At 48.8% G+C, this 230,686-nt stretch carries 211 protein-coding genes, 1 tRNA gene, 1 pseudogene, 1 riboswitch and 1 other annotated feature (2 of these 215 only partly in view); of the genes and pseudogenes, 157 read left to right on the plus strand and 56 right to left on the minus strand.

Annotation, left to right across the window (positions count from 1 at the left end; all coding sequences use genetic code 11):
* Positions 1–83, minus strand: the beginning of a protein-coding gene (locus tag PH235_RS03995) for a transporter substrate-binding domain-containing protein (protein ID WP_272161127.1). The gene continues 763 nt to the left of window position 1, outside the view; 83 of the gene's 846 nt are visible here — the first part of the coding sequence; it begins with the start codon at positions 81–83; its stop codon lies beyond the left edge, outside the window.
* A 341-nt stretch (positions 84–424) separates the two neighbouring features.
* Here PH235_RS03995 and PH235_RS04000 point away from each other — a divergent pair, with 341 nt between their 5' ends.
* Positions 425–1,066, plus strand: coding sequence for an ArsR/SmtB family transcription factor (locus PH235_RS04000; protein ID WP_272161540.1), 642 nt, complete (start codon positions 425–427; stop codon positions 1,064–1,066).
* Positions 1,067–1,143: 77 nt separating this feature from the next.
* Here the strand turns inward: PH235_RS04000 and tsoY are convergent, their stop codons facing one another.
* On the minus strand, positions 1,144–2,298 hold the full coding sequence (tsoY, locus tag PH235_RS04005) for a selenoprotein TsoY (RefSeq protein ID WP_272161128.1): 1,155 nt from the start codon (positions 2,296–2,298) through the stop codon (positions 1,144–1,146).
* 15 nt (positions 2,299–2,313) lie between these two features.
* Positions 2,314–2,634 (minus strand): DsrE/DsrF/TusD sulfur relay family protein, encoded by a 321-nt coding sequence (locus tag PH235_RS04010; RefSeq protein WP_272161129.1) that lies wholly within the window; start codon positions 2,632–2,634, stop codon positions 2,314–2,316.
* A 232-nt stretch (positions 2,635–2,866) separates the two neighbouring features.
* On the opposite strand from PH235_RS04010, the gene ade reads away from it, so the two are divergent.
* Genes ade through PH235_RS04025 form a run of 3 tightly spaced genes read left to right on the plus strand, consistent with a single transcriptional unit; the run spans position 2,867 to position 6,328 of the window.
* A complete protein-coding gene (gene ade, locus PH235_RS04015; protein WP_272161130.1) occupies positions 2,867–4,591 on the plus strand; it encodes an adenine deaminase in 1,725 nt (574 codons plus the stop codon).
* Between the two features lie 42 nt (positions 4,592–4,633).
* Positions 4,634–5,683, plus strand: a complete 1,050-nt coding sequence (locus tag PH235_RS04020) for an inorganic phosphate transporter (RefSeq protein WP_272161131.1) — start codon at positions 4,634–4,636, stop codon at positions 5,681–5,683.
* A gap of 12 nt (positions 5,684–5,695) precedes the next feature.
* Complete coding sequence (locus tag PH235_RS04025; RefSeq protein ID WP_272161132.1) at positions 5,696–6,328, plus strand: DUF47 domain-containing protein; 633 nt, start codon at positions 5,696–5,698, stop codon at positions 6,326–6,328.
* A gap of 148 nt (positions 6,329–6,476) precedes the next feature.
* Here PH235_RS04025 and PH235_RS04030 read toward each other — a convergent pair whose 3' ends face one another.
* A complete protein-coding gene (locus PH235_RS04030) occupies positions 6,477–6,713 on the minus strand; it encodes a hypothetical protein (protein ID WP_272161133.1) in 237 nt (78 codons plus the stop codon).
* 233 nt (positions 6,714–6,946) lie between these two features.
* A riboswitch (SAM riboswitch) is annotated at positions 6,947–7,057 on the plus strand.
* A gap of 79 nt (positions 7,058–7,136) precedes the next feature.
* Here PH235_RS04030 and PH235_RS04035 point away from each other — a divergent pair.
* Entirely contained in the window at positions 7,137–7,427 is a 291-nt protein-coding gene (locus tag PH235_RS04035; RefSeq protein WP_272161134.1) for a hypothetical protein, read from the plus strand.
* A 110-nt stretch (positions 7,428–7,537) separates the two neighbouring features.
* Here the strand turns inward: PH235_RS04035 and PH235_RS04040 are convergent, their stop codons facing one another.
* Positions 7,538–7,891 (minus strand): DUF4230 domain-containing protein, encoded by a 354-nt coding sequence (locus PH235_RS04040; RefSeq protein ID WP_334223632.1) that lies wholly within the window; start codon positions 7,889–7,891, stop codon positions 7,538–7,540.
* Positions 7,892–8,239: 348 nt separating this feature from the next.
* Here PH235_RS04040 and PH235_RS04045 point away from each other — a divergent pair, with 348 nt between their 5' ends.
* Positions 8,240–8,602: a DUF488 domain-containing protein gene (locus tag PH235_RS04045; protein WP_272161135.1), complete on the plus strand. Its 363-nt coding sequence runs from the start codon at positions 8,240–8,242 to the stop codon at positions 8,600–8,602.
* 109 nt (positions 8,603–8,711) lie between these two features.
* On the opposite strand, the gene PH235_RS04050 is transcribed toward PH235_RS04045, so the two are convergent.
* The gene (locus PH235_RS04050) at positions 8,712–9,329 is read right to left on the minus strand and encodes a YesL family protein (protein ID WP_272161136.1); all 618 of its coding nucleotides are present in this window, start codon (positions 9,327–9,329) and stop codon (positions 8,712–8,714) included.
* A 189-nt stretch (positions 9,330–9,518) separates the two neighbouring features.
* Here PH235_RS04050 and PH235_RS04055 point away from each other — a divergent pair, with 189 nt between their 5' ends.
* From PH235_RS04055 to galE, 14 genes are all read left to right on the plus strand, one after another.
* The gene (locus tag PH235_RS04055) at positions 9,519–10,532 is read left to right on the plus strand and encodes a LacI family DNA-binding transcriptional regulator (protein ID WP_272161137.1); all 1,014 of its coding nucleotides are present in this window, start codon (positions 9,519–9,521) and stop codon (positions 10,530–10,532) included.
* 97 nt (positions 10,533–10,629) lie between these two features.
* Entirely contained in the window at positions 10,630–11,955 is a 1,326-nt protein-coding gene (locus PH235_RS04060) for an ABC transporter substrate-binding protein (RefSeq protein ID WP_272161138.1), read from the plus strand.
* 66 nt (positions 11,956–12,021) lie between these two features.
* Entirely contained in the window at positions 12,022–12,924 is a 903-nt protein-coding gene (locus PH235_RS04065) for a carbohydrate ABC transporter permease (RefSeq protein ID WP_272161139.1), read from the plus strand.
* A 2-nt stretch (positions 12,925–12,926) separates the two neighbouring features.
* Positions 12,927–13,811 carry a carbohydrate ABC transporter permease gene (locus PH235_RS04070; RefSeq protein ID WP_272161140.1) on the plus strand — a complete coding sequence of 295 codons (885 nt, stop codon included), beginning with the start codon at positions 12,927–12,929 and terminating at the stop codon, positions 13,809–13,811.
* Between the two features lie 19 nt (positions 13,812–13,830).
* Positions 13,831–16,935, plus strand: a complete 3,105-nt coding sequence (locus PH235_RS04075; protein ID WP_272161141.1) for a hypothetical protein — start codon at positions 13,831–13,833, stop codon at positions 16,933–16,935.
* Between the two features lie 44 nt (positions 16,936–16,979).
* Positions 16,980–17,927, plus strand: a complete 948-nt coding sequence (locus PH235_RS04080; RefSeq protein ID WP_272161142.1) for an ROK family protein — start codon at positions 16,980–16,982, stop codon at positions 17,925–17,927.
* A complete protein-coding gene (locus tag PH235_RS04085) occupies positions 17,924–19,360 on the plus strand; it encodes a 6-phospho-beta-glucosidase (protein ID WP_272161143.1) in 1,437 nt (478 codons plus the stop codon). The genes PH235_RS04080 and PH235_RS04085 overlap by 4 nt, the downstream gene beginning before the upstream one ends.
* Positions 19,361–19,530: 170 nt before the next feature.
* Entirely contained in the window at positions 19,531–21,882 is a 2,352-nt protein-coding gene (locus PH235_RS04090; protein ID WP_272161144.1) for an AraC family transcriptional regulator, read from the plus strand.
* A 532-nt stretch (positions 21,883–22,414) separates the two neighbouring features.
* Positions 22,415–23,617, plus strand: coding sequence for an amidohydrolase (locus PH235_RS04095; RefSeq protein ID WP_272161145.1), 1,203 nt, complete (start codon positions 22,415–22,417; stop codon positions 23,615–23,617).
* 44 nt (positions 23,618–23,661) lie between these two features.
* The gene (locus tag PH235_RS04100; RefSeq protein WP_443080844.1) at positions 23,662–25,008 is read left to right on the plus strand and encodes an MFS transporter; all 1,347 of its coding nucleotides are present in this window, start codon (positions 23,662–23,664) and stop codon (positions 25,006–25,008) included.
* 133 nt (positions 25,009–25,141) lie between these two features.
* The gene (locus PH235_RS04105; RefSeq protein ID WP_272161146.1) at positions 25,142–25,759 is read left to right on the plus strand and encodes a trimeric intracellular cation channel family protein; all 618 of its coding nucleotides are present in this window, start codon (positions 25,142–25,144) and stop codon (positions 25,757–25,759) included.
* A gap of 277 nt (positions 25,760–26,036) precedes the next feature.
* Entirely contained in the window at positions 26,037–27,200 is a 1,164-nt protein-coding gene (locus PH235_RS04110) for a galactokinase (RefSeq protein WP_272161147.1), read from the plus strand.
* Between the two features lie 12 nt (positions 27,201–27,212).
* Complete coding sequence (gene galT / locus PH235_RS04115) at positions 27,213–28,718, plus strand: UDP-glucose--hexose-1-phosphate uridylyltransferase (protein WP_272161148.1); 1,506 nt, start codon at positions 27,213–27,215, stop codon at positions 28,716–28,718.
* A 27-nt stretch (positions 28,719–28,745) separates the two neighbouring features.
* Positions 28,746–29,756, plus strand: coding sequence for a UDP-glucose 4-epimerase GalE (gene galE, locus PH235_RS04120; RefSeq protein ID WP_272161149.1), 1,011 nt, complete (start codon positions 28,746–28,748; stop codon positions 29,754–29,756).
* A gap of 440 nt (positions 29,757–30,196) precedes the next feature.
* Here galE and PH235_RS04125 read toward each other — a convergent pair whose 3' ends face one another.
* Positions 30,197–31,153 (minus strand): helix-turn-helix domain-containing protein, encoded by a 957-nt coding sequence (locus PH235_RS04125; protein WP_272161150.1) that lies wholly within the window; start codon positions 31,151–31,153, stop codon positions 30,197–30,199.
* A 117-nt stretch (positions 31,154–31,270) separates the two neighbouring features.
* Between PH235_RS04125 and rhaB the strand changes: the two genes are divergently transcribed.
* The 6 genes from rhaB (at position 31,271) to metF (PH235_RS04155) (ending at position 39,734) form a co-directional block, all read left to right on the plus strand.
* Positions 31,271–32,719, plus strand: a complete 1,449-nt coding sequence (rhaB, locus tag PH235_RS04130) for a rhamnulokinase (protein WP_272161151.1) — start codon at positions 31,271–31,273, stop codon at positions 32,717–32,719.
* Positions 32,720–32,723: 4 nt separating this feature from the next.
* A complete protein-coding gene (locus tag PH235_RS04135) occupies positions 32,724–33,980 on the plus strand; it encodes an L-rhamnose isomerase (protein WP_272161152.1) in 1,257 nt (418 codons plus the stop codon).
* 10 nt (positions 33,981–33,990) lie between these two features.
* Entirely contained in the window at positions 33,991–34,815 is an 825-nt protein-coding gene (rhaD, locus tag PH235_RS04140) for a rhamnulose-1-phosphate aldolase (RefSeq protein WP_218151031.1), read from the plus strand.
* A gap of 35 nt (positions 34,816–34,850) precedes the next feature.
* A complete protein-coding gene (locus tag PH235_RS04145; RefSeq protein ID WP_272161153.1) occupies positions 34,851–36,008 on the plus strand; it encodes an iron-containing alcohol dehydrogenase in 1,158 nt (385 codons plus the stop codon).
* A 565-nt stretch (positions 36,009–36,573) separates the two neighbouring features.
* Complete coding sequence (gene metE / locus PH235_RS04150; RefSeq protein ID WP_272161154.1) at positions 36,574–38,856, plus strand: 5-methyltetrahydropteroyltriglutamate--homocysteine S-methyltransferase; 2,283 nt, start codon at positions 36,574–36,576, stop codon at positions 38,854–38,856.
* Between the two features lie 17 nt (positions 38,857–38,873).
* Positions 38,874–39,734, plus strand: coding sequence for a methylenetetrahydrofolate reductase [NAD(P)H] (gene metF, locus PH235_RS04155; RefSeq protein WP_272161155.1), 861 nt, complete (start codon positions 38,874–38,876; stop codon positions 39,732–39,734).
* A gap of 305 nt (positions 39,735–40,039) precedes the next feature.
* On the opposite strand, the gene PH235_RS04160 is transcribed toward metF (PH235_RS04155), so the two are convergent.
* Both PH235_RS04160 and PH235_RS04165 read right to left on the minus strand, forming a co-directional pair.
* Positions 40,040–41,323: a DEAD/DEAH box helicase gene (locus PH235_RS04160; RefSeq protein ID WP_272161156.1), complete on the minus strand. Its 1,284-nt coding sequence runs from the start codon at positions 41,321–41,323 to the stop codon at positions 40,040–40,042.
* Between the two features lie 406 nt (positions 41,324–41,729).
* Positions 41,730–42,587, minus strand: coding sequence for a MurR/RpiR family transcriptional regulator (locus tag PH235_RS04165; protein ID WP_272161157.1), 858 nt, complete (start codon positions 42,585–42,587; stop codon positions 41,730–41,732).
* Positions 42,588–42,859: 272 nt separating this feature from the next.
* On the opposite strand from PH235_RS04165, the gene PH235_RS04170 reads away from it, so the two are divergent.
* From PH235_RS04170 to PH235_RS04185, 4 genes are all read left to right on the plus strand, one after another.
* On the plus strand, positions 42,860–43,876 hold the full coding sequence (locus PH235_RS04170; RefSeq protein WP_272161158.1) for a Gfo/Idh/MocA family oxidoreductase: 1,017 nt from the start codon (positions 42,860–42,862) through the stop codon (positions 43,874–43,876).
* 19 nt (positions 43,877–43,895) lie between these two features.
* Positions 43,896–45,218: a PTS sugar transporter subunit IIC gene (locus PH235_RS04175; protein WP_272161159.1), complete on the plus strand. Its 1,323-nt coding sequence runs from the start codon at positions 43,896–43,898 to the stop codon at positions 45,216–45,218.
* A 66-nt stretch (positions 45,219–45,284) separates the two neighbouring features.
* The gene (locus PH235_RS04180) at positions 45,285–46,262 is read left to right on the plus strand and encodes a Gfo/Idh/MocA family protein (protein ID WP_272161160.1); all 978 of its coding nucleotides are present in this window, start codon (positions 45,285–45,287) and stop codon (positions 46,260–46,262) included.
* Between the two features lie 68 nt (positions 46,263–46,330).
* The gene (locus tag PH235_RS04185; RefSeq protein ID WP_272161161.1) at positions 46,331–46,777 is read left to right on the plus strand and encodes a heme-binding protein; all 447 of its coding nucleotides are present in this window, start codon (positions 46,331–46,333) and stop codon (positions 46,775–46,777) included.
* Positions 46,778–46,905: 128 nt separating this feature from the next.
* Here PH235_RS04185 and PH235_RS04190 read toward each other — a convergent pair whose 3' ends face one another.
* Positions 46,906–47,382, minus strand: coding sequence for an RpiB/LacA/LacB family sugar-phosphate isomerase (locus PH235_RS04190; RefSeq protein ID WP_272161162.1), 477 nt, complete (start codon positions 47,380–47,382; stop codon positions 46,906–46,908).
* A gap of 194 nt (positions 47,383–47,576) precedes the next feature.
* Between PH235_RS04190 and pgmB the strand changes: the two genes are divergently transcribed.
* The 5 genes from pgmB to PH235_RS04215 all read left to right on the plus strand — a co-directional run bounded on the left by pgmB (position 47,577) and on the right by PH235_RS04215 (position 55,573).
* Positions 47,577–48,260 carry a beta-phosphoglucomutase gene (gene pgmB, locus PH235_RS04195; RefSeq protein WP_272161163.1) on the plus strand — a complete coding sequence of 228 codons (684 nt, stop codon included), beginning with the start codon at positions 47,577–47,579 and terminating at the stop codon, positions 48,258–48,260.
* Entirely contained in the window at positions 48,257–49,936 is a 1,680-nt protein-coding gene (locus PH235_RS04200) for a glycoside hydrolase family 3 protein (protein WP_272161164.1), read from the plus strand. Before pgmB ends, PH235_RS04200 begins: the two co-directional genes overlap by 4 nt.
* An 84-nt stretch (positions 49,937–50,020) precedes the next feature.
* Positions 50,021–51,025: an AraC family transcriptional regulator gene (locus tag PH235_RS04205; RefSeq protein ID WP_272161165.1), complete on the plus strand. Its 1,005-nt coding sequence runs from the start codon at positions 50,021–50,023 to the stop codon at positions 51,023–51,025.
* A gap of 96 nt (positions 51,026–51,121) precedes the next feature.
* Positions 51,122–52,498: an MFS transporter gene (locus PH235_RS04210; protein WP_119092222.1), complete on the plus strand. Its 1,377-nt coding sequence runs from the start codon at positions 51,122–51,124 to the stop codon at positions 52,496–52,498.
* Positions 52,499–52,699: 201 nt separating this feature from the next.
* The gene (locus PH235_RS04215) at positions 52,700–55,573 is read left to right on the plus strand and encodes an alpha-L-rhamnosidase (RefSeq protein ID WP_272161166.1); all 2,874 of its coding nucleotides are present in this window, start codon (positions 52,700–52,702) and stop codon (positions 55,571–55,573) included.
* Between the two features lie 507 nt (positions 55,574–56,080).
* Here PH235_RS04215 and PH235_RS04220 read toward each other — a convergent pair.
* Positions 56,081–56,494 carry a cupin domain-containing protein gene (locus PH235_RS04220; RefSeq protein WP_272161167.1) on the minus strand — a complete coding sequence of 138 codons (414 nt, stop codon included), beginning with the start codon at positions 56,492–56,494 and terminating at the stop codon, positions 56,081–56,083.
* 19 nt (positions 56,495–56,513) lie between these two features.
* A complete protein-coding gene (locus PH235_RS04225) occupies positions 56,514–56,831 on the minus strand; it encodes a carboxymuconolactone decarboxylase family protein (RefSeq protein WP_272161168.1) in 318 nt (105 codons plus the stop codon).
* Positions 56,832–57,153: 322 nt separating this feature from the next.
* On the opposite strand from PH235_RS04225, the gene PH235_RS04230 reads away from it, so the two are divergent.
* The 14 genes from PH235_RS04230 (at position 57,154) to PH235_RS04295 (ending at position 69,216) form a co-directional block, all read left to right on the plus strand.
* Positions 57,154–58,029 (plus strand): DUF1295 domain-containing protein, encoded by an 876-nt coding sequence (locus PH235_RS04230; RefSeq protein WP_086990238.1) that lies wholly within the window; start codon positions 57,154–57,156, stop codon positions 58,027–58,029.
* 36 nt (positions 58,030–58,065) lie between these two features.
* Positions 58,066–58,167, plus strand: a complete 102-nt coding sequence (locus PH235_RS04235; RefSeq protein WP_272161169.1) for a MerR family transcriptional regulator — start codon at positions 58,066–58,068, stop codon at positions 58,165–58,167.
* A 72-nt stretch (positions 58,168–58,239) separates the two neighbouring features.
* Entirely contained in the window at positions 58,240–58,479 is a 240-nt protein-coding gene (locus PH235_RS04240) for a hypothetical protein (protein WP_272161170.1), read from the plus strand.
* Between the two features lie 91 nt (positions 58,480–58,570).
* Positions 58,571–59,434: a DUF3737 family protein gene (locus PH235_RS04245; RefSeq protein ID WP_272161171.1), complete on the plus strand. Its 864-nt coding sequence runs from the start codon at positions 58,571–58,573 to the stop codon at positions 59,432–59,434.
* Entirely contained in the window at positions 59,418–60,593 is a 1,176-nt protein-coding gene (locus PH235_RS04250) for a MalY/PatB family protein (RefSeq protein ID WP_272161172.1), read from the plus strand. The genes PH235_RS04245 and PH235_RS04250 overlap by 17 nt, the downstream gene beginning before the upstream one ends.
* Positions 60,594–60,961: 368 nt before the next feature.
* The gene (locus tag PH235_RS04255) at positions 60,962–61,846 is read left to right on the plus strand and encodes a LysR family transcriptional regulator (RefSeq protein WP_272161173.1); all 885 of its coding nucleotides are present in this window, start codon (positions 60,962–60,964) and stop codon (positions 61,844–61,846) included.
* Positions 61,847–61,965: 119 nt separating this feature from the next.
* Positions 61,966–63,390, plus strand: a complete 1,425-nt coding sequence (locus tag PH235_RS04260) for an IS5 family transposase (RefSeq protein ID WP_272161174.1) — start codon at positions 61,966–61,968, stop codon at positions 63,388–63,390.
* A 164-nt stretch (positions 63,391–63,554) separates the two neighbouring features.
* Positions 63,555–64,751, plus strand: coding sequence for an MFS transporter (locus PH235_RS04265; RefSeq protein ID WP_272161175.1), 1,197 nt, complete (start codon positions 63,555–63,557; stop codon positions 64,749–64,751).
* A gap of 171 nt (positions 64,752–64,922) precedes the next feature.
* Entirely contained in the window at positions 64,923–65,726 is an 804-nt protein-coding gene (locus tag PH235_RS04270; RefSeq protein ID WP_272161176.1) for an MBL fold metallo-hydrolase, read from the plus strand.
* Between the two features lie 18 nt (positions 65,727–65,744).
* Positions 65,745–66,314, plus strand: a complete 570-nt coding sequence (locus PH235_RS04275; RefSeq protein WP_272161177.1) for a histidine phosphatase family protein — start codon at positions 65,745–65,747, stop codon at positions 66,312–66,314.
* Positions 66,315–66,355: 41 nt separating this feature from the next.
* On the plus strand, positions 66,356–67,336 hold the full coding sequence (locus tag PH235_RS04280) for an aldo/keto reductase (protein ID WP_272161178.1): 981 nt from the start codon (positions 66,356–66,358) through the stop codon (positions 67,334–67,336).
* 151 nt (positions 67,337–67,487) lie between these two features.
* Entirely contained in the window at positions 67,488–67,769 is a 282-nt protein-coding gene (locus tag PH235_RS04285) for a DUF1232 domain-containing protein (protein WP_272161179.1), read from the plus strand.
* A gap of 160 nt (positions 67,770–67,929) precedes the next feature.
* Positions 67,930–68,679 (plus strand): oxygen-insensitive NADPH nitroreductase, encoded by a 750-nt coding sequence (gene nfsA / locus PH235_RS04290; RefSeq protein ID WP_272161180.1) that lies wholly within the window; start codon positions 67,930–67,932, stop codon positions 68,677–68,679.
* A 405-nt stretch (positions 68,680–69,084) separates the two neighbouring features.
* A complete protein-coding gene (locus PH235_RS04295) occupies positions 69,085–69,216 on the plus strand; it encodes a hypothetical protein (protein ID WP_255356057.1) in 132 nt (43 codons plus the stop codon).
* Positions 69,217–69,665: 449 nt separating this feature from the next.
* Here PH235_RS04295 and PH235_RS04300 read toward each other — a convergent pair whose 3' ends face one another.
* Together PH235_RS04300 and PH235_RS04305 are read right to left on the minus strand one after the other, a co-directional pair.
* Entirely contained in the window at positions 69,666–70,202 is a 537-nt protein-coding gene (locus tag PH235_RS04300; RefSeq protein ID WP_272161182.1) for an ECF transporter S component, read from the minus strand.
* Positions 70,203–70,213: 11 nt separating this feature from the next.
* Positions 70,214–71,365: a pyridoxal-phosphate-dependent aminotransferase family protein gene (locus PH235_RS04305; RefSeq protein ID WP_272161183.1), complete on the minus strand. Its 1,152-nt coding sequence runs from the start codon at positions 71,363–71,365 to the stop codon at positions 70,214–70,216.
* A 304-nt stretch (positions 71,366–71,669) separates the two neighbouring features.
* Between PH235_RS04305 and PH235_RS04310 the strand changes: the two genes are divergently transcribed.
* Positions 71,670–72,383: a TraX family protein gene (locus tag PH235_RS04310; RefSeq protein WP_272161184.1), complete on the plus strand. Its 714-nt coding sequence runs from the start codon at positions 71,670–71,672 to the stop codon at positions 72,381–72,383.
* Positions 72,384–72,402: 19 nt separating this feature from the next.
* Positions 72,403–73,581: an SH3 domain-containing protein gene (locus PH235_RS04315; RefSeq protein WP_272161185.1), complete on the plus strand. Its 1,179-nt coding sequence runs from the start codon at positions 72,403–72,405 to the stop codon at positions 73,579–73,581.
* 88 nt (positions 73,582–73,669) lie between these two features.
* On the opposite strand, the gene PH235_RS04320 is transcribed toward PH235_RS04315, so the two are convergent.
* Positions 73,670–73,741, minus strand: a tRNA-Val gene (locus PH235_RS04320).
* Positions 73,742–73,905: 164 nt separating this feature from the next.
* On the opposite strand from PH235_RS04320, the gene PH235_RS04325 reads away from it, so the two are divergent.
* Positions 73,906–74,430, plus strand: a complete 525-nt coding sequence (locus PH235_RS04325) for a DUF1456 family protein (RefSeq protein WP_272161186.1) — start codon at positions 73,906–73,908, stop codon at positions 74,428–74,430.
* A gap of 255 nt (positions 74,431–74,685) precedes the next feature.
* Here the strand turns inward: PH235_RS04325 and PH235_RS04330 are convergent, their stop codons facing one another.
* A complete protein-coding gene (locus tag PH235_RS04330) occupies positions 74,686–75,645 on the minus strand; it encodes an RluA family pseudouridine synthase (RefSeq protein WP_272161187.1) in 960 nt (319 codons plus the stop codon).
* Between the two features lie 158 nt (positions 75,646–75,803).
* Between PH235_RS04330 and PH235_RS04335 the strand changes: the two genes are divergently transcribed.
* Positions 75,804–78,257, plus strand: coding sequence for an excinuclease ABC subunit UvrA (locus tag PH235_RS04335; RefSeq protein WP_272161188.1), 2,454 nt, complete (start codon positions 75,804–75,806; stop codon positions 78,255–78,257).
* A gap of 339 nt (positions 78,258–78,596) precedes the next feature.
* Positions 78,597–79,529 (plus strand): LysR family transcriptional regulator, encoded by a 933-nt coding sequence (locus tag PH235_RS04340; RefSeq protein WP_272161189.1) that lies wholly within the window; start codon positions 78,597–78,599, stop codon positions 79,527–79,529.
* Between the two features lie 101 nt (positions 79,530–79,630).
* Here PH235_RS04340 and PH235_RS04345 read toward each other — a convergent pair whose 3' ends face one another.
* The 3 genes from PH235_RS04345 to PH235_RS04355 all read right to left on the minus strand — a co-directional run bounded on the left by PH235_RS04345 (position 79,631) and on the right by PH235_RS04355 (position 83,898).
* Positions 79,631–80,737 carry a YncE family protein gene (locus tag PH235_RS04345; RefSeq protein ID WP_272161190.1) on the minus strand — a complete coding sequence of 369 codons (1,107 nt, stop codon included), beginning with the start codon at positions 80,735–80,737 and terminating at the stop codon, positions 79,631–79,633.
* Between the two features lie 98 nt (positions 80,738–80,835).
* Positions 80,836–83,184, minus strand: coding sequence for an ABC transporter permease (locus PH235_RS04350; RefSeq protein WP_272161191.1), 2,349 nt, complete (start codon positions 83,182–83,184; stop codon positions 80,836–80,838).
* A 15-nt stretch (positions 83,185–83,199) separates the two neighbouring features.
* On the minus strand, positions 83,200–83,898 hold the full coding sequence (locus PH235_RS04355) for an ABC transporter ATP-binding protein (RefSeq protein ID WP_272161192.1): 699 nt from the start codon (positions 83,896–83,898) through the stop codon (positions 83,200–83,202).
* A 251-nt stretch (positions 83,899–84,149) separates the two neighbouring features.
* Here PH235_RS04355 and PH235_RS04360 point away from each other — a divergent pair, with 251 nt between their 5' ends.
* The 8 genes from PH235_RS04360 to PH235_RS04395 all read left to right on the plus strand — a co-directional run bounded on the left by PH235_RS04360 (position 84,150) and on the right by PH235_RS04395 (position 93,264).
* Entirely contained in the window at positions 84,150–86,231 is a 2,082-nt protein-coding gene (locus PH235_RS04360) for an HlyD family efflux transporter periplasmic adaptor subunit (RefSeq protein ID WP_272161193.1), read from the plus strand.
* 42 nt (positions 86,232–86,273) lie between these two features.
* Positions 86,274–87,767 carry an SH3-like domain-containing protein gene (locus tag PH235_RS04365; RefSeq protein ID WP_272161194.1) on the plus strand — a complete coding sequence of 498 codons (1,494 nt, stop codon included), beginning with the start codon at positions 86,274–86,276 and terminating at the stop codon, positions 87,765–87,767.
* Positions 87,768–87,799: 32 nt separating this feature from the next.
* Positions 87,800–88,384, plus strand: a complete 585-nt coding sequence (locus PH235_RS04370; protein WP_272161195.1) for a hypothetical protein — start codon at positions 87,800–87,802, stop codon at positions 88,382–88,384.
* 101 nt (positions 88,385–88,485) lie between these two features.
* On the plus strand, positions 88,486–88,986 hold the full coding sequence (locus PH235_RS04375; protein WP_272161196.1) for a GNAT family N-acetyltransferase: 501 nt from the start codon (positions 88,486–88,488) through the stop codon (positions 88,984–88,986).
* A 106-nt stretch (positions 88,987–89,092) separates the two neighbouring features.
* The gene (locus PH235_RS04380; protein ID WP_272161197.1) at positions 89,093–89,626 is read left to right on the plus strand and encodes a GNAT family N-acetyltransferase; all 534 of its coding nucleotides are present in this window, start codon (positions 89,093–89,095) and stop codon (positions 89,624–89,626) included.
* A 40-nt stretch (positions 89,627–89,666) separates the two neighbouring features.
* Positions 89,667–90,788, plus strand: coding sequence for a YibE/F family protein (locus PH235_RS04385; protein WP_272161198.1), 1,122 nt, complete (start codon positions 89,667–89,669; stop codon positions 90,786–90,788).
* Positions 90,785–91,549 (plus strand): YibE/F family protein, encoded by a 765-nt coding sequence (locus PH235_RS04390; RefSeq protein WP_272161199.1) that lies wholly within the window; start codon positions 90,785–90,787, stop codon positions 91,547–91,549. Before PH235_RS04385 ends, PH235_RS04390 begins: the two co-directional genes overlap by 4 nt.
* 206 nt (positions 91,550–91,755) lie before the next feature.
* Positions 91,756–93,264: a DUF1846 domain-containing protein gene (locus PH235_RS04395; protein ID WP_272161200.1), complete on the plus strand. Its 1,509-nt coding sequence runs from the start codon at positions 91,756–91,758 to the stop codon at positions 93,262–93,264.
* Between the two features lie 64 nt (positions 93,265–93,328).
* Here the strand turns inward: PH235_RS04395 and PH235_RS04400 are convergent, their stop codons facing one another.
* Positions 93,329–93,769 (minus strand): Lrp/AsnC family transcriptional regulator, encoded by a 441-nt coding sequence (locus PH235_RS04400; RefSeq protein WP_272161201.1) that lies wholly within the window; start codon positions 93,767–93,769, stop codon positions 93,329–93,331.
* A gap of 252 nt (positions 93,770–94,021) precedes the next feature.
* Here PH235_RS04400 and PH235_RS04405 point away from each other — a divergent pair, with 252 nt between their 5' ends.
* From PH235_RS04405 to PH235_RS04485, 17 genes are all read left to right on the plus strand, one after another.
* Positions 94,022–95,437 carry an aspartate ammonia-lyase gene (locus PH235_RS04405; RefSeq protein WP_272161202.1) on the plus strand — a complete coding sequence of 472 codons (1,416 nt, stop codon included), beginning with the start codon at positions 94,022–94,024 and terminating at the stop codon, positions 95,435–95,437.
* A 187-nt stretch (positions 95,438–95,624) separates the two neighbouring features.
* A complete protein-coding gene (locus PH235_RS04410) occupies positions 95,625–95,987 on the plus strand; it encodes a hypothetical protein (protein ID WP_272161203.1) in 363 nt (120 codons plus the stop codon).
* Between the two features lie 4 nt (positions 95,988–95,991).
* Entirely contained in the window at positions 95,992–96,663 is a 672-nt protein-coding gene (locus PH235_RS04415) for a DUF3159 domain-containing protein (RefSeq protein ID WP_272161204.1), read from the plus strand.
* 30 nt (positions 96,664–96,693) lie between these two features.
* Entirely contained in the window at positions 96,694–97,395 is a 702-nt protein-coding gene (locus PH235_RS04420; protein ID WP_272161205.1) for a molybdopterin-dependent oxidoreductase, read from the plus strand.
* 242 nt (positions 97,396–97,637) lie between these two features.
* Positions 97,638–98,249, plus strand: a complete 612-nt coding sequence (locus PH235_RS04425) for an anthranilate synthase component II (RefSeq protein WP_272161206.1) — start codon at positions 97,638–97,640, stop codon at positions 98,247–98,249.
* On the plus strand, positions 98,230–99,603 hold the full coding sequence (gene pabB, locus PH235_RS04430; protein ID WP_272161207.1) for an aminodeoxychorismate synthase component I: 1,374 nt from the start codon (positions 98,230–98,232) through the stop codon (positions 99,601–99,603). Before PH235_RS04425 ends, pabB begins: the two co-directional genes overlap by 20 nt.
* A gap of 2 nt (positions 99,604–99,605) precedes the next feature.
* Positions 99,606–100,418, plus strand: coding sequence for an aminotransferase class IV (locus PH235_RS04435; protein WP_272161208.1), 813 nt, complete (start codon positions 99,606–99,608; stop codon positions 100,416–100,418).
* 172 nt (positions 100,419–100,590) lie between these two features.
* Entirely contained in the window at positions 100,591–101,454 is an 864-nt protein-coding gene (locus PH235_RS04440) for a tRNA 2-thiocytidine biosynthesis TtcA family protein (RefSeq protein WP_272161209.1), read from the plus strand.
* 49 nt (positions 101,455–101,503) lie between these two features.
* Entirely contained in the window at positions 101,504–101,968 is a 465-nt protein-coding gene (locus tag PH235_RS04445) for a hypothetical protein (RefSeq protein WP_272161210.1), read from the plus strand.
* 30 nt (positions 101,969–101,998) lie between these two features.
* Entirely contained in the window at positions 101,999–102,559 is a 561-nt protein-coding gene (locus PH235_RS04450; RefSeq protein ID WP_272161211.1) for an NUDIX hydrolase, read from the plus strand.
* Between the two features lie 171 nt (positions 102,560–102,730).
* The gene (locus PH235_RS04455) at positions 102,731–103,615 is read left to right on the plus strand and encodes a VOC family protein (protein WP_272161212.1); all 885 of its coding nucleotides are present in this window, start codon (positions 102,731–102,733) and stop codon (positions 103,613–103,615) included.
* Positions 103,616–103,649: 34 nt separating this feature from the next.
* Complete coding sequence (locus tag PH235_RS04460; RefSeq protein ID WP_272161213.1) at positions 103,650–104,858, plus strand: hypothetical protein; 1,209 nt, start codon at positions 103,650–103,652, stop codon at positions 104,856–104,858.
* A gap of 99 nt (positions 104,859–104,957) precedes the next feature.
* Positions 104,958–105,212 (plus strand): DUF6718 family protein, encoded by a 255-nt coding sequence (locus PH235_RS04465; protein ID WP_272161214.1) that lies wholly within the window; start codon positions 104,958–104,960, stop codon positions 105,210–105,212.
* Positions 105,213–105,420: 208 nt separating this feature from the next.
* Positions 105,421–106,332 (plus strand): LysR family transcriptional regulator, encoded by a 912-nt coding sequence (locus tag PH235_RS04470; RefSeq protein ID WP_272161215.1) that lies wholly within the window; start codon positions 105,421–105,423, stop codon positions 106,330–106,332.
* Positions 106,333–106,533: 201 nt separating this feature from the next.
* A complete protein-coding gene (gene metF, locus PH235_RS04475) occupies positions 106,534–107,433 on the plus strand; it encodes a methylenetetrahydrofolate reductase [NAD(P)H] (protein WP_272161216.1) in 900 nt (299 codons plus the stop codon).
* A complete protein-coding gene (locus tag PH235_RS04480) occupies positions 107,430–108,095 on the plus strand; it encodes a vitamin B12 dependent-methionine synthase activation domain-containing protein (protein WP_272161217.1) in 666 nt (221 codons plus the stop codon). Before metF (PH235_RS04475) ends, PH235_RS04480 begins: the two co-directional genes overlap by 4 nt.
* A gap of 19 nt (positions 108,096–108,114) precedes the next feature.
* On the plus strand, positions 108,115–110,490 hold the full coding sequence (locus PH235_RS04485) for a homocysteine S-methyltransferase family protein (protein WP_272161218.1): 2,376 nt from the start codon (positions 108,115–108,117) through the stop codon (positions 110,488–110,490).
* A gap of 268 nt (positions 110,491–110,758) precedes the next feature.
* Here PH235_RS04485 and PH235_RS04490 read toward each other — a convergent pair whose 3' ends face one another.
* Entirely contained in the window at positions 110,759–112,006 is a 1,248-nt protein-coding gene (locus PH235_RS04490; RefSeq protein WP_272161543.1) for an OFA family MFS transporter, read from the minus strand.
* A 244-nt stretch (positions 112,007–112,250) separates the two neighbouring features.
* On the opposite strand from PH235_RS04490, the gene PH235_RS04495 reads away from it, so the two are divergent.
* The gene (locus PH235_RS04495; protein WP_272161219.1) at positions 112,251–113,384 is read left to right on the plus strand and encodes a Maf family nucleotide pyrophosphatase; all 1,134 of its coding nucleotides are present in this window, start codon (positions 112,251–112,253) and stop codon (positions 113,382–113,384) included.
* A gap of 252 nt (positions 113,385–113,636) precedes the next feature.
* Here PH235_RS04495 and PH235_RS04500 read toward each other — a convergent pair.
* Positions 113,637–114,185: pseudogene (locus PH235_RS04500) on the minus strand (sugar O-acetyltransferase); the annotation flags it as partial.
* Positions 114,186–114,439: 254 nt separating this feature from the next.
* On the opposite strand from PH235_RS04500, the gene amrS reads away from it, so the two are divergent.
* The 5 genes from amrS (at position 114,440) to PH235_RS04525 (ending at position 117,952) form a co-directional block, all read left to right on the plus strand.
* Entirely contained in the window at positions 114,440–115,312 is an 873-nt protein-coding gene (gene amrS / locus PH235_RS04505; RefSeq protein ID WP_272161220.1) for an AmmeMemoRadiSam system radical SAM enzyme, read from the plus strand.
* A gap of 16 nt (positions 115,313–115,328) precedes the next feature.
* Complete coding sequence (amrB, locus tag PH235_RS04510) at positions 115,329–115,952, plus strand: AmmeMemoRadiSam system protein B (RefSeq protein ID WP_272161221.1); 624 nt, start codon at positions 115,329–115,331, stop codon at positions 115,950–115,952.
* Between the two features lie 82 nt (positions 115,953–116,034).
* Positions 116,035–117,264 (plus strand): methionine adenosyltransferase, encoded by a 1,230-nt coding sequence (gene metK / locus PH235_RS04515; RefSeq protein ID WP_272161222.1) that lies wholly within the window; start codon positions 116,035–116,037, stop codon positions 117,262–117,264.
* Positions 117,257–117,700 (plus strand): hypothetical protein, encoded by a 444-nt coding sequence (locus tag PH235_RS04520; protein WP_272161223.1) that lies wholly within the window; start codon positions 117,257–117,259, stop codon positions 117,698–117,700. Before metK ends, PH235_RS04520 begins: the two co-directional genes overlap by 8 nt.
* 12 nt (positions 117,701–117,712) lie before the next feature.
* Complete coding sequence (locus tag PH235_RS04525) at positions 117,713–117,952, plus strand: methyltransferase family protein (RefSeq protein WP_272161224.1); 240 nt, start codon at positions 117,713–117,715, stop codon at positions 117,950–117,952.
* Between the two features lie 87 nt (positions 117,953–118,039).
* Here the strand turns inward: PH235_RS04525 and queC are convergent, their stop codons facing one another.
* The 4 genes from queC to PH235_RS04545 form a co-directional block, all read right to left on the minus strand.
* Positions 118,040–118,708: a 7-cyano-7-deazaguanine synthase QueC gene (queC, locus tag PH235_RS04530; protein WP_272161225.1), complete on the minus strand. Its 669-nt coding sequence runs from the start codon at positions 118,706–118,708 to the stop codon at positions 118,040–118,042.
* On the minus strand, positions 118,709–119,209 hold the full coding sequence (gene queF, locus PH235_RS04535; RefSeq protein WP_272161226.1) for a preQ(1) synthase: 501 nt from the start codon (positions 119,207–119,209) through the stop codon (positions 118,709–118,711).
* A 19-nt stretch (positions 119,210–119,228) separates the two neighbouring features.
* Positions 119,229–119,726: a QueT transporter family protein gene (locus PH235_RS04540; protein WP_272161227.1), complete on the minus strand. Its 498-nt coding sequence runs from the start codon at positions 119,724–119,726 to the stop codon at positions 119,229–119,231.
* Between the two features lie 154 nt (positions 119,727–119,880).
* Positions 119,881–120,978, minus strand: a complete 1,098-nt coding sequence (locus PH235_RS04545; RefSeq protein ID WP_272161228.1) for an RNA-guided endonuclease InsQ/TnpB family protein — start codon at positions 120,976–120,978, stop codon at positions 119,881–119,883.
* 438 nt (positions 120,979–121,416) lie between these two features.
* On the opposite strand from PH235_RS04545, the gene PH235_RS04550 reads away from it, so the two are divergent.
* The 3 genes from PH235_RS04550 to mnmH all read left to right on the plus strand — a co-directional run bounded on the left by PH235_RS04550 (position 121,417) and on the right by mnmH (position 124,704).
* Complete coding sequence (locus PH235_RS04550) at positions 121,417–121,893, plus strand: hypothetical protein (RefSeq protein WP_272161229.1); 477 nt, start codon at positions 121,417–121,419, stop codon at positions 121,891–121,893.
* Between the two features lie 166 nt (positions 121,894–122,059).
* A complete protein-coding gene (locus tag PH235_RS04555) occupies positions 122,060–123,508 on the plus strand; it encodes a DEAD/DEAH box helicase (protein ID WP_272161230.1) in 1,449 nt (482 codons plus the stop codon).
* Between the two features lie 155 nt (positions 123,509–123,663).
* Positions 123,664–124,704 (plus strand): tRNA 2-selenouridine(34) synthase MnmH, encoded by a 1,041-nt coding sequence (gene mnmH / locus PH235_RS04560; protein ID WP_272161231.1) that lies wholly within the window; start codon positions 123,664–123,666, stop codon positions 124,702–124,704.
* A 58-nt stretch (positions 124,705–124,762) separates the two neighbouring features.
* Here mnmH and PH235_RS04565 read toward each other — a convergent pair whose 3' ends face one another.
* The 4 genes from PH235_RS04565 to selD are packed head-to-tail and all read right to left on the minus strand — an operon-like array spanning position 124,763 to position 127,882.
* A complete protein-coding gene (locus PH235_RS04565; protein WP_272161232.1) occupies positions 124,763–125,923 on the minus strand; it encodes an aminotransferase class V-fold PLP-dependent enzyme in 1,161 nt (386 codons plus the stop codon).
* The gene (locus tag PH235_RS04570; RefSeq protein ID WP_272161233.1) at positions 125,916–126,188 is read right to left on the minus strand and encodes a DUF3343 domain-containing protein; all 273 of its coding nucleotides are present in this window, start codon (positions 126,186–126,188) and stop codon (positions 125,916–125,918) included. Before PH235_RS04570 ends, PH235_RS04565 begins: the two co-directional genes overlap by 8 nt.
* A complete protein-coding gene (yedF, locus tag PH235_RS04575; RefSeq protein ID WP_272161234.1) occupies positions 126,185–126,808 on the minus strand; it encodes a sulfurtransferase-like selenium metabolism protein YedF in 624 nt (207 codons plus the stop codon). Before yedF ends, PH235_RS04570 begins: the two co-directional genes overlap by 4 nt.
* Before the next feature lie 42 nt (positions 126,809–126,850).
* Positions 126,851–127,882: a selenide, water dikinase SelD gene (gene selD, locus PH235_RS04580; RefSeq protein ID WP_272161235.1), complete on the minus strand. Its 1,032-nt coding sequence runs from the start codon at positions 127,880–127,882 to the stop codon at positions 126,851–126,853.
* A 270-nt stretch (positions 127,883–128,152) separates the two neighbouring features.
* Between selD and recQ the strand changes: the two genes are divergently transcribed.
* From recQ to PH235_RS04640, 12 genes are all read left to right on the plus strand, one after another.
* On the plus strand, positions 128,153–130,339 hold the full coding sequence (gene recQ / locus PH235_RS04585; RefSeq protein WP_272161236.1) for a DNA helicase RecQ: 2,187 nt from the start codon (positions 128,153–128,155) through the stop codon (positions 130,337–130,339).
* Positions 130,340–130,526: 187 nt separating this feature from the next.
* Positions 130,527–132,194 carry a L,D-transpeptidase family protein gene (locus PH235_RS04590; RefSeq protein WP_272161237.1) on the plus strand — a complete coding sequence of 556 codons (1,668 nt, stop codon included), beginning with the start codon at positions 130,527–130,529 and terminating at the stop codon, positions 132,192–132,194.
* A 283-nt stretch (positions 132,195–132,477) separates the two neighbouring features.
* Positions 132,478–133,863 carry a F0F1 ATP synthase subunit beta gene (gene atpD, locus PH235_RS04595; protein ID WP_443080845.1) on the plus strand — a complete coding sequence of 462 codons (1,386 nt, stop codon included), beginning with the start codon at positions 132,478–132,480 and terminating at the stop codon, positions 133,861–133,863.
* The gene (locus PH235_RS04600) at positions 133,860–134,237 is read left to right on the plus strand and encodes a F0F1 ATP synthase subunit epsilon (RefSeq protein WP_140185444.1); all 378 of its coding nucleotides are present in this window, start codon (positions 133,860–133,862) and stop codon (positions 134,235–134,237) included. Before atpD ends, PH235_RS04600 begins: the two co-directional genes overlap by 4 nt.
* 14 nt (positions 134,238–134,251) lie before the next feature.
* Entirely contained in the window at positions 134,252–134,548 is a 297-nt protein-coding gene (locus PH235_RS04605) for an AtpZ/AtpI family protein (protein WP_272161239.1), read from the plus strand.
* 11 nt (positions 134,549–134,559) lie between these two features.
* Positions 134,560–134,844, plus strand: a complete 285-nt coding sequence (locus PH235_RS04610; RefSeq protein ID WP_272161240.1) for an N-ATPase subunit AtpR — start codon at positions 134,560–134,562, stop codon at positions 134,842–134,844.
* Between the two features lie 4 nt (positions 134,845–134,848).
* Complete coding sequence (locus PH235_RS04615; protein WP_272161241.1) at positions 134,849–135,514, plus strand: F0F1 ATP synthase subunit A; 666 nt, start codon at positions 134,849–134,851, stop codon at positions 135,512–135,514.
* A gap of 36 nt (positions 135,515–135,550) precedes the next feature.
* A complete protein-coding gene (locus PH235_RS04620; RefSeq protein WP_108031813.1) occupies positions 135,551–135,817 on the plus strand; it encodes a F0F1 ATP synthase subunit C in 267 nt (88 codons plus the stop codon).
* Positions 135,818–135,821: 4 nt separating this feature from the next.
* On the plus strand, positions 135,822–136,577 hold the full coding sequence (locus tag PH235_RS04625) for a F0F1 ATP synthase subunit B family protein (RefSeq protein WP_272161242.1): 756 nt from the start codon (positions 135,822–135,824) through the stop codon (positions 136,575–136,577).
* 18 nt (positions 136,578–136,595) lie between these two features.
* Entirely contained in the window at positions 136,596–138,113 is a 1,518-nt protein-coding gene (locus PH235_RS04630) for a F0F1 ATP synthase subunit alpha (protein ID WP_272161243.1), read from the plus strand.
* Positions 138,110–138,991 carry a F0F1 ATP synthase subunit gamma gene (locus tag PH235_RS04635; protein WP_272161244.1) on the plus strand — a complete coding sequence of 294 codons (882 nt, stop codon included), beginning with the start codon at positions 138,110–138,112 and terminating at the stop codon, positions 138,989–138,991. The genes PH235_RS04630 and PH235_RS04635 overlap by 4 nt, the downstream gene beginning before the upstream one ends.
* Before the next feature lie 124 nt (positions 138,992–139,115).
* Positions 139,116–140,114, plus strand: coding sequence for an asparaginase (locus tag PH235_RS04640; protein ID WP_272161245.1), 999 nt, complete (start codon positions 139,116–139,118; stop codon positions 140,112–140,114).
* A gap of 284 nt (positions 140,115–140,398) precedes the next feature.
* On the opposite strand, the gene PH235_RS04645 is transcribed toward PH235_RS04640, so the two are convergent.
* From PH235_RS04645 to PH235_RS04655, 3 genes are read right to left on the minus strand one after another with little or no spacing between them, the layout of a single operon-like run.
* Positions 140,399–142,285 (minus strand): ABC transporter ATP-binding protein, encoded by a 1,887-nt coding sequence (locus PH235_RS04645; RefSeq protein ID WP_272161246.1) that lies wholly within the window; start codon positions 142,283–142,285, stop codon positions 140,399–140,401.
* On the minus strand, positions 142,275–144,014 hold the full coding sequence (locus tag PH235_RS04650; protein ID WP_272161247.1) for an ABC transporter ATP-binding protein: 1,740 nt from the start codon (positions 144,012–144,014) through the stop codon (positions 142,275–142,277). Before PH235_RS04650 ends, PH235_RS04645 begins: the two co-directional genes overlap by 11 nt.
* A 56-nt stretch (positions 144,015–144,070) precedes the next feature.
* Positions 144,071–144,511: a MarR family winged helix-turn-helix transcriptional regulator gene (locus tag PH235_RS04655; protein ID WP_272161248.1), complete on the minus strand. Its 441-nt coding sequence runs from the start codon at positions 144,509–144,511 to the stop codon at positions 144,071–144,073.
* A gap of 183 nt (positions 144,512–144,694) precedes the next feature.
* Between PH235_RS04655 and trxA the strand changes: the two genes are divergently transcribed.
* Positions 144,695–145,009: a thioredoxin gene (gene trxA / locus PH235_RS04660; RefSeq protein WP_272161249.1), complete on the plus strand. Its 315-nt coding sequence runs from the start codon at positions 144,695–144,697 to the stop codon at positions 145,007–145,009.
* 194 nt (positions 145,010–145,203) lie between these two features.
* Positions 145,204–145,917, plus strand: coding sequence for an acetolactate decarboxylase (gene budA / locus PH235_RS04665; RefSeq protein WP_272161250.1), 714 nt, complete (start codon positions 145,204–145,206; stop codon positions 145,915–145,917).
* A 77-nt stretch (positions 145,918–145,994) separates the two neighbouring features.
* Here budA and pfkB read toward each other — a convergent pair whose 3' ends face one another.
* Positions 145,995–146,909 (minus strand): 1-phosphofructokinase, encoded by a 915-nt coding sequence (pfkB, locus tag PH235_RS04670; RefSeq protein WP_272161251.1) that lies wholly within the window; start codon positions 146,907–146,909, stop codon positions 145,995–145,997.
* Between the two features lie 112 nt (positions 146,910–147,021).
* Positions 147,022–148,767, minus strand: a complete 1,746-nt coding sequence (locus tag PH235_RS04675) for a Na/Pi cotransporter family protein (RefSeq protein WP_272161252.1) — start codon at positions 148,765–148,767, stop codon at positions 147,022–147,024.
* A 287-nt stretch (positions 148,768–149,054) separates the two neighbouring features.
* On the opposite strand from PH235_RS04675, the gene PH235_RS04680 reads away from it, so the two are divergent.
* Entirely contained in the window at positions 149,055–151,442 is a 2,388-nt protein-coding gene (locus PH235_RS04680) for an AAA family ATPase (RefSeq protein WP_272161254.1), read from the plus strand.
* A gap of 59 nt (positions 151,443–151,501) precedes the next feature.
* On the opposite strand, the gene PH235_RS04685 is transcribed toward PH235_RS04680, so the two are convergent.
* Positions 151,502–152,368 carry a DegV family protein gene (locus tag PH235_RS04685; RefSeq protein ID WP_272161255.1) on the minus strand — a complete coding sequence of 289 codons (867 nt, stop codon included), beginning with the start codon at positions 152,366–152,368 and terminating at the stop codon, positions 151,502–151,504.
* Positions 152,369–152,503: 135 nt separating this feature from the next.
* On the opposite strand from PH235_RS04685, the gene PH235_RS04690 reads away from it, so the two are divergent.
* Positions 152,504–152,839, plus strand: coding sequence for a hypothetical protein (locus tag PH235_RS04690; protein WP_272161256.1), 336 nt, complete (start codon positions 152,504–152,506; stop codon positions 152,837–152,839).
* A 236-nt stretch (positions 152,840–153,075) separates the two neighbouring features.
* On the opposite strand, the gene rlmN is transcribed toward PH235_RS04690, so the two are convergent.
* Entirely contained in the window at positions 153,076–154,140 is a 1,065-nt protein-coding gene (gene rlmN / locus PH235_RS04695; protein WP_068559217.1) for a 23S rRNA (adenine(2503)-C(2))-methyltransferase RlmN, read from the minus strand.
* Between the two features lie 120 nt (positions 154,141–154,260).
* Positions 154,261–155,538 (minus strand): NRAMP family divalent metal transporter, encoded by a 1,278-nt coding sequence (locus tag PH235_RS04700; RefSeq protein WP_272161257.1) that lies wholly within the window; start codon positions 155,536–155,538, stop codon positions 154,261–154,263.
* Between the two features lie 142 nt (positions 155,539–155,680).
* Between PH235_RS04700 and PH235_RS04705 the strand changes: the two genes are divergently transcribed.
* The 4 genes from PH235_RS04705 to PH235_RS04720 all read left to right on the plus strand — a co-directional run bounded on the left by PH235_RS04705 (position 155,681) and on the right by PH235_RS04720 (position 158,106).
* Positions 155,681–156,061 carry an iron chaperone gene (locus PH235_RS04705; RefSeq protein WP_272161258.1) on the plus strand — a complete coding sequence of 127 codons (381 nt, stop codon included), beginning with the start codon at positions 155,681–155,683 and terminating at the stop codon, positions 156,059–156,061.
* Positions 156,062–156,104: 43 nt separating this feature from the next.
* Complete coding sequence (locus PH235_RS04710) at positions 156,105–156,440, plus strand: DUF1622 domain-containing protein (protein ID WP_272161259.1); 336 nt, start codon at positions 156,105–156,107, stop codon at positions 156,438–156,440.
* A gap of 139 nt (positions 156,441–156,579) precedes the next feature.
* Positions 156,580–157,122, plus strand: a complete 543-nt coding sequence (locus tag PH235_RS04715) for a ferritin-like domain-containing protein (RefSeq protein ID WP_272161260.1) — start codon at positions 156,580–156,582, stop codon at positions 157,120–157,122.
* A gap of 264 nt (positions 157,123–157,386) precedes the next feature.
* Positions 157,387–158,106 carry a 16S rRNA pseudouridine(516) synthase gene (locus PH235_RS04720; protein WP_272161261.1) on the plus strand — a complete coding sequence of 240 codons (720 nt, stop codon included), beginning with the start codon at positions 157,387–157,389 and terminating at the stop codon, positions 158,104–158,106.
* A 36-nt stretch (positions 158,107–158,142) separates the two neighbouring features.
* Here the strand turns inward: PH235_RS04720 and PH235_RS04725 are convergent, their stop codons facing one another.
* Positions 158,143–158,529 carry an MmcQ/YjbR family DNA-binding protein gene (locus PH235_RS04725; protein ID WP_272161262.1) on the minus strand — a complete coding sequence of 129 codons (387 nt, stop codon included), beginning with the start codon at positions 158,527–158,529 and terminating at the stop codon, positions 158,143–158,145.
* Between the two features lie 154 nt (positions 158,530–158,683).
* Between PH235_RS04725 and PH235_RS04730 the strand changes: the two genes are divergently transcribed.
* The 6 genes from PH235_RS04730 to PH235_RS04755 all read left to right on the plus strand — a co-directional run bounded on the left by PH235_RS04730 (position 158,684) and on the right by PH235_RS04755 (position 168,017).
* A complete protein-coding gene (locus PH235_RS04730; protein WP_272161263.1) occupies positions 158,684–159,157 on the plus strand; it encodes a MarR family winged helix-turn-helix transcriptional regulator in 474 nt (157 codons plus the stop codon).
* Between the two features lie 24 nt (positions 159,158–159,181).
* Positions 159,182–161,410, plus strand: coding sequence for an ABC transporter ATP-binding protein (locus PH235_RS04735; RefSeq protein WP_272161264.1), 2,229 nt, complete (start codon positions 159,182–159,184; stop codon positions 161,408–161,410).
* Complete coding sequence (locus PH235_RS04740) at positions 161,407–163,272, plus strand: ABC transporter ATP-binding protein (protein WP_272161265.1); 1,866 nt, start codon at positions 161,407–161,409, stop codon at positions 163,270–163,272. Before PH235_RS04735 ends, PH235_RS04740 begins: the two co-directional genes overlap by 4 nt.
* A gap of 632 nt (positions 163,273–163,904) precedes the next feature.
* Entirely contained in the window at positions 163,905–165,422 is a 1,518-nt protein-coding gene (locus tag PH235_RS04745) for an MFS transporter (protein ID WP_272161266.1), read from the plus strand.
* Positions 165,423–165,674: 252 nt separating this feature from the next.
* A complete protein-coding gene (locus PH235_RS04750; protein WP_272161267.1) occupies positions 165,675–167,147 on the plus strand; it encodes an MFS transporter in 1,473 nt (490 codons plus the stop codon).
* Between the two features lie 15 nt (positions 167,148–167,162).
* The gene (locus PH235_RS04755) at positions 167,163–168,017 is read left to right on the plus strand and encodes a creatininase family protein (RefSeq protein ID WP_272161268.1); all 855 of its coding nucleotides are present in this window, start codon (positions 167,163–167,165) and stop codon (positions 168,015–168,017) included.
* Positions 168,018–168,154: 137 nt separating this feature from the next.
* Here the strand turns inward: PH235_RS04755 and PH235_RS04760 are convergent, their stop codons facing one another.
* Positions 168,155–168,487 (minus strand): iron-sulfur cluster biosynthesis family protein, encoded by a 333-nt coding sequence (locus PH235_RS04760; RefSeq protein ID WP_272161269.1) that lies wholly within the window; start codon positions 168,485–168,487, stop codon positions 168,155–168,157.
* A gap of 513 nt (positions 168,488–169,000) precedes the next feature.
* Between PH235_RS04760 and PH235_RS04765 the strand changes: the two genes are divergently transcribed.
* Positions 169,001–170,281 carry an O-acetylhomoserine aminocarboxypropyltransferase/cysteine synthase family protein gene (locus PH235_RS04765; protein WP_272161270.1) on the plus strand — a complete coding sequence of 427 codons (1,281 nt, stop codon included), beginning with the start codon at positions 169,001–169,003 and terminating at the stop codon, positions 170,279–170,281.
* A gap of 147 nt (positions 170,282–170,428) precedes the next feature.
* On the opposite strand, the gene PH235_RS04770 is transcribed toward PH235_RS04765, so the two are convergent.
* Positions 170,429–170,911, minus strand: coding sequence for a DNA-deoxyinosine glycosylase (locus PH235_RS04770; protein ID WP_272161271.1), 483 nt, complete (start codon positions 170,909–170,911; stop codon positions 170,429–170,431).
* A gap of 197 nt (positions 170,912–171,108) precedes the next feature.
* Positions 171,109–171,351 (plus strand) — a binding site (T-box leader).
* Positions 171,352–171,402: 51 nt separating this feature from the next.
* Here PH235_RS04770 and trpD point away from each other — a divergent pair.
* The 6 genes from trpD (at position 171,403) to gpmA (ending at position 176,568) form a co-directional block, all read left to right on the plus strand.
* Positions 171,403–172,470 carry an anthranilate phosphoribosyltransferase gene (trpD, locus tag PH235_RS04775; RefSeq protein ID WP_272161272.1) on the plus strand — a complete coding sequence of 356 codons (1,068 nt, stop codon included), beginning with the start codon at positions 171,403–171,405 and terminating at the stop codon, positions 172,468–172,470.
* The gene (gene trpC, locus PH235_RS04780) at positions 172,467–173,249 is read left to right on the plus strand and encodes an indole-3-glycerol phosphate synthase TrpC (protein ID WP_272161273.1); all 783 of its coding nucleotides are present in this window, start codon (positions 172,467–172,469) and stop codon (positions 173,247–173,249) included. Before trpD ends, trpC begins: the two co-directional genes overlap by 4 nt.
* Entirely contained in the window at positions 173,249–173,860 is a 612-nt protein-coding gene (locus tag PH235_RS04785; RefSeq protein WP_272161274.1) for a phosphoribosylanthranilate isomerase, read from the plus strand. The genes trpC and PH235_RS04785 overlap by 1 nt, the downstream gene beginning before the upstream one ends.
* Positions 173,857–175,038, plus strand: coding sequence for a tryptophan synthase subunit beta (gene trpB / locus PH235_RS04790; RefSeq protein ID WP_272161275.1), 1,182 nt, complete (start codon positions 173,857–173,859; stop codon positions 175,036–175,038). The genes PH235_RS04785 and trpB overlap by 4 nt, the downstream gene beginning before the upstream one ends.
* On the plus strand, positions 175,031–175,807 hold the full coding sequence (gene trpA / locus PH235_RS04795) for a tryptophan synthase subunit alpha (RefSeq protein ID WP_272161276.1): 777 nt from the start codon (positions 175,031–175,033) through the stop codon (positions 175,805–175,807). The genes trpB and trpA overlap by 8 nt, the downstream gene beginning before the upstream one ends.
* A gap of 74 nt (positions 175,808–175,881) precedes the next feature.
* Positions 175,882–176,568, plus strand: a complete 687-nt coding sequence (gene gpmA, locus PH235_RS04800) for a 2,3-diphosphoglycerate-dependent phosphoglycerate mutase (protein WP_272161277.1) — start codon at positions 175,882–175,884, stop codon at positions 176,566–176,568.
* Positions 176,569–176,619: 51 nt separating this feature from the next.
* Here the strand turns inward: gpmA and PH235_RS04805 are convergent, their stop codons facing one another.
* A complete protein-coding gene (locus PH235_RS04805) occupies positions 176,620–177,441 on the minus strand; it encodes an NRDE family protein (protein ID WP_272161278.1) in 822 nt (273 codons plus the stop codon).
* A gap of 183 nt (positions 177,442–177,624) precedes the next feature.
* Here PH235_RS04805 and PH235_RS04810 point away from each other — a divergent pair, with 183 nt between their 5' ends.
* On the plus strand, positions 177,625–178,347 hold the full coding sequence (locus PH235_RS04810) for a hypothetical protein (RefSeq protein WP_272161279.1): 723 nt from the start codon (positions 177,625–177,627) through the stop codon (positions 178,345–178,347).
* A 37-nt stretch (positions 178,348–178,384) separates the two neighbouring features.
* On the plus strand, positions 178,385–179,380 hold the full coding sequence (locus PH235_RS04815; RefSeq protein WP_272161280.1) for a sodium:calcium antiporter: 996 nt from the start codon (positions 178,385–178,387) through the stop codon (positions 179,378–179,380).
* 43 nt (positions 179,381–179,423) lie between these two features.
* On the opposite strand, the gene PH235_RS04820 is transcribed toward PH235_RS04815, so the two are convergent.
* Complete coding sequence (locus tag PH235_RS04820) at positions 179,424–180,704, minus strand: AI-2E family transporter (protein ID WP_272161281.1); 1,281 nt, start codon at positions 180,702–180,704, stop codon at positions 179,424–179,426.
* Between the two features lie 207 nt (positions 180,705–180,911).
* Here PH235_RS04820 and PH235_RS04825 point away from each other — a divergent pair, with 207 nt between their 5' ends.
* The gene (locus PH235_RS04825; RefSeq protein ID WP_272161282.1) at positions 180,912–181,517 is read left to right on the plus strand and encodes a cob(I)yrinic acid a,c-diamide adenosyltransferase; all 606 of its coding nucleotides are present in this window, start codon (positions 180,912–180,914) and stop codon (positions 181,515–181,517) included.
* A gap of 141 nt (positions 181,518–181,658) precedes the next feature.
* On the opposite strand, the gene PH235_RS04830 is transcribed toward PH235_RS04825, so the two are convergent.
* On the minus strand, positions 181,659–183,206 hold the full coding sequence (locus PH235_RS04830) for an NAD(P)H-hydrate dehydratase (protein WP_272161283.1): 1,548 nt from the start codon (positions 183,204–183,206) through the stop codon (positions 181,659–181,661).
* 249 nt (positions 183,207–183,455) lie between these two features.
* Between PH235_RS04830 and PH235_RS04835 the strand changes: the two genes are divergently transcribed.
* Both PH235_RS04835 and PH235_RS04840 read left to right on the plus strand, forming a co-directional pair.
* Positions 183,456–184,376, plus strand: a complete 921-nt coding sequence (locus PH235_RS04835) for a peptidase U32 family protein (protein WP_272161284.1) — start codon at positions 183,456–183,458, stop codon at positions 184,374–184,376.
* Positions 184,377–184,412: 36 nt separating this feature from the next.
* Positions 184,413–185,651 (plus strand): peptidase U32 family protein, encoded by a 1,239-nt coding sequence (locus tag PH235_RS04840; RefSeq protein WP_272161285.1) that lies wholly within the window; start codon positions 184,413–184,415, stop codon positions 185,649–185,651.
* Between the two features lie 94 nt (positions 185,652–185,745).
* On the opposite strand, the gene PH235_RS04845 is transcribed toward PH235_RS04840, so the two are convergent.
* A complete protein-coding gene (locus PH235_RS04845; protein ID WP_272161286.1) occupies positions 185,746–186,936 on the minus strand; it encodes an MFS transporter in 1,191 nt (396 codons plus the stop codon).
* Positions 186,937–187,150: 214 nt separating this feature from the next.
* On the opposite strand from PH235_RS04845, the gene PH235_RS04850 reads away from it, so the two are divergent.
* Together PH235_RS04850 and PH235_RS04855 are read left to right on the plus strand one after the other, a co-directional pair.
* Positions 187,151–188,173 carry a serine hydrolase domain-containing protein gene (locus PH235_RS04850; protein WP_272161287.1) on the plus strand — a complete coding sequence of 341 codons (1,023 nt, stop codon included), beginning with the start codon at positions 187,151–187,153 and terminating at the stop codon, positions 188,171–188,173.
* Positions 188,174–188,569: 396 nt separating this feature from the next.
* Positions 188,570–189,898, plus strand: coding sequence for a uracil-xanthine permease family protein (locus PH235_RS04855; protein ID WP_272161288.1), 1,329 nt, complete (start codon positions 188,570–188,572; stop codon positions 189,896–189,898).
* A 60-nt stretch (positions 189,899–189,958) separates the two neighbouring features.
* Here the strand turns inward: PH235_RS04855 and PH235_RS04860 are convergent, their stop codons facing one another.
* On the minus strand, positions 189,959–191,077 hold the full coding sequence (locus tag PH235_RS04860; protein ID WP_272161289.1) for a 5-methyltetrahydropteroyltriglutamate--homocysteine S-methyltransferase: 1,119 nt from the start codon (positions 191,075–191,077) through the stop codon (positions 189,959–189,961).
* A gap of 129 nt (positions 191,078–191,206) precedes the next feature.
* Positions 191,207–191,338 (minus strand): hypothetical protein, encoded by a 132-nt coding sequence (locus PH235_RS04865; protein ID WP_272161290.1) that lies wholly within the window; start codon positions 191,336–191,338, stop codon positions 191,207–191,209.
* A gap of 304 nt (positions 191,339–191,642) precedes the next feature.
* On the opposite strand from PH235_RS04865, the gene PH235_RS04870 reads away from it, so the two are divergent.
* From PH235_RS04870 to PH235_RS04925, 12 genes are all read left to right on the plus strand, one after another.
* Positions 191,643–191,933 carry an ArsR/SmtB family transcription factor gene (locus PH235_RS04870; RefSeq protein WP_106449034.1) on the plus strand — a complete coding sequence of 97 codons (291 nt, stop codon included), beginning with the start codon at positions 191,643–191,645 and terminating at the stop codon, positions 191,931–191,933.
* Between the two features lie 23 nt (positions 191,934–191,956).
* The gene (locus PH235_RS04875) at positions 191,957–192,190 is read left to right on the plus strand and encodes a thioredoxin family protein (protein ID WP_272161291.1); all 234 of its coding nucleotides are present in this window, start codon (positions 191,957–191,959) and stop codon (positions 192,188–192,190) included.
* Positions 192,191–192,389: 199 nt separating this feature from the next.
* The gene (locus PH235_RS04880) at positions 192,390–193,394 is read left to right on the plus strand and encodes a permease (protein ID WP_272161292.1); all 1,005 of its coding nucleotides are present in this window, start codon (positions 192,390–192,392) and stop codon (positions 193,392–193,394) included.
* 35 nt (positions 193,395–193,429) lie between these two features.
* Positions 193,430–193,663 carry a thioredoxin family protein gene (locus PH235_RS04885; protein ID WP_068559151.1) on the plus strand — a complete coding sequence of 78 codons (234 nt, stop codon included), beginning with the start codon at positions 193,430–193,432 and terminating at the stop codon, positions 193,661–193,663.
* Between the two features lie 174 nt (positions 193,664–193,837).
* A complete protein-coding gene (locus PH235_RS04890; RefSeq protein ID WP_272161293.1) occupies positions 193,838–194,386 on the plus strand; it encodes an arsenic metallochaperone ArsD family protein in 549 nt (182 codons plus the stop codon).
* A gap of 98 nt (positions 194,387–194,484) precedes the next feature.
* On the plus strand, positions 194,485–194,841 hold the full coding sequence (locus PH235_RS04895) for an ArsR/SmtB family transcription factor (protein ID WP_272161294.1): 357 nt from the start codon (positions 194,485–194,487) through the stop codon (positions 194,839–194,841).
* A 42-nt stretch (positions 194,842–194,883) separates the two neighbouring features.
* Positions 194,884–195,969 (plus strand): ACR3 family arsenite efflux transporter, encoded by a 1,086-nt coding sequence (gene arsB / locus PH235_RS04900; RefSeq protein WP_272161295.1) that lies wholly within the window; start codon positions 194,884–194,886, stop codon positions 195,967–195,969.
* Between the two features lie 29 nt (positions 195,970–195,998).
* Positions 195,999–197,666, plus strand: a complete 1,668-nt coding sequence (locus tag PH235_RS04905; protein ID WP_272161296.1) for an FAD-dependent oxidoreductase — start codon at positions 195,999–196,001, stop codon at positions 197,664–197,666.
* A gap of 148 nt (positions 197,667–197,814) precedes the next feature.
* Complete coding sequence (locus PH235_RS04910; protein WP_272161297.1) at positions 197,815–199,014, plus strand: MalY/PatB family protein; 1,200 nt, start codon at positions 197,815–197,817, stop codon at positions 199,012–199,014.
* 366 nt (positions 199,015–199,380) lie between these two features.
* Positions 199,381–200,079, plus strand: a complete 699-nt coding sequence (locus PH235_RS04915; protein WP_272161298.1) for a zinc metallopeptidase — start codon at positions 199,381–199,383, stop codon at positions 200,077–200,079.
* 224 nt (positions 200,080–200,303) lie between these two features.
* Positions 200,304–200,909 carry a TetR/AcrR family transcriptional regulator gene (locus PH235_RS04920; RefSeq protein WP_272161299.1) on the plus strand — a complete coding sequence of 202 codons (606 nt, stop codon included), beginning with the start codon at positions 200,304–200,306 and terminating at the stop codon, positions 200,907–200,909.
* A 49-nt stretch (positions 200,910–200,958) separates the two neighbouring features.
* Positions 200,959–202,149, plus strand: a complete 1,191-nt coding sequence (locus PH235_RS04925; protein WP_272161300.1) for a YcjF family protein — start codon at positions 200,959–200,961, stop codon at positions 202,147–202,149.
* A 50-nt stretch (positions 202,150–202,199) separates the two neighbouring features.
* On the opposite strand, the gene PH235_RS04930 is transcribed toward PH235_RS04925, so the two are convergent.
* Both PH235_RS04930 and PH235_RS04935 read right to left on the minus strand, forming a co-directional pair.
* Positions 202,200–203,438, minus strand: a complete 1,239-nt coding sequence (locus tag PH235_RS04930; protein WP_272161301.1) for an MFS transporter — start codon at positions 203,436–203,438, stop codon at positions 202,200–202,202.
* Positions 203,439–203,683: 245 nt separating this feature from the next.
* Positions 203,684–204,841, minus strand: coding sequence for an ROK family transcriptional regulator (locus PH235_RS04935; RefSeq protein WP_272161302.1), 1,158 nt, complete (start codon positions 204,839–204,841; stop codon positions 203,684–203,686).
* Positions 204,842–205,279: 438 nt separating this feature from the next.
* Between PH235_RS04935 and PH235_RS04940 the strand changes: the two genes are divergently transcribed.
* Positions 205,280–206,020: a sulfite exporter TauE/SafE family protein gene (locus tag PH235_RS04940; RefSeq protein WP_272161303.1), complete on the plus strand. Its 741-nt coding sequence runs from the start codon at positions 205,280–205,282 to the stop codon at positions 206,018–206,020.
* A gap of 85 nt (positions 206,021–206,105) precedes the next feature.
* On the opposite strand, the gene PH235_RS04945 is transcribed toward PH235_RS04940, so the two are convergent.
* Positions 206,106–207,446: a DUF1576 domain-containing protein gene (locus PH235_RS04945; protein WP_272161304.1), complete on the minus strand. Its 1,341-nt coding sequence runs from the start codon at positions 207,444–207,446 to the stop codon at positions 206,106–206,108.
* 358 nt (positions 207,447–207,804) lie between these two features.
* On the opposite strand from PH235_RS04945, the gene PH235_RS04950 reads away from it, so the two are divergent.
* Positions 207,805–208,821 (plus strand): Gfo/Idh/MocA family oxidoreductase, encoded by a 1,017-nt coding sequence (locus PH235_RS04950; RefSeq protein WP_272161305.1) that lies wholly within the window; start codon positions 207,805–207,807, stop codon positions 208,819–208,821.
* Between the two features lie 215 nt (positions 208,822–209,036).
* On the opposite strand, the gene PH235_RS04955 is transcribed toward PH235_RS04950, so the two are convergent.
* Positions 209,037–209,855 carry an aldo/keto reductase gene (locus PH235_RS04955; RefSeq protein WP_272161306.1) on the minus strand — a complete coding sequence of 273 codons (819 nt, stop codon included), beginning with the start codon at positions 209,853–209,855 and terminating at the stop codon, positions 209,037–209,039.
* Positions 209,856–210,054: 199 nt separating this feature from the next.
* Between PH235_RS04955 and PH235_RS04960 the strand changes: the two genes are divergently transcribed.
* The 3 genes from PH235_RS04960 to PH235_RS04970 all read left to right on the plus strand — a co-directional run bounded on the left by PH235_RS04960 (position 210,055) and on the right by PH235_RS04970 (position 215,056).
* A complete protein-coding gene (locus PH235_RS04960) occupies positions 210,055–212,916 on the plus strand; it encodes a DEAD/DEAH box helicase (protein WP_272161307.1) in 2,862 nt (953 codons plus the stop codon).
* A 204-nt stretch (positions 212,917–213,120) separates the two neighbouring features.
* Complete coding sequence (locus PH235_RS04965) at positions 213,121–214,284, plus strand: M20 family metallopeptidase (protein WP_272161308.1); 1,164 nt, start codon at positions 213,121–213,123, stop codon at positions 214,282–214,284.
* A 274-nt stretch (positions 214,285–214,558) separates the two neighbouring features.
* A complete protein-coding gene (locus tag PH235_RS04970) occupies positions 214,559–215,056 on the plus strand; it encodes a hypothetical protein (protein ID WP_272161309.1) in 498 nt (165 codons plus the stop codon).
* Between the two features lie 207 nt (positions 215,057–215,263).
* On the opposite strand, the gene PH235_RS04975 is transcribed toward PH235_RS04970, so the two are convergent.
* Positions 215,264–215,860: a helix-turn-helix domain-containing protein gene (locus PH235_RS04975; RefSeq protein ID WP_272161311.1), complete on the minus strand. Its 597-nt coding sequence runs from the start codon at positions 215,858–215,860 to the stop codon at positions 215,264–215,266.
* 254 nt (positions 215,861–216,114) lie between these two features.
* Here PH235_RS04975 and PH235_RS04980 point away from each other — a divergent pair, with 254 nt between their 5' ends.
* Positions 216,115–217,758, plus strand: a complete 1,644-nt coding sequence (locus PH235_RS04980) for a phosphoenolpyruvate carboxykinase (ATP) (protein ID WP_272161312.1) — start codon at positions 216,115–216,117, stop codon at positions 217,756–217,758.
* 85 nt (positions 217,759–217,843) lie between these two features.
* Here PH235_RS04980 and PH235_RS04985 read toward each other — a convergent pair whose 3' ends face one another.
* Positions 217,844–219,685 carry a sensor histidine kinase gene (locus tag PH235_RS04985; protein WP_272161313.1) on the minus strand — a complete coding sequence of 614 codons (1,842 nt, stop codon included), beginning with the start codon at positions 219,683–219,685 and terminating at the stop codon, positions 217,844–217,846.
* 96 nt (positions 219,686–219,781) lie between these two features.
* On the opposite strand from PH235_RS04985, the gene PH235_RS04990 reads away from it, so the two are divergent.
* Entirely contained in the window at positions 219,782–220,492 is a 711-nt protein-coding gene (locus tag PH235_RS04990; protein WP_272161314.1) for a response regulator transcription factor, read from the plus strand.
* A gap of 2 nt (positions 220,493–220,494) precedes the next feature.
* Here the strand turns inward: PH235_RS04990 and citG are convergent, their stop codons facing one another.
* From citG to PH235_RS05005, 3 genes are all read right to left on the minus strand, one after another.
* On the minus strand, positions 220,495–221,367 hold the full coding sequence (gene citG / locus PH235_RS04995) for a triphosphoribosyl-dephospho-CoA synthase CitG (RefSeq protein WP_334223630.1): 873 nt from the start codon (positions 221,365–221,367) through the stop codon (positions 220,495–220,497).
* Positions 221,345–222,055 carry a GntR family transcriptional regulator gene (locus PH235_RS05000; protein ID WP_272161315.1) on the minus strand — a complete coding sequence of 237 codons (711 nt, stop codon included), beginning with the start codon at positions 222,053–222,055 and terminating at the stop codon, positions 221,345–221,347. The genes citG and PH235_RS05000 overlap by 23 nt, the downstream gene beginning before the upstream one ends.
* Positions 222,056–222,184: 129 nt before the next feature.
* A complete protein-coding gene (locus PH235_RS05005) occupies positions 222,185–223,528 on the minus strand; it encodes a CitMHS family transporter (RefSeq protein WP_272161316.1) in 1,344 nt (447 codons plus the stop codon).
* A gap of 399 nt (positions 223,529–223,927) precedes the next feature.
* Here PH235_RS05005 and PH235_RS05010 point away from each other — a divergent pair, with 399 nt between their 5' ends.
* The 10 genes in view from PH235_RS05010 to PH235_RS05055 are tightly spaced (at most 27 nt apart) and all read left to right on the plus strand, a layout consistent with a single transcriptional unit that may run on beyond the window.
* Entirely contained in the window at positions 223,928–224,254 is a 327-nt protein-coding gene (locus PH235_RS05010) for a hypothetical protein (protein WP_272161317.1), read from the plus strand.
* 16 nt (positions 224,255–224,270) lie between these two features.
* Positions 224,271–224,663 carry an acetyl-CoA carboxylase biotin carboxyl carrier protein subunit gene (locus tag PH235_RS05015; protein ID WP_272161318.1) on the plus strand — a complete coding sequence of 131 codons (393 nt, stop codon included), beginning with the start codon at positions 224,271–224,273 and terminating at the stop codon, positions 224,661–224,663.
* Between the two features lie 26 nt (positions 224,664–224,689).
* Positions 224,690–225,811, plus strand: coding sequence for a sodium ion-translocating decarboxylase subunit beta (locus tag PH235_RS05020; RefSeq protein WP_272161319.1), 1,122 nt, complete (start codon positions 224,690–224,692; stop codon positions 225,809–225,811).
* A 27-nt stretch (positions 225,812–225,838) separates the two neighbouring features.
* Positions 225,839–225,967: an OadG-related small transporter subunit gene (locus PH235_RS05025; RefSeq protein WP_272161320.1), complete on the plus strand. Its 129-nt coding sequence runs from the start codon at positions 225,839–225,841 to the stop codon at positions 225,965–225,967.
* Positions 225,968–225,991: 24 nt separating this feature from the next.
* Positions 225,992–227,017: a [citrate (pro-3S)-lyase] ligase gene (gene citC, locus PH235_RS05030; protein ID WP_272161321.1), complete on the plus strand. Its 1,026-nt coding sequence runs from the start codon at positions 225,992–225,994 to the stop codon at positions 227,015–227,017.
* Positions 227,007–227,315 carry a citrate lyase acyl carrier protein gene (gene citD / locus PH235_RS05035; RefSeq protein ID WP_086626835.1) on the plus strand — a complete coding sequence of 103 codons (309 nt, stop codon included), beginning with the start codon at positions 227,007–227,009 and terminating at the stop codon, positions 227,313–227,315. The genes citC and citD overlap by 11 nt, the downstream gene beginning before the upstream one ends.
* A complete protein-coding gene (gene citE / locus PH235_RS05040; protein WP_272161322.1) occupies positions 227,303–228,190 on the plus strand; it encodes a citrate (pro-3S)-lyase subunit beta in 888 nt (295 codons plus the stop codon). The genes citD and citE overlap by 13 nt, the downstream gene beginning before the upstream one ends.
* 2 nt (positions 228,191–228,192) lie before the next feature.
* Complete coding sequence (citF, locus tag PH235_RS05045) at positions 228,193–229,725, plus strand: citrate lyase subunit alpha (protein WP_086626837.1); 1,533 nt, start codon at positions 228,193–228,195, stop codon at positions 229,723–229,725.
* The gene (citX, locus tag PH235_RS05050; protein WP_272161323.1) at positions 229,718–230,275 is read left to right on the plus strand and encodes a citrate lyase holo-[acyl-carrier protein] synthase; all 558 of its coding nucleotides are present in this window, start codon (positions 229,718–229,720) and stop codon (positions 230,273–230,275) included. The genes citF and citX overlap by 8 nt, the downstream gene beginning before the upstream one ends.
* On the plus strand, positions 230,268–230,686 hold the beginning of the coding sequence (locus PH235_RS05055) for an oxaloacetate decarboxylase subunit alpha (protein WP_272161324.1). 976 nt of this gene lie beyond the right edge of the window; the window shows 419 of its 1,395 coding nt (coding positions 1–419); it begins with the start codon at positions 230,268–230,270; its stop codon lies off the right edge, out of view. Before citX ends, PH235_RS05055 begins: the two co-directional genes overlap by 8 nt.

Consider the following 230,686-nt stretch of genomic DNA (forward strand, 5'->3'; position numbering starts at 1 on the left):
GAGTCAGTTGTTGTTGCGCCGCAAGCCGCCAAAGCCAAGCCGGTTGCACCCACGAATAAGATTTTTGATAATAGTTTCTTCATTATATTCACTCCTGTTTTAGTTTTTTTTTGATATGTTGTCGGTCCTTCGACCGGAAAAAACTCCCCACGCGGTTGATGCTGGTGATGAGAGCCTGCAAACCGACACTTTCTTACTTTTTGTCGCTCGAAGGCATGAAGAAATCTTATCACCAGTGCATGTAAGAAGCAAACAGTTATAACCGAACAAGGTTGATAGGAAAAACCGATCACCTATAAGCGTATAGCATTCTCCTGCTTGAATTTGACACAGCATATGAAAAGTTTTAGAATTACCCTAATCAATAATGCAATTGAATAGATGGAGGCGAGCTTCCTTGCTTGAGGAAAGACACTTAAAAGATATGCTTTATCAGGAATTTGCCCGAATCGGGAAATGCCTATCCAGTCCTAAAAGGTTGGAGATATTGGACCTATTATCACAGAGCCCTAAATCAGTCGAAAAATTGGCGAAAATTACTGGGATGACAGTGGCCAATGTGTCCCAACATCTTCAGACATTGCACAATGCGCGATTGGTCGCTTTTAAAAAAGAAGGGAATTTTGTTATTTATGAATTGGCCGACTCAGCGGTTTCCGACTTCATGGGAAATTTGCATGATTTATCCGAAAAGCAATCCGTTGAAGTGCAGCAGATCAAAAAGGAATTTTTGAACGAGAATTTCAAAATGGAAGGCTTGTCTTTACCGGAATTGAAAAATCGCATGGAGAACGGGGAAGTTTTACTGCTGGATGTCAGGCCCAAAGAGGAGTTTGAAGAGGCACATATTCCGGGCGCAGTCTCTATCCCTATTGATGAACTAGAAGACAAGTTGGCTTCTTTACCGGCTGATTTTGATGTTGTCGCATACTGCAGAGGGCCTTATTGTTTGATGTCGGTAGAAGCGGTTGAGCTGATGAGAGAAAAAGGCATTCATGCTTACCGGTTGGAGAAAAGCGTTCAGGATTGGGATCAATTCGCTAAACAAGAAAGTAATTTGGGATAGTGCGGCATTCAGTTTAAAAAGAAATAAAAAACCGATTCCTGTATTTTGGAATCGGTTTTTTCTATTGTATTGGATTGTTAATGGTTATTCATTTTTTTCATTTCCGAACGGCTTTCTTCCATATTAGCTTTGTGGAATTTGGAGAAAATAAGGACATAAAGGAAGGCTGCAAGTACAGTGCTTGCATAATTCACCACCGACAGCAGTGCTCCTGGATAATGCAACCCATTGACATAAACGCCAAGCACTTGGGATCCGACCAATGCGCAAATCATGCTCCATTGTGTGGGTGCAAAAGAGATTTTGAAGAAATCTTTCCTAAAATAGTCCAGTAACAAGAAAACCGCAAAAATTCCCCAACCGATAGTGATGATGTAGGAAACGGTAAGGATAAAGAATGAAAGAGCACGCACATCAAACGCAAAAGCGTTGTGCAAAAAGGATGTGATGCGATAAAAACTTAATCCCAGCAGACAAGTTATCGGAATCACCAGAAAAAAGGCCGGAAGGATCGGCTTTTCAGGCAAGCGTGAACTTTTTAACTGTTGATAGGCTAAAAATGAGAACTTTGCGATAAACAGCAGCATGCCAAGCCCGACTACAAATAAGGAAGCGAATGATGCAATGGAGGCAATGCTAGTGTTTTTTGCCATTGAAGCGATGCCGGTTCCCGTCAAACTGACCAACCCGAAAGTGAAGACATCAAGGAGCCAAACGAAATTCAATTTACTGAGTTCAATGGTTTTTGTGAACCAGTTTTTAGCGACCCGGAATTCAAGATAGAAGAGTGCCGCCCATAACAGTCCAAATAACAATAGGGATGGCAACATCATTGCTTGGGTGGAAAGGTCTTTGAAAAAGAATGCGAAAGGTGCCCAGATCACGTTTGTGGTCATGGAAAAAGAAGCGATAGGCACAAAAGCGGTAATGTTGGTCAAGGGATTCTCCATAAAAGACTTAAGCTGGTTTTTGTTCCGCAGCCATTGTAAAAAACCTTTAAGAAAAAAAACGGCAATAGCAAAGTTTGCTAATGAGAATAGCAGCATGATTGCAATAAGAAATACGTACATAGCGGACTGGATGCTATCAAAATCCGACCAATTAATGTCGGTTAACTTGATGAGGCCGCTGTCGTGCGGAACAGCGAATTGAAGGTAATTAAATGCCATCAAGGCTACCCCTCCAGCTGCAAGAGCGGCTTGAAATTTTACCGGTGCAAATTTAGTTTTCATATGTTTCATCAGCCTTTAAAAGGTAATGACGCGATCAGACCACTCCACCAATTCAACACAATCATTCATTGTGGAAATGGCGCAAACAGCAAAATCATCCATCATTCTTGATTTAAGGCAGGTTCCACAGGCCAATAACGTACCTTGTGCCTCTTCAAATTTTTTCATTTCCTCTGTGACTGTGAATTTTGGATCGTCTATGTTTTCGCATTCTACGGCTTCGCCCATCAAAAATAACTTCACTTCGTGACCCTTTTTCAAAGCAGTGTTGGCGAAACGGAAAGCATTCCAGGCTTTTTCAGCTTCTTTTGTTTCCAAAATAATACCTAATTTCATCTTATTCGCTCCAATCGGTTATTTGTTCAATATCAGAATTTTTAATCTATTCAATAGATTAATTGAATAGGTGAATTATAAGCATTCTACATTGACCTGTCAATCTTTTCTTTACGATAATGATGGGATATATAACGAATGACTAATCGGTCCCCATGCGAATCGTGTATAATATAGGAAACAACGAGAGATTCGCTGACTAAGAGAGCGAATGGAACCAGGGGGAATTTGTATGACAGATGCATTGAAAAGATTGATCCAGGCTGCACAGCAACCGGAGGAAGCGGACCTTATCATCCAAAACGGAACAGTAGTGGATGTGTTTTCGCTGGAGACCTTTGAAGCGGACGTTGCGATCAAAGATGGATACATCGTCGGCATCGGTACCTATCCGTACGGAAAGCAAGTAGTGGATGCTTCAGGCAAGTATGTCATGCCGGGCTTTATCGACGGGCATATCCATATCGAATCGACGATGGTCACGCCGTCGGAATTTTCGCGTGCGCTCATCAAACACGGCGTGACGACCGTTGTGACTGATCCGCATGAAATCGCGAACGTAGCGGGAAAAGTCGGGATCGACTTTATGCTGGAGGACGCCGCCAACGCCGACATGGATATCCTGATGAAGCTGCCTTCGTGTGTGCCGGCAACGCCCTTCGAGCAGAACGGGGCAACGCTGACTGCGGATGATCTCCGTCCTTATTTGACCCATCCGACCGTTATCGGTTTGGCGGAAGTGATGGATTATCCATCTGTTTTGAATGCAAATCCGGATATGCTTGAGAAAATCCATATGACGATCGAAGCAGGAATGATGGTCGATGGCCATGCAGCCGGTTTGCCGGAAGCTGCCTTGAATGTCTACAGCACAGCGGGAATCCGCAACGATCATGAGGCGGTGACGGCGGAAGAGGCGATTGCGCGGGTACGCCGGGGCATCCATGTGTTGGTGCGGGAAGGTTCGGCCGCGAAAGATCTATTGGCGCTGCTGCCGGCCATCAACGAAAGGAACAGCCGCCGTTTTTCATTCTGCACAGACGATAAACATCTGGACGAGTTGGCCGAAGAAGGAACCGTCAATTATGCCGCGCAACTGGCGATTCAACAAGGTTTGGACCCGCTGATCGCCATCCAGATGGCTACGCTCAACAATGCAGTGTGCCACGGCATCCATGACAAAGGCGCAATTGCACCAGGCTATCTTGCGGATATCCTGATCACAGACAGCCTGGAGACTCTGCATCCGGAAACAATCATCAAAGGAGGACGTTTGCTGGATCTGGGGGCTTTAAGGAGCGTCCGCGCAACTGTCCCGGAGGCTGTCCGATCCTCCCTTCATTTAAAGAAAGTGACAAAAGACGACTTGCAGATCCCGCTTCAAAATGGACAAAAGGCTTGGGTGATCGGTGTTGTGCCGGGCCGGATCATTACGGAGAAAATCGCAGCGGATGTGAGGACGGAAGACGGATTCTTTGTTGCGGATCCGCAAAATGATCAAGTGAAGATGGTAGTGTGCGAACGCCATCACCAAACCGGCAGCATCGGGGCTGGCATCGTCAGCGGACTCGGTCTGAAACGGGGCGCCATCGCTTCGACTGTAGCCCATGATTCGCATAATCTGGTCGTTGCCGGAACGAATGATGAAGATATGCTGCTGGCGATCGAGGAGGCGGAACGGATGCAAGGCGGACTCGTAATCGTTGAGGGCGGAAAGGTGCTGGCGTCAGTCCCGCTGCGGGTCGGCGGCATCATGTCGGAAAAACCCTACGAAGAAGTGATTGAGGAACTGCATCAGTTGCATGAGCAGTTGTCTACGCTTGCGGAGGAATCGCAGAACATTTTCATGATCCTCTCGTTCCTGTGCTTGCCGGTCATTCCTCGTCTGAAACTGACGGATAAAGGATTGTTTGATGTGGATTCCTTCCAGCATATCGAAGTGGGAATTCCGATGTAAGGTTACTTTCTTCCCTGTTGTCCGGAAAGGTGGTGGTTCTTTATGGCGATTTCATTCGGTGAATTCATTCAGTTGCTGCTGTCGAGCCCGGCTATTGCGATAACGGTGGCCTTGACTCTGGGCGTGGTTTTGGTGAACGGGTGGACGGACGCGCCGAACGCCATCGCCACCTGCGTTTCGACAAGAAGCATGACTCCGCGCAATGCCATCCTGATGGCGGCGGTGTTCAATTTTTCAGGCGTTTTTGTGATGACGGCGATCAATGCCAAGGTTGCCCAGACGATGGCGAAGATGGTTGATTTTGGCGGGAATACGGAAGATGCGGTCGTGGCGCTGTGTGCGGCGCTCTTCGCGATTGTGGTATGGGCCACTGCGGCCTGGTATTTTGGCATCCCGACAAGCGAAAGCCATGCTTTGATCGCCGGGGTGTCGGGGGCTGCGATCGCGTTGCAGGGTGGCATCGGTGGCATCAATGGGGCGGAATGGATTAAGGTGCTTTATGGCCTGGTGCTTTCCACGGTTATGGGTTTATTTTTGGGTTTCCTTGTCGTGAAACTGGTCGGCGCGCTGTTCAAGGACATCGAGCGGCAAAGCACGACAACCTTCTTCCGCAACAGCCAGATTGCCGGTGCGGCAGCGATGGCCTTCATGCATGGGGCCCAGGACGGCCAGAAGTTCATCGGGATTTTTCTGCTGGGTATTGCCTTGTCGCAAGGAAATGACGCGACCGATTTCATTATCCCTGTCTGGCTGATGCTGTTGTGTTCCACAGTCATGGCCTTGGGAACAGCGATCGGAGGCGGGAAAATCATCAAGACGGTAGGGGTCAACATGGTGAAGCTGGAGACCTATCAAGGCTTCAGCGCTGATTTTGCCGGTGCCGTGAGCCTCTTGACGGCTTCCCTCTTTGGGCTGCCGGTGAGTACGACCCACACGAAGACGACGGCCATCATGGGAGTGGGCGCGGGCAGGCATCTGTCGAGCGTGAACTGGCTGACGGTCAAGGAAATGGTTTTCACGTGGGTGTTGACATTTCCAGGCTGCGGCCTTGTCGGGTATTTGATGGCAAAGCTGTTCATTCGGATATTCTAGGGGGAGCCGATTATGTTCAAAAAGAAGACGGAAAAGTTGGATTATTTCGATGAATTCATCAAGCTTGCCGAATGGGGCGTCCAATCGGCGGAATTCCTGAAGCAGGTACTGGCGGATTATCCGGTCGCTGATCTCAGCCAAAAATTGGACGAGATGCATGAGATCGAACATAATGCCGACCTCGCGAAATATAGGCTGATGCGCTATATGTATAACGATCTGTTGCCGCCTTTCGATAGGCAGGATGTGATTGCGCTGGTCACCAGTCTGGACCATGCCATCGACATGATTGAGGATGTCATGATCCATATTGAGATCTATCAACCGCAGAACATCACCCCGGAAATCAACCAATTCCTGGATCTGGTGGAAAAATCAGCCGAGGAATTGCTTACAGCGGTGCGGCTACTGAAAACCTACAAGAAATCGCAAAAAGAGATCCACGTAGTCATCGACCGGATCAATGCCTGTGAGACGGAAGGCGATCTGCTCTACATCCACTCCATGCGCGACCTCTATCAGAGCAATGCGGATGCCGTCAGTATCGTCATCCTGGGCAAAATCTATAAATCGCTGGAGGATTGCTGTGACGCCTTCAAGGACGTGACCAAATTCGTGGAAGAGATTGCGTTGAAATACTCATAGCCCGGCAGATGTAAAATAAAAAAATCCCTACAAGTCAGAAATTTTCTGACTTGTAGGGATTTTTAGCAACAATACATCATTCAAAAATGTTCATCAATCATGATTCGTTGCCTGATGAACGAAATTATTTAGAATAGCATGGAGTCATTTACTCAGCGGGACAACTAAGATTTTCATCTTTGTCTCGGGCATGCATACTTACGCCGTTCATCTGATGGTCGTCTTGTGCGTGGTGACGAAGATGAGTTGCATGGCTACGTACATACTGACCGTGATTTTCAAATGTCGTAGTATCCATCATCGCTGCTTCTACGGGAGTTGCGACAGCGAAGGTGGTCAATGCAGTAAAAGAAATCAGGCCAATCATCAAATATTTTTTCTTCATGGGTAAGTTCTTCCTTCCTTTTTATAAACTGGCTATAGTTTATGAGACTGTTTTCGTGTTGTTGATCGAACAAAAGGAATAATCAACAACGCGGGATCGCTTGATCCTTCTTCAGTATACTAAGGAAGTATGTAGAACAGATGTAGATGACAAAAATAGATGAATTCAATTAAATTAACTAAGTTGAATTCATCGAAACAGTATGCCATAATATTCTTGAAAACTAAATAACTTCTTTATCACGAGAGATTGAGGGACTGGCCCGATGACATCTCAGCAACCGACCACCGCATGAACGCGGCGGCAAGGTGCTAAATCCTGCAGAGCAATCTGAGAGATAAGAAGAGCAAAGCGACATTCCCGACTCTTCTTGTAATAAGAAGGGTTTTTTGTTTTCGAAAAAACAATTTGGAGGGAAAGACGATGACAATGACAAAAGAACAATTTGAACGCTGCGAAAGAATGGAAGCTGCAGGCGGCCCAAAAAGCCAAGCCGAGGCCATGCTGTATCATCAGTACAAGCAGCAAAAACAACAACTAGTTGATGCAAGGAAGGCCGGAAAAGAACATTTCCAGAGTGACATACTCGAAAAATTGTTGGAAGTACAGCAGCTTGAACGCAGCATCGAAAAGCTGCAGAGACAGCTTCAGAACGAGAAGCTTGCCTTGGAAAACATGACCGAAACACTGGTGCTCTTGGGGGATGAACTGTAAAGGAATCGACCGGAGTCAGTGTGATACTGTGTTTTTTGGCGTGGACGGTGCTCTACAATTTACTGTTCAAGTGAGTCGGGTTTCCGGGATGCGAGAGTCGAGTGGTCCTGTCAATAGAACTCGACGACTGCATCCTCGAAGCCGTTGGAACTCAAAAAAGAAGTCAGCAATGACTCGACTCTTTTATCCGCTTCATCCAAAAAGCCCTGACTGATTTTCTCTTCTTCTAGTAGTTGTTGTTTATTGACGTTTATTTCGTCAAAAATTATCTGGCTGGGATAATCCGAAAAAATAGTGCCTTTGATGTCTTCGACTCTCGTTTTTTCGGTCTCCACAACGTTATCGAGTATCTGGGATTTTGGGACTCTGACTGATAATTGCTTGATTTCTTCGGTATAGGTCATCTGAAGTTCAGAAAGATCGGTCCCGGCTTTCAGATAGCCGGAATACTCAATCAGCTTAATGGCTTCCGCATAGTCAAAATCACCGAAACCGAATAGGTCAAAACTCTTGTCTGTTCGTGCGGGTGGAAATCAAATCGGTTTCGGTGAATATGAAATATCCTGCCATCCCAATAACCAATAATAGTAGTATTTTTTTCATAACCAAATCTCCTCCTCGGTAATCTTAACCCATCAGCGTTTATGCAAAGTGGGTGCGCTATGGTTCCTGTAACGGATTTTTGATTTAAACTAATTGACAATATTTCAACATATTTTTTGGAAATGATTTGTAATCTCAAACTAATATTCATTTGATTTTATCGACTGCACTGTGGAATTAGCAATGGGAAGCAAAGAGGAGGAGTGTTTATGAATTTGAAAATGAAGCGGATCTACGAGGCTCCTAAAAAAACGGACGGATTCCGGATCCTAGTCGACCGGTTGTGGCCGCGTGGTGTCAAGAAGGAGACTGCCCGGCTGGATGCATGGCTGAAGGACAGCGCGCCTTCGCCGGATCTGCGCAAATGGTTCGACCACGATCCCGAAAAATTTGCCGCCTTCAAGGAACGGTATGAGGAGGAGCTGGTGATGAACCCGCCGACAGCTTCTGCCATAGCGGAAATCCTGAAACAGTTGGAAGCGATGGATGTCACATTGGTCTACGCCGCGCGGGACCCTGAAATCAATCACGTCGTTGTGCTCCGGGATTTTTTGGAGAAACAGCGAAAATAGATGTTTGTTTGCATTTGTTTAGCGAAAGAGCAGTATCCCAAGTGGGTCATAAAAACGACTTTAAATTAGGACGGCTTTGTTAGGGGGATATTGCCATCGTTTCAATAGGTCATTGATTTTTACCACGAAAATTCTGCCAGTATTTCTTCCTCAACATGTAGTAGAACAGGGCGAAGGGAACACTCATCAAAAAAAGAACCGCTACAACTGGAAAACGCATAATCAACAACAGAAACCCGCCAATCATAGCTAGCATCCCCAACGATTGCGCAGGAAATAGCCAAGGAAGCAAGAGACTATTCTTGAGCTTCGTCCGTACCGGTCCATCAAACACCGCATAGAAAACGAAGAAATAACAGGTTACCAGAAAGACAAGAACCGCCAAAATGACTAAGGCGGGAAAAATGGAGGGCGAAAACCGCATGATTACCCGGAAATCCAGCCACAAAAACAGAAAAATCCCATAAAATAAAAAGATGAATCGATTGCTTTCCTTCCAAATTCGCTGATATTCCTGAAAAAAGAAAGGCCCCACTGCAATTTCCCGCTGGTTCCATATCAGCTCCCTCAAAACTGCACAGAGGCTTAACGTTGCAGGGCCAATACCCAGCACAACGCCCCCAGCAAATACGCCCAGCAACCACAACAAGTTTAAATAGACGAGGGAAGATAACCAATGCATTCCCCGCATTAGAGCATGACTCAACGTACTTTCTGATTCTGACATAAAGCCCTTTACACCCCTTTTTAATTTTTCTGTACAGAATGACCAACTCCACCCCATAGTATAAAACGTTTACAAAATTGTCAAATCAACATGGTAATTTAAAAAGTGGTTGACAAACATCTCCTGAATGCGTATATTTGTGTTAGTAAAGCGCTTCATTTTATAAAGCAACGAGGGAGGAAAATACAATTGGCTACGATCTATGATGTCGCAAAAGAAGCTGGTTTTTCCATTTCAACCGTTTCAAAAGTGTTGAATAACAGCACGAATGTGAGTGATCGGGCCAGAAAAAAAGTCCTGGAAGCTATCGGGACTTTGGGTTATGTTCCGAGCTCGTCCGCACGCACGTTGGCAACAAAAAAATCATACATGATTGGAGTGGTGTTCTCAGAAAATTTAGGTGTTGGTATGGCCCATCCCTTTTTTGGTCCTGTAATTGAAGGATTCCGGAAGTTCGTCGATATGTATAATTATGACTTATTGTTTGTATCCAGAAGTATCCAAGGCGAAGAAAACTACACGGACCAACTTATCCGCAGGGGTGTGGATGGCATTGTTGTCTTCAGTACCGATTCAGATCGATCCGATCTGGAAATTTATCGCGAATTGGGCATCCCTTGTGTCTTTATCGATATGGATGTGAGCGATTTCAACTCCGTGTACAGTGACAACTACCAAGGCGCAATAATCGCAGTCGACCATTTAGTCGCTTTAGGGCATCAAAAAATTGCCCATATCCACGGGGAAAGCACAGGATTCATTGGTACAGAAAGAATGAGAGGATTCAATGATGCAATCAGCACGCATCACCTGAACATACCGGAAAGCTATATCGTGAACGGTGGCTATTACTCAACGGATGGCGGCCGGACAGCCATGATGAAACTGCTTCGCCTGGAGGAGCCACCAACCGCAGTGTTTGTGTCTGGGGATCAAATGGCAATTGGGGCAATCCAAGCAGTCAAGGAGTATGGTCTGCGTGTTCCGGAAGACATATCGATTGTGGGATTCGACGATATTGAAATAGCTAAATACATGGAACCAGCTTTAACGACAATTGCACAGGATAAAGAAAAAATTGGGCAGCAAGCAGGAGCGCTGGCGATTGAGAGCATTCTAAACCCGGATCGCTTACCGGTCAAGAAGACGATTCCCGTTAGGTTGATCAAGCGGGCAACAACAGCTGAACCGAAGAAACATTGATTTTTTGTTATGGAAACATAGCAAAAAATTTTATTCAAAAAGTAAAGCGCTTTACATAATCTGTAAGCGCTTAATAAACAAAGAGGAGCAATAATAAATGAAAAAATGGGCAAGTATTTTAAGTATCGCAGGGTTAAGTTTGACGCTAGCAGCTTGTGGTGAGTCTAAACCGGACTTAGTCATCACATCCTTTACGGATGAATTACAACGGCCGATCGATCGGTTTGAAGAGTTGTACGATGTGAATGTAGAACTTCAAATCATCCCGACCGCAGATTACCGTCAAACCATGCAACCAGCTTTGGAAAGCGGTGATGGAGCACCGGATATCTTTACAGGAGAAATTGCGTACATGCAACAATGGCTCAATGCCGACTACTGGACGAATCTTTCGGAAGATCCCTACAATGTGAATGATTGGGAAGACGACTATGTGGATTATGTTTATGACTTAGGTAAAGACCAAGACGGCAACGTCCGCGCAATGTCTTGGCAAACGACACCAGGTGGAATTTACTACCGCAGAAGCATTGCCAAAGAGGTTTTAGGTACGGATGATCCAAAAGAAGTGGGTGCAATGATGGCATCCATGGACGGCCTGTTTGAAGTCGGAGAAAAAATGAAAGAAGCAGGTTACGCTCTGTTCCCGGATGAAGGTTCTATATCCAAATTCACTAGTTTTTCAACAGGTGGCAGCGACCCACAACCATGGGTAAATGAAGCCAACGAGTTGGTAGTGACTGATGATCGGCTTTCCTATTTTGACTATGCGAAAACGTTAAGGGATGAGCAATATACTGCTCTTGCGCCAGCATGGTCACCCTCTTGGTATGAATCCTTCAACGGACCAATCAACTACAATATGGGTTGGGAAGAATTAGAAGGAGAAAAAGCAGAAGAAGCAACTAACCAAATCGAAGTATTTTCAGTAGCACTACCAACCTGGGCACTGGATGCTGTCTTTAAACAAGCATCGAATGCAAATGCGGGTGACTGGGCTGTCACAAATGGCCCATCAGCTTACTTCGAAGGCGGAACATGGTTAGGCATTTACGAAGGATCTGAAAATAAAGATCTAGCCTTCAAATTCGTCGAAATGATGGTACATGATGAAGAATTCCTGACAGAATGGGCTAAGGAAACAGGAGATGTATTGAGTTACAAACCCGTAACGGATGCAATTAAAGACGAAATGTCAGATGACTTCCTAGGTGGTCAAAACCATTACGAGTTCTTCTTGGAAGAAGCAGAAAAAATCAATGCTAGCGTCGTAACACCTTACGACCAACAATTAAATGAGTTATTTGGTACACAAGTCGGAGCCTATGTTGAAGGTGAAATCAGCAAAGAAGAAGGAGTTCAAGAATTCTATAACCAAGTTAACAATGCCTTCCCAGACATTGTTACACCTGATGAAAAATAATTGAAAAATAATCTGGGGTTCTTTTTAAAGAACCCCAGATTTATTTTAGACTAGAGGAGGATTGAAATGGGAAAGAATTCAAATAAAGCCTATCTGTACATTGCCCCATTTGTCATCGTATTTTTAACATTTAACATCTACCCGATTTTGTTGACCTTTTACTTCAGTCTCACGAGTTATAGTGGAGCCGGGGGAATTGAAAATGCGGCCTTTATTGGGGTGGATAATTATTTACGTTTAGCGCAGGACAAGTATTTTATTGAATCACTGATGAACACGCTGATTATCTGGGGGAGTGGTTTTTTCTTCCAATTAGCAATCGCATTTGGATTAGCTCTTATTTTTAGTGATATTCAGCTTAAAATCAAAGGGGTGGGCTTCTTCCGGACCCTCTTTTACTTACCTAATATCATCACAGTGGCGTCTGTAGCACTCTTATTCAATTTAGTGCTGGACTGGAATTATGGTGCTTTGAACCAAATACTACTGGATACCGGCATTATCAATCGACCGGTCAACTGGTTGAGCAATGCCGTTTATTCCCGTGGCGCCGTCTCAGCAATCAATACGTGGATGTGGTTTGGACAAACATTTATTATTCTGTTGGCAGGTATAAGCGGCATTTCGACAGATTATTTAGAGGCAGCTTTGATTGACGGTGCCAACTGGTGGCAAAGATTCTATCATATTACCTTACCGCAACTGAAGCCAATCATGCTCTACGTCATGATTACTTCTCTCATCGGGGGATTGCAAATGTTCGATTTACCGATGTTGCTTACTGATGGCATGGGTGCACCACGTGGGGCACTGAGCACGATGGTTCTCTACTTGTACAATCAAGCCTTCAAATACAATAATTTCGGTTACGCCTCTGCAATTGCTTATGGTCTGTTTATGATCACTGTTATTTTCTCCATTATCATATTCCGAACTATGAACAACAAACCGAATAAGAAAGGTGTCTAGTTATGAAAAATACTAAAGCTGTTAGCATTGCACCAATCGTTGCTCCGATCGGGAAAGGATTTAAAACCCGTATTAAAATTTTGAAGGCGACCCTCTATACCTTTTTAATAATACTATCCGTAATTTCTGTAATCCCCTTCGTTATGATGATTGTTAATGCGACTCGTTCAAACAGTGAAATCATTCGAGGCTTCACATTGATCCCTGGGACATCATTCTTCGACAACTATGATGTGTTGATCCGCTACGTGAATGTCTGGCGTGGCTTCGCAAACAGTTTGTTTATTGCGACAACCGTTACCTTACTGAATGCCTATTTTTCAGCATTAACCGCTTTTGCGATGGCTTTCTACGAGTTCAAAGGAAAAAGTTTAATTTTCGGTGCTTTCCTAGTCGTTATGATGGTCCCAGGTCAACTTGGACTTTTGGGACAATATGAATTGAACAGTACTTTAGGAATCCTGGATACGTATTGGCCTTTGATCATACCAGCTATTGCGGCGCCTTTCACGGTGTTCTTCTTTCGCCAATATTTGGTGTCTTCGATGCAAATCTCTATTTTGGAAGCAGCCCGAATTGACGGTGCATCAGAAATCTATATGTTCCATAGAATTGTTTTACCTATTCTAAAACCTGCAATTGCGACTCAAGCAATCTTCACTTTCATCGGAACATGGAATAACTATATGACGCCATTGATCATGTTGCGGACGCCAAGTAAGTTTACCTTGCCAGTCATGATGGGCGCTTTAAGTGGTTCTCCAGTGGCAATGAACTTGGGAGCGATGTACTTAGGAATTGCTATTTCAGTGGTGCCGATCATGGTAGCTTTTATTTTCTTATCAAAACACATTATCAACAGCATCTCAGCTGGTGCTGTCAAATAATTAAAGTGGGTGCAAATCTTTGTATAAATTAAACGAAAAAAACGAATGCATCATCGAAAACTTCCAAAATACTTCAGCTTTCTCAAGCTTTTTACCAGGAATCGTTGGCTTAAAAGGGATTCCGCTCTGGACATTCTACATCAATCGCGGCCAAGCAATCAGTAGTTTTGGGATCGAGAATAAAGACTCCGCAATCTCAGAATTTCTACCGGCTGATAAAGCCTATCAACATACGCCTTTACAAGGGTTTCGGACTTTTTTGAAAGTGACAAGGAAGGGTAAAACAACTGCTCTTGAACCGTTCTCGGATCCGAGCGAAAACGCCACGGAAACAATGACAATCGGCATGAATCACTTGGAATTGACTTATAGAAACCACGATGAAAAATTAAGCATCCAGGTTCGCTACTACAGTTTGCCGCATGCACCGATTGGGGCGCTGGTTCGTACCGTCAGCATCACCAATGATAATGATCACGCAGTCATTCTGGAAGCAGCGGATGGCTTGGCGGCTATTTTCCCGGCGGGGATTGAAAATGCAGCCTATAAAGAGCTGGGTAACACGTTGAAGAGTTGGTTTGATGTTAAAAAAGTCGACAATCTCTTTAACTTCTATCATTTGCGCGGGAGCACAGCGGATACCGAGGCTGTGACGGAGATGCATAGCGGCAACTTCTATGCGTCCCTGGTCAAGGAGAATGAACAAGCCTCACCAGCAACAATCATTTTCGATCGCCAGCTCATTTTCGGCAATGATGAAACATTGCGTAAAGCGCAGCATTTTAATCAGAACCCTGTTTCTGAAATAAGCAAACAAAATCAAGTCAGCACCAATAGAGTCTCTGCCGGATTTACGCTATGGGAAGGAGAGCTTTCACCTGGACAAAGCGTTGAATTGATGACGCTGGTTGGTTACGGGAAAGATGTGGCTACAGTCTCGGCGTATCTGTCGCAACACTTTAACGAAGACACAGTGAAGCAAGCATTTGTTACCGCACAAACATTGACGGATGAATTGACCGATGTGATCCAAACTGGCACCGCAAATGCCAAATTTGATCAATACGCAAGGCAATCCTACTTGGACAATGGATTGCGGGGCGGTTTTCCAACAATCCACACGCATAAAGACAAGCGGCAAACCTATTATGTTTATTCGCGCAAGCATGGCGATTTGGAAAGGGATTATAACTTCTTCTCGACGTCGCCTACTTATTACTCGCAAGGGAATGGGAACTATCGCGATATCAATCAAAACAGACGGATGGATATTTATTTCACACCTGAAGTGGAAGCCGCCAATATCCACCATTTCATGGAATTGATCCAATTGGACGGCTACAATCCACTCGTCATCAAAAAGGTCCTGTTTACCTTCAATGGCCCCGACACAGATATCGTCCCATTCTTGAAAGATGCGGGACAGCTTGAGATGCTGCTCTCATTCTTTGAGAAACCATTTGAACCGGGCGAACTGCTGCGTTTTGTCGAAGAAAATGACGTCGCCCTGACCAGCTCTTTTGAGGAGCTACTGGCCTACGTCCTGTGCGCCAGCAGCGAGAATCTGGAAGCAGATCACGGGGAAGGCTTCTGGATTGATCACTGGACCTACAACTTAGATCTCATCGAAAGCTATCTGGCTATTTATCCGGACAAGCAAGCGGACTTATTATTTGAACGCCCATACAAATATTATCAAAACAAGGCCTTTGTCCAACCGCGTTCCAAAAAATATGTCCAGAAAGACAACAAATACCGACAGTATCATGCTATCCGCCATGAGGAGGAGCTGGGGCAGTGGGTAGAAGCATTAAACCAAGACCCCCTCATGACCGACCTTTATTCCAAACTCCTCTTGTTGGCCGCCACCAAAGCGGCAACCATCGCACCGTTTGGTTATGGCATCGCGATGGAAGCCGGGAAACCGGGCTGGAATGATGCCTTGAATGGGTTGCCTGGCTTGTTCGGATCCGGTACATCTGAGTTATTTGAACTGAAACGGTTATTGGCATTTATCGGACAAGTGGATCAAATGGGAAGCGTCCAATCACTCCCGATCGAAGTGGTCCAATTCCTTCAGGGACTTCACAAGCAACTCACCTGCATGCAAGCGGATGATCAAGCGTTCTGGGAAAAAACAACAAGTCTTCTGGAAAAGTATCGGGAATCTATCTACCAGAATCTTTCCGGAGAATCGGCAAGCTTCAGCCAAGCGGAGAGCCAATGCTTGGTTCACGAACTGGCCAAGCGAGTGGACCGGGCCATTGAGGCAGTGGAAAACTACAACGGGCAAGCGCTGCTGCCTACCTATTTCTACTTTGAAAAAATAGGCGAAACGCTGACGCCGCATGCGGTGACACCATTTCTGGAGGGGCTGGTCAAAAAACTGAAGGTGACGGACAGCACGGAAGAGGCGCAAAAAATCTACCAAGCTGTCAGAGAATCGGAAATCTATGACCGCAAACTACAAATGTACAAAACAAGCGGTCCGCTGACGAACGAACCCATTGAACTGGGAAGGGCTAAATTCTTCACACCGGGGTGGCTGGAGAATGAATCGGTCTTCCTGCACATGACTTATAAATATTTGCTGGCATTATTGAAGAGTGGTTTATATGAAGCTTTTTATGAAGATCTTGAGACCATGTTGATCCCCAACTTGGATCCGAACATTTACGGCAGAAGCATCCTGGAGAATTCTTCCTTTATCGCCAGCAGTGCGAACCCCGATGAGAGCATTCATGGAAAAGGTTTCGTGGCACGACTCAGTGGATCGACGGTTGAATTCTTGAACATGTGGGTTCGAATGTTTATCGGCGAAAGCCCCTTCACTTATGACAAGGATACAAAACAGCTATCATTCCAACTCTCTCCAGCCTTGCACAAAACGCTGTTCAGGGAAGATGGGACCGTCCAATTTACCTTGTTGGGGGAAATCCAAGTGACCTACAGCAACACCAAAAGACAACATACATACGGACAAAAAGGTGTGAAACCGATCCGATACAGCCTCCAATACGAGGACGATCACGTCAATGTCATTGAAGGCAATCGCATCACAGATCAAGAGGCAAGGGACATAAGGAATAAGCACGTGAAAAGCATGCACGTGACCTTAGGGTGAAACCAGTTGCTCTATTCGACTATTGCTCAGGAACGAGGGGAAAAATGGATAAATTTATTGGTATCGATATAGGGGGAACGAATATCAAATACGGCCTCCTGGATGAAAAAGGCAACATTCTGCACAAAGACAAAATTAAGACCAGCCCGGAAGGCAGCGAAATCATAAGAAATATCAAAAGAATTGTGGAATCCTATAAAGAAGCCCATGAAATAAGTGCTGTCGGCATCAGTGTGCCGGGTGTGGTGGAAGAATCGGGCTTCCTGACAACGGGAGGGGCGATTTTTGATTTTTATGGTATCCATTTAAAAGACCTATTGGAAAAAGAACTAGGGGTACACGTCACAGTCGAGAATGATGCAAACAGTGCGGCCTTAGCTGAAAAATGGCTTGGAGCCGGCAGGGATTACAGAAACTACTTTACGGCCGTGGTAGGAACGGGGATCGGCGGTGCCATCATCATCAATAATGACGTATATCGTGGGGCACATGCAACAGCAGGGGAGTTTGGTTTTATGATCAATGCCCCGATTTTAAACGGGGACACCAGGCTAGCATCCGTGAGTCTGACGAGTTCGGTCCAGTCCGGATTGGTCCAGCGGTACTTGGATGAAACCGGCCAGGAAACAAACCAACAGAACCTTGATGGAGAATCTGTTTTTAAACTTGCCGAGTCGGGAGATGTGCAGGCAAAAGCTGTGATTGATGCCTTTTATGACCATCTGGCTATCGGCATCTACAATGTATTGGTCTCGCTTGACCCGGAGGTCGTCCTGATCGGCGGAGGCATCAGCGCCAATCAAAGTTTCATAAAAGAATTAAATCGCCGGGTGCAAGGGTTGCAGACGGGGCATCGGGATATGAAAAATATGACGCTGGCGGAAATACTGCCCTGTCATTTCCTTAACGATGCAGGAATTGTCGGCGCAAGCTATAAAGCCATGAAAGAATGCCGTGAAAGGACTTTGGTAAAAGGAGGACAAGAGAGTTGAAAGGATTCAGAAAAGATTTTCTATGGGGTGGTGCTGTGGCGGCCAATCAAATCGAAGGCGGCTGGAATGAAGGTGGAAAAGGCGTCTCCACAGCGGATGTCATTACCGTAGGCTCGCATTCCGTTTCGCGGGAAATAACCGACGGCGTACTGGAGGGCTATGATTACCCCAGCCACGAGGCGGTTGATTTCTACCACCGTTACAAGGAAGACATCGCTTTGTTTGCCGAAATGGGCTTCAAATGTTTCCGTACCTCCATTGCCTGGAGTCGGATTTTCCCATTAGGTGATGAAAGGGAACCGAATGACGAAGGATTACAGTTTTATGACGATCTATTCGATGAATTATTAAAACATAACATCGAACCGGTCGTCACCTTGTCGCACTTCGAAATTCCCTATCATTTGTGTAAAGAATACGGGGGATTCCGGAATAAGAAGCTGATTGATTTTTTTGCGCATTACTCAAAAACGGTCATGGAGCGCTACAAAGATAAAGTGACGTACTGGATGACTTTCAATGAAATTAACAACCAAGCGGATGGTTACCGGGATCTGCATGTTTTCAATAATTCAGCCCTGATTTTTGATGAAGGCGACAATAAGGCGGAAGTGGTCTATCAAGCAAGTCTAAACGAACTGATTGCTAGTGCGAAGGCGGTAAAAATCGGCCGTGAAATAAATCCCACCTTCCAAATCGGTTGCATGATGGCCTATGTTCCGGTCTATCCCTATTCTTGTAATCCTGCCGATTTAATGGCGTCCGTAAAAGCGATGGATCGCCGCTTCTTCTACAATGATATTCATGTGCGCGGTGAGATTCCAGCGGCCACTCTGACGTTATGGGAAAAGGAAGGCTACCATATCGCCTACACTGAGGAAGAGCTGCAAACGCTGCGCGAAGGGACCGTCGATTACATCGGCTTGAGCTATTACATGTCAAATACGGTCACCGCTTTGGATGCTATCCCCAGCTGGCAAGACGGTTCCGTCGATCAGCTGAAATTCACCGATAACCCCTACCTTGAGAAAAGTGAATGGGGTTGGCCGGTCGATCCGGTCGGCTTAAGGTACATCTTAAATGTCTTGACGGAAAGGTACCGCTTGCCTTTATTTATTGTCGAAAATGGTTTGGGAGCATACGATAAAGTCGAAGCAGACGGTACTATCCAGGATGATTACCGCATCAACTACCTCAAAACACACATCAAACAGATGAAGATAGCTGTCGAAGAAGATGGGGTGGACCTGATGGGCTACACACCTTGGGGCTGCATCGATATCGTGAGTTTTTCCACAGGAGAAATGGAAAAGCGTTATGGCTTCATCTATGTGGATAAGGATAACGAAGGAATAGGGACGCTTGACCGTCGCAAGAAGGCTTCCTTTGATTGGTATCGGAATGTGATTGCCGCAAATGGAGAAAAATTGTAATTGACACCGGAAAGCCTGAGCAAAATCTGCTCAGGCTATTTATGGTTAGGATATGTATGCGCAAGATATGTTACAGCGAAAGGAACATTTCCACTCGCATCCGGACCAAAATTCTGATATGTTAGCTACAAGAGTTTTACAACAGAATCGCTGGAAAGGAAGAGGAACGGATGATCAGAGAGCATGCGGCAGATTATGATATCACGATGGGGAATATCCGTTATGCCGCGCCACAACGGTATTACGGCACTCGGATTTTGTTCGTGACCAAAGGAAGGGCGAGCGTGTCCGTCAATGGGGAAATGTATGCTCTGGATGAAGGGGATATCCTCTTCATCAACCGGAATGACCACTATACTGTCCGGGGCAGCGAAAACAATATCCTCATTTGCCTGAGCATCCCCAGCCATTTTTTCGTGATGAACTACCCGAATTACTTCCATTACTCCTTCGAATGTTTCTCGAAAGATTTAGATCCGGGGCGTGGGGATGTCGTAGCGCAGCTGCGCAAGTTGCTGGCAGAACTTGTGATTGTCCATTCCCGTCAGGAAGAAGGCAGTGTCCTGGAGGCCCACAGTATCCTTTTTCAGACGATGCTGCTGGTGACCCGCTTCTTCAAGAAAGAGGGGCCGCATACCGGCGCGGTCGAAGCGAGCGATGAACGGATTGCCCGGATCATCAATACGATTGAGCTCCGTTATGCGGAACCGTTGACGCTTGCGGAGATGGCCGAGAGCGAGTACCTGTCGCCTACCTATTTATCCCGTTACTTCAAGCAGACGACCGGAATGGGTTTTCTGCAGTATCTGAAGATGGTGCGGTTGAAGCATTGCGTGGAGGACTTGCTGCAAACGTCCGATAATATGTTCCAGATTGCCGTGCGGAACGGCTTCTCGACGGCGAAGAATTTTACGGAAGCCTTCAAATCGGTCTACGGTCAGACACCGGTCCAATACCGGAAGGAGCATAAACAAGAAAACGGTGAAGCGTTCGGAGCCGTGACCGCCAAAACTGATACAGGGAAGGCATTGGATTCACCGGAAGCGTTGATGCAGTTGACCCAATATTTGGAGGAGCCTCTGAATCAGTGTGTATTGCCGGACGAGGCGCCGGGTGAAGCGTGCAAGATCGTTGTCGGAGACAGTGATGCCGAAAGACTATTGGCGAGTGAAAAGCATATTGTGTTCATCGGGGAACTGAAGGAACTCCTGAACGAGCAGGTGAAGGAGCAAGTGCTTCTGGCCAAGCAACGGCTTCGCGTCGATTTTGTGGGTGTGCGCAATCTGATCGGCGGATCCACATTATTGCCGGAAGTCGAGACGGATGAGTTTGTGTCCACCACACCGAAGTACGCCAACGCCGATTTGGCGATCCAGTACTTGAAGGAACAGGATATTAGCCTGTACGTGAGGATCACTTATAAAGAAGTCATCCACAATGAAGAGCGCTATTTCAAGGAACTTGAAGGGTTTCTGATCCACACACTGCAGGTATTCGGTAGGAAGTTCGTCAACCAATGGAAAGTCGTGTTCTATGCGGAAAAAGAGACAGCCATCCTGTCCACGGAGTTGGAGCGCGTGTACTTAAAGCTGCATGAAGTGATTCGGAAATATGCCCATCAGTTGAAAATCGGTACATTCCTGCCATTCAAAGAGGATAAAGATAGTCTTTCCTTATCGCATCATTGGCAACTTCACCAATCCGGAAGCATCGACTTCATCACCTACGATGCCGATCAGAACGAGGTCGTCGACTTTTCCGAAATCAGCGATGAAGACTTCCTGAACAGCCAAGACTATATCCTGCGGAAAACGCAGAAGCTGAAACGTTTCCTGAAAAAGCACCAAATGCATCAGCCGCTATACCTGGAAAATTGGAACACATTGACCGGAAATACGCGCTACACAAACGGGACTTTTTTCCGGGGTGCGCTGATCCTGCGGACTATTTTGGATTTGGGTGCTGAAGTCGCGGGTGTCGGTTTCTGGCTGAACACTGAACTCCATGAGCGCTACGGAGGGATCCATAACAAAGCTGTGGCGGGCTTGGAGCTCTTCCATTTCTTCAATGGCAAGCGGCCGGCTTTCTACACGCTAATGTTCAAAGAACGGATGACGGGCGAAGTGCGCGCTCAGGGAGAGCATTATGTGCTGACCGAAAACGAAGAGGGCTACCAACTTTTGCTTTTCAACGAAAAGCATTTCAATCCGCGCTACTCAGTCGACGAGTTGTTCATGCGGAACCGCAGCAATGAACTGCACGTGCGGCTGGTCGGCATGGAGCCCGGGGAATACCAGGTCCGGAAATACCGGTTCGATCAGCAAAATGGCGGGCTCTATGCAAAGTGGGGGCAGCTGAACAGCAAGCACGGTATCGACCTCGAAGTGATGGAATACATCGTGCAGTCATCCATGCCGACGTTGGAGCTGGAAGATGAACAGATCGACAAAGATTGGTCCTTCTATGCTTCAATGAGCAGCAACGCGATCCTGTTCATCGAATTTCGCCGAGCGATCGGCTGAGCAGAATAATAATGAAGAAAAGGTTGTCTCCCACGAGACAACCTTTTTTTGTCGCCGGATACTTTCGCCTTATCCGATTCATTCGGGTTATCGGACAATCAGCAGGACATTTGCATTGTGGTTGTCCGATTCATTTGGGTTATCGGACAATCAGCAGGACGATTGCATTGTGGTTGTCCGATTCATTTGGGTTATCGGACAATCAGCAGGACAGTTGCCTTGTGGTTGTCCGATTCTTCTCGATTATCGGACAAGCAACACAAATGCTCTCTCGATGTCCGATTTTTTGCTTTTTTCGGCCCGCTTGCGGGCCATTCTTCAAATGAGAGGGCTTTCGGACAAAAATCATCCGCACAAAATTGTTATTCCGTCGTTTTCTGAAAATGCGAAGACAAAAATCAGGCTGTTTTGCATAATAACGAGCCTTTTCTTATTTTTTTGTGGCGGTATACTAGCTGAGTGATTAAGAAACGTAGCATTAACCAACCTATATGATACTTATAAACAGTCAAAAATAAGGGAGCGCAAAAAAATGAACGAAGCGACCAAAAAGCAATTGTTCAGCAAGTTAGCCGACAAACAGGACCGCATGATCGAAATCTACCGCTACTTGCATGCTCATCCGGAATTGTCTTTCCAGGAGGAGAACACGGCCAAGTACATCGAAGCTTTTTATGCAGGGAAAGAGTGTGACATCCGCACCCATGTCGGCGGACTGGGGATCGTCGTGACCATCGACAGTGGCAAACCGGGAAAAACAGTCGCCATCCGAGCGGACTTCGATGCGTTGCCGATCCAAGAGGAAACGGGCTTGCCATTTGCCTCAAAAACGCCGGGAGTCATGCACGCTTGTGGACATGACGCGCATACAGCCTATATGCTGATTCTTGCCGAAACTTTGATCGAGATGAAAGAACAACTTGAAGGGAAGATTGTTGTGCTGCATCAGCCTGCCGAGGAAGTTCCCCCGGGCGGAGCAATCGGCATGATCAAGAATGGCGCTTTGGAAGGCGTCGACACGGTCTTCGGCATCCACGTGATGTCACAGATGGAGAGCGGCAAAGTGTTCTACCGTGAAGGCAACGTTCAGACCGGCCGCGCCAATTTCCGCGTGAAAATCCAAGGCGTTGGTGGGCACGGTTCCTCGCCGCATAAAGCGAATGATGCCATCGTGGCGGCCAGCCATTTTGTCGTGGCCGTGCAATCCATCGTCAGCCGCCGTATGAATCCTTTCGATGTCGGTTCGATTACGATCGGCAGCTTTGACGGAAAAGGGTCGTTCAACGTCATCAAAGATTCGGTTGTGTTGGAAGGTGATGTGCGCTCGATGTCCGAAGAGACACGCACGCTGATCGAAAAGGAAATCCGGGCGAAGTTGGACGGCATCTCGGCAATGTTCGATGTGACCTATGAACTGGATTACGAAAACGACTACCCAGTCCTGTTCAACAATCCGGAAATGACGGCATTCGCAGTAGCGGCTCTGCAGGCTACCGAGCTGCCTGGGGTAGATGCCGTGGAACGCTGCGAGGCGCAGCCTCCTTCAGAAGATTTCGCTTATTATGCGAAGGAAAGCCCGAGCGTCTTCCTATATGTCGGAGCGGCTCCGCAAGAAGGCGAGGCTTATCCGCATCATCATCCGAAATTCCGGATTAATGAGGACAGTATGCTGATTGCAGCCGAAACCATGGGGACATTGGTTATTGATTACTTAAAAGGGAGCAGTGAAGAATAGTGGAAACCCAATACAAAGGCAATGACAAATTAATTGCAGGGATTATGATGGGTGTCGTCACCTTCTGGTTGTTCGCTCAGGCGATGGTGAATATCGTGCCGGCGGTACAAGCGGATTTAGGAATCTCATCAGGCATGTTGAGCATCGCAATCAGTTTGACCTCTTTGTTTTCAGGAATGTTCATGGTTGCCGCAGGTGGCTTGGCGGATAAATACGGACGGGTCAAATTGACGAATATCGGCATGATTTTGAGCATCATCGGTTCGTTGTGCTTAGTATTCGCGAACGGAGCAACTCTATTGATCATCGGGCGCATCATCCAAGGGCTGTCGGCGGCTTGCATCATGCCTGCTACTTTGGCCTTGATGAAGACTTATTTTGACGGCGCCGAAAGACAGCGCGCATTGAGTTTCTGGTCAATCGGTTCATGGGGCGGTTCCGGAATCTGCTCTTTCTTTGGAGGACTGGTGGCAACTTATTTCGGCTGGAGAGCTATCTTCGTGGTTTCGATTTTTGTTGCAGCTCTGGGAATGTTTTTGCTGAAGGGCACACCGGAATGCAAATTTGAAGCAACCGGCGATAAGAAACCTTTTGATTTCGGCGGCCTTATCACTTTTGCGTTGGCAATGCTGGCATTCAACATTATCGTCGGTCAAGGTGCTTCAATCGGCTGGACTAACCCGATCATACTGGGATTAGGCGCTTTGTTGGTTGTTTCAGTTTTCTTGTTCGCAACAATCGAAAAGAAGCACGTGAACAGTTTCATCGACTTCTCGTTGTTCAAGAATAAAGCCTACAGTGGCGCTACTTTATCCAACTTCTTGCTGAATGCTTCTGCAGGGACGATGGTTGTCGCCAATACGTATGTGCAAATGGGCCGCGGATTCTCTTCTTTCCAATCCGGATTGCTGACGATCGGCTACTTGGTGTGCGTATTGAGCTCCATCCGATTGGGTGAAAAAGCTTTGCAAAAATTTGGTTCCCGCAAGCCGATGGTGACCGGCTCATTCATTGCAACGATCGGGATCGCTTTGATGGCCTTCACTTTTGTGCCGGGAATCATGTACAACCTGCTTGTGTTCGTAGGCTATGCTCTGTATGGCTTCGGTCTGGGTATCTATGCAACACCATCCACTGATACCGCCATTTCGAATGCGCCTGCTGATAAAGTCGGCAGCGCGTCCGGCATCTATAAAATGGCCAGCTCGTTAGGCGGAGCGGTCGGGGTTGCACTTTCTTCCAGCCTTTTCAATGTTTTGGGAGTGCAAGGGAATATGGAAGTGGCCGGTTCTGCAGGGTTGCTGCTGAATGTCGCTTTTGGGACGATCGCTTTGGCTTCGATTTTGCTGACGGCTCCAAAAGTTGCTGCGCAAGTGGAAGTTACGGAATAAATAGGTTTGTGCAAACAGACCAAAAAAAAATAGATAAAGGATGCAAAGTTAATGGCGGCTTTGCATCCTTTTGCGTTATAATTTTTGCGGAACACAATATTTCAGAGCACTATTATTAGGGGGGATACTAAAAATGGAATTTATTTCAATTGTGGAAATTATCGGAACTATCGCCTTTGCGATGTCAGGGGCGTTGACCGCGATCGAGAAGGATCTTGATTATTACGGAATCGGGATATTTGCGATCACGACTTCAGTAGGCGGTGGGATCGTCAGGGATCTGCTGATCGATCGTCCTTTGCCGGCATCGCTGGAAAATCCGCTCTATGCACTTATCAGCCTGCTTTCGGCCGGCTTCGTAATCCTTTTCTATACGCACATCAGCAAAGTGGCGAAGAAGCTCCAGTTCTTTGATGCAATCGGGCTCGGGGCATTTACCGCCATCGGAGCGGAAGTGGCTGTGCGGACGGGCTTCCAGCAGTGGTACGTTGTGGTGACGTTGGCTGTCCTGACCGGAACCGGCGGCGGATTGATCCGCGATGTGTTCGCCCGGGAGATTCCTTATGTATTCCGCAAAGAGGTTTATGCGTTGGCTTCCATTCTGGGTGCCATTCTCTATATCGTCGTATTCAAGCTGGCCGGCAGCCAAATGGCGCTGTACAGCTGCTTCTTGGCGACTGTTTTGATTAGGCTCTATTGTATGGAAAAGGATGTTCACCTGTTGAAGGTCGGGAAAGTCAACCTCCAATAGTCGTTGGTTCCACAGCTACGTGCATTATTAACCACAATTACCTAAATCAGTTATTTAGTACCTGTAAAGATTCTAACTGAAGGTTAAACCGCAGAGAAAGGTGTTCTAATGCCTATCATTGCGGTTTTTTTGTTTTTAACGAACCAAATAGCGCATTAAATGAAAGCGCTCCAAAACCGCTTGACACTTCTTTGTTGTGGCGTTATAATTCATTTAGTTAATATTTAGTAAAAATTACAAGTAAATATTTATCAAAAACAAAAAGGAGCGGATGAAGATGGAATTGACAGGATTAAAGCAAAAATTTGAGGAATTATTCGGCAAAGAGGACTACACAGCATTTTTCGCACCGGGACGGATCAACCTGATCGGCGAGCACACGGATTACAACGGTGGGAATGTCTTCCCGTGCGCCATCACATTAGGGACCTATGCTGTTGCGGCAAAAAATGATCTGAAGCAAGTCCGTCTCTATTCGGAAAACTTCCCGGAAGTCGGCGTCATCAGCTTTGATCTGGCCGATCTTGATCATAAGAAAGCGGACAGCTGGGCCAACTACCCGAAAGGCATGCTGCGCTATCTGAAGGAAGCCGGTCACGCCATCCCGGAAGGCATGGATATGGTCATCTTCGGAAATATCCCGAACGGCTCGGGTCTGTCCTCATCCGCATCCCTCGAGCTGTTGATGGGTGTCGTTTTGGATAATCTGTTCGACCTAAATGCGGATCGATTGGATCTCATCAAAACCGGCAAGCGCGTGGAGAATGAGTTCATCGGCGTGAACAGCGGCATCATGGATCAGTTTGCTGTCGGGATGGGTGAGGAAAACAAAGCGATTTTGCTGGATTGCAATACGCTTGAATATGAATTGGTTCCCGTTGAGCTGGGCAATCACGCGATCGTCATCATGAATACGAAAAAACGCCGCGAATTGGTCGACTCCAAGTACAACGAACGCCGCAGCGAATGCGAAGAAGCGTTAGCGAAACTACAAACTGTCGTATCGATCGGCAGCCTGGGCGAACTCGATGAAGAAACGTTCGAAAAGGCGAAGGAAGTTCTGGAGAGCGATGTCCTGTACCGCCGTGCGCGTCATGCGGTCACTGAAAACCAACGCACCTTGAAAGCCAAAGCGGCCTTGCAGGCTGGAGAATTGGAGGCATTCGGCCAGTTGATGAACCAGTCGCATATTTCTTTGCGCGACGATTATGAAGTGACCGGCATCGAATTGGACACATTGGTTCAAGCCGCTTGGGATCAACCGGGTGTGTTGGGAGCGCGTATGACCGGAGCAGGATTCGGTGGCTGCGCGATTGCAATCGTCGAAAAAGAGGCGATTCCGGCCTTCATCGAAAACGTCGGAAAGACCTATGAAGCAGCGATCGGCTATCCGGCAGAATTCTACATCGCCGAAATCAGCGATGGCGCAAAACGGTTATAAGGAGCGATTGGCATGACGATAAATGAGACAGCGCATGCGATCGACCAAGTTATTGTCGATTTCGTGGAAACAGGCATCGCAAACGGGGAAACGGATGCGACGGACAGGATTGTGCTGCGGAATCTGCTATTGGCGATGATCGGCAAGGAGGATTTGGATACCCAGCTGGTGCCGTCCCAAGCTTTGCTTGAGCGATTGGAGTTGCTGGATCTGTTAGTGGATTGGGCGGTCGCAAACGGTAAAATCGCGGATTACCAATATGCGAGGGAAACACTGGAGGCGCAGATCATGTCTTTGATCACGCCGATGCCTTCCGTCATCAACAAACATTTCTGGGAACTTTATGAGCAAAATCCGGAAGCGGCCACCGACTATTTCTATAAACTCAGCCAGAACAATGATTACATCAAAACCCGCAGCATTGCCAAAAACATCGCGTTTCAGCACCGGACCGATTACGGTGAACTGGAGATCACGATCAACTTGTCCAAACCCGAAAAAGATCCAAAGCAGATCGCACTGGCGAAAAACGTACCTGCTTCCGCTTATCCATCTTGCCAACTCTGCATGGAAAATGAAGGTTACGCCGGGCGCATTGACCATCCGGCACGCGCCAACCACCGCATCGTCCGCATGCCTTTGAACGGCGAGAAGTGGGGGCTGCAGTATTCGCCTTATGCTTATTATGAGGAGCACTGCATCTTTTTGGCTGAGGAGCACAAGCCGATGAAATTGGATAAGCATACTTTCGATAAGTTGCTTGGGATCATCACGCAATTCCCACACTATTTCGTCGGATCGAATGCGGATTTGCCGATTGTCGGCGGCTCGATCTTGTCGCATGATCATTATCAGGGCGGCCAGCATACCTTCGCGATGGCGGAAGCGCCGATCGAGTTGGCGTTTGAAATGAGCCGATTTTCGTCGGTTCAGGCGGGCATCGTCAAGTGGCCGATGTCCGTCATTCGACTTTCTGGAAAAGATCAAATGGAGTTGGCTGAGGCGGCAACCTTTATCCTGGATGCATGGCGGGGGTATTCGGATGAAGCGGCTGACATCCTTGCGGCAACCGATGGCACCCCGCACAATACGATCACGCCGATTGCACGCATGAAGGACGGATTTTTCGAACTGGATCTGGTGCTGCGGAACAACCGGACTTCGCAGGAATTCCCGGACGGCATTTTCCATCCGCATCCGGATGTTCAGAACATCAAAAAAGAGAACATCGGTTTGATCGAAGTGATGGGGCTGGCCATTTTGCCGCCGCGTTTGAAGGATGAATTGATGGAAATCGAGAATCATCTTAAAGGAGAATCAGTGGAGATTGTGCCTTATCATAAGGAGTGGGTCGCTGGTTTGGTGGATAAGAAGATCCGCAGCGGTGCAGATGCCGCGGATGTGGTACAGGAAGCGGTAGGCGAAGCCTTTTTACGGGTGCTTGAGGATGCCGGTGTGTTCAAACGCACCCCTGAAGGCCAGCTAGCATTCCGCCGTTTCGTCGAACAGTTGCGTTGAATTTTGGAATGAGAGTGGAGGAATCATATGTCAGTATTAGTAACAGGCGGAGCCGGATATATCGGCAGCCATACCGTAGTGGAATTATTGAAAGCAGGTCAAGAGGTGGTCATCGTCGACAACTACTCCAACAGCAACCCGGAAGTATTGAACCGGATCAAAACGATCACGGGCAAAGCACCGACTTTCTATGAAGTGGACGTGCTGGACCGCGAGGCACTGGAAGCCGTCTTCGCAAAAGAGGATATCGATTCCGTCATCCATTTTGCAGGCTATAAGGCTGTCGGCGAATCCGTTGCGAAACCGATCGAATACTACCACAACAACATCACGAGCTCTCTTGTCTTGTGCGATGTGATGCGCAACCATGGCGTGAAGAAGATAGTCTTCAGCTCTTCAGCAACAGTCTATGGCATGAAAAATGTGTCGCCGCTGACGGAGGGCCTACCGACAAGCGCAACGAACCCTTACGGCTACACAAAAGTCATGATCGAACAGATCCTCCAGGACGTGGCGTTCGCCGATTCCGAGTGGAGCATCGCTTTGCTGCGCTACTTCAACCCGATCGGAGCGCATGAATCCGGTCTGATCGGCGAAGACCCGACCGGCATCCCGAACAACCTGATGCCTTACATCACGCAAGTGGCGGTCGGCAAATTGCCGCGCCTGAGCGTGTTCGGGGACGATTATGATACACCGGACGGCACCGGCGTGCGCGATTACATCCACGTCGTCGACTTGGCGCTGGGCCACATCAAAGCTTTGGACAAGATCAAGGAAACTGATGGCGTCGGCATCTACAACCTCGGCACTGGCATCGGCTACAGCGTGTTGGATTTGGTGCACAACTTCGAGGAAGCCAATAGCGTCAAGATCCCTTATGTGATCGTCGACAGACGCCCTGGCGACGTCGGTACCTGCTACTCGGATGCGACCAAAGCGGAAGTAGAGTTAGGGTGGACAGCCCAGAAGACATTGGCGGACATGTGCCGCGACTCCTGGAACTGGCAAAATAAAAACCCGAACGGCTACGAATAAGAAAGTGAAGGACAGCCCCGATTTGTTGGGGCTGTCCTTCACTTTTTCAGTTATTTTGGGTAGATTTGGTTTGAGTGTTTGGAGTTGTCGGATAACCAGGAAGAATCCGAAAACCGGCAAACGTATGAACTTGGGGTTGTCGGATAACCAGGAAGAATCCGACAACCGGCAGGCGTGTGCACTTGGGGTTGTCGGATAACCGAGAAGAATCCGACAACCGGCAGGCGTGTGCACTTGGGGTTGTCGGATAACCGAGAAGAATCCGACAACCGGCAGGCGTGTGCACTTGGGGTTGTCGGATAATCGCGAAGAATCCGACAACCGGCAAGCGTATGAACCGGGACTTGTCGGATAACCAAGAAGAATCCGACAACCGGCAAACGTATGAATCGGGACTTGTCCGATAATCGGTAAGAATCGGACAACCGGGCAAGCATATGTTATTTTTTTCGCACTTCTGAGGGCAAACAATGGAATCTGTTTTTATAGCACGTATAGAAATAGGTCTTGTTCGAGAAGCCGACTTCGGTCAGGATCGTCTGGATCGGGATTTCGGTGGATTCGATGAGCAGGTTGGCCTTCAGCAGCCGCTTTTCGTTCAACAGTTCCGTGAATGTCTGGCCGCTGCGCTTTTTGATCATGTTGCTCAAGTAATTCTTGTTGAAGTTCAGCCGTTTGGAGGCAGCATCCAAAGTCAGCGTCGTGAACTCGGCATCGATAAGCTGAAGGGCCTCGTAAAAGGGGTCCTTTTTGCTGAACGTTTCGCTGTACTCGTGCGGCAGGGAACGCGCCAATTCGTAAAGCAGGATTGGCAAGTAGCTGCTGATGATCTTTCCGGAAAAGACCTTCGGGAAGAAATATTCGTCAGCCATATTGTTGATGATCTGCTTGATGTGCTCATTCTGTTCGTTGCGGAACAATATGAAATTCGCGGCGTTCGTGTCCAGTGGATTGTTCGTCAGCAAGATCTTGTAGAGGATGCTGTCGTTGTGGTTCATGTTCATCAGCCAGTTGATCGAGATGCTCTTGTTGTTGAAAAGGATGTTCAAAAGGAGATCGTCCTTGCCGAGCGCCTCGATGGAATGCTCGCTGCCAGTATCCATCAGCAGGATATCGCCTTCCTTCAACAGGTAAGGGACTCCGTTGATGATCTGGCGGCATTCGCCCTTCACGATGTAGTTGAGTTCGAGGAATTGGTGCGAGTGCTCCGGGTAGGCGGCGTAGCGGTTGTGTTTGCTGATGTAGATGTCCTTGTTTTCGAAAAACAGATGTTCCTTGATTTTTGGCGCCCGGGTCGCCTCCCCCTCCAGTTCCGGCAGATCGGGCACAAATTTATGCCGCTTTTTCTGTTCCTTTTCGATGACAGATTCCTGCGATAACAGCGCAATCAGATCCATCCCAACACCTCCTGTATATTTGGTACTCACAACTCATTCAGTGACATTGTAGCATAAATCCAGAAGTTGTTTAATAGTAATGTAAACAATTACAAGGCGGAGGTGTGAAACAAGTAAATGAAGTACTATACGATGATAGATATCGGAGCCTCCAGCGGGCGGATCATGCTGGCGGAAATAGATAATAAACAATTGGCGTTGCAGGAAGTGCACCGTTTCAAAAATGGCTTCAGTCGCATCGACGGATCCGACAGATGGGATATCGAAACCATTTTCGAAGAAATCCTGACTGGGCTATCCAAACTGAAGGCACTCGGCGTGACGGAATGCCATCTCGGGATCGATACGTGGGCGGTCGACTACTGCCTGATCGGAATGGACGGCCAATTGCTGCAGCTGCCGATCAGTTACCGGGACGAACGCACGAAAGATACGATGGAAAAAGTGGCGCAAGAGATCGACAAAGAGACAATCTACGCCAAAACGGGCATCCAATTCCTGAACTTCAATACTTTGTATCAACTGTATGAAGAGGACAAGGCCTTGTTGGCAAAGACCGACAAAATTTTGATGATACCGGATTATCTGGCATACCGCTTGACCGGGGAAATGGTCGGCGAAGTGACGAATGTGTCTTCTTCGCAGATGCTCAATCTCGAAACCGGGGAGTTCGATAAGGACCTGCTTGAACTTGTCGGGATCCCGAGAGAGAAGTTCCCGGAACTGGTTGTGCCAGGAACGAAAATCGGCGATGTGAAGGCTGATCTGACGGAAAGCTATGATTTGCCCAAAATCGAAGTGATCGCTGCAGCGACGCACGATACGGCATCCGCCATCGTCGGCGTGCCGGCGCTGGGCGGTAAATGGGCCTACCTCAGCAGCGGCACTTGGTCGTTGATCGGTGTCGAAAACGACGCACCGATAAATGACCGTCCCGCCTACGAAGCGAACTTCACGAATGAGTGGGGCGCTTACGGGACCTATCGTTTCCTGAAGAACATCACCGGCATGTGGTTCGTGCAGGAAATCGCGCGCAACCTGGATTACAGACATTCCTACGGGGAAATGGCGCAGATGGCTTATGCAGTCGAACCATTCCTGCAGTATGTCGATCTGAACGATCCGCGCTTCCTCAATCCGGCAAATATGATTGCGGAAATCCAATCCTATTGCCGTGAACGGGGCGAAATCGTTCCGGAAACGACCGGCGAATTGGTGATGTGCGTGTACAGCAATCTGGCCTTGGCCTACGCGCATGAACTGAAGAAAGTCGAAGCACTAACGAAGGAAACGATAGATGTGTTGCACATCGTCGGCGGCGGAGCGAATGTTAAATTGCTGAATCAGTTGACTGCCGATGTCACCGGGAAGCTGGTCGTTGCCGGACCTACCGAAGGCACCGCAATCGGAAACTTGCTTGTGCAGATGATCGCAACCGGCGAATTTGCTGACCTGGCGGAAGCCAGAAAATGGCTGAGAAGTCAGATCCATGTTGAAGAATACCCGCCAAACCCGATCGCAGACCGGGAGCACCTAAAAAAATACGAAGAAAAGATTGGAGTATAGACAAATGACAAAACCTATTGAAGAAGCATACGCTTTAGCGAAACAAAAATACGCCGCCATCGGTGTGGATACGGATGCAGTACTTGAAAAATTAAGCCAAATCAAGGTTTCCTTGCAATGCTGGCAAGGGGACGACGTATTGGGATTCATGTTCCCTGATCAAGCCTTGACTGGTGGGATTTCTGTCAGCGGCAACTACCCAGGCAAAGCAACGACGCCAGCGCAATTGCGTGCCGATTTGGATAAAGCCTTAAGCCTGATCCCTGGTAATCATAAAGTTAATCTGCATGCCATCTACGTGGATACGGACGAAAAAATCGACTTGGATCAGATCGAACCGAAGCACTACGAAAAATGGGTAGAATGGGCAAAAGAAAAAGGCCTTGGACTGGATTTCAACCCTACTTGCTTCTCCCATCCAAAATCGACAGACGGCACATTGTCCAGCAATGACCCTGAAACACAAGCGTTCTGGATCGAACACGTGAAACGCAGCCGCAAAGTGGCCGCTTACTTCGGCGAAGAACTGAACCAAACTTGCGTGAACAACATCTGGATCCCGGATGGCTACAAAGACAACCCAATCGACAAAATGTCGCCGCGTGTACGCCTGCGCGATGCGTTGGATCAATGTTTGGAAGAAAAATTCGATGATGCGCATATGCTGGACGCAGTCGAAGGCAAACTCTTCGGCATCGGTGCAGAAAGCTTCACGACCGGTTCCAATGATTTCTACCTGTCCTACGCTTTGACAAGGGATATCCTGTGGACAATCGATGCGGGACATTTCCACCCAACCGAGGATGTATCCGATAAATTCACGGCCTTTCTGCCGTTCGGTAAAGGTTTGATGCTGCACGTGAGCCGTCCGATCCGTTGGGATTCCGATCACGTGGTCATCTTGGATGAAGCGACTACCCGCATCGGCGAAACATTGGTGCGCAACGACTTGTTGGACAAAACTTTCATCGGCATGGACTTCTTCGATGCAACGATCAACCGTGTCGCAGCCATGGTCATTGGCGCGCGCAGCACGTTGAAATCATTGTTGTTGGGTATGTTGAGCCCAATCGAAACATTGAAGGATGCCGAAAGCACAGGCGACTTCACAACCCGTTTGGCTGTTACGGAAGAAATGAAATCTTATCCATTCGGGGCTGTCTGGGAATTCTATTGCCAACAACAAAATGTACCAGCTGGTACGGAATGGCTGACTGAAGTAAAAGACTACGAACAAAAAATTCTTACGGAACGCAAATAAGGGGGAAATCATAAAAATGAAAAACATTTTAGAAGCACCATTCATCAAAGAAGTCATGCTGTTGACGGACGTCATGTACAAATTCGGCTGGCACGAAAGAAACAGCGGCAACTTGTCCTACTTGCTGAAAGAAGAGGAAATTACGGAATATCTGAATCTGAACGAAGTGAAACGCAACATTCCGATCGCTTTCGACGGCAAAGCATTGGCTGGGAAATATTTCCTGGTCACAGGAACAGGGAAATTCTTCAAAAACGTCATCCATGATCCGGCTGATGTCTTGGGTATCCTGAAAGTAACTGCGGAAGGCAACAGCGTGGATCTGTTATGGGGCTATGAAAATGGAGCGGCTCCTACAAGCGAATTGCCTGCTCACTTGATGTCGCACATTTCGCGCTTGTCGGTCGATCCTGAAAACCGTGTCGTTTACCACTGCCACGCCACCAACCTGTTGGCAATGTCCTTCTCTTGCGAGTTGGATGAAAGAAGCTTCACGCGTATCCTTTGGAAAATGTGTACCGAGTCATTGGTCGTGTTCCCAGAAGGTGTGGGCATCTTGCCTTGGCTGATGCCTGGAACGAACGAAATCGGCGAAGCGACTGCTGAAAAAATGAAGGAATACCGTCTGATCGTATGGCCGCACCACGGTTTGTACGCAGCCGGAAAAGATTTGGAAGAGTGTTTCGGTTTGGTCGAAACGGCTGAAAAATCAGCGACTGTCTACACACTTGTTCAATCGCAAGGCGGCATCAGACAGGAAATCACTGACGAACAACTGAGCAATCTTGGCAAACGTTTCTCGGTAACCCCAAGAGCGGGCTACTTGAACATCTAATCCATCTGATTTTTAACAAAAGGAGATAATGGAAAATGGCAACTTTTTATGTACCAGCAATAAACCTTATCGGAAAAGGCTGCATCAAGGAATTGGGCAGCAATGTGAAGGAACTTGGCTACAAGAAAGCTTTGTTCGTAACGGATAACTTTTTGGCCAAAAGCGAAATGATCGACGTTGTTTTGGCAGAGTTGGACAATGCGGAAATCGACTATGTGGTCTATGCGGATGTCGATCCGAACCCGACCTGCAAAAACGTAAACGAAGGCGTGGCGATGGCCCAGGCTGAAAACTGCGACTTCATCATTTCCTTCGGCGGCGGCTCTCCTCAGGATGCAGCGAGCGCCATCAGCATCATCCTGACGAACGGCGGCAAACCGCAGGATTACGAAGGCTTGCACAAATCCGCTAAAGCCGGCTTGCCGGTTGTGGCGATCAATACGACTGCCGGAACATCTGCTGAAATCACGATCAACTATGTCATCACTGATGAAGACCGCAAAGTGAAGATGGTTATGGTCGACAAAAACAGCTTGGCGAAAATTTCCGTAAACGATCCTGAATTGATGTTGACGATGCCGAAATCATTGACTGCAGCGACCGGAATGGATGCTTTGACGCATGCGATCGAATCGATGGTAACGCCTGGCGCTTACGCTGTAACGGAAGTTTTGGCTTCCGGAGCGATCGAACTGATCCGCGAATACTTGCCGAAAGCTGTCGAAAACGGCACGGATCTCGATGCGCGCGACAAAATGGTCAATGCCATCTTCTTGGGCGGAATGGCCTTCAACAATGCCGGCCTTGGCTATGTGCATTCGATGGCTCACCAATTGGGTGCCGTCTACCACTTGCCGCACGGCGTTTGCTGCGCGATGTTATTGCCGATTGTGGAAGCTGAAAATGCCAAATTTGCACCTGAACGTTTCCGCAAAGTAGCGAAAGCTTTAGGCTTGGCAGTGACAGCTGACGTATCCGATCAAGCCTGCGCGGATTACACGGTCGAAGAAATCAAACGCTTGTCCAAAGTCGTCGGTATTCCAACCTCATTGAATGAGCTGGGCATCAAGGAAGAGGAATTCGATTACGATTACCTGTCCAAAAATGCCATGATCGATGCCTGCGCACCAGGAAACCCATTCACGCCGACATTAGAAGAAACGATTGCGATGTACAAAAAGTTGTTCCAATAATCCACACCTGAGCTAAAATTACTAAGTTTTCAAAGAAATGCAGATAATCCGAATTTGTCCAAAACAAGATTGTCGACAATAAAGAAGAGCCGCCTCGATTTTTGAGGTGGCTCTTCTTTGTTGGTTTGCCAAAAGCCGACTATAGAACTGAGTGTCGGCTGTTCAGAGTGCCATGAAGGTCGTATAGCCGACAGAATAGCGGACTCTCGGCTTTTTGTGAGATGAAACGTTCAAAACAGCCGACAGAAGTCGGATCTCTCGGCTGTCTGCGACGAGAAATGTTCGAAACAGCCGACAGAAGTTTGATCTCTCGACAGTTCGCGATGTGGAATGCTCAAAACAGCCGACGAAACCCGGTCCAACTCCAGTCAACTAGGATCAGGCCGCACGATGTTATAGCGAAGAGCTATAACTGCATATATTTATTAAGTGTTATCCTATATCCGGATTCCGTGGCATACTGAAACCACCTTCTGATGAATGATGATCAGCAAACAGTACAACACTTAAAAGCATGATTGATAGTTTTGCAGCAGGAACCAAAAAATGAAATGGAGGAATCAAAATGAACAGTTCAGTAATCGGTTTTCCAAGGGTCGGTAAATTGCGCGAATTAAAGTTCGCATCCGAAAAATATTTCAAGCAGGAAATTTCAACAGAAGAGTTGGAGCAAGTCGCAAAGGGTTTGCGGGAGATGCACTGGAATCTGCAGCAGGCTGCCGGCATTAGCCACATCCCTTCGAATGATTTTTCATATTACGATAACGTGCTGGATCTGACGGTCCTGTTGAACGCGTTGCCTGAAAACTACAGACAGCTCGGTTTGAGCGAGCGCGACACTTATTTTGCGGCTGCGCGCGGATACCAGGGCGTAGCGGGCGACGCCAAAGCCTTGGCGATGAAGAAATGGTTCAACACCAACTATCATTATTTGGTTCCAGAACTGTCCGACAATACCGAAATTAAATTGGTGGGCGATAAGCCTTTTGTCGAGTACGAAGAAGCCAAAGCAATCGGTGTGCTGACGAAACCGGTCCTCATCGGCGGATTCACTTTCCTGAAGCTGGCCAAATACAAAGGCTCGAAAACAATAAATGATTTTGCCGACCAAGTGGCAGATGCCTATATCGCAATCCTCGATCGGTTCAACGAACAGGGTGTGGAGTGGGTGCAGTTCGATGAACCGAGCCTGGTCACCGATCTGACGCAAGAAGATGTAGCGCTGTTCACGGCCCTTTACGAAAAAGTCTTGGCGCATAAGGGTAACGTAAAAGTATTGCTGCAAACATACTTCGGCGATATCAGGGACAGCTATGAAGAAGTGGTCGGGCTCGATTTCGACGGCATCGGCCTTGATTTCATCGAAGGCAAACAGACTGTGGAACTTTTGGAAAGATATGGCTTTCCGGCTGATAAAACATTGTTTGCCGGTGTCCTGAATGGGAAAAACATCTGGAAGAGCGACTACAAAAAGGTCATCACGTTGGTCAATGGGTTGAAGAAATACAGCAACGACATCGTCATCAGCACTTCCTGTTCGTTGCTGCATGTTCCCTACACGCTGGAAAACGAAACGAGCTTGCCGGAAGAAGTTTCCCAGTATTTCGCTTTCGCGAAGGAAAGGCTGCAGGAAATCAAAGAGCTGACGGAGTTGATCGGCACATCCGGATCCGGATATGAAGAGCAGGCAGCTTATCTTGCGAATCAAAAAGTCTTTTCAGCGGACCGGGTCTACGAAGACAAGCACGTGCAAGCATCCGTAGCGAGCTTGACGGAAAGAGATTTTGTCAGAAACGTTCCGAGACAAAAACGGAGAGCGATCCAAAAAGAGAAACTGCAACTGGGTCTGTTGCCGACAACGACGATCGGTTCCTTCCCGCAGACGAGGGAAGTCAAGCAGAACCGCAGCAAGTACCGCAAAGGCGCGATCTCAAAAGCCGAATACGATGAAAACATCAAAGGCTTCATCAAAGAATGCATCGATCTGCAGGAGGAACTGGGGCTGGATGTGCTGGTCCACGGCGAATCCGAGCGCAACGACATGGTTGAATTCTTCGGCGAAAACCTGGCTGGATACGTGTTTACCGAAAAAGCTTGGGTACAGTCCTACGGAACAAGATGCGTCAAGCCGCCGATCATTTTCGGGGACATCCGACGCGAAAACCCGATCACCGTGTTCTATTCGGAATATGCGCAGAGTCTTTCCGACAAACCGGTCAAAGGGATGCTCACTGGTCCGGTGACAATCTTGAATTGGTCGTTCCCGCGTGAGGACATTTCGCTGAGGGAGATGGCTTTCCAGATCGGTCTGGCGATCCGCGAAGAGGTTCTCGATTTGGAGGAAGCGGGCATCAAAATCATCCAGATCGATGAAGCGGCTCTGAAGGAGAAGTTGCCGATCCGCAGAGAAGAATGGGCGAGCGAGTACCTTGATTGGGCGATTCCGGCATTCCGCCTTTGCCACAGCGGCGTGCGGCCGGAGACACAGGTACATACGCATATGTGCTACAGCGAATTCGAGGAAATCGTAAAGGATATCGATAACATGGATGCGGACGTCATTTCTTTTGAAGCCTCCCGTTCCAAACTGACGATCATCGATGCCTTGAAGGCGAACCAGTTCGAAACGGAAGTCGGACCGGGTGTTTACGACATCCACTCGCCGCGCGTGCCGAGTGTCGAAGAGATGGTAGCGGTATTGAAGAACGCGCTGACGAAGATAGACGAGGAAAATCTATGGATCAATCCGGACTGCGGACTGAAAACAAGAGGTATCAAGGAAACAAGAGAAAGCCTGGCCAATCTTGTGGCGGCGGCGAAAATCATCAAAGACGCAGTTTTGGTCTAAAAAAGAGGTGAAGGCTGATGAAAATCGAATCCAAATTCCAAAAGAAAAAACCGGTGCTTTCCTTCGAAATTTTTCCACCGAAGCGCGATAAAGCGATCCAGAACATCGATGAAACGCTTGCGATCCTGAGTGAACTGAATCCTGATTTCATCAGCGTCACTTTTGGTGCCGGTGGAAGCCACACGGACAATCAGACTGTTGAATTGGCCAAACGCATCAAGCAACAGTACGGGATCGATCCGCTGGTGCATCTTACTTGCTTGAATTCTTCGAAATTCGAAATCTGCGAATTGCTGGAGGAACTGAAAGAGGCCGAAATCGATAGCATTCTTGCCTTGCGCGGGGATAAAAATCCGGCCGTGGAAGAAAAGCAGGACTTCCGCTACGCCAGCGATCTGGTCAAATTCATCCGGCAGTACGGTGATTTTTCCATCAGTGGCGCCTGTTATCCGGAATGCCACACGGAATCGAAGAACAAAATCGAGGATATCGCCTATCTGAAAGAGAAGGTGGACAGTGGGGTGCAGCATCTGATTTCCCAACTCTTTTTCGACAACAATGCCTTCTATTCCTTCCAGGAACACATCCAGATTGCAGGTATGCACGTTCCGGTCGAGGCGGGCATCATGCCGGTCATCAATAAAGCCCAGATCGAAAGGATGGTGACGCTCTGCGGAGCCTCCTTGCCGGAAAAGTTTTCCAGAGTGATGCACAAATACGAAGACAACAAAGAGGCACTTTTCGATGCCGGCATGGCCTACGCGATCAATCAGATTGTCGATCTGCTGGCGCATGATGTGGATGGCATCCACATCTACACGATGAACAATCCGATCGTCGCAAAAAGGATCTGCGACGGAATCAAGAATCTGATTTGAACGTGAACTTCGTTTCGGCGTCGCTTACCGGAGGAGGTGGTTTCCTCCGGTGAGTGCCCTTCTCAACGGAGTTGAGGTCCCCGGTAATAGCTGTTCTCCTGCGAGCGAATGTTTGCCGGAGCTAAGTGCGGGGACGGAGGCTGATCTCCGTCGAACGAGGGCTTGACGGAGGTGAGCGTTTTGCGCACGTGCCAGCTCCTGCGAAGCCTCCGTTCCCCGGAGCAAAACGTTTCATCCCGCCGCATTCATCAGTTTTGTCATAAAAAGAGAGCTCCCGCCATTTCCGGCGGGAGCTCTCTTGTCTGTCATTTGCTTTGCGTGTTTTGTTTAGTTTGGAAACGCGGTCTTTGTGCGGCTTTTTGGCCGCCTCTTGGACCTTGCTGGTTTTTGACACGAGTTCCGTTATTGCGCGCGGCAACCGGTTTTTTCGGCTGTGGTGCAGCTGCCTTAGTGCCTTCTTTCAACAGGAAAGGTTGATCTGTTACGACCGGAACTTTTCTCTTGATAAGTTTTTCGATGTCTCGCAACAACGATGCTTCGGTTTCATCACAGAATGAGATAGCTTTTCCGCCGCGTCCTGCGCGTCCCGTCCGTCCGATACGGTGAACATAGGTTTCCGGAACTTCAGGCAGATCAAACAAGATGACATGCGAAAGCTCAGGCACATCGATACCACGGGCTGCGATATCTGTCGCTACAAGAACGCTGGTTTTTTTGGTCTTGAAGTTTTCCAAAGCACGCTGACGCGCAGTCTGGGATTTATTGCCGTGGATCGCTTCAGCTGAAAGTCCAGCCTGCAAAAGCTTTTTGACGATCTTGTTGGCGCCGTGCTTCGTTCTTGAGAAGACAAGCGAGCGTTCCACTGTATCTTCCTTCAACAGGTGGATAAGCAAGTCAGTTTTGTCGGTCTTGGCTACAGGATAAACGCTTTGGTGGATGATTTCCACAGTCGAGGAAACCGGAGTGACTTCCACTTTCACCGGATTTGACAAAATGGTCCCCGCAAGTTTTTCGATCTCAGTCGGCATAGTCGCTGAAAAGAACATGCTTTGACGTTTCTTAGGCAATTCGCGGATGATGCGGCGTACATCATGGAGCATCCCCATATCCAACATCATATCGGCTTCATCCAGGACAAAGAAATCTACTTGGTTCAGTTTGATGTATCCTTGTCCGATAAGGTCTAACAGTCTGCCTGGCGTCGCCACAAGGATATCTGTTCCGCGTTTCAGCGCGGTTGTCTGAGGATTCTGGGAAACACCGCCAAAAATGACTTGGATCTTCAATGGAAGGTATTTTGCGTAAATTTGGAAGCTTTCCCCGATTTGCAGGGCAAGTTCGCGGGTCGGCGCAAGGATCAGGGCTTTGATGGCGCCTTTTTCAGCGGTTTCTTGTTCTGTCAGATTCTGCAGAATCGGCAGGGCAAAGGCAGCGGTCTTACCGGTACCGGTTTGGGCGCAACCCAACAAATCCTTGTTGTTCATCAGATGCGGAATGGCATCTTCTTGGATGGGCGTCGCTTTCGTGTAGCCTGCCTCTTTCAGTGCGCGCAGCAGGTTTTGACTCAATTCTAGTTCTTTAAATAACAAATGGTTCTCCTTCAGCATGTTCTACATGCATTTGATTTTAGTGGGTATGTTTCGGGTCAGGCCAGTTTGGGAAAGAGAGCCGGACTCTCATTTTGCCAAATGCCTCTCCACGAAACGTTATATAGGTACTCTGAGCAACAGCGTGACTGGCCTACTATATCACAAATGGAAGCAAAAGTCATAGAATTCCGTTTTCTAAGGAAATAAATAGGTTGCAAAGGAAGCGGGGGAGGAGATGAGGAATCCAAAATAACCCGCCAAAAGCATTTTGGCGGGCTGGAATACAGAATATTCGTCATAATTCCCCGCCAAATGCTCTTTGGAAGGTAATTCTGGGGTAATTGCGACTCGAAAAACCCGCCAACGCTCGTTTGGCCGCGTAAATTTTGCTAGTTTGACAGGAGTCCTATAGCAGTTCCCATTTCTTCGCCGCTTCTGTTTTGCGTTTGAGGCTGTTGAGGTTTTTTGTGTATTCGCGTGCGTAGAGGATCGAAAACAACGTATTCAGTATATATTCAAAGGATATCTGAGAAGAGAAGGTGCCGACTTTGAAGAAGTCGAACTCATCATAAGGCACCTCGATCACTAGGTCGCACAGCTTGCTCGTTGGTTGCTCCGTATTTGCCGTCAGCAGGATGCAGGGGATCTTGATGGAATTCAGATATTTTATGATTTTTCTGTGGGTTGCTGAATTACCACCGTAACTGATGAACATAGCACAATCAGCTTTGCTCATGCTCATGGCATTCCAGGCCGCTTCGCCGTACTCATCGGCAATGACCAAATGCTTGTTGATCTTGATGAGTTTGTTCTGGTAGCTGCGGGCACGGATCTGGGAATCGCCCGTTCCGAAAAGAAAAATCTTATCCGCCTTTTGCAGCAGATCAGTCGCTTTGTTCAGTTTGTCCTTTTCCAGTTTCACCAAGGTTTTTCTGATCGTTTCGATCGTCAGGTCGGCCATTTTTTTTGCGATATCCATCGAACCGTCCATCGGCAGGAACGGGAAGTTGGGATCGACGTTTGTCGGCGTATGTTTGCTGCTTTGAATTTCATGGATCAGCGCCACTTTGAAGCTGCGATAGCCTGAAAAACCCAATTTCTGGCTTAGCCGGATGATCGCTGAATGGGAAGTGAAGGTGTTTTCTGCAAGTTGCTGGATCACCATATCTGGCACATCATCCAAGTTTGTCAAAATGTAACCAGCGATTCTTTGCTCGGTGTCCGTAAAACTTTCTTTCAATTTCAATTTTTTCAACAAACTCATCCTGTTCCCTCCATATATAACGTATCCAGCAATGATTCGATCCACTTAACCGATCCGGTATTTCCTTCAATATAAGCAATAAACCCCGAAAAGGCAACTGCCAACAGCAAATTACAAAGGATATTCCTGTGGGTGCTGAACATTATGTTCAATGTTTTACAAGCAAAGCGGTCTTGCGTTGAACAGCAGGTCCTATCTGGTTTAAAAGCGTTTTCTCAGGGGCTGGTATTCCCTATAATGAGGCCATGCAAGAGAAATGGAGGAATTATTTTATGTTAACAATCGCTTATATCGGCGGCGGGAAAAGTGCCCACCGTTATCACATGCCCTTCTCATTGAAAAACGAAAACATCCGCGTCAAGACAATCTTTTCTCCGGTGCAAAACGATGCCTGGGAAAAAGTGCCAGGAGTTCTTTACACAGACAACATTGAAGACATCTGGAGCGATGATGAAGTCCAATTGGTAGTGGTGTCCACGCCATCAGACTTCCATTATCAATACGGCAAAATGGCCCTGGAAAAAGGCAAGCACGCGCTGGTTGAAAAACCGTTCACGAACACTTCCGCAGAAGCCAGAGAATTGTTTGCTTTGGCGAAAGAAAAAAATCTCTTTATCCAGTGCTACCAAAACCGCAGATTCGACTCTGACTTTTTGACGGTCCAGAAAGTTATCGAGAGCGGCGTTCTGGGGGATATCCTGGAAGTCGAAATGCACTACGACTACTTCAGACCGGAAATTCCGGAGTCCATCACAAGCTTCTCTAAGATCAACAGCTACCTGTATGGGCATGGCTGCCATACAATCGATCAGGTCTTGTCCTACTTCGGAAATCCGGAAAGCATCACGTATGATGTCAGACAGCTTTTGGGCAAAGGCCGCTTCAACGATTACTTCGATTTGGACTTCTTCTATGATACGAAGAAAATTTCCGTCAAATCCAGCTATTTTCGCCTGAAAGAACGTCCAAGTTTTATCGTCACCGGGAAAAAGGGCTCATTCGTCAAGCAGACCAAGGATCGTCAAGAGGAGCACTTGAAAGTATTCCATATGCCTTCGAATGCTGATTTCGGGATCGATTTGCCGGAACATTACGGCATCCTCACTTATATGGATGATGCGGGCCGTTACCACGAAGAAAAAGTCGTTTCCGAAGTTGGAGATTACGGAAGAATTTATGCCGGTGTTTATGAGTCAATCGTCAATGGAAAAGAAAAAATCGTCAAAGACGAAGAGACCATCCGCCAGATTGAAATTCTCGAAGAAGGCATCAGCACCATTAAGGAATAATTAACAGGAGGTATTAAAAATGGAGAACTTATTAAATGTCCTTGAGGAAAAATTGACTCCGATAGCCGTGAAACTGGAACAAAACCGCTATTTGAGCGCTGTAAAGAACAGCTTTATGTCAGCGATGCCGCTTTTGATCATCGGGTCTTTCTTTATCCTATTAGCTTACTTGCCGATTAACGCTTATACCGAATTCATGCTGAACACGTTCGGAGCCGATTGGCAACGGATGTTCACAATCCCCAACAACATTTCCATGAGCATGATGACCATTTACGTTGTAGTCGGGATAGGTAATGAATTAGCTAAATCGTACAGATTGGACAGTATGGCCGGCATCTTTGCGGCAATGGCATCCTTTTTCGTAGTCACACCGATGCACGCTTTTGCAGAGGAAGGCTTAGGAATCGGGATTCCATTAGGGAACTTGGGAGCTGCCGGATTATTTGTCGGCATCCTTGTTGCAATCATTGCAGTCGAAATCATGCGATTTACCGACAAAATGGGTTGGAAAATCAAAATGCCCGATTCGGTCCCACAAAACGTATCGAAGTCCTTCTCATCCTTGATTCCGGTTGCTTTGGTCATCATTTTCTTCAACTTCGTGCGCATCGGCTTTGAGCAGACCAGCTACGGCGACGTACAGACGTTCATTTTTAACAACTTGCAGACACCATTGACTGCATTGGGCAGCACCTTGCCGGCGACCATCGTCGTGCTCATTATTGAAGGTGTCCTTTGGTCATTCGGGCTCCACGGTGCGAACATCGTCGGCAGCGTGATGCAACCGATCTGGTTGACGCTGACTGCCGAAAATGCTGCAGCTGTTGCTACAGGACAGGTCATCCCGAATATCGTAAACTATCAATTCTACAGCAATTTCGTCAAAGTCGGCGGATCGGGTGCCACATTCGGTCTCTGTTTGTTGCTCTTGTTCGCAGCCAAATCGAAGCAATTCAGAGCCTTGGGTAAATTGTCGATCGGACCGGAAATCTTCACGATCAATGAATCGATCATTTTCGGTATGCCGATCGTCCTGAATCCGATTATGATCGTGCCATTCCTTTTGACACCGCTCGTCTTGAGTATCGTTGCTTATTTCTCCATGAGTACCGGACTCGTCCCTCTAACAAACGGGGTGAACATTCCCTGGACCACTCCACCGGTCATTTCAGGCTTCCTGGTTTCGGGTTGGAGAGGCGCAGTGCTGAACATCGTGCAGATCGCTCTTTCGGCTGCCATCTACTTCCCATTCTTCAAAATAGCGGACAATTTGGCTGTCAAACAGGAACTGGAAAACGAAGAACAGGCGCAGCATGAGATGGAAGCTGTCGAAGCATAGAAATTCAATAGAAATTTATTGAAAACGGAATAGGAACAAAAAGAATCGAAAAAGGGGTCTTATATTATGAAGCTTGCAATACTAGGATCGGGACAAATCGTCATGGATTTTCTGACGATGGCGAAGGACTTGCCGGATACGGTGTTGGTCAGCATGTTCGGCATCGAAGCAGAACGCGCAAAAATGGAGGGCCTGGCAAACACATACGGCATCGGGAAAGTATATACGGACTATGAAGAAGTCCTGAACGATCCGGAGTGCGACACCATCTATGTGGGACTGCCTAATCATCTGCACTACACATTCACGAAGCAAGCCTTAGAGAACGGGAAACATGTAATCTGCGAAAAACCATTCACGATCAAGTCGGCTGAATTAATCGAACTGAAGGAACTGGCCGAAAGCAAAAAGCTGATTTTGGTCGAAGCAATCACGACAAGATATCTGTCCAATTATCTGGCAATCAAGGAGCAGATCCCGCAATTGGGGGACCTGAAGATCATCGAATGCAACTACTCACAGTACTCTTCCCGCTACGATGCCTTCAAGAACGGCGAAGTTTTGCCCGCCTTCAATCCGAAAGCAGGCGGCGGCGCCCTGATGGACATCAATATCTACAATATCCATTTTGTCGTCGGGATCCTGGGAAAACCCGAATCGGTAAAATATCTGGCGAATGTCGAGCGAGGGATCGATACATCCGGGATTCTGCTATTGGATTACCCAGGCTGCAAAGTTGTCTGCATCGGGGCTAAGGATTCGGCAGCACCGATAAAATCATTGATTCAGGGCGATAAAGGCTCCGTTGTACTGAATGGCCCGCCGAATCTCTGCAACTCCTTTGATGTGAACATGAACGGCCAGGAGAGTCAGGCCGTTGACAAAAAGGTCCATCCGCACCGGATGTACGAAGAATTCCGCGAATTTGCGCGCATGATCGAAGAAAAAGACTTTGCGAAAGCCAAGGATATGCTTGAGCAAAGCCAAGTCGTGATGGGAATCGCCGAAGAGGCGCTGGCAGGCGCCGGAATCATTCTGGGTTGATAGAATAAATACAAGGATGGGGCTGTCTCAAAATGAGGCGGCCCTATTAATGGAAAGGTGCATGCACAATGGACAAAGTCGAGATATTGGAACAGGAACAAAAGCTTCAATTTGAAGCATTTACGCATGATGTGGGTTTGGAAATCGCGCAGCGCATCGTTAAAAAGGTCAAGGAACAAGCACCGAAGCCTGTCGGAATAAGGATCGTGCATAATGGTTTGTTGATCCTGCATTATTTGATGGACGGCAGAAAAGAGAGCCCTTGGTTGAACCGGAAGGAAAAGACCGTCTTGGACAGCGGGCACAGTTCCCTTTATACTTACCTTTTTATGGATGAGGTGCCGGAATACAAGGCGTGGGAGAGTAGCAAAGAATACGCCATCTGCGGTGGCGGCTTCCCGATCATTGAAGATGGACAGGTCACAGGTGTCATCTGCGTTTCCGGGTTGGAACATCTGGAGGACCATAGATTGATCGTCGAATCAATGGAAGAAGTATTGGCCTCGCAATATTAAGAACGTTGCTGAAGGATTTAAGAAAAATCAATAAGACCGCACCAAAATGGATTTGTTATCCATTTCGGTGCGGTCTTGTTTTTGGGGTAATTTGTTCTTCAAACATTGTGCAGTAAATTCATGAATGACTATTCCTGGATTTCATCCAATTTCTTCAGATGCTTTTCGGCAATCTTTTTCACTTTGTCGACGCGGTTCGTGTATTTTTCGATATCGCTGAGGTAATTGGTCGTCATCCAAGCCCTCACGATTTCAAGCGCCAATGCCGATCCGATGATCTTTCCGCCGAGGCAGAGAACATTCGTGTCGGAGTGGGAACGCGCCAGTTTCGCGCAGAAAGGATCCTGGCAAACCGCTGCATAGACGCCGTAGATTTTATTGGCGATCAGGGCACTGCCGTAACCGACGCCATCGACAAAGATGCCGCGGTCGGCTTTTCCTTCCGCCACAGCCAGTGAGGCAGGGTAAACATAATCGGACAGGTCACAAGGTTCTTCGTTGTAAGGTCCGAAGTCGAGCACTTCATGGCCTTCTTGTTCGAGTAAAGCTTTGACTTCTTCTTTCAATGCGAAGCCGGCATGGTCGCTGGAAACGGCAATTTTCATCTAAATCCCTCCATTATCTATCATTAACCAAAAGTATAAGCCAAACGGCGAGAGGAGTACAGACTGAGTTTACAGATCAAGCCAGAACAAACCTGTGATTTGAACAGTAGCCACTTTGATTCTGCCATTGTTCGGGATGCCTCAATTATGTAAGATGAAGATGTAAACTAGGATTCTTCGAATGGAGTAGACAAATGGGCGAAATAAAAGGACTGGTATTTGATTTGGACGGTGTCATCACTGATACAGCTGAACGGCATTACTTGGCATGGAAAAGGATAGCGCATCGATTGGGCATCGCGATCGACCGCGAATGGAACGAACGCCTCAAAGGCATCAGCAGAACGGAATCTTTGGAACTTATTTTGGCTGAGAATCCGACACTTCTCCTTGATTCGGAAGAAAAAGCACAGCTTTTGAAAGAAAAAAATGCGCATTACTTGGAGTTGATCGCGGAAATCACAGCAGCGGACATCCTGCCGGGTATTCCGGAACTCCTGGAAGAGGCAAAGAATGCAGGCTACCGTATGGCGATCGCCTCCGCCAGCAAAAATGCGCCGCTCATTCTGGAAAGACTGGGTCTATCGGCTATGTTCGATGCCGTCGTCGATCCGGAATCGCTGAAACAGAACAAACCGCATCCAGAGATTTTCGAAAAGGCTGCTCAGGCTTTGGGTCTGGAAACACAGGAATGCATCGGTTTCGAAGACTCATTGGCTGGTATTGAAGGGATCAAAAGGGCGGGTATGCCCGCTGTAGCCATCGCCATCCCTATCTTTGCTGAGTGGCTTCCAGATATCGAAGTGACGGCTACAAGAGAATTAAACCTGAAAGAAATTGTACGCGAAGTGACGATGAAGGAGCGTGTTGAAGGATGATCGATTTGAAGGGGAATCCTTTTTATCTGAAGGATGAGCAAATAGCATGGGTAAACCGGATGTTGGCAAGCTTGACGTTGGATGAAAAAGTGGGGCAGCTGTTCTGCCCAATCGGCATGTCCATGGACGAAAAGGCACTGTTTGACTTGGCTGTGAACAAAAAAATTGGAGGCTTGCTGTTCCGTCCTGGAAAAGGCGAAGAAGTGCAGCAGGCCCACCGCTATCTGCAACAACAGGCTAAGGTTCCGATGCTGATCGCAGCCAACCTGGAAGCGGGTGGTACGGGAAGCGCTATTGACGGTACGCGCATCGGCAATCCGATGTTGTTGGCGGCTGGTCAGGATGCCGAATTTGGGCACCATCTTGGTGAAGTATGCGCCAAAGAAGGTTCGGCGGTAGGCGTGAACTGGGCCTTCGCGCCGGTCGTGGATATCGACTACAATTTTCATAATCCGATCACGAATGTGCGCACGTACGGCAGTGATCCCGAAACCGTCCTCAACTATGCAAAAGGTTTTGTTGAAGCCGTGCAGCAAAACGGAGTAGCGGCTTCGATCAAGCATTTTCCCGGGGATGGCATCGATTTCCGTGATCAGCATCTGGTGACGACAGTCAACACTTTGCCGCTTGAAGAATGGCGGAGCACCTATGGTAAAGTCTATTCGGGCCTCATCGAAGCAGGCTCATTATCGGTGATGATCGGCCATATTGCTTTGCCGACGGTCCAGAAATCAGAAGAAGATGCTTTTCTGCCGGCCACCTTATCTCCTGTTATCATGCAGGAACTGTTGCGCGAGGAACTCGGATTCAATGGCGTCATCACAAGTGATGCGACGCCGATGGTCGGTTTTTGCGCGGCGATGGAGCGGCGTTTGGCCGTTCCGACAGCAATCGCTGCCGGTTGTGATATCTTCCTGTTCAACAAAGACTTGGAGGAGGATATCCGCTTCATGAAGGAAGGGATTGAAAATGGCATCCTGAAGTTGGAACGCATCGATGAAGCCGTCACCCGCATTCTGGCGATGAAAGCAGCATTGAAGTTGCCTGAAAAACAGGCGGATGCATTGTTGGTTCCGGCAAAGGAAGAACTGGCCGTCCTGCAGGCGGAACAACACGTCCAATGGGCTACTGAAGCCGCCGACAAAGGCATCACCCTCGTCAAAGATACAGCCGGTAACCTACCGCTACGGCCGGACGCGACGCCTCGTCTGTTACTGCAACTGCTCGGGCCTTACGAGGAATCGAATACCCAAATCTTTTCCAAGGTGCTGCCGCTGTTGGAGAAGGAAGGCTTCCAGGTGACGTTGTATCAGCCGGAAGATTTCACGACCGGATTCGAATCCGTTTCCCAGTTCCGTTCCAAATATGATGCCGTCCTCTATCTGGCCAATGTCGAAAACCGCAGCAACGCCACAACGACAAGAATCAACTGGTACACCTTCTTCGGTCTAGGGAACAATATCCCATGGTTCGTCGACGAAGTGCCGACCATATTCGCGAGCCTGGGCAATCCCTACCATCTGATGGATGTGCCGATGGTGAAGACCTACATCAATGCCTATGATAATCATGAGGCGGTAATTGAAGCGTTTGTCGCCAAACTTATCGGCAAGAGTGATTTCAAGGGCGAGAGCCCGATCGATCCGTATTGCGGATTGATGGATGCACGCAGATAAATTGTTTATTCGCCCAACCAGATGAGTCCGGTTGGGTTTTTCTGTATAATGGTTGGTGAGACAACGATAGAGAGGAGCGACAAAATGTTTGAACTGGATCATTTGTTAAGGGAAGAAACCAAAGTCGAAAAAGAGCAGCGGAAATCCGGGTTCAATGTGACGGATCCGGATATTCTCGATGAATTAATTTTGAGTGGGAATAAGTTCCGCTTGAATGGCAATTTCCTACTGAGTGAGGAAATGTTCTTCAAAAAAGGGGACGTCCATATCCGTAAGCACAATCGTTATTCGGAAATGCCCTTGCACCACCATCAGTTTTTGGAATTGAACTATATGTATTCCGGTTCCTGCACTCAAGAAGTGAGCGGTGAAAAAATCGTCCTCAATGAAGGTGACATCATCATGCTGGATCGGGGCAGCTCGCATTCCTTCCAGGCACTGGGCGAAAACGACATCCTCATCAATGTTCTGTTGAAAGTGGAGACGATCAACACCAAAATTCTTCAGCAACTTGTGAGGAAACGTGGGGTATTGACTGAGTTTCTGGTACTGGCAAGTCAACGCACTCATGAAGAGGATCAGTTTTTGGTATTCCGGACGGGAGAAAATGCAAAAGTCCAGACTTTCATGCAGTACATCCTGGAGGAATACTACGGCGGAACTGAACCGAATACCGAAGTGATCCACCTCTACCTGCCATTGTTGTTCATGGAACTGGCGCGCACGTTCGAAGAGGAAACGAGAGGGCAACAAGGCCACCAGAATCAGGTTGTCACGGAAGCGTTGGCCATCATCGAAAAAGACTATCGCACGCTTTCTTTGGAAATGTTGGCGCAACAATTGGGATTCAACAAAAATTATCTGGGGAATCTGATCAAAAAAGAGACGGGTGACACTTTCAAGCAATTGCTGCAGCGCCAACGCATGCTGCACGCGCGCCATCTTCTGGTCTTTTCAAATTATTCGATGGAGGAAATATCCGAGGAAATCGGTTACTTGGACACGAGCTATTTCTTCCGCTCATTTAAAAAAATGCATGGCAAGACGCCGGGGCAGATCCGCGAGGAAGCGTGGCAGAGGGACCTGTAGTTTGACCACTTTGTTCTGTTTGCACGACATTGTAAGCCTTTGCCGAAAACGGTTTAATAAGAGAGTAAACAAAACAGAACAAAGGAGAGAATAATTATGGCAACTGAAACAAGAATTTTGGATCAAACAGACGAAAACAAGCTGCCGATTAGCGAGAAGTTGACGTTCGGCTTCGGGAATCTGGCGGCCAACCTGATGCTGACAACGGCCAGTTCCTTCATCACTTATTACTATACCGATGTGGTCGGGTTGAGCGCAGTCATCGTCGGCAACATCCTCTTGTGGGCACGACTTTTTGATGGCGCTTCCGACTTGGCAATGGGTGCGATCGTCGACAAGACCCGTTCGAAACACGGAAAGGCCAGACCTTGGATTTTATGGATGGCGATCCCTTATGCATTGGCAATGATACTCTTATTCACTTCTCCGGATTTCCTGGGATCGACTGGCAAAGCCGTCTATGCTTTCGTGACTTATGTGATTGCTTTGGCTGGTGTATACACAGCGACGATGGTTCCCTATAACGCAATGATCGGTACTACGACATCGAACCCAGTCGATCGCGGCAACCTATCGACATCACGCACCTTAGCTGGATTCGTGGGGGCGATGGGAGTGACTGCAGCGGTTTTGCCGATCGTAAACTTCTTCGGTGGCGATAAACAGGCTTGGACATGGATGGCCGCTCTATTCGGGGGTATCTCGACAGTGCTGTTGCTGATTCTGTTCAAAAATTCTAAGGAACGCGTCATCGAGTCTGCTGTTGCTGTCGAAAAGGTTCCTTTGAAAAAGAATCTTAAGGCGCTGTTGCAGAATAAATACTGGGTCATCATGATTCTATATATGCTAATGAGTTTCATCAGCTCTGGTTTGGGTGGCATCAACATTTTTTATGCCCAATGGATTTTGGGAGATCCTGCAAAAGTGGCAGTAATCGGTATTCTTTCTTTTATGCCGATTGCGGTAGGTGCAGTGTTTATGCCTGTTCTGTTGAGCAAATTCAGCAAAAAAACGATCACCTTGATCGGAGGCATCGTAATGATGATAGGTCTGCTGATCATCGCGGTGTTCCCGGAAAACTTTACGATGATTATGGTCGGTTTGATCATCCGCGGACTCGGTATCGCGCCGGGAGCTGTCGCAGGCTTCGCTATGTTGGGTGACGTTGCCGATTACGGTGAATGGAAAACGGGCATCCGCAGCGAAGGTTTGATTTTCTCGGCAGGAACTTTTGCCGAAAAAGTCGGCTCCGGAGTGGGCGGGCTGATTCTGGGTGTCGTTTTAGGACTTGGCGGCTATGTGTCGCAAGGGGCAACGCAATCAACAGAAGCTTTATTCGCGATCAAGGCAATCTTCGCCTATCTGCCACTCGCTTTCACAGCAATCTGCATTTTGTTGATTCTGTTCTATGACTTGGACAAAAAACTTCCTGAAATTGCGGAAGACTTGAAAGCGAAACGAGTGAACGGATAATGTTACAGGCTGGGACAAAAACCCAGCCTGAAATTATATCCGAATATTATTTGCGCAAACGTGCGGCAAAAGGCAGGCCCTGGTTCCACTTCACGAAAAATGCTCAGATGGTCTGCGATAATCTTGCGCTTATTCGCTCCAGTGGTCCGGGCCTAAATGCCTTTTGTCCCACTCTCATTTTTTAAGACAGGAGCACACACAATGAATATATATAATCTGAAAACCAATTACCTAATGAATCCTATCGGCTTTTTGATGGACACGGTGGCTTTATCGTGGATAATCGAGGCGCCGTTTGAGGAGGAATTGCAGGGAACCCGTGTCCTCATCGCACTGGATGAGAACTTTGAAGAGGTCATCCATGACAGCGGGATGCAAGCCGATTTGGATCCGCTGTGCTATCAGCCGGAAATCAAGCTGCAGCCGCGCACGCGCTACTTCTGGAAAGTGATTGCGAAGAATGCTGATGGAGACGAGTCTTCTTCCGAAATCCACTACTTCGAGACGGCGAAGGAAGAGGAACTGTGGACCGGAAAATGGATCGAACCTGCCCGACAATTGCAAAGGATGCCGCTTGCGCGCAAACTGTTCCGCCTGCCTGCAAAACCTATCCGTAAGGCACGCGTTTATGCGACAGGACTGGGTATTTATGAACTGTATCTGAACGGAGAAAAAATCGGTGACGAATATTTGGCTCCCGGCTTCCATTCTTATGATTTTTGGCAGCAATACCAGACGTACGATGTCACAGAAGCCCTTCAAGCAGGTGGAAATGCGATCGGCTTCATGCTGGGGGACGGCTGGTTCAAAGGCCGCTTCGGATTCGACGGTGGATATGAAGATCTGTACGGGGATCAGTTCCGCCTGATCGCGGAATGCATCGTTACTTATGAGGACGGAACGGAAGAAATCATCGCCAGCGATGATACGTGGGAAGTCGCTGAGGGGCCGCTCGTCTCCAGTAGCATATACGACGGGGAAGTGTATGACGCGAACCTAGAAATCGACGGTTGGAACAAATACAGCGAATCAGATTCAGCTGTTTGCTGGGAACGGATGCAACTGAGCGATACGGATACCGAAGAACTTCAGGCACGGTTGAGTGTTCCGGTTAAAATCGTGGATGCCTTCGTGCCAGAACTGATTATTACCCCTGCAGGAGAGCAAGTATTGGACTTCAAACAGAACATGACAGGATGGATCACGTTCTCCGCGGATGTGCCGGATGGAACCGTCATCACCTATGAAGTCGGCGAAGTGCTGCAGGAAGACAACTTCTACCGCGATAATCTACGCACGGCGGAAGCGAAATTCACCTACATCAGCAATGGTAAAGCGGCCGAAGTGCGTCCGTACTTTACATTTTACGGCTTCCGCTACGCCAAAATAACCGGTGTCGATCTCCTGGAACAGGATCTAGGCTTCAAAGGATACGTGCTCCAGAGCGAACTGGAAGAGACGAGCGGCATGATCACAGCCAATCCGGATGTGAACCAATTGCTGAAGAATGCGCTTTGGGGGCAAAAAGGTAATTTCCTGGATGTGCCGACGGATTGTCCTCAAAGGGATGAGCGCATGGGCTGGACTGGTGATGCGCAGATTTTTGCCCGCACAGCGAGCTATAATATGTACACTCCGGCTTTCTACAAAAAATTCATGCACGATCTCCGTTTGGAGCAAAAAGCGCTCAATGGATCCGTTCCATTTGTTGTTCCACAGATCAAGCCGGAAGGAGATGCCGGATTCGTTACCGGATCCGGCGCAGCCGCCTGGTCGGATGCGGCGACAGTCATTCCCTGGGTGCTTTACGAACAATACGGCGATCGTTCGTTGCTGAAGGAACACTATCCGACCATGAAAGATTGGGTGGACTATATCGTTCGCGAAGATACGAAATCCGGAGACAAACGCCTCTGGACAAGCGGGTTCCAGTTCGGTGATTGGTTGGCGTTGGACGGGGATAATCCGCACTCACCGATGGGCGGCACCGACACTGCTCTGGTTGCATCCGTGTATTACTATCATTCGGCTTCCTTGCTGGCACGGGCCGCGGAGGTTTTGGGCAATACGCATGATGCGTTGGCGTACACCCAATTGGCCTTGGAAGTGAAACAAGCCATCCAAAATGAATACCTGACTACTACGGGACGCTTGGCGGTAACGACCCAGACAGCCTACATCCTCTTCCACTATTTCGATCTTTGCCCAGAACCATTCAAAGAGCGGATGACGAAAGACTTCTATGACAAAGTCATTTCCAGCGGTGTCCACCTTCAGACCGGGTTCGTCGGGACACCGTATTTTGCGGAAGCTTTGAGTAAGAACGGCATGAACGAACTGGCGTATGGTTTATTGCTGAATGAGGACTATCCGAGCTGGTTGTTTGCGGTGAAAATGGGTGCGACCACCATTTGGGAACGCTGGAATTCAATTTTGCCGGACGGGAAAATCTCCGGGACGGACATGAACTCCTTGAACCACTATGCTTATGGCTCGATCGTGGAGTGGCTGTACCGTTGCGTGCTGGGCATCCAGGCGGACAGCAGTCAGCCAGGATACAAACACTTCTTCCTGGCACCGCAACCGAGTGCGCAGTTGGGCAAAGCGGAAGGGTACTATCAATCGGTATCCGGACGCATCGAAAGCGCGTGGGAAATTTTAGCGGACGGACAATTGGATTTCGCTTTCCGCGTGCCTTTCGGGACGATCGCAACCATCACCCTGCCGGATCTGACGCTTGAAGAAGCACAGAAAACAGAGTGGCTGCAGTCTGCGGTCGCTTTAGAGGATAGCGCAAAAGTCACAGTCAAAGCAGGTGAATACCGCGTCACGTACATGCCGACACGGAACTATTGCCCTGAAGTCACAACCGAGATGTCCTACCGGGAACTATTGGAATATACACCAGCCCGAAAAGTGATCTTCGAACAATTGCCTATGATGCGCAACAATGATGTGGCCTTGCAGTATCTGGATAAGCCGATGGAAAACTTCAAGGACCTGCCGATTGTTTCCAATTTTGTCAGCGAACAAGTCCTGGAGCAGATGAATGCATCGTTTACCTGGTGGAGATAATGACTTAAGAATGAGGCGGCATCCGTCGCGAAAACTGCGACCTGTTCTATATTCAATATGTGGACGGTGAATTCAAAACCGAAATCGTCGACAAAGGCTGCGGGCCGTCCAATATCATGGTAGTGAATGAAGCAAATCGTGACATCATCGTTGCCGTGAACCATACTGGCAATGAAGCGGCGATATATATAGTGGAAGATTGATTTGACGGTGAATGGTCGTCTGACGTGAGTTTAGGTCACCTGATCTTTCTCCTCCGGTGAACGGAGGCTTCGCCGGAGTTCGGCCAACATTACTAGTTTTGATCTCCGGAGAGGCGAACTTCGCAGGCGTTGCAGTCGGATCTAAAGCGTGTCCTCCGGCAGGCAGCTGCCTCGCCGGAGTTGGAGGCCCGACAAGAGCGAGTTCCTCAGACTAACGGCCACCGCTAATTTTTTTCATTAATACCATACAATCAAAAAAGAATATCCGGCCTTGAAACTCAAGGTAGGACATTCTTTTTTGCAATTATTGGTGAAGTTCCTCATAAAACTCATCAGCAACAGCTTCCAACCATTCCGGTATTCCTGCGGTGATGGCGATGTGTTCGAACCAGCTGTCCTTGGCGGCACCGTGCCAGTGCTTCACACCGTCATGGGTCACGATGACATCCCCTGGCTTTAATGATTGGGCAGGGTTGCCGTCTTCTTGATACCAACCCTCTCCGCCGGTGACCAACAGAATTTGGTAACCGTCGTGATGGATATGCCAGTTATTGCGGCAACCGGGTTCAAAGGTCACATTGCCGACGCCGACAGCCACTTCGGGATCAGCCACCAGTGCATTAAAATAACTTTGGCCGATAAAATACTGCGCGTAAGCTGTGTTTTCATCTCCAATCGGGAAAATGACGCCTTTTTTTACTTCTTCGTTTTTTGCCATATTTTTTTCCTCCTGAAAATTAATCTGTGTAAATTTCTTTGGCGATGTTGAAAGCGGACCATGCTTTCGGCCAACCGACATAGAACGCGAGCTGCGTGATGATTTCCACAAGTTCCTCTTTGGTCACGCCATTTTCCTTGGCTTTGTTCAAGTGAAACGGAAGCTGTTCAAAGTTTCCGCCTGTAATCAACGCTGTGATGGTGACGATAGAACGATCGCGCGATGCGAATTCCTTTTCCCGTGACCAGACTTGCCCGAACAGAACATCGTCATTCAATTCAGCAAATTTTGGTGCAAAATCACCCAATAAATCTCTTCCTGCCGTTACTTTTGCCATAAAATCATCTCCTTAGGAATGTTAGTTTCAGCATACTCCTTAGAGTGCACTTTAAGTCAAGCGCGAGCTCAGGATTCTTTTCCGTTCTCAAAATATCGTACTGTTGTATCTTTGAAAATGGAGGTGAAAGCACATGGCCTGTTCAATTTGAGCATTCTCTGAAAAGGGTAGAAAATTCGGGCTTCATGTAAGAGCTTTTATTCGATTGCTTGTTATATATTAGTGTACAATGAGAGTACTACATCTTAGCGATAGAACGGGCTGAATTATTTTACTTTTTTTTGGTGTGGCAGGATGTATAGAAATTTGAAAGAGGTGGCCTATGGATAAGAAAAGAATTGTCATTTATACGCTATTATTTATAGCAACATTAGCGATAGCGACACAAGGATTCACGAATACTGGTTTGGACGGACTGCTTGTCCCGTTACTTTTTACCTTTGCCTATTTTACGATCATCTTTATTATCGCAACAATCATTAAAAACAATTCCATTGTCGATATTGGTTGGGGGATGGGATTTGTTGTAGGGAGCTGGCTTACACTGCTTGTGACTGAAAATCCCACCGTTTTATCGTATGCCATTGTTGGATTTATTACGGTGTGGGGACTTAGATTATCTTTGCGCTTATTGAAAAGAAATTACGGGAAGCCTGAAGATTTCAGGTACGCACAGTGGCGGAAAGAGTGGGGCGATAAAGTAGTCATCACCGCCTTTTTCAGAGTGTTTGTGGTTCAGGGTATCATCAACTTTATCGTTGGATCTGCCAGCTATGTGGTCATCAAATACAACGAATTCAGTTTTGATTCAGCTCACCGCTATTTTGTTTATGCCGCACTTTTCATTGCGTTGGTAGGATTGTTCTTTGAAGTAGTCGGGGATGAGCAACTAAGACAACACATCAACAAAAAAACACGCACACTTCTGCAAACAGGCTTATGGTCAATCACACGTCATCCAAACTATCTCGGTGAAATCCTGATTTGGATCGGATTGTATGCAAGTGGTATTACGCTGTTCTTCACGGATTCCATCAACCCTTATTATTATCTGTTATTAATCATCTCGCCTATTTTAATGAGTACCGTATTAATCAAAATATCGACGCCATTACTGGAGAAAAATATGGAGAAATACGATGGATGGGAAGAATACACCAAAAGAGTTCCGATGCTTTTTCCTTTCACTAAAAAATAGTGCTATAGTATGCGTAATAAATGGAGGTGGGATTGCATGTCCTATTCAATCGGAGAATTTTCGAAAATGATCGGTCTGCCTGTGTCGACGCTGCGCTACTATGAAAATGAAGGGCTGTTGAAACCGGATCGCGATTAGAACAACCTGCGCGTCTATACCGATCAGGATTTAAAATGGGTAACTTTTCTTCTGCATCTCAAAGGCACCGGCATGTCGATGGCGGAACTGAAGCAGTACACCATTTGGCGTGCCGAAGGGGATGCGACGATGCTGGAACGGATGGAACTCTTGGAAAAGCGGCGACGCTTGTTGGAAAAAGATATACAAGCATTGATGCACAATCTTGAGGTGATCGAAAATAAGATTGATTTCTACGAGGAGCGCCTTCAAGTGAAAAATGAAGACTTTAGCTCCCAGCTGGAAGCAGAAAAAGAAAAAAGTACGAACTAAGCCCGCCATTTGGTGGGTTTATTTTTATTGCTTGACTTAATGTAAAGGTTAAGGTGTACGCTCTGATTGTATCAGAGAGGGGTAATAAATTATGGAACATCTTAATCAACAGCTATTCACCGGGGAACGGGCTCTTTTCAAAGGAAAAGACCTGCAGATCAGTCATTCAGTCTTTGCGGACGGGGAGTCTCCCTTGAAGGAAAGCAACAATATCGTACTCGAAAACACGATCTTCCGCTGGAAATATCCATTGTGGTATGCACGGAACATCCAGGCAAACAACATCACTTTAGTGGAAACTGCGCGTTCCGGCATTTGGTACACAAATGGCATCACGATAACCGACAGCATGATCCAAGCGCCCAAGATATTCAGACGAGCTGCCGATATCAAGTTGGAACGAGTGGAAATGCCAAATGCCCAAGAAACGTTATGGAACTGCAATGATATTACCTTGAAACAAGTAAACGCTGTGGGCGATTATTTTGCGATGAACAGCGAAAATATCCGTATTGAGCATTTTACGCTATCGGGGAATTATGCCTTTGATGGTGCCAAAAATATCGAAATTTCACATGCCAAGTTGCTTTCAAAAGATGCTTTCTGGAATTGCGAGAATGTGGTCGTCAGGGATTCGACGATCATCGGCGAATATTTGGGTTGGAATTCGAAAAACATCACCTTCATCGATTGCATCATCGAGAGCAACCAGGGCATGTGCTACATGGAAAACGTGAAGATGGAGAATTGTACGATCATCAACACGGATCTGGCATTCGAATACTCGACGGTCGACGTTCAAGCGAACAGCCGCATCGACAGTGTCAAGAATCCGATCAGCGGCACGATAACCGCTGCCGGAATCGGAGAACTGATCTTGGATGACCCGGAAGTCGCGGCCGAGAACACCAAATACCAGCTTGCGGAGGAACAGGAATATGCCATTCGATTTTGACCAGATCATCGACAGACGGAACACCAACTCTTATAAGTGGGATGTCAAAGCGGATGAGTTGCCGATGTGGGTGGCGGACATGGACTTCGGAACGGCGCCTGCTGTTGTTGACGCCATCGAAAAGCGTCTGCGGCAAGGCACTTTCGGCTATAATACCGTCCCTGACAGTTTCCGGGAGAGCATCATCCGTTGGTGGCAGAGGCGGCACCGGTTTGCGATGGAAAAAGAATGGATTCTCTATTGCACAGGCGTCGTTCCTGCCATCTCCTCAATCGTCAGGAAAATGACGGGAATAGGTGATGACATCGTTGTCCTTGCGCCTGTCTACAACATCTTTTACAATTCCATCCTGAACAACGGCCGGAAAGTCTTGGCGAGCGAGTTGCGCTATGCAGACGGAAGCTATGCCATCGATTTCGCGGACCTGGAAGAAAAACTCGCCCGCGAAACGACTTCGCTGTTCATTTTCTGCAACCCGCATAATCCAATCGGCAAAGTCTGGGATCGGCCGACGCTGGAACGGATCGCCGAATTATGCATCAAGCATGATGTGCTGGTCGTGAGCGATGAAATCCATTGCGATCTGACGCATATCGGCCATGCGTACATCCCGTTTGCCTCCCTTTCCGAGGAGATTGCTGACCGGACAATCAGCTGCATCGCGCCGACGAAAACTTTCAACATCGCCGGACTGCAAACAGCGGCAATCGTCATTCCGAATCCTGAAATCAGAAAACAAGTGGACAGAGGAATCAACACGGATGAAGTGGCGGAACCGAATACTTTCGCGATCCAAGCGGCTGAAGCGGCTTTCGACGAAGGGGAAGAATGGCTGGAGGAACTGCGGGAATATCTGGAACTGAACCGGGAATTCCTGATCGGTTCTTTGAAGGAACTTGTTCCCGAAGTCCAGGTGATCGAGGCTGAAGCAACCTATCTGGCTTGGATCGATTGCGCGGCGATAACGGAGGACACGAAGGCGCTGTGCGCGTTCATCAGCGAGAAAACCGGACTCTATCTTTCCGCAGGGGATATTTTCGGCGGCAACGGTTCGCGCTTTGTCCGCTGGAATTATGCCTGCCCGAAGTCGCTTCTGGAAGACGGTATACAACGGTTTGTTGAAGGAGTAGCGTTGTGCCAAAAGGACAGATGCCGTTGAGGACAACTGTTCCTATAGACACCTGAACCCGCAATCGTCAGCAAACTGCTTTTCTCCGGTGAACGCAGGCTTCGCCGGAGTTCGGCCCACATTCTGGGTGTGTTCTTCTGCGAGAATTTCTTTATCGGTGTTGAGGTCAAATATTGCCGGTATCCTCCGGCTAGTGGATTGCTCACCGGAGGAAGGGACGCAAGCTGCGGCGCCATGCAGGGTGCGTCCTTGTCCTGTTTCAGTTTTACGGCCGGAGCTTGATGTGAGATACTTGAACCGAAGCGATTGCAGCCCCGCTGTGCTGAAAAAACGGCTCTGTAATCGGAAGACGAATCGGAAGGATTAAAGCCGAATCAAGGGATAGGAGAGTATTGACTATGGAGTTGCGGGTTCTGAATTATTTTTTGACAGTGGTTTATGAAGAGAACATCACTAGTGCCGCTGAAAAGTTGCACATCACCCAGCCGACCTTGTCGCGCCAATTGATGCATTTGGAAGAGGAATTAGGCGTTTCTTTGTTCCGGCGCGGCAAAAAGAAAATCACGTTGACCAGCGAAGGGTTGCTGCTGAAAAGACGGGCGGAGGAAATCCTCGATCTGACCAGCAGGACCGAACTGGAGCTGAAGGAGCAGAAAACGCTCATGAACGGCGAAATCGCCATCGGTGGGGGAGAAACGCAGTCCATGCGCGTTTTGGCTGATTTCATCAAGACCTTCAGCACGGAATATCCGCAAGTGACCTACAAATTGTACAGTGCCGATGCCGATGACATCAAGGATCGGGTCAACAAAGGGCTGTTGGACATCTGCCTGCTGACGGAGCCGGTCGATGTCGATAAATATGATTTCATCCGGATTCCCCAGAAAGAACGCTGGGGTGTCATCATGCGGAAGGACAGTCCGCTGGCGCAGGAGCGCTCCGTTGCACCTGAGGATCTGTTGGCTTATCCGATCCTGATTCCGGGGAGAGCATTGGTCCAGAACGAACTTGACAATTGGTTCGGCGACGCCTATGGGGCCGTGCATATCATTGGGCGCTACAATCTGATCTACAATGCAGCCATTCTGGTGGAAGCGGGCGTCGGGGTTGCGTTGTGCTTGGAAAAACTTGTCCCGGTCAGTGAGGAAACCGAGCTCTGCTTCCGGACCTTGGCGCCTGCATTGGAGACAGGCGTGGTCATCGCCTGGAAAAAGAATCAGATTTTCCCGCCGGCAGTGGCTAAATTCATCGAGCTTCTTAAGAAATGTCTACTGAATAATTAACAAACCTTATCGCAACAGCGTTTTTAGCTGTTTTTTGGTATAATAGATGCATGGATTCCAGAGGGAAATACCAAAAACCCGTGCACTTTTTTCAAAAATGATACAAAGAGGCGATGAAAATGTACAAAAAGCAGACGAATCGGCAATTAACCATTTATGACTTCGATCAGCCATTGGGCCTTACGATGAACCCAGAAAACCGTTGGGTCAAAAAAGCAGATTCGATTCCCTGGTCAGTCATTGAAGATAAGTACGCTGCTCTGTTCAGCAGTGACAGAGGCAACATCGCCAAACCGGTAAGGATGGCACTAGGTGCCTTGATTATTCAAAGTGAATTTCAGTATGCAGATACCGAAGTCGTCAATCAGATTCGCGAAAATCCCTATCTGCAGTACTTTGTCGGACTACCTTCCTATAAGGATGAAAAGCCGTTCGATGCTTCTTCGATGGTGCACTTCCGCAAACGTCTCTCCTCCGAAATTCTGATTGAAATCAATGAATTGATCCTCAAACCTATAGAGGATGGAGCAGATGATTCCCAAGCTGACGATAATGACAATAGTGATGACAATGATGCATCGGGATCTAAGAATGAAGGGACGCTCATTCTAGATGCCACTTGCGCGCCTTCAGAAATCAAGTTCCCGCAAGACACGGAACTGTTGAACGAATGTCGGGAAAAGTTGGAAGGCATCATCGACGAAATCTGCGAAGCAAACCACCTTCCCAAACCGCGTACCTATCGGAAAATAGCCCGAAGGGATTATCTCAACATCGCACGCAAGAAAAAGAAAAGTGGCAAACAAATTCGCAAAGCCATCGGCAAGCAACTGAACTACATCCGGCGGGATTTAGGATACATCGACGCATTTATGGAGCAAGGTTATACGCTAAGAGCGAAGCAAGTCGACCTGTTGGGAACTTTGCGGAAATTGTATGAACAGCAGCTCTACATGCACACAAGTAGGACGCACAAAGTGCAGGATCGCATCGTCAGTATCAGCCAGCCATTTATCCGCCCGATTGTCCGCGGAAAAGCCAAGAACCCGGTGGAGTTCGGAGCCAAACTGGACATGAGCATAACCAATGGGTACGCCCGAATCGAGAAAATTTCTTTCGATGCCTACAACGAGAGCGAATGCCTCATAGTTGCGGTGGAACGCTACAAAGAACGGATGGGAGTGTATCCTGAACGAGTTTTGGCGGATAAAATATACCGAAATCGCACAAACTTAAGCTACTGCAAAGAACTCGGAATCCGATTATCCGGCCCGTCGCTCGGCAGGCCCAAGAAGGATCAGAAGATTGACAAAAAACAAGAATACAGCGACAACTGCGATCGAGTAGAGGTCGAGAGAGGCTTCAGCCTGGCGAAAAGAAAGTTCGGGCTCAGGCTTATTCGAACACGCCTTGAAGAGACCAGTCTCTGTGTGATTGCTTTATCCATCCTTACAATGAACCTGTCCAAGGTTTCATTGCGCATTTTTTTGACTTTCATCCAATGGATGAGCTCCCCTAGAATTGAACCTCTAATGAAGCCGTAAGCTAAAAATAGGGATTTATTCAGCAGGCATTAAGAATGCCTTCAGGGCATGATCAATCATGCAAAAAAACTATTATCTTTTTCTACGGTTGCGTTTTAAACTGGTATTAAGAAAAATGATGTATGCATTATAGGCATGGACATTCAGAAAGGAAAATCATCAGTATGGATATGAGGACACTCAAGAAGCTTGCGCTGTTGTCCAGCTCATTTGTTGTCGTTTCCGGTGGAGCCATCGCGGTGAATGTGCCCGCCATCGCCCGGGATTTTCCGGAAGTCCCGTTGCCGTTGGTGGAATCTTTGACAACGATGCCTTCCCTGTTCTTGATCGTTTCGGTTCTGCTCAGCCACGCCATCGCAAGGAAAGTCGGCTATAAGAGGACTGTTCTTGTGGGGCTGGCTACGGTTCTGGTTTCAGGCTTGGTTCCGGTATTTGTGCATCATTTCTGGATCATTTTCCTTTCCAGGGCACTCTTCGGATTCGGGATCGGACTTTTCAATTCGCTCCTGGTCAGTTTTATCCGGCATTTTTATGAGGGGGCCGAGAGAGCGGCGATGATCGGGCTGCAGAGCGCCTTTGAAGGCATCGGCGGGATGACCATTTCCTTTCTTGTGGGGCAGCTGCTTAAGATCGACTGGCAAACTTCCTTTTGGGTCTACTTGGCGGCTCTGCTGGCGATGCTTCTGTTCGCGGCCTTGGTTCCGGATATCCCGGCTGAACCGGCTGCCGTTTCCAGTCAGCCACAGCAAACGGATCCTTTGAGCACACGCAGCAATGCGATGGACAAGGCGGTTTTCGGCTATCTGACCTTGCTCGTTGTGGCGGTGATGTTCTATATGACGATCACGGTCCGGGTCACGCCGCTCATGCTGGCGAACGGTTACGGCGATGCTACGAACGGAAGCTACATCCTTTCCCTGATTGGCATCGGTGCAATGACAGCTGGTTTTTTATTCGGAAAAGTTTTTGGGGCTGTCGGGAAATATACTTTGCCGCTTGCCTTGTTCGGGATGGGAATGGCTCTGGTCACGATCGGGCTCTCGGACACTGTATGGATGACTGGTTTGGCTGCTGCATTCTGCGGCTTCTCCTTCCGTACTTTCATCCCTTATCTCTTCAACAAAGTCAACAGCTCGGCGTCGGGGAACGCGAATGCCGCCACATCGCTGCTGCTTGTCGGATTCAATATCGGCGCAGCCTTTTCCCCTTACGGTATCGTTCTGGTGGAGCGCCTGTTCCGGCTGACTTCAGAACGGGGAATTTTTTTCCTGGAAGGGGCACTGCTGCTGGGGGGCGGTATCCTCGGTGGCGGCTATCATTTTCTGGCGAAGCATGCTGAAACCAGTGCGGAGGAAGTGTGAGCAGCTCGGTTTCAGCGCAACATTGATCTCAATGGAGCGCTGAAACAGGGTCCTTGCTGGTCCTGCTTAGCGAATTGTGTTATTTTGGATATGTGAACGCATTCATTTTGAGAAAAACAAAAAAACTAAGACTGCATGAAAAAGCTAGACAACTTTAAGGAGGAAAAGAAAATGGCAACACACAAACAAGCCGTTCCACCACCTACCGTATTTTTTGGAGAAGAAGCTTTTCAACCGATCGACCAAACGGAGGTCCGCTGGCTGGGCAGCGGCGGGATGTTCGTGAACACCCGCGGCACCTGCATCATGATGGATCCGATGCTGAAGGACTTCGATATGCCGCTTCTGATCGACATGCCGATTGCGCCTGAAAACATCCCGCATCTGGATGCTGTGCTGATTACGCACTGCGACAATGACCATTACAGCGTGCCGTCGCTGCACGCGATGGAGCATGTCTCCAAAGCATTCCACGGGCCGCATTATGTGGCCGAACTGATGCAGGCGGAAGGATTTCCAGCAAACGGACATACTATCGGCGACAGTTTCGAAATCGGACCGGCCAAAATAACGCTGACACCGGCGGACCATGCCTGGCAGAATGAAAAAGCCAAATACAATTACCGAGTATTCCGGTTGGAGGATTACTGCGGCTTTTGGATCGAGACACCGGATGGAATCATCTGGGCACCGGGAGATTCCCGGTTGATGAAGGAGCACTTGGAAATGCCGCAGCCGGATGTGATTCTCTTCGACTTTTCCGACAACGAGTGGCATATCGGATTGGAAGGGGCCATCCAAATGGCGAACACCTATCCTGAAGCACATCTGATTCTTTGCCATTGGGGCACGGTGGATGCGCCGGATCTGAACGTGTTCAACGCCGACCCGCAATCCTTGTGCGACCGGGTGGTTAATCCGGAAAGGATCCATGCTTACGCACCGGGACAGCCATTCAGCCTGAAAAAATCCTAAATGATTGGAGATTCGCGGATGAAACGATTATATTTGGTCCGTCACGGCGAGACTTTGTTCAATACCCAAGGAAAGATTCAGGGCTGGAGCGACTCGCCTTTGACGGAACGGGGCATCAAACAGGCTCAGGCCGTGCGGGATTATTTCGGATCGGAAGGCATCCGCTTCGATCATGCCTACAGTTCCACATCGGAAAGGGCCAGCGATACGCTGGAATTGATCACCGGCATGCCCTATGCACGTTTGAAAGGATTGAAGGAAGTCAATTATGGCTTCTTCGAAGGGGAGCGGGAGATGCTCAAACCGAAAGAGCCGCAGGAAATCGTGTCTTTCTTTGTGCCATTCGGAGGGGAAAATACGAATGATGTGGCGGAGCGGGTGGCACAGACGCTGACGGAAGTGATGGAGCAGGAAGATCATACGAACGTTTTGGTGGTCTCCCATAGCGGCGCTTGCTACAATTTTTTGAAGCTTTGGCAAGACCCGGCGGAGGAGTTGGCGAAAGGTTTCCCGAACGGGAGCATCTTCGTTTACGAATACAAAGAGAAGGTATTCCGATTGGAGGAAGTCGTCAGGCCGGTTTTATAGCGCAATAAGACTGTACGTTTAAGAGGAATGGAGGAAAAAAGATGGAGTATGTAAAATTCGGCAACACAGGGATGGATGTATCCCGGATCTGTTTGGGCTGCATGAGCTTCGGGGATCCGGATACCTGGCTGCACAAATGGGCGCTGAAGGAAGAGGAAAGCAGACCGATCATCAAACGTGCTTTAGAATTGGGCATCAATTTCTTTGATACAGCCAATGTCTACTCGCTGGGAAGAAGTGAAGAAATCCTCGGACGCGCCATCAAAGACTTTGCCAAGCGGGATGAAGTGGTCATCGCGACGAAGGTTCACGGTAAGATGCACGAGGGTCCGAATGGCTCCGGGTTGTCCCGTAAGTCCATCCTGAGCGAAATCGACAACAGCTTGAAGCGCCTGGATATGAATTATGTGGACCTCTACATCATCCACCGTTGGGACTACAATACACCGATTGAGGAAACGATGGAAGCTCTGCACGATGTGGTGAAATCCGGAAAGGCCCGTTACATAGGAGCTTCCGCGATGTATGCCTGGCAGTTCCAAAAGGCCCTGCACGTAGCAGAAAAGAACGGTTGGACGCGCTTCGTATCGATGCAGAACCATCTGAACCTGCTTTACCGTGAAGAGGAGCGGGAAATGCTGCCGCTTTGCCGGGAAGAAAAAATCGCCGTGACCCCCTACAGTCCGATGGCTTCAGGTCGTTTGACGCGCGACTGGTCGGAGACGTCCAAACGGATGGAAACGGACAATGTGGCGCGTTCGAAATACGACGCCACTGCCGATAAGGACCGGGTCATCGTCGAACGATTGGCCCAGATAGCCGCCGACAGAGGCGTTTCCCGTGTCGAAATCGCCTTGGCTTGGCTGCTGCAGAAGGAACCGGTTGTAGCTCCCATCATCGGAGCGACCAAGCTGGAGCATCTGGAAAAACCGGTGGAAGCCATATCGGTCAAACTGACCGATGCCGAAGTCGCGTTCCTGGAAGAGCCTTATGTTCCACATTTGATTGTCGGGCACAGCTGAGGCATTCAGACAGGCCAAAAAATCATTCTTGAGACTGATTCATTTACTTAAGATAAGCAGTATACTTTGTTCACGATAACTAGTCAGAGCCCGCTCACAAGCTAGGTGCGAAGAATGGTTGTCCAAATCAATCAGCAAAGGAAAATGCAAAATGAAAGTAAAAAAGAAAATCAGTCTGACACCTTTCAGTAAAGTCAAGTCACTTATCCTTTCCCTGTTCGATTCCAAAGTCGAAGGCAAGAAAAAATGGCTGGTGTTGGGGATCATTCTTTATATCATCAGTCCAATCGACATTATCCCGGATTTTATCCCGATGGCCGGTTATGCGGATGATGTGCTGTTGCCGATCCTGTTTTTGGTCGCTGAAAAATTATTGAGCGACGGAGCGATTGAAGAAAACGAACGCCCAATCAAAGAAGCCAAAAAAATATAATGCCTGGATTTTCCGGCCCCGTTCCTTGCCTAAATGGCAAAGGAGCGGGGCTTTTTCGCTGTTGGGACCTTGAGCACCCGGTTGGACGTGGCTGCTGCATTCCTTTAGAATGATCTTATGGATTCAATATAAGCTATTCTGAAGGCGAGGAAAACAATAGATGAATGAAATGATCGCGCGCATCCTGGCGCATCGCACGGTAAGGGATTTTGAAGAACGGCCTTTGAGCCCGGAACAGATAGAAACGATCGTCCGTAGTGCCCAAGCTGCATCCACCTCAAGTTTTGTGCAGGCCTATTCCATCATCGGAGTCACGGATCGCGACAAAAAACACGCATTGTCGAAAATCGCGCGTAACCAACATTTTGTTGCCGAGAATGGCCATTTCTTTGTATTTTGCGCCGATCTTCATCGCCACGATGTGATCGGAAAGATGGAAGGGAAGGATGTTGCAGACTCGCTTGAGAGCACCGAGAAATTCATGGTCAGCGTGGTAGATGCATCCCTGGCTGCCCAGAATGCAGCTTTGGCGGCTGAAGCGATGGGGCTCGGGATCTGTTACGTAGGCGGCTTGCGGAATGACCTCGAAAAAGTCAGCGAACTCCTGAAGATTCCCGATAAAGTGATCCCGCTCTTCGGACTGGCGGTCGGTTATCCGGCCAGCGTCAATGATCAGAAACCGCGCCTGCCTTTCGAACATGTTTATCATGAAAATGAGTATCAACAGAATAATGCGGTTTATAAAGAACAACTGAAGCAGTACAACGAAGAGATCCAAGAGTACTATCGGGATCGGACCGAAGGCGAACGCTGCGACACTTGGACCGGCCAGATGGCAGAGATGCTCTCTCATCCGCAACGCATGTACATGCATGACTTCGTCGAAAAGCAAGGAATGAACAAGCACTGATTCCAGAAATAGTTTCACTTGCATCGAACGGATATTCGTGTTATAGTTACCTTTCAACGTCCAAGAACATATGCATCTTATATGTATGGAACCATGGCTTTTCTCTATTCTGCAGCGGATGCTGCAGGCAAACGGAACCAAAAATAAGCGAAGTTAAATTTATTATGTAGCGCCACATTGTGGTGCCCGCAACATGAATTTCCAAGATTTAGATTTGATAGTGAAAAAGCCGCGATTCCTGTACAGGAATACCTTTTTCTTTCTTATGATAATAAGTAGAGACACAAAAGGTACTCGATTGAGTGCCTTTTTGATTTCTCTGAATACAGAAAAAAAGGATATATGAGGAGGTTGAAAGATAGTAGCGTACGCATATGGTTACGCTAAAGAAGGAGCAAGAAATATATGAAGAACATCGTCTATACGAATTCGCAGAACGTGACTATTGAAATATCATGGGAAGCGTATTACAAAGAGATCGACATGCGCAAACAAGAGCGTTTGAAGAAAAAACAAGCGCAAACAAGCGGCAAATAAGGTCTAAGCGGCTCTCTATGAACGGAGAACTGTAAATAAAAAGCTCGGAATCCCTGACTCACAGTTGTTGAGGCAGCGGCTTCCGAGCTTTTTTGTTGTTTCCGTTTCAAGGAGCGGGTGGTCCTGCATCCCAAAGTTTCGTTCGGCGAATCAAATTGTCGAATGCTACAAAATTATTCAACAATTTGACCCCAATAGAGAGCTGATTTGTCGAATGTTCAAAAACATTCGACAATTTGGGCATAGCGAAAGGCAAGATTGACGAATACAGGTACTTTATTCGTCAATACGGGCATCTGGCCGGTGCTATCTGCAATAACCAAATAAAATTGCACGCTTCACCCACTCTATACCAATCCGATACCGTTAAAGAATCAGACAACCCGAGGACTATTACCAAAAAGGAAGGCTCTGTCTCATCCCGAGACAGAGCCTTCCTTTTCAATTCGTTATCTTCCAGCGATATTCATCTTTTTCAAAATTGCCGACAGCGGCAAGGAAATGGCGATTCCGACCGCGTTCTGGACGAGGTTACCGGGAATCGAAGCGAACGGGGTGATGGCATTGCCGTACAGGATCCATTCGCACAGATAATAACCGACCAGCATGATGGGAACCGAAAGCAGCGTGGCTAAAAGATTCACAGCAAAGCTGTTCCCTTGACGATCTTTCGACCAGGCCAATCTGCCGACCAGATAGCCTTGCAAGCCGCGGGTTACTAATGTGAAGGGAGCCCACAGAACCCATCCGGCCATAAGGTCGAAGATGGCCATGCCGACCGCTCCGGCGATAGCGCCTTTTTTCGGCCCGAACAGGATGGATGCGAGGAAGAGCATCGCAGTGCCGAGGTGGATCAGTCCGCCGTTTGCCGTGATAGGCAATTTGATGTTCAGGAAGACCGTCGCTACGAATACGAGCGCAATCAGGATTGCCGTCAAAACCAAATCATACGTGCGAGTGTTTGAATAACCTTGTGCTTTTTGCATAGTGAAGCCTCCTAATTATTTTCTTTGTAAATGTCGATGAAAAGTTGGGCCAAATCCCCGTTTCCGGCGAAGCCGAGATCGCGCAGACCGTTGTCGATGATGGACAAAACATAGATAAGTTTGTCGATGAAGGCATTTTCGCCCATATGTCCGATGCGCAAGATCACATCTGCGTATTGTGCCAATGAAGTTGCGACCAACAGATTGTAGTTTTCGCTGAGGTGGTCCTGCAGGCGCAAGGCGCCGATTTCTTCCGGTATCCTGATGGCAGTGACTGTATTGGAACGGTCGGAATCCAGGAACAACTCCAATCCATACGCTTGGGCGGATCCGCGTACTGCGGAAGCAATCCTGTCATGGCGCGCAAAAACGGTCTCGATGCCTTCCTCGAGGATGTTGTCCAAAGCGGCATCGAGCGCTGCGACATCGCCTGCAGAAGTCGTATAAGGCAAGTATTCTTTTTCCGCATAGTCTTTGAAGACCTGCAGATTGGCATAGAAGGAAGCGATAGGCGTTTTGCGGTTGTCCATCGCTTTTTGGGCGTCCGCACTGACGGAAACGATGGCCAGTCCGACTGGGGCTGAAATGGCTTTTTGGGTTCCGCCGCAGCAGATGTCGATCCGGTTTGCGTCGACGTTGATTGGCTCGCCGACCATGCCTGCTACGGAGTCGACCACCGTCAATATGCCGTATTCCTTTAGCAACGGACAAAGCTCGGCTACGTTGTTCAGTACCGATGTCGGTGTGTCGCAATGGACCAGGGTGGCATATTTGAAGTCGGAATCCTTCTCCAGATAGGCGCGTACTGCTTCAGCGGGGATGCCGCTGTGGTGATCGAAACTCAGGACGACCGGTACGCCGCCATAAATGCTGACGAAATCCTTGAAGCCTTCGCCATAGATGCCGTTGTCCAGCACGAGTACGCGGTCGCCAGGTTCCGTCAGGCTTGCGCAAGCGGCCTCAAGAGCCAGGATCCCTTCACCAGCAAGTAACAGGACCTCATTTGTGGTGCCCATGACTTTGCCCATTTTTTGGCTGACCTCACGGTAATAGCGAACGAATGTTTTGTCAAAGTCGCTGTTGTTGGTTCTTTTTGCGCGGGCCAAACGTACATTTTCGCGTACCTCAGTCGGACCCGGGGCGTAATTCGGTTTGTATCTCATCAGGAAGTCCTCCTTCTCGTTTCGTATATTGCTGATAATTTTAGCAAATGCAAAGGACTATGGGACCGTCCAATCCGAGAGAAAGTGAACGGTCCAATTTGCCCAAAAATGGCTTCTCGCATGCGTTTTGCAAATGTTAACGTATCCAATTTTGGATTGCGTAAGTTTTTCCGCAAATCTCTTCCTTTTTTTCGGGGATTGGCGGACTTCCGGAAGCTTATACTGTGGCAAAGGGCAGGCAAATTGGCCTATCGATCAGCTTACAGCAAACGCTGCGAAACCAAGTACAGTGAGGAGCACACCGATGCAAGGCATCAGCGAGATTCAAAAAGATCTATCATCCTATACATTGAAGAACCTTGCGATATTTGCGATGTTCTTCGATCATATTTTTGCGGTATTTATGCCGCAGGACAGCCTTGAAGGTGTTGCGCTGCGCATAGTAGGGCGGATTGCCGCCCCGATCATGTGCTATATGATTGCGGAAGGCTATCATTACACATCCAATCTGAAGAAATATATCGTGCGGTTAGCGCTGTTCGCCGCCGTTTCGCATTTTCCGTATGTCTGGTATTTCGGTCTCCCGTGGTGGCAGGCAACGAGTGTCATCTGGGGTTTGGCGTTGGGATTGGTGGCATTGGCGGCGGCCAAACGGGAGGACTGGTCCCTTCCGCTGAAAGTCTTCATCGTTTTAATCTGCTGTCTATTGGCGGTCCCGGCTGATTGGAATTATGTAGCAGTCTTGTGGATCCTGTTTTTCGGATTGTTCAGGGGACAAATCGAAAAGCAGCTGCTGAGTTTTGCAATCATAGGGATTCTGTTCCACATCATCCCTTCAATCAAAGAAATCGGTTGGACGCAATCCTACCAAATCGGCATTTTTCTGGCGATGCCGCTGCTGCTATTCTACAAAGGCCGTCAAGGCAAGAAATCCAATCTGATGAAGTGGGGCTTCTATGCTTTCTATCCATTCCATCTGTTGCTGTTGGAACTAGTGAAAATAATCGTATCCGCGTAATGGAGGGCTGAATATACATATGTTAATAAGACAAATTTGGCGCCGCGTTTTCATCGGCATCCTGACAGGGATGGTGCTGTCCGCTTGCTCCGGCTCGAATGAACAAACGGAAACGAATGAGTCTAAGACCGCTTCGTCTAGTTCGACTGCCGAAGCGGGAACTTCCGAAGAAGCAGCGGTGGTCCGGCCGGAAGAGTCAGAGCCATTGCTGTATGAAGGTGATCTGGAACTTCCGGTCAACGGGGCGACCGGCTATGCTTCGGTCCGGATGGATCTGAAGGCGGCTGCTGATGCAGGATCCGAAACGATTTCGGCACTGGAGGCGGGAACCGCTTTTGAAGTGGTGGAGGAAGTGGGCGATTGGTGGTATGTCCGGACCGCTACTGAATCAGGATGGGTGCAGCATCTTTATTGTTTTATCAATCTTCCGGATGTGGTCCCCTCCATCATCTATGACAATACCAACACGTACGCATCCAAGTTCACTTCTTCCGGAAAAACGATCCCAGGCATAACCGGGGAGGCGCTTTACGACGGGAAAGCATACAATATGCGGCTGGGAAAAGTGTCCGATATCGTGCCGGTGCTTTACAGCATGTCAAAGAAAATTTATTTAGCACAACAAGCTGCCTTGGCGGAGGGAAACACCTTGGTCATCTATGAGGGGTATCGTCCTTATTCCGCCCAGAAGATGACGGTGGATGCTTTGACAACCTTGGCTGCGGCCGATCCGGAAGTGATGGCTGGCATCAATACCCATCCTTGGGATACCAACTGGTTTATCGCGACAAGCATTTCGAATCATCAGATGGGCTATGCCATCGATGTCACTCTGGCGAAAATAACGGAACAACAGGAAATCGTCATCGGCGACTATGCTGCGACCGCCATAACGGGCTACACGGAATACACGATGCCGACAACCATCCATGAATTGAGTATGGCTTCGGCTACGTTCACTGGACCGGTCAAATCCAGTTCCCCGACCGCCTGGCTCCAAGCCACCTTGGCAGATACGATGAATGAGGCGGCGATTCTCCTGCAGCGCTATTGCACCGATGCCGGACTGACCCCTTTGGCTTCGGAATGGTGGCATTTCAATGATCTGGACGCGCGCTTCGCTACCGAAGACAACAGCAGCAAAGGCGAGTACTTATTGGATGCAACGATGAGCGAGGCTCCGGAAGCGGCCGAATGAGGAATAAACAAGGCTCAAAATGGACATAAAAAGAGGCACAATCGAATTTCTCGATCGTGCCTCTTTCCTATTTTGTACTGAAGCTTGATGGTCCCTACTGGGATTGAACCAGCGACCCCTACCATGTCAAGGTAGTGCTCTCCCGCTGAGCTAAGGAACCGTTAAACAGATGAATCACCTGCTCGTATATCTGATTATAACATATTTGCGCGAGAAGTGAAGAGGTAAATTAAAAAAAATGTGGAGCGAATAAGGCATGCATTCCACATGACAACAAGGTATACTGGAAAAGGATAATTTTACAGGAAAATTTGGAGGTTTAATATGGACAACAATGATATACTGATCCGCTTGCGCTATGCGCTGGACATCAAGGACGCGGATATGGTGGAAGTGTTCCGTTTGGGTGGACTCGAAGTGACGAAGGAAGCCGTGCAAAAGATGCTCAAGAATCCAAAGAAAGATGAAGCAACTGACGCTGCGGGCGCAACTGCGCCTTCAAGTGATGATCAACTGGCTTGCGATAATGCGACACTGGAATCTTTCCTGAACGGACTCATCACTTCCCAACGCGGCAAATCGCAAGTGAAGCCCGGCGAACCGGAACCAAAGCCGGAATTTCTGCTGAACAACGGAAACGTCAACAATCTGCTGCTGAAGAAAGTCAAAATCGCGCTGACTTTGACAAACGAAGACATGCTGGAAATTCTGGAATCGGCAGGCGTCACCGTTTCGAAAAGCGAACTGAGCGCGGTCTTGCGCAAAGAAGGGCACCGCAACTACAAGCCTTGCGGCGATCGTTATGCGCGTAATTTCCTGAAAGGGCTGGCGTTGCGTTACCGCGGATAGGCTGGAATTGAATTTAAGTTGAAATAAACCGCCAAAATGGTTTTGGCGGTTTATTTTAGTTCAAACCACAGTCTGAAAACCCGCCAAAGCCACCTTGGCGGGGAAAAACGTACGCGGACAACGCTAGACTCCCTGTCAAAGCCATTTTGGCGGGGAATTCCACTATGAACTCTACGAACTCGAACCCCATTCCAGACAAACATACCCCAAACCACAAAGAAGAGGCTATTTCATTTCGAAATAGCCCCTTTCTTCTTATTTCGAATACAGCAAGAAAGCTTTCGGTACCGGCGCGCTGAAGCGGACGAGCTCACCGGTCGCGGGATGGATGAACGCGAGTGTGGAAGCGTGCAGTCCCAAACGTTTCATCGGATTGGTGCGGGCACCGTACTTCTTGTCGCCGGCAACCGGGTGGCCCAAAGATTCCATGTGGACGCGGATCTGATTCTTGCGTCCGGTCTCCAGCTCCACTTCCAAGAGCGAGTATTCCTTGTTTGCGCGGATTTTTCGGTAATGGGTCACGGCATGCTTGCCGCCATTGTCTTTCGGACTGGAATGGACCTTCATGGCTTTGCTCTCGGTCAGCCACGAGGAGATGGTGCCGGCATCCTTCTTGATCTCGCCCTCGACAAGAGCGGTATAGATGCGTTCTTTGACGATCTCCTTCCAATCATTTTGCAACTTTTCTTTCAGTGCTTCGGATTTTGCGAACAGCATGACGCCGGAAGTATCCCGGTCCAGACGATGCACGACGAATATCCGGTTCGCTTTGTTGTCTTCTTTGACGTATTGGATCAATTGGCGGTAAGCGGTCGGTTCCTTGGGATCATCGGTCGCCATCGACAACAAGCCGGCGTCCTTGTTGATCACGATGATCGATTCATCCTCAAACAGAATCTTGAGGCCTGACAGGGACGTTTTTTTGAGGGCTTCCTTATTCGCCAAAATGCCGACAGTCTGCCCGGGTTCCAAGGGATGGTTGTGCTTGGTGAGGACCTTGCCGTCGACCGTCACTTGTCCGCGGGTAAGTATTGATTTGACTGAGTTGCGGCTTTGCTTGCTGAGGATCTGCAGCAAGAAGGGCAACAATTCGCTCGGTTCGGTCACAGGGTATTGGGTAACCCCTTTGGTGGACGGGCTTTTTTGGGGTTCTGTCGCCTTGACCTGACGATTGCGTTTATTGTTGAGGGGTTTCTTTTGGTTTGTTTTTTTCATCTTGTTCGCTCCTGACTCTGTTCGCCGCCTGATTACCGCGGTCGTCTCTTCTGAAGTATAACAGAAAACAGGGCATCCATCCTGCTTAATCGGGACAAAAACGCAGCAAGTGGCATATAATTGGAGCAGAAGAATCAAAAGGAAGCGAGGGAGCAGGCATGGACCATATCAGTATCATCGGCGCTAAGGAAGGGAATCTGAAGAACATCACCGTGGACTTGCCCCGGAATAAATGGATTGTCCTTACAGGGGTATCTGGTTCCGGGAAAACGACTTTGGCGATGGATGTGCTTTATCAGGAGTGCCAACGCCAATATCTGGAGGCGATCGGCTACCAAGGGATCCGCAAACCGGATATCGATGCGGTCCGCCATGTATCTCCCGCAATCCAAATTAAGCAACAGGCTTCCAATAAAAATCCGCGTTCGACTGTGGGAACAGTCACGGATATCTATACCGATCTGCGGATGCTGTTCGAGAAGTTGAGCACGAGGGACTGCCCGGCTTGCGGGAAGGAATTCAGTTCGGCAGAGTGCCGCGAGGAAACTGAAAAGACCGCCGATGACTTCAAGGTGTTCCAGTATTGTCCCCATTGCGATCAGCGGATGGAGAAGCTTACCCGCACCTATTTTTCCTACAACACCCGAGAAGGCGCTTGTGCAACTTGCCAGGGCATGGGGGAAGTGCTGACGATCGATGAGAAGCGGGTGCTCCATGAAGAGCTGTCGCCTGAGGAGGGCGCGGTCGTTTTTTGGGAAAAACGCTACCGGGATTATCAACTGGAGTCGTTCTATGCCGCTTGTGACCATTACGGGATTCCGCTGAAAACAAATATGCCTGTGAAGGAATATACGCCGGCACAGCGCGTGCTGTTGCTGCAGGGAGCCGAAAGTGAAGCAGTGCGTCGGTTGTTCACGGATCTGCCGGTGCCCCGAACGGTTGCCGAAGGCCGGTATGAAGGCGTGCTGCCGAACCTTTGGTGCAGAATGGCGGATCAAAAAGGGAGTTCCAAACTCCGGGAAACCTATTTTGAATCGGTCATCTGCCCGGAATGCCACGGCGAACGACTGAACGAGCTGAGCAGGAATGTGACCGTGAAGGGGGTGCGCTTGCCTGGATTGTCCGCTTCATCGTTGAAAGAACTTATGGATTGGATCCGTGAACTTGATGCAAATCTGACGCATTCGGAACAACTGTTGGCGGGCGTCTATGTGGCGGATCTGAAGACCAAACTGAAACGGATCCTGAAGTTGGGATTGGGCTATCTGTCGCTCGACAGGCAAACCATGACACTTTCAGGAGGGGAAGCACAACGGCTAAGGCTGGCGGCTGTACTCGATTCGGATCTGACGGGTGTCGTCTATATCCTGGATGAACCGACAATCAGTCTGCATCCAAAAGATACGGAAGGGCTCCTGACTGTCCTGCGCTCGCTGAGGGATAAAGGCAATACGGTCCTCGTCATCGAACATGACACAGCCGTCATGGAGGCTGCGGACTACCTGATCGATATCGGTCCTGGAGCGGGGAAATATGGGGGCGAAGTCATCGGATCGGGAACGCTACAGCAAATCAAGGATCAAGCGGCATCCGTCACCGGTGCCTATCTGAACAGCAACCCGGAACCGCGCGAAATTTTCCGCAAAGGATCCGGTACGTTCATCGAGGTGAGCCAAGCGAACAAGCATAACCTCCGGAACCTGACAGTCCGTTTCCCTATCGGCTGTCTCATCTGTGTCACCGGCGTATCGGGGTCCGGTAAATCGACGCTCGTGTTCGATGTGCTGGCGAAAGGGGACACTGCCCCTTCAGAGGATCCGAATCGGGTGAGCGGGACCGGCTCATTCGACCGGATTGTCGTCGTGGAACAGGCCCCGATCACCCGGATGAAGCGTTCGAATGTCGCGACCTATTCGGATGCTTATACGGAAATCCGGAAAATCTTCAGCCGGCAGCAGACTGCCATCGAAAAAGGAATGACCGCCAATCACTTTTCCTTCAATGTGAAAGGGGGACGCTGCGATCATTGCGAAGGCCTGGGCGTCGTTACAAATAACCTGCTGTTTTTTGAAGACCAGGAAGTCCCTTGTCCTGTCTGTTCGGGCAGACGTTTCAAGGATGAAGTGCTGTCCGTGACCTACCGCGGCCATTCGATCACAGGAGTGCTCGGCTTGTCGGTGGAGGAAGGCGCGGAACTGTTTGCGGATTCGCCCAAAATCAGTGCCATCCTTGAACTGCTGCAGGAGGTCGGCCTCGGATACCTCGAGCTCGGCCAGACGACAACGACTTTTTCAGGCGGGGAAGCGCAACGGCTCAAGCTGGCAGTGGAACTCCTGGCAAATCGGGGGAAAAAGAATCTTTATTTGATCGATGAACCGACTACTGGTCTGCACCCGCTCGATGTCGAAAAATTCCTGAGATTGTTGGATCGGATGGTCGGTTCCGGCAGCACAGTGATCGTTGTGGAACACAATCAACAGATCATCGCGGCTGCGGATTGGATCATCGACCTTGGTCCGGGTGGCGGAACTGCCGGCGGGAAAGTCATTGCGGAAGGGACCCCATCTGATATCCGGAAAGACAAAAATTCGGTGACGGGAAAATTCATTTAAGGCCGAAAAAGTGAAAATGATTGACAGATGCCGGGAAAATCGCTATCTTATTAGAAAGCGATGAGGACAGAAGGGGAGGCAGAACCATGCAGAAGATGATGTGTTGTATGTGCGGATGTAAGAAACATGCAAGTATATTCTTATCATCTTTTGATCTCCGCAGCCGGGTGAGCGTGGCCACTCTGTAAAGGGGATCAGGGGCAGATTGTGCATCCGCATCCAAGTGAAGCGCTGAAATGATGATGAATACTCGTGCATGTGTGTTTTGTTGACGCGCATGCACTTTTTTTGTGGAAACGATGGGACCCCATCGGAAAATAGAGCCAAGGAGGCAAAAATATGAACCTGCAACAATTGCGATATGTCATAACAGTGGCGAAATACGGCACTTTTAGGGAAGCTGCAAGGCAATTATATATGGCGCAATCCAGTCTGTCGTCAAGCATCAAGGATCTTGAGGAAGAATATGGCATCCAGATCTTCGAGCGGTCAAAAAAAGGTATCGAAATAACCAAAGAAGGGGCTATGCTTTTGGAGTTCGCCGATCAGATCGTAGCTCAAGCGGATCAGCTGGATTATCGCTATCTGTCTGCAACTGAAAACAGACGGTTGTTTTCAGTTTCGAGCCAACACTATGATTTTGCTTCGGAAGGCTTTGCCCGACTGGTTTCGGAAAAGAAAGAGGAATCATTGAATTTCCGTTTCTTGGAGACGAGCACTTCGAAAGTGATGGAAGATGTGCGCGATGCCGTCAGCGAAGTCGGCTTCATCTATCTGAATGATTTCAACGGGAAAGTCATCAAGCAATATCTCGAGGCGTTCGATCTGAAGTTCGATCCGCTGATCGCGTTCCAGCCGCATGTGTTCCTCAGCGAATTCCATCCGTTGGCGAAGAAGGAGAGAATAACGCAGGAGGAACTCCATCCGTACCCTGTCATTTCCTTCGATCAAAGCAAAAATAGCACCTTGCAGTTGATGGAAGAATCGATCCAAGTCGATCAAAATGCTCAGCGGATCAGTGCCAGTGACCGCGCAACCGTATTGAATCTGCTGTCCGTGACGAATGGTTACTTGGTCGGATCCGGTCTCCTGAAATCAAACACGCAGGACCATATCGTCGTGGTGCCGATGGATGTCGATCAAAAAAATACCATCGGCTTCATTTATTCGAAAGTGCGTCCGCTCAGCGCGATTTCCAAGCGCTATATGGAAATCGTAAGGGAACTTTTGGAGGGAGATCAACGCATCGAGTTGACTGATCATGTGGACTGAAACTTAGGGCGCACAATGGTAAGCATATACGCAACTAGGAGGGGCTGTCTCATTGCGAGATAGCCCCTCCTGTTATGTTTTTTTCAATTGCGATAGGCCGTTCATTCCTCGAACAACGTGTCGATTTCCACCCGCATGACCCGGTCGATGCTTGGATTGCCGTGGTCGCGATAAGCATATGCCCCGGATTCAAAGAGGATGTAGAGATGCTTTCCATCCACGACGATTTGCTCCATGTAGGAAGGCATCGTGATTTCGGTATTCACATTTTTGTCCGTGAAGTCTTCGTTTTCCTTAAGCCGATCAAAGGAAAGCAGGGTTGAGTCATGCTTTCTGCCAGAAGAGCGTGACAGCATCAGCTTTTCTTGATGAAAAGCCAGTCCTTGGATCTCTTTGCCTATTTTATCTACATCGTCAGGAGAAGCTTCTTCCGTGCTTTTTCCGGTATCGAGCGCATGGACTTCCTCTCCGTTATCGTTTTCTGTTGTGGAGATCAGGTAGCGGTGCATGACACTCGTCTCTTCGTCATCGAAATGCGCCACGTAGAGGTCATCGCCGTGGACTGTGATTGTTGAAGCCCGTTTGATGTCAGGCAGTGCGATGCTGTCCGTATAATTGATCGGTTCAGCGGAATCCGTGAAGTCATAGGCTTCGATGTCCTTCAAAGACAGAGTGATGACCTGCGCGGTGTCGCCTTTTTCCGAGGTGACCCAGAGCAGCTCATGGTTGTTGTCGAAGGCGAGGCCACCTGCATGCGGGATGCCGTCCAGGACGATTTCCTTTATGAAGGAGCCGCTCTTCTTGTCCAGCACATGGATGACGGAATTGTGTGTTTTGGTTTTGCAATAAGCCGATATGAACAGGTAATCTTTGTTGACGGCCAACCCTTGCGGCGTCATCGTTGTGCAGATATCCGTTCCCTCGTGTTCATGATGGAGCGTCAAAGTGGCATCCATTCCTGGGATGACATAAGTATTTTCTTCCGGGTTGACACCTTCCACATCAAAAACCGCTCGGTACAGTTCAGGGTGCTTGGACAATTCGTCTTCCAATGACTCGAATGAGCCGAGGCTGGCTTCCGTATTCGTTTCCTCGGCCAAACTGATCCGTTCGATTTTTCCATTCTTCGTGAGGAGGATGAGCCCGATGATGCCCGCCAAAACCACGCCGATCAGGACGAGGTTGATTTTTCTCTTTTTCTTCTCCATGTGATCACTTCCCGAATTGTATATTTCCATGAGCGAGTCATTTTTTACATCTTACTATAGAATCCAGTCAGCGACTAACGAAAAGCATCTGGATAAGCTTATTCCTGATAGGATTTTAGTACTTCCTGAAGCGGGATTTTGGCAATTTTTCGCCTGCTTATGTGGGTGCCGGCGAAGAAGATGAGGATTAAGATCACTAATGTCTGCAGCAGGAAAATCGGTCTGTACTGCAGCGGTAGGATGACGCCATATTCCTCCGTGAAGAACCGCATCATCAGGTTCAGTATTCCCAAAGCGATGGGGATGCTGATCAGATAGGAAATCAGGGCATAGAAGAAATAGCTGTTCAGGATCATCGCGTTGACTTCCCGGCGTTTGTATCCCATCACTTTGAGCAGCGAAATCACATAGTAATTTTTTTCGACGGTGAAGGAAGTGAGCACGAACAGGATGCTCGAAGCGATGATTGCGGACCCGCCGATCATGACGTTCGAGATGAACTGCGTGTAGTTGGCCATCGCCTTCGATTGTTCGATGAGCCCGGACTTGCTGATGATTGTGCTGTAGTAGGCATCGGATGGCTTTCTGAGCGAATAGATGCCGCTGTACAGGCGCGAAGTGCTGTTTTCCGATAACATATTGCTGAGCTTTTCGATGTTCAGATACACCTTGTCGGAAATGTATTCATCGGTCACGCCTTTGACAAGAAAGGGGAAAGTGTCGTCGTTTACTTCCAGTCGGATGGTATCGCCTTCTTCGAGTCCGAGCTTGATGCTGAGCCGTTTCGTGATCACGGCGCCGTTCTGGATGTTTACGGTGATATCATTGCCTTCCTCATCATACAGGCTGTAAAGTTTGTTGCGGGAAGACAGCCCTTGCAGCGATACAACGTAGTCGTCGAGCGAGGCGAATGGATAGATGAGGAATTTTTCGTCGCCGGGCCGGGTTTCGGGCAGCCTTTCTGTGACGTCGAGATAGGCCTCATACTCGTAGTCGACCTTATTCAGGTAGTCGACCGTCATCCGATCGACCATTCCGCCCATCATGAAGGAAAAACTCATCAGGATTGTCGAGAACATGATTCCCAGAAAGAAAATGAAGAAACTGCCGGTGCTCTTGATGGCGTGCAAGTATTTGAATTTTGTGCTGCCTTTAGCATTGGAAAGGACCCGGCTGAGGTGCCTGCCGATCCGGTTGATCGACTTGCCCTCATGCGGCTTCAGCAGTTCCAGGGCATTCTCGCCGAGGATCCGGTAGATGATGATTCCGGAAACCAAGGAGAAGAACAGGAGCGGCACCAAGATTGCAGTAGCGAAGACGGTGAAGCTCTGGGCGATTTTGACTTGGGGCAGGAGATAGAAATCCAGATACAATTTTTTCAACGGCTCGGAATAGAGCGATCCGATGAAGTAGCCCAGGATAAGCATAAGAGCGGCGAAGACCATCATCGCGACGAAATAAGGCCGGGCTATTTCTGAACGGCGGTAGCCGAGCGCCTTGAGGATGCCGATCTGGCCTCTTTCGGCATGGAGCAGGTTGTAGATCAGGATCGATACGATGATGACGGCGATGGCCGCGATGAAGATACTGAGTCCCAAAGCCATGACTTTTCCTTGGGTGAGTTCATCATAGATGGCACCGCTCCTCATGCTGGTCTGCGTATCCGTAATCTGGCTGACGAAAGGCAGCGCATCTTTGTCGTAGGCGGTGTCTATGCTTTCCTCAGTCAGGTTCATGCCGGCCAAACGGAAACTCTCTTTGTCGTCGAAGTTTTCATATTCTTTATCAGACATGAGCAGCAGTGTCTGCAGCCCGGTATCCAAGTTGAAAGTTTCATCGAACATGGGAAGGGTGTAATCCGGGAAAAGCACAAAGCCCGTCACGCGGTAGCTCTTGTTTTTGATGGTGAGGGCGTCCCCGATGATGAGGGCGTTCTTGTCGGCGTAGATTTTGGTGACGGCGACTTCGTTGTCGGCTGAGGGTTTGCGCCCTTCCTCCATATAGGAAAGATTAATTGTTTCGCCATCCTTCACGAGCAGCGCTTTATGCGACTGTCCATGGTAGGTGTAGGAGGTGTTTTTGTATTCCCTCAGTTCGAGGCTGACATCGCGGTAGCTCGCTTCAAAATCGGCGATCCGGTTGTCCATGAGCTTGTAGAAAGTGGCTGGCTCGACTTTCTTTATGTCGCTGAGCGAGTAGAAACCTCTGGCCAGCAGCGCCGCCGCAATGGGGTAGGCTGCTTCTTCCAGCGTGACCCGGTTCAGCATCTCAACGGCAAAGTCCTCCTGGTTGTAATCCGCCAAGTACGCTTCCGTCGGTTCTTCGATGCCGCTCAATCCGTAGAACATCATGGTGTAGGTGGCGGAGCTCAGGATGATGATGAAGCCGATGGCAACCAGCTGCATCCATTTTTTCCGCAAGGTTTTGATGACATTTTTCAGCAGCATGATCCGCACCTCCCCCTATCCCCAAGAGATGTCCTGGGCATTCTTTTTGACTTCATTGAGGGTGACTTCTGTGATTTGACCGGAGTTCATCTTGATGACCTTGTCCGCCATTTCGGCGATGCCCAAGTTATGGGTGATCACGATGATGGTTTTGTTGTAGTCCTCGTTCAGGTTCTGCAGCAGCTGCAGAATCTTTTTTGAATTTTCTTCATCCAGCGAGCCGGTGGGTTCGTCGCAGAAGATGATGTCGGGATTCTTTGCCAGGCTCCTGACGATCGAAACCCGTTGCTGTTCCCCGCCGGAGAGCTGGCTGGGATATTTGTTGCGGGATTTTTCCAGACCGACCTTTTCGAGCAGGTCGCCTATGTCGAGCGGAGCGGTGCCGATGTCCGAGCCAATCTGGATGTTCTCGTAGACGTTCAGGTTCTGCAACAGGTTGTACTGCTGGAAGATGAAGCCCAAATGTTTCCTTCTGAAGGCTGTCATCTCCTCTTCGTCCAGGTTTGTCAGCGTCTCGCCCCGGAAGCTGATTTCCCCCGAAGTGACGGTGTCCAAGCCGCTGATGACGTTCAGCAGGGTGCTCTTGCCGCTGCCGCTGGGGCCGAGGATGACGACAAATTCGCCTTCTTCGATGGTGAGGTTGACGTCCTTCAGAGCGTATGTTTCCACGTCACCGGTCTTGTAAGTTTTCGTCACGTTGGTCATCATAATCATCGCATCCACCTTCTTCTGAAATCGCTTCAATCAGTTCAAGTATATTTGTGTAGGGATTTTTTGTCAAAAAATTGAGGATGCAAAACCTTTTGCTAAGAGGTGTGTATTCTCAAAAAAAAGAAAATATCCAAAATGGTTTTGTATGCGCTGACAATATCTTCACGGATGCATCAGCTGATATGGTAAAATTGAGATACCGAAACGATGGAATCAACTGGAGTATCCGGAAATTGCGCGAGGGGGGCTTGTTTATGGGGAAACTGAAAGCTATCATATTCAAATCAAAAAAATCGATCATTGTCACGGCGGTCCTTCTGCTGACTTTGTTGGTGGGCGGAGGTACTGCCTACTGGTGGTATCAGAATGCCCAGGTCCAGGAAGTTTCGGTGCATACGGCCTGGAAAGGGCAATTGGCTAAGTATGTGCCGATAACCGGCGACATCGAAGCCAGCAGCAGGAGCAGCCTTTATCCCTCGCCCACAGCCAAGATTGTCGAAGTGTTGGCGGAGGAAGGGCAGGCAGTCAAGAAAGGCGATGTGCTGGCGAGGATTGATGCGACCGAGTACCGCACCCAATTGGATAAGCAGGCCATCAATCTTTCCAATGCAGAGGAGACGCTTGCCTATCTTTCCGGAAGCAGCGCTCAAATGGACAAGGCTTCCTCCCAAAATGCGGTGAGCCAAGCGGGGATTGCGCTGGAAAGTGCCCAATCGAATTACAGTGCGGCGCAAGGGAATTTGGATGACATCAATACGCTCAATGCGAATGCAATCAAGCAAGCGAATATAGCCCTGGAGAATGCCCAGTCGAATTATGCCGCGGCGAACTCCAATCTATCGGCGCGGGCAACGCTCTACGACAATGCGGTGAGCCAAGCTCAAATAGCCTTGGAGAGCGCCCAATCGAACGCTGCCGCATTAGCGGATAAACTGCATAACGTCGAAATAGCCAACGCGAATGCGGTCGGCCAAGCCGAACTGACTTTGGAAAATGCGAAGGCGCATTACTGGATCGCCAAAAAGAATTTGGATGATCTGGAAAATGCCTTGCATGAAGCTGAATGTGCGTTGGAAACAGCTAAAGCAACCTATGAGAGTGCAAAACTGAATCTGGATATCGTCAAAACCTTGTACGACTCCGATCCGATTCTGTACGCAGTGGACTATCAGTTGGCGCAACAGGCTGTCACCGCTGCCGAAACGGCGGTATGGAATGCGGAACTGACTTTTGACAGCGCTGAAATGGGCTATCAAGCCGGCTATGATGCGGCGAAATTGGCGGTGATCGATGCTGAAACAGCTGTCCGCCGCGCAGAAATCGCTCTTTCGAATGCCGAAAACGCAGCCGACGCTGAATATGCTGCAGCCGCAAAAGCGGTTTCGGACAGTGAAGCTGCTGTGAGCAACGCGGAAATCGCTCTTTCGAACGCCGAAAGCGCGGGCTCTATTGAATATGCAGCAGCTGAAAAAGCCGTCAGCGACAGCGAAGCCGCTGTCCGTAACGCGGCAATCAGCGTTTCAAATGCCAGAAGCGGCGCTGCCGTAAAGTATGAGGCGGCGATCAAGGCAATCACTGATGGCGAAAAAGCCGTCCGGAGTGCGGAAATCGCTCTTTCGAATCTGAACACCACGGCAACTTTTTCGAGCGCAACAGCGGAGGAAAGGATATCCAATCAGGCCGACCAGATTGCTCTCCTGAAAACAGACCTCGCCTATTTGAATAAAAAAATCGAGGAGAGCGATCTGAAGGCCAATGTCGACGGCATCGTGACGAAGATGGACGTTGTGGCGAACGAATACCCTCAGGTCGGGGATGCCATCATCGTCGACGGGGCCACTGAATATGTGATCAGTTTGGCTGTCAGCCAGTTTGACAGCGTAAATATGCGGGTAGGCCAGAAGGCGACAGTCAAGGTGAAAGGGGTCACTGAAGAATATGACGGGGTCGTATCGGAAATCGGCCAATCGGCGGAAAAATCCGCGACGTCCGCTGACCAGGATGCGAAAGTTGCGGTAAAAGTCACGATCACCGATCCTGACGAAAACATCAAAGTAGGCTATGAAGCCGATGCGGAAATCATCACGGTCGAAAGACTTGATGCCCTGCGCGTGAACTTTGAGGCCGTCCAAATCGAAGCGGAATCCGGAAAAGCGTATGTGTATGTGGTGGACAGCAGAAACCGAGTCGAAAAAAGGTACATCGAAACCGGGCTGGAAACAGAATATGACATCGAAGTAGTGGATGGTCTGGTGGAAGGTGAGCGATACGTTGCTGATCCGAACAAAGATATTGTGGATGGTGTCAAGGTAAAGGACAGCGGTGACGCCGAGTGACGGATCCGCCTGAAAGAGAGTCAGAGGGGAGAGTGAGCGGTCGTGAAAAAAGGAGTAAGGCGTTGGCTTGTATCCAGTTTCATGGTGATTTTTTGTTCGGGCTGCAGCACCCCGCCATCTTTGGTGGGGAGTCAGATTGAAAGTTCCTTGATAAATGAAAGCAAGCAGACATCCAGCCCTTCCTTAGCCGATATTTCCCAAGGCGAAAAGGCGGATTCGGCAACACCGATTCTCATTACGGTAAACGAGACTGCGACTATCTTTCGGGAAGGCTATCCCATCGATACGCTTCCGTGGGACATGGAGGGCCAGGAGACAATCGGACAATCGGATGATTACATCGGGCGCATCATAACAATTGCCAGGAAGACAAGTGACGGAGAGTACGCTTATGTGTGGATAGCGGGATTGGGATTTGGTTGGATCGAAAGCGAAGCGCTCAAAGAAGCGGATTTCCAGCCAACCGCTGATACGGATTACATCACACTTGGCGATTCCCCGATCACTAGCCTGCCGGGAAACAGCGAGGAAGCTGCTGTTATAGGCAACACCTCGGACCGGATCGGAGAACGGGTGCTCCTTGCCTTTGCGTCGGTCGACGGGGAACATTTTTATGCCACAACACTCACCAATGAAGGCATCGGCTGGCTGGAAAAAGAGGTGTTGGGCTTGGTTGGTGAGGAACAAGTAGGCGTGATTGCAGCTGAAGGTTTTACAGTCGATACGCTTGTGTGGGGAACACCGGGAAGTGAGGCGGTGGCTTTAACCGGCGAACAGATCGGAGCGTATGTCACGGTCAAGGGTTCACTGTCGGACGGCAGCTATACCTTGCTCTTCAAGGACGGCAATGCCTGGGGCTGGGTCGATACGCGCGCCATCGAAATCCGTGATGACATCCTGTTTGCGGAAGCTACCGACTACATCACTGCCGGCCAATACTCGATTTCCAGCCAGCCGCCGGGAACGCCGGCATCGATCCAGTTGGGCACTACGAAGGACGTCCTTGGCGCGAATGCAACTATCATCTATGAAACAATGGATGGTTCGAGCGTTTATGCCGCTTATCTAGGGTGGATCGACAGGCAAGCTTTCGGATTCGAAAACGGTGACTATATCGGCGTCATTGCGGCCGGAAGCTACTCGGTCGATACCCTTCCCTGGGGTACGCCGGACTATGAAACAATCGGTTACTCCGATAGCTATGCAGGCAAGGAATTGTTGGTCAAGGGAACCACCCAGAATGGACTGTATTCCTTGCTATGGATGCGAGGAAGCCCATTGGGATGGGTGGACAGCAGAGCTGTCAAGCCGTTCGACGTTGTTTCGGTGTCCTATTCTGCTGTCATTTCTGATGGCGGCTATTCCATCGACAGTCTGCCTTGGGGCGAATTCGGAGCAAAAGAATTCGGCTCCACAGCGGAATATCTTGACGAGACCGTTTCAATCAGCAAAGAGACGGTCAGTGGAGACTATCTGTATGCCGAATGGAATGGGGAAGAGCTAGGATGGATCGATCATCGGGCCTTTGGGAAGTGACTCCCTATCCATGACTAAAGAGATAGCGTATAATGGAAGAACGGAATCAGGCACAGCGCAATCGGCCTGAGGAGTGGATCAACACTACCAATAATGATCAGAAAGAGGATTTTACCATGTCGAAGTTAGGTTTGCAGCTCAGCCCGGCAGACAGCGAAAGCAAATGTTGGGTGGCGGAAATTACCGGTGCGGATGAAGTGTACATTTTAAAAAGGGACTTCATCCCAGCCGAACCGGAAGGCGGATGGGTCCTCTACGATGGCTGGTACCAATTGAACGGGGCAGTGCCCGGCGTAACGGAATTCAAAAAAGAATATATCCGCATCAAGGACGGAAAAGTCAGAAGGAACCTTCCATTCCGGGAACTCGTCGAAAGCCTGGATGAAATAAAAGCAGGTGAAGGCCCCCGTGTCGAAAGGATGCGCAAGGAAATCATCGCCATTTTGGATGAAATAAAAGAAGCTGCCTACTGTGAGCCCGTAGTAGAAGGCATCGAAAAGCAAAAGGAAGACCTGGATATGGCGGATGAGCCGGACCAAATCAAAAATGCGCTCTACATGCTGAAAAAACAAAAGCAATCCTATATCCAGCAATACCGAAAGATGTTTAACTTATAGGAATCGGAATTAATCGGAATGAAAACAATAAAAATGCATGAAAACAATCATGTTTCCGGTATAATCTTATTTAAATGAAAAGAATGAAAGGCGGTGGAAGCATGATCAGAAAAGCAACGCCAGCGGATCTGCCCGCAATCATGGAAATCATCAATGAGGCGAAAGTCACGCTAAAGGCGTCCGGCATCGATCAATGGCAAAAAGGGTATCCGAATGAAGCGGTCATTCTTCAGGATATCAATGGAGGATACAGCTATGTATACCTGCGGGATGGCGTTCCAGGGGCAACTTTTGCGTTTTTTTACGGTGAGGACCCTACCTATAAAGTCATCACCGAGGGACAATGGCTGACGGATAACCCTTACAGTGTCATCCATCGCATCACGATCAAAGACGCATTCCGTGGCCAGGGCGTTCTTGGGGAAATCGTCGAATGGGCTGCGGATGAATCTCGTAAAAAAGGCTATTCCAGCATGCGCATCGATACGCATCCGGACAACAAAAGCATGCAGCGTGCCTTGCAGAAATCCGGGTATGCGTACTGCGGCCACATCCTGACGAGCATCAGCGATATGCGTTGGGCATATGAAAAAGTTCTCTAAAATAATTGTGGATATGCGAAAAGGATTGCGCCCGGACCTAGCGGTGCAATCCTTTTCGCATGGAATCAAGTATCTGATCGATAAAACTGAAGGAGTGAAGCAAAGGATGAACCTGCAACTAAAAAATTTACCGTTGAACGAGGAACTGATCCAGACAGTACTCCGTTGGGAAAATAACCCAGCTATTTCACCGTTCATCACCCCGCACTATGATGAAGAAAGCGAATTGCCTTTGGTGACGGTAGAGGGTGTCCACGAGAGCCTGTCCAATCCGGATAAGCGCAATTATTTCATTTGCGTGGATGACAAGCCGGTAGGGATTGCATCGATCATCCGCGACTTTCCTGCCCTGTTGAAGAATGACGGAAAAACAGCTTGGCTTGGCATCTATATCGGCGATCCGGATTGGCGCAGCAAGGGTATCGGTAAAACGGTCATGGCCCTGTACGAAGAGGAATGCCGGAGTCTCGGCTATCAGCGGATAGAACTGGGAGTCTTTTCCCACAATGCCGGCGCAATCAGATTGTACGAAAGATTCGGCTTCACACAAATAGGCGTCATCCCTCACTTCACCTATTCCCAAGGTGAATGGCGCGACGATATCCGGATGGATAAAATCATCCTTCCCAATTTAGGGTAAAAACCATGCGGAAATCTTTTGAAAGGAGGAAAAACAACGGATGAAAAAAGGATTGTTGTTTAGGAAAAAAGCGATGTTATTGACCTTGTTTGCGGCGTTGTTGGGGATGCTGACGATGTTCAGCTACCATAACTACGCGTGGTACGAAGAACCAATCGCCAAAATCATTGCAGCGGAAGCCGTTGGAATCGATGAAACGATCGGCGCCCATCGGGAAAGCTATCCTGTATACAACCAAAAACTGACGGCTGTGCTGATGAACGGGGAGTCGAAAGGGACGCAGGTCGTGATAGAAAACAACTATTCCGACTCACTTGCCTATAGCCAGATGTACCGTTCAGGCGATGAAATCTTCCTTTCCCTTAGTGAGAGTTCTTCGGGTGCTGTGACAGGTAAAATTTCTGGAGAAAAGCGGGATAAATATGTTGTCCTTTTTGGATCCTTGTTCCTTTTCGTGCTTGTGGCGGTAGCGGGGAAAAAAGGCCTACTTTCCCTCGTCAGTATTGCAGGGAACATTTTGCTGTTCAGTGTCGCCCTGGACAGTTATGAGATTGCGGATAATGCACAACTATTACGGATCAGCAGTGCTGCAGTGATCGGTTGGACCATCCTGACGCTACTCTTGGTCAGCGGCAGAAACAGAAAGACTTACGCAGCAATCCTTTCCACTTTGATTGGAACATTCATGACTTTGATCATCGCCTACGGGGTCATTGCCTTGACGAACGGGCAGGGCCTGCGCTATGAGGAAATGCAGTTTGTGACGCATTATCCGCGGCGCATCTTCCTGTCGAGCATTCTGATCGGCTCGTTGGGTGCGGTTATGGATGTCGCCATCACGATGACCGCGGCCATCCAGGAACTGTACGAAAAAGACCCCGCGATATCCGCCAGAGCCTTATTCCAGTCCGGACGCGAAATCGGCAAGGACATCATGGGGACGATGGCGAATGTGCTGCTTTTTGCCTATGTCAGCGGAGCCATTCCGACACTCGTTTTTTATCTGGAGAACGGCTCCGATGTTTTCCACACCTTTTCGATGCAATTATCTTTGGAAATCACCCGAGCCTTGGCGGGCAGTATCGGTATCGTTTCGACGGTGCCGTTGGCAATGTTCACAGCAGTCCGTCTGATTCCCAAGAAAGCGGGTGATCGCCGATGAGCGTGCAGCTGGTATTGGCGCTGTTGCTTTTGCTGCTGATGGGTGCAGTGGGCGGCAGACGAGGGATTTCTTCGTTCCTGTCGCTGTTTTTCAATTTTGCCGTCCTCTATGTATTGGTGCTGCTGTTGATCAATGGCTTTCCTGCTCTTTTTGTGACCCTGCTGGCTTGTTCAGTGGTCGGCTACATCAATTTGTTTTACATAAACGGCGTGAACGTCAAGACCAAGGCGGCTTTTATCGCCACAATCGTCACAACTTTTTTCCTGCTGGTGTTGATCGTTTTGGTGCATCGGTTTGCGATGATACAGGGCTTCGGTCCCGAGGAAGTGGAGGAGTACACCACGCTTTCCTTTTTTGTGAATGTGGATTTCGTCCAAATCGGTATTTGCACGATGATAACAGGAACGATAGCGGCCATCACGGATACGGCCATCTCCATTTCATCCTCGTTGCATGAAGTCCATCACCGCAACCCGCAGTTGGGTGAAAAGGAATTGTTCCGGTCAGGGATGACGATAGGCAAGGACATCATCGGAACGACGACGAATACGCTGTATTTTTCATTCATCGGCGGTTACCTCGCGCTTTTCCTCTGGTTCAGGGATCTGTCCTATTCTTTTGGGGAGGCGTTGAACGCAAAAGTGCTTGTCTCGGAAGTCCTTTCCATGTTCGTCATCGGCATCGGAGTGACCGGAATCATCCCGCTCACCGCTTGGATCACGGCGCGCATGCTGTTGAAGGGGGAAAAGGCAGACGAATGATTCTATTGCAGGTGATCAGTGTTTTTCCGCTGAACAAAATGCTCCGTACCTGAAAATACGTATTGCCAATCAAAAAAAATACTCTATAATTGTTAGAGTTGAAATCAAAGCGTTACGGATGAGTCAGCTGAAGTATTTTTGCAGCCGGAAAGAGGCGCGTAACGGCAAGTATACAGATACACCATTCAGATATTGGAGGAAAACAGATGAAGAAAATCGGCTTTGATCCGCAGAAATACATTGAAGAACAATCGAAATATATCCTGGAACGGGTAAACAATTATGATAAATTGTATCTTGAGTTCGGAGGGAAACTGATCGGCGATAAGCATGCGAAACGCGTATTGCCGGGATTCGATGAGGATGCCAAGATCAAATTGTTGCAGAAATTGAAGGACCAAGCGGAGATACTGATCTGTGTCTATGCAGGCGATATCGAACGCAATAAAATCCGCGGCGACTACGGCATTACTTATGATATGGATGTCTTTCGCCTGATCGATGAGCTGAGGGAATACGGATTGGCCGTCAACAGTGTCGTCATCACGCGCTACAACGGACAGCCGGCCACTAAAGTGTTCATCAACAAACTCGAAAAACGCGACATCAAAGTCTACACCCATAGCGCCATCGAAGGTTATCCTTCAAACATCGAAACGATCGTCAGCGAAGAAGGCTTCGGACAGAACACCTACATTCCGACGACCAAACCGATCGTTGTCGTGACCGCTCCAGGCCCCGGCAGCGGCAAGTTGGCGACCTGCCTGAACCAGCTGTACCACGAACGCCGTCAAGGGCGCGCGGCCGGCTATTCCAAGTTCGAGACATTCCCGGTATGGAATGTCCCTTTGAAGCACCCGTTGAACATCGCCTATGAAGCCGCAACGGTCGATCTGAAGGATGTCAACATGATGGACAACTATCACTTTGAGACCTACAACGAAGTGGCCGTCAACTACAACCGCGATCTGGAGACTTTCCCGGTCATCAAACGGATCATCGAGCGCATCACCGGCAAGGAGTCCGTCTACCAATCACCGACTGACATGGGCGTCAATCGGGTCGGCTTCGGCATCACCGACGACGAAGCGATCCGGGAAGCGTCGAAGCAGGAAATCATCCGCCGCAGCTTCGACACGGAATGCGACTACAAGAAAGGCCTGAGCGATGAAGAGACGCGCAACCATATGCGCTTAATCATGGAAGAGGTCGAATTGAAGCAGGAAGACCGGGCTCCCGTGAAGCCTGCCCGCGAATATGCGAAGCGTTTGATGAAACGCGCGGTCGACAACGAAATCCCTGCGGTCATCGCCTTCGAATTGAACGACGGACGGATCATCACCGGCAGAACTTCCGATCTGATGGATGCCTGTTCTTCCGCCATCTTGAACGCAATCAAGGCCTTGGCGAACATTTCCGACGACATACTGTTGCTGTCCCCGGTCATTCTGGAGCCAATCAAAAAGCTGAAGAGCGACGGCTTGCATAAGCGCATCCCGACCTTGACCGCGAATGAGATTCTGATCGCTTTGTCCATTTCAGCGGTCACCAATCCGACTGCCCAGCTGGCTTACGATAAACTTTCCGAGCTGAAGGATGTGCAGGCACACTCAACTGTCATCCTGAACAAAGACGATGATCAGATCCTACGGAATCTTGGCCTCGACATCACTTGTGACCCAGTATACCCGTCCGAAAATCTTTACTACGTTTAATATGTGTGGCTATCCGCTCCCTGTCTGTTTCGGGAACGGATAGTCTTTTTTTCACGATTGATTGTTATTGGTCCTCAAAATGGATGCCCCTTGGACCTACCGATGTGGAGAAAACAATCTGGGTGTAGGTCTTGCCGAACTGCTGCAGTTCCCCGATGAAAGTATCCAGTTCATTCGTCGTCGGAAAGGCGACCTTGAGGAGCATCGAGAATTCTCCGGTCACGCAGTTGCATTCCAGCACATTCGGAATGCTGTCCACAAAAGGATAAAACACCGGCTTTTGCTTAGGATCGACCTCCAGATTGATGAACGCTTTGATATTGTAGCCCAGCGTCTGCAGGTTCACATGTGCGCCGTAATCTGTGATGATGCCGTTCCTTTCCAGTTGGGCGATCCTTGCGGAAATCGCCGGCGAGGACAGAAAGGTGGCCTCGCCGATTTCCTTCAGGGAAGCCCGCGCATTTGTCTGCAGAATGTTCAAAATTTGCTTATCGATTTTATCCATTGGAGGTTCCTTCCTTTGTTCTTGTTGGCTTTGTATTCTTAAGATTCTATCTCAGACCTATCAAGTGAAGCAAACGAATGCTGACATGACTTAAGAAAATAAAGTTACATCGGAAATAGCGTGTGATTCTTCTGTGAAAATGTCGAATATGCAGGTTTTGTTCGCAACTTCCTTTGAGCTGTTTCATTCAGTTTGCAGGGGTGGTATTGTTTGGACTATGAATTACAGAAAAATTTCAGGGGGCAAACAGAGATGAACATGAGAATTGAAGCAGACTCGATCGGAACGTTAGCAGTACCCACAGAAGCGTATTATGGTGTGCAATCGTCGCGTGCAAAGGAAAATTTCTCCATAACGGGCACGAAATTGCATCCGGAATTGATCAGCAATCTCGCGCGGATAAAGAAAGCCGCAGCTGTTGTGAACGCTCAGTCGGGTGATCTGGCAGTCGGGAAAAAGGATGCGATTGTCCAAGCCTGCGACGAGATTGTGGCGGGATATTTTCATGAAGCTTTCATCGTGGATGCCATCCAGGGCGGTGCCGGGACTTCGGCCAATATGAACGCCAACGAAGTCATCGCCAATCGCGCCATCGAAATTTTGGGCGGGAGAAAGGGCGACTACCGCATCGTTCATCCGAATGATGATGTGAATCTCTGCCAGTCCACCAACGATGTCTTCCCGACAGCTGGGAAAATGACCGTCCTTCAATTGCTTCCGGAACTGATTGCCGAACTGGAAAAGCTGGAGCGGGCATTGGGCGAGAAGGCCCAAGAGTTTGCCGGGGTCATCAAGATGGGGCGTACGCAAATGCAGGATGCGGTCCCGACTACTTTAGGGCGGACCTTCCAGGCTTATCAATCATTTGTCAAAAGGGATATCCGCCACCTCTTGGGCGCCGCGGAAGAGATGAAGAGCCTCAATCTCGGCGGGACTGCTATCGGCAATGCCATCAATGCGACGCCGGAATACTTGGAAAACATAACCGCTTTTGTGAGCGCGGAAGTAGGGTTCGATTTCACGCAGGCGGAGGATCTTTTCGATGCGACCCAGAACGTGGACGGCTTCGTCAGGGTGTCGGCGGCCATCAAGACGGCGGCTGTGAACTTGTCGAAGATGAGCAATGATCTGCGCTTGTTGTCGAGCGGCCCCCGAGCTGGCATCGGTGAAATCAATTTGCCTGCCATGCAAAACGGCTCTTCGATCATGCCGGGGAAAGTGAATCCGGTGATACCCGAAGTCGTTTCGCAAGTCGCTTTCCGCGTCATCGGAAACGATCTGACCATCACCATGGCTGCCGAATCCGGGCAGTTGGAGCTGAATGCCTTCGAGCCGATCATTTTCCATTCATTGTTTGAATCGATCGATTGCTTGGCGCACGCGGTCGCTACGCTGACTGTCAACTGCATCCAAGGCATCCAAGCCAATGAGATGGTCTGCTACAAACAGGTGGAAGAGAGCGCCGGCATCGCGACTGCCCTCTGCCCGACAATCGGCTACCAAAAAGCCAGCGCGATCGCCAAAGAATCACTGAAGACAGGCAAAACCGTCAGGGAATTGGTGCTTGAAAAAGGACTGTTCTCGGTTGAGGAAACGGACAGCATCCTCGATCTGAAACGCATGGCCGGCATCCCGGCTACGTTGGTGTTGAGGGATAAAGCCATCTGAACGATAAATGAAAAGCAAGCACGGGGGCAATAATCCTGGGCTTGCTTTTTTTTGTTGAACTGGATAAGGTGCCCGATTAGCTGATGACGCCGGTTTCTGATAAATGCTTTCCGTGCTTGGAAATAGTATAATTGGGGCACATAGAAAGGCTGATTTTCAGACTGACAGAAAATGGGGAGTTGAGCGCATGTTGACGAAGAGGATGAAGATTTCGATTGTTGCGGGAACTCTTTTGGGCGTAGTCTGCATAGTAGGTGCCCAGTTGCGGTCCGGATTTGAGAAGGAGGCGCTCTATCTGTTCGCCTTCTGGTATAACCGGCTATTGATGGGTGTCGTCATCGGCTTAGCAAGGGAAACGCAGGAATTGAACCGGGCATTGGGAAGGGGAGCCGTCCTGGGATTGTTGGTTTCCTTCGCTTTCTACAGTTCAACAGGATTCGAAGATGCCGTCGGTTTTGCGGCAGGCATCGTTTACGGCGTTATCATCGAATATGCTGCCTACAGGTTCGCCAACAAGAGCCGAGGCGGCAAGCATCTGAAGAGGGGCTGATGATTTGAAATCCAGAATCAAGGAAATTTCGGAAGAATTGAAATTGGTCATATCGGGGAAGACTGTCGATGCTTTATTGCCTCCCCTGCTGTTTGCCGTCGTCAACGGCAGATATCAATTGACCGTCGCTAGTATTTTGGCGATTACTTTGGCTTTGCTGTTGGGAATCATCCGGTTGGCACGGAAGCAACCGTTGCGTTATGCCGTGGGTGGTTTGGTTGGGGTTATGTTTGCCTCCGGAATCGCTTATTTCTCGAATAATGCCGCCAATTATTATCTCCCCAAAATAGTGACCAGCGCGATGCTCGTATTGGCGGCGCTGGTGAGCATCGTGCTTGGGAAACCGATGGCCGCATTGACGAGCCATTTGACGCGCGGATGGGATTTGGAGTGGTATTGGCGCAAGGACGTGAAACCGGCCTATCAGGAAGTGACGGTCCTTTGGTTTCTGTTTTTTCTGATGCGTTTGGCTTTGCAGGTCATTCTCTTCAGACGCGGCGATATTGTTGAGTTGGCTTGGACCAATACGCTCTTGGGGCTTCCGTTCACGATCGCAGGATTGATCCTCAGCTATCTCTACGGCATTTGGCGCCTCCACAACCTCCAAGGGCCCAGCGTGGAGGAACACCGGGAAGGAAAACCGCAACCGTGGGAAGGGCAGATACGTGGTTTTTAATCGGAAGGATTTCGGAAAGAAGGCATTTTGATGGATAAAGCGGGAACAGTCGTAGTGAAGAGCCGCCATGCCAATCGCATTCTCAAAAGATACCTGTTCTTATTGCTGAGTCTGTTGCTCTTTGGTTGTGGAACATCCAATAATGACACTACAAGTGAGACTGATCTGGAAGAACTGACCAAAATCGAAGTGACCGAATACGAAGGACAAGATTTGTCTTCTTTGACCGATTTTCGGGAAAATTCAATCAAAGGCCCACAATATATAGACATAGATACTTACATGCTGAAGATTGACGGCTTGGTTGAGCAACCTGCTTCCTTATCCTACGATGAAGTGCTGGACAATCAGAAGTACACAAAAGTTGTGACGCTGCATTGCGTGGAGGGTTGGAGCGTCGACATCCTTTGGGAAGGCGTTCTGCTCGCGGACCTATTCGAAGGAGTTAACGTCCAGGAAAGAGCCGATACGGTCATTTTTTATTCGGAGGATGGCTACAGCACAGCCCTGCCGCTGCAGACGATCATGGACAGGCAATTGATGCTCGCCTACAAGATGAATGGGGTCGAATTGCCACCCGAAAGAGGTTTTCCGTTCCAACTGGTGGCGGAAGATAAACTGGGGTACAAATGGATCAAATGGATCACCCGCATTGAACTGTCCGACGACGCGGACTATGAAGGCTATTGGGAGCAGCGTGGCTTTGACAATAAGGCGGATGTCAAACCCTAAGCAGAGCGGCTGCAGTGACGGTCAGGATCTGTCCACGAAGTATGATTTTTTCAAAAAACACATGAGTGGCCGGGGCTGTTGTCCTGACCATTTTTTTGTCACAAGCCAGTTTTCTCAAAACTATAGGCTGGAGTCTCAGCTTTTGGTATGATGGACCTATCTTTTTTTAGAAAACGCGCCAGGCCTTAGGCAACGCCCAAAAGAGCGAATGGCAGAAAATAATAGCATTGATGAGGAATAATATGATACTTGTAATAGATAACTATGATTCCTTCACTTACAACCTTGTCCAATACCTGAAACAATTGGATGAGAACGTCGTGGTGAAACGGAACGATAAGATAACAATCGAAGAAATCGCGGCACTCGATCCGGTGATGATCCTGATTTCCCCGGGCCCGAAGACGCCTAATGAAGCGGGCATCAGTCTGGCTGTCGTCAGACGTTTCGCAGGAACTATCCCGATTCTGGGCATCTGTTTAGGGCATCAGACGATCGCAGGGCTGTTCGGTGCGGAAATCGTGAAGGCGAAGGAGCCTGTCCATGGGAAGGTTCACGCCATCCAGCACACTGGGAAAGGCGTCTTCCAAGGTTTGAAAAGTCCGCTGAATGTCACAAGATACCATTCCTTGATCGTGGAAAAGGTGAGCCTTCCGGAAGCGCTGGAAGTCACAGCCTGGACAGAAGCTGGCGAAATCATGGGCTTTCTTCACCGGGAAGAGTTGATCGAGGGGGTCCAGTTCCATCCCGAGGCGATCCTGACGGAGCACGGGCTGGATATGTTGCGCAATTTTTATGAGCGCGCCAAAAAAAAGCGGGAAGGAGCGATTTTTGATGAAAAAAAGAGCGACTGATATCGTGATCAAGGAAATCGTTACCGGACTTTCGAGCTTCGAACTGTTCTCTTTGTTCCGCGACCGCAAGCATTGTTTTTTTCTGGACAGCGGGATGGATCCGCAAAAGTTGGGACGCTATTCCTTCATCGGATTCGATCCTGAAATGACGCTGACTGCCAAAGTGGGCGTGGATCCTTTTGCAGAGCTGAAAGCACTGCTGGAAGACCATCAGCTGGATTATGCTGGGGAGCTTCCTTTCATCGGCGGCGCTGTCGGTTACTTCGGCTATGAGTTGCGCCATCAGGTGGAACGGTTGCCGAAGCAGGCGCACGATGATGTCCGGATTCCGGACAGTTTCTTTGGTATCTATGATGGGGCGATTGTGGTGGACCATCTTTTGGGCAAGGTCCATCTTGCCTCGCCGGGTCTTTTCGGCGATCCGGAAAAGTGGGTGGCCGAGACGGAAAGGGTCATCATGGCGGCGGAAGGGCTGCAATTTCCGGTCGCAACGCCGGAACTGTCGAGCGAAGCCAGACCCAAACTTACCGCGAACATGACAAAGGCTTACTATCTGTCTGCGATCGCGCGCATCAAGGAGTACATCCGTTCCGGCGACATCTATCAGGTCAATATGACCCAACGTTTCCAATGCCGGACGGAAGCATCGCCGCACGATCTTTATACGCGCTTACGCAACATCAATCCCGCGCCCTTTGCTGCGTACATCGACTTCGGCATCGGCCAGCTTTTGAGCAGTTCGCCGGAACGGTTCCTGCAGATCCGCAACGGAAAGGTGCAGACGAGGCCAATCAAAGGCACACGGCCACGGGGCGCCACCGAACAGGAGGATAGCGCGAACCGCCAGGAGCTGCTGGAAAGCGAGAAGGACCGGGCTGAATTGCTGATGATCGTCGATCTGATGCGCAATGATTTGGGCAGGGTCTGCAAAACGGGCAGCGTCAAGGTCACGGAAATGTACCATATCGAGGACTACAGCACCGTTTTCCAGCTCGTTTCGACAGTCGAAGGGGAGCTGGAGGAAGGCATCCATGCGCTCGACTGCATCAAAGCCGCCTTCCCGGGCGGATCGATAACGGGTGCGCCGAAAATCAGGGCGATGGAAATCATCGATGAAATCGAGCCGACCCAGCGCAACGTCTATACCGGATCGATCGGCTATGTCGGCTTTAACGGCGATGCGGATCTGAATATCGTCATCCGGACAATCCTGCAGAAAGGCGACACCGCCTATTTTCAGGTCGGCGGCGGAATCGTCTGGGATTCGGATGCGGAAATGGAATACGAAGAGACGCTTGTGAAGGCGAAGGCGCTCATCGAAGCGCTGCAAGCGGAATTACCGGAAGGGGAATGACCATGAAAGTATTTTTGAATGATGTCTACCTTGAGGAAGATTCAGCGCTTATCAGTCCACTGTCCCCGGGTTTCATGTACGGATACGGGGTTTTCGAGACAATCCGTGTTTCCGACAAAAAAGCGCTGTTTCTGGACCAGCATCACGCGCGCATGGTCCGAGCGCTATCCGTTCTGGGGATGAATTGCCCTTATAAAGAAAATGAGCTCCAACCGCTTATCGGAAAATTACTGGATCTGAATGGCGTCTCCGAAGGATTCGTTAAGATCGTCTGCAGCAAACCGACCTCGAAAAAACAATCGCATCAGGAAGCGGATATCCTGATACTGACGGGGACGAAAACCTACAAAGAGGAATATGCAACAGGTCTGAAAGTATGCCTGGCCGATGCGAGAAGGAACGAATTCTCCAAAATCGTCAATATCAAAAGTATGAACTACACGGAAAACATCCTTGAAAAGGAAGCGGCAACGAAGAGAGGTTTTGATGAGGCCGTATTTTTGAATACGAATGATCATGTTGCCGAAGGGTGCGTTTCGAATATTTTCTGGGTGAAGGAGGGTGTCATTTACACTCCGTCAGTGAACTGTGGCATCCTGGAAGGGACAGCAAGAGCGCGCGTGATCCTTAAATGCGCCGAGCTTCAGATCCCGGTCCAGGAAGGGGCATATAGTTTTGAGGAGTTGTTCCGGGCGGATGAAATATTCGTCACCAATGCCCTGATGGACATCATGCCGGTGAGTCTTCTGGAGGACAAGAACTTCGATATCGGTGCCTATCAAGTGGTGCCCCAGCTCCGGGGAAACGGGCGATAGCCGGAGCACAGTGGTGACTTTCTGTCCGCAACTCCGACGAAGCTGTTGTCACCGGAGAACGCCTGCAAATTTCCGGCTGAACTACGACGAAGCCCGCGTTCACCGGAGCAAACAATAAACACTAAAACCAACCGGAAGGCATAGGCCCGCAAGAAAGGAAAAACCCACTACAATGGAAAAATGCGATCAAATCGAAAGAAGCCTCATCAAAAAATACCGAAAACCCTTATGGAGGCCCTTCATCAAAGCAATCCAGGAATATGAACTGATCCAGAACGGCGACAAGATAGCCGTCTGCATCTCCGGCGGAAAAGATTCGATGCTGATGGCCAAACTGATGCAGGAACTGCAGCGGCATGGTCCGCTGCGATTCAAGCTGGTCTTTTTGGCGATGAATCCGGGATACAGTGAACAGAACCAGCAAAATATTTTGGATAATGCCGCATTGATGGACATCCCGCTGACCGTTTTCGAGTCATCCATTTTCGATGTCGTGGAGAATGTGGACTCGTCCCCCTGTTATCTTTGCGCGCGCATGCGCCGGGGCAGCCTGTACCAAAAAGCCCAGGAGCTCGGCTGCAACAAAATCGCTTTGGGCCATCATTTCGATGACGTCATCGAGACGATCCTGATGAATATGTTCTACGGCGGGACCATCGAGACGATGATGCCGAAACTGCACAGCCGGAACTTCGCAGGGATGGAGCTGATCCGGCCGCTTTATCATGTGAAGGAATCGGATATCATCGCCTGGAAGGACTATCATCAGCTGACGTTCCTCCAGTGCGCCTGCCGTTTTACGGAAATGTACGATTACCAGCCGAGCGATCTGGGTGGTTTCAAGCGCAAAGAGATGAAGGCGTTGATCGGGCAATTGCGCGAAAAGAGTCCGCTTATCGACGCGAATATCTTCCAGAGTGTGCAGAGCGTAAACCTAGAAAAGATCATTTCTTGCCGCGATGGGGACGGAAGGCATCATTTTCTGGAAAAATACGCAGATGGGGCTGAAAGGCCGCAGCAAGATATGGTAGAATGAGTCGAACCTCCGCGTAAAATCGGAGAACATTATTAGGGAGTTGAAAGAAATGACCTTGTCATTCGAAGAAAAAAAAGCGATATTTGATGATTATAAAGAACTGACGGCTGTTCCGGTCTCGATGAACCGGATCAATTATCATTTCAATGCGAGTGCGGTGGACCACAAAATCGCTGTCCGCTTCCTGCATCCAAACGGCAATGCCTTCATTTATGCAGGCTATCTGCCGAAAGAAGAGACGGAGAAAGGCTATATTTCCGTATTGGAAAGTGACGAAGGCACGATCCGTTTCCTTTTGGAAAAGGCAATTTCCTTTCTGAAAAAAACCGAAGACGGCTATGAAGAGGGCTATTCGGAAAAATGGGTGGATTCGTCCGGAGAAGTTCTGTTGCTGATCTACGATAATCCGATGTGGTCGGTTGCGTTGAAGAACGGTCAAATGGAAGGGATCTTCAAGACCCGTGATGCGGCTGTCGGTTATCTGAATGATGAAGGCTTCTCGCGAACCAATTAACTGCCAAGAGCATGCGAAAGGAAGGCTGGCATGGGAATCAGACGAATGCTTGCGGATTATTCTCCCTTTAATGAACAGGAAGAAAAGGACCGTGAGCTGATGCTTCGGTATCTGGATCAGTTCGATGATCTGTTCAGGCGCGAGAATGAGTTCGCCCACTTCACCGCTTCGAGTTGGGTCGTCAATCGCGAGCGGACCAAGGTGCTGATGGTCTACCATAACATCTACCGTTCCTGGTCCTGGATCGGCGGCCACATGGATGGCGAAACCGATTTTCTGGCGACAGCCATCCGGGAAACGAAGGAAGAGACGGGTATCGAGCAGGTAACGCCGGTATCGCAGGAGCTCTTTTCGCTCGAAATATTGAGTGTGGACGGGCACGTCAAAAACGGCAAACAGGTAGGGACGCATGTGCATCTGAACCTGACCTACCTGCTGGAAGCGGACGAAACGCAACAGACGAGCGTCAAACCTGACGAAAACAGCGGCGTCGCCTGGATGGGGTTGGAAGAGGCGCTTGCCAAGTGCAGCGAGCCTTACATGAGGGTCATTTACGCCAAGCTGAACGATAAATTGAACAGAATACAATAGCCGCTCAGCGCGCGATGGTTCTCATTTTCCATCGCCAACGAAAAGTGGCATAATGGCAGTGGAGAGCATCGACTGCGCCGAAGAACGTCTTCGGCGGGTCGGTGCAGCCGCTGTTTTTTTGCTTTTGAACTGTCGGGGTCGGTAATCATAAGATTAAGGAGGATTTAACTTATGAATAAAATTGTTCCGCATTTTTGGTTTGATACGCAGGCTGTAGAAGCAGCCGAATTCTATACCTCACTGTTCGATAATTCTGAAATCACAAGCGTCAGCAAAATTTACAATCCACCACCATATGGAACGGCCGATATTGTCTCCATGACTTTGGCTGGTCAGGATTTCATGGCGATCTCGGCAGGTCCGTATTTTCGCCTTAATCCGTCCATTTCCATCCGAATCGATTGTGCATCAATGAAGGAAATCGATTTCCTTTGGGAAAAACTTTCGGATGGCGGTGCGGTGCTCATGCCGTTGGACGCTTATCCCTTCAGCAAAAGGTATGGTTGGATAGAAGACCGCTATGGCCTCTCCTGGCAGGTCATGCATGTCGGCGAACGGGAGATAGAGCAGAAATTGACGCCGACGCTGATGTTCACAAAAAAACAATGCGGCAAAGCAGAGGAAGCGATCCTTTTCTATGAGGCGGTATTTTCGGATGCCGAAATCGATGCAATGGATTACTATGGAGTGGGGGAGGAGCCGGATGCGCCGGGGACGGTAAGGTTCGCTTCGTTCAAGTTGGAAGATCAAGCGTTCGCAGCCATGGACAGCGCTCAGGCCCATGATTTTGAATTCAATGAAGCCTTCTCTTTCATCGTCAATTGCGAAACTCAGGAAGAAATCGATTACTATTGGGAAGAGCTGTCTTATGTCCCGGAAGCGGAAAATTGCGGATGGCTGAAGGATAAATACGGGGTATCTTGGCAGATCGTTCCAACTGACATGAACGAGATGATGCAGACAGCGGATCCTGAAAAATTGGCACGCGTCACAGAGGCGACTCTGAAAATGAAGAAATTGGATCTCGCGGAACTGAAAAGAGTTTACGAAGCCTAGTCACTGGTTTTTTTGCATGAAAGAAGGATGCAAGATGAAAAGAGTGAAAAATACGGTTTGGTGGAAAGGCATTTTCTGGAGTATCAACTTGTTATTTTTGACGATTTTGTTGGGGTTTTCGGGCGTTGCTTCGGCCAAGAACATAAATGCGGAAAATCTGGATCATTTGGCTGAAGGTGAAACGATTGAAGGACCTGGTTTCTTTGCGGGTAATGTGGTGAAAGTGGACGGAAATGTGGAAGGGACGACTTTTGTGTCGGGGCAGGATGTCCGGATCAACGGCAACATCAACGGCGATCTTTTTGTGGCGGCGCAAACAATTTCCATCAACGGGACGGTGACCGGCAATATTTACGGAGCGGGGCAAGCACTCACCTTTGATGGGCAGTCGGAGAGCGATGTTTTCTTTGCCGGTCAGAGTATTTCCATCGGACAGGATGCATCTGTTGGCAGGGATCTCTTCGCGGCGGGCGCAACAATCCTGCAGGAAGGGATCGTCCAACGTAACCTCTTCGGGGGCGGAGCCGAGATTGTGCTCAGCGGACAGATCGGCGGGGACGCCAATCTTCAGACGGACAGCCTGAAGCTCCAGGGCGGCGCGAACATAGCGGGCGACCTCAACTACAAGGGTGAAAATGAAGCTGACATCGGGACCGGCGCAACGATCGCGGGTGATACGGATTGGGAATTTGCCGAAACGATGAACGTGGACAGAGAAGTCGCGGTGAAAGAGACGAGAACGCCGATAAGGAAATTTTTCTGGTTCCTCTGGAGCTTGGCGAGCGCTTTGCTGATTTGGTTCCTTATCCGGATCTGGCGCCCCGCTTTCTGGCAAAACACAACCCGACCCTTGGCTGAACAGCCGCTGAAGACGTTGGGTGTCGGTCTGCTGACATTGTTGGTCGTGCCGCCGATGATCGTCTTGGCGATGGTCACCGTCATCGGGATTCCAATCGCGGTCATCCTTGGTGCCATTTATCCGATTGCTTTGTATCTGTCGCGGATCATTGTGGCAGTGTTCATCGGGCAGTGGTTGGCGAAACGCTTCAAATGGCCCGAGCTGCATAAAGGCGTCTGGCTGGTATTGTTGGGATTGATCATTCTAGGCGTTTTGCGGATGCTACCTTACATTGACTTACTGAGTTCCTTGTTGATCGTAATGGCTGGGGTTGGTTCGCTGGTGATGGTCCATCATCGGGCTGCGCCTGAAACGGCAAGCGTGCAGACCGAATTGGATTTGTAACCGGATCAGCAGATCGGAAATCCAAGCTGGAAACACGAACGCATCATTTTTTTACCAGGAACGCGCTCCATTTGTTATAATGGATTTTGAGGTGAATGCATGAAATTTGTAGTGGCAAGGACATTCAAAAAGAACGGCAGCGCAGCGATCGCAATCGATGCGGTGCCATCCATTATGGGTTATTCGGAAGAATTGGAGCAACGTTTCGGCCGGAAAATCGAGGTGCTCCTCCTGAGCGGGGACTCCGCGGAAGCCCTGGAAGAGGCGTGGCCGGAATACGCACCCATTGAGGTGGTTGACAACAAAGAAAACTTCGAACGCACGATTGAAGAAAAAGTCAGCCGGAAAAAATAGTATCGGATCGGCGCGGCAGCATATGCAAATGCTGCCGCACCGGTCTTTTTTTGTTTTAATTCTCCGTTGAACCTCAGTCTGGTATAATCGATTCAGAAGCAAAAAAGCCAACACACATGACCGCTTCGGCGGTCAAAGCAGCGAGAGGAGGAGCCTTTTACCGCGCGTATCCGCCATTTAGGGAATCCGGACAGGTAAGGCAAGAAACATGACCTTAAAACAATTAAGATATATGCTGGCAGTCGCCCAATACAAATCGATCAACGAAGCCGCAAAAAAATGCTTCATTTCACAACCGAGTCTATCGAATGCCATCAAGGACCTTGAGGAAGAAATCGGCCTGGAACTGTTCATCCGGACCGCCAAAGGCATCACGCTGACCGCGGAAGGCAGCGAATTCCTGAAGTATGCCCAACAGGTGATCGAGCAAGCGGAATTGCTGGAACAGCGCTATCTCGACAAGAAACCGGCTAAGCAGCTGTGTTCCATTTCGACCCAACACTACGCGTTCGCTGTCAGCGCATTCGTCAACATGATCAAAAAGAGCGGAGCGGATGAATACAACTTCACGCTGCGAGAGACGCGCACCCATGAAATCATCGAGGACGTCAAAAGTTTCCAGAGTGAAATCGGCATCCTCTATCTGGATCCGTTCAACCGCAATGCGCTCCAAAAAATTTTGCGGGAGAGCCAATTGGAGTTCCATCCTTTATTTGAAGCGGAACCGCATATATTTGTCAGCGTCCGCAATCCGTTGGCGGCCAAACAGAGCGTTACCTTGGCGGACCTCGAGGATTATCCTTACCTGTCATTCGAACAGGGCGAGCATAATTCCTTCTATTTTTCGGAAGAGATCCTCAGCACCGTCTTCCATAAAAAAAGCATTTTGGTCAGCGACCGCGCGACTTTATTCAACTTGGTGATCGGTTTGGATGGCTACACCATCTCCACCGGCGTACTTAGTGAAGAGTTGAACGGAACAGACATCGTTTCCGTACCCTTGGATGTCGAGGACCGGATGGTGATCGGTTGGATCGCCAACAAGAAAGCCGGGATCAGCCGGCAGGCGGCAGCCTATATCAAGGAGCTGAAGGCAGTGATCCGGACCTATGGAAATTAACAGGTCCGGTCTGTTTTGGGTATAGTCTTATGCTATAGCTAAATATATTTTTTTGGTGTTACTCTATATCTTCATTCCGTGTCATACTATTGGAAATAAATGACTTCTTGCGGGAAGTCATCAACTGACATGATCAATTGTACACAAAGTAAGTGCGCTTAAAAAATTGCCACTTTGAACAAATTGAAGGAGGACATGATTATGAAGATTAGAGATATGATCAGCAAAGGGGAACCGACCGTTTCGTTTGAAATTTTTCCGCCGAAGAGCAGCTATTCCCTCGACACCGTGTTCGACACTTTGCATGACTTGAAGGACCTGCATCCCGATTTCATTTCCGTGACGTACGGCGCCGGTGGGACAGCCCAAAGCAACACGGTCGAAATCGCATCGCGCATCAAAAAGGATTTCGGAATCGAATCGATCGCCCATTTGACCGGCTGCACCTCCACAAAAGAGGGCATGAAACGGACACTGGCATCAATCAAGGATAGCGGCATCGAAAATATCCTAGCTTTGCGTGGGGATATCCCGCAAGAAAAATTGGCGGATAAAAATTGGAATCCGGAATACCGTTATGCTTCCGAGCTCATCGACGACATTAAAGCGGCAGGCGATTTTTCGATTGGAGCGGCCTGCTATCCGGAAGGGCATGTCGATTCCATCAATAAAGTGGATGACCTGAAAAATCTGAAAAGGAAAATGGACCATGGCGCTGACTTCATGATCACGCAGCTTTTCTACGACAATGATCTTTTCTATCAGTTCAAGGAGAAATTGGATCTCGTCGGCATCGAACAACCGGTCATCGCCGGGATATTGCCGGTCCTGAACATCAAACAAGTGAAACGGATCCAGGAAATTTCCGGCTGCAATCTGCCGCCGAAATTCCTGCGGATACTCGAAAGATACGAACATGATCCGGCATCGCTTCAGGAAGCCGGCATCGCTTATGCAGTCGATCAGATCATCGACCTGCTTTCTTCCGGGGTGGATGGCGTCCACATCTACACGATGAACAAGCCTGACGCGACAAGAAGAATCATGGAGAACATCTCCTGTGTTCGCAAGGCGGTCTGCAGAAAAGAGCCGCAAAGATGAAGACGGATCTGAAGCTGGTTGCGAAGTACCTTGGCTTTGGCAACAAACAACCGGACGAACGCACAAAGAACGACATGGAGATGATCGCCGTCCAGTTTGAGCAGGCGATCACCGGGAAATGGACTTATGGGCATTATCTTCTGGACCACTCCGTTGAGGGCGTAATCACGCTGGCGGGGACCGCTGTTGTGTTGGAAGGGAAAAGCATCACCCGCACGCTTAAGCGATGCAATGAGGTATACATCATGGTCTGCACGTTAGGCGCGCAGGGGGACTTCCTCATCGAGCGCAATAAAATGATGTCGCCGACTTTGGGCATGATCGCTGATGCCTGTGCATCCGCATTCGTCGAGACGATTGCGGACAGTTGTCAGCAGGAAATCGAAAGCCAACTGCCAGCGGGATCCGCATTGACTTTCCGTTACGCGCCCGGATACGGGGATCTTCCTTTGGCCACCAACAAAACGCTGCTCGGGGAATTGCAGTCCGACAAGCGGATCGGGGTCCACCTGACGGATTCGATGCTGATGACGCCAAGAAAATCGATTGTGGCGATTTTGGGCGTTCTGGAGGAAGGCACCTCCAAAGGCAAGAACCATCGCTGCGGGAACACCAGCTGCAGCGAGTGCGATCTGAACGACAGCTGCACGGCCAGAAGTTAAGCTAGGGGGGGACAAAAAAATGGATATCAGGAAACAAATTGGAGAAGAGTTGCTTCTCTTCGATGGAGCAATGGGCACAATGCTCCAGACATACGGGATGAAAGCCGGCCAAAATCCGGAAGCGTTGAATCTGGAGGATCCCGAGCTGCTCGGCCGGATCCATCGGGAATACGTCGAAGCCGGTGCGCAGTTCATCACGACAAATACTTTTGGAGCGAATGCCTACAAACTGCAGGAGACCGGCTACTCCGTTACGGAAGTGATCACTGCTGCCGTTGAGATCGCCAAAGCCGCAACGGCGGGGACCGGGGCAAAAGTGGCGCTCGATATCGGACCGGTAGGGAAGATGATGAAACCGATCGGATTGCTTGATTTCGATCAGGCGTACGACTATTTCCGCGAACAAGTGACGATTGGGGCTGCGGCCGGAGCTGATCTGATCCTCATCGAAACGATGTCGGATTTGGCGGAAATGCGCGCGGCCGTGTTGGCGGCAAAAGAGAACTGCGACCTGCCGATTTTCGCGACGATGACCTTTACGGATGATGGAAATACGCTGACCGGAACCGAGCCGGAGATCATGGCGCTCTCTTTGGATGCGTTGGGTGTGGATGTGCTGGGCGTAAACTGCTCATTGGGGCCAAAGGAATTGCTTCCCATCATCAAGAGGATTCTGGCATTCACGAACACGCCGGTGATGGTGCAGGCGAATGCCGGTATCCCTGTGACGGAAGCTGGCGTCGCCAAATATTCCGTCACTTCCGCTGATTACCTTGAGGTCGCAAAGGAATTGGCCGGTTTGGGGGTCTCTGTGATCGGTGGCTGTTGCGGCACGACACCGGAGTACATCCACGATTTGCAGAAGGCAAAAGAATTTTTTGCGAAAAGGGAAATCAATAAATTGAAGCGGTATGTCTGTTCCGCGCAGAAAAAGGTTTGCCTGGATGGCCAAATCACCCTCATCGGGGAGCGGATCAACCCGTCAGGCAACAAGGCTTTGAAGGAACAATTCGTGGCAGGCAATCCGTTGGCGGCAATCAAAGTCGCTTTCGAACAGGTCCAAAAAGGGGCGGATGTTTTGGACGTCAATACCTCTTTGCCGATGATCGACGAAACGGATTATATGACAAAAATCATCGATGGAATGAGCGGTCTGGTGGAAGCACCGCTGCAGTTCGATTCGACCAAACCAGAAGTGCTGGAAGCAGCCTTGAGGCGCTACAGCGGCGTCGCAATCGTCAATTCGGTCAACGGAAAAGAGTCCTCGATGGCTGAAATCTATCCGATCGTCCAGAAATACGGCGCCTTTGTCGTGGCCTTGTGTCTGGATGAAGCCGGTATTCCGGATGATGCGGCCGGCCGGACAAAGGTTGCCCAAAAGCTGATCGACCGAGCGGGAGAATACGGCATCGGATCGGAAAGATTGTTGGTGGATTGCCTTGTGCTCACAGCGGCTGCCCAACAGAAAGCGGTCATGGAGACGTTGAAGGCCTTGCGTTGGGTCAAGGAAAATACGCAAGCGTTGACCACTTTGGGACTGAGCAATGTTTCCTATGGGCTTCCTTTCCGAGCCTTGATCAACCGTACCTATTTTGCGATGGCCCTGACTTCGGGGTTGGATACGGTCATCATCAATCCTGGGGCCGACGGAATCGTCGATACGATGCGCGCCTTCAATGTTCTGTCAGGACAAGACGAAGGTGCCATCGACTATATCGACTACAACAACAAAAAGGCTGTGGTCAAATCTGATGGGCCCAAGCAGGAAAACGTGGTCCGTTCCTACCGGGAAATGCTCTTGGAGGGCGACGAAACCGGGATCATGAAGGCGACCAACATGTTGCTTAAAGACAACACTCCGTTGGCGGTCGTGGACGATCACATCGTGCCGGCATTGGATGAGGTCGGCAAGCTCTATGAGCAGAAAAATATCTTCCTGCCTCAGCTGATCCGCGCCGCCGAAACGGCCGGTAAAGCTTTCGAGACGATCCGGGCAAAACTTGCGGCAGGCAATGAGAAGCTGGAATCGAAGGGAACCATCGTGATGGCCACCGTAAGAGGGGATATCCACGATATCGGGAAAAATCTGGCGAAAGTGCTGCTTGAAAACTATGGCTACGACGTCATCGACCTAGGCAAGGATGTCCCAATCGAGGAGGTTGTGGCGGTCGCCAAGCAACATCAAGTCAAATTGGTCGGACTGTCTGCGCTGATGACGACGACCGTCACGGCGATGGAGGATACGATCACGGCCTTGCGCGAGGCTGGTTTGCCTGTGAAGGTCTTCGTCGGAGGAGCCGTACTGACAGAAAAGTACGCCAAAGCCATCGGCGCGGATTACTACTGCAAAGATGCCCGAGCCGGCGTCACAGTAGCCGAAGAAGTCTTTAAATAAGAAAGGAAAAGCGGAACGGGTTCGTTCAGCCCTGAAAGAAATTTAGGAAATCGTGCCGACTGAGCATCGTAGAGCGCAATAGGTGCGATTTATCTAATTTCCGAAGGGCTAACCCGTGAAGCTAGACAATTTTTTGATGTATGAAACATTTTGAAAACCAGTGAAACACCAACGGTGATGCACTATTGGATTTGAAATATCTTATATTTCCCAAATTAAAATCCCTTCAGAAAATCATTCGAGATGATTTTCTGAAGGGATTAATTTGTCATGCTGGATGTCTTCGGACCGATTTTTTCGTGTCGATTGGTTTGTCTTTTAAGATGAAGGCGCTGATGAAGAGGGCGACCGCATACAGAGCCAACACGACATAAAGAATGTTGTTATAAGAACCTGTCCTCGCTACGATGAAGGCACTCAATTGGTTCCCGGAAAGTCCGGCAAAAGCCCAGGCCGATAAAGCCAGTCCGTGGATGGTACTGATGCTGTTCATCCCGAAGCGGTCGGCAAGCAGTGGCGGAAGGCTGGAGAAACCGCCGCCGTAGCCGGCGTTGATGATACAAAGCGTAATGATGACTAAAGGAGCGATTGCGTTGTTGATGCCGTTCGAAAAAAGCGTAATCGCTGTAGCCGCAATCGACAGGCTGAAAATCCAGATATAAATGGTGTTCCTGTCCTTCAACCTGTCTCCGAAGGACGAAAAGCCTAGCCGGCCACCGGCGTTGAAGAGCGCCGTCAATGAGCTGATCACTCCGACTGCACCGAAACCAATGAAGTGCAGCAAATCCTTCTCTTGTGAGATGAGCGCCAAGCCGCAAGTGATGTTGATGAAGAACATCAACCAGATGCCGATGAAGGTTTTGTTCTTGAAGATGTCGAGAATATTTTCACCCTTCTTCTTCTGAACGGGCACTTCCACCCAATCTGACGGTTTTTTCAATAGTAGATGGCCTAGGAACATCATGATGAAATAGACAACCGCCAGGATGTAGAACAGTTTGTAGAGACGGGTCGGGTCAACTAGCGTACCATCTGCATTGGTTGCACCCAAAAGCATCTCGATGATCGGGCTGGCGATGACCTTTGCCAATCCGAATCCGGCCACCGCTATTCCGGTAGCCAAGCCTTTGTTGTTTTTGAACCAGAGCATCAGGGTTTTGACCGGCGAGAGATAGCCGATGCCGCAACCGATGCCCATCAAGACACCATAAGTCAGAAAGATTCCGATCAGCGATTTCTGTTGGATGAAGAATCCAGTTCCGGCCATCCCGGCAGCAAAACAAACTGCCGCAATCAGGGAAGACTTGTGGATATCCTTCTCGACGACCCTGCCCGCGAAGGCAGCCGACATGCCGAGGAAGAAGATGGCAATACTGAACGCCCATTCGACCTCACCTTTCGGCCTGCCGATATATTCGGCGATGCCCCCCTTCAGCAAAGACCAGCAGTATACTGTTCCTATGCTGCAATGGATCAGCAGCGCCGGGACAGCGGCACGCATCCATTTATTTTCGATGTTGTTCATTTTGAAGCCCCCTTAGGTAATGATATGATGGAATTAGTGAATATATAATCAAGCTATCGTCATCATACTCTCGAATTGCAGTTAATGCAATCGCTTTCTGACACAGTCGGGGAGAGGGTAGTTTGTCCAATCTGGACAATGTTTTTCCCTGGGAGGCTATACAGACCGAATTTTCTGGAAAAATCAAAGATTTGTCGGTAATATGAAATATGGACAGAGAAGGAGGAATCAGAGGATGAAAGTTGAGATTAGGAAAGCGGAGCTGCAGGATTTGGCTGCACTGAAAATAATAGAGGACACTTGTTTCCCGCAAGCCGAGGCGGCGACGCTTGAAGCTCTGAGCGAGCGGCTGCAACTGTTCCCGGAGAGTTTCCTGGTTGCCGAAGCCGATGGCGAATTGGTGGGATTCGTGAACGGTGCCGTCATCGACGAACCGATCATCCGCGATTCCCATTACCATGAGGCTGCCCTGCATAATCCGGATGGCGCTTATCAAAGCGTATTCGGCTTGGATGTGAGCCCATCCCACAGGAGACAGGGAATCGCGGAAAAGCTGCTGACAGCGCTGATTAATGCTGCCAGACAAGCGGACAGAACGGGGTTGACGCTTTGCTGCAAAGAGGAAAAGATCCCTTACTACGAGAAATTCGGGTTGGTGAATAGCGGCAGATCGGACTCCACGCACGGGAATGCCGTTTGGTACGATATGATTTTGTATTTTGAAGAAGAAAGTGGAGAGCAAATGGATCCGAAAATCATTTTGGCGAGTCAGTCGCCAAGGCGTAGCGAATTGCTGTCCTTGTGCATAAAGAACTTCGCGGTCCAGGTTGCAGATATCGACGAAAAAGCGATAGAAGAGCGCATCCTGGCCGAATCAGAACAAGGGGTGTTCATTGACACTGCGGCGCAGCTGGTGGAGACATTGGCGCGGGAAAAGGCGGTGGTCATCCACAGTGAGAACAGAGCAGCAATGGTCATCGGTTCGGACACTGTGGTCGTGTTGGACGAAAAGATCCTTGGCAAACCGGTTGATGAAGCCGACGCCTATGCGATGCTGCGAGCGATGGCAGGCAAGACCCATTCGGTCCTGACCGGTGTCAGCATTTTATGGGGCGAAAAGGAAGAGACTTTTGCTTCTGAGACGAAAGTCAGCTTCTTTGAGTGGGATGATCGGATGGCGGAGGAAGTGAAGGCATACGTGGCATCGGGCAAGCCGATGGACAAAGCCGGAGCATACGGCATCCAGGAGGAAGCGGCGCTCTGGGTTTCCGGTATCGAAGGCGACTATAACACGATCGTCGGGTTTCCGATCGCCTTGGTCGATAAAGCCATCCACCGTTTGCTGGCGGAAGCTGAAACAAGAAAGTAGCGTTGTCGCCCTTTTTCTCCGGTGAAGAGTACATTGGCCGGAGGAACGCTACAGAATGAGAGCTCGAACTCCGGGGAAGGTGCGCTGGCAGGAGAACAGCACCAGAAAAAGAGCGTCAACTCCGGGGAAAGCCCCATTCACCGGAGCTACAGCGCAAAAAAATGAATACCGAAAAAAACCGGCGAAGCCCAACAAAGGCATTCATCGGTTTTTCAGCATTTAATCATGCATTTAGGACTTAGAATCGGAAAGCTCGATGTGACGGATCACGCGTGCCGGATTCCCGGCAATCACGACATTTTCCGGGAAGGATTTGGTCACGACGCTGCCCATCCCGACGACGACATTGTCCCCCAGCGTGACACCCGGACCGATCACGGAAGATCCGCCGATCCAGACATTGTTCCCGATTGTGATCGGTTTGCCGTACTCACAGCCGCTGTTCCGTTCGACCGGATCAATCGGATGGGTAGCCGTATAGAAGCTGACGTTCGGAGCGATCATCACGTTGTCCCCGAATGTGACCGGGCAGGTGTCCAGTATCGTGCAATTGAAGTTCGCATAGAAATTCTCGCCGACAAAAATATTAAAGCCGTAATCCAGCGAAAATGTCGGTTCGATATAGATATTTTCCCCGGTTTTTCCAAACCAGTTTTTCAACAGTTCGCTGCGCTTGCGGGCATCCGTTTCATTGTTGAAAAGGTGCATCTTTTCCCGGGAACTGTGCCGCATCGAGGAAAGCTCCGGATTGCTGGAAAAATAAAGTTCACCGGCGATCATTTTTTCTAGTTCTGATTTCATTTTATAGTCTCCTTACGTATAGGATAGTAAATTTTTTGGTTATTTTTACTAATTATAACGAAACATTTACTGATTTGATATAAGAAATGATCAGGTGTTATTTTATTTTTACGTTTGCAAATTTTTTTTGGCTGGATCAAGGCATGTTGGACTTTTCGGGGATCGGCCTGTTAAATTTTGGATTGTAAAGCATAAATGCAGTAAGATATGTGTAAGCGATAACATTTACGAAGTGGATGATTGGGGTTGATGAAATGAAGGAAGCTATGTTGTACGAAAAACTGGGGGACGGCAGGGTCAGGTGCGGCGTCTGCCCGCATCATTGCGTCATCGCGCAAGGAAAGCGGGGCATCTGTGCCGTCAGGGAAAACCGTGAGGGGACTCTGTATGCATTGAACTACGGAAAAGCAATCGCGGTTGCGATTGATCCCATCGAAAAGAAGCCGCTCAATCATTTTCTTCCGGGTACCACAGCCTATTCGTTCGCCACAATCGGCTGCAACCTGCGTTGTCTTTGGTGCCAGAACTGGGCGATTTCGCAGGCCTCCAAACCGGATCGTCCGATTTATGGGGAGGACATCAGCCCGGAAGAGCATGTGCGGCGGGCTTTGGCTGCCGGCTGTCCTTCAATAGCCTACACTTACACGGAACCAATCATCTTTGTCGAATATGCGCTCGACACAATGAAGCTGGCCCGTGAAGCAGGGTTGAAGAATATCTGGAAGACTGCCGGCTATGCGACGAAAGAGACGCTGGATGCCATCATTCCATATCTGGATGCCGTCAATGTCGATCTGAAGGGCACCGATGACGAAGTGTACAAAGAATATTGCGGCGGCACAGCGCAACCGGTGCTGGATACGATCATCCGATTTCATGAATCAGGCGTGCATCTCGAAATAGCCACGCTCGTCGTCCCTGGGGTGAATGACCGCATCGACCAACTGGAACGAATGGCGCGTTTCATCGCCGAGGAGGTCGGCAAAGAAGTGCCGTGGCATGTCAACCGTTTCTTCCCTGGCTGGAAAATGATGGACACAGCCATCACTTCGATGGAGACTCTTGAAAAAGCCGCAGCGCTTGGGAAAAAATTCGGATTGCTGCACGTGCACATTGGGAACGTCTGAAAAGGAGGGATCCCTTATGTTGGTTTTTGGCGTCATCAGTCCGCATCCGCCGCTCATCATTCCGGAAATAGGCGGGAAGGACATCGAAAGGGTAAAACGCACAGTGGCGGCTTTGGAGATGGCAGCCGAAAGACTCGCCGCCGCAAAGCCGGACAGTCTGCTCATCATATCACCGCATGAAGGCCACGGTTTTGAAGTGCCAATGCATTATCTGGACAGACAACTGCCGCCCAACCTGGAAACGGAAAATATTTTGGTGACGGTGCCTTCCTACGAGCACTACTATGAATGGGGAAAGCGCTATGGGGAAGCTTGCGACCAATCAGATCAGCGCACGGCCATCATTGCCTCGGCCGATCTGTCGCACGTGCTGAAGCCGGAGGGCCCTTACGGCTACCATTCGGCGGGACCTTTGTTTGATAAATTAGTGATCAAAGCCATTAAGGAAAAGAATGCCGGGCAGCTGTTGCGTTTGGATTCCGGGTTCCTTGAAAGGGCTGCGGAGTGCGGGCTGCGTTCCATCCTGTTCCTGATGGGAGCGTTCGAAGGCAGGGCATATGAAGCGGAAGTGCTCTCCTACGAAGGTCCTTTCGGGGTCGGTTACCTTTTCGCAACCTTCATGCCTTCGGAGTCCGAATAGCAAATCAAGGATGCGCGAAGTTTATAAAACAAGTTTTGGAAGGTTGCGTCATTCATTTTTTAGTAAAAAGAGGCGATAAAGTATGAAGAGAACATTTTTCACCTCGGAATCGGTCATGGAGGGGCATCCGGATAAGCTCTGCGATCAGATAGCCGACGGGATTTTGGATGCTATTCTGGAGGATGATCCGTTCGCGCGGGTGGCTTGCGATGTTTCCGCCAGTACTGGTTTGATCACGGTTTTCGGCCAGATCACGACGGTCAGCATGGTGGATATTCCGGCCATCGTCCGGACGATCATCCAGGATGTCGGCTACACGGACAGCGACTATGGTATCGATGGGAAGGCCTGTTCGGTCCTGATCGGTTTGGACAGGCAATCAGCGGATATCGCTGCAGGGGTTGGCTCCTCTTTGGAAAAACGGCTCGGTTCGGACGATGAAACGGACCAATTGGGCGCCGGCGATCAGGGCCTGATGTTCGGCTATGCCTGCAAGGAGACGCCGGAGTTGATGCCGTTGCCGATCACGTTGGCGCATAAGCTGGCAAAGAAGGTTGCGGAACTTCGGAAATCAGGGGAACTGCCCTATCTGAGGCCGGACGGCAAAACGCAGGTGACTGTGGAGTATGAGGATGGCCAAGTCAAAAGGGTCGAAGCGGTCGTAATCGCCTGCCAGCATGACGAATCGGTCGGCCAGGAACAAATCAGAGACGATATGCTCCGGAAGGTGATTCCGGTCGGCATCCCTTCGGAGCTGTTGGATGATCAGACGAAATATTTTGTCAATGCCACCGGTCGTTTCGTCATCGGCGGTCCTGCCGGCGATTCGGGATGGACCGGTAAAAAGATCATCGTCGATACTTATGGTGGTTATGCGCGGCATGGCGGAGGCTCCTTTTCCGGGAAAGATCCGACAAAAGTCGACCGTTCCGCCGCCTATGCTGCCCGATATGTTGCGAAGAATATAGTTGCTGCCGGATTGGCCGACAGCTGCGAGATCCAGCTGGCCTATGTCATCGGAGTGGCGAGGCCCGTTTCCGTCCGTGTTGAAACGTTCGGGACGGCCAGCCTCGCCGAAGAACTAATCGAAGAACTGATCGAAAAGCACTTCGACCTGCGTCCAGCTGCAATCATCCGCGATTTCGATCTGCGGAAACCAATCTACAGAAAGCTTGCCTGCTATGGACATTTCGGCAGACCCGAATTGGATCTTCCATGGGAGCGTACCGATAAGGCCGCTTTGCTGGCGGAAGAAGCGATGGATTTGAAACGATTGCCGAAACGTCAGACAGGGGATGGATTTCATGGATAGAAAGCAGGTTCGGCAGGAAAGGCGCAATTTGCTAAGGTTGGTCCTGTTCCGTCTTTTTTCAGGTTTGGTTCTGATCGGAGGACTCCTGTTCGCTTTTGCGGGGAGCTTCGGGTATTGGCAGGCTTGGCTTTTTCTGGCGGCATTGACAATCCCTTTGGTCATGACGCTCCTCTTTTTGTTGCGGAAGGATCCCGCTTTGCTGGAAAAACGGATGAACCTGAAGGAACCGCGCAAAGCGCAACGTAAAATCGTCCAAATTTCAGGGTTGTTCATGCTCCTGGGCTTTTTTCTGCCTGGATTGGACTACCGTTTTCAGTGGTCCGATGTTCCGCTTTGGCTGATTGTTGCCAGCGTCATCGTGTTCGAGCTCGCCTACGCGATGGTGGTCGCCGTATTCGCCCAGAATAGCTATGCATCCCGCGTCATCGAAATCTAGGAAGGGCAGCAGTTGATCGATACCGGCCTTTATTCAATCATCCGCCACCCGATGTATTCGGCGTCCATCATCCTGTATCTGTCGATTCCGCTGATGCTCGGGTCTTATTATGCCTTGCTTCCGATGGTATTGAGTTGCCTCGAAATCATCGCGCGGATCAAGGACGAGGAGGAGATGCTGAAGGAAGGGTTGCCGGGTTACACAGCCTATACCCAACGCGTCAAATATCGTTTGCTTCCGTATGTATGGTAATCCCGATACTGGGCAAGTTGCCTTTGGTGAAAATAAATAACCCTCCGGATGATCCGCAGCAGCGGAACAGCCAGAGGGCTATTTATTTTATTTATTCAGGTATTCTGCCAGTCCGGCGTTGCGGAGTTTGCAGGAAGGGCACTCGCCGCAACCGCCGGGAACACCCATATAACAAGTATGTGTATGTTCCTCGATGTAGGCGAGACAGCCCAGCTGATCAGCAAGCTCCCATGTCTGCGCCTTCGTCAAGTACATCAACGGCGTTTCGACGTTGAAATTGTAATCCATGGCCAGGTTCAGGGTCACGTTCATCGATTTGACGAATACGTCCCGGCAATCCGGATAGCCGCTGAAGTCCGTTTCGCATACGCCTAGGATAATGGTGCGGATGCCTTTTGACTTGGCGAAGATGCCGGCCAACAAAAGGAACAGGGCGTTCCGGCCGTCGACGAAGGTATTCGGGTAGTCTTCGGCATCGGCTTCCTTGATTGTCTGCGATTCGTCCATCAATGCGTTCGTCGTTACTTTGCCCATGACATTCGCGTCCAGGATATGGTGTTCTACCCCAAGATCGTTGGCGATCCAGGCTGCCCGCTCCAGTTCGATGCCATGGCGTTGGCCATAGCTGAAGGAAAGGGCCACGGTGTTTGCCGCACCGTACTTTTGGATGGCTTGGATCAGGCAAGTCGTTGAATCCTGCCCGCCGGAAAAGATGACCAAGGCTTGTTTTGGTGTTGTCCCATTCATATTTTCCATCTAGCGGTTGTCTACTTTCTCGGGATAAAGATCGTGTTGAGCCAAGCGTTGCCAAGCCACGTCTTCCCATTTCGTTCCAGGCTTGCCGTAGTTGCAGTATGGATCGATCGAGATGCCGCCTCTCGGTGTGAATTTCCCCCACACTTCGATGTATTTCGGCGCCATCAATGCAATCAGATCCTTCATGATGATGTTCATGCAATCCTCGTGGAAGTCGCCATGGTTGCGGAAACTGAAAAGGTAGAGCTTCAACGATTTGCTTTCGACCATGATCTCTCCCGGGACGTAGGAAATATAGATGGTCGCAAAATCGGGCTGTCCCGTCATCGGGCACAGGCTTGTGAATTCGGGGCAGTTGAATTTCACAAAGTAATCATTGTCAGGATGCTTGTTCGGAAAAGTTTCAAGGACTTTCGGATCGTAGTCCTGCGGATATTTAGTATGTTGGTTGCCCAATTGGGTGATGCCGTTCAGATCGGCTTCATTTCTGCCTGCTGTCATTGTGTGTTCCTCCTTATGCTCAGGGCTTTAAAAGCGCGCTTTTATAGAATCGTTTTTCCAGTGCCTGCACCAAAAAGTAGCCGACGAAAGCCGGTACCGATTGGCCGATGCAGAGGCTGACGACAAGCGGCAGGAACGGGATGGCCAACAGTTGCGATAGGTAGATCGGCACAACGATTCCCGGGATGAAGATGATAGGCAGGATCAGACACCACTTCGGCAAGTTGTATTTGCGGACAGCGTAAACGAGCGAAGCCGTAACGATGCCGACGAGGGTCCCACCAAGCATGTCGATGATCCCCAGTCCGCCGAAGAACAGGTTCGACATAAGATTGGCGAGGCCAGCCGGAATGATCAGGAACGGATTAAAATAAGCTAGAGCGTAAAGAGTTGTGGCGATGCGGATTTGATATTGTCCAAAAGCGAAAGATTGCGTCAGAGCCATGATGACGATGTACATAGCGATATACATTGCTGAGAAAGTCAATTTTTGTGTTTTTGTGAATGATTTTTGCATCGGTCCACCGTTGCCATAAATCTAACTAAATCTAGTTTATGTTTGCTTCCCTGTTCTTCGTGCCCGATTTGGTCCTGACGGACTACTTTCGTTTGATGCAGCACTCCGAGGGCGTAAATTCCGATGCAACGAATCGTACATATCCGAGTTACCGTTAGACTGCTTGGTAATCCCTCAGATTGTAGCTTGCGTTCAGATCCCTATCGCAATGGTGGCCGCACGCGCAGTGGTAGACTCGGTCGCTGCGTTTCAGGTCCTTCTTGAGCGTTCCGCAGTTGTTGCACAACTTGGAGCTCGGGAACCATTGGTCTGCTTCCACAAATTCAATGCCATTTAGTTCGCATTTGTACTGCAGGCATTGTTTGAAGAAATAGAGTTTCTGATTTGCGACCGCTTTAGCCAAATGCTTGTCTTTCATCATGCCGCGGATGTTCAGCGTTTCCATCACAATGCGGGAGGGTTTGGATTTCACGATCTCCGCCGTTGCTTGATGGACATGATTGGTTCTGATGTTGGCTAAGCGTCGGTGCTGCTTTCGGATTTCACCTTCTAGATTTAGGAGATGTTTAGATTTAGGCGTTCCTTTTTTGTATTTTTTGCTTGCACGCCGTTGCAATCTCTTGAGGCGTTTCTCCGCTTTCCTCACGGAGGCTGTCTTGTTGATGTTGTTGTAAAAAACGCCATCGGAAGTGACAGCTAACTCCTTGATGCCGATATCCACGCCGACTTTCCGACCATCCAATTCAACTTTTACCGGATTCACCTCGATGCCAACCATCAGATACCAGTATTTGCCGTCGAACTTGATGCGCGGGTTGTAGTATTTGCAGTCCACGGGCAACAGTTCGTTGGTTTTCACCCAACCGATTTTCTCTAGCAGGACGCGGTTGCCTTTCACTTTCAGCTTGACGCAGTCATTGTAGAAACTCGGCGTGGAGCGGCGTTTGGTCTTGAACCGGGGATGCTGAGCTTGCCCATTGAAGAATGCTTTGTAGGCTTTACAGGCATCCTTGACCGCTTGTTTGACGACATTATTGGACACGTCGTTCAGCCAGGCATATTTCTTGCGCTTCTTCATCTTGGTGATGTGCTTCCGCAGTTCATTGTCGCTGATGAATGTCCCACCGAAGCGGTGGTTCATTTCCTGCATCCGGATCGTGTAGTTGTAGGCCCAGCGGGCAACGCCGGCTGCTTGGTAGAGTTTGGAAGTTTCGTCTGTCAAAATCAAACGGACCTTCTTCGTCAGCATCATCTCGGATCATCCCTTTCTATACGCAAAGTATAGAGGAAATAGAATCAAAAATAAAAGAATTGAATGCATTTGAGGAGATTTTTATTGACTGTTTAAAAACCTCACAATACTTTATTCAACGCCTTACAAGAATATGCACAAAAAAAGACGCACGGATGCCGAGAAGGTTGTCTCTAAGGAGAGAACAAGCCAACTCAAAAAACATTCCTGCGTTTTGATTGCATGATTCTATTACCCTAGTTTTATTTTACGACAGGATGGTTACGAACTGTCCCGAACAGTTTAACAAAGAATGGTGTCCTTGCCAAGTGTGGTTTTCGAAGTTTATCAAGCCAAGTTTGTATAAGAGAATTTATTTGATTATAATGAAGATAAAGATAACGCTATCAAAGTCGCATATGAGGGCAGTAGGTTCAATCAGCAGGAAGGATGAATAAAATGGACTACATCAAAAGCCACATCAAGAAAAGTATTTTTATCGAAGCACCGTTGGGAAAAGTATGGCAATACGCCGCCAATGTGGGGAATTGGCAAGACATTCATGAGGGACTGAAAATCGTCAAGCAGATCAGCGGGGACGGCGGCATGTCCAGTGTCTACAAAGCAGAGTACGACATGTTCGGGAAAATGGTGCCGGTGAACATTGAAGTGCAGCAGGCGGAGCTGTTCCCTGAGGAGTTCGTCATGCGCGCAGCCATCCGGGTGGACACTGTCGATCCGGCCGAAGATTCTTTCGTGCGGCAAAATTACACGGCCAAAGCGGAGGAAGGCGGAACGACGTTAAACTTGGAAAGCATCCAGAATATTCCTTATGTAGATAAGAACAAAACATTTGATAAAGAAGCTTACCAGGAAAAACGGGATGAAATGGCGCAACAAGCAATCGAGCGGATCAGGCTGTTCTGCGAAGAGTGAACTGGCGCAAACGGTAATGGTGGAACTGGAAGCGGAACCCTTTGCGGGATTCAGATCCAGTTCCGTTTTTAATTCCGCACCGGCCACTCGTTTTCACAAAAACGCGGATTTATTAATGTTTTCCTGTTATACTGAGACGACAAATCAAAAGTGAAGGTAGGACAAGATGAATTATACAACATTTGAAGACTTCGCAATCAGCGAAGAAATCGTTACGGCACTAAAGGCATTGCGTTATTTCAAACCGACGCAAGTACAACAGGAGGTCATCCCGATGACCTTAAAGGGCAAAGATATCATTGTCGAATCGCAGACTGGCAGCGGCAAGACCGTCAGTTTCGGCGTACCGTTGTGCGAAAGTGTAAGTTGGGAAGAAAACCGTCCGCAGGCGCTGATTTTGGTTCCGACAAGGGAGCTGGCTTTGCAGGTGAAAGAGGACATCACCAACATCGGACGGCTGAAGCGGATCAAGGCTACTGCTGTCTTCGGCAAGACTTCCTTCGATACGCAAAAATCGGAATTGAGACAGAAAAGCCATATCGTAGTCGGCACTCCGGGCAGGGTTTTGGATCATCTGCAAAAAGGGACAATGAAATTTGACAAGATACGCTACCTGGTACTTGATGAGGCGGATGAGATGCTGAATATGGGCTTCATTGAGCAAGTGGAAGCCATTATCGATTTCCTTCCGAAACAAAGACAAACGCTGCTGTTCTCCGCGACCATGCCGAATGAAGTGGTGCGTCTGGCCAGCTTCTATATGAAGAACGACCGCGTTTCAGTGAAAATGGAAAGCGACGAGGCATCCAAGCCGAAGATTCTGCAATCCTTCATCCGTGTCCAAGAGTCGGGCAAACCCAAGCAACTATTGGATCTGCTGACCGTTGAGAATCCTGACAGCTGCATCATCTTCTGCAATACGCAGGAAGCCGTAAACGGGCTGTACACATTCTTGAGTAAAGCCGGTTTGCCGATCGATAAGATGCACGGCGGAATGGTGCAGGATGACCGCACAGCCGTCATGGAAGATTTCCGCAAAGGCAGGCTGCGCTATTTGGTGGCTACGGATGTGGCTGCGCGCGGCATCGATGTCGATAACGTGACGCATGTCGTCAATTATGATGTCCCCGAGGAGAAAGAGAGCTTCATCCACCGTACCGGCAGGACCGGCCGCGCCGGTAAAACAGGGATAGCCTTGACCTTGGTTACGCCTAATGAGGAAAGAAGCTGGCAGGCAGTGCAAGACTTCGCTCAGCAGGAAATCACTGAAATCAATCCGCCGAGCGCCCGCTTCGTGCAGCACCATAAAGCGACTTTTGAAAAGAAACTGCAGGAACGCCCCGTCATCAAACAGGCACGGAACCGGGAATTGAACAAGGACATCACCAAAGTCTATTTCAATGGCGGCAAGAAGAAAAAATTGCGCGCCATCGATTTCGTCGGCACGCTGACCAATATTCCCGGCATCGATGCGGATGATATCGGCATCATCACGATCCAGGAAAACGTGACCTACATCGAAATCCTGAACGGCAAAGGCCCCTTTGTGATTTCCGAGATGCAGAACCGCACCGTCAAAGGCAAAGCGCTGAAAGTGCATAAAGCAAAGAAATAGATGCAGCAAAATTGAACGCTTGAATGCGAAACGACCCCGCATGTCTCCGTTAATTGAGGAGCTTGTCGGGTCGTTTTCATGCGCTTGCCTCAATATTTCGGGTGGCATTCCTGCCCGACAGGGGATATACTTAGAAACAGAAAGTGGTGAACCAATTGAAACCAGTCGCAACGTATGAAGAAATAGAACAGCAACGCGGAGACAAATCGATTCTGTATGTGGACGTCAGGAGTCCGTCAGAATATGCGAAGTCGACCATACCGGGCGCCGTAAATGTGCCGGTCCTGGATGATGAGGATAGGAAAACAGTGGGAACGCTTTACGTCGCCGGCAAGATCGACGATGCTAAAAGCCACGGTATCCAAACTATTTCCCCAAGATTACCGGAAATGTTCAGCCTCTTCCAGGAGTATACAAAAGCCTATGACCAAGTCGTCATCTTCTGCAGTAGGGGGGGATTCCGCAGCAATTCGATTTTTTCCTTGCTCAAATCTTTGGGTATGAATGTCCACCGGATGGAAGGCGGCTACAAAAACTACCGCAGCACGATCAATAATCTGATTCCCGTATTGTTCGAAAAGGTCCAGTTTGTGACACTCTACGGCAATACCGGGACCGGTAAAACAGCCATCCTGGAGGAACTGAAGAAGCGTGGAGCCAATGTGCTTGATTTGGAAGCCTGCGCCAACAACAGAGGGTCCGTCTTCGGAGGCGTCGGCCTTAAGAAGAAACAGCCACACAACCAAAAAATGTTCGAAAGTCTGTTGGTCGAGAGCGCCGCTGGCTGGAAGGAGCCGCTGGTCGTCTTTACTGAAGGCGAAAGCAAGCGGATCGGACAGGCCGTATTGCCGCCCTCGTTGATTGATGCGATGCAGAAAGGCATAAACCTGAACATCGAGGCTTCATTGGATTACCGGATCGGACAAATCAAAAAAGATTACCTCCACAGCAATGAAGCAGAGCTCCTCGCAGCGCTTGACCGTTTGAAACCTTACCTGAATGAAGCGCGTGTTGAGGGTTACAAGGAACAGGTGCGCCAGCAGGATTTCGACGCGGTCATCGCGGATCTGTTGGTGAAATACTATGATCCCCGCTACAACTTCAACAAAAAGGAATTTTCCACCATCTTCCGGAACGAAGACGCCGAAGCAACGGCCGAAGCCATTCTGGAGTGGATGAAGCAATGTAACGCTTGATTACAAAAAACAAAACAGAGCAGCTGCCCGTGAAAGCGGGTGGCTGCTCTGTTTTATTTTATTCTTCTTCCGCCAAAATCCGCAGCGCCTTGGCTGCGTAGTCGATTTCCTCCATCGTGTTGAAGCTGGAGAAGCTGAAGCGGACCATGCCGGTTTTTTCTGTGCCGAAAGCCTGATGGATGAGCGGTGCGCAATGGGCGCCGGGGCGCACAGCGATTGCGTAATCCATGAAGAGCGCATCGCTGAGGTCGCCGGAGGACCAGCCCTCCAGATTCAGCGAAACGACCGGCGCGCGCTCCATGCTTTCAGCGAAACTGCCGTAGAGGGTGATTCCCGGGATGTCCTTGATCTGGTCATGGAAGCGGAAAGTCAGTTCCTGCAGGTGTATAGTGATCGCTGCCAGACCTTTCTGGCCGATGTAATCCAAACCGGCGGAAAGGCCCGCCAAGCCATGGACATTCTGGGTGCCGGCCTCGAAAAGGGTCGGCATCTCTGTCGGGTATTGCTTATCGAAAGAATGGAAGCCGCTGCCGCCGGTGAACACCGGCACGAATTCCAAGGACCTGTCTCCGAGGCAGATGCCCCCGGTTCCTTGCGGGCCGTAGAGTCCTTTGTGTCCGGTGAAGCAGAGGACGTCGATGTGCTGCTGCACCATATCGATGGCGAGGACGCCTGCGCTCTGGGAAGCGTCGACGATGAAAATCAAATTGTGCTCCCTGCAGAAGCGGCCGATCCATTCCAGATCTGCCGCATTGCCGGTGACATTCGAAGCGTGGTTGACCACGACTGCACGGGTATCGGGTCGCAACAGGCGTTCGAAATCGGGATAGCGGAGCGTGCCAAGTTCATCGACTCCTACAAACGATAAGGCAGCGCCCTGTTCTTCAAGTTGGTACAGCGGACGCAGGGCGGCGTTGTGCTCCGTCACAGTGGTGATGATGTGGTCATCCGGGTTCAACAAGCCCTTCAGGACCATGTTCAGCGAGGCGGTCGCGTTGGCCGTGAAAGCGACGTTTGCCGCATCCGGCACACCGAATAGGGCGGCTGTTTTCTGGCGCAGCGTTTCCGTCAGCCGCAATGCGTTCAGGGAAACGGTATGGCTTCCGCGTGCCGGGTTGCCCAGCTGACCGTCGGCGATGGCGTGATAGACAGCTTCAGCCACCGCAGCCGGCTTCTTCAGCGTGGTTGCGCTGTTGTCGAAATAATAAAGTTCAGTCATGCCAGACCTCCACGGATTTTTTTCGGTTCTCAAAACGGACTTCGTAGCAGCCATCGTTGGAAATGGCATGATCCGACAACAACAAGCGGACAGCGTTCAGCTCGTCGAGATGAGTCTGCAGCACAAGACCACATCCGGCCGAAATCTGTTCCGGCATGGGGATCAGCCGGCATTCCCGACCGGCATCCAGGACAACAGCTTCAGCGGCTGCGGCGGCCTGGGATGTCGGAAACGCGACGATGCCGTAATGTTTGCGGTCGATCATGGCGATACGGTCTTGGAGGTGCGCAGGATTTCAACGATGCGGTACATGTTTGTGTAAGTGCCGACCGCCAATTTGTCCTTCACGCCATAGAATTCCCCGCAGATGCCGCAAGTCAGCACCTCGACGCCGTCTTCCTCCAGCGCTTTGAGGTCGTCCAGGACGGACGAACCTTCCGTTGTCAGCAATGCGCCGGCATTGTAGCAGAGCACTTTGTCGGGCAGGACTTCCTGCTCCGTCAGGGAGAAGAGGAAGCTTTTCATCAGCGTACGGCCCAATTCCTCGCTGCCGTTGCCGATGAAGTCGCTGTTCAATACGACGACATAACTTGCTCCGGATGATGCGACTGTGTCGGCGGCTTGCTCCGGAAGCACAGGGTGTTCGGCGGTGTGCGGTCGGTTGCCCGCGTTCGGATCGGAAAGTTGCACTTCATAAAGGGAATCGTTGATTTTTTCGATTTGGACGGAAAGCTTCAGTTGCTCCGCCATCTTGGCAAGGTTCTGCGTCGCAATTTCATTATCCACGCTGATGAGCACCGTTTCTCCGTTGCTCTCTTTCAAAGCCCGTTTGGTCAAAATGACCGGCATCGGACAAGCTTGTCCGACTGCATCTATTTTTTTCATACTCTTTTCCTCCTGGTTATGTCATATTTTTTGATTCTCGGCTCAATGGACCACCGTGATCTTCTTGGCGTCCTTTTCGGTCACTTCGCCGATGATGCCGCAGGGCAAGCCCAATGCTTCGATTTCGGCAAGCAGAGCGGCCGCTTCTTCGACAGGGACGCTCACCAGCAGGCCGCCGGATGTCTGCGGATCGAAAAGGATTTCCTCCAAGGCATAGTCATCGATCTGGAAGTCCACATCGGCTTCCAGGTGATTACGGTTGCGCTGTCCGCCGGCTGTGATCAGGAATTCCTTGGCTCCCTGATAGGCTCCACTCAGGCAAGGTACGCTGTCTGCGTAGACCGTCGCGGAACAGCGGTCGCTGACCATTTCCGACAGGTGCCCCAACAGGCCGAAGCCGGTGATATCCGTACAGCTGTGGACTGTGTACTTTTTCAGCACGTCAGCTGCATAACGGTTCAGTGTAGTCATCGAGGTGACCGCCTGGTTGAAGGCTTCCTGCGCCATTTCCCCGGCGCTGTAGGCCGTCGTGATGATGCCTGTTCCCAATGGTTTCGTCAGCAGCAGGACATCGCCTGGGATGCACGTGTCATTCCGGTAGATCCGATCGGGATGGACTCTCCCCAATACCGAGAGACCGTATTTGGGCTGGGGATCGTGGATCGAATGTCCGCCGACCAGCACGCCGCCTGCCTCCTGGACTTTCTTGAAGCCGCCAGCCAAAATTTTCCCGAGTGTATCGGTACTTTTTGTTTCGGGCCAGCAGACGATGTTCATGGCCGTCAGCACTTCGCCGCCCATCGCAAATACATCGCTCAATGCGTTGGCTGCGGCAATTTCCCCGAAAAGCGAGGCATCCGCGACCATTGCGGGAAAGAAGTCCAACGTCTGGATCATGGCCGTCTCGGCGTCTATCCGGAATACCGCCGCATCATCGGACGAGTCGAAACCGACCAAAAAATTCGGGTTTTCCTGTTTCGGAAACTGACTGAGCAAGTCTCCCAGAACGCCGGGGCCGATTTTCGCATTGCACCCCCCGCAGATAAATAGTTCATTTGATAATTCCTGTTCCATATTTCTCACTCCTGTAGGTCATGACGTGTTCACCTTACAATTATATACCACACGTCAAAACATAAGGCGGATAATCTGCATATTTTATAAGTGGAGTGTCTGATCGGACAGAACCGCAATATTTTTTGTGCGGGAAAAATAGGCCGCGGATGTGATATGATGAGGAGGTCATTTCTGACGGTTTGACATTGCTTTCTTGAGTGAAGGCAAGACCGCTCAGGAATATTCGGTTAATGAGAAAAGATAAACAATTAAGGATGGATGCAAGTGGTGGATAAAGAATTACTGTACGCGACGCTAAAAAAATATTTCGGATACGACAGCTTCCGTGAAGGCCAAGAGGAATTGATCACGAACACCCTGCAAGGGAAAGACGTGCTCGGGATCATGCCGACGAGCGGAGGAAAATCGCTCTGCTATCAATTGCCGGCGTTGCTGCTGGACGGCATGACGATCGTCGTTTCCCCGTTAGTATCCTTGATGAAGGACCAGGTGGACAGCCTGCGGGAAATGGGGATTGCCGCGGCATACCTGAACAGTACGCTTTCCAGAGAAGAGTTTCTGCAATTGATGGACGACATGCGCTCCGGCCAGCTCAAACTTCTCTACATCGCGCCAGAACGGATAGACAATGAGTCTTTCATGAATGCTTTGCGCTTTGTGAAGGTGCCGTTGTTGGTGGTCGATGAGGCCCACTGTATCTCGCAATGGGGCAGCGATTTCCGCCCTGCCTACCAAGGCGTGGCCCGGCTGTATGATCTGTTCGACAGACGTCCGATGGTTGCCGCCTTCACCGCCACGGCAACCGAACCGGTCCAGGACGATATCCTGGTCCAATTGCGGCTGCAGAATCCGTTCCGGTTGGTGACCGGTTTCGACCGCAGCAATTTGGCCTTCAGCGTGGAAAAGCCCGCCGACAAGTTCAAGTTCCTCGTGAAGGACCTCAACCCGAAGGAAGCGAGCATCATCTATTGTTCGACCAGAAAAAATGTGGAATCGGTCCAGAAGAAATTGGAACAAAAAGGCTTTGCCGTGACGCTTTACCATGCCGGGCTGCCGGAACACGAGCGCCAGCGAAACCAGGATGATTTCCTGTTCGACCGCAAACCGATCATGGTCGCTACGAATGCTTTCGGCATGGGGATCGACAAAAGCAATGTGCGGACCGTTTACCACTACAACATGCCCAAAAACATCGAAAGCTATTACCAAGAAGCCGGAAGGGCGGGACGTGACGGAGAGGAAGCGCGTGTCATCCTGCTGTTTTCGACGCAGGATATCATCATCAATCAGTTGCTGAACAGCAAGACGAATGACAGCGAAGCGACCAACAAATTGAACAAGATGATCAATTACTGTTACACGAACCAATGTCTGCGCCGGTACATCCTGGAATATTTCGGCGAAACGACAGCTGAGCTGAATTGCCAACATTGCTCCAACTGCCTGCGCCGCACGGAACAGATAGACATCACCGAAGAAGCCCAAAAAATCCTGTCCTGCGTCGTGCGGGTGCGCGGACGTTACGGCGTCCAGAAAATCATCGGCATCCTGACGGGGAGCAAACAGAAGGGCATCACCGATTTCGGGCTGGATAAGCTGAAGACATACGGACTGATGAGCGCCTATAATGATGGGGAAATCCGCGAAATGATCGGGGTTTTGATCGCGGATGAATACCTGCAAGTGACAGGTGATCAGTATCCGTTGATCCAAGTCACTCCGAAAGCGCTGGAAATCCTGAAGGAAGGTAAAAAAGTCGGGATGTCCTATGAGGTCGAGACCGGCAAGGGCACCGCCAAACAGAGCGGAGGCGGCTTGTATGATACCGAGCTGTTCGACCGTCTGCGTAGTGTGCGCACGGAAATGGCGAACGAGCATGGGATCCCTTCCTATATCGTCTTTTCCGACAGCACACTGCATGAGATGGCCCGAAACTTTCCGACTGATGATGACGGCTTCCTGCGTTTGTCAGGGGTAGGCGAAACGAAGTTGGAGCGCTACGGCGAAGTGTTCATGGGTGTCATTTCCGATTATTTGAAGGAGTTCCCTGATGCCGAAGCGGTTCTGCAACAGAAACGGCTGGAACAGAAAGAGCAGGAAGGCAATCCGGAAACCGCGGAAAAACGCGCAAAACCGGCACAGAAAAATTACGCCGGCACTACCTTTGAGGAGACCTATCGCCTGTATCAAGAAGGCAAGACAGTCGAAGAGATCATCGCCATCAGAGGCCTTGCACGGATGACCATCGAAAACCATTTCCGCAATTTGGCCGAACAGTCGGCCTACGAAATGCGTTTGACGGATTTCGTCACGGATGAGCAGGCGGAGGCCATCGCCAGAGCAATCGAGGAAGCCGAGGATCAACACCTGAAACCGCTCAAGGAAAAGCTGGGGGACGACTACAGCTATTTCCAGATTGTGATGGTGCTGGCCTTCCGGAAAAGAGAACAGTAGAATGACTTAGAAAAAGTTTGGGGTCGCTTCATTTTGAGGCGACCCTGAACTTTTTGCAGTTATCCGGGTCTTTGGCCCGCTTGTGTTTTTTTTAACGGGGTATTGTTTGGTATAATGGAGGAAAGAGAGCGGTTACGAATGGACGCTCCATTTCCTGTCGCTTACGGTCCTACCGGGAGGGATTATTATGAGAAGGAACATTTTGTTTATTCTGTTGGGGTTGTTCATTGTTGCCGGATTAGCCCCTGCCCGCATCGCGGCGCCAGCATATTCGTTGGAGAACGGTGCAGTTGTCCAGAAAAGTTTGCTGGGGCTTTACGATCCAGCGTACCTAAATATAGATGGAACGCTTGCCGAAACCGGCAAGGATTATGTCACGCTGCAGACAAGAAGCGTTGCTGCCCTTTCGTGGGCGCAGGAAATCCCGCTATCCCCGGCAACCGCCGGCAGCGCGGAATTGACTTATACGACCTATGTTCAGGACAGCGGTTGGCAGTCCGAAGTCCAGGAAGGCGCAATCAGCGGCGGGGTGGCATTGCCGCTCGAAGCCATCCAGGTGCGTTTGGCCCATTTGGCCGAAGCGGGCAGCGTTTCATACCGGATCTACAGGCAGGACAGCGGTTGGTCAGGCTATGTCTCCAACGGCGGGACGGCTGGAACGACTGGAACCAACGAAGCGATCGAAGCTGTGCAATTCAAATTGACGGGTGCTTTGGCCGCTCAATACGATATTTATTACCGGGTACAAACGAGCCGCTTCGGCTGGATGGATTGGGCCGGAAACGGCGAGACAGCCGGAACGGACGGTTTCCGCTATCCGATTGAAGGAGTTGAAATCGTTCTGATGAACAAGGAACAGACTTTTTTAGGCAAACGTGAGCAGAGCTTCATCAAACGCACCGAACCGGTCCTTTCCTACGGCAGTTATCTGACAAATTCGGGTTGGCAGGATTCGGTCCTCAATCCGGCGCAAAGCGGCTCCCCGGATTCCTCGCAATCGTTGGAAGGTTTGCAGGCGAAATTGGACTCCCAGCCCTATCCGGGATCGGTTTCCTATCGTGCCGCCACAAGTGAAAACGGTTGGTTTGAATGGACACAGGATGGATTGGAAGCCGGACTGCCAGGAACAGGTCAACGCATCGAGCGGATCGAAATGCAGTTGACGGATGAATTGGCTGCGCACTACGATATTTATTATCAGGTCCATGTGCCCGGCGTGGGCTGGTTGGATTGGGCCAAGAATGGCGAAACAGCCGGAACGCAAGGATACGATTATGACGTCAGCGCCGTCCAGATGCAATTGGTCCAAAAAGACGCGGCAGCGCCGGGGAACACGGCAGTCGCTTTCATGAAATACGTACCGAAACCGCCGCCCGCTCCGGTTGTTGCTGTTGCCCCGCCAGTCCCGACCTATCCGACGGGACCCGATTGGACGGTGCAGGATGGCAGCTTCCGGACGAATGCCGGCACCAACTATTATGTCGGCTCCAGTTACATCATCATCAGTATCGCCTACCAACGCGTCTGGGCCTACATCGGAGACCAGCGGATCGTCGATGCTCCCGTCATCACCGGCCGACCTTCGATGCCGACGCCTAGAGGGCTGTTCGCGATCCAACCGTACAAGGAATCGCCGAGCGTGCTGATCGGTGAAGATTACGAATCGCCGGTCCAATATTGGATTCCATTTTTGGGTAATGCTTACGGCTTGCATGACGCCTCGTGGCAAACCCAAGGCTTCGGCGGCGACCTTTACCTGTATTTGGGATCGCACGGCTGCGTCAATACCCCTTACTATGCTGTCCAAACGCTTTACAATACCTATTCCGTCGGCACGCCGGTCGTGGTTTATTGACGGATTCGAAGGGTCGCCAGCAACAAATCAGAAAAGATGCCGGAACAGGGTTGGATGCGGATCCCTGTTCCGGCATTATTTTTCCCTGTTTTTGGCCGACGGAAACCAAACACAAGGAAGAGTCCCAATATATAAATGTAAGCGTTTTACCTTAAAGCTTTTTTGTTATACAATCAAGGTACAGATAAGGTGAGTTTGCACCAGGCACAATCAGAAAGCTGTTGGGAAAGACAAATTTCAACGTTTGGATTGGCGGGAAAGGGGGCAGGCAATCATGGATGAAATGAATAAAGGCTACATAAAAGCCATCCGCGGCAGTGTCATCGAAGCAGTATTCGAACAAAAATTGCCGTCCATAAACAATATGCTGATTGCTGGAGAAAAAGGGGAAATGATCTTCGAGGTAAGTTCTTACATCGATCAGCAGACGGTCAGAGCCGTGGCCCTTACATTCACTGCCGGAATAGCCAGAAAGGCCGTCATCACGGATACTGGTTTGCCTATACAAGTCCCGGTAGGGAAAGAAACGCTGGGGAAAATGTTTGATGTGTTCGGTAATCAGCTGGATGAAAGTGCCCCGTTACAAACAATCATCCGGAGATCGATACACCAAAAGCCGCTCCCCTTTTCCCGGAGAAGTTCCAGCGATGAGCTTTTCCTGACGGGCATCAAAGCGATTGATGTGATGATTCCGCTTGGCAAGGGAGAAAAAGCCGGATTGTTCGGTGGCGCTGGAGTAGGGAAGTCAGTGCTCATAACGGAGCTGATCAACAATACGGCAAGCAATGCCGGGGGATACAGCATCTTCTGCGGAATCGGGGAACGTTCCAGGGAAGCTGAAGAGTTGTACCGCGAAATAAAGGATGCGGGAGTATTGGAAAAAACCGTGTTGATTTTCGCGCAGATGAACGAACCTCCGGGAGCACGATTCCGGGTCGGTCATGCGGCTCTTACGATGGCTGAATATTTAAGGGACACCGAAAAGACGGATATTCTGTTGTTGATCGACAATATTTTTCGGTTCATCCAGGCAGGCTCCGAAGTTTCTGGCTTGATCGGGAAGATGCCTTCTCGGGTCGGCTATCAACCTACTTTGGCAAGCGAGCTCTCGGAACTTGAGGAGCGGATATCGAATACGACCGCAGGGTCCATCACTTCTGTCCAGGCGGTGTATGTCCCCGCCGATGATTTTACGGATCCATCGGCAACGCACACGTTCTCCCACCTCTCGGCTTCGGTAGTGTTGTCGAGGAAAAAGGCCAGCGAAGGTTTTTTCCCGGCTATCGATCCCCTGAGCTCATCATCCAAATTATTGAATAAGAGCATAGTAGGCGAAAGGCATTATCGGATCGCTAAAGAAATCAGAAGGAATCTTTCTGTTTATGAAGAGCTGAAGGACATCATTGCCATGCTTGGCATCGAAGAACTTTCCAAAAACGATCGCGAGACTGTGTACAGGGCAAGGCGGCTGGAACGCTTTTTGACACAACCGTTCTTTACGACCGAACATTTTACGGGGATGGAAGGAAAATTTGTGGCGCTTGAGGATGCCCTGGACGGATTCGAACGCATATTGAATGACGAGTACACGAACCATAAAGAGGGGAATTTGTACATGATCGGCAACATCAGCGAAGCGGACGAAAGAAAGAGGGAGGATGAGAAATGAGGATCAGGATCATACTCCCCAGCAAGACCGTGTTGGACCAAGAGGCGGATAAGATAACGGCTCCGGGTACGGAAGGGTCATTCCAATTGTTGCCCAAGCACATCGATTTTGTTTCCAGTCTGAGTCCGGGAATCCTGAGCGTCTTTTTTGAAGGAGAGGTCGTTTATTATGCGATCAATCAAGGGATTTTGGTCAAACAGGGAGATGTCGTATCCGTAGCTTGCCTGCAGGCCATCAGGGGCACGACGCTGGAGACGTTGGGGGATACAGTCGATGCCAGTTTCAGGTCACAGGATGAGAATGAAAGGCGAATGAACGAAGTGCTCACCAAACTGGAAGTGGATACGTTAAGGTTATTTATGGAATTGGACTGAGGAGGAATCCCGTCATGGCAGAGAAAGAACCATCTCCAGAAAAAGAACTGATAGACAAAGTGAAGGCGGATTCCGAGAAGAAGCTGAAAATGCAGAAAGAAGGGAAGGATATCCTTTTTGGCATAGGTACCTTCGGTGTGGTGGGATGGTCGATTGCGGTCCCTGTATTGATGGGCATTGCGTTGGGAATCTATTTGGATGATACCTACGACCCAGAATTTTCCTGGACACTGACCCTTTTGTTTGCCGGAGTGATCATCGGTTGCATAAATGCCTGGGTATGGATCAAGAAGAAAAGTATGGGGGATTAGGGGGTACGACTATGGTAATCGCTTTTTTGGGAGGGATTTTTCTTGGAGGGATCTTCTTTGGAGGCCTGTTACTGACGGTGAGGTTGCTCGTCAGAGTGAGATACCCAACCGTGTTGATGTTGGGAAGTTTGTTGCTGAGACTGGGCATATTATTGGGAGGATTGTACTTGCTGAAAGACGGGAGCTACCTTAACTTGCCGTTGGCTCTGTTGGGTATCCTGATCGGGAGGTTTCTTATCGTGTCGAAAGTGAAGGGTCAACAGCAAGGGTCTGATGAAATGAGGCAAGAGGGGTGAGGGAATGTCAATTGATCCAAGTGACATCATTTATTTTGAATGGCATTTCGTGAGGATAACAGCGACGTTGGTATACACTTGGATAACTTTAGCGGTTCTGATCATAATTACGCTCTTTGTCAGAATGGGCATACAAAGGAAGGGGAAACTGTCCAAAATTCAAAATGTTTCGGAAGCTCTGCTGATTGTGATCGATAAACAGATAAAGGAAATCAGCCAACAAGATTCCAGCCGGTATCTTCCTTTTGTCGGAACCTTGTTCATCTTTATATTTGCCGCCAATATTCTGTCGATCATACCAGGATTCATTTCGCCGACCGGTTCTTTGAACACAACCATTGCCCTGGCATTGTGCGTTTTTTTTGCCATTCCTGCCTATGGGATAGCCAGCCGAGGAGTGAAAGAGTACCTGAAGGAATACACCAAACCTTCCGTGCTGATGCTTCCGTTCAACATAATCGGCGAGTTTTCCCGTATCATTTCATTGGCTGTCCGCCTGTATGGGAATGTGATGAGTTCAAGCATCATCGTCGCAATTTTGTTGGGAGTCATCCCGTTATTTTTCCCCGCGGTCATCCAAATGCTGGGATTGCTCACCGGCACCATCCAAGCCTACATTTTTTCCATTTTGGCCATTGTTTATATCGCTGCTGCGACAAAAGGGAAATAGTTTTTGGACGATAACATCTCAAAAGGAGGTTAAAATATGGACTCCATTACAATCATCGGCGCCGTTTCGATCATCATGTCGGGATTCACTATAGCAATCGGCTCCATCGCTCCGGCAATCGGTGAAGGAAACGCCGTCGTTCAAGCCTTAAAATCGATAGCACAGCAACCGGATGAATACAACAGCATTTCAAGGACACTTTTTGTAGGGCTAGCCATGATCGAATCCACTGCCATCTACTGCTTTGTCCTATCGATGATTTTATTGTACGCGAATCCTTTTTGGAACGCATTGGTAGGGTGATACCATGAACATCAACTGGTTTGAAGTCTTTGCTCAGATGATCAATTTCGTTGTGCTTTTGTTCGTTCTCCAAAAGTTATTTTATAAACCGCTCATCAAAGCAATGGATGAACGGCAGCAATCGCTAGCCAAAATTCAGGAGGAATCTGCACAGAAAATGAAGGAGGCGGACGCAACCATCACGGTCTACCATGAAAAACTGGCCGCAATCGAAGAAACGGCGCAACAGACATTGGAGAATGCCAAAAAAGAAGCGGAGAGCGCAAAAAACGCCTTGCTGAAAACCTATCGGATACAGGCTGATGAAAAACGACAAACGTATCTGAATGAACTGGAGAACGAAAAAACGCGCATCTCTGATGAAATGAGGAGGGTTTTGGGAAAGAGTGCGGTGAAGATAGCTGCGCATATCTTGCATATGACGGTCGATCAAAGCAGTGAGGAAAAGATGTTCGAGACTTTTATCGGCAAAATCCGTGCGCTGAAATCCGATTCTCCCGAGCTTATGCACCTGACCCATCAGGCAAAAGTCAGTCTGGTGAGCGCGACCGAACTGCCGATGCAAAAACGGCAAATTTTTGAAGAAGTGCTGCAGGAAAAAATGGGAGCCGGCCTGGTCATTTCCTACTTGACCGATAAGGAGTTGGTGGCCGGTCATGAGCTTAAGTTCGAGACGTTCACACTGCATCATAATGTCAGGAAATATGTGGAGGAATCAGAGAAAAAAATCATGCAGACGATGGAAAAGAACTCTCAATGAAAGAGGGTGCGTGCACTGATGTTGGAAAATCTTTTGATCCAATTTGAAAAATTGTTGGAGGAAGCACTGGAATGCCCTTTGGGGGATGAGGACATCGAGGAGAGCGGTGTGGTCGTATCATTGGACCGAGGCATCGCAATCGTAAACGGTCTGAGCGGAGTGAAGAATCAGGAACTGGTCCGTTTTCCGGGCGATGTGATGGGGATGGTCTACAATCTCGATCCGGATGATATCGGGGTCATCCTGTTGGGAGGATACGAGCATATAAAGGCTGGAGATGCGGTTACAAGGACCGATCGGGTAGTAGCCATCCCGGTATCGGAAGATTTCCTTGGGAGAGTCATCAATCCGCTGGGAGAAATTCTGGATGGAAGAGGAGCGGTGCTAGCGAATACCTGGTTCCCAATCGAAAGAGAAGCTCCTCCGATTATGCATCGGGCACCCATCACTGAGCCGTTGCAGACAGGCATCAAAGTAGTCGATGCGGCTGTGCCAATCGGAAAGGGCCAAAGGGAGTTGATACTTGGGGATCGACAGACCGGGAAAACGGCTATCGCAATCGACGCGATCATCAACCAAAAGGGAAAGGAAGTCATCTGCATCTACTGCTCCATCGGCCAGCAAATTTCTTCGGTCACCAAAGTGATGAATGCATTGAAAAATCATGATGCATTGAGCCATACAATCCTGATGGTCGCAGGGTCGGAAGATCCTCCCGGGCTGGCGTATATCGCCCCTTATGCAGCCACCAGCCTTGGGGAATATTTTATGGGAAAAGGCAAGGATGTGTTGATTGTGTATGATGATCTCACCAAACACGCCCGCTCCTACCGGGAACTGTCCTTGTTGTTGGAGCGCCCTCCAGGAAGGGAAGCTTACCCGGGGGACATTTTCTATATCCATTCCAGGCTTTTGGAGAGGGCCACACATCTCAAAAAAGAGTACGGAGGAGGCAGCATCACAGCCCTTCCAATCATTGAAACCCAGGCAGAAAATTTAGCTGCCTACATACCCACAAACCTTATTTCCATAACGGATGGGCAGATTTACGTTTCGCCCAAAATTTTCCAGATGGGAAATCTGCCGGCCGTGAATATCGGCGCATCGGTATCGCGGGTGGGAGGGAAAACACAGCTGCCGGCCTACCGGCAAGTGACGAGTGCATTAAAATTGACCTATTCCCAATTTGAGGAACTCGAAATTTTTGCCAGCTTCAGCGCCAGACTGGATGATGCCACAAAACTGATATTGGAAAGAGGGTATCGGATCAGAAAAATATTGAACCAACCCCAGTATTCCCCAATGGACGTCATGGAGCAAATCGGCGTTTTCCTGGCTGTAGTCAATGGTGCACTGGATTTTTTGCCGCTGGAACAAATGGAGGAAGCTGAAGAAATTATCCGAATGCTGGTGAAGGAAGACGAAGGTTTCCGCAAAAGCATCGAAAAAGGTGAAAAAATTGAAGGAGAAAAGAGAGACGAGTTTCTGAAAAGGGTGGTCGAAAAAATCAGGAAGGAGCTGGTGACTGAAGGATGACCAATCTGAAATCATTAAAGAAAAGCATAGCTTCCACTGAGAGCCTGCAGTCGATCGTAACGACCATGAAGGCCCATGCTTCCACTCAAATACACCAGTTTGAGCGCGCGGCACAAGCATCCGTAAGTTACCGGCGTGTTTTGGACACGGCCCTCGCGGTGTTGTTGGCAGATGAAGAAAAGAAGACTGCGAATAATGGGAACGGTGACCGGACAATCCATATCATCTTCGGGTCTGATCATGGACTGACCGGCAATTTCAATGAACGGATGAGCTTCTTCGCTGCACAGCATATACCAAAGGACGCATACCACGACATTCTCGTCGTGGGGCAACAAGTTTATGATAGATTAGTGACGGATTATGCAATAAAGGACAGCTTTTCAGTTCCGCAAACAGAGGATGGGATTGTTCCCATAGTCCAGAGGCTCCTGTTCAAGATAGATCAACTGAGGGATGAGGCGCCTGTGGGGAAAATTTTATTGTATTACTGCAAGCCTTTGGAGAACGCGGTGCTTCAAGAAGAAATTGAACTGCTTTTTCCATTGGATCTGGAAGAATTAGCCAAAAACCACGACGGATGGGAAACAAATAGGATATCAATCTATCTGATGGATAAAGAGACACTCCTCTCGAATCTGTTGCAGCAATATTTTTTCCTGACGCTCTACCGGGCCTTCTGTTACTCGCTCGTATCCGAAAATACAAGCCGAATCAATTCCATGAATTCGGCGGAAAAGAACATCGAAGAACGCCTGAATGAGTTCAATTTCATGTACCGCATGAAACGGCAAAGCAGCATCACAGAAGAAATCAACGATCTGCTTTCCGGTTTCCGGTCCCTGAAAAAATCAAAAAAGAATCTGCCTGAAGAATGAACGGTACCGACTCCGTACAAGAGTAGGCACCGTTCATTTTTTAGCGGAAAAAATTGGTATGATCGGAGCATCAGTCGTATAATGAAGCATACAAAAAATATGCCGATGAAAGGTAAAATTAAATATGAAAAAGAAAAAGATATTGATGATCGGAACGGGCGGTACGATCGCCTCCAAAATAACGCCGAACGGCCTCGATCCCCAACTGACATCCGAAGAGATACTGGCTTTTATCCCCGGCATCTCAGAAATATGCGAGGTCGATACCCTGCAGATCTGCAATATCGACAGCACGAATATCGCGCCTGACATCTGGGTGCTGATGACGGATACCATCAGGGAAAAGTATGAACAATATGACGGGTTTGTCGTCACCCACGGAACCGACACGATGGCCTATACGGCTGCCGCGCTTTCCTATATGATCCAGGACTCCCCAAAACCGATCATCATCACCGGTGCCCAAAAACCGATCAATATGGAAATCACCGATTCGAAGACGAATCTCTTCGACAGTTTCCTGTACGCATCTTCAGATTCCGCCAGCGGTGTCCAGATCGTCTTCAACGGGAAGGTCATCCTCGGAACACGGGCAAGGAAGACGCATTCCAAGAGCTTCCAGGCTTTTTCCAGCATCAATTACCCTTATTTGGCGATCATCCAGGATGGACGCGTGATTTCTTACATCACAAAAGAAAAAGCGCCATCACCGCGTTTCTATGACAGTCTGGATGCGAAGGTCGCGCTGTTCAAGCTGACGCCGGGAGTGGATTCGGATATTCTTGCTTACATGCTTGAACGGAACGATGCAATCATCATCGAAAGCTACGGAGTCGGCGGCATCCCTTCGGCGCCGGAGTACGGATATTTCGAGGTCATCAATCACTGGATCGGAAAAGGGAAGACGGTGGTCATGACGACGCAAGTCCCGAATGAGGGCAGCGACATGGAAATCTACAAAGTCGGCCACGAACTGAAATCGCGGGTCAATATTTTGGAAGCCTACGACATGATCACCGAAGCGGTCGTATGCAAACTGATGTGGATCCTTGGCCAAACCCAAGACCCGGCCCGGATCAAGGAACTGTTCTACACGACGATCAGCAACGATATCCTTTATTGAAACGACAAAAAAAGCAAGTACGGTCCCGAGTTGGGGACTGCACTTGCTTTTTCGATTATCCGGTAATTTTTTGTGCGTGTCCGCTGAGGCCAGCGGGGGAGCCGGTGAGCTTACCTCCGGTGAACGGGGGCTCCCCGGAGGTAGGCCGACATTTCGCTTGACTCCTCCGATGAGCGCAGCCTCGCCGGAGTTGAGGCTGAAAGTTACCGGTGACCTCCGGCGAGCGTACCTTCACCGGAGCTGCGAAGGGATTCCCCCCGATTCCTTCATTTCCTCCGATTCTTCTATTCGAGCTCGAATGCTCCGGTATAAAGCTGATAATATTTTCCTTGTTCGCCGATCAATTTCTCATGATCGCCGCGTTCGATGATCCGGCCTTGCTCCATCAGCATGATCACATCCGCATTTTGGATGGTGGACAGGCGGTGGGCGATGACGAAAACGGTCCGTCCTTGCATCAACGCATCCATGCCGCGCTGCACGATCGATTCTGTCCGCGTGTCGATGCTGGAGGTTGCTTCATCCAGTATCATGACGGGAGGATCGGCAACGGCCGCACGGGCAATCGAAAGCAATTGCTTCTGGCCTTGGGAAAGGCCTTCGCCGTCGCCGGAAATGACTGTTTGGTATCCCAACGGCAGACGGGAGATGAAATCATCGGCATTCGCCAAACGCGCTGCCGCATAAATTTCTTCATCGGATGCGTGCAGATTGCCGTAACGGATATTTTCCAGAATCGTTCCGGTGAAGAGGTTGGTGTCCTGCAACACGATGCCAAGCGAACGGCGCAGGTCATTTTTCTTGATGTCTGCGATGTCGATGCCGTCATAAACGATTTTTCCGTCCTGGATGTCATAGAAACGATTGATCAGGTTCGTGATGGTCGTTTTGCCGGCACCCGTCGATCCCACAAAAGCGACTTTCTCGCCGGGATGGGCATAAAGGCTGATGTCATGCAGAATCTGCTTGTCGGGATTGTAGGAGAAGTCGACGTCAAAGAATCGGACATCACCGGTCAGTTGCGTATAACGGACAGAACCATCTGCTTGAGGCACTTTCCATGCCCAAAGTCCGGTATGGTTTTCGGCTTCCTTCACTTCATCACCGACCATGGTTGCATTCACCAAGGTGACGGTGCCTTCATCCAATTCAGGCTTTTCATCCATCAATTCGAAGATCCGCTCAGCACCCGCCAAAGCCATCACGATCGATGAAACTTGTTGGGAAATCTGGTTGACCGGCATCGTGAAGGAACGGCTCAACTGCAGGAAGGAAGCGATCGCCCCCAAAGTCAGGCCGCCGATGCCTGCGACAGCCATGGCTCCTCCGAACATAGCGATCAGAGCATATTGCAGGAATCCCAGATTCCCTAGGATCGGCATCAGGATATTCGCATAGATGTTTGCGTTCGTCGCGCTCTCGCGCAACTCGTCGTTGAGTTTGTCGAAACGCTCCTTCGATTCCGTTTCGCGTCCGAAAACTTTCACTTCTTTTTGCCCGTGCATCATTTCCTCGATATAACCGTTCACTTTACCGAGCGTCTGCTGCTGCTTGACGAAGTTGACGGAACTCTTGCCGCCAATCGTCTTTGTGACGGTGATCGACAAGGCGACCATCAGGGCAACGATGAGCGTCAGCGGCAAACTTACCGCCAGCATCGCAGCGAAGACGCTGACGATCGTGACCAGGGAAGAAAAGGCCATCGGGATACTTTGCGAAAGCATCTGGCGCAAAGTATCGATATCATTGGTGTAGCGGCTCATGACGTCGCCATGCGCATGCGTATCGAAATATTTGATCGGCAAGGACTGCATATGCGTGAACAGCTCATCACGGATTTTTTTCTGGATCCCTTGGGAAATGGAAACCATCAGGATGTTGTAGACATAAGTCGCCACGACACCAATCATGTAAATGCCGGCCATCATCGCGATCGCACGGTACATGCTGGTGAAGACCGGATTGGTTACGCCCAGTAAAGGCGTGATATACTCATCAATCAGCGTCTTCAGGAAAAGCGAACCCACAACATTGGCAAGTGCACTGACGAGGATACAGATCAATACAAGGCTAAAGGTAAATTTGTGGCCTTTGGAAATATAGGACAGGAGGCGTTTTGTCGTTTTGCCGGCATCTTTGGCTCCGCGCCGTTTTGGTTGATTAGGCTTCATCGGCAATTTTTCCCCCTTTCGTTTGTGAATAGTACACTTCTTGGTAAATGGTGTTTGTTGCCAGCAATTCATCGTGCGTTCCGATGCCATTGACGCTGCCGCTCTCCATCACGATGATTTTGTCGGCATCCTGAACGGAAGAGACGCGCTGAGCGATGATGAATTTGGTTGTGTTCGGGATTTCTTCCTTGAAAGCGGTCCGGATCAAGGAGTCCGTCCGGGTATCCACGGCGCTGGTCGAGTCATCGAGAATCAGGATTTTTGGTTGTTTCACCAAAGCGCGCGCGATGCAGAGCCGTTGTCTTTGGCCACCGGAGACGTTTGTGCCGCCTTCTTCAATATAAGTGTCGTAGCCATCGGGAAGGCGTTGAATGAATTCATCGGCTTGAGCTTGTCGCGCCGCAGTCATCAGCTCTGCATCGGTAGCGGCAGGATTGCCCCAGCGTAGATTGTCTTTGATCGTTCCCGAGAACAGGATGTTTTTTTGGAGCACCATAGCGACTTCGCTACGCAATGTTTGCATATCATAATCGCGTACATCGATGCCGCCGACTTTCACCGTACCACCGGTTGCATCATAGAGACGCGGAATGAGGTGGACCAATGATGTTTTGGCACTGCCGGTACCGCCGATGATGCCGACCGTTTCCCCTGATTTGACGGAAAAACTGACATTTTTCAAGGCGAGCTTCTTCGGATCGTTGGTGTAACTGAAGTCCACCTGCTCGAAAGAGACCGAACCGTCAGGGATGACCGTGATCGGATTGCTGTTGTTCTTCAGATCGCTGTCCTCACTAAGTACTTCCACAATCCGCTCCGCTGAAGCGCGGGAGATGGTGACCATGACGAAGACCATCGAAATCATCATCAAACTCATCAGAATTTGGGAAGCGTAAGTGATCAGACTCATCAGTTGGCCTGTCGTCATCGAACCGGAGACGATCATGCGCGCGCCCAATAGAGACAAGGTCAGTATGCTTGCGTACATCGTGAACTGCATCAAAGGACTGTTGAAGGCCAATATCTTTTCGGCTTTAGTGAAATCAGTGTAGATTTTCTTGGAGACGGATTTGAATTTCTCGGTTTCGTGCTCTTCACGCACAAAGGACTTCACGACCCGGATGCCATAAAGATTTTCCTGGACGACCCGGTTCAGCTTGTCATAGGTGCGGAACACTCTCTGGAAAATCGGGAAGGCTTGTGACATGATCAGGTAGAGACCGAAGCCCAGGAACGGGATCGCTCCAAGGAAGACCATCCCGAGTTCACTGTTGATGCTCAGAGCCATCAGCAATGAGAATACGAGCATAAGCGGTGCCCGGACCATGATCCTTATGATCATCTGGTAAGAGTTCTGGACATTCGTGATGTCCGTCGTCAAACGGGTAATCAGACTGGATGTCGAAAACTGATCGATATTCGAAAATGAGAAATCCTGTATGTTGTAGTACATGTCCTTGCGGATATTTTTAGCGAATCCGGCCGAAGCTTTTGCCGCATGCAAACCGGAGAGGACTCCGAACCCTAATGAAAAGAGGGTGGAGACGATTAAGATCAGTCCGATGCGGATGATGAAGGGCATGTCTCCTTCTCCGATCCCTTTATCGATGATCATAGACATCAAATAAGGGATAAGTACTTCAAGGACGACTTCCAAAGTGACATATATAGGGGCAAGGATCGAGTCCTTTTTATACTCGCGTATGCTGCCCATGAGTTTTTTTATCATAGCGTTAATCCTTTCCGTAAATAATGATTGGGTGTTTTTTTAAATGGTTGAGGCAATCAGCTTTCTGCATTTTTCGAGATTTTTTCGAGAATCGTCAAAAAAGTGGCGATTTCTTCTTCAGTTAAACCTTTGGACAATTGATTCTCCACGGTTTCAATCACTTGTTCTGAATTTTTTTTTGCTTGCAAAGCCTTATCCGTCAGCATCATTTTTCGCAGTCTGGCGTCATAAGGAACGGTTTCCCGCAGCAGCAAGCCATCCCTTTCCATCGTATTCAGTATGCCTGTGACGGTCGATTTGCGGATGTCGAATTTCTGCTCGAGATCTTTCTGAAAGACGTCTCGCTCTGCTGATTCTTTGGCGATGTAGGAAACGATCGCGAATTGCATGCCGGTCAAACCATAACCATCATTTTCGGTCAAGTGCCTATTCATGAGACGCTTTATTTGTTGCCAAAGCGATCTGATCCGGAATCCCAGCAAGTCTGTGTTGCTCATTATTTTTCACCACCCATATAGTTCGTGCCCTAACTATATTATGCCTGTTAGGAGGGATTGTCAATCATCTTGCTTACTTTTTAAATCTTTTTTATTTACTAATAATACCGGGTGGGGTATAATACGTTTTGTTGATAAGAAATTAAGGAAAAAATATACAGTTTAAGGAAGGATAGATAAAGAATGAGCACACAAGTAACAGATACAACATGGCAAAGTGAAGTACAAGAAGGTTTGACATTGATGGATTTTTGGGCGCCTTGGTGCGGACCTTGCCGCATGCTCGGACCCGTTTTGGAAGAAATCGAAGAAGAGATGGACAACAAAGTGAAAATCGTCAAATTGAACATCGACGATAACCAAGCGACAGCTTCACAGTTCGGCATCATGAGCATTCCGACAATGGTCCTGTTCAAAGACGGAAAACCGGTTGAAAAACTGACCGGCTACCATCCGAAAGATGTTTTGGTTGAATACTTGGAAACAAAATTAGCGTAATATAGCATGAATGGAGGGCTGTCCTGGTTTCGGGACGGCCCTCGTTTTTTTATGCGCGTATCCTAGATCAACTTGGTGGCCGGCCATTCTTGGCGACGCGACTGTTTGCCGGCTTTCTGCTGTGATATAATGGGCTATCATGATCACACAGAACAACAAATGATTGCATAAAGGCACAGAAGGGGCGGAAACAGATGGGCGAAAGTACATTGTATCAGCATCAGACGCTGGGGGATCTGATGGCGGGGGTATTCGATGGAACCCTGACATTCGAAGAATTATTGAAGCATGGGGATATCGGAATCGGCACTTTTCATGATTTTGAAGGGGAACTGATCCTGCTTGACGGCATCGCCTATCAAGCGAAGGCGGACGGCTCGATTTCGAAAGTCAATCCATCCCAGACAACGCCGCATGCTGCGGTGACTTTTTTTCAACCGGACCGTGAATACGACATCGACCGGCCGATGACGCTGAGAAAAGTCAGGTCAGATATCGTCAAGCGCGTACGCAGCCGGAATGTGTTTTCGGTCGTCAAAATAACCGGGCATTTTGAATATATGCATACGCGGGCGGTGCCGAAGCAGCAAAAACCGTATCCGCGCCTGATCGAAGCGACGCGTGTCCAGCCGGAATTCGAGTCCTACGATATGCAAGGGACGGCAATCGGTATCTATACACCTGAATTGTTTGATGGCGTAGCCAAGGGTGGCTTCCATTGCCATTTCATCAGCGATGACCACAAATTCGGTGGACACATCCTCGATTACATCGTGGATAACGCGAAATGCGAAATCCAAACCATCGAAAGCATCACGCAACATTTCGCCGTCCAATCGGATGATTTCATGGACAAAGAAATCGGCTACCACAACTTGGCGGAAGAAATGGCCGAAGCAGAAGGCTAATAAAGAAAAGCGAAAAAAAGAAGCGTTGGATAACCTCCGGAGACCGGGATTATCCAACGCTTTTTAAGATTTTGGATTTATTCGATTTTTTCCAAAACAACGCGGGCCAATTGCTCTTCGATCTCATCGGCGGTGGCGATATCCGGAGAGAAGGCTGTGGCAGTCCCGCAAGCGACGGCTACCCGGAAAGCTTCCAAGGGGTCCCCAGTACGGATAAAGCTCCCTACAAACCCGGCCACCATGGAGTCCCCGGAGCCGACCGGATTGGCGACTTCACCGGATAATGGCGGTGCATAGATGACTTCCTGCGGTGTGAAGAGTAGCGCGCCGTCTCCGCCGAGGGAAACGATGGCATGCTGGGCGCCCAATTCAACCAACTGCTTGCCGTAAGGGATAACCTCCTGCCAAGTGGTGAAAGTCCGGCCGAAAAATTCTCCGACTTCCTTCTGGTTCGGCTTGACGACTAAGGGATGATACTGCAAGCTGTTGCGTAATTCATCTTTGGTGATGTCGCAGGCAAAAGGAACGCCTTCCTCATGCAAGGAGCGGATCAGCTGTTCATAAAAATCCTGCGGCATAGAAGGAAGCTTGCTGCCCGACATCACAACGAAGTCCTGCGTCGAGATGTCCTCGAAGCATTTCATAAAAACAGCGACTTCCTCTTCGGTCGCAGCAGGGCCGTAATCGCTGATTTCCGTATCCTGATCCGATTTCAACACCAAGTTGATACGCGTGCGCTCTTTTATCACGATGAACTGATTGATGATCTGCAATTCTTCCAAGTAATCGCGGACAAACTCGCCGGTGAAGCCGCCGCGAAAGCCCAACGCGATGGAAGGGATCCCGAGCGCCTTCAGGACGCGCGAAACCATGATGCCTTTGCCGCCGGGAGTGATCAGTTCGTTATCCATGTGATGAGAATGCCCTAGACTAAGATGCGGAACGGAGACGATATAATCGATGGTTGGATTCAAAGTAATCGTATAAATCATGGGAGTTCCTCCTGACTAAAATTCCAAAGTGACCTATATGTACAACTTCTGTTTTAAGTATAGCGTTGTTCCCGATCAAACTCAAAAATAAGCCGTGGAGGACTGAGGAGCCTCATTTTTCCGGGGTTGAAGCATTCAAGGCAACACCTGCATGGGCTTGCTCTGTTTTGCGGATCAAGCGACGGCTCAATTTTTGATAAGGGTAGCGTGTCCCCAAAGTATGTTTTGCGATCTTCACGGCGTGGTCGCTGATGCGTTCCAAGTTGGATACGATATCGATGAACAGGATGCCTTCGGAAGGCAATCCGATTCCGCTGTTCAAGCGCTGGATATAGTTTTCGCGGATCATCTGTTCTTGTTCGTTCACCTCTTCTTCACGCTGGATCACTTGCTCTGCCAGCACATGATCGTCTTGGATATAGGAATCGATCGCCTCCTGGATATTCTGTTCAACCATGGAGAATAGTTTCACGAGATCCTCATCCATCAGAATCGTTTTGACATCTTGCAGCTCTTTATTGGCGCGGAGGTCTCTCTTGGCAGCTTTGGTGGCATCTTCGATATTTTTTACGATATTTTCACAATGGTCACCGATGCGTTCCAAGTATTTCGTGATGTCGATCATGATGGCATGATCGTTCGAAGCATGAAACGGCAGCTCTTCCCGTGAAATGAAGGTAAGGTATTCCGTCAGTTTGTAGTCGATGGTGTCGACGATTTCTTCGAGTTGGAGCATGTCCTGTTTGTACAGATCATTGTGGTCGAGGTAATACTTATAGGTGGCATGATATTCATCCGTCACAAACGATCCCATCTGTTCCACTTCAAGCTTAGCCTGATTCAATGCCACGGACGGACTGGTTTGGATGATCGTGTAGTCGAGATGGGTAGCATCATATTTCACGATCCGCTCCTCCCCTGGAACTATTTTTGTGACCAACACAGCCAATTGGCGGATGAACCACATCTGGATCACTACGTTCAACACATTGAACATGCCGTGTGCGAAAGCCAGCTGCATGGCCGGATTGAGATTCAAGGTTGCGGACAAGTTTGTCAGCACTACGGTGAACGGCGCCAAAATGAGCAGGATGAAGGCCGTTCCCGTCAGATTGAATACGACATGGGAAGCGGCTGCGCGTTTTGCGGGCAAGCTGGCTCCGATTGCGGCGAGCACCGCTGTGATGGTCGTGCCGATGTTATTACCGAACAGGATCGGCAAAGCGGCCTGCAGGGAGATGCTGTTTTGGGAATAAAGTTCCTGCAGGATGCCGACTGTGGCACTGGAACTTTGAATGACCAAAGTCAGTCCGGTTCCGGTGAGCACGCCGTAAAAAGGGTGGTCGGACAAATTCGTCATCAGCGATCTGAATTGCGAAAGCTGTTCCAACGGCTCCATCCCGGTCCCCATCAAGTCCAGCCCGTAGAAAAGGGAGCCGAAGCCAAAGATGATTTGGCCGATGCTGTTCAAAAAAGGATTTTTTGTGAAGAAGAGCAAGATGGCGCCGATCGCCATGATCGGAAGTGCATACGCCCCCACATGGAAACCGATGATGAAGGCTGTGATCGTCGTGCCGATGTTGGCCCCCATAATGATCCCGATGGCTTGTTCCAGATTCATGAAGCCGGCACTGACCAATCCCACGGCGAGAACGGTCGTCCCCGAACTGCTCTGGATCAATACGGTCACCAGAATCCCCGCCAACACAGCCCGGAAAGGGGTGGAAGTGAACTTGTTCAAAATGTTGCGCAAATTATCGCCGGCACTGCGTTGCAGGCCATCCCCCATGTATTTCAATCCGAACAAAAAAATACCCAAACCTCCGAAAAATTGGAATAACATACTTTGCCAATCCATACTTTTCCTCCTTATGTTAACTATTTCACGAATGAAGCGCGCAATGGGAAATCTTTTCTCTTTGAAAGAAAACGTTTCCTTATATGGTTAAGGATAGAAGAAACAGGTTAGTTTGTACAGTGAATTATTCCAAAAAGGTGGCGCTCGCAGCAACAATTCCAGTGGATAAGCGGATGAGCATAATCAAGAGGAAAAAAAGGAAGGATATGTTAGAATAAGTAGGATTATCCACGCAAATATAACCACAATGCACATTATAAATACAAAAAGGAAGGAAGAATTTCCTGATGACAGACGAAAGCCTAACTGAAAATATCGACGAGAGGTTAAAAGGGATCGAGAACAATATCAGGAAAAACATGTCCTTGAGCAGCGTTCCGATCTTGATGGAAGCCATCCGGACGCATCCGGATCATCCACATGTGAATTACTTGTTGGGGCTCAGCCACTACAAGAACCGTAATCTTGAAAAAGCGATGCATTACGCACTGCGGGCGGTGGAATTGGACGGCACCGGCGATGCCTATTTGACGCTGCTGGCGAAGCTATATGCGGAGGACGGCGATGACAAGGCAGCCGAGAGCTATGCGCAAGCCGCCTTCACCCGCAACCCCGCCAATTGGGAAGCGTCACTTGTCCTGGCGAAGATGGCCTTCGAAAAGAACGACCTGCCGCTGGCGCTGGAACTCGTCGATCAGGTGATAAAACACAGTCCGAAATCCTTTGCGGCTTTGCGTTTGAAATCGAAAATCTACCTGCAGCAGGAAGAGGAGCTGGATACGATCCTGGCTTCCATCGAAGAGTCCGAAAAATACGGCTATGACGATGCCATCGAGTACGACCGCGTCTATGCCTACTACATCCACGGCCGTTTCGACGAATGCCGCCGTATCCACAAGGAATTGGAACGGACGCGACCGCTTTCGCACAGCACCGAAAAAGTCGGCAAGCTGATCGCGACCATGCAGTCGAGCCGGCTGGCAAGAAGGGCCCCGCATGCCGATTATTTCCATATGGATGCCGCCCATTCCAACCGGAAAGTCAAAGTCTCTTTGGAAGAGTCCTTGGCTGAACTGAATGATCTGATCGGTCTGACGGAAGTGAAGGAGACCATCAACCGGATCGTGAAGCTGGTCGAATACGACAAAAAACGGGCCTACATGCTGTCGATCGAGAAAAATGAACAGCCTTCCTATCATTTCGCCTTTTCCGGCAATCCGGGCACAGGGAAAACGACAGTAGCCAGGATTCTGGGAGACATCTTCTATTCTCTGGGCATCCTCGAATCGGGTCAATTGGTGGAAGTGGATCGCTCGGATCTGGTCGGCGGCTACGTCGGCCAGACAGCCCAGAAGACCAAGGCTGTTATCGAATCGGCCATGGGCGGGGTGCTGTTCATCGATGAAGCCTATTCCTTGGCGTCCTCGGACAGCGATTCGCTCGATTACGGATCCGAAGCCATCGATACTTTGATCAAATCAATGGAAGATCACCGCAATGATTTCATCGTGATCCTTGCGGGTTATGACACCGGCATGAAGCAGTTGCTGAAATCGAATCCTGGCCTGTCGAGCCGGATCAATATGCAGATCGATTTCGAGGATTTTTCCGACCAGGAATTGTTGGAAATCGCCAAGGCGCAAGCCAAAGACAACCATTATACGCTGACCGAGGAAGCCGAGCAGGCTTTCAAGGTCAAAATCAATCAGGAAAAAGTGGTCCCGCAGTTCGCCAATGCCCGTGCCGTCCGGAACATCATGGAAGAAGCGATGCGGGAACGGGCCTTCCGTCTGAGCGAAAAGCCGGTAACGAAGGATGATCTGGTCATCCTCGAGCCGCTCGATTTCGGCATCGACCCGAACCAACTGTTCGGGGATAACATTGAAGACTTGATGGCGCAGCTACGCAATCTGGTTGGGTTGAAGGATGTCAAAAAACAAGTCAGCTCGATCATGAACTACGTGCGCGCCGAAAAGCGCCGCGAAAAGATGGGGCATCCGATGAACGATTTGTCCTTGCACATGGTCTTCACCGGCAACCCCGGCACAGGCAAGACGACCATCGCGCGATTGATCAGCCAGATACTGAAATCCATCGGTGTGCTGAAGCGCGGACACATGATCGAAGTCACAAGGGAAGAACTGGTCGGACAGTACGTCGGCCAGACCGGACCGAAAACATTGGAAAAAATCAAGGAAGCATACGGCGGTGTGCTGTTCATCGATGAAGCCTATTCCCTTTATTCCGCCTCCGAAAACGACTTCGGCTATGAAGCCATCAGCACGCTGATCAAGGAGATGGAGGACAACCGCGACAAGCTGGTCGTCATCATGGCCGGCTATCCGAGCGAGATGGAGCAGATGCTCAGCATGAACTCCGGCATCCGCAGCCGGATCGCCTACACGGTCGATTTCCCGGATTACGACAGCGAAGAGCTGACGGAAATCTTCCACATGGCCGCCACCCAGCAAGGTTTTGTGCTGACGGAGGAAGCCCAGGAAAAAGTGAAGAAACTGTTCGTGCAGTCCTATACGACGCGCGACAGCCATTTCGGCAACGCCCGCACGGCCAGGAGCCTCTTCGAGAAGGCGAAGCTGCACCAAAGCAACCGCTTGGCCGAAGATGAGGACGCCGACCTATTCACCATTCTGCCGCAGGATATCGAAGAGAATTAGTAAGCAAACAAAAAAACTTCTGCACTGGGAATAATTCCGTAGTGCAGAAGTTTTTTCTTTTATTCGGCGTTTCCCGTTTTCTCAATCCCGGCAATCCCGAAAGCGCCAGGACCGCCATGGGAAGTGATGACGCCGCCGGTCTGGATCCAAGTGACGTCCTGGAAGCCTTTTTCCTTCGCGTAGTTTTCCATTTGGGTCATGATTTCTTCATCCAAGCCGAGCGATTGGATGAGGTACAGTTTATTGTCGTCGATGGCGTAAGTCTTCAGGTAGTCATCAAAAAAATCGACAACGACGCGGCTCATCTTGCCGCGGTATTTTTTTGTGGAAACCAATTTGCCGTCGATCAATTCGATCGTCGGTTTTATTTTCAGGAGCGATGCCCCCAGATAAGCTGCGTTGGAGACGCGGCCGCCTGCCCTCAGGAACTCGAGGCCGGATGGCATGAACGAGAAGTGCGTACGCGGCACTGCAGCTTCGATGGCGGAAACCAGTTTTTCCACAGCGATATCCGGTTCCTTTTCAAGCAAATCAGCGGCATAAAGCACGATCGCGGCCAAGCCGCCGGATACGTTCAGGGCGTCGATGAGGTGGATGTTCTCGAAATCTTCCGCCGCCAACACGGCACTCTGGAATGAGGAAGAGGCCTTGGAGGTGTAGCCGATATGCACGATGATACTGTCGGGCTGCTCAGAGCGGATCTTTTCGAAAAGGGCGGTATATTCGTTCGGATTGGTTGCGGTCGTGGAAGGCGTTTTTTTGGTTCGCTCGTAATAATCATACAGATCCGTGACCGGAAAAGATCCATCAAGATGATCGACATCGTCCATGATGACGTGCATCGGCACGATCCGGATATTGTGTTTCTTTGCCAAATCAGCTGGGACATCCGCACCGCTTTCAGTCGTAAGGATTACTCTGCTCATACTATTCCTCCGTCTCCAATGGTCAAATATGTTATTGCCAATGGACTCAATTTGTTGGTTCCAATATACCACACTTTTAGTGCCCGACCAAAAAGTGTTATGATGGAATCAGAACCAGGAAGGGAAGAATGAGGCATGGCCAAAAGAGGAAAAAACCGAAAATCGGACAGCGTAACGATGCTTGCGGTTGCGGGATATGTGCTGTTCTTGGTGGTTGGCTTTCCCGCGGCTGGGAAAGCAGGCGGCTTTTATCCGGCGCTGATGATTTTGGCGGGGATCGCTGTTCTGTTCGCGATCGTCTACTACCATTCGCGCGTGAATGCGTACGTCTGCCCACAATGCCGGCGCAAATTCAAAGTCAGCTTCCTGACGGATCTGCTTTCTTTGAACGGAGGCAAGCAAGGCAAACGGTTGACCTGCCCGCATTGCAGCTTCAAAGGTTGGATGCAGGAGACTTCTCCCGAGGAGTGATAATTGAGCCAGAGCTGGTTTTTGTTGGCTGGGATGGGGGCAAATTGTCGAATGTCCTCTATCATTCGACAATTTCGGCCCGTACTGCAATAAAATAGTCGAATACATCTCCTGCATTCGACTATTTCAGCCCGTTCACCCACCAATCAAAAATCAACAGCACCAATAAAAGCAGAAACGAACCAAAAAACAGGGACCGTCTCAAATTAAAATGAGACGTCCCTGCTGAAATTGGATCATTTAGTTGCTTTTTCCAGATGCTTGCTGCGCAATTGGCCGCAGGCGGCATCGATGTCGGTACCGTGTTCCTTGCGGATGACGCAGTTGATGTTGTTCTTTTTGAGGATATCATAGAACGCCAGAATGTCCTTTTTGGTGCTGCGCTCGTATTTGATGTGCTCGGCAACCGGATTGTAAGGGATCAGGTTCACGTATGACAGGTGACGCTTATCCTTCAACAAAGCTACCAATTCGTGTGCCTGCTCAGGTCTGTCGTTCACGCCCGAAATCATAATGTATTCGAACGTGATGCGGCGGTTGGTCTTTTCCAGATACTCGTCGATGGCGGCCATGACTTCCTTCAGCGGATGTTTGCGGTTGATGCGCATCATGCGACTGCGGATTTCATCGTTCGGCGCGTGTAGGGACAAAGCCAAGTTGACTTGCAGGCCATTTTCCGCGAATTCGCGGATCTTCGGAGCCAAGCCGCTGGTGGAAACGGTGATGTGGCGCGCGCCGATTGCCAAACCTTTGGCATGGTTGACGATATTCAGGAAGGCGATGACATTGTCGTAGTTGTCGAACGGTTCGCCGATACCCATCACAACGATGTGGCTGACGCGTTCACCATTGCCTTTTTGATCCAAGTAGTGCTGGATCTGCATGATTTGTGCAACGATTTCGCCGGCAGTCAGATCGCGTTGTTTGCGTTTCAGGCCGCTTGCGCAGAACGTGCAGCCGATATCACAGCCGACTTGCGTTGTGACGCAGACGGACAATCCATATTCCTGACGCATCAGGACGGTTTCAATCATCAGTTTGTCTTCCAACTGGAAGAGATATTTAGTTGTGCCGTCCGCTGATTCTTGGACGACCACTTGGTTTAGGGGCTGCAGCAAGAAGGTGTCGGAGAGAAGGGCAACCAAATCTTTTGACAGGTTCGTCATTTCCGAGAAGTCCAGGACCCGTTTGATATATAGCCAGTCCCAGATCTGTTGGGCGCGGAATTTTTTCTGGCCTTGTTCCAACAACCAAGCTTCCAGCTGATCCAAAGTCAATCCATAAATAGAAGGTGTGTTCATTATACTTTCCTTTCTTTACCGTTCAAATTTTCAATCCATATCATAACACATTTTTATGAAAATGGAATCACTTCCTGAAAAGAAGTGAAATGGTGCAAAAACGGCAACCTGATTGCAAGGCTATAAGCTAAAGAAATCCTTCAAGAACACTACGCCGATGCCGAACATCACCAAAGTCGCAATGCCGCCGACAACATTTCCCAAACGGCGATTCGTATGGCTGCCCATCACTTTTTTGTTGTTCCCGATGAAGAGGATGAGCAGCATCAGGGGCGGGGCCATCAAGCCATTGATGGCTGCGGAATAGTACAAGGCCCTCATCGGATCAATCCCGATTAAATTGATCGTCAGTCCGATGAGCGTGGCGATGGTGATGACGCCGTAGAAACCATGCGCTTCCTTCAGTTTCTTACCCAGACCAGTCTCCCAACCGAAAAATTCGGAAATGGCGTAGGACGAGGATCCGGCCAAAACCGGTACACCAAGCAGGCCTGTTCCGATGATGCCCAAAGCGAACAACCAATAAGCGAAGTCTCCCACCAAGGGCCGAAGCGCTTGAGCGGCCTCCGATGCGGAATTGATGGTGGTGATGCCGCTAAGGTGAAGGGTCCCGGCCGTCGTCAGCACAATCATGAAAGCAGTGACGGTTGTAAAAAACATCCCGACAATCGTATCAATCTTCATATCCTGGATATCCTTGACAAAGATGCGGGGTTTCCCGGTGCCGATCCCTTTGATTTTATGATCGACGATCTCTTTTTCCACTTCTTCATCCGCTTGCCAAAAAAACAGGTAAGGGGAAATCGTCGTCCCTAAAAAGGCCACCACATTAAGTGTGAATTCCCGGGAAGGGTAAAAGGTTGGGATGAAGGTATGCTGAAGGACAGCGCCCCAATCCTGGCGGACCGTGAATGCCGTGAAGAAATAAGCGAACAGGGAAAGCGTCAGCAACATCAGGAATTTTGAATAATTTTTGTAATCCATAAAAATTTCCAGGATCAAGGTCAGTGCAGTCATGAACAGGATCCAAAAGATGAATGGCAAGCCGAGCACCATCTGAGCTACCGCGGCCATCGCGCCCAGATCGGCACCGATGTTGATGGTGTTGGCGATGAACAGCAGGGAGATTGCCGGATAGCTCACCCACTTAGGATAGGAATGTTTCATGATCCCTGTCAGCCCTTTACCCGAAACCATCCCGATCCGTCCGCACATTTCCTGGATGGCAATCGCAAAGATGCACGAAATCGGAGAAAGCCACAACAGATGAAGGCCGAACATGGCTCCGGTCTGCGAGTAGGTGACTATTCCTGAAGGATCGTCATCGGAGGCCCCGGTGATGACGCCAGGTCCAAATTTTTTGAGGAATTTTTTGGTCTTTTTGAGAATTTTGCGCATCCTTCTCACTCCCCGCTTTTTCTCTTCTTTGACATCATCATACCCACTATCCCCTAAGCTTGCAAGCACTTGCATCGCCATATGATATACTATTTACAGGAACGCAAACAACGAAAAATCCAGACTATTGAGGTGGGTAAAAATGGAAGAATCAGCTATAAAAATTGAAACGATTGATGCATACATCAGCCGCTATGATGAGGATGTTCAGGCAATCCTGCAGGAGTTCCGCCGGGTGATAAAGGAAGAAGCGCCTGATGCGATCGAGAAAATCAGCTATCAGATGCCGACCTTCTACCTGAACGGGAACCTAGTGCATTTTGCAGTGCAGAAAAATCATATCGGTTTTTACCCGGCACCGAGCGGCGTTGCGGCTTTCAAGGAAGAATTGACGGAATACAAGACCTCAAAAGGCGCCATCCAATTTCCGCTTACGAAACCTATCCCATACGAGCTTGTGCGCCGGATTGTCCGCTTCCGGGTCGAAGAAGCGAAGCAAAAAAAGGAACAGAACAAAAAATGAATCGTTCCGCTAGAGTATTTCAAGTACATAAAGGAGGAGTATTATGGATTTGCATGCTGTTTTAACCCAAGTCATCCCGACGCTTGCGAGCCTAATTGAGGGCATCGGCGTCCTGATCATCCTTTATGGGTGCGTCAAGTCATTGCATCTATTTTTTAAAGACAAGCTGAATCTGAACAACAACCAACCGAAACTCGAATTGGCCAAAGCGCTGGCGTTCAGCTTGGAGTTCAAACTGGCCGCGGAAATACTGAAGACGGTCATCATCCAGACGATCGATGAATTCATCGTCCTGTCTGCCATCGTCATCCTGCGGGTTGTGCTGACGGTCGTCATCCATTGGGAAATCAAGAGCACCAATTCAGAAGTTGGGGAGTGACTTTTCCCCGCTCCTGGCAAATTAAATGAAAACGTTCTCTTTTCGCCCCGCTTTTGCCATGATTTCGACATACTTCTTTCCTATACTGAACCTGTAGAAAAGAAGATCACGAAACATACAAAAAAGGGAGCGAATCAAAATGAAAAAATGGAGGAACGGAATTGTGGGTGGGGCTTTGGCAGTCTTATTGTTCAGCGGCACCGGCGTCATGGCATCCGAGGATGAAGAGTTATATGGCGCAGCAGCGGTCAGCGAAGGCGAAACGTATACAATAGAAGAAATGTTGGTTTACGCCATCCAGGATGAATATATGGCCGAAGCGTCCTATCTCGCAATCATGGATGCATACGGAACGGTTAAACCATTCACGAGCATCGCCAAGGCGGAAGGCACACACATCTCCTTGCTGTTGCCGCTGTTCGAAAGTTACGGATTTGAGGTTCCGGAAAATGAAGCGGAAGCCCGTATTGAATTGCCGGCGTCATTGGTTGAAAGCTTTGAAAAGGGTGTAGCTGGCGAAATCGAAAACATCACTGTTTATGGGCAATTCCTTGAGGCCGAAGATTTGCCGGATGATGTCAGAAGCGTCTTTGAACGTCTGATGGCCGCATCCGAAAACCATTTGGCCGCCTTTGAGCGCGGCGTCGCCGGAAATCCCGATGGAGCCGGAAGAAAAAAATGATGCAAAACCATAAAACAAGTTCCGCGCATAATCAACTTGCGCGGAACTTGTTTTTTATAGCCTCAAGAGTGAAATCATAAACTTTCGTAGTAATTCATTTCCATGCCCAATATGTATTCCGGCTGTTTTTTTTGCGCGGTGTCCGGCTTTATGTCTCGATGTTATGGAAACCGGGAGCTGGCCTTTTCTGCTAAGAACTTGCGCCGAGTATCTTTTCCGCTTAAAATGTAAGGACTGCAATAAAAACAGAAAGGAAGAGGACGGATGCGATTGGACAAACTGCTCTGCGAATGCGGCTACGGTTCCCGAGGACAAGTGAAAAAATTGATCAGAAGTAAACAAGTCAGTATCGATGGTGAAATCGTTTTGGCAGACAGTCACAATGTCGATCCGCAACTCCAGACGGTCATCGTCTCGGGAAAAACGCTGACGCACCGGACCAATGTCTACTATATGCTGCACAAACCGGCTGGCGTCGTGACGGCGGTATCCGATGAATGCAACCGCACCGTCATCGATCTGATCGACCCGTCCGACCGCAGACCGGGCCTCTATCCTGTGGGACGGCTGGACAAGGACACGGAAGGGCTGCTGTTGATCACGGACAACGGACAGCTGGGCTATCAGCTGTTGCTGCCGCACAAAAAAGTGACGAAGCGCTATGAAGTCGTCGTGAATGAGCGCGTGACCGCCGCCGATCAGAAAGCCTTCGCTGAAGGGATCGTCTTCCACGGCGGAACGACCTGCAAACCGGCACTTTTAACCATCCTCAGCCACGGGGACGAGGAAAGCCGCGTGCTGCTGGACATCAGCGAGGGGAAATTCCACCAAGTGAAGAAGATGTTCCTTTCGGTCGGCAAGAAAGTCACCTACCTGAAACGGCTGACGATGGGACCAATCGAATTGGATGAATCGATTCCACCGGGGAGCTATCGACCGCTCAACGAAGCGGAATTGGAACAACTGAAGCCGTATTTCCGCTAGAAAGAAGGAAAATCAACCAAAAAGAGGAGGAGCTAATCAAAGCTCTTCCTCTTTTTGGCGTGCCAGGGCTTTTTTCCTCGGCTTGGTCTGCGTCAACCGGTAGCTTTCCGTGATGATGCGGTCAGCAATCGGGTAGAGCTCCTCGGAGACGAACCGTAGGGTAATCCAGTGGGTCTTGTTCATATGATAGGCTGGCATGATTTCTGGAATCGTCTCGCGCAGATAGTCGTTCCACTCGGGGGTGTTCTTCACGTTCAGCCAAATTTCACCGTTCCGTTCGTAGATGTAGGCGAAGGTTTTCCGGTTGCCTTCGTGGCGCATAACGGTCCATTCGGAGTCGCCGAATGGATAATCCTCGATGACATGCGCGTGCTCCTGGCAAAGTGCAATCAACCGATTTCTGACAGAAATTGTTTCTTCCATGCTGATCCTTCTTTCCTGTTCATTTAACGCTACCCTTATTATATTAAATTTTCCTGAAAATGGCTTGTATCGTGTCGGATCTATTGACATATGGATGGATAATGCGATAATAGATAGCATGCTATGTATAACTGTTCGGAAAGGAGGAAACATTTTGATATCACGCGAGATGATGGGAGTCTATATCCCGATGCTCCATAACCAATTTAAGGAACAGATGAACCGACTGGTGGGTAAAATCGACCTGACTACGTCCCAGATCCATGTCCTTTTCTATCTGAAGAGCCGCGGTGACGAGGAAGTGATCCAAAAAGACATCGAAGAGAAGTTCAACCTTTCCAATCCGACCGTGACCGGAATCATCAAACGGCTGGAAGCGAAGGGTTTCGTCACACGCACGGTCAGTTCGAAGGATGCCCGTTCCAAGAGCATCCATTTGACCGAAAAAAGCATCGCCGCATCGGAGGAGATGAAGCGGGCTTTGCATGAAGCCAATAAAAAAGTTTTTGAAGGCTTCACCGAAGAGGAATTGGATGTATTGGAAGAATGCTTCAAAAGGATGCTGCACAACCTGGAAGGCGGCTGTGGCCACCAACATGGGCATGTGCATAAAAAAGAAAACAACTAAATTAGGAAAGAAAAGGGATAGCAAATGAAAGTGATAATGAAATACTTAAAACCGTTTGCCGGTACGATCCTGGTCAGCCTACTGATTTTGTTCGGGCAGGCAATCGGGGAATTGAGTCTTCCGAATCTGATGAGTGACATCGTCAATACCGGCATCCAGAATGGAGGCGTCGAACAGGAAGCGCCTGAAGCGCTGCCGGCTGAAGGCTTCGCGCTTATGACGCTGTTCATGGCTGAAGAGGACAAGGAAACGTTCCAGGGAAGCTATCAGCTGATCGAGGGCGGGGCAGCGGAAGCCGAGGCATACAGCGCAGAATTTCCTGAGAGCCAGGAAGTGGACTTCTACGTGTTGGATGAAACTGATCCGGAACAATTGTCCTCGCTGGAGAGTATCTTCAGCAAGGCAAGCTACAGCTTCGTGACGTTCATGCAGGAAATGTCTGCACAGCAAGGCAATGCCGCATCAGTCGATGCCGAGAGCGGCTTTGAGGATGCCGATATGAACCAACTTTACGCGCTCTTGCCGCAATTGCAGCAGTTGCCGCAGGAAGCTTTCACGGCGTCCATGGATGTTGCCGCGGCCGCCGAACCGATGCTCTACAGCCAAATCGGCATCCTGTTTACGAAACTCTTCTATGAAGATCTGGGAGCGGATATGGACGCGCTCCAGAACCAATACATCATGACGAAAGGCGCGCAGATGCTCGCCATCGCAGTCGCGGTGTCCGTCGCTTCCGTAGCGGTCGCGTATTTCTCTTCGCGGATCGCCGCGAAAGTGTCCGGCCGGATGAGAAGGGATGTCTTCGCCAAAGTCGAAAGTTTTTCCAACACCGAGTTCGATAATTTTTCGACCGCATCCCTGATCACGCGCACGACCAATGATGTGCAGCAGATCCAGCAACTGATCACGATCGGCATCCGCATGCTTTGCTATGCACCGATTTTGGCCACTGGTGGTCTGATCATGGCAATCGACAAGAGCGTTTCGCTGGCATGGACGATCGCCGTTGCGGTCATTGCCCTTGTCGGAATCATGATGACGATCCTGTCGATCGCGATGCCGAAGTTCAAAGTACTGCAGAGTTTGACGGACAGATTGAATCTTGTCAGCCGCGAGAACCTTTCCGGCATGATGGTCATCCGCGCTTTCGGGAATGAACCGTTTGAAGAGAACCGCTTCAATGATGCCAATGAAGACTACACCTTTACTAACCGCTTTGTTCAGCGCTTGATGTCCCTGTTGATGCCGGCGATGATGCTCGTCATGAACGGTGTTTCATTGCTGATCATCTGGTTCGGAAGCCAGCAAGTCGCCGATTCTGCCCTGCAGATCGGGGATATGATGGCCTATATCCAATATGTGATGCAGATTATCATGGCGTTCTTGATGATTTCAATGATGTTCATCTTCCTGCCGCGTGCTTCTGTATCGGCAACCCGGATCGGGGAAGTATTGGATACGGATCTGAGCATCACAGACCCAATCGATGCGCAACCGAGCTTAAAGAATGAAGGCCTCATCACCTTCAGAGATGTTTCTTATCATTATCCGAAGGCGAGCGAGAATGTGTTGTCCAATATCTCCTTTACCGCTCGACCAGGCGAAACGACGGCGATCATCGGCTCTACCGGTTCCGGTAAATCGACTTTGATCAATCTGATTCCGCGTTTTTATGATGTGACGGACGGCGCCATCGAAATCGACGGCATCGACATCCGGAAAATGACGCAGGCCGATCTGCGCCGCAACATCGGCTACGTGCCGCAAAAGGGGATGCTCTTCTCCGGTGACATCGCCTCAAACGTTCTGTATGGAAAAGACGATGCTTCGATGGATGAGATCATGAAGGCCATTGAAGTCGCGCAAGCGAAGAACTTCGTATCGGAGATGGAAGACGGCATCGAGACGGCCATCGCGCAAGGCGGCGGTAACGTCAGCGGCGGGCAGAAACAACGCTTGGCCATTGCCCGCGCGTTGGTGAAAAAAGCGCCGATCTATATTTTTGACGATAGCTTCTCGGCCTTGGACTTCAAAACGGATGCGGCATTGCGTTCCGCTTTGCATGCGTACACGGATAACGCAACCGTCCTGATCGTGGCGCAACGGATCAGCACCATCATGGATGCGGAACAGATCATCGTCCTCGATAAAGGCAAAATCGTCGGGATAGGGACTCACGATGCGTTGATGAAAAACTGTGAGACTTACCAAGAAATTGCTAAATCTCAGCTTTCAGAGGAGGAATTAGCATGAGCGAAATGAAACAAAGAAGACCGCAAGGCGGCCCTGGCGGAGGCCACGGTCCGATGGCAGGAATGAGCGCGCCGGTCGTGAAAGCGAAGGACTTCAAGGGCGGATTCAAAAAATTGGCCGCTTATCTGTCGCCCTTCAAATGGCTGATGGCAGTCGTCTTCATATTGGCGATCGCCTCCTCCCTTTTTGGAATCGTCGGACCAAAAATCATGGCTTTGGCCATCGATAAATTGGTGGACGGCATCATGCTGAAATTCACAGGTGGATCCGGTGAAATCGATTTCGATTACATCGGAACAGTTCTGTTGGGGCTCTTGGGCCTGTACGTGCTGAGTGCAGCATTCTCTTATCTGCAAGGATTTCTGATGTCCGGTGTCTCCGCAAAAGTTTCCTATAAACTGCGCAAAGACATCATGGAGAAAATCAACAAATTGCCGCTGGCCTATTTCCACAAGAACAGCCAAGGGGATGTGCTTTCCAGGATCACGAATGACGTGGACACACTGAACACCAGCCTGAACCAAAGCCTTACCCAGATCATCACGTCGATCACGACACTGGTGGGTGTCTTCATCATGATGCTGACGATCAGCTGGTCGCTGACGCTCGTCATCCTTGCTGTGCTGGTCGTGTCCATGATGCTCCTGATGCTGATCATGTCGAAGTCGCAGAAGCACTTCGCCAACCAGCAAAAATACTTGGGTGCGGTCAATGGCCATGTCGAAGAGATGTACGGCGGACATGTGGTCATGAAAGCCTTCAACGGGGAAGGGAAATCCGTTGCCGCTTTCGACAAAGAAAACGATCAGTTGATCGAAGCCGGGTTCAAGGCTGAATTCCTTTCCGGTTTGATGATGCCTTTGTTGAGCCTAATCGGAAATCTTGGGTATGTCGTAGTCTGCATCATGGGGGGCGCGATGGCGGCTGCCGGAAATATGACGATCGGGGATATCCAAGCCTTCCTACAATACGTGCGCAACTTCACCCAACCTTTGACGCAAGTTGCTCAAGTGGGAAGCCAATTGCAACGGATGGTGGCTGCCTCTGAACGTATTTTCGAATTCCTAGAAGAGGAAGAAGAGACAGTTACTGTAGCGAAAATCGAAATGGCGACCGCTGATGTCAAAGGAAATGTCCGTTTCGAGAATGTTAAGTTCGGTTATGAACCGGATCATCTGGTCATCAAGGACTTCTCCGCGGATATAAAAGAAGGACAAAAAGTCGCGTTAGTTGGTCCTACCGGCGCCGGCAAGACGACGATGGTGAAATTGTTGATGCGTTTCTACGATTTGACGGGTGGAGCCATCTACATCGACAACCACAAACTTACCGATTTCACGCGCAGCGATCTGCGTACGGAATTCGGGATGGTGCTGCAGGATACGTGGCTGTACAACGGCACCATCATGGAGAACATCCGCTACGGGAAACTGGATGCGACGGATGAAGAAGTCATCGCCGCCGCAAAAGCTGCGCAGGTGGATCATTTTGTCCGGACGTTGCCGGATGGTTATGATATGGTCCTGAACGAGGAAGCCAACAACGTTTCTCAGGGAGAGAAACAATTGCTGACGATCGCGCGCGCCATTCTGGCCGATCCGCAAATCATGATCCTGGATGAGGCGACAAGCTCGGTCGATACGCGGACGGAAGTGCTGATCCAGAAAGCGATGGATACGCTGATGCAAGGCAGAACAAGCTTCATCATCGCGCATCGCTTGTCGACCATCAAAAATGCCGACCTGATCCTTTGCATGAACAATGGCGACATCGTCGAACAAGGAACCCACGAAGAATTGCTGGCAAAAGGCGGCTTCTACGCAGACCTCTACAACAGCCAATTCGACGAAGGCGAAGAATAATAAGAAAAGCGGAACGGGTTCATTCAGCCCTGAAAGAAATTTAGAAAATCTGGCCCTGAATGAGCATCGTAGAGCGCAATGGGTCAGATTTATCTAATTTCCGAAGGGCTAACCCGTGAAGCTAGCCAATGCTCTGGGATGCATGGAACATTTTGCAACTCTATGAAACACCTACGGTGATGCACTTTTGATTCTAGAAAGTTCTTGATTATGACAATAATACTGCATCATGCAGTCTAAAGAAGATAATCCCGATACGCAATCGGGATCATCTTCTTTTTTTTTATGGCCACTTCCCAAAGAATAGTCGTGAAAGCGGATTTGTCAATACCGGATTTGAAAAAATCTTTATCGAAGAGTTCCTAATTGGAAATCGGGAATCCTCAAGAAGAGGTTGAACCTTTAACGGATGCCATCTCAGCACACTTAGCCAAGCAAGGATGATAGCGTTCACAAAGTATTAACAATAAAAAAGTTGTAACCGGTTACCGCCAGTGGTATTATTTCCTTAGTTCTTACAACCCGGTTTTATTAATGTCATTTCGATTACTTTTTAAGGTAACCTAGTTTCACGATGCGATAATGGAAAGCGGTAAATAAGTTCTGAATTTCATAATATGGAGGGGATTTTTATGTCAAAAAATGATTCAATAGTTCAAGGGGAAACGAAATTAAACCGCGCCAAATTATGGCAGATTGTGTTATTCACTTTGAATAACTCGTCAACAAATATTTATTTGTTCGCTTTTGGTTTTGTCGTCTATTATTCCACAGGCCTTGTAGGGTTAACGGCGCTGTTCGTCAGTCAAATTATGGGATATATCCGTATCTTTGATGGGGTTATTGACCCGGCTATCGGAGTTTTGATCGATAAAACGGATACTAAATTCGGTAAGTATCGTCCCATTATGGTTTTAGGCAATATTATCACTGTTATTTCATTCTTGGTATTATTTAATATTCATGGCCTAGGTGAAGGAATGAAAATCCCGATTTTCTTGCTTGCATTAGTCGTGCATAAAATCGGTTATTCCTTGCAAGCGACGGTTACAAAAGCCGGTCAAGCAGCGTTGACAAGCGATCCAAAACAACGTCCCATCTTCAATATCGTTGATGGTTGGGTAACGACTTTAATGTTTACTGGTGGTCAAATTGTTGTCGCAAACTTCTTAGTGCCGAAATACGGCGGTTTTACTCCGGAATTCTTCAAAGTATTTATCCCAGGAGTCATGGTCATCTCAGCTGTCCTCGGAATTTTGGCAGTTATTGGTATTGCGGAAAAAGACAACAAACAATACTTTGGTATTGGTGAAAAAACGACTAAAACATCATTCAAAGATTACTGGGCAATCGTCAAAGGCAACAGACCTTTGCAAATGTTGACCATGGCAGCAGCTTTTGTGAAGTTCAATGCGCAAATGTTCGGAGATCAAGTTGTATTGATGATCCTGTTCGGTATCATCTTCGGTAACTTTGGTTTATCAGGAACGATTTCCTTAGTATTGATTTTGCCTAACCTTTTGTTTACAACCTTTGCGGCAACCATTGCCCAAAAAAGAGGGTTGCGTTATTCCTATGTTCGTTACTTGCAAGGTGCCGTTGTTTCATTGGCCCTATTAGGCGGCTTGCTTTTCTTTGCGAACCCAGGGGACTTGAGCTTCTCTAACGTAACGTTATGGACAGTTGCTTTCACAGTCGTTTTTGCTTGTGCGAAAGGATTCACATCCACTCCATCAGGCTTGGCATTGACAATGGCAGCGGATGTCTCCGACTACGAAACAAGTGTTTCTGGACGTTATGTTTCCGGTATGCTGAGCACCATGTTCTCATTGACTGACTCGGTAGCATCATCTTTCGCACCAATGTCGATTGGTTGGATCTTAGCCGCTGTAGGATTTGCGCAAGCCTATCCAACGGCTGACACGCCACTTTCGCCACAATTGCGCATTGCTGGTATTGTAATGATTTCAGTTTTGCCTTTAGTCGGTACGCTTATTGCTTTAACGTTCATGAAATTCTACCCATTGGATAAAGAAACAATGGAAAGCGTTCAAATTAAAATTGCAGCAATGAAACAATCTGGCCCAAGTGATGATGATTCAGAAATGCCTCAAACAATCCCTAATACAATCCCTGCAATGAATGACTAAGCTATGACTTTTCATTTTTGAGCAAGAGGAAAAAATAATAATGTTAGCGATTTCGTGGATAGCCAAACTAAACTAGACACCAAAAATAAATCTATCATGTAGCCCGAGAAGATGATGACGATAAACTATCGGGGTCATCTTCTCTTATTTAATATCATGATGTTTGGTGGGAGAATCAGCTGATTTGAAAAAAAAAAATTCAACTTATACAGATTAGTTCACCAATTATTATAGAGAAAAGAGGGAATTCTTATGGCAGAAGAAAAAGTTGTTAAGCAGCAAAATCCAGCAAACGATATGAAAAGTAAGCTAAGCCTGAAGCATAGATTGGGTTATGGAGCCGGAGATGCCGGTGGGGTTGTTACCCTTGTGTTAATCGGAACGTTTATGAACCGATATATTACAAACATATTGGGAGTATCATTTGCAACGCTATCTATACTGTTGCTCGTTTGGAATATTTGGGATATGGTCAATGACCCAATGATGGGTACTTTTATGGATAAGTCATTCTCTAAGGCCAGTGGCAAAAAAGATAAGTTCCGTCCTTGGATGTTACGCTCTATACCTTTAATTGTTGTCGGTCTTATTGCATTCTTCTCTGTACCATCAATGTTTGAAGGAACCATGCGTTTGGTAGCTATTTTTCTCTTAAAAATTATTTACGAGTTAGGCTACACCATGATGAATATTGCCATGGGATCAGTTCTTGGGGTTATGGCCTTAAATGATAAAGAGAGAACTACTTTATCTTCAGCTCGTGGAATGGGATCAACACTTGGTGGTTTAATCGGTTCAATGGCTATACCGGTGATTCTTGCGCGTTTAGGTGAAAATACAACAGGTTATATGGTTGCAGGTATCTTCGCAGCTGTATTGGGTGGGTTACTTATCTTCTTCCACTATTGGGGAACTGAGGAACGGAATGTTGCGGCAAAACTTGCCGCAGAGGAACAAACAGAACCGACAAAAATTACAGATATTTTTGTCACATTAGCCAAAAATAAAGCTTTCTTGTCGCTTTGCTTACACTCAATTGTAATTGTATTTGGTCAAAACCTATTTAGTGCAACTCTTCCTTATATTTACGGTGATGTATTTGGTGATCTGGGCTTAATGGCATACGCTTCTGCGATCGGTATGGGTTTACCAGTAGTGCTATTGCTTATCGCTCCGTATTTGGTAACATTATTTGGATCTACTGTTAAGTTAATCCGTACTTATTTATTGCTGAGCATCGTTATCTATGTTGGTTTATACGTTTGGAAATTAGTGGGTGACTTATCTCCTTTCTTCTACATGATTTTTGCCAGCTTAGGGATTGCCTTCATGATGATGTCCGTTCAACTGCAATGGGGTCTTGTTTCAGAATCCATTGACTACAACGAATACATCACAGGAAAACGTTCAGAAGGTTCAATCTATGGTAACTTCTCACTGACAAGACGTGTCGGCCAAATGTTGGCGCAATCACTGGTTGTCTTGATGATTGGTTGGATTGGCTATAGCCAACAGGCCGCTCAAACTGGACAAGCACAATCAGCTGAAACTGTTGAAGGGCTAGTACTATTGAATCTCATTGGCCCAGCGATTTGTGCCTTATTATCATGGGCTTCATTCAAATTCATTTGGAATATCACTGATGAAACACGTATGGACATGACGGCAGCTCGTCAAGCAAGACTTGATGAATTTGCTAAGAAACACGATGAACCAGAAGTATAACAGAGAGGTGCATTCATGAAATTAAGAAGTCACTTATTAAATGTTTTAATTAATGATGAAGTGGAAGCTTATTTAAAGGAGAACGATGTCATCATCATTCCTTTTGGACCAACCGAACTCCATGGGGGCCTACCATTGGATTGCGAAACAATATTGGCTGAGGGGATTGCCTTATTGATGGCTGAAAGGACAAACTCACTTGTCCTTCCGCATGTGCCTTACATTTATTCAGGGGCAACCGCCTCAGGTAAGGGAACCATCCAATTAACCGTTAGGGAAAGTGCTGATATGTTGCAAGGTCTGGCACATTCCTTACTGCGATCAGGCTTCAAAAAGCAAATCTATATTAGCCTGCACGGCCCAGCCCATATCTCAATTAATCCGGTTGTTCGTGATTTCTTTGATGAAACAGGGATCGCTATTCTCTATATTGACGGCATGATAACAGCCCAGAAATCCGGTGTCTTTTTAGATCCGAAAGAGATGATGCTCAATTTAGATAAGATGATTCTAGGGGCTTACAAGTTACGGAATCGTTTGGATGATATATTGCTGACTTCTGAATATGCAGAGCCAGTTACCCAGACCCCATCGGTTTTCGGCAACCTAAGTGCCCAAGCCTTTCAATCTGGAGCAACAGGTTATTATTTCAAGGAACATTCAGACCATATGGCAACCTCTGCTATACCTGATATTGAAACGCGAGACCGCATGGCAGAAGAGGGACTAGTACTGCTTAATAAGATGGTGGATGCAATTGATTTTCCAACTTTACTTAAGGAAATGGCGATTCAAGAAGATTATCTTGAAGAGGTTTACAATCGTTACCCGCATGTTCCGGCTGCCTACAATCGACACAAAAACAGTTAAATAGTTTCACAGACTGCTCTCCGTAATGTGGGGGCAGTTTTTTTGGATTAGATTTATCCAAAAAATTCCCGGCGAAATCACGCTTCGCCGGGAATTGCTGCCATAAGGAATGAACACTTAATCTGTTGCCGCTTTTCTCAATCTTTCAACTTCATATTTTCGTAGGTCATGTGCGGGTTCAGCAGTCCACGATTGCTTTTCAGGACGAAGGAAAAACTGCTGTCTTTGAAGTCGATGATGTTATCCTCATCCAATTGCTGCAGGCTGTCCTTGGTGACTTTGACCGCGCCGAAGTTGGTGTCCAAAACGGTGTCGTAGTTCGGGTTTTCCGCATCATACGCTCGGAGCGTGAACATGCTGCTGTCCGGTCCGCCGCAGCCGTAGATGGTGCTCATGTACAAAGAGAGTTCCTCGGTCATCCCCAATTTTTCCAGTCGTTGCATGGCATTTTCTGTGAACGTCAATTTCATTTTCTCTCACCTCTTGTACTAATTATAGAACATACCCTCGCGAAACAAATCGGATATGCTCACTCCGATAAAATATTTGACAAGGTGAGAATCAGATGTTATATTTAATTAAATTTTAATAGAAGAGCGATGAAGAGAAGAGTACCTTTCGATCGTCATTCCAGAGAGCCCCGGCAGGTGAAAAGGGGTATGATGAAAAAAAGCGAAGATGGTCTCGGAGCAAAGCAATGCGGATAGTGTTGCTTCGGTTTGTGCACGATAGCGCACAGAAGTATAACAAGCGGGAGCTTGCGTACTTTTTAAGGTATGGATCGCGAGGTCCCTACGAACATGGGTGGTAACACGAAGAGCTTTCGTCCCTGTATTTCAATCAATTGGAATATAGGGACGAGGGCTTTTTTGCTTTTTACTAAATCAGAGGAACAACTGAAGCAACCTCGGCTAATCGGAAATGACCCAGAAGAGCAACTGCCATGCAAGAATAGATCTAAAATCAGAAGGGAAAGATGACAAATGACAGAGAAAAATTACAGTTTTGAAACGTTGCAAGTACATGCAGGCCAAGTGCCGGACCCCGTTACCGGAGCCCGTGCGGTGCCGATCTACCAAACAACCGCCTTCGTCTTCGACAGCGCGGAACAGGCTGCCGGCCGTTTTGCTTTGACGGATGCCGGAAATGTCTACACCCGTTTGACGAACCCGACAACCGCAGTCGTGGATGCGCGGGTTGCTGCGCTTGAAGGCGGAACTTCCGCCGTTACGGTCGCTTCAGGTTCTGCGGCTATCACTTACGCTATCCTGAACGTGGCGAATGCGGGCGATGAAATCGTTGCTGCCAGCACGCTTTATGGCGGAACCTATAATCTTTTCAGCGCGACCTTGCCTAATTTGGGCATCAAAACAACTTTCATTGATCCTGAAGATCCGGCTAACTTCGAAGCTGCGATCACGGAAAAGACGAAGGCCATCTTCATCGAATCGATCGGAAACCCGAGCACCAACCTGATCGATATCGAAAAAGTCGCTGAAATCGCGCATAACCACGGCATCATCTTGATCGTGGACAACACGTTCGGCACGCCTTACCTGATCCGTCCGTTCGAATTCGGCGCCGATGTTGTGGTCCACTCTGCCACTAAATTCCTGGGCGGGCACGGCACAACAATGGGCGGTGTCGTCATCGAATCCGGCAAGTTCGATTTCGCCGCCAGCGGAAGATACCCTGGCTTCACGACGCCTGATGCGCATTACAACGGGCTGGTCTATACCGATCTGGGACCGGGAGCGTTCACGACAAAAATCCGCGTGCAGTTGCTGCGCGACACGGGAGCCTGCATCGGACCGATCGATTCTTTCCTGTTGCTGCAAGGAATCGAAACGTTGTCATTGCGCGTTGAACGCCATGTGGAAAACACCCGCAAGGTTGTCGCTTATCTGGCGAACCACCCGAAAGTGTCTTGGGTGAATTATCCGGAACTGCCGGATAGCAAATACAAGGCGCTTGCCGATAAATACTTCCCTAAAGGTGCCGGATCGATCTTCACTTTCGGCATCCAGGGCGGTAAACAAGCCGGCATCGAGTGGATCGATAAGCTGGAATTGTTCTCGCTGCTTGCGAACGTTGCCGACGCAAAATCATTGGTCATCCACCCGGCCAGCACGACCCACGCGCAACTGAGCGACGATGACCTTATTGCTGCCGGTGTTTCCGGTGACATGATCCGCCTGTCCATCGGAATCGAAAATGCCGATGACATCATCGCCGACTTGGATCAAGCTTTCGGACAAATCTAAAACATGCGAAAGCCGCTCTGTCAGAATTTGGTTTCTGACAGAGCGGCTTTTTTCTGGGGGGACATTAATCGGACAACGAGTGCCCAAGCCAAACGTCGGTTGTCCGATTCATCGGTAATATCGGACATCTTCGAACTTCCGTCTGAATCAAAGATATGCCGCTAGCACCGACCAAGCTTCCAGTTTTTCGGGCAGTGTTTTGACATGTTTGCCGCGCATGGGGCTGGTCGATGGGAGCGGCAGGTAGACCAATCCGGAGTCCTCATCCAGACCGAAGTGCTTTTTGTAGCTGCGGTAAGCTTTCCCGCCATTGAAGGCGATGGCTTTGATCTGGGGATGATCGCGCAGAAGGGTCTTCAAGTCGTTCGGATATTCCTCTTTGATGGCCGAATCGAGGCTGCCTTCACGGTAACAGGAGTGGATGACATCCCAGAGGGCGACATGATGCTTTTTCAGAAGCGAAAGGCGATCCTCATAGGTCATCGGATCCTCCTCGCCGAGCAGGGAGAAAATGATTTGCCAGAAATGATTCCTCGGGTTCCCGTAATAGTGTTGTGCTTCCAGCGACTTTGCGCCGGGCATCGATCCCAGAATCAGAACGTGGGCTTGGGAATCGATGACAGGTGCCATCGAGTAAAGTTTGTCGGATTGTTTCAGTCGGAACGCATCCTTTCAAAGTTATTGTGTATCCATTCTACCAAAACCGCGCCAGAGCAGGAAACATTCGAGCTTGTCAAAAAATTTAAATAAAACAGTTGACGGAAGGATAGCGATGCGTTAAAATAATCCCAACATTAAGAAATCGTTAGAAAAATCATTTCCATCTAATTAAACCGATAATCAAGAGAAGTACGCATCATACCTTGTTTCCAGAGAGTCGCCGCCAGTGAGAGTGCGATAGCGAAGGGGATGCCGAATGGACTTGAGAGGGTTGCCTTGAAAAGAGTAGGGGCAAACGGGGAACCTGGTCCGTTAACAGACAGGCACATATGTTGGTATGTGAACGAGTGGGCGATTCATTTCGTCAATTTGGGTGGTATCGCAGGAGAATACAAGCTCTTGTCCCTTTAAAGGGGGGACAAGGGCTTTTTTTGTACATAAAAAATGATGAGGTGAATGAAATGCTAAAGATAAAAGAGACGAAACAGACCGAAGAAATTCTCCCGCAAGACAGCATGAAAGCCGCTATCGACAAACTAGTGAAAAAAGAAGAACTTTCCCCGCAATTGACGAAGACCATCATGCACCAGATCATGAGCGGTCAAGCCAGTCCGGTCCAGATCGCATCTTACCTGACCGCTATGCGGATGAAAGGCGAGACGGCTGGAGAAATCAGTGCTTCCGCTGAAGTGATGCGGGATTTTTCCAATAAGGTGCGGACCAAGACGACGGCATTGGACATCGTCGGAACCGGCGGCGATCAAGCCTTCACCTTCAACATCTCAACTGTCTCTTCCTTTGTCATCGCTGCTGCAGGGATCCCGGTGGCGAAACACGGCAACCGCAGCTCCTCAAGCAAATGCGGCAGCGCGGATGTGCTGGAAGAATTAGGTGTGAACATCGAAGCCAGCGCGCAACACAGCGAAGCGATGCTGGAAGAAATCGGCATGTGCTTCATGTATGCCCAAAAATATCATCCATCTATGAAGCATGCGGCACCCGTCAGAAAAGAAATGGGCGTCCGGACGATCTTCAATGTCCTCGGGCCATTGGCGAATCCGGCCAATGCGAATATGCAACTGCTTGGTGTTTATGATGTCGCACTGGTGGACACGATGGCTGAAGTGCTGAACCAATTGCAGATGGAACGGGCTTTGGTGTTCGGCGGAAATGACGGTTTGGACGAGATCACTTTGACCACAACATCGGAAGTCGCGGAGCTCCGCGATGGCAAGGTCACCCATTTCACATTCGATCCGAAAGATTATGGTTTTGAGTACTGCACGAACGAAGATCTGGTGGGCGGAGAACCGGCTGAGAATGCCGCAATCGCCTTGGCGATCTTGAGCGGCGAAAAAGGGCCGAAGCGCGACACCGTGCTGCTGAACGCCGGCATGGCCATCTACTTGGCCAACGACAATTACACGATCGCTGACGGCATCAAACGCGCAGCCGAATTGATCGACAGCGGCGCGGCTTTGAAAAAACTGCAGCAATTCATCACAGCATCACAGGAGGCGACAAAATGATATTGGACGACATCATAGCAGCTACAAGGATAAGGGTGGAAAAAGCTAAACAGGTCATCCCCCTGGAAGAAATGAAACAAGCAGCCTTGGCATTGCCGATTAATCAGGATTTCCCCTTCGAAAAGGCGCTGACCGGCGAAGGGATCCGCTTCATCTGCGAATGCAAGAAGGCGTCCCCTTCGAAAGGCGTAATCGTGGAGGATTTCCCTTACCTCGAAATCGCCAAGGCCTACGAAGAAGCGGGGGCATCCGCAATTTCGGTATTGACCGAGCCCGATTTTTTCCAAGGCGAAAACCGCTTCCTGACGGAAATAAAACAGGCAGTATCGCTTCCAATCATACGGAAAGATTTCATCATCGATGCCTACCAGATCTATGAAGCGAAAGTCATCGGCGCGGATGCCGTACTGTTGATAGCAACAATCCTGACGGAGGAAGAATTGGATACTTTCCAACGCTTGGCCCGTGAACTGGGGCTTTCGGCCTTGGTGGAGGCTCACACCGAAGAAGAGCTCCTGAAGGCGTTGCGGACGAGCCCGAAAATGATCGGCGTCAACAATAGGGACTTGAAGACCTTCAAAGTGGACATCCAGCAGTCCATCAGGCTGCGCGCACTGGTGCCGGATGATATTCTTTTCGTGGCCGAGAGCGGCATCTCGGAAAGACAGGAAGTCATCGAATTGGAAGCGGGCAACGTCGATGCCATCCTGATTGGTGAAACGATGATGGTTTCGCCGGACAAAAAAGGCATGCTGGATCGCCTGCGGGGAATCAGCTGATGGTCAAAGTGAAAATCTGCGGCCTGAAACGAGTCGAGGATGCGGAAATGCTGAATGAACTGCGCCCGGATTTTGCAGGCTTCATTTTCGCACCTAGCAAGCGGCAGATTTCGTTGGAGCAGGCGCTGGAAATCAGGGCAGCCCTAGATGATGCCATTCCGGCAGTCGGCGTCTTCGTCAACGAACCGATCGAAAACATCGTCACCATCGTGGAAAGCCGGGCGATCCAGATCGTGCAGCTCCACGGCGGTGAGGATAACACTTATATAGAAGAGTTGGGCAAGCGGATCACACTTCCGATCATCAAAGCGGTTGCGGTCAAGGACACCGCTGACGTCAAGAAGGAATACGCTGCCGATATCCTCCTCTATGACACGTACCAAAGCGGCGTGGCAGGGGGTACCGGAAAGACATTCAACTGGGATTTGCTGAAGGAAGCAACGCATCCATTCTTCCTGGCGGGCGGCCTGCATGCAGGCAACCTCGAAGCAGCCATCCAACAAGTGCAACCATACGCAGTGGACATCTCGAGCGGCGTCGAAACGGACGGCGTGAAGGATTTTGAAAAAATCAAATCAGTAATGGAAATCATTGGGAGGTCAATAAAATGAAAAGTTATTTTGGTGCACACGGGGGACAGTTCATTCCCGAAACCTTGATGAACGCTTGCTTGGAATTGTCGGAAGCTTTTTTCCGATTCAGTGAGGATCCGGAATTCAAAAAAGAATTGAATGATCTCTTGGATAACTACGCAGGCCGGCCATCCCGCCTCTATTTCGCGGAAAAGATGACAAAGAACCTCGGCGGGGCGAAAGTCTACCTGAAACGCGAAGACCTTAACCACACGGGCTCGCATAAGATCAACAATGCGCTCGGCCAAGTGTTGTTGGCCAAAAAGATGGGCAAGAAACGCATCATTGCGGAGACCGGTGCCGGCCAGCATGGCGTGGCAACAGCCACAGCAGCTGCGCTTTTGGACATGGAGTGCGTCGTCTACATGGGCGAAGAGGACACCCAGCGCCAAGCTTTGAATGTGTTCCGGATGGAATTGTTGGGCACGAAAGTGATTCCCGTGACAAGCGGCACTGCCACACTCAAGGACGCGGTCAATGAAGCGATGAAGGATTGGGCTTCCACGTTTGAAGAGTCGCATTACTGCATCGGATCGGTCATGGGTCCGCATCCATTCCCGACCATGGTCCGCGATTTCCAGAAAATCATCGGGGAAGAGACCAAAGCCCAGATGGCCAAGGCGGAAGGCAAGCTGCCGGATGTCGTGATGGCTTGCGTCGGCGGCGGTTCGAATGCGATCGGGACTTTTTATGACTTTATCGGCGATGAAAGCGTGCGGCTGATCGGCTGCGAAGCTGCCGGCAGAGGCATCCACACGCAGGACACGGCTGCAACGATCGCGACCGGTACGCCGGGCATTTTCCACGGCATGAAATCCTATTTCTGCCAGGATGAATACGGCCAGATCGCTCCGGTTTATTCGATATCGGCTGGACTGGACTACCCGGGCATCGGGCCTGAACACGCGGATCTTTATGACCGTGGCCGCGCCGAGTACGTTTCAGTGACCGATGACGAGGCTGTAGCTGCCTTTGAATACCTGGCGCGGATGGAAGGGATCATCCCGGCTATCGAAAGTTCGCATGCAATCGCGCACGCCATGGTTTTGGCGCCGACTCTGGATCCCGAAAAAATCATCGTCATCTGTCTGTCGGGCCGTGGCGACAAGGACGTCGCAGCAATCGCAAGATACAAGGGAGTGGACATCCATGAATAAAATCACAGCTGCCTTCAAGCACAAGGCATTCATCCCTTTCGTGACTGCAGGGGATCCAGACCTGGAAACCACGAAGGAACTGATCAGGGAAATCGTTGCGAACGGAGCGGACATCGTCGAAATCGGCATCCCGTTCTCCGATCCGGTTGCGGAAGGTCCTGCCATCCAAAAAGCGGATGAGCGGGCTTTGGCGAATGGCATCAATACGGACGATATTTTTCAAATGGTGGCTGAATTGCGCACCGAAATCGACACACCTTTTGTTTTCATGACCTACATCAATCCGGTGTTCGTTTACGGCATCGATAAATTCATGGCGCGCTGCAAAGAGACCGGCGTCGATGGCATAATCATCCCGGATGTTCCGTTCGAAGAGAAGGGCTTCATCCAGGAAGCTTGCCGGGCACATGGCATCACCTACATTTCCATGGTGGCACCTTCCTCTGCGGAACGGATCGCCATGATCGCCAAGGAAGCGGAAGGCTTCCTGTACGTCGTTTCTTCCTTGGGCGTCACCGGTGTCCGCAGCGACATCACGACCGACATCGGCAGCATTTTGGCCGAAATCCGCAAAATCAGCGATATCCCTTGCGCCATCGGTTTCGGGATTTCCAACGCGCAACAAGCCAAAGCCATGAGCGAAGTCGGAGATGGCGTCATCATCGGTTCCGCAATCATCAACATCATGGAAAAATACGGGAAGGATTCGCCGAAACCGGTCGGAGCTTTTGTGGCGGAAATGGTGGGGGCCATCCGCAGCGGCAACTGAAGTCCTTAAACGTGAACCGCACCGCTTGTAGCAGTATAATGAAAGGAAAATACAGGCGGAAAGTGGTGATGGTGATGAGGAAAATCATTTTGATTCGTCATGGCGCAAGCGAGTGGAATTTACTGAACCTGTTTACGGGCTGGACGGATGTCGACTTGAGTGAACAGGGTGTCACGGAAGCGAAAGAAGCCGGCCGAAAACTCAAGGAAGCCGGGATTGAATTCGATATGGCGTTCACGTCCGTGCTGCAGCGAGCGATCAAGACCTGCCATATTGTTCTGGATGAAATGGATCAATTATGGATACCGGAAGTGAAAAGCTGGCGGCTCAATGAACGGCACTATGGCGATCTGCAGGGACTGAACAAACAGGAAACAGCCGAAAAATATGGAGAAGACCAAGTCCTGAAATGGCGGCGCTCCTACAACACGCTGCCGCCGTTGATGGATCCGGATAATCCGCTGTCGCCGGTCAAGGATCGCCGCTATGCCAATCTGCAGAAACGGGTCATTCCGATGGGGGAAGATTTGGAGACTACTTTGGACCGTGTCATTCCATTCTGGGAAGACCAGATCGCTCCGGCGGTATTGGACCGCAAGACGATTTTGGTGGCGGCCCACGGGAACTCACTGCGGGCGTTGATCAAGTACCTCGAAGAAATACCCGATGATGAAATCATGGCTTTGGAAATCCCTACCGGACAACCATTGGTCTATGAGTTGAATGATGACCTGACGATCATCAGAAAATACTATCTATAATAAAAAAAGATGCGGCTGGGATTCCGATTCCCGGCCGCATCTTTTGTTGCATCATTTTTCTTCAGCCATCAATTGAAAGTTGAAACGGACGTCACTGCTGGTTCCGTCCGGCAGGTAGGATCTTTCCACAAAAGTCACCCGATCGGAATGGTCGATGAGGATCAGCGTTGTGGAGCGGGTGCCGTAGCGTTCCGTCTGGATGAAATTGGCAGAAACGGCGCGTAAAATCGGCAAATCCAGCGGCAAATCAGGCAGTTGGTCATCCGGCGGGGGCGTCCGATCCACCATGATGCGGAAGATGGACTCTTCGTCAATAGTTGATGAACTAGCCAGTTCGACCATTGCCGCTTTGGTGAGGGTGACTTTTGGCCACGGCGTATCTAGCGTGGCATTGCTGACGGCATGGTTGCCTGTTTGAAGGACACTGTACTCGTCCAAAATGTTGTTGTAATGATGGAGGAGGTCGCTTGAACCGACGATCAGGTTGAAGCCATTGTAGTCGGTCCGCTGTTGCCTGACCTGATCCAGGTAGTCCTCGGGTCCAATGCTGCCGGTCAAGTAATCCATCACCAAGTTGCCGCGGGACAATTTTTGGTCGGATTCCTGAGTGGTTATCAAATAACTGTTGGTCACGGCTGCGATTCTGCCTTGTTTGGTGATCCCGAGCCAAGTGCCGCGAGCGCTCAAATCTTTCCCGGCCAACAGATCGGGATAATCCGGCCAGAAGTGCGCAGGCAAGGATGGCCGGTCATATTGCTCGTCCCGATTGGCCACGAGCACCAATTTGTACGACGCATGTTGACTGAGTTGTATCGAAATCAGACACATAGCTATTCCCCCAGTAAGATGTTGTTCTTTTATTAAGTATAGCATGCGCAACCTTCTAGGCTGAAATGAAAAAACCGCGTCGGGAAAGGCCTGCTGAATGCAGCTCGACTGCTTATGCCAAATTTCAAAACGCGCTGGATATGAGCTATAATAAGGATGACAGTAACACCATCACGCCAATCGGAAATGCAGCGACAGGATCAACACTATTCGAAGGAGTTGTTTAAGATGCTGAAAGATAGAAAAAAATATTGGACAGTACTGCTGGTCAGCCTTTTTCTGGCAAGTTGCAACCAAACACAGGAAACAGCTGAAGAAGAAAGTTCATCGCAAGCGACAGCGCAGAGCAGTTCGGCAGCCAGTACCGCGAGCAGCGAAACGGCAGCAGCCTCGGATGAATCCACTGAAGTAGGTGATCGTCTCGGCAAACTGTCGAAAAGCTATATCGACATTATGGGCAGCGGCAATTACTATATGGCTTTCCGTTCCACAACAACATTTGAAGGCGAAATGATGGAATCCGAGACGATGATGACCGTTTCTGGCGACAGAACCGCGATGCAATCAAAATCCGCAGACACCGAAACGACAATGGTGATGATGGACGGCAATATCTATATGATCGACCATGTCAACAAAACAGTAATGGTTATGCCTGAAACAATGATGGAAGGGGAAGAAACCCTACCGGAAATCCCGGAAACGAACGAGCCGGTCGAAGTGGATGACATCGAATACATCGGCAGCGGTGAGGAAGATGGGTTGGTTTACGAGGAATATCGAACAGAGAGCGGCACGCAAATTTTCTACTATTTTGATGGCTCCGACCTGAAGAAAATCAAGACGATTGATGAATCATTTGAATCGGTCATGGAAATAATTGAATTGTCCGATAACGTGTCGGAGGATGCTTTTGAAATACCAGCGGACTATCAGCAAGTGACTTACTAGATGGAATGATAAGATCCTCATATAAAGGAGTGGGACAATGTTACTGTTGTTGGAACAGATGAATGGATATGTGTTGGCGGCAGTGCTTGTCCTCTGCATTTGGGTGCTGTCCAAGGCAACAGATATTCTGGTCGATGAAGCCGTTTCGTTGTCTTTGGAGTGGGGGATGTCCCAGCTGGTGATAGGTGCCACGATTGTTTCTTTGGGAACATCGTTGCCGGAATTGGCGGTATCGATTTCCTCTTCCTTGAAGGGCAACGGCATTCTGGCTTTGGGAAATGTGGTTGGATCGACATTCGTGAACACCAGCTTCATTCTGGGAATCGGAGCGCTCTATGGAAGTATACCCGTAAGCCGGAAAACCGCATACAAGCACACCGTCTTGTCGGGGCTCACGCTTTTGTTGATCCTCTCCTCACTGCCGATTTTTCATGCGGATGGCCAAGGCAAGATACCGCAGTGGCTTGGCATAGTCTTCCTGGTATTGACTCCTGTTTACTTCTATTGGACGGTGCGGGAAGGGAAGTTATCCGATGAAGAGGCTGTCATAGAAGAAGACAAGGAAAAAGGCATGCCGATTCTGACCAAATTGATTAAGCTGCTCGTCAGCGCAGGTTTTGTGATTGCGAGTGCTTCTGTACTGGTAAGTACGGTGGAAATCGGTGCTGCCCGGATCGGCATCCCCGATTCGGTCATCGCTTCCACGGTCGTAGCCTTCGGAACCGGGTTGCCTGAAATCAGCACAACCATTGTTTCCGTGAAAAAAGGCTACGGCGCTCTGGCGATAGGGAACATCATGGGTTCCAACCTTTTGAATACTTTGCTTGTTCTTGGGGTGGCATTAGGATTGTCTCCGGGAGGAATGATTGTCAGTCCGGATTTCTATCAGATCCACTTTCCGGCGTTGGCTATTCTGCTGGCAGTTTTGGGATATTTTTCCTATAACAACAAACGCGATGTCATCAGTAGAAAAGAAGGGCGCATTTTGATATTGTTCTATCTCGTGTATCTGGTATGGAACTATTTCTTATAGCAAAAAGGTTCGTGACCCCGCAAGGGGCACGAACCTTTTTCTGTTATTCTTCTTCAGTATCGTTAACGTGATCCGGAACATCCCGGGCAACATCCACAGTCGCGAAATCCTTGACGGGGGTGGAGCCGTTCACCAAGACAGGCTCTTCCTCGTCCAGCTCGAATGGACCGGCCACTTCGCCAAAGTAACGATTGTAGCGCAATTTGAATTTCTCGAGGACATGCTCGAAAAGAATCTTCAGCATCGCGAATAGCGGCACGCCCAAAATCATCCCGATAAAACCGAGCAGATTGCCCATGATCAGCAAAACGATGATTATCATCAACGGATGCATCTTCAAGTTCCGGCCCATGATGCTCGGTTCGATGATGTTGCCTTGGATGAATTGCGCTAAAGCCCAGACGACAACCATTTTCAGGAGCATGGCCGGAGACGTGAAGGCCGCGACGAACAAAGCAGGGATGACCCCGATTGTGGCACCGATAAAGGGAATGACAGCCGTCAAGGTAGCGATCAAGGCAAGGACGAAGGCGTAATCCAGGCCAATGATCAAATAACCGACTATCAGCAAGGCACCCAGACTCAAGGCGACGAGCAGCTGGCCTTGGACATAGGAACCGACCTGAAGCGACATCTGTCTGGATATCTTTTCGATATCATGGCGGAAAACAGGCGGGATATTCTTCATGACAAAAGGTTGGAACTTTCCTTGATCCTTCAGCATGAAGAAAAGGATGACCGGAAAAGTGACTGTTACGACCACTACGCTGGAAATGGTGGAAAAGATGTCCATAATTTTTTCGCTCGAGTTGCCGATCCAGGCCAGAATCATCTCAGGGATACTGCCCACTGTGCTGTCCAACCAAGTTTGCGCTTGTTCATAATAGTCCTTGAAAGTACTGTTCGCGAGCAGTCTGTCGAAATAAGCGTTCATCTGTTCAATATATGTAGGAAATTCATTGACCAGATTGGTGAGTTGGCTGGATAATATCGGAACCAAAAGGACAACCCCATAGACCAGCATGAAAATGAAGAGTACAAAGACGATTGATGTCGCCATTCCCCGGTTGATTTTCCTTCTTTCAAGGAAGGTCACCATCGGATTGAATATATAATAGAAGACGATTGCTAAAATCACGGGTGCCACGATGGTGGAAAAAATGACCTGCAGCGGTTTGAAAATGAATGAAATGGTATCCATCGTAAAGATGAGCACACCGATCAGAATCAGGGTGGACAGGATATAGATGATTGTCTTGCCGCCCAAAAAGGAGATGAGGCGCGTATCTTCGGGTATTGTTATTTTCGTTTCTTTCTTTTGCATATGCTGTCCTTTCTTACGCCGTAGCCGGATTTGGCCCGTATAGCGGCATAGCGGGTTTCTATTTTTAGTTTACCAGAGTTCCCTTTGAAAGCCATACTGCAAAGGTCCTATTTCCGGGAAATTCTGTCGTACGATTGCTCGTTTGAGGGTGCCGGAATGAATTGTGTTAAAATGACAGGACAAAAACAACAATAAAGGAGGCAACTTATGAAATACAGCATCTATACACGGACCGGCGATAAAGGCAACACACGCATCGGAGGCGGGAAAGCTCTTCCGAAAAATGCCGAGAGGATCGAAGCTTTCGGCGCGCTCGATGGTCTGAACTCGTGGTTCGGGCTTGTCCGCACGAAAAATGATTGCGGCGAGGACATCCAGGAGGATATGGCGCTCATCCAACAGTTCCTGTTCGATTGTTCCTCAGATCTGTCGATCCCGAAAGGGCACCGGGAGTACAAGCTCGCGCAGGATCACATCGACTGGTTGGAGAAGAAAATCGACGGTTACAGTGAAGAACCGGATGAGACCCAGTACTTCATCATACCGGGCGGAACGGAACTGGCAAGCTGGTTCCACGTTTTGCGGACCACGACCCGTGACGCGGAACGCCGGATCGTCACCTTCATGGAGCAAGAGCCGGATGAAGTGAATCCGTTCGTGCTGAAGTTCATCAACCGCCTTTCGGACTATCTGTTTGTCGTGGCCCGGGTCGCCAACGCACGCAAAGGCGTTCCCGATGTCCCGTACGAGCGTAGCGAAAAAGTGTTCCGCATTTCCGGAGATAAGGAAATTTCCAAGGCGAAACCGGAATAATAGAGGAAGCCAAGAATCGGTTTTTCCTCCGGGCGCAGCCCACGAGAGAACATTCATATATTACTCAATCAAAAACGCACAAGGATACCGGTCACAGACGGCCGGGGTCCTTGTGCATTTTGTTTATATTAAGTTGAAAAGTCAGCGCAATACCGCTGGTAAAGCTTCGATGAGATCCGAAGCCATCAAGCTGTATTCGGATTTTTCCTGGGCTGCGATATCGCCCGCCAAACCGTGGATGTAGACACCCAATTTGGCCGCTTCGGAAGGAGCCAATCCTTGAGCCAACAATCCGGCGATGATGCCGGTCAGGGCATCGCCCGAACCGCCTGTCGCCATGCCGTTGTTGCCTGTCGCGTTGATGTAATGCTCATCCTGATGGGCAACCACAGTCCGGGCATCCTTCATGACAAAGGTCAGATCCGAATCAGCCGTGCAAAACTCCGCAGTCCCCAAAAGGTCCGCTTTTATTTCTGCCAAGTCCTTATCCAAAAGACGCGCCAGTTCCTTCAAATGAGGGGTAAGGATGCTCCCCACCGGAACGGCCTGCGCCACTGCGCTGATGCGGGCACGGGAATCGTTACCCGGTAAAGCTGCGTCGTTGAAACGATCGGAAAGGATATTCAAGGCATCCGCATCGATGATCAAAGGGATCTGACTGTTTTCGAGAACCAAATCGACTACCATGCGGGCAGTATCGGACTTCCCGATTCCGGGTCCGACAACAATCGCATCGGCGCAGGAAACCGCGGCGATTATTTTCAGGCGTTCGCTCTCCTTATCCAATCCGTCCGGCTGGTAAGTCGTCAGGATGGCTTCAGGCAGCTGCATTTGAAGGATGGCGCGGTTCTCATCCGGTGTGATGATCTGGACCAAACCTGCGCCGGTACGGTAGGCTGCTTTTGCAGACAAGAAGGCAGCCCCGCTCATGTTTGCGGATCCGGCGATGATCACGACCTTGCCGTAAGTGCCTTTGTTCGAATAAGCCGCGCGTCTTGGAAGCGAAAAAAGATCGCTCTCTTCATAGAACAGCACATTTGAAGAAATGACGTCCATGGCGCTCGGCGGGAAACCGATATCGCTGACGATCAGTTTTCCGGTGTGCAAAGAACCTGGGTAGAGCAACTGGCCGATTTTTTCGATCCCGAAAGTGATGGTAACATCCGCCCGGACAGCGGTTCCCAGCACTTGTCCATTGTCGGCGGAAATGCCGGATGGGATGTCGACGGCAAATACATATCCTTGGAACGCGTTCATGAGTTGGATCGTCTCCGCGTATTTCCCTTCTGCCGGCCTGTCCAATCCGATGCCGAAAATCGCATCGACCAAGACGGTGTAGCCTTTGAAATTGATTTCGCTGACGTCATCCCAGATGACCATTTCCAAGTTTTCTATGATGTCGAGTTGTTTTTTGGACTCAGCGGATAATTTGTCGCGTTCGCCGATCAAGAATACATCCACTTGGAAGCCGTGGTTCAATAAAATGCGGGCTGCCGCCATTCCGTCGCCGCCGTTGTTGCCTGAACCGCAGATCACCAGGATGATGTCCTCTCTTGAGATGCGTTCTTCCATGGCTGCTACGACCTGATTCGCTGCATTTTCCATCAGCACCATGGCTGGGATGCCGATCTCATCGATCGTAAAGGCGTCGATTTTCTTCATCTGTTGGCTGTTGACAAGTTTTTTCATTAATTGTTCCTCCTGATGGTTGGTGGATGTCATACCATTTTCACAATTGATATTATACCATTCTTGGCGCTGGAAAGAATACGGGGAGCCTGATGCAGCTCTATACAAGGCGGAAAGAAAATGATTGCCTTAACAAGCAGTAGTGGTTTTGCACAACAATTTTCTGAAAACTTAGGGAAAACAGTCATTCACTTTTTATAAGTAATGTGATAATCTTATCAAGGAACTCGAATAAGGGAGGAATGTAGGATGATCGAGCTGATTGCAACAGCCGAGTCAGTAGCGCAAGCCAAGGAATTGGTGGATTGCGGTGTAGATATACTATATATAGGAGAGGATGAGTACGGCCTTCGTTTGCCGTATTCCTTCACCAGAGAGGAACAGCGTGAGATCATTGCTTATGCGCACGAGAAAGGCGCGCAAGTCAGTGCCGCGGTGAATGCGATCTTCCATAACGATCGGATCAATCAAGTGGCCGAATATCTGGCTTTCCTGCGTGAAGCGGAAGTCGACAGCATCACGTTGGGAGACCCCGGTGTAGTGCAGGTCATGCGGGAACAGGATTTGTTCATCCCTTACCGTTATGATGCGCAAGTCATGGTGACTTCAAGCGGACAGATCAATTTCTGGGCTAAAAGGGGAGCGGTCGGTTCGGTGCTGGCTCGTGAAGTGCCTTTCGAGGAAATGAAGAAATTGATTCCCGGCGCTTTGGTGCCGGTCGAAGTATTGGTGTACGGTGCCACTTGCATCCATCAATCGAAACGCAACCTGCTTGAAAATTACTTCAATTTCATAGAGAAAGAGGAAGCCGTGAACAAAGAGCGCGGGTTGTTCATCTCGGAGCCGAAAAAAGTGGATTCCCATTATTCCATCTACCAGGACCGCAACGGGACGCACATCTTCGCCAACAATGACCTTGATCTGATGCCCCATCTTGGCGAACTGACGGCTATCGGCGTCTCGCAATGGATGCTGGACGGGCTGTTCACCCCGGGAGAAAATTTTGTCGCGATCGCGAAATTGTTCGTGGAAGCGCGTGAAGCTTTCGCGGAAGGGATCTGGACGGATGAATTGGCGGAACGCTTGGATGCCGAACTGCGTGCTTTGCATCCCGCCAACCGAGAGTTGGACTCCGGGTTCTATTCCAAGGATCCGAACGAAGTTGTCTGATACTTTGATACTGAAAGAAAGAGAGTGTACACATACATGCGAACAATAACAAAGAAGCCCGAGGTCTTGGCCCCGGGCGGAACATTGGAAAAATTGAAGACAGCCATCCACTACGGAGCTGACGCCGTCTATATCGGCGGAGAAGCTTATGGATTGCGTAGCCGCGCAGGCAATTTTGACTATGAGGAAATGGCGGAAGCAGTCGCTTTTGCGCATAGCCACGGTTCGAAAGTCTATGTCGCCGCGAATATGGTCACCCATGAAGGCAACGAGGAAGGCGCAGGCGAATTCTTCCGCACGATCCGCGATATCGGCATCGATGCGGTCCTGATTTCGGATCCCGCGCTGATGGAAATCGCTGTGACCGACGCACCCGGCTTGCCGATCCATTTGTCGACACAGGCATCAGCGACCAACTACCAGACGCTCAATTTTTGGGCGAGCGAAGGCTTGGAACGCATCGTTTTGGCACGTGAAGTGTCGATGGCAGAAATCCAGGAAATGAACGAGAAGACCGATGTCGAAATCGAAGCCTTCGTCCACGGGGCGATGTGCATCTCCTACTCGGGCCGTTGTGTCCTTTCCAACCACATGTCGAACCGTGATGCCAACCGCGGAGGCTGCGCGCAGTCTTGCCGTTGGAAATACGGCCTGTTCGATATGCCGTTGTTGGGACAACAGAACCCTGTAGGTGCCGGCGAAGAAGGCATCGAAGAAAAATTCTCCATGAGTGCCGTCGATCTTTCGATGCTGGAGCACCTGCCCGATCTGATCGAGAGCGGCGTCGACAGCCTGAAAATCGAAGGGCGCATGAAATCGATCCACTACGTGTCGACTGTAGTCAATGTCTACCGCAAAGCCGTGGATGCTTACTGCGCGGATCCGGACCATTATGAACTGAAGCAGGAATGGGTGGATGAATTATGGAAAGTCGCGCAACGCGAATTGGCGACCGGTTTCTTCTATAAAGATCCGACCGAGGAGGAACAGCTCTTCGGCCAGCGCCGCAAAATTCCGCGCTACGGTTTCATCGGCCAAGTGATGGCATACGATCCGGAAACGCAGATGGCTACGATCCAGCAACGAAACAATTTCGGTGTCGGTGACGAAATCGAATTCTACGGTCCGGGATTGCGCCACAACATACTGACTGTGGAAGCCATCTGGAACGAACACGATGAAGCAATCGACCGTGCGCCTAACGCCATGATGATCGTGAAGATGAAAGTTCCTTTCGTGGTTGAACGTTTCGATATGATCCGCAAAAAGAAATAAAACCGGAATGACAAAAAAGAATGGCCCCGCGAGTATGCTGCTCGTGGGACCATTCTTTTTGATTTCGGTAAACCGTGTTGCATTCAGACTTTCATCAAGAAAAAAGTCGTTCTTTCGGCTGAGCCGGTACTTTGAACAGTAAGGCGATGACCGCAGCGATGACCGTAAAGACGAAAAGTAGCAGATAAAGGTAATTCAGCCCGATTGTGTCGATGATGGGGCCGGCCATCAACTGGAAGAAGATGGTGCCGATATTCCTGGAAAGCATGGCGACGACCGCTGTTCCTGTAGCAATCAGTTTCCGGTTCAATAAGGTGGAGACCATCTTGAGGTTCAGCATGATGAAGGTACCGGAAGCGAAAAACTTGGTCAGGACGGTCGCAATGGAAAGCACCAGAAAGTCGCTCGAAACGAAATTGATCAGATACTCTGTGCCGGAAAGGAACAGAATGGCCAGAAGGAGCTGTTTGTTCGTGAAATGGTCCATGAAACGATGCGACAAAGCCATCGCGATGACTTCCGCAAACAAAGCCACAGTCAGGGTTGTGCTGACAAGTGCGACCGGAGCACCCGTATCGGTCAAAAGCAACGGCAGATAACTGGTGTTGACTGTGTTCGTGCCGAAAATGATGAACGCCAAAAGCAGATAAGTGATGAACAGTTTGTTCTGGAAGATGTTCTTGAGCGTATTGCCTCCTGAAGTATCCTCCTGCTTCTCGGATGGATGCTCTGGAGAGGCAGCCGGTTGCTCCGGTTTAGGCAACAGATATAGGAACACGAGGCTCGAGAGATATAAGACGAGATATAGCACGAAAATGGATTTCGGCGATACAAAATCGTAGATGATCCCTGAAATCTGTTGCCCAGCCGCATAGCCGATTGTTCCCCAGAGACGAATTTGGCCGAATCTGTAAGGGCTGTTGGCCGCAAGCACATCAAACAGCGGTGCGAGCCCCAAGGTGATGGCGTTCGCCAAACCATAAACGAGCCCGAAGAGCCAGTTGCCTGTGAAGAAAAAGAGTCCACAACTGATGACAGCTGAAATTAGGACGTAGATGGTCACGGTCTTGCGCGTTCCCCATTTTTCATTTGAATAACCGATAAGTCCTTGGATGATGAGTGCGATTATGTTTGAAAGGATAAGGATGAATGAAATTTCCGACCCGCTTTTCCCTAGGCCGCGCATGTAGACGGTGATCAACGATGATAAAGCTGACATGGCCATAAAATAGAAGATGAACAATATCACGTATTGCTGATAAAGGCGTTCCTTAAAATACCCCATCGAATTACATTCCCCCAATAAGTTCACTAGTATACAATATTCTAACACATGATCCGGTGATAAAGCTGATTCTTTCTTAAATTGAAAAGTGCTTCGCAAATCTCATGCCATTCTTTCCCAAAATTGTAAAAAGCGTTCGAAATGTGCCGCGCATCAGGCTTGGGATGCGCTATAATGATAGACAACTATAGTAGTGGAAAGGAGGCGCTTGCTGATGTATCCAGAAACCCAAAAGAAAATCGCCGAGATGCTGGAAGGGAATGTTTTCCCCGGGGCGGCTTATACCTTTATCGATAAGGAAAAAACGGAAACCCGGCTGATCGGATCGGCGGCGATCCTGCCCGAGCGGGAAGACTTGCGGGAAGGCATGCTCTATGATGTGGCATCTTTGACGAAAGTGATCGTAACGAACACGCTCCTGCTCCGATTGCATGAGGAAGGGAAAATCAACTTCGAGGATCCGGTGCAGGCTCATCTGCCGGCATTCCGTTCTGGATCGGTGACGATCCGTCATCTGATGACGCACACGTCCGATCTGAAAGGCTACATCAAAAATCGCGATGCGCTTTCGGCCGAGGAACTCGCCGCCGCCTTGATTTCCCTTGAGCCGGGAGGAAATCTCGGGAAAAAAGTGGTCTACACCGACACTGGTTTGATCCTGGCAGGCTTCATCATCGAGAAGCTGACAGGGAAATCGGTTGAGGAAAACTTTGAGCAGCGCATCAAGCAGCCGCTAGCCATGACGGATAGCAGCTACCGACCGACCGATCCGATGCGTTGCGTTCCGACACAAAACCACCCGAGCAGAGGGGTGATCCGCGGTAGCGTGCACGATCCCAAAGCATTGATCCTGGGCGGACACTGCGGGAGCGCCGGGTTGTTTGCGCCGATGCAGGATCTGATCCGATTCAGCCAAATGATGCTGCATTTCGGGGAGTGGGAAGGCCAGCGGATTTTGCGGAAAGAGACGGTCCAAGCCTTGCTGCAGGATTGGGGAAAGGTCCAAGGTCAACCGCGTTCCTTGGGATGGAATCTGTTTCAGGATGGGGAAGACTTCGTATTGTGGCACACCGGCTACACCGGCACGTTCATGATACTGGATCCTAACCGACAAAAAGGGTTTTTGCTGCTTTCGAACCGGGTCCATCTAGAGGACCGCAGACCCGAATGGATAGCGGTCCGCGATGAGCTGATCGCCATCTGTCTGAAGGAAGCCCATGAGGAAAAAGCAGAATAACAAAAAAACGCCACTTTTTGGGTGGCGTTTTTTGCTGTCCTTGGATGGACGAATTTCTTCAGAAAGTGGACGGCGAAGTTGCAGCTTCATCGATCCTGTTCGGAGGTCTAAAGAAAAAGAGTAGTTTCTCTCAGTAACTATAGAGTATACAGAGATACTCTTAATATAGTATGACAGCTTATTAATATTTTGGATAGTAGCAAATGAGAAAATTCACATGAAAACTGCTATTGAAAATTTCACTGACAATTGATAAGATAGTGAAAGCAAAGTCCTTTAATATGATCCAGAGAGATCATGAAGGGTAACAAATCACATACATTTGATACCTTAGGTCCTTTTGCAAATAAACGTCAAAAGGGTATTTTTTTGCCCAAAAACAAGGAGGAAAAAGGTATGGCAATCAACCAAAAACCATTATTATTGGATGTGGATGAAAAACCGGAAGTGCTGAAAGGCATTCTGTTGAGTTTTCAGCACGTCTTTGCAATGTTCGGAGCAACAATATTAGTTCCGCTTATTTTAGGGATGCCCGTCTCGGTCGCTTTGTTCGCGAGCGGAATCGGCACACTGATCTATCAAGTGGCAACACAAGCGAAAGTTCCCGTTTATCTGGGTTCTTCATTCGCCTACATCACGGCTATGGCTGTGGCAATGGAACAAATGGGCGGAGACATTAAAGCCGCGCAGACTGGTGTCATCATGGTGGGTCTTGTCTATGTCCTGATTGCGGGACTTGTCAAAGCACTTGGCACAAAATGGATCGACAAGTTACTACCGCCGATCGTCATCGGACCGATGATCATGGTCATCGGTTTGGGACTGGCTTCGTCTGCAGTGACAAATGCCGGATTTGTAGCGGATGGGGATATCCGTCATATCATTGTGGCGATTGCAACTTTCCTGATCACTTCGTTCATCAACACGAAAGGGAAAGGCTTTTTCAAAATCATTCCTTTCCTGATCGGAATCATCGGAGGGTACGTCATCGCGCTTTTCATGGGTTTGGTCGATTTCCAACCTGTGTTGGATGCGAAGTGGTTTGAACTGCCGGGATTCTTTCTGCCGTTCGAAACACCATGGTTCGGTTCTTACGATCTGTATTTCGGACCGGAAACTTTGGCCATCATCCCAGTCGCATTAGTTACGATTTCAGAACATATCGGAGACCATACTGTTTTAGGAAAAATCTGTAACCGTCAATTCCTGAAGGATCCGGGTCTTTCCCGCACGCTTATGGGCGATGGTGTAGCGACTGCCGTTTCGGCATTCATCGGTGGACCGGCGAATACGACTTACGGCGAAAATACCGGCGTCATCGGGATGACGCGCATCGCATCCGTTTCCGTCATCCGTAACGCTGCCTTTATCGCAATCGGTTTGAGCTTCTTCGGGAAATTCACAGCGCTGATTTCAACCATCCCAACATCCGTATTGGGCGGGATGTCCATCCTGTTGTATGGTGTCATCGCCAGCAATGGTCTGAAAGTACTTATCGAGGAACAGGTCGACTTCAACCACGTCCGCAACTTGATCATCGCCAGCTCGATGCTAGTGCTGGGCCTGGGCGGCGCGGTTCTGGATATCGCAGGCGTTGTTACCTTGTCAGGTACAGCCTTAAGCGCTATTACCGGTATCACATTGAACTTGGTTCTACCGCATGAAGAGGCATACAATCCCAAACATCCGCTTCAGAAAAAAGAAGAACACAAACATAACCATTAATGCGAAAAACGCATCGCCACTCAATTCCAGAGTGGCGATGCGTTTTTTTTCGGGATTTTATCAGTCGCCCCAGACTTCATCAGCGATCTGCTTGACCAATGCTAATTTGGCCCATTGTTGTTCTTCCGTCAGATTGTTTCCTTCTTCGGTCGAAGCGAAGCCGCATTGCGGGCTCAGGCATAATTGTTCCAAAGGTACATATTTGGTTGCTTCAGCGATGCGCGCCTTGACTTCGGCGATGTCCTCCAACTCCGGCGTTTTTGAAGTAATCAGGCCCAAAATTATTTGGCCGTCGCCTTTGTAGTAGCGCAGTGGTTCGAACCCGCCAGCACGGTCGGTGTCATATTCCAGGAAGAAGCCATCAAAGCCGGTTTCGCCGAATAATTCTTTCGCAACAGGCTCATAAGCGCCTTCCTGCGAATAGGACGAGCGAAAGTTACCGCGGCAGATATGCGTCGTGACGACCAAATCTTCAGGCAGCCCGATTTGGATGTTTTTGACATTATCGGTTGCGATGCGCTTCAATTCATCGTAAGTTTCCTGAGAACCGAAAATTTCCAGTGCTTTGTCCGAGCAAAGGTCGCCCCAGAAAGTGTCATCGATCTGGATGTAACGGTTACCCAACGAGTAGAAGTGCAGGATCGTGTCGCGGTATGCCTGCTGCAGGTCGGCAGCGTACCCTTCCAAGGTAGGATAAATTTCTTCGTTGCGGAAACCGAGGCGGATCAATTGGTTCGGGCTCGGGATCGATACTTTCGCAACGGCTCTGTCGCCGACTGCTTCAGCCAAGAAAGCATAGTCCGCAAAGAAAGGATGTTCCGGATTAAAAGCGATCTTGCCGATGTTGCGCACGCTATGGGCACTCGTCACAACATTGTGGAATTGTTTGCCTTGCGCCGCAAGGTAACCTTCAAAGCCCAAGAGGTTTTCAAGAAAATCGAAATGCCAATAAGAACGTCGGAACTCACCATCTGTGATGCCTTTATAGCCTAGTTCGATCTGTTTGTCGACGATGCGTGTGATCTCAACATTTTCGATTTCGCGAAGGGCTTCCTTCGTGATTGTTCCCTCTGCCAGCTCTTTGCGGGCTTTTTTGATGCTTTCGGGACGCAAGAAGCTTCCTACGTGGTCTGCGCGGAAAGGCGCCTTCGTTCTGTTTAAAGTAGTTTGGGTTGTCATAATATTTTCCTGCTTTCTTTTTTGTTTTTTTTGTAAAAAAATACGTCCTTGCGCATTGTGCTGCGCAAGGACGTATGAAAGATTCACCGTGTTACCACCTTGATTCAGAAAAATCTCTCGATCTTTCCCTTAACCAGTACGCCTCAGCAAAACGCTGTTCCGGGATACTGTGATGCTGTAACGGGCATTCCCGTGGTACGCTAAGGTCCCTTGCAGAACGTTCGCATGCCATTCACTCGAAGACCATTTTCCAGATAGCATCCCTGTCCTCTTTTCAGCTGCCGAGGTTCTCTGTGCATTTCGTCCATCTGTACTTATCTTTTCAACGTGATTTCAATTTGAAATTAAATATATAATAACAATAGACTGAGAAGGAGTCAAATATTTTTAATTATTTTTTCATTTATCGGTTTCGACATATTGGCATCTGCGGCACTGCAAGGAGGAAATTGCAATTAGAATCGTTAGGGTATATACTTCATATAGATAGATGTCTATGCAATGAAATCAGGTGCGATGCGACTTCTGAGATGCATCCATAGACCTCATAAAAAGGGGAAAAGTTATGGCAATCGAATATAAAACATACGCGAAATGTCTGAAAGTCTTATCAGACGAAACTAGATTGGAAATCATGGATTTATTGTCGGAAGGGGAAATGTGCGCCTGTGCGTTATTGGATCAGTTTTCGATCACACAACCGACTTTATCCTATCACATGAAAATGATGAAGGACTGTGGCTTGGTGGACAGCAGGAAAGACGGCATTTGGGTCAAATACTCCGTGAATCATGAAAAGTTGGATGAGTTGAAGGACTTTTTCCAGACTATGGCCAAACAAAACACCACTGTATAATCATTCGAAAGCAGGGGATGGAAATGGAAATCAAAATTTTGGGACCGGGCTGCCGGAACTGCGAGAAATTGCAAGCCAATACAGCTGAAGCGCTGAAGAAGATAGGCATGGAAGCAACCATCATTAAAGTGGAGGACCCGAAAGAAATCGCAAAGTACGGTATCATGCAGACTCCGGGGCTGGTCATCAATGAAAAGGTCGTCTCATATGGGCGGATCCTGACGCCCAAACATATTGCAGAGCTCCTGCAAAAATGATGAACAGAGAAAACCTGTCCTATATGATTAAGCTGCGAAAACCGGTGTTAAACTCCGGCATTATCGCAGCTTTTTAAGTAAGGGCTCATTACCCAAAAACAATACATTGACAGTTATCTATGTGTGGGCGTATACTGACACATAGATAAATATCAATGTGTTGAACGGTAAAAATACAAACTAGAAGGTGCAATTTGTTATGGGAATTTTTCAATGGTTAAATGATCAGTTATTAAAAATGCAGTGGCTCAGTGATCTGGTCGCTTTGCTTGTCCGGGATGTCTTCGGATTGGATCTCGCCAGCAGGGTAGGCGGCAGCATCCACTTCTTCATCTACGACGTCATCAAAATCTTCATCCTGCTGTCGGTATTGATTTTCGGCATTTCTTATGTGCAAAGCTTTTTCCCGCCTGAGCGGACGAAGAAAATCTTGGGCCGGTTTGATGGGATCACCGCCAATATTCTGGCGGCGTTGCTGGGTACGATTACGCCGTTCTGTTCTTGTTCCTCGATTCCGCTCTTCATCGGCTTCACCGGATCGGGACTTCCGCTGGGTGTGACGTTTTCGTTCCTGATCTCTTCGCCGCTTGTCGATTTGGCATCCATCATCCTCTTGGCCAGCATCTTCAACTGGAAGATCGCCATCGCCTATGTCGTTGTGGGATTGATCCTTGCGGTTGTCGGCGGAACTTTCATCGGGAAGGCGCATCTGGAAGATCAGGTCGAGGCCTTTGTGTTCGGTAGCCCGACAATCGAACTGGAGGAAGCCGAGTTGACCAGGAAGGACCGGGTCGATTATGCCTTCGATCAGGTGAAGGAAGTCGTCCAAAAAGTGTGGCTTTACGTGCTCCTTGGAGTCGGTATCGGGGCGGCCATCCACAACTGGATTCCGGAGTCTGTCATCACGGCTCTGTTGGGTCAGGATAAATGGTATTCGGTATTGGTGGCAACATTCGTCGGTGTTCCGATGTACGCGGATATTTTCGGGACGCTGCCCATTTCCGAAGCGCTTGTCGCAAAAGGCGTCGGATTGGGGACCGTATTGTCATTCATGATGGGAGTGACAGCATTGTCCTTGCCGTCGATGGTCATGCTGAAGCAGGTCGTCAAGCCGAAATTATTGGGCCTCTTCTTCGGAATCGTGGCAATCGGCATCATCATCATCGGCTATTTGTTCAATTTCTTGGGACCAATCTTTATGTAATCAAATCAAAAATAATAAGCTGGAGGAATATCATCATGGAAATTAAAATTTTGGGTATAGGCTGCAAAAATTGCGTTAATTTGGCTAAGAACACGGAAGAAGCTTTGAAGGAACTGGGGATGGAAGCGACCATCACAAAAGTGACCGACATGAAGGACATTGCCAAATACGGCATCATGCGCACTCCGGGATTGGTCATCGACGAGAAAGTCGTCTCCTACGGTAAAGTCGCCAGTACGGAAGAAATCACAGAATTGCTGAAAAAATAAATATTATTGAGAGTGCCGGGTGGAGAAATGTTCTTCGCCCGGCACTTTTTTTGCGCATTTTCGATTTTAGGATTGACTGAAGATAGAAGAAGTTCTATATTGTAAAGGTACAAAAAAATATTCAAAACTATCAAAAGCTATTCAAAATACAAACAAGCTAAGGGGAAATGAATCATGACAAACATCACTATCTTTGAACCGGAAACAAGCAGCAGCTTGTTCAGCAGCCAGGATGCCCTGCGCATTGCAGCAGTAATGGAGGCCTTGGCGGATTTGGAGAACTATGAAGCTTTGCTTTTCAATTTGACGGATGATGCGGAGCAATTCGAATCCAACAAAGTGGTCAATGAAAAAATCGAAGCGGAAGGAAACACAATTTTGCCGATCACTGTTGTCGATGGAGAAATCGTCAAGACCGGCGCCTATCCAACCAATGACGAAATCACCGGTTACATCGGTGTCCGATTCGTTGAAGATACGGAAGGCGGCTGCGGTTGCGGCGGGCATGGCCACCACGATCATCACCATGGAGAAAGCGATCAAGCAAAAGGCGGCTGCGGATGTGGCGGGCATGGACATCACCAGCATAACCATGGAGAAAGTGGTCATGCGAAAGGCGGCTGTGGCTGCGGCGGACATGGCCATCATCATCACCACCAGCAGGAGGAAGAAGCAACATCAAGCAAGGGCTCTTGTGCCTGCGGTAATGGTGGTTGCTGCTAAAATGATAAAGAGTACGCGTGATTCGGGATATCCCCGGCTCGCGTTTCTTTTTCCAGCGTAGATAGAAAAACGTCTATATAAAAGGAGCATCAGCAATTATGGATTATGAAAATTATGCAAAAGTCGCAAAGGCATTGGCCGATCCGAAGCGCGTCAAAATTGTCGATATGCTTTCCTGCGGGGCCATGTGTGCCTGTGACATACTGGAACACTTCGATTTCACCCAACCCACGTTGTCCCATCACATCAACTTGTTGGTGAAGGCGGGATTGGTGACGACGGAGAAATCCGGAACGTGGCATTATTACGATCTGAAGAAAGATGCCTTCGAAAAATTCAAGGCGGATACAGCGGAACTGATGGCCGATACTCCGGCATGCATCTGTGAACCTGTGCGGTCAAAAGTAGTGTGTAGCACAGATGAAAAAGAAACCGATCAAGTGACGCAAAAATAGTGCTGTAAAGAGCGTAAAACAATAAATGGAGGTATAATAAAAATGAGTAGCAAAGAACAAACAAGCATTTCGTTCTTTAATAAATATTTGAGTGTCTGGGTAGCAATCTGTATGGTGGTAGGGGTGTTGATCGGCAAATATCTGCCGGCCATACCTGAATTCTTCGGGAAATTTGAATATGCGAACGTCTCGATCCCGACGGCCGTATTGATCTGGGTCATGATTTACCCGATGATGATGAAGGTGGATTTCCAAAGCGTCCGGGACGTCGGGAAAAATCCGAAAGGACTTTATGTCACCTGGGCAGTGAACTGGTTGATCAAACCTTTTACTATGTACGCCATTTCTGCCTTTTTCTTCTTTGTCGTCTTCAAAAATTTCATTACGCCTGAGTTGGCGACTGAATATTTGGCCGGTGCGATTCTGCTGGGAGCTGCCCCTTGTACCGCGATGGTGTTTGTCTGGAGTCAACTGACTAGAGGCAATCCGGCGTACACTGTCGTTCAGGTTGCGACCAATGATCTGATCATCCTGGTTGCTTTCATTCCGATCGTCAAATTCTTATTGGGCGTCAGCAATGTTACGGTTCCTTGGGACACCTTGATCCTGTCTGTCGTGTTGTTCGTTGTGATTCCGCTGGTCGGAGGAGTCTTGACGCGGATCTTCGTCACAAAGAAAAAAGGCGTTGCTTATTTCGAGAAGGATTTTCTTTCGAAATTTGATGGCGCAACCACTGCAGGGCTGTTGTTGATGCTGGTCTTGCTGTTCTCTTTCCAAGGAGAGGTCATCCTGGAAAACCCGTTGCACATTTTGATGATCGCCGTACCATTGATTCTGCAGACATTCCTGATTTTCTTCATTGCCTATTTTGCAAGCAGAGCATTGAAGCTTCCTCACGCAATCGCCGCTCCGGCCGGAATGATCGGCGCATCGAACTTTTTTGAACTATCTGTCGCGGTCGCCATCGCGTTGTTCGGAATGGATTCTCCAGCGGCATTGGCGACGGTTGTGGGTGTCTTGACTGAAGTGCCTGTGATGCTGATTTTGGTGAAAATCGCCAATTCGACAAGACAATGGTTTCCTGGAAAAGAAAATAGTGTAGTAAATCCTGTAAAAACGGTAAAATAAGCCACTTTAACTGAAAAGGAGAATTTATTATGAAAATCATCGTAATCGGTTCGGTAGCGGCGGGCACCTCCGTTGCAGCCAAAGCGCGCAGAAATACAGAGGAAGCGGAAATAGTCGTCTATGATCAAGGAAAGGATATTTCCTATTCCGTCTGCGGTATCCCCTACAAAATCGGTGGGGAAGTCGATTCAGTGGATCGCCTGACGCCGCGGGATGCGAAATGGTTCAAAAAGAGATATGATGTCTCCATCTTTACGGAACATAAAGTGACAAAAGTGGATCATGAAGCCAAAAAGATTCAAGTTAAAGATCTGAAGACCGGTGAAATCAAAGAGGACGCTTATGATGTGTTGGTTTTCGCGACAGGTGCGGCTCCGCTTACGCCTCCACCGTTCGATCAGGATGCATACGACAATGTCTTCCATGTCCGCAACATCCAGGACCTTCGTGACATTGAAAGTTATTCGGAAGCGAACCAACCGAAGAAAGCACTGATCATCGGTGCTGGGTTCATCGGTCTGGAAATGGCCGAACAACTTGTGTATAAAGGTTGGGATGTCACCATCGTTCAGTTGGAAAATCAAGTGATGCCGCCGATGGATGCTGATATGGCTTTCCGGGTTGAAGAAGTGCTGATGGCCAATGGGGTGCATCTGCACCTTGGGGATACGGTCAAGACCATCGAAGGTAGTGGGACCGTCAAAAAAGTGGTGACGACAAAAGGCGCCACCATCGAAACGGATATCGTCATCCTGGCTGCCGGCGTACGTCCGAATATTCAACTGCCGAAGGAAATCGGCGTCACGATCGGTGCGACGGGTGCGGTTGCCGTTAACAGCAAAATGCAGACGAATATCTCGGATGTGTATGCGGTAGGTGATGTAGCGGAAAGTTTTTCGGTCATCACAGGCAAACCGATTTACCGTCCATTGGGCTCTACGGCCAACAAGATGGGACGGATCGCCGGTGATGTGATCACCGGTGGGAATCTGGAACACCGCGGGGTGCTGGGTACCGGCATCTTCCGCGTATTCAATCTGCATGTCGGCCAGACAGGCATGACCGAAAGAGAGGCGAAGGCAGCCGGTTATTCCGTGGAAGTCCTTTACAACATCAAGCCGGACCACGCCGAATACCTTGGCGGCAAGGAATTGATCATTAAGGCTTTGGCAGACAAAGCCTCAGGACGCGTCTTGGGTGCTCAAATTGTAGGAACTCAGGGTGTGGACAAACGGATCGATGTCCTCGCCACGGCCATCACCTTCAAGGCGAAAGCGGAAGACCTGTTCCATCTGGATCTGGCCTATGCACCGCCGTTCGCAACGACAAAAGACCCTATCCTTTATACAGGCATGGCTTTGGATAACGCCTTGCACGGCAATCCGTTGATGACGCCGGCCCAGTTGGTCGAAACGCAACATAAAGGCGAATCAATTCAGGTGGTCGACACGCGTTCCGCAAAGGACTTCGAGAAGGGCCACGTCCAAGATGCAATCCACATCCCGTTAGGGGAACTGCGTGCACGCTCTGGTGAGCTTTCCAAAGATATCCCGACTGTGACTTACTGCAACAAAGGCGTGACCGGAAATGCCGCTCAGAATGTCTTGATTAATTTAGGCTTCCAGGAAGTCTACAACCTTTCTGGTGGCAACAAAAATTATCAAAGTTACCTCAAAATGCTGAAGAGAAAAAGCTAAAAGGTGAGTCTCTGATTGTATGCGAGAAAAATGGAGAATCCGAAACGGGTTCTCCGTTTTTCTTTGGATTAAAATCAGATTAGGGGTGGCAATCTTCAAAACGAATGATAGAATGAAAAGTAAGCAAAATGTTTGGGAGGTTGAATCTATGAAATATGATTTCGAAACGCCTGTCAATCGGAGCAACACAGGGTCCGAAAAATGGGCAGCCATGTACAGAAGCAATCCTAACGTGGGGAAGGATGTTTTTCCTTTCTCCGTAGCGGATTTGGATATAAAGACAGCACCGCAGATCGTCAAAGGTCTGCAGGAATATATCGAAACAGCCGTAATGGGCTATGATTTGCCGACCGAAGACTATTACCGAGCAATCATCAACTGGATGGACAATCGCCATGCTTGGCAAATCAAGAAGGATTGGATCATCTGCACACCGGGCATCATCGCCGCATTCTATTCCGCTATTAGGGCATACACCGAGCCGGGCGACGGCGTCCTATACATGGGGCCGGTCTACTACCCGTTCATGAAGTCAATCAAGAATACGAAACGCAGGCTCATCAACAATTCGTTGGTCCGCAATGGCGATCGCTACGAAATTGATTTTGAAGGCTTGGCCGAGAAAGCCAAAGATCCGAACATCAAACTGATGCTCTTCAGCAACCCGCATAATCCGGTCGGCCGCGTCTGGACCAAAGCGGAACTGGCGAAAGTGGTCGACATCTGCGCCGCCAATGATGTCGTGATTTTGGCGGATGAAATCCACCACGATCTGATCATGCCCGGCCATGTGTTCACACCGATGGCAGCCATATCCGATGCAGCAGCGGACATCTGCATCACGGCAACCGCCGCCAGCAAGTCTTTCAATATCGCGGGCCTGCGCAATTCCAATGTCATCATTTCGAATCCGGAGCTCCACACGGCTTTCAAGATGGATATGGAAATGACCGGCATTGGTGGAGGGACCAACGTCCTCGGCTTGAAGGCGACCGAGATCGCCTACACGGAGGCCGAGGACTGGCTGGAAGAGTTCAAAGCTTTGATCTGGCACAACCACGAGACGCTAAAAACCTTCCTGGAGAAGGAACTGCCGGAAGTGACTGTCTTCGATCTGGAAGGTACCTATCTGCAGTGGATGGATTTCAGTGCCTTCGGTTTGTCCCACAAACAATTGGAAGAAATCACGGAGCAGGAGGCGCAAGTATTCCTGGATGAAGGCTACATATTCGGGGACGAAGGTCGCGGATACGAAAGAATCAGCCTGGGTGCCCCTACGAAAACGCTGATGGAAGCGATGGAGCGCTTGGTCACAGTCATGAAAAAATACCGGAAACAAAATCAATAGAACAACTGAGGGCTGTCTCGTTTTCGAGGCAGCCCTTGGTTTGGCGGAAACTCATGGGCAGCAGCACGCTGCTCCGGTGAACGGAGGCTTGGCCGTAGTTCAGCCAACATTCCTGATGTGTCGTCCTCCCATGAGCGCAGTTTGGCCGGAGCTGAGTCCGAAATTCAGCGGCGTCCTCCGGCGGGCGGATCCCTCTCCGGAGCAGGGCATCGATCCAGCTGATTTCCTCCGGCCAAGCGGAATCCGGTTTTGCAAACAACAATATCTAAAGAATTTTTTAAAATTACAGCAACGTAAGCATCCTTCATCCTTTCTTCACAATCGGATGCTATACTGTAGAGTAAATAAAAGAAAGGTTGATGAGACATGTTGTATCCATTCTTCGATAGCACCTATATATTGATCGTCCTCGGTATCGTGGTTTCCATGATCGCTTCGGGATTCGTCAAGCGTACCTTCAATACCTATAACAAAGTGAAAAGCCAAAACGGTTACACCGCTACGGATGCAGCACGCTTCATTCTGGAGCAGTCCGGCATCCATGATGTGCAGATTGAGCGCGTCCGTGGAGATCTGACGGACCACTATGACTCGCGCGCCAAAGTGCTGCGCCTTTCCGACACGACAGCCAACTCGACTTCGGTTGCGGCTATCGGCGTCGCTGCCCATGAAGTCGGTCACGCAATCCAGGACCAAAAAAATTACATTCCGTTGCGCTTGCGTGCCGGTTTGGTCCCAGCCGCCAATTTAGGCCAGACGCTTTCCATGCCGATGATCATGATTGGCGTGTTCGCAGGCATGAATCAGACGTTCCTCAATTTGGGGATCCTATTCTTCTCGTTCAGCTTCCTGTTCCAAGTGGTCACATTGCCGGTCGAATTCAATGCATCCGGCCGCGCCCTGAAGATCCTGTCGAACGGCGGTATCCTGAATGCGCAAGAAGTACCGAAAGCCCGCAAAGTTCTTGTCGCAGCAGCCATGACGTATGTCGCGGCGGCCTTCATGAGCTTCTTGCAACTTCTCCGTCTGCTGTTGCTTTTCGGCGGCGGAAGCAACGATGATTAACCAACAGGAGCGCGAGTAGTCCGCCTTCCATCCGAAAAAGCTGCTTCGGTCCATTCCAACGGACCAGAGCAGCTTTTTTTTGTTGTGCTGGATCCCCTGAAAAGGCGGTCATTAAACTTGTTATCTTGGGGTGGCTATACTATAATCATGTTAGCATTTTGGAAGTCTATATCAAGAAAGAGTTCCAAATCAGACTCTGGAAGCAGGAGCTAACAATAAAAACAATGAATCCTAATAAACAATCGCAAGACAAGCGCGTCATAGCCACAAAGAAAAACCTGTTGCATGCGTTGATAACCCTGCTGGAAGAAAAATCCATCGAAGAAGTGACGGTGAGGGAGCTTACCGGACGGGCAAAAGTGAATCGGGGAACTTTTTACCTACATTATGTAGATAAACATGATTTGTTGGAGAAAAATATCGATGCGCTGATCTTGGAACTCCAGGACAGAGGGAAAGCCATCACGAAAACGGCTTTATCCGGCGCAACGGAAACGGAATTCAGACAAAAGACGGTTGAAGCGTTCACGGATATCTTCAGTTACATCAAAGAAAATGAGCGCTTTTTCAGTGTTCTTTTCAATGGGCAAAGCAGCTACTCCTTTCCGCTCAAATTCAACACCTATTTGAGGGGACGTTTGGAGGAACAGCTCCGGTCCAAAAAAACCGTCATACCCTATGAACACTGGATCACTGCCGTTTCCTTCGCCTACCAAGGGATGATTTACTCCTGGGTGACGAACGGTATGAAAGACTCGCCGGAACGGATGGGAGAGTATGGGTATTATTTCATTTCCCAAAGCGTGGTGGAAATAACCAGAGGAACGTGATTGTTCCGTAAAAAAGTGTGCTTGCGGTCGAGCGACAGGAGGAAGCGTCATGGGAAGAGGAAACCTTGATTTGAATGTAGTCCAGGAGATACTGAACAAGACAAAGGAAGAAGTGGAAAACATGCATCCCGTCAATATCCTGTTGGCGGGGAAGACGGGTGTCGGGAAAAGCACGCTGATCAACAATGTCTTCCGGGAACGGATGGCTGAGACCGGAATCGGGAAACCGGTCACGAAGCATCTGCGGCGGATTGCGAAGGAAGGCATGCCGCTCGTTTTGTACGATACGCGCGGGCTGGAATTGGCCCATCCGATTCAAACTGAAGTCAAGCGGGAAATCATTGAGGCCATTAAGCAGAGCCAAAAGGAAGGGTCCGATAAGGCAATCCATTTGGTCTACTATTGCATCAATGCACATTCCTCCCGCATCGAGGAATCCGAAATCGCCTTCATGGAAGAACTTTCCGGATTGTTGCCGGTATTGGTCGTCCTGACGCAATCGATCGGTCAGCCTGCGAACGAGCTGAAGAAATACATCGAAAACCTGAACTTGCCGATAGCCGGGGTACTGAACGTGATGGCAGAACCGTATGCCATCACGGATGAGCTGGTGCTTCCGCAGAGCGGATTGAAGGAATTGATCGAGCGGACGTTTGCGGTGCTGCCGGAGGAGACGAAAGAGGCTTTTAACAACGCCCAACAGGTGGATATCGCGCGTAAAGCGAAAGCATCCCGAAGTTGGGCGACCAAATACATCGTGACCACATTCGGCGTCGGGTTCACGCCGATCCCTTTTTCCGATGCGACTGTCCTGGTGCCGATGCAGATCGGCATGCTTGCCCACATCACTGCGATATTCGGCATTTCAATGGATAAAGCCACCATCACCAGTGTGATCGGTGCTGTCGGCGGAACAGGGGGAGCCACTTACTTGGGCCGGTACATCGTATCCAACTTGCTGAAGCTGATTCCCGGTGCGGGGACGATTGTCGGAGGAGTCATTAGCGGCGCGACGGCAGCCGTACTGACGACCGCGTTGGCGATGAGCTACATCGAGGTGCTGTCGATTGTGGCAAAGGGTGAAAAGGACGGCAAGTATCCGGACCTCAGCAACATCGAGACGCTGATGCGCGAAAAAATGCAGGAGCGCCTCAAAATGGGGACCAAGGATCAGGACGTCAAAGAAGTCCTGGAGAACCTGAAGGAGAGCAATCCATTGAAAAAATGGCTGAAAAAATAGAACACAAAAACGCACAGTCAGCCGACTGTGCGTTTTTTCATCATACATAATTAGAAGCCGGTTACATTAATCGGCTGTTTTAACGGCCCTCTTTTCAGTGCGAAAAGGTAACAGATGCCGTAGATGATGGCCAATCCTATCATCGCATACATGCCGATTGCATATGAGCCGGTCACGTCATAAACGGCTCCCCATAGCGGGCCGGAGATGGACATCCCGATGGAAGGCGCCATGCCGAGAATGGACCAGATGCGTGGGTAATCCCCGATACCGAAGACTTCGCTCACGACTAACGGGGTCAATACCGCTGGTCCGCCGAGTCCGAAAGCGAGGATGAACATGACGATCGATAAAGCCGGGTAAGAGCGGGTAGTCGCAAGGAAGAACAAGGCAATCACCATGCAGACAACAACAACTGTAAGGGTGATGGTCGAATCGATTTTGTCATTGATGGCTCCCACCGAAATGTTGGCGATGATCATGCCGGCCATGACGAGCGAGAACAATGTGCCGACCTGTCCGGATGTGAAGTTCATCCCGCTGAAGTGCGCTGGCAAATGTTGCATCATCCCGCCTCCGAAAGCGGAAAGGAAAATGCCAATGAACAGGATATAAAACGGTTTCATCTTTTTGGCATCTTCATAAGTGATGGACAGATCGTGTATAGGTTGATTGCTTTCGTTGTGAGCGGACAGTTTGTCTCCATAAGCGTTCAGGCCGACAGTGCCGGGATTTTCCACCAACAAAAAGAGGCCGTTCGGGACAGTCAGGAGCGCGAAAAGTCCTGCAATCAAAAAGTAACCCATGCGCCAACCGAAGTTATCCAGAAATGTCGGCATGATCATCGAAACGATGGCTCCCGCAAGTCCTCCAGAGGCATTCAACAGGCCCATCATCAATCCTTTTTTGGCGGTGAACCAATTGTTGATCAACAAAATCGCCAGAAACATGGTGATCGGCATCATGAATAAACCGAGGAAGATGCCTCCCAGATAAAATTGCCATAAACGAGTGGCGAATGCCAGCCAAACAAATCCAAGCGAAACCCAGAGTCCTCCTCCAATCAGCAAGCGCTTTGCGCCAAATTTAGGGAGAAATTGTCCAATCAGGGGAAGTACGAAAACGCCGGTCAGAGTCGACAGGCTGATGTAAAGCGAAAAGGCACTGCGCGTGAAGCCTAATTCCGAAGTGATGGGCTCGACGAAGAAACCGACCGCATTCCCGGCAATATACATGGCCATGATCAAGAAGGCCGCAGAAAAAAAGGATAGATAGTGGCGTAAGGTCATATGATAATTCCTCTCTACATCAAATAGGTCAAATATGATTCTTGTCAGATTCCCGTATAACAAAAAGGCATCCCACAATATGGAATGTCGTTTCATGAAATCGAATACATGTCTCTGCATATAAAATATTATATTAATAATCAACAAAAAGCAATAGTGTGTCAAAAAAAACGTCACACCTGTGAGGATGTGACGTCAGAAAGAGGCTGAATCTTTTTTTATTTGCGTTCCATTCATCCGGAATTTCAATCTTCAAAATGCAACTGCAGTTGCGGCACTTGGAAGAAATGCTGGAGTGCCAAGGCGATCCCACCCAGAAGAGCCCCGTTTTTCCCCAGTGAGGACAAACTCACGGGAACGTTTTGCCCGGATTTTCGGTTCAATTCCGTTTGGATTGCTGTCACACATTCCGGCAATGCACGGAAGAGATCGCCATTCAGATAGACTTTTTCCGGATCGAACAGGCTGACTACGTTGCTGATTGCGATGCTCATATGCAGCACGAGATGTTCCACTACATTTTTGGCATCTTCATCGCCGGTTTTGTACAGGGCAATCAGATCGGCCAGCTGAAGTGCGGAATCCTTCTTCAGGTCTCTGATTTCCGCAACCAAAGCAGACGTTGAACAATACTGGTTCAGGCAGCCTTGCTTGCCGCAGTCGCAGTCTTTCCCGAATGGATAGAGGATCGTGTGCCCCAGATTACCGGCCAAGCTGTTTTTGCTGCGGAACAACCGGTTCTGCAACAGGATTCCGGAACCAATGCCTTCATCCAGATCGATGCTGATGATGTTCCCCGGAGAGTGGGCGAATACCGCTTCGGCTATCACTGCGAGATTGTTCTGGTTCTCCAAAAAGATCGGGCAGTCGATGGCGTCGCTCTCCAGATGTTTGGCGGTCAGATGCTCTAACATTTTGTTCGTTGATGATACTATCTCATCTTCATGCACAAAGCCGTCGATGGACACAACAATACCCACGAAGCGGAACGGCGTCTTGGTGAGGCTCTTCCTGTGGTAGAGCACAACTTCCTCGATGCTGTCGATGATATTGCTAGCCTCCACTTTTCTGACCAAATCGTACTGCGCAACGATCCTGCCTTGAAGATTGCAGACGAGTGAAGAAATCTTTGTTTGTGTAATGGTCAAACTCATCGCGTATCCGCCATTCGCATTCACCTTCAACAGCACCGGTTTTCTCCCGCCAACGACGGAACTTTGACCTGTACCGAGTTCGACGACAAGTTTTTCCTTAAGCAGTTTTTTGACAATTTCGGATACGGTTGCCTTATTGAGACCGGAATCATGAGAGATGGCCGCTCGTGAAGTATTGGGATGATTGATGATTGCTGTCAAAACGATGGTCTCGTTTTGTTCCCTGATTGTGTTACGGTTGACGATCATGGTGTGTCACACCCTTTACAAATTTTTTTGAGTTTTGGGCGCAAAAAGGTGATGGATCTGAAAAATATACAAAGAAAGGCCATCTTGATGCACAATCGAGCGTGTTCCAGAAAGTCTCTCGGAGGTGGAAATACCTTGTATAGTCGTCAGAAGTCTGGTTTTGAAGGCGGTTACATAGACGATGAAGACAAAAGTGGGCTCGTAGAAGAGCGATGGGTGGGGGAAACAGTCACTGCGGGCATTCGTCTTTAGTTATATTTTAACACTTTTTGAGGGTAATTGCGAGGTTTGGATGCCCGCCAAACCCAATTAACGACCACTTTTTTTTCAATTGGGTATAGGGATTAAGCGTTTTCCGGATTGTGGGCTCTGAGTCATTGTCATTTATTTGGAAAATCGGTAAAATGAAAGGAATCATGGGAGGGGGCATATATCAGAATGTTGGGTTTGAACGGAATAGAATGGGCGATGCTGATTGTTGCGGCGATCATCATCGGTTTTTCCAAAACAGGCATACAAGGAGCGACAATTCCGGCGGTGGCGCTGGTTGCGGTCCTGTTCGGCGGGAAGGCATCAGCCGGAATTATGTTGCCGATGCTGATGCTGGGGGACTTGATCGCGATCTTTCAGTACGGCAAGCAAGGTAAATTGAGTGACGTCCTAAAATTATTGCCTGCCGCCGTAGTCGGCATCGTCGGTGGAGCCATCATGGGCAATTATCTCGATGACAAGCAGTTCAAAGCATTATTGGGTATCGTCGTGTTGATTTGTCTGGGACTGTTGGTTTATAGAGAGATCACCAAAAGAGTTTTGCCGCTTCCGAAAAATCCAATCTTTCATTGGATGGTCGGGGCTGTCAGTGGCTTTTCATCGATGGTCGGGAATGCAGCCGGGCCCATTTTCAACGTTTATTTACTGTCGCAGGATCTAACCAAGAAGAAGATGATCGGAACGACTGCCTGGTTCTTCCTGCTAATGAACATTGTGAAGTTGCCTTTCCACATCTTCATGTGGGGCACCGTCACTTGGGGAACGCTCCGGTACATGCTGCTGATGATACCATTCATCGCATTCGGAAGTTGGATGGGAATTAATTTCGTCAGGAAAATCAATGAGACGTGGTACAAACGCATCATCATGATCATGACCGCGATTGCGGCGCTCCGTCTGTTCATATGAAAGTAAAAACGATGCCTTGTGAACGAGTTTACTTCGTTCACAAGGCATCGCTTTTGTTCTCTGAAAAATTAGCTAACTGGTTCTGTTAATTGGCTTGATCAATCTCGATTTCATCAGCCGGATCGACTGGCCCACGCAAAGCCCGTTGATTGTCTCGATGAAGGTGGAATGCTTCCATGATGGGAACCAGAATCGAAGCCACAAGTCCACCCGCAAAGCCGTTGTTGTAGAGGTTGACTCCACCGTGTAGATAACCGATATTCATGACCAACGTCAGATGCATGGCTCCGGCGATGATGCCCGCTATGTTCCCGTAACGACCTGCCAGCGGCGCCAAAGTTGTTCCGAACAGTGCCGAAATCAGTACGATGGTGGACTGGTTGTCCTGATAGTTGAGTCGACCCATCAATGTGACCCCGATCAGAATCGGCAGGACATTCTTGACGTTTTTCCCGAAGGCTCCGAAGCCTACGACTGTGAAGATTCCGCCTAAAACCGGGCCATTGATTTCTCCGCCCATCAAAAGAATGTATGTCGTAGCCAGGAATCCAAGCAAAGCCATGTTGATGAGCGTCGCACCCAAACCACCAAGCTCTAGGTAATCAGTAGATAATTGGCCCGAATGGCGCAGGATTCGCTTCAAACCATTGAAGCTCCATCCGTTGAGCCCCAAGCCAATCAGGAACATGCCACTGAACAGTGAATAGAGCAGCACTGAAAATGGTCCGTTGTAGCCGCTGGCGAGGATGTTTACTGTTTCGATTTCGAAACCGAAATTGCGCATCAAAGAGATGAAGACCGTCCCGATGATGCCGCAGGTGAAGCCGACGTTATAGAGGCTGAATCCTCTTGTGAAGGTAACGAAATGATGTGCCAGTGGGGGAATCAGGAAGCCGGAAACAAAACCGGCTCCCAGCCCCAAAAACACACCGTAGGGTTGACCAATGCCGAGGTTGAAGGAGAGTTCGCTTACCAATGGGGCCAAGGCGGTCCCAAAAAGGGCGGCCAGCAATGATTTGTGCAGCGGTACTTTAGTGACCTTTGCATAAGCGAAGGCACCGATGCTGATCGGCATGGAATTGAATAAGTTCTTGCCGAAAAAGGCGAATCCCGCAATCGTCAAAATGCCGGCTATGACCGGGCCGTTTATTTTGGCATCCGCCATCCGGACGATCCAGAGGGCCTGCAGCGTCATCAGCGAAACGTTGAACAATGCCGTTCCGACGTTCGTCAAAGCCATATAATCCGTCAACAGGTTGGCCGGAGAGCCCAAGATGGTGAGGTTGCCTTCATAAATTTCCCGCGGGCTGTTGAACAGGAATGCTACACCGCCCATCAATAAGGCAAAACCGGCCAATAAACCGTATTTTAATCGCTCGGAGAGTTCCTCTGCGCCACTCATAGTAGGCTGTTTTTTCAATATCATTAGTGTCCCCCAATCTTATAGTGTTGAAAATCGTAAATGAAAATAAAATATGGAAATTGCTGTTTGTCGCTACGGCGAGAACCCAAGCTGACAAACTCATGTAAACGTTAACTTACATTTAATTATACAGGTCCGAAGCGACTCTCACAATATTTATTTTCAACTTTACTAAAATCCGCTAATATTCCAACAGGAAATACACAAACGGAACAATAAGCGCTGAACATTTGGTCCAAAAGGAAGTACCCGATCCCAAAAAAAGCGCACTTTTGTACCGATTCAGCTCGGATTTGTTTACATTCCGATATATACCGCTACAATATAGAGAGGAAGATACGATCATTTAGGGGGAGAAAATATGCTGACAATCGGATACATCGGAAACGGGAAAAGCACGAACCGTTATCATCTGCCGTTTTCTTTATCAAGAAGCAACATCAAAGTCAAAACAATCTATAGCCGGAATCCGGAGAAAAGCGATTGGGAAAAAATCGAGGGCATCCACTACACCGGAAATATTGAAGATGTGCTGGAGGATGATGACATCCAGTTGGTGGTCGTCTGCACGCATACGAATTCCCACTACGAGTTCGCCAAACAAGCTTTGGATCACGGCAAAAATGTGCTGGTCGAAAAACCGTTCATGCCAACTTCCGAAGAAGCGGCCGCCATTTTTGCATACGCGAAAGAAAAGGGCTTGCTGGTCCAATGCTACCAGAACAGACGCTACGATTCGGACTTCCTGACGACGCAGAAAATCATCGAAAGCGGCAAATTAGGCGATCTGTTGGAAGTCGAGATAGCCATCGATTACTATCGCCCGGAAATTCCCTTGTCGATCGACAGTTTCACAAAGGATACCAGCTACCTGTACGGAATCGGCAGCCACACCATCGATCAGGTCCTTTCCTATTTCGGCAAGCCTGACAAAATCCATTATGACGTGCGGCAATTGCTGGGGCCGGGCCGCATGAACGATTACTTCGATTTGGATTTCCATTATCAGAATCTGAAGGTTTCCATCAAATCCAGCTTCTTCAGGCTGAAGGAGCGTCCGAGCTTTGTCGCTTACGGCAAAAAGGGCATGTTCGTGAAACAGACCCGAGACCGCCAAGAAGAGCATCTGAAGCTGTTCCACATGCCGAACAATGCTGATTTCGGTGTCGATCTGCCGGAACATTACGGGGTTCTGACGTATATGGATGATGAAGGCGTCTATCATGAAGAGAAAGTTGTCTCCGAAAAAGGCGATTACGCCAGAGTCTACGACGATCTTTACAACGCAATCGTGAACGGTGCGGAAAAAGTCACCAAGGACGAAGAGACCCTACTGCAGATGGAAATCATCGAAACAGGCATAGCGGGTATGGTCTGACGAGTATGATACTGAAAGAAACCAGGGGCCGCCTCATTGAGGCAATCTCTGGTTTCTTTCTGTCTGTCCGGTAACTGTCTTTTTGAAGGGTTTGTGGCCAGCGGGGGACCCAGCTCCGGTGAACGGTGTCTTCGCCGTAGTTCGGTCAACATTCAATAGAAAAAACCTTAAAATGGGTATGTGAACGCCCATTTTAAGGTTTTTTTGTTGCTTATTTAATTTGCGCGGACATCTTTCATCGCATCCAAAATGGCTACATCTTCCGGCGAAATGGTGAAGTCCAGTTGTGCATTTTCGATGATGCGTTCCTCGTGCGTGGACTTCGGCAAAGGCAACGTATCCTTCTCCAGGCAATAACGGATGGATAATTGCGCCGGCGTCACGCCGTATTTTTCAGCCATCTGCTTGATTTCCGGACTATCCAGAATAGCACCTGTAGCTAAAGGTGAATAGGCTTCGACAACGATTTTGTGTGTTTGGCAGAAAGCCAGGAGTCCTTTTTGGTCGCGGCCGATGTAGAAAGGAATCTGATTCGCCATCGGGACGATGTCGCAGTTGTCCAGGATCGCTTGCAGGTCTTTTATAGAGAAATTCGAAACCCCGATTGCGCGGATCCGGCCTTCGTCATAAAGCTGTTCCATGGCTTTCCAAACTTGGATATTGCCATCGGTGCAGTCCTTGCCGATCTCATCCCATGGCCATGGCGCATGGATCAGATAAAGGTCCAAATAATCCAGACCAAGATTGGTCATAGTTTCTTCGAAGTGTTGTAGCGCACCGTCGAAATCCTTGATTTGCGCAGGCAGCTTGCTGGTCACGAACACTTCTTCGCGGGCAATGCCGAAGTCGCGGATCGCTTTTCCGACATTTTCTTCATTGTGATAAGCATGTGCCGTATCGATGTGTGTATAGCCGTTTTTCAAAGCCATCGTCACCGCCGCATAGGCTTCTTCGTTGGGGATTTGCCAAGTCCCGAAACCGATTGAGGGAATCGTCACACCGTTGTAAAAAGTGAATACATCTTTAGCTGTCATTAAATAACCTCCTGATATGATAACGTTTACTATTATTCAGTTTAGAACAGTTGGTGGCAGATGTAAAAGAATACAACTCGAAAAGCCAAAAGAGACACAAATCAGATATGGGTATATAGAATAATTATCTCGATATGATCTAGTAAAATATTATCGGTATGATAAACTGATGAGTAAAGATAAAAAGCGAGGTGAAGCCATGTATTCGTTAATTACCAACAGCAAAAAAGGCACATTATTGGATGAATTGGTCCAATCTTTGGAAACGTGCCAACGCTTTTATTTGAATGTGGCCTTCATCAACTTTTCCGGACTGCAATTATTGCTGGATCCGATCCAAAAAGCGGCAGAGAATGGTGCGTCAGGAAGAATATTGACCGGGACCTACCTGAATTTTACTGAGCCGTATGCATTGACTAGGCTAAAGGCATTCCAGCATATCGATACGCGTATCTTTGTCGCCACCCAACAGACCGGCTTTCACCCTAAAGCCTACATTTTTGAATATGCTAATTATTATAAAGTCATCGTCGGCTCTTCCAATATCACGCAACATGCCTTGAAGAGCAACATCGAATGGAATCTTCAGATCATCACCAAGGACGGCAATGAGGATGAGGAATTCATTTCGGAAATCATGGAAGCCTACAACTTGATTTGGGAGAGCAGCGAAATATTGGACGACGCCTTCATCGACGATTACGCAAGCTTCCTGAAGGACCGCAAAAAAGACCTCGTTGTCCAAGAATCCTATCCTATGGTTTTCCAATTCACGCGCGGACCTTCGATCAAACCAAACATGATGCAGGAACTGGCGATGGAAAAGCTGATGCGTTTGCGTGAAAAACACCAGGAGAAGGCTTTGGTGGTGGCTGCCACCGGAACCGGCAAAACGTTTCTAGCTGCTTTTGATGTGAAGCAGGCAAAACCAGAGCGGCTTTTATTTCTGGTGCATCGGGAAGACATCCTGCATAGTGCGATGTCTTCCTTCAAAAAAATAATCAATCTGAAGGATAAATCGACCGGGATTTTATCTGGGACATCCAAAGAGCATCAGTCTGATTATTTGTTTGCGACGATCCAGAGCATGAAGAATATTTATGCAGGATATGACCCGGGGCATTTCGACTATATCATCGTGGATGAAGCGCACCATGCGACCAGTCCGAGATATATGGAGGTTCTCGAGCATTTTAATCCCAAATTCCTGTTAGGGATGACTGCGACTCCGGAGCGGACGGATGGCGGCAACATCTTTGATCTGTTCGACAACAATGTACCGGTTGAAATCCGGCTGCGCGAGGCTTTGGAATACGATTTGCTAGTGCCGTTTCACTATTTTGGCATCACCGATGAATCGGGTGTCGACTTAAAGGATTCGGAAAATTTGACGCCTGATCAAATTGCAAAGCGACTCAGTGTTCATCGAAGAGTGGACTTCATCGTCGAAAAAATGAACTACTATGGGCATGATGGCTTGAAACGAAAAGCGTTAGGCTTTTGTATGACGATTGCGCATGCAGAATTTATGGCAGCGGAATTCAATAAACGGGGCATCCCAAGCATCGCCTTATCTGGTGGCGATAAAGTAACCAGACGAGAAGCCTATACGAAATTATTGGAAGCGGAAGATTCTGATCTGGAAGTGATCTTCACTGTGGATATCTTCAATGAAGGGATCGACATTCCCGGCGTCAATTTGGTTATGATGCTGCGACCAACCCAATCTTCCATTGTCTTCACCCAGCAATTGGGGCGCGGCTTGCGCAAAAAAGACAACAAGGAATTCTTGACGGTTTTGGACTTCATCGGCAACTACAGCAAAAGTTTCCTGATCGCGATCGCTCTGAACGGACGGCGCTTTTACGACAAGGATAGCGTCAAAACATCAGTGAAGCGCAATTTCTCGGATTTGCCGGGAGCGACCCATATTCAGTTGGACGAAATCAGCAAACAACAAATTCTGGAGCAGCTCGAACAGGAGAAGTTTTCGAGTCTCGCCTATTTGAAAAACAGTTATCTCGAGTTCAAAAACCTGAATCGCGGTAAAATTCCTTGGTCATTACAGGAATATTTGAAAGTGGACGCTGCTCCCGATCCGATCACTTATTTTCACAGAGCCGGAACGGTGTCCTCCAGGAATTATCTCGAATTTATCAACAGGGTGGAAGAGAACAATGAATATGTGCAAACCTTGACTTCAGACATACTGTTCATGAATATACTGTCGACACTTTCCCAATGGCTGCCTTTGATCCGTCCGCATGAATGGATCATCTTGGAGCACTTGTTATCTTACGAGACCTGTACTTTGGTGGAAGCGAAAAGCGAACTTTTGGAATACGTCGATTCAGTGGATGAGGCCACTGTGTTGCATGCCTTCCGTACCTTGGCAATGGAATTTGCGGATAAAGGAGAACGAGATAAAACGCGACCTATCGTTTCCTTGGATCCCAATCTGACGCTGCACCGTACACCGGATTTTGCGAAAATCCTTGACGATGATACCTATCGTTTCTTCATCACGGATATCCTGCATTACGGACGCATGCGTTACCTGAAGGCTTTCGGTTCCCTGAATTATGGAATTCCGCATTTGAAACTTTACGAGGAGTACACCATGCGCGATATCGCTTTGGTATCCAATTATCAAAAGACCCATTCTTCTTTCAGAGGACAAGGGGTTCTGAAGAATGATGAAATCAACCATTATTTCTTCTTTGTCGATCTACACAAAGGCGAGGATGTAGAGGAACGGGTAAACTATAAGGACAAATTCATCAGCACCAAGCAATTCCAGTGGGAATCGCCAAATAGCACAAAAGTTGCTACGGATCGCGGCCAGGATTTCGTCAATTCCGAAAACCGTGGTGTGACATTGCATCTGTTTGCCCGCAAATTCAAACAGATAGATAATGTCACTTCCAAGTTCATCTATCTCGGTGAAATCACTCCAATGTCCCATCGGAACGAAAAACCAATCGAAATCCAATACAGACTGGAAAAGGAAGTGCCTTGGGAATTGTATCAGGAATTTGAACCAGAACTTTCCATCAAATAATGCCAGTTATTGCAAGATTACCGGGAACTGCAGCCGCGCTATAGACGAGCGACAGTTTCAGGTATTTGTCTGCAAACTTGCGAATGGATCTGGATTAGTCAGATAAGGCTACACCCAATGTCAGGGTTAATTTGAGAGCGCTTGAAAAAAACAGTATATTTTAAGCTAGGGTGGATGCTATAATTTCGCCAAGGGGGAATGGTCATGGGCTTCGATAGGAATCAGTATTTACGTGAATTGGAGACGATCGTCAATATCGACAGTGGCAGCAGAAATGCTGCGGGCACACGAGAAGTGGCGGCGTTTTTGGAAGAGAAATATAGGCAGCAAGGTTTTCTGACCGAGCTGGTTTCGGTCGGTCCGGAGGTGGGCCCGGTACTGGTGGCAACGAATGCTCCGGACGAACCCATCGATCTGCTCTTCATCGGCCACACTGATACTGTGTTCCTGGATGGAGAAGCGAGCAGACGGCCTTTCAAGATAGAGGGAGAGCGGCTTTATGGGCCTGGCGTCTATGATATGAAAGGCTGCAGTCTGTTGACGGCCTATTTGTTGGAAAACTTGCCCGAAGAACTGAAGGGGAACCTCAATATCTGTGTGATCCACAATCCGGATGAGGAGATCAGCTCCTTTTATTCCCGCGAAGTGATCATCGAGAAAGCGAAAACGGCCAAGTTCGCCTTCGTCATGGAGCCGAGTTCAGCGGACGGTTCGATGATCAAGGAAAGAAAAGGCATCGAAAAACTGAAGATCCATTTCAAGGGTCGGCCCTCCCACGCCGGCGACGCTCCCCAGGAAGGGCGCAGCGCCATCAATGAACTGGCTTATTGGATCGTTCGCATGAATACTTTGATCGATTACGCTGCCGGTGTGTCGGTCAATGCGGGCACCATCCAGGGCGGCAGCGTGCCGAATGTCGTCCCTGAACATGCCCAACTGGAATTGGACTACCGTTACTCAAATCCCGCAGACGTCACGGCCTTCTTTGATATGCTGGAGGAACTGCAGACGCATGCAGCTGAAATGGAAATTGACATTGACATAGAAGTCATCGGCAAGCGGCCGCCAATGGTCGACGTTCCCGGAGCGAAAGCGTTGCGGAGCGTCTTCGAGGATGTCGGCAAGCAAATGGACACGTTCGTTTCGTTCAAGAAATCGGGAGGCGTATCCGACGCCAACTTCACTACCAGTGTCGGGGTTCCGACGGTCTGCAGCATCGGTCTGATCGGCGGCGCTTTCCATACCGATCATGAATATGTAGAGCTGGATTCCATTCAACAACGCTTGGATCTTTTGACGGCAGTCATAAAAGAAATGAGTCGGCGGGAAATGTTCTGTGAAAGCGCAGATCGGTTTTCCATAATGTGAGCCTCAACGATTCAGATATGAAAAACTATAAATTGAACAGCAACGCGAAGGTCCGTTTCCGGTCCTCCGCGCGGCTGTTTTTTTTGATGGAAGGTGCAGTGTTCCGCGGCGGAAATACTTGCCGAAGCACACCGGAAGAACAGCACTTTTGCCGTTCCAGATGCGATAATAGGGGTATAGCATTTCAGCCGTAAAATGTAGTACAGCATAGACTACAGGCCGAGCAAATGAGTGATTGGATGTTTCCGGGGGATTAAGCAGAAGGGGTGGTAACATGGTGAAAATTGGTGAGAAGACAGTTGTGTCCGTAACGTGCCAAGATGTTATTCTGCAATTAGCTGAGCAGTATTGTTCTGAAGGGGAATACCTTCATTTCGGGATGAAAGAGAATCCGAAAAAATACGTATTGGTGACCGACGAAAAGATATACCTGATCAAATCCAAAGCGATGGCTGAGGACAAGCATAAAGAGGATGTATTCAGCATCCAGTACACGCAGATGCGGAAAGAGGAACTGAGGATGAAGTTTGATGGCTGGTTTGTGGAAATGTCCACCAACAGCGCCGCGAAGCAAGAGCCTCATTTCCATGTCATTTTGGACAAAATCCATGGCTTGCGTCCGGACGAAAAAGAAACCTCCATAGAGAATCCGCAACCCGTTTTGCCGGATTATCTGGATGCGGAGATCAACTGCTTAAAAGAAATATTGGCGGAAGGCCTCATCACGCAGGAAGAATACGAGAGCGTGAAGGATAGACTTTCCGAAATGTAATCAAGCAACCGGGTCCGCCGAGTCGCGATACAGAATAGCAAAAGAAAAACATGGAGCTGTCTCGTTTTCGAGAGAGCTCCATGTTTTTTGTGGTGCGGCGTGCTACTAGTGTCCGATATTTATGGGTTATCGGACAACTACGGATGAAAGCAAGTGCCGATTGTCCGATACTTACAGGTTATCGGACACCTTATTATGAAATTAAAATCAGATCGCCAAGCTTGTTCTCTTGAATGTGTTGAACTGGTCGCGCAAAAGGGCGCGCGTCAGATGGTCTTCAAAAGTCACGTTCAGGTTCGGCAGTTTTGCGATATTGTAGATGTCGTTTGTATCTTCCACGCGTACCCAATTGTTCAATACCTTCACGACGATGGAGGACAGCGGTTCTGCGTTGCTGCAATTGAACAATGTATCATCCACAAATTTTTTGAAAGGATTGACCAGTTGCGTTTCCGGCAGCATGTCCTCTGCTAAGTCCAAGGCATCATCCCGATAAATCGTGAATTCTTTCTCATAAACGGGTGGGGATTGCTTGATCAGTTCGTAATCCCGTTCCTTTATGTACGCCAAGGCATCCTGATATCCTTTGCGGTATTCCTTAGTCGATTTGATGCCGCTGTTCATGTAGGTTTTGGCTGCGATGACTTCTTCCAATGAATCTTCAGGAATCAACCATCCTTCCTTATTGCTGAATTTTACAGCATCCTTGATTTTCCCTTTGCGGATCCATCTGCGGACCATTTCTTCTGAATGGGTAATGTTTTTTTTGCTGAGTATTTTGACTGCTTCGGCTACGGTAAGCATTATTCATTCCTCCGTTATTACTTGTTTAGTTGACTCTATAGTAGCATTAAGCTTCCGGGATGTGGTGTTTCTTTTGTGTACTCCCAAACATAGTACAGTGAAAAAACACTTCTCGGATGTAAAAAAGTCTCATACACCAAGCAAGTGTTTTTTTACTGTTCAAAATATCAAGCACATCATAAGTACACCTCAATAGCGGCACAAATACAGAAAAGCATACTATAATGAAGGCATCAAAACTACGGAGGTCGCATATGGCAACAATTGAAACGTACCAAAGATCTGCATTGAAGAAAACCAATCCATTGTTAACTAAATTACGCACGACAGTCGAAACTGCTTTCTACGGCAGCAATATGCATGAAGTGAAAACGCTTGCCGAAGCCTATGAGTTGGCGAAAACATCCCCTGGGGTTATCGTAACCGATCTTCCCATCAAAGAGACGGATAAGTTGGGCCTGCCTGAAGACGCCAAAGTGTTGGTCGAAAACGGCGGCAAAATAGTCGGACGGACCGCTAAAGCAAGAAGGATCGTAGGCGAGGACAAAGTGGAAGACCAGCAGTTGATGGCGCTAGTCCGTGAAGTCATCTACCAGAACCGTACGAAGAAATACCACGAGACAACCGGCTATGTCGGATTGGATGAAGAGTTCATCATCAAAGCGCACATCGCATTCCCGGAAGGCAACGAAAATAATCTTTATTCCTGGTTATTGAACTTCCAGTGGGCCAATGACATGTACAACGAATTGTACGCGCATTCAAAAAAATACGAAGAAGGGGACATCTATATCTATACGGATCCCGACTGGCGCCATCCCGATTATCCGCTGGGTCTGGCTTACTTTGAACCTGATCATAACGTTGCTTGCATTTTGGGCATGCAGTATTTTGGGGAATTCAAGAAAGGCACGCTATCCTTGGCTTGGGGCACTGCGCATCGCAACGGGTATGCTTCCTGCCATGGCGGCCTGAAGAAATTTGTGTTGGAAGACAAGAAGCGCGTTTTTGCGTTCTTCGGCTTGTCCGGTTCAGGGAAATCGACCCTGACGCATTCGAAGCACAACGGAAAATACAAAGTCAAGGTCTTGCATGATGATGCCTTCATCATCGATCTGCTCGACGGCTCATCGATTGCATTGGAACCGGCTTACTTCGACAAGACTCAGGATTATCCGGCTGACCATCCTGAGCAGGAATATTTCCTGACTGCACAGAACGTAGGCGTGACGAAGGACGTGGACGGGAAACGTGTCTTGGTGACGGAGGACATCCGCAACGGCAATGGTCGCACCGTCAAGTCGCGTTACGTGACGCCAGATAGAGTGGACAAATTCCATTCGCCGATCGAGGGCATCTACTGGATCATGAAAGACGACTCCTTGCCGCCGCTCGTCAAAATCGAGGACCCGATCCTTGCCGCCACTTTTGGAGCCACGTTGGCGACGAAACGTTCGACTGCGGAAACCGCCAGAAAGGGCGAAGACAGAGACCGCTTGGTTATCGAACCTTATGCCAATCCATTCCGCGTCTACCCGTTGATCGAAGATTACGAAGATTTTAAAGCCCTGTTGAGCAAGGAGGCAGTGGACTGCTATATCATCAACACCGGCGCTTTCTTGAATAAAGACATCACAAAAGATATCACGCTTGGCGTGATCGAAAGCATCGTCGAAGAGACAGCCACATTCAAACCTTTCGGGGACGGGACCGGTTTGGCATACTTGGACGTGCCTGGCTATGAACCACCGTTGGAAGACGAAAACTACAAAAAGCTGGTCAAAGAACGGATGACGATGAGGATTGAGTTCCTGCAGACGTTCAACCAAGAACATCCAGACTGTCCGCTTCCGGATGAAGCGATTCATGCGTTTGATCAGATTGTCCGGTCTTTGTAAGTGTCACTAGATCTGAAATGAAAAAACCAACAGCATTGTCCCCGTCAATCAGGAATAATGCTGTTGGTTTTCATTTATTGTCGTGTCAGCTCTTTTGGAGTGGGATATTGATGCAGACCGTCAAACCTTTTTGGGCTCTGTCCAGTCTGATTTGCCAATCATATTTATCAGCGATGGAAGAAACCACAAACAGTCCCAAACCGGACCCGTTGATGCCTTTGGTGGTGAAGAAAGGATCGAACAGGTCATTGCTCTCCAATCCTTCCGCGATTCCGGGGCCATCGTCTGTGATGGACAGGACCGCGTATTCTTTGTCCTTCGTCACAATCGAGCGCTTCTGCAAATCGGCATTGCATTCGGCATCAGCTTTTTTCAGCCTGATCCTGACATTGCCGGGACGTTTGTCGATCGCTTGGAAGGCATTTGTCAGAAGGTTATACAGGACCACCTGCAAGTCCTGCTTGTCGAAGCCTTCAACCAAGATGCCGGGAGCGATATCACTTTCTACTTTGATGCTCTTCGGCGTCAGGATCGTGATTTCGGAAATGGTGTCCTTGAGCACTTGCGAAAGGTCATGCACGGTATCTTGTTGTCCTTCACTGACCTTGGAAAAACGCAATACGTTCGTTGAGAGATCCTTGCCTTTTTCAGCCGCAAGGTAGATTTCCTTCAGCTCGCTTACCAATTCCTCGTTCTCGGCGTAGTCTTCCATCAACAACTGGGCATTCCCCAGGATAGGCGTCAGGAAATTGTTCATGTCGTGAACGATGGTCGTGGTCAAAAGTCCGATTGCTTCCAGTTTACTTTCTTTCAGGATCCGTTTTTCCAGTTGATGGCGCTCATTTTCGAATTTTTGTTTTTCGATGAGGCGTTGGCTTTCTTCGTAAGCCTGATTTTTTTTGTTGTAGCCCCTGATCAAAAGGATGAAGATTAGAATTATAGCAGAAATCAGTAATAACAGACTTAATAGGATATAATTGTTTTGAATAGGGACGCGGTTGTGCTCATAGAAATCCGAGTTAAGGGCGATCACCCAGTGGGCTGCTCCGATGTCGATCCACTCAAAGGCACCCAGTTTCAGGACCTTTGTCGGATTCTCTTCATCCCACCAATAGGAATAATAGCTGAGCGTCCCTTCTTCTTGGGTGAGCTGGGCTTCCTCCAATCGTCTCAGATCGGAAAGGTCTAAATCCGGGAACTGCTCCTGGCGGCCGGAGATGATATCAAGTCCGACTTGGCTCTCGACCGGATGGATGACGACTTCCATATCGGCGTTCTTCACCAATGGATAGCCGCTGTAGTCGCTTGTATCGCTGAATATTTCCGCCTTGAACATATTTTCAAGGTTCAAAGGTGCGATAAAATAACCGGTGATTTGGCCATCGGCTGCAACGATCGGGGAATAAAGGTTGACGAACGATTGGTTCTCAAGAAAATAATCGCTGCTGTTTTGGACGAGCGAGCCGCTGCCGAGTAAAGATTCCAGAGTCGGATCCGCTTGCAGATAAGTTTCGGCGATATCTCCGGAGAGTTCCTGGAGGACACCATTTTTGAACTGCCAAGCCTTCGCCAAAACACCTGAGCCGTCAAGCTGGATCAACAGATTCGTCTGATCTGCATAGCCCCCCAAGTAAGCGGCGATGATCGCCTCTCTTTCGGCTTCGGCGAGTGGTGCTTCCGGGTGATCATCGGAAGTCAGCTCATGGGAGAATTGCTGAAGCGATAAGGACCGGTTTTCGATGACAAGCTTCAGGTTGTTCGTCACATAATTCAAGGTGCGCATCAGTTGTTCCTGACCGCTTTTCTTGGCATTCTGTTCCACGGTGTAGAAGCTGCCAGCGATCGTGATCAAGGTAATCGCGATGATGATGAATAACCCTGTCATGATGATGTTGATGATACGTGTCGTCGGTTTGTTTTCCATCATATAGGCCCTTTCCTAAAAAATGCATAGTATGTTAAATTATCAGATGACAAAACGATGTTTCTCTTGCGAAACTAGAGAACATTGAGGAGGAAAAATATGAATAATCAAAAAATACTCGTCGTTGATGACGATATCGCGATCCGGCGCCTTATTTGGAAGTCGCTGCAATCAACGGGCGTTCTTATTTACCAAAGTGATTCCATCGAAAAAACACTGGATATCATGACCCGTGTGACTTTTGATCTTTTTCTGTTGGATATCAGCCTGGAATATGAGAATGACGGCTATCATTTGGCGCAGCTGATCCGCGCTGACTACCCGTTAACCCCTATTATATTTATAAGCGGCAAAAAAAGCGAGACCGATATCATCAACGGTCTCGAAACAGGGGCGGATTATTATATTACGAAGCCTTTTTCGCCTAATCTTTTGCGGGCTCAAATTTTGAGTACTTTGGAAAGAATGAAGACCATCCAGTCACAAAAAACAAATCCGAACAGCCGTGTCCTTAAAGTGGGTGATTTTACTTTCGACAAAAATCTGTATCAACTTAAAAAGAGGGGGCAGGACATTGCCTTGTCATCCAAAGAAATCCAATTGATGCTATTTTTCCTGGAAAATCCGAATCAAGTTTTTTCGAAGGAGCAGATCTATGCGAATGTCTGGAATGATGGGGAGATGGACAACAACCTGATCATGGTATACATCAGCTACCTGCGCAACAAGATTGAGGATGACTCGAAAAAACCGCGCTATTTGAAGACCGTCTGGGGAATCGGCTATACGTTCAGCCCGGACGGCGAATAAGATCAGAGAAGATTTTCCAATTTTGCAAAAAAGATACCTAAGGATAAAAGATCGGCAGCGCCGCCTGGGCTCAAGTGTCTTTCTATCAAGACTAGGTCATAGCTGTACAGCAACTCTTTCAAGTTTCCTTCATGTGAATCTTGCAGGAGTTTTTTTGCTTCCATTTTGACTGTCTGCCAAGCGTCGATGCCTCCGCGGTGAATAATGTTGCCATCTTCGACTTGGCTCATCAACAGGAGCAGCGCCTCCAATAATAGCGTTTCAATGGGCTGGCCTTGATTTGCTCTTAAAAACGGCAAAACCAGTTCGCTCAGGGCAGGGTAGCCGGCTTCGGCTTCGCCGCGGATACCGGTAATGCCATAGCGGAGGTATAGTTTTTCTCCATACGTCAAGGAGGTTTTGGCAGCGAGATCGGCAAAATCATCCGTCACCAATCCTTGACTCATTTCTTGGGCATAGGAGAGCACTTTTTGCGTATCATTTTGTGTGAAAGGAGGCTGCAGACCCCGACCGATGCAAGCGCCGGTCGCCCCCAACAGAACCGCGAATGAAAAGTTGGCGCCTTTGTGGGTATTGATGTTTTTGGTGGCGGCCAACATCGCTTTTTCGGCGTGGACGCCCATTGAACGGACTTTATGGAACAACTCTTTTGCGGTTCCTTCATGTTCGATTCCTAATTTTACATATTGGTACAGGTAAGGGCTCAGGCTGACGATGCTGTCCAAAAAAGTGAAGAAGTCCATGTCGGAGTGGGCACCGCTGTTGTTGCGGTCCACCAGACCGGGTTTAGGCGTCAATGATACTTCATAAAGGAGAGCTTTCTCGGCTTGTCCGGCAATTTCGACGAGCAGCTCATTCATTGGTTTCAAAGTCAATTTTACGTTTCTCCATTTCTTTGACGATAAAATTCAGCGAGCGATCCAAATGTTCGTGGGTGATGAGTTGGATCTGGAGCGCATCCTGAGTTTTCATTCCGCGGTAGATCAACCAGTGTTCCGCCAATGCAAAATCACGTCTTTCCTTCGAACTGATCGAGATGTCCCTGAAGTACATCAAGTATTCCGATAGCTTCAGAACGATGGACTTCAAGCGTTGCATCTGGCTTTTTTCGTATATGAAATCATTGAATTCCAAAAATTTCTGCTGCAATTCCTCGACTTTATCTTCCTGATTCAACACTTCGCAATATTCCAAATGCAGGCGCATCACTTTGAAATCCTCGGCTGTCATCAGCTTCATGGCTGTTGTTGTAGCGAGGGTATCCAGCGCTTTGCGGATATCGTAAATTTCGTACGCATCTTTAATGCTGATGCCTTTTACGACGACGCCGACTCCAGGGACGTGTTTCACTAAATCTTCTTCGGTCAACTTTTTCAGAGCGTAGCGGATGGGTGTGCGGCTGATGTTCATGTTTTCGGAGAACTCTTTTTCGTTGATGCGTTCTCCGGCTGGGATTTCGCCTAAAATGACGGTCTTGCGGAAAGCTTCGTAAATCAGGTCTTTAAGTGGCTTGTTTTGGCTAAGGTCTAAATTTTTGCTGACTGCTTTGATTATAGTGCTCATCTTTTTCCCCTTCATCCTATTATTTTTTGGTTAACTGTTGGTTAGTTCTTTATGAGAGCGATCCCTTTATACTAAAAAGCCGAGCAGAGTCGCCCGGCTTTTCAGTCCTTATAAGGAGTATACGTTTCTTTATTGCGGGATGTAAAGCGGCATATGACCGAACAACAAGATTGTCACCAAGAAGATTACGAAAATTCCTAGCGCATATTTTGCTGATTCTTTTTGCCAAGCGCCCATATCCAAACCAGTCAAACGAAGCAACAGGTAGATGAAGGCAACCAGTGGGCTCAACAAGTGGAACGCTTGACCCATTACAGAAGCTAGAGCCATTTGCATGTTTGTGAATCCATAAGAACGACCAGCTTCGGCCAATACCGGCATAACACCGAAGTAGAAGCCATCATTGGAGATGAAGAAAGTACCCGGTGCAGAGATAAGGGCGATGATCAAGCCCCAGAAGCCTGCCAATTGTTTTGGAATGATTGTTGCGAAGCTTTCAGCCAATGCTGTAGCCATACCTGAACCTTGGAATAAGCCCATGAATACGCCGGCTGCGAATACCAAGATAACTACTTGAACAGCGTCGCCACCATTTGCTCCGATACGTGAAGATTGATCTTTAAGAGCAGGGTAGTTCACCATCAAAGCGATACACGTACCAACCAAGAACAACATCAATGGGGGCATTGAAATAGCTTCGATGAATGATCCAGCAACCAACCAAGCGATCAAGCCGATTGTAAGGATACCATTGAATACGAAGTTTTGTGGACGACGGATTTCTTGAGTTTCAGGATCCGTTACAGTTGTCATTTCATCGATCTCTGCATCACTTAGGATTCGAACGCCTAGACGAGCGCGTTCTTTGCGGCCCATGTGTGGTGCAACCCAGAAAGTGACATACAGTAAAGCCAATACCATACCAGGGGCAAGGTAAGAAAGGATGCTTGCATCAACTTCAAGAACAGCCATTGCTCGAGCAGTAGGACCGCCCCATGGAAGCAAGTTCATGATTGTGTTTTGCAAAATAATCAACACACCAAGGTTCATCAGGTTCATATTTAACTTCTTATAGATAGGAATGAAAGCTGAAGTACAAATCAATGTTGTGGTTGTTCCGTCACCATTCAAGGAAACAGTGGCAGCAACGACAGCAGTTGCCATCAAAACCTTCATTGGATCGCCTTTAGCGAAGTGGATCATTTTTTTAGTGATAGGGTCGAATAGACCAGTATCCAACATGATAGAGAAGTACATAATAGCGAACAATAACATGATACCTGTTTTAGAAGTTGTGGTTACCCCTTCCAGAACAAATTCACCGATGTTCCCAGAGGTAACACCCGTTGCCATAGCGATGAGCGTAAAAACAAGAGGGATGATAACTAATGCGGTGAACGGTGATAATTTCTTCTTCATGATCACGTACATGAAAATTGCGATCATTCCATAAGACAATACTGTAAGTAACATTTTTTTTCTCCTTCCGACTATAAAAAAGTTTTTTGAGAGTGCCCGATTCCTTTGATAGTCAAACTAAGACGTGAATAGATTCACATTTATTCTAATTTAAAAATCCCAAAGTTGATTGGGCTGTCTCTCTAAGAGCAATAATAGTTACTTTACAAGTCAATTGAAAGCCGTTACTTTAAAAAAACACAAAAAATACACATGAATTGAAACGCTTTCTTAAATGCGGCTTAACCAAATATTAAAAAAGTCTTAAATGGCTATAAACGTTGATTTGACAACGTTTATGGTGTTTTGGTGATTTTGAGAACATAAAAAAAACAATAAAACAGGCTCAATGACCTGTTTTTAATGAGAGAAATTTCTATAATGGGATTAAATCCATAGAAAGGACGTGAGAAAATGAATTTTTTCAAAGGTTTCTTTGGGAAAAAGGACACAATAGCGCCTAAGCCAGTACCATCAGCAACTGTTTCTGCAAGTGCACCCGTGAATGACCTGATTGAAATTCCAGCTTTTATACCCACTGATCCGAATGAATATGAATTAGTCAGTGTCATCGCGACAGCAATCGCTGCAGGAGATCATCCTAAATCGCAGTTTGTGGTAAAGAATATTATGAAGCGTAATCCCGAGGCTCATCTTGTTTCGCTGATTTCCGCAAGCCTTGCGGCAGGCACCATGCCTGAAAGTAAATTTATAGTAAGAAAAATAAGTCAGGTTAAATAATAAGGAGGAATTATAAATGTTAAGAAAATTCAAGATTGCAATCGATGGTAAGGAATACTTAGTGGAAATGGAAGAAATCGGCGGCGTGCAACAACCCGTTCAAGCACCAGTTGCAGCAGCACCGGTAGCTCCAGTAGCGGCACCAGCAGAACAAGCAGCACCAGCACCAACTGCAGCGGCTGTTTCAGCAGCTTCAGGAGACGCAATGACAGCACCGATGCCAGGAACAATCCTAAGACTGTTAGTGAACATCGGCGATGAAGTAAAAGAAAACCAACCATTGATGATCCTTGAGGCTATGAAGATGGAAAATGAAGTTGTCGCAAACCATGCTGGTAAAGTAGCTGGCATCCATGTGAACCAAGGTCAAGTCGTAAATGCCGGCGATGCATTAATCACCATCGCATAATTATTTTATTAGGAGGAAGTGAATAAATGGAGACATTATTAGCAGGAATTACATCCATTACGATGGGACAGATCGTGATGATGCTTATCGGGGCTGTCCTGATATATTTAGGAATCAAAAAAGAGTATGAACCTACATTATTGGTGCCTATGGGACTTGGTACCATCTTGGTCAACTTCCCAGGTACGGGCGTACTGACCCAAATGGTCAACGGATCTGAATCAGAGGGCGTTTTGGATGTTCTCTTCGAAGCAGGTATCAGCACAGAGCTGTTCCCGTTGCTGATCTTCATCGGTATCGGTGCCATGATCGATTTCGGTCCGCTGTTGCAAAACCCGTTCATGTTATTATTCGGTGCAGCCGCTCAATTCGGTATCTTCTTTACAATCGTAGTCGCTATCTTCTTCGGATTCGACATCAGAGAAGCTGCTTCAATCGGTATCATCGGTGCCGCTGACGGCCCGACAGCCATCTTCGTATCCAACCAGTTGGCGCCTAATCTACTGGGACCGATCACTGTTGCCGCTTATTCCTACATGGCGCTTGTTCCGATCATCCAACCGATCGCGATCAAAGCTGTCACTACCAAAGCAGAACGTCGCATCCGCATGACTTATAAAGCGGAAGGCGTATCCAAAATGACAAAAATTCTTTTCCCGATCATCATTACGATCGTTGCCGGTTTTATCGCACCAATTTCCCTTCCGTTGGTAGGTTTCCTGATGTTCGGTAACTTGTTGCGCGAATGTGGCGTTTTGGACAGACTTTCATTGACTGCCCAAAACGAATTGGTCAACATCGTCAGTATCCTGTTGGGACTTACGATTTCCGTCAAAATGCAAGCTGATTTGTTCTTGAATCTGCAAACATTGATGATCATCGCTTTCGGTTTGGTTGCCTTCATCATGGACACAATCGGCGGCGTATTGTTCGCAAAACTGCTGAACTTGTTCAGAACCGAAAAAATCAATCCGATGATCGGTGGTGCCGGTATTTCCGCATTCCCGATGTCAAGCCGTGTTATCCAAAAAATGGCTACTGACGAAGATCCTCAAAACTTTATTTTAATGTATGCTGTCGGTGCGAATGTATCCGGACAAATTGCATCTGTTATCGCTGGTGGTTTAGTACTTGCCTTCTTTAGTTAAGAAGGTTCATAGAAAGGAGATATAATTATGGTTTTTGATCCAGAAGCTTTACAAATTGCATTTGAATTGATGATTTTCGGTATGGGCGGCATCTTCCTAGTCCTATTCCTCCTTTATGTTGTGTCGATTGTACTGATCAAACGTTTTCCAGCCTAAAAATAAAACAAAGAAGGCTTACCTATGTATGAACTGAAAAGAATCTGGATAACGCGTGTTCCAGCGGACAAAAAAGCTTGGGAGGATTTATTGTTCTTAGGCGGACTTGTCCCGGACGAGCAAGTCGACTATACAGTAGGCCTCTATGACCGAAACAAATTAGTCGCTACCGGATCGACTTATCAAAACATCATCAAACTAGTCGCTGTCGATCCTGAGTATCAAAGCGAAAATTTATTGACAAAAATCGTGATGGCTTTATCTTCCAAGCTTCACGATGAGGGCATTATCCACTTCTTTTTGTATACGAAACCCTGCGTGGCGATTTCCTTTGCATCGCTTGGCTTTAAAGAGATCATCCGCACTGACACGATTCTTTTTATGGAACAAGGCTCTCCCGATTTTTCGGACTACTTGGCCTTGCTTGAAAGCCATAAGAGGGATGCCGATCATGCGGGAGCCATCGTAATGAATGCGAATCCGTTCACTAAAGGTCATTTGTACTTAGTCGAAACGGCTGCTGCACAAGTTGATATTCTCTATCTTTTTGTCCTGTCCGATGATCGCTCCGAATTTTCGACGGAAGAGCGATCAAAGCTTGTCAAGGCGGGCACACAGCACCTTCCGAATGTGGTCATTCTCCCGACAAGGGATTATCAAGTGTCATCCGCTACTTTCCCATCCTATTTTCTGAAGGATCAGGCAGTAGAGAGCATAGCCCGCGTACAGGCAACGCTGGATGCAACCTTGTTCAAGGAGAGGATCGCGCCTGCTCTCCAGATCAAAACGCGCTTTGTAGGGGAAGAACCATTATCCCCCGTTACAGAGGTATATAACGAGAGTATGCGTGAGATTTTTTCTGATACGCTTGCCCTGACAGTCGTTCCCCGGATCGAACAGGATGGACAGGTCATCAGTGCTACACGTGTACGAAAAGCATTGAAAGAAGATGATTTTCAAACAATTAAAAAACTTGTACCAGCAACAACGTATTTGTATTTAATAGAAAATTATGGAAAAATTAATAGGGGTGAAAAAAGTGGAAATTAAAAAATATGCAGTAGCTGGAACGACTGAATCAAGTGACATCATGATCGTCGTAGAACCTAGCGATAACAATGAAGTTGCAGTGACACTGGATTCAAGCGTGGAAAAACAATATGGCGATCGTATCGAGGAAGTCATCATCGCAACACTTAAAAATCTGGGCATCACAAGCGCGAAAGTATCCGCTGTTGACAAAGGTGCATTGGATTGCACGATCGAAGCGCGTACAGTAACAGCCATTCATCGTGCTGCTGAAAACAACGACTACAACTGGAAGGAGATGGACACATGGAACGTTTAAGAAGAACTATGATGTTTGTCCCTGGCGCAAATGCTGCAATGCTTAGGGATGCACCCCTGTATGGTGCTGATTCAATCATGTTTGACTTGGAGGACGCGGTTTCTCTGAAAGAAAAAGATTCAGCCCGTACATTAGTGCATTTCGCCTTGAAAACATTTGATTACAGCAAATCAGAAACAGTTGTACGTATCAATAGTTTAGACACTGTTGGAAAACTAGACATTGAAGCTGTAGTTTTGGCTGGCGTGGATGTAATCCGTCTACCGAAAACAGAAACTGCTCAAGATATCATTGATGTAGATGAAGTAATCACTGAAGTCGAAACAAAATATGGTATCGAAATCGGAACAACTAAAATGATGGCAGCCATCGAATCTGCTGAAGGTACATTGAATGCTCGTGAAATCGCAAAAGCATCTACTCGTTTAATCGGGATTGCATTAGGCGCAGAAGACTACGTAACAAACATGAAAACAAAACGCTACCCTGACGGACAAGAATTGTTCTTCGCAAGAAGCTACATTCTTCATGCTGCTCGTGCAGCTGGAATCGCTGCTATTGATACAGTTTACTCTGACGTTGAGAATGTACAGGGCTTCTCCAGAGAAGTTGAACTTGTTAAACAACTTGGTTTTGATGGTAAATCTGTTATTAATCCTCGTCAAATCCCAATCGTGAACAAGATTTACGCACCAACAGAAAAAGAAATTCAAAATGCAAAAGAAGTTATCTGGGCAATCAGAGAAGCAGAAGAAAAAGGTTCAGGCGTTATCTCATTGAAGGGTAAGATGGTTGACAAACCAATTGTTGAACGTGCACAACGCGTTATTGCATTGGCCAAAGCGGCTAAACTGATTAACGAGGAGGAAATTTAATAATGGCCATCAATAAAGTTGGAAAAGACATTCCTGAAGTATTTGCTCAACAATACGGTGTTTATGACGGGGAATTAGCAAACATCGCTGATTACGAAGAGTCTACTCGTAAACTTCATCCTGTAAAGCCTAACGACAAAAAGATGTTAGGTAGCATTCGTGAAGCGATTGAAAAAACAGGACTTAAAGACGGCATGACAATTTCTTTTCACCATCATTTCCGCGAAGGCGACTTCGTAATGAACATGGTTATGGATCAAATTGCTAAAATGGGTTTCAAAAACATTTCTATTGCTCCAAGCTCCATTGCAAATGTTCATGAACCATTAATTGGACATATTAAATCAGGTGTTGTGACAAACATTACATCAAGCGGATTACGTGATAAAGTTGGGGCAGCTATTTCCCAAGGTATCATGGAAAACCCTGTTGTGATTCGCTCTCATGGTGGACGTGCCAGAGCAATCGTCCGTGGAGATATCCATATCGATGTTGCTTTCTTAGGCGCTCCAAGTTCTGATGAATATGGTAATGTGAATGGAACATCAGGAAAAACAACGTGCGGATCTTTAGGCTACGCTATGGTAGATGCAAAGTATGCTGATAAAGTTGTCGCTATTACTGACTCATTGATGCCTTATCCAAACACACCAATCAGTATTCCTCAAACAGATGTTGATTATGTTGTTGTCGTTGATGCAATTGGCGATCCTGAAGGAATTGCTAAAGGGGCAACACGGTTCACTAAAAACCCTAAAGAACTATTGATTGCAGAATATGCTTCTAAAGTAATCATTAACTCTCCTTATTATAAACAAGGTTTCTCTTTCCAAACAGGTACCGGTGGAGCATCTCTTGCTGTAACGCGCTTCTTGAAAGATTCTATGATTGAAGATGGTATCAAAGCTAGCTTTGCTTTAGGTGGTATTACTAACGCAATGGTAGAATTGCTTGAAGAAGGACTTGTTGGGAAAATCATCGACGTGCAAGATTTTGACCATCCGTCTGCTGTTTCTTTAGGAAATAATGTTAACCATTATGAAATTGATGCAAACATGTATGCTTCTCCATTAAGCAAAGGCGCTGTCATCAATCAATTGGATACAGCTATTTTATCTGCGCTAGAAATCGATACCGACTTTAACGTGAATGTAATAACAGGTTCTGATGGTGTTATTCGTGGCGCTTCAGGCGGACACTCAGATACAAGTGCAGCATGTAAAATGAGTTTGGTTATTTCACCACTTATTCGTGGACGTATCCCAACAATTGTTGATACAGTAAATACTGTCGTTACACCAGGTGCTAGTGTAGATGTAGTTGTTACCGAAGTTGGTATTGCTATCAATCCTGAACGTAAAGATTTAATTGAACACTTCAGTAATCTTGATGTTCCTCAATTTACAATTGAACAATTAAAAGACATTGCATATTCTGTAGTAGGAGCACCAGAACCTATTGAATACGGAAACAAAGTAGTTGCTTTAATCGAATACCGTGATGGTACGATAATCGATGTGGTAAAAAATGTCTAATACAACCCTTTTTACTGAAGGAGAACGCGTTACTTTAGCAGAAATGTTGGCGGTGCGTGAAAAACGTGTCGCCATCCAACGGGAATTATTGAGCAGCCAGAAAGAGGACAGCCTCTTGATGGCACTCATGAATATTCCGGGTCCGATAAAAAACAATCAACAATTGGAAGCTGTCTTTACTGAGGTTCTGGAACGCATAGAAGAAGTGTTGGGCAATGATCTGCCGCAAGCTTCCCTCTACCGGAACCTGAAGACAGGGGCGGAATACTTTTTCCTTTCACCATTGACGCCTGCACAACTGAAGGAAAAAATGGTGATGATCGAAGAAACGCATCCTTTCGGCCGATTGTTTGACCTGGATGTTCTTTGGATGGAAGGCAATGATCTGAAGAGCATCAGCCGGACCGAATTAGGCCTGAATACGAGACGTTGCTTCATCTGCAATCGTGATGCAAAAGATTGCGGACGCAGCCGTCGCCACACCATTGAAGAAATGCAAGATGCCATTTCTAAAATAATACAAGAAGGAAGTGACCAATTACATGACTAAAGAAATCCGTTTTATGGAAACGGTCTTGCGTGATGGTCAACAAAGTTTGATTGCAACACGTATGCCACTATCAGATATGTTGCCGATCATCAAAACCATGGATGAAGCCGGCTACCACTCCATCGAAATGTGGGGAGGGGCTACCTTTGATTCTTGTATCCGTTATTTGAACGAGGATCCATGGGAACGTCTGCGTACGATCCGTAAAGAAGTCAAAAATGCAAAATTACAGATGCTATTGCGTGGCCAAAACTTATTGGGATACAAACATTATTCCGATGATGTCGTCAGCGCATTTGTCGAAAAATCAATCCAAAACGGCATTGATGTTGTGCGTGTCTTCGATGCGTTGAACGATCTGCGCAACCTGAAGACAGCCATCGACATCACCAAAAAAGCTGGCGGACATTG

Origin of the sequence: Trichococcus sp. K1Tr, from assembly GCF_028309625.1 — a bacterium.
Lineage (GTDB): Bacteria > Bacillota > Bacilli > Lactobacillales > Aerococcaceae > Trichococcus.

Bases quoted from the DNA above. Each gene is read 5' to 3' on its own strand.
- PH235_RS04000 (WP_272161540.1), top strand. From the start codon at position 425: ATGCTTTATCAGGAATTTGCCCGAATCGGGAAATGCCTATCCAGTCCT.
- tsoY (WP_272161128.1), bottom strand. From the start codon at position 2,298: ATGAAAACTAAATTTGCACCGGTAAAATTTCAAGCCGCTCTTGCAGCT.
- PH235_RS04010 (WP_272161129.1), bottom strand. From the start codon at position 2,634: ATGAAATTAGGTATTATTTTGGAAACAAAAGAAGCTGAAAAAGCCTGG.
- ade (WP_272161130.1), top strand. From the start codon at position 2,867: ATGACAGATGCATTGAAAAGATTGATCCAGGCTGCACAGCAACCGGAG.
- PH235_RS04020 (WP_272161131.1), top strand. From the start codon at position 4,634: ATGGCGATTTCATTCGGTGAATTCATTCAGTTGCTGCTGTCGAGCCCG.
- PH235_RS04025 (WP_272161132.1), top strand. From the start codon at position 5,696: ATGTTCAAAAAGAAGACGGAAAAGTTGGATTATTTCGATGAATTCATC.
- PH235_RS04030 (WP_272161133.1), bottom strand. From the start codon at position 6,713: ATGAAGAAAAAATATTTGATGATTGGCCTGATTTCTTTTACTGCATTG.
- PH235_RS04035 (WP_272161134.1), top strand. From the start codon at position 7,137: ATGACAATGACAAAAGAACAATTTGAACGCTGCGAAAGAATGGAAGCT.
- PH235_RS04045 (WP_272161135.1), top strand. From the start codon at position 8,240: ATGAATTTGAAAATGAAGCGGATCTACGAGGCTCCTAAAAAAACGGAC.
- PH235_RS04050 (WP_272161136.1), bottom strand. From the start codon at position 9,329: ATGTCAGAATCAGAAAGTACGTTGAGTCATGCTCTAATGCGGGGAATG.
- PH235_RS04060 (WP_272161138.1), top strand. From the start codon at position 10,630: ATGAAAAAATGGGCAAGTATTTTAAGTATCGCAGGGTTAAGTTTGACG.
- PH235_RS04065 (WP_272161139.1), top strand. From the start codon at position 12,022: ATGGGAAAGAATTCAAATAAAGCCTATCTGTACATTGCCCCATTTGTC.
- PH235_RS04070 (WP_272161140.1), top strand. From the start codon at position 12,927: ATGAAAAATACTAAAGCTGTTAGCATTGCACCAATCGTTGCTCCGATC.
- PH235_RS04080 (WP_272161142.1), top strand. From the start codon at position 16,980: ATGGATAAATTTATTGGTATCGATATAGGGGGAACGAATATCAAATAC.
- PH235_RS04090 (WP_272161144.1), top strand. From the start codon at position 19,531: ATGATCAGAGAGCATGCGGCAGATTATGATATCACGATGGGGAATATC.
- PH235_RS04095 (WP_272161145.1), top strand. From the start codon at position 22,415: ATGAACGAAGCGACCAAAAAGCAATTGTTCAGCAAGTTAGCCGACAAA.
- PH235_RS04100 (WP_443080844.1), top strand. From the start codon at position 23,662: ATGATGGGTGTCGTCACCTTCTGGTTGTTCGCTCAGGCGATGGTGAAT.
- PH235_RS04105 (WP_272161146.1), top strand. From the start codon at position 25,142: ATGGAATTTATTTCAATTGTGGAAATTATCGGAACTATCGCCTTTGCG.
- PH235_RS04110 (WP_272161147.1), top strand. From the start codon at position 26,037: ATGGAATTGACAGGATTAAAGCAAAAATTTGAGGAATTATTCGGCAAA.
- galT (WP_272161148.1), top strand. From the start codon at position 27,213: ATGACGATAAATGAGACAGCGCATGCGATCGACCAAGTTATTGTCGAT.
- galE (WP_272161149.1), top strand. From the start codon at position 28,746: ATGTCAGTATTAGTAACAGGCGGAGCCGGATATATCGGCAGCCATACC.
- PH235_RS04125 (WP_272161150.1), bottom strand. From the start codon at position 31,153: ATGGATCTGATTGCGCTGTTATCGCAGGAATCTGTCATCGAAAAGGAA.
- rhaB (WP_272161151.1), top strand. From the start codon at position 31,271: ATGAAGTACTATACGATGATAGATATCGGAGCCTCCAGCGGGCGGATC.
- PH235_RS04135 (WP_272161152.1), top strand. From the start codon at position 32,724: ATGACAAAACCTATTGAAGAAGCATACGCTTTAGCGAAACAAAAATAC.
- PH235_RS04145 (WP_272161153.1), top strand. From the start codon at position 34,851: ATGGCAACTTTTTATGTACCAGCAATAAACCTTATCGGAAAAGGCTGC.
- metE (WP_272161154.1), top strand. From the start codon at position 36,574: ATGAACAGTTCAGTAATCGGTTTTCCAAGGGTCGGTAAATTGCGCGAA.
- metF (WP_272161155.1), top strand. From the start codon at position 38,874: ATGAAAATCGAATCCAAATTCCAAAAGAAAAAACCGGTGCTTTCCTTC.
- PH235_RS04165 (WP_272161157.1), bottom strand. From the start codon at position 42,587: ATGAGTTTGTTGAAAAAATTGAAATTGAAAGAAAGTTTTACGGACACC.
- PH235_RS04170 (WP_272161158.1), top strand. From the start codon at position 42,860: ATGTTAACAATCGCTTATATCGGCGGCGGGAAAAGTGCCCACCGTTAT.
- PH235_RS04175 (WP_272161159.1), top strand. From the start codon at position 43,896: ATGGAGAACTTATTAAATGTCCTTGAGGAAAAATTGACTCCGATAGCC.
- PH235_RS04180 (WP_272161160.1), top strand. From the start codon at position 45,285: ATGAAGCTTGCAATACTAGGATCGGGACAAATCGTCATGGATTTTCTG.
- PH235_RS04185 (WP_272161161.1), top strand. From the start codon at position 46,331: ATGGACAAAGTCGAGATATTGGAACAGGAACAAAAGCTTCAATTTGAA.
- PH235_RS04190 (WP_272161162.1), bottom strand. From the start codon at position 47,382: ATGAAAATTGCCGTTTCCAGCGACCATGCCGGCTTCGCATTGAAAGAA.
- pgmB (WP_272161163.1), top strand. From the start codon at position 47,577: ATGGGCGAAATAAAAGGACTGGTATTTGATTTGGACGGTGTCATCACT.
- PH235_RS04200 (WP_272161164.1), top strand. From the start codon at position 48,257: ATGATCGATTTGAAGGGGAATCCTTTTTATCTGAAGGATGAGCAAATA.
- PH235_RS04205 (WP_272161165.1), top strand. From the start codon at position 50,021: ATGTTTGAACTGGATCATTTGTTAAGGGAAGAAACCAAAGTCGAAAAA.
- PH235_RS04210 (WP_119092222.1), top strand. From the start codon at position 51,122: ATGGCAACTGAAACAAGAATTTTGGATCAAACAGACGAAAACAAGCTG.
- PH235_RS04215 (WP_272161166.1), top strand. From the start codon at position 52,700: ATGAATATATATAATCTGAAAACCAATTACCTAATGAATCCTATCGGC.
- PH235_RS04220 (WP_272161167.1), bottom strand. From the start codon at position 56,494: ATGGCAAAAAACGAAGAAGTAAAAAAAGGCGTCATTTTCCCGATTGGA.
- PH235_RS04225 (WP_272161168.1), bottom strand. From the start codon at position 56,831: ATGGCAAAAGTAACGGCAGGAAGAGATTTATTGGGTGATTTTGCACCA.
- PH235_RS04230 (WP_086990238.1), top strand. From the start codon at position 57,154: ATGGATAAGAAAAGAATTGTCATTTATACGCTATTATTTATAGCAACA.
- PH235_RS04235 (WP_272161169.1), top strand. From the start codon at position 58,066: ATGTCCTATTCAATCGGAGAATTTTCGAAAATGATCGGTCTGCCTGTG.
- PH235_RS04240 (WP_272161170.1), top strand. From the start codon at position 58,240: ATGTCGATGGCGGAACTGAAGCAGTACACCATTTGGCGTGCCGAAGGG.
- PH235_RS04245 (WP_272161171.1), top strand. From the start codon at position 58,571: ATGGAACATCTTAATCAACAGCTATTCACCGGGGAACGGGCTCTTTTC.
- PH235_RS04250 (WP_272161172.1), top strand. From the start codon at position 59,418: ATGCCATTCGATTTTGACCAGATCATCGACAGACGGAACACCAACTCT.
- PH235_RS04255 (WP_272161173.1), top strand. From the start codon at position 60,962: ATGGAGTTGCGGGTTCTGAATTATTTTTTGACAGTGGTTTATGAAGAG.
- PH235_RS04260 (WP_272161174.1), top strand. From the start codon at position 61,966: ATGTACAAAAAGCAGACGAATCGGCAATTAACCATTTATGACTTCGAT.
- PH235_RS04265 (WP_272161175.1), top strand. From the start codon at position 63,555: ATGGATATGAGGACACTCAAGAAGCTTGCGCTGTTGTCCAGCTCATTT.
- PH235_RS04270 (WP_272161176.1), top strand. From the start codon at position 64,923: ATGGCAACACACAAACAAGCCGTTCCACCACCTACCGTATTTTTTGGA.
- PH235_RS04275 (WP_272161177.1), top strand. From the start codon at position 65,745: ATGAAACGATTATATTTGGTCCGTCACGGCGAGACTTTGTTCAATACC.
- PH235_RS04280 (WP_272161178.1), top strand. From the start codon at position 66,356: ATGGAGTATGTAAAATTCGGCAACACAGGGATGGATGTATCCCGGATC.
- PH235_RS04285 (WP_272161179.1), top strand. From the start codon at position 67,488: ATGAAAGTAAAAAAGAAAATCAGTCTGACACCTTTCAGTAAAGTCAAG.
- nfsA (WP_272161180.1), top strand. From the start codon at position 67,930: ATGAATGAAATGATCGCGCGCATCCTGGCGCATCGCACGGTAAGGGAT.
- PH235_RS04295 (WP_255356057.1), top strand. From the start codon at position 69,085: ATGAAGAACATCGTCTATACGAATTCGCAGAACGTGACTATTGAAATA.
- PH235_RS04300 (WP_272161182.1), bottom strand. From the start codon at position 70,202: ATGCAAAAAGCACAAGGTTATTCAAACACTCGCACGTATGATTTGGTT.
- PH235_RS04305 (WP_272161183.1), bottom strand. From the start codon at position 71,365: ATGAGATACAAACCGAATTACGCCCCGGGTCCGACTGAGGTACGCGAA.
- PH235_RS04310 (WP_272161184.1), top strand. From the start codon at position 71,670: ATGCAAGGCATCAGCGAGATTCAAAAAGATCTATCATCCTATACATTG.
- PH235_RS04315 (WP_272161185.1), top strand. From the start codon at position 72,403: ATGTTAATAAGACAAATTTGGCGCCGCGTTTTCATCGGCATCCTGACA.
- PH235_RS04325 (WP_272161186.1), top strand. From the start codon at position 73,906: ATGGACAACAATGATATACTGATCCGCTTGCGCTATGCGCTGGACATC.
- PH235_RS04330 (WP_272161187.1), bottom strand. From the start codon at position 75,645: ATGAAAAAAACAAACCAAAAGAAACCCCTCAACAATAAACGCAATCGT.
- PH235_RS04335 (WP_272161188.1), top strand. From the start codon at position 75,804: ATGGACCATATCAGTATCATCGGCGCTAAGGAAGGGAATCTGAAGAAC.
- PH235_RS04340 (WP_272161189.1), top strand. From the start codon at position 78,597: ATGAACCTGCAACAATTGCGATATGTCATAACAGTGGCGAAATACGGC.
- PH235_RS04345 (WP_272161190.1), bottom strand. From the start codon at position 80,737: ATGGAGAAGAAAAAGAGAAAAATCAACCTCGTCCTGATCGGCGTGGTT.
- PH235_RS04350 (WP_272161191.1), bottom strand. From the start codon at position 83,184: ATGCTGCTGAAAAATGTCATCAAAACCTTGCGGAAAAAATGGATGCAG.
- PH235_RS04355 (WP_272161192.1), bottom strand. From the start codon at position 83,898: ATGATTATGATGACCAACGTGACGAAAACTTACAAGACCGGTGACGTG.
- PH235_RS04360 (WP_272161193.1), top strand. From the start codon at position 84,150: ATGGGGAAACTGAAAGCTATCATATTCAAATCAAAAAAATCGATCATT.
- PH235_RS04370 (WP_272161195.1), top strand. From the start codon at position 87,800: ATGGAAGAACGGAATCAGGCACAGCGCAATCGGCCTGAGGAGTGGATC.
- PH235_RS04375 (WP_272161196.1), top strand. From the start codon at position 88,486: ATGATCAGAAAAGCAACGCCAGCGGATCTGCCCGCAATCATGGAAATC.
- PH235_RS04380 (WP_272161197.1), top strand. From the start codon at position 89,093: ATGAACCTGCAACTAAAAAATTTACCGTTGAACGAGGAACTGATCCAG.
- PH235_RS04385 (WP_272161198.1), top strand. From the start codon at position 89,667: ATGAAAAAAGGATTGTTGTTTAGGAAAAAAGCGATGTTATTGACCTTG.
- PH235_RS04390 (WP_272161199.1), top strand. From the start codon at position 90,785: ATGAGCGTGCAGCTGGTATTGGCGCTGTTGCTTTTGCTGCTGATGGGT.
- PH235_RS04395 (WP_272161200.1), top strand. From the start codon at position 91,756: ATGAAGAAAATCGGCTTTGATCCGCAGAAATACATTGAAGAACAATCG.
- PH235_RS04400 (WP_272161201.1), bottom strand. From the start codon at position 93,769: ATGGATAAAATCGATAAGCAAATTTTGAACATTCTGCAGACAAATGCG.
- PH235_RS04405 (WP_272161202.1), top strand. From the start codon at position 94,022: ATGAACATGAGAATTGAAGCAGACTCGATCGGAACGTTAGCAGTACCC.
- PH235_RS04410 (WP_272161203.1), top strand. From the start codon at position 95,625: ATGTTGACGAAGAGGATGAAGATTTCGATTGTTGCGGGAACTCTTTTG.
- PH235_RS04420 (WP_272161205.1), top strand. From the start codon at position 96,694: ATGGATAAAGCGGGAACAGTCGTAGTGAAGAGCCGCCATGCCAATCGC.
- PH235_RS04425 (WP_272161206.1), top strand. From the start codon at position 97,638: ATGATACTTGTAATAGATAACTATGATTCCTTCACTTACAACCTTGTC.
- pabB (WP_272161207.1), top strand. From the start codon at position 98,230: ATGAAAAAAAGAGCGACTGATATCGTGATCAAGGAAATCGTTACCGGA.
- PH235_RS04435 (WP_272161208.1), top strand. From the start codon at position 99,606: ATGAAAGTATTTTTGAATGATGTCTACCTTGAGGAAGATTCAGCGCTT.
- PH235_RS04440 (WP_272161209.1), top strand. From the start codon at position 100,591: ATGGAAAAATGCGATCAAATCGAAAGAAGCCTCATCAAAAAATACCGA.
- PH235_RS04445 (WP_272161210.1), top strand. From the start codon at position 101,504: ATGACCTTGTCATTCGAAGAAAAAAAAGCGATATTTGATGATTATAAA.
- PH235_RS04450 (WP_272161211.1), top strand. From the start codon at position 101,999: ATGGGAATCAGACGAATGCTTGCGGATTATTCTCCCTTTAATGAACAG.
- PH235_RS04455 (WP_272161212.1), top strand. From the start codon at position 102,731: ATGAATAAAATTGTTCCGCATTTTTGGTTTGATACGCAGGCTGTAGAA.
- PH235_RS04460 (WP_272161213.1), top strand. From the start codon at position 103,650: ATGAAAAGAGTGAAAAATACGGTTTGGTGGAAAGGCATTTTCTGGAGT.
- PH235_RS04465 (WP_272161214.1), top strand. From the start codon at position 104,958: ATGAAATTTGTAGTGGCAAGGACATTCAAAAAGAACGGCAGCGCAGCG.
- PH235_RS04470 (WP_272161215.1), top strand. From the start codon at position 105,421: ATGACCTTAAAACAATTAAGATATATGCTGGCAGTCGCCCAATACAAA.
- metF (WP_272161216.1), top strand. From the start codon at position 106,534: ATGAAGATTAGAGATATGATCAGCAAAGGGGAACCGACCGTTTCGTTT.
- PH235_RS04480 (WP_272161217.1), top strand. From the start codon at position 107,430: ATGAAGACGGATCTGAAGCTGGTTGCGAAGTACCTTGGCTTTGGCAAC.
- PH235_RS04485 (WP_272161218.1), top strand. From the start codon at position 108,115: ATGGATATCAGGAAACAAATTGGAGAAGAGTTGCTTCTCTTCGATGGA.
- PH235_RS04495 (WP_272161219.1), top strand. From the start codon at position 112,251: ATGAAAGTTGAGATTAGGAAAGCGGAGCTGCAGGATTTGGCTGCACTG.
- amrS (WP_272161220.1), top strand. From the start codon at position 114,440: ATGAAGGAAGCTATGTTGTACGAAAAACTGGGGGACGGCAGGGTCAGG.
- amrB (WP_272161221.1), top strand. From the start codon at position 115,329: ATGTTGGTTTTTGGCGTCATCAGTCCGCATCCGCCGCTCATCATTCCG.
- metK (WP_272161222.1), top strand. From the start codon at position 116,035: ATGAAGAGAACATTTTTCACCTCGGAATCGGTCATGGAGGGGCATCCG.
- PH235_RS04520 (WP_272161223.1), top strand. From the start codon at position 117,257: ATGGATAGAAAGCAGGTTCGGCAGGAAAGGCGCAATTTGCTAAGGTTG.
- queC (WP_272161225.1), bottom strand. From the start codon at position 118,708: ATGGAAAATATGAATGGGACAACACCAAAACAAGCCTTGGTCATCTTT.
- queF (WP_272161226.1), bottom strand. From the start codon at position 119,209: ATGACAGCAGGCAGAAATGAAGCCGATCTGAACGGCATCACCCAATTG.
- PH235_RS04540 (WP_272161227.1), bottom strand. From the start codon at position 119,726: ATGCAAAAATCATTCACAAAAACACAAAAATTGACTTTCTCAGCAATG.
- PH235_RS04545 (WP_272161228.1), bottom strand. From the start codon at position 120,978: ATGATGCTGACGAAGAAGGTCCGTTTGATTTTGACAGACGAAACTTCC.
- PH235_RS04550 (WP_272161229.1), top strand. From the start codon at position 121,417: ATGGACTACATCAAAAGCCACATCAAGAAAAGTATTTTTATCGAAGCA.
- PH235_RS04555 (WP_272161230.1), top strand. From the start codon at position 122,060: ATGAATTATACAACATTTGAAGACTTCGCAATCAGCGAAGAAATCGTT.
- PH235_RS04565 (WP_272161232.1), bottom strand. From the start codon at position 125,923: ATGACTGAACTTTATTATTTCGACAACAGCGCAACCACGCTGAAGAAG.
- PH235_RS04570 (WP_272161233.1), bottom strand. From the start codon at position 126,188: ATGATCGACCGCAAACATTACGGCATCGTCGCGTTTCCGACATCCCAG.
- yedF (WP_272161234.1), bottom strand. From the start codon at position 126,808: ATGAAAAAAATAGATGCAGTCGGACAAGCTTGTCCGATGCCGGTCATT.
- selD (WP_272161235.1), bottom strand. From the start codon at position 127,882: ATGGAACAGGAATTATCAAATGAACTATTTATCTGCGGGGGGTGCAAT.
- PH235_RS04590 (WP_272161237.1), top strand. From the start codon at position 130,527: ATGAGAAGGAACATTTTGTTTATTCTGTTGGGGTTGTTCATTGTTGCC.
- atpD (WP_443080845.1), top strand. From the start codon at position 132,478: ATGAATAAAGGCTACATAAAAGCCATCCGCGGCAGTGTCATCGAAGCA.
- PH235_RS04600 (WP_140185444.1), top strand. From the start codon at position 133,860: ATGAGGATCAGGATCATACTCCCCAGCAAGACCGTGTTGGACCAAGAG.
- PH235_RS04605 (WP_272161239.1), top strand. From the start codon at position 134,252: ATGGCAGAGAAAGAACCATCTCCAGAAAAAGAACTGATAGACAAAGTG.
- PH235_RS04610 (WP_272161240.1), top strand. From the start codon at position 134,560: ATGGTAATCGCTTTTTTGGGAGGGATTTTTCTTGGAGGGATCTTCTTT.
- PH235_RS04615 (WP_272161241.1), top strand. From the start codon at position 134,849: ATGTCAATTGATCCAAGTGACATCATTTATTTTGAATGGCATTTCGTG.
- PH235_RS04620 (WP_108031813.1), top strand. From the start codon at position 135,551: ATGGACTCCATTACAATCATCGGCGCCGTTTCGATCATCATGTCGGGA.
- PH235_RS04625 (WP_272161242.1), top strand. From the start codon at position 135,822: ATGAACATCAACTGGTTTGAAGTCTTTGCTCAGATGATCAATTTCGTT.
- PH235_RS04630 (WP_272161243.1), top strand. From the start codon at position 136,596: ATGTTGGAAAATCTTTTGATCCAATTTGAAAAATTGTTGGAGGAAGCA.
- PH235_RS04635 (WP_272161244.1), top strand. From the start codon at position 138,110: ATGACCAATCTGAAATCATTAAAGAAAAGCATAGCTTCCACTGAGAGC.
- PH235_RS04640 (WP_272161245.1), top strand. From the start codon at position 139,116: ATGAAAAAGAAAAAGATATTGATGATCGGAACGGGCGGTACGATCGCC.
- PH235_RS04645 (WP_272161246.1), bottom strand. From the start codon at position 142,285: ATGAAGCCTAATCAACCAAAACGGCGCGGAGCCAAAGATGCCGGCAAA.
- PH235_RS04650 (WP_272161247.1), bottom strand. From the start codon at position 144,014: ATGATAAAAAAACTCATGGGCAGCATACGCGAGTATAAAAAGGACTCG.
- PH235_RS04655 (WP_272161248.1), bottom strand. From the start codon at position 144,511: ATGAGCAACACAGACTTGCTGGGATTCCGGATCAGATCGCTTTGGCAA.
- trxA (WP_272161249.1), top strand. From the start codon at position 144,695: ATGAGCACACAAGTAACAGATACAACATGGCAAAGTGAAGTACAAGAA.
- budA (WP_272161250.1), top strand. From the start codon at position 145,204: ATGGGCGAAAGTACATTGTATCAGCATCAGACGCTGGGGGATCTGATG.
- pfkB (WP_272161251.1), bottom strand. From the start codon at position 146,909: ATGATTTATACGATTACTTTGAATCCAACCATCGATTATATCGTCTCC.
- PH235_RS04675 (WP_272161252.1), bottom strand. From the start codon at position 148,767: ATGGATTGGCAAAGTATGTTATTCCAATTTTTCGGAGGTTTGGGTATT.
- PH235_RS04680 (WP_272161254.1), top strand. From the start codon at position 149,055: ATGACAGACGAAAGCCTAACTGAAAATATCGACGAGAGGTTAAAAGGG.
- PH235_RS04685 (WP_272161255.1), bottom strand. From the start codon at position 152,368: ATGAGCAGAGTAATCCTTACGACTGAAAGCGGTGCGGATGTCCCAGCT.
- PH235_RS04690 (WP_272161256.1), top strand. From the start codon at position 152,504: ATGGCCAAAAGAGGAAAAAACCGAAAATCGGACAGCGTAACGATGCTT.
- rlmN (WP_068559217.1), bottom strand. From the start codon at position 154,140: ATGAACACACCTTCTATTTATGGATTGACTTTGGATCAGCTGGAAGCT.
- PH235_RS04700 (WP_272161257.1), bottom strand. From the start codon at position 155,538: ATGCGCAAAATTCTCAAAAAGACCAAAAAATTCCTCAAAAAATTTGGA.
- PH235_RS04705 (WP_272161258.1), top strand. From the start codon at position 155,681: ATGGAAGAATCAGCTATAAAAATTGAAACGATTGATGCATACATCAGC.
- PH235_RS04710 (WP_272161259.1), top strand. From the start codon at position 156,105: ATGGATTTGCATGCTGTTTTAACCCAAGTCATCCCGACGCTTGCGAGC.
- PH235_RS04715 (WP_272161260.1), top strand. From the start codon at position 156,580: ATGAAAAAATGGAGGAACGGAATTGTGGGTGGGGCTTTGGCAGTCTTA.
- PH235_RS04720 (WP_272161261.1), top strand. From the start codon at position 157,387: ATGCGATTGGACAAACTGCTCTGCGAATGCGGCTACGGTTCCCGAGGA.
- PH235_RS04725 (WP_272161262.1), bottom strand. From the start codon at position 158,529: ATGGAAGAAACAATTTCTGTCAGAAATCGGTTGATTGCACTTTGCCAG.
- PH235_RS04735 (WP_272161264.1), top strand. From the start codon at position 159,182: ATGAAAGTGATAATGAAATACTTAAAACCGTTTGCCGGTACGATCCTG.
- PH235_RS04740 (WP_272161265.1), top strand. From the start codon at position 161,407: ATGAGCGAAATGAAACAAAGAAGACCGCAAGGCGGCCCTGGCGGAGGC.
- PH235_RS04745 (WP_272161266.1), top strand. From the start codon at position 163,905: ATGTCAAAAAATGATTCAATAGTTCAAGGGGAAACGAAATTAAACCGC.
- PH235_RS04750 (WP_272161267.1), top strand. From the start codon at position 165,675: ATGGCAGAAGAAAAAGTTGTTAAGCAGCAAAATCCAGCAAACGATATG.
- PH235_RS04755 (WP_272161268.1), top strand. From the start codon at position 167,163: ATGAAATTAAGAAGTCACTTATTAAATGTTTTAATTAATGATGAAGTG.
- PH235_RS04760 (WP_272161269.1), bottom strand. From the start codon at position 168,487: ATGAAATTGACGTTCACAGAAAATGCCATGCAACGACTGGAAAAATTG.
- PH235_RS04765 (WP_272161270.1), top strand. From the start codon at position 169,001: ATGACAGAGAAAAATTACAGTTTTGAAACGTTGCAAGTACATGCAGGC.
- PH235_RS04770 (WP_272161271.1), bottom strand. From the start codon at position 170,911: ATGGCACCTGTCATCGATTCCCAAGCCCACGTTCTGATTCTGGGATCG.
- trpD (WP_272161272.1), top strand. From the start codon at position 171,403: ATGCTAAAGATAAAAGAGACGAAACAGACCGAAGAAATTCTCCCGCAA.
- trpC (WP_272161273.1), top strand. From the start codon at position 172,467: ATGATATTGGACGACATCATAGCAGCTACAAGGATAAGGGTGGAAAAA.
- PH235_RS04785 (WP_272161274.1), top strand. From the start codon at position 173,249: ATGGTCAAAGTGAAAATCTGCGGCCTGAAACGAGTCGAGGATGCGGAA.
- trpB (WP_272161275.1), top strand. From the start codon at position 173,857: ATGAAAAGTTATTTTGGTGCACACGGGGGACAGTTCATTCCCGAAACC.
- trpA (WP_272161276.1), top strand. From the start codon at position 175,031: ATGAATAAAATCACAGCTGCCTTCAAGCACAAGGCATTCATCCCTTTC.
- gpmA (WP_272161277.1), top strand. From the start codon at position 175,882: ATGAGGAAAATCATTTTGATTCGTCATGGCGCAAGCGAGTGGAATTTA.
- PH235_RS04805 (WP_272161278.1), bottom strand. From the start codon at position 177,441: ATGCTATACTTAATAAAAGAACAACATCTTACTGGGGGAATAGCTATG.
- PH235_RS04810 (WP_272161279.1), top strand. From the start codon at position 177,625: ATGCTGAAAGATAGAAAAAAATATTGGACAGTACTGCTGGTCAGCCTT.
- PH235_RS04815 (WP_272161280.1), top strand. From the start codon at position 178,385: ATGTTACTGTTGTTGGAACAGATGAATGGATATGTGTTGGCGGCAGTG.
- PH235_RS04820 (WP_272161281.1), bottom strand. From the start codon at position 180,704: ATGCAAAAGAAAGAAACGAAAATAACAATACCCGAAGATACGCGCCTC.
- PH235_RS04825 (WP_272161282.1), top strand. From the start codon at position 180,912: ATGAAATACAGCATCTATACACGGACCGGCGATAAAGGCAACACACGC.
- PH235_RS04830 (WP_272161283.1), bottom strand. From the start codon at position 183,206: ATGAAAAAACTTGTCAACAGCCAACAGATGAAGAAAATCGACGCCTTT.
- PH235_RS04835 (WP_272161284.1), top strand. From the start codon at position 183,456: ATGATCGAGCTGATTGCAACAGCCGAGTCAGTAGCGCAAGCCAAGGAA.
- PH235_RS04840 (WP_272161285.1), top strand. From the start codon at position 184,413: ATGCGAACAATAACAAAGAAGCCCGAGGTCTTGGCCCCGGGCGGAACA.
- PH235_RS04845 (WP_272161286.1), bottom strand. From the start codon at position 186,936: ATGGGGTATTTTAAGGAACGCCTTTATCAGCAATACGTGATATTGTTC.
- PH235_RS04850 (WP_272161287.1), top strand. From the start codon at position 187,151: ATGTATCCAGAAACCCAAAAGAAAATCGCCGAGATGCTGGAAGGGAAT.
- PH235_RS04855 (WP_272161288.1), top strand. From the start codon at position 188,570: ATGGCAATCAACCAAAAACCATTATTATTGGATGTGGATGAAAAACCG.
- PH235_RS04860 (WP_272161289.1), bottom strand. From the start codon at position 191,077: ATGACAACCCAAACTACTTTAAACAGAACGAAGGCGCCTTTCCGCGCA.
- PH235_RS04865 (WP_272161290.1), bottom strand. From the start codon at position 191,338: ATGCTATCTGGAAAATGGTCTTCGAGTGAATGGCATGCGAACGTTCTG.
- PH235_RS04870 (WP_106449034.1), top strand. From the start codon at position 191,643: ATGGCAATCGAATATAAAACATACGCGAAATGTCTGAAAGTCTTATCA.
- PH235_RS04875 (WP_272161291.1), top strand. From the start codon at position 191,957: ATGGAAATCAAAATTTTGGGACCGGGCTGCCGGAACTGCGAGAAATTG.
- PH235_RS04880 (WP_272161292.1), top strand. From the start codon at position 192,390: ATGGGAATTTTTCAATGGTTAAATGATCAGTTATTAAAAATGCAGTGG.
- PH235_RS04885 (WP_068559151.1), top strand. From the start codon at position 193,430: ATGGAAATTAAAATTTTGGGTATAGGCTGCAAAAATTGCGTTAATTTG.
- PH235_RS04890 (WP_272161293.1), top strand. From the start codon at position 193,838: ATGACAAACATCACTATCTTTGAACCGGAAACAAGCAGCAGCTTGTTC.
- PH235_RS04895 (WP_272161294.1), top strand. From the start codon at position 194,485: ATGGATTATGAAAATTATGCAAAAGTCGCAAAGGCATTGGCCGATCCG.
- arsB (WP_272161295.1), top strand. From the start codon at position 194,884: ATGAGTAGCAAAGAACAAACAAGCATTTCGTTCTTTAATAAATATTTG.
- PH235_RS04905 (WP_272161296.1), top strand. From the start codon at position 195,999: ATGAAAATCATCGTAATCGGTTCGGTAGCGGCGGGCACCTCCGTTGCA.
- PH235_RS04910 (WP_272161297.1), top strand. From the start codon at position 197,815: ATGAAATATGATTTCGAAACGCCTGTCAATCGGAGCAACACAGGGTCC.
- PH235_RS04915 (WP_272161298.1), top strand. From the start codon at position 199,381: ATGTTGTATCCATTCTTCGATAGCACCTATATATTGATCGTCCTCGGT.
- PH235_RS04920 (WP_272161299.1), top strand. From the start codon at position 200,304: ATGAATCCTAATAAACAATCGCAAGACAAGCGCGTCATAGCCACAAAG.
- PH235_RS04925 (WP_272161300.1), top strand. From the start codon at position 200,959: ATGGGAAGAGGAAACCTTGATTTGAATGTAGTCCAGGAGATACTGAAC.
- PH235_RS04930 (WP_272161301.1), bottom strand. From the start codon at position 203,438: ATGACCTTACGCCACTATCTATCCTTTTTTTCTGCGGCCTTCTTGATC.
- PH235_RS04935 (WP_272161302.1), bottom strand. From the start codon at position 204,841: ATGATCGTCAACCGTAACACAATCAGGGAACAAAACGAGACCATCGTT.
- PH235_RS04940 (WP_272161303.1), top strand. From the start codon at position 205,280: ATGTTGGGTTTGAACGGAATAGAATGGGCGATGCTGATTGTTGCGGCG.
- PH235_RS04945 (WP_272161304.1), bottom strand. From the start codon at position 207,446: ATGATATTGAAAAAACAGCCTACTATGAGTGGCGCAGAGGAACTCTCC.
- PH235_RS04950 (WP_272161305.1), top strand. From the start codon at position 207,805: ATGCTGACAATCGGATACATCGGAAACGGGAAAAGCACGAACCGTTAT.
- PH235_RS04955 (WP_272161306.1), bottom strand. From the start codon at position 209,855: ATGACAGCTAAAGATGTATTCACTTTTTACAACGGTGTGACGATTCCC.
- PH235_RS04960 (WP_272161307.1), top strand. From the start codon at position 210,055: ATGTATTCGTTAATTACCAACAGCAAAAAAGGCACATTATTGGATGAA.
- PH235_RS04965 (WP_272161308.1), top strand. From the start codon at position 213,121: ATGGGCTTCGATAGGAATCAGTATTTACGTGAATTGGAGACGATCGTC.
- PH235_RS04970 (WP_272161309.1), top strand. From the start codon at position 214,559: ATGGTGAAAATTGGTGAGAAGACAGTTGTGTCCGTAACGTGCCAAGAT.
- PH235_RS04975 (WP_272161311.1), bottom strand. From the start codon at position 215,860: ATGCTTACCGTAGCCGAAGCAGTCAAAATACTCAGCAAAAAAAACATT.
- PH235_RS04980 (WP_272161312.1), top strand. From the start codon at position 216,115: ATGGCAACAATTGAAACGTACCAAAGATCTGCATTGAAGAAAACCAAT.
- PH235_RS04985 (WP_272161313.1), bottom strand. From the start codon at position 219,685: ATGATGGAAAACAAACCGACGACACGTATCATCAACATCATCATGACA.
- PH235_RS04990 (WP_272161314.1), top strand. From the start codon at position 219,782: ATGAATAATCAAAAAATACTCGTCGTTGATGACGATATCGCGATCCGG.
- PH235_RS05000 (WP_272161315.1), bottom strand. From the start codon at position 222,055: ATGAGCACTATAATCAAAGCAGTCAGCAAAAATTTAGACCTTAGCCAA.
- PH235_RS05005 (WP_272161316.1), bottom strand. From the start codon at position 223,528: ATGTTACTTACAGTATTGTCTTATGGAATGATCGCAATTTTCATGTAC.
- PH235_RS05010 (WP_272161317.1), top strand. From the start codon at position 223,928: ATGAATTTTTTCAAAGGTTTCTTTGGGAAAAAGGACACAATAGCGCCT.
- PH235_RS05015 (WP_272161318.1), top strand. From the start codon at position 224,271: ATGTTAAGAAAATTCAAGATTGCAATCGATGGTAAGGAATACTTAGTG.
- PH235_RS05020 (WP_272161319.1), top strand. From the start codon at position 224,690: ATGGAGACATTATTAGCAGGAATTACATCCATTACGATGGGACAGATC.
- PH235_RS05025 (WP_272161320.1), top strand. From the start codon at position 225,839: ATGGTTTTTGATCCAGAAGCTTTACAAATTGCATTTGAATTGATGATT.
- citC (WP_272161321.1), top strand. From the start codon at position 225,992: ATGTATGAACTGAAAAGAATCTGGATAACGCGTGTTCCAGCGGACAAA.
- citE (WP_272161322.1), top strand. From the start codon at position 227,303: ATGGAACGTTTAAGAAGAACTATGATGTTTGTCCCTGGCGCAAATGCT.
- citF (WP_086626837.1), top strand. From the start codon at position 228,193: ATGGCCATCAATAAAGTTGGAAAAGACATTCCTGAAGTATTTGCTCAA.
- citX (WP_272161323.1), top strand. From the start codon at position 229,718: ATGTCTAATACAACCCTTTTTACTGAAGGAGAACGCGTTACTTTAGCA.